Source organism: Streptomyces sp. NPDC029674, from assembly GCF_044903205.1.
Lineage (GTDB): Bacteria > Actinomycetota > Actinomycetes > Streptomycetales > Streptomycetaceae > Streptomyces.
In genome coordinates this window covers 574290-760410 of sequence record NZ_JBJDPY010000002.1, presented here as the reverse complement: position 1 = coordinate 760410, position 186121 = coordinate 574290, and the positions used below count along the sequence as shown (strand labels likewise).

Sequence of the window (186121 nt, the reverse complement as noted above, 5' to 3'; positions counted from 1 at the left end):
CCGCCTTGCATCTCGACGCACCAGACCCCGCTCACCTGCACCGACGGGTGGCCGCCACCCCACCGCGACCTGATCCGCCGGACAGGCCCTAGCCGGAGCGGTCTAGCCGGAGTGGTCCCCGTGGCCGCCGCCGTGGCCCGCGCCGTGGTCGAACTTCAGGGCCTCCTTCGGCATGACGACGAAGGGCCGCATCATGCCCATGTCCTCGTGCTCCAGGAAGTGGCAGTGGTACATGAACCGGCCGTACGCCCCGTCGAACTTGCCCATGACGCGCAGCATCTGGCCGCCGGGGACCCGGAAGACGTCCTTCCAGCCGCGCTCGTTCGGCGCCAGCGGTATCGGCCGCTCCGGGTCGGCGGCGACCGGGGCGCGGGTGCCGCCGATCGTGACGTCGAAGCCCGAGACGTCGTACGTGTCCCGGCCGAGGAGCTGGAAGTCCGCCAGGTGGATGTGCATCGGGTGGAGCACCGGCGGGTTCACGGCGAGGTTCAGGAAGCTCCACTGCTCGTGGCTGCCCTCGGCGATGGTGATGCCGAGGCCGTCGTTGAACGTGCGGGCGATCCGGCGGTACGTCTTGACCTTGCCGTCCTCGCCGCGCACCTGGATGATCCCCTCGGTCGAGACCTGGATGTCACCCGGCTCCTTGACCTCGGCCATCTCCCAGATCTCGGGGTGGCCGCCGCCGCCCTTGGTGGCGGGCGGGGTCAGCACGATCAGCCGGTGGCCGTGCTGGATGTCGTGTGTGATCGGGCGGAACGAACCCGAGAGGACCTCCGGCAGTTCGAAGGTGTCCGGCTCGGCGCACTCGCCCACCCGGAACTCCATGACCTGCGGATAGCGCACGTCGTTCGCCACGTCGGGCACGCCGGGCGCCTGGCCGCGCCCCTTGTTGACCAGGCGCAGCCGCTGCCCGGCCAGGCCCCTGAAGTCGATGAGGAGGTCCATGCGCTCGGCCGGCGCGACGGTGAGCGTCGGCAGCGCCCCTTCGAAGTCGATGGGCACGGGGCGCGGCAGGAGCCCGCCGTCGCTGCCGATCTGGTGGAGGACGCCCCGCACGGGGTTGTCGTCCTCGTCGATCAGGACCAGGTCGTAGATGCGCGCGTTCGACGCATTGACCAGGCGGAAGCGGTACCAGGCGGCGTCCACGTCGGCGTAGGGCCAGATGCGGCCGTTGACCGTGGTGTACGGGCCGGAGAAGGGCAGGGAGACCGGCTTGCCCGTCTCCGCGTTCTTCGGGTCGACGATGGTGGTCTTGTGCAGGAGGCGGCCGTTGAGCCGGTTGTCACCCTCGTCCGTGTCGAGGTTCCGGTCGGCGATGAGGAGGGGTATCTCGCGCTCTCCGCAAGGGAGTTGGAGCGCGTCCTCCTCGTCGTCGCGGACGAGGTACGTGCCGTAGAGGCCCGCCATGACGTTCCACCGGGTGATGTTCATGGCGTGGTCGTGGTACCACCACTGGACCGCCTGGTGGTCGTTCGGGTACTCGGAGAGCTGGGCGTCGCCGTACCCCACGGCGTTGTCCGCCCAGCCGTCGTTGCCGCCGCCCGTCTGGGCGCCGTGCAGGTGCGTCACGGACCAGGCGGGCAGGGCCGCCACGTCCTTGTTCGGCTCGACGCCCGCACGGCCGGGCAGGGTGTTGGGCGGCGGGTCGGTCCGCGGGTCGCCGCGCGGGACCTCGACGGCCGTGACGGGATACTCGCCCTGCGGTATGCGGTTGGTCCAGGCGATGCGGACGCGCTGTCCGCGCCGCACCTCGATGGTGGGGCCCGGCACCGAGCCGTCGTACCCCCACATCAGGGTCGGCGGCAGTTGCGGGTGCAGGCGCACCCAGGTCGGCCGCAGGGCGATCTCGGTCTCTTCCCGCACGTCCGCCGAGTCGGGCCGCAGGACCGGCGGGACGGTCAACGGCGCCACGAAGGGCACCAGTTCGCCGTCGGCCACCCCGTTGGCGGACGCCAAGGCCTTCGCCTTCGCTTCCGCCTCGGTCTCCGCATCGCCGCCCGTCAGCCGGTCCGTGATGCGCTCGATGATGTCGGTCATGTGTGGAACACCCCCGTGTTCATCCCCCGTTGCGCGGCCGCTCGAAGGCCGCCTTCACTTCAGAAGACTCCCGGCGCCCCAGTGAAGTTCCACGAATCCTGCATTCCGGATGAAACCATCCGAAGGGGGTGGCTCGGCTTCCGGTCCGGCACGAAGCCGTGCGCGCGCCTCGCCAGATCGTCCGCACCGTAGCGCCGGCAGTCGCGGTGCCAGTTCACGATGCCCGCCAGCCAGTTCCTCAGGTCCGCCACATAGCCGTCCATGGCCTCCCGAGCCGTCCGCGACAGCGCGAAGTCGTCGTAGAGGACCGGGAATTCATGTGCGGCGACGTGCTCGAACTGCCGCATGCGCTGCGTCGTCAGGTCGTGGACGATGCGCAGCCCGGTCGGGTAGTCGCAGCCGAAGAAGTTCTGCACGACCAGGATGCCGTTGTGGATCTCGCCCTCGTACTCGATCTCCTTCTGGTACGAGAAGATGTCGTTCACGAGCATCGCGTAGTCCATGGCCGCGTTCTCGAGGGAGCGGACGGGGCCGCTGCGGTAGATCTCGGGCGGCACGGCGGGGCCGTGGCCCATCCGGCACAGGCTCATGGTGAGGTCGGAGCCGAAGGTGGCGCGGCGCATCTCCAGGTAGTCGACCGGGTCGGGAATGCGGTTGTGCAGCTGGTTGAACACCTCCCACACCCAGCTCTCCGTCATGACCCCGACGGCGTCCCGCAGCCCCCGGCGCTGCGTCTGCGTCATGTCGCGGGTCGTGCGCCCCCACAGGTCGATGAGGCCGCGCTCCATGGCGTTCGTGGGCACCGGCACCGGGTCGCCCGCGAGGGTCATGCAGGCGGTGAGGCGCTCCGTGCAGAGCTTGGCGGCGGCGAGGTCGCGGCGGTGGCCGAAGACCAGGGGGTAGTAGTCGTCTCCGTAGGTGCCCCAGGCCAGCCACTGCGAGCTGAGGTCGAGGGCCTCCGGCGTGCCGTCGGGGTCGAGTCCTGCGGCGCACAGCGGCAGGTCGTACGCGTCGAGCTTGTCCTCGTCCCAGACGCCCTCCGCGAGGATGCCCGTCGCGTGCGCCCACCCGGTGAGCCGCCGCCGCGCGGTGTCCAGGCCCGGATTGAGCCGCAGCGGGAACGGCATGTAGAGGTCGGGCACTTGGGAGGGGCCCACCTTCTGGAAGGGCACGTGTGTGAAGGAGCGCAGCCGCTCCGCACCGGCGGCCGCGAGCAGCGCGCCCATGTCGGTCCCCGAGGTGCCGAGGCCGGTGGGCCCGGCGAGCGGGGAGGCGTCGAGCGCTCCCTCGTTCATGTACCGGCTGGAGCGCAGGTGCCACTCGTGGCCGCCCGACTGCCAGTCCTGGAGGCCACGGGCGTACGCGGCGACCGCGGCGAGTTCGGGCGGCGTGAGGCCCTTCTCCAGGGCGACGGCGGGCACTTCGGTGGCCGCCGTGTGCTCGAACTGGTGCAGCCGTGAGGTCAGGATGTCGTTGACCATGTCGGCGGCTTCCTGGGTGGTGCAGCCGAAGAAGGTCTCCAGGACGAGCACTCCGTTGCTCAGCTCGCCCTCGTCCTGGACCTCGCGCTGGTACGAGAAGAGGTCGTTCCGCAAGTGGACGCCGTCGCTGAACGTCTCCATGAGCACGCGCAGCGGCCTGGAGCGGGCGACCGCGGCGGGCACTTCGGCGGTCGCGTACTCGATGAGCCCCGCCGACCAGGGGGCGCCACCCACCTTGCGGCGCATCTCGATGTACTCGACGGGGTTGGCGATCCGCCCTTCGTTGATGTTGGAGAGCTCCCACATCGACTCGTTCAGCAGGTGCTCCGTGGCCTCCGCGAAGCGGCGGCGCCAGTCCTTGGACATCGCGGGCACCGTGCGCGCCCAGAGGTCGGCGAGGCCCGCCTCGACGGGGTTGCGCGGCTCCGGCACGGGGATCGACAGGTCCATCGGCATGAAGAGGGGCAGGCGGTCCAGGTGGGCCTTGCCGGCCGCGCGGTCCTGGGTGCGTTTGTACATGTCCAGGAAGTGGTCGTCGAAGAAGAAGACCCACACGTACCAGTCGGTGATCAGCGACAGGGCGGGGCCGTCGCAGTCCGGATGCGTATAGGCACACAACAGTCCGTAGTCGTGTGCGTCGAGGTCGCTCTGCTCCCAGATGCCGGAGCCCTCCAACATGCCCATGTCGCGCGCCCACTTCGTGGAGTGCGCGCGTGCCTCTTCCAGGTGCGGGTTGAGCCGCGCGGTGTACGGCATGTAGAAGTGCGGCAGTTCGAACGGCTGCGTCATGGCTCCGCCCTACCCGAGCCCTCCGACCGGCATCCGCGCGAGGACACATGATCGCACCATCGCGTGAATCGGGGGCGTGATGGGGCGCGTCGGGGGGCGCGCGGAGGTATGGGGGCGACGGCGCGGGCCGCCTCCGGAGACGCGACCCCGGGGCGGGGCTTCGGCCGGTCCCACCGAATCACCGGTTTCCCCGCGTACGCACCGCTCACGCCTCTAGGCTGCCGTCCACGCCCCCCTCCGGAAGGAAGCCCCTCCATGACCGATGCGCCGCCGCGAGCGGAGCTGCTCCTGGACCGGGAGGTCCCCGAGGAGCTGCGCCAGGAGCTGGTCGCCGCGTTCGACGGGCTCGGCGCCCCACCGGTCCGGGTCCGCCGCACCCTCGACCACCGCGGCGCGGCCGACGTCCCGTGGATCGTCCTGGCGTCGCTGCCCCTGCAGGCGTTCCTCAGCGGTCTCGGTGCGGAGGCGGTCAAGGACGCGTACGAAGCGTTTAAGGGTCTCGTACGACGGACTGCGCGCCCCGCGTCGTCGCCGGGCGCCGGCGCCCTGGGCGAGGCACCCGAGGCGCCTCCGGCACGCGAGGCGCGGCCGATGGTGCTGCGGGACGCGGTCACCGGCCTCGACGTCGTGCTGGAGCCCGACCTCCCCGCCGAGGCGTACGAGACGCTCACGACGCTCGACCTGTCGGACTTCACGATGGGGCCGCTGCACTACGACCGCGCCCTGAGTCGCTGGCGTTCGGTCCTTGACGAGGCCGCCGGCTGACCCGCCGGCCGGAGGACGCGGCGGACGTGCCGCCGCGGATCGGGGGCTGACTGTGACTGCGCAGATCGCGCGTACGGACCATCTGACCCATGCGGAACAGGCCTGCGCCGACGGGGAGTCTGCGCTTGCGCTCGGCGACACGGCGACCGCGGAACACCACTTCCGGCACGCGCTGGCGCTGGTCGGGGCGGACTCCCCGGATGACACGGCCGAGGACGACGCCGCCGGGTGCGCGCGGCTCGCCGCGCGGGCGTGGACGGGGGTGGGACGGGTGCGGCTCGCGCGTGGGGACGTGGGGGGCGCGGAGGCCGAGTTCGAGCGGGCGCGCGAATTGCGTCCCACGGCCGCGGGGCCGCTGCACTGGCTGGGCTGCGCGGCCGCCCACCGCGGTGACCTCACCACCGCGAACCGCCACCTCACCGCGTCCCTCGCCTGCGCCGTCCCCCACAGCCGCAGCCTCGTCCAACGCGCCTACGTCCACGCCCGCGCAGGCAACCCCCACGCCGCCCTGACCGACCTCCGCGCCGCCGCCCGGACCGGCCCCCTCGACGACGAGGCCCGCTGGATCCTGGCGGCCCTGTCGGGCCGCTCCGCACGGGAGGTGGCCCTGCGGATGCGCAGGGCGGCGCTCGCCTTGCTACAGCGGGAGCGAGAGCCGGGGCCGCAGGACGGACAGCCCGGCCCACGAGGCCAGGACCCCGGCCCGCGAGGGAGGGACCCGTGGCTGCGGGCCGGGGACTTGGTCGCGGGTGCGTGGGGGGTTGATCCGCGCACTTGGGGTTTTGCTCCGCTGTACGCCGTGGCGCTCGTGCGGGGCGGGCGGCGGGGGGTCGCCGTCGCGTTGCTCGGGGACGCTGTCCGGCACGACCCCGCCGACCATCGGGTCAATCACACGCTTGGCGTGGCTCTCGTCAAGTCGCCCGAGTTGGCGCACGGTTCCGGGTGGGAACGGTGTGTGGCCGCCTGGGCCGCCCTGCTGCACGACGCCGGGTTCTGGGAGTACGTCCTGCGCGCGGCCGCGCGACGGTACGGCACCCCCGTCGACCCCTCCCTCGTACCGGTCCTCCGCGCCGGACTGCGCGAGGCGCTCGAACGGCACATGCCCGACGACGGCACCGCCGCCCGCGTCGCGCCCGGGCCGCTGCTCCAGCGCGAGGCCGACGCCGCGAAGCTGCTCGCGGCCGTCGGCGGCTTCCCGTCGGCCGGGGGCGGCGGGGCCCCGCTGTTCTGCGGGCCGCTGCGCATCGCGGAGCTCGGCAGGTCGACGGAGTTCGGCGCGTTCGCCGCGGGGCGGGAGGTGGAGGTGGAGGTGGGGTCCGAGGGTCCGGCCAGCCCCACCAGCCCCGCCAGCCCCGCCGGCCCTACGGGGTCCACGGGCCCGGCGGGCTCCTCGTACCCGTCCCTCACCTACGCCTTCTCCGAACTCGGCTTCGCGCAGCTCCTCCTGGGCCAGGACAAGGCCGTCGACGCCCTCGCCGCCCTCTCCGAGCTGCGCTGTCCCGGCTGCCGGGCGCGGGGCGGGCCCGGGGCGGCGGCCGTGTGCGAGCCGGGGTGTGCGCGCTTCGACGAGTTGAACCCCGGCTACGCGGGGCTTCCGGACAAGCACCGCAGGCTCTCCCTCGACGCGCGCGGTCTCGCCCTGGAGGCGCGGCTCAGGATGGGGCGCGCCGAACTGACGCGCGCGCGACCCGACTTCGCGTCGGCCGCCGCGTGCTGGCGGCGTGCGCTGGTGCACAGCAGGGAGCTGGACCGGTACCGCGAGACGCAGACCGCCGTCGTCGACATGGCGCTCGGCGCGGCCCGTGCGGCACATCGGGCGGGGCGGCTGAGTCTCGCCGTGGACACGCTCGACATGGCCCGGTCCGTGATCGGTGCGAACGAACGGGGGCGCCTTGAGGGGCAGTTGGCGCGTGTCCTGGCCGACCGGGGGATCTCCGTCGCCAACGACCGGGACGCGCTGCTCGACCAGCCCGCCGCCGACCTGCGCCGCTCGGTCGCCTTCAACCCGCACCTGCTGCGCGCGCAGGTCAGCCTCGGTGTCGTACTGCGCGGGCTCGCCCTGGCCCGCTGGAGCTCGGGCAGCCTGTCGGGCGCGCGGGCGACACTGCGCGAGGCCATCGACCAACTCACCGCCGCCCTGGCGCACTTCCCGGACGACCCCGACCTGGAGCAGCAGCGGGAAGCCGCGGTCGCCGACCTCGACCACGTCATGTGGCAGCCCGACGAGAGTGAGCAGTGACGGCCGTGCTCGCCTACGAGGAACTGCGCATCCGGGTCCGCCGCGTCGGCGCGGCCCGCTACCTCGTGACCGCCAACGGCCCGGCGTGCGCGGCCGAGGTCATGGCGGTCGGCGGGGAGCCGGCGGCGTTCCGCGAGCAGTGGGACCGGCTGATCTCGGCGGAGCTGGGCCTCGCGCCGATGGGCGAGCAGCACACCGTGGCCCAGCTGCGGGCGCTGGGGCGGGGCGTCTTCCGGCTGCTGTTCGGCGAGGCGGGCCCCGCGGAGGGGAGCGGCGGTTCGGAGGGAGGCGGTGGCCCTGAGGAGGACGGCGCGGGCGGGGGCTGCGAAGGGGTGGGGGACCGCGTCGGCGTGTGCGTCGACGCGGCGCTCGACCGCGCCCAGCGCATGCGTCCCGCGCGTGGGCTGCGGCTCCGCTTCGACCTGCCGCCCGAGCTGCGCGACCTCCCCCTGGAGTCGCTCTGCGCACCGCCCGGCAGCCCTCAGCAGTCACTCGCCCTCAACCACGGCTATTCGCTGGTGCGTTCACTGGCCGGCGGGCCGCTGGGGCAGCGGCTGCCCGAACCCGCGGACGAGCCCAGCCTCATCCGGCTCCTGGTGGCCTGCGCCTCACCCCGCGGGCTCGACCCGCTGCGAGCCGCCGCGGAGGTGGCCGCACTCCGCCACGAGTTGCCCGAAGTGGCCGTACAGATGGCGGTGTTGGAGCGGGCGACGCGCGCGAGTCTGGAGTCCGCGCTCGGTGCGCACTCCGAGCTCCCGACTGCGGTGCTGCTGATCGCGCACGGATCGTACGACGAGGACATCGGGCAGGGCGTGGTGGCCCTGGAGACGGAGACCGGCGGCGTCGACCGGGTGCCCGCGCAGCTGCTCAGCGCGATGCTGCTCAAGGCGCGACGGCTGAGGCTCGTCGCCCTCAACCTATGTGCGGGCGCCGACAGTTCGCACCGTGAGCCGTTCTCCGGGCTCGCCCAGGCCCTCATCGGCGGGGGCGTGCCCGCCGTGGTGGCGATGCGGGGGCGGGTCAGCGATGTGTCGGCGGGTGTGTTCAGCCCCGAGCTGCTGAAGGGCATCGCGGCCAACAGGACCGTCGACGAGGCCGTCGCCGCGGCACGCCTTCGCATCTCCCACCAGCCGGAGCACACGGCGGTGGAGTGGGCGACGCCCGCGCTGTTCCTGCACGAGGGGTGCAGGCAGGGCTGGCTGTTCAAGGCGCGCGAGGTGCGGGACGACGAGTTCGGCGCCGGGGCGGTGGCGGATCCGCTGCGCGAGGGCGCGGACGCGCTGCGCACCTTCCAGAGCCCCGTCGGCCACGTCGGCTCTGCGGTCCTGATCGGCGCGGCCCGCTTCCAGCGCGACCTCGGGCACTGGACGCAGGTGCAGCGCATCCTGCGGACGCCTACGCGCAGTTACGCCGACGAGCAGCGCCGGATGCGGGCCGAGGCCGCCTTCGAACTGGCCTGGCCCGAGCTGGAGAAGCTGTGCGCGCTGCTCGCCGACGAGCGGGACGCGGCGGGCGCGGAGGCGCAGCTCGACGTGGTGCGGGAGCTGCTGCCAGGGCCGGTGCCCGGCGCGCTCGCGGCGGAGGTCGCCGGGCTGCGGCGGCTCGTCCGTCTCGTCGAGGAGGCGCGCGCCGCGGAGGCCGCCGGCGACTGGGCCGCGGCCATCGGCCACTACGAGGAGGTGCTCGCCGCCCGGCCCGGCGGGCTGCGGGACGTGGCGGAGCGGCTCGCGGCGGCGCGGGACGAGCTGCACGTGGCCCGCACCTGCGAGGCCGCCGACCGGGCGCGGCAGGCGGGCGACTGGGGCGCCGCGGCCCACGGGTACGCCGCCGTCCTCGCGCTGCGCCCGGCCCACGGCACCGCCACGGCGTGGGCCCCCTACGTGGCCGGCCGGGCCGCCGAGGCGTGCGAGGACTGGCGGGCGGCCGAATCCGCGTACGCGGCGTGCGGGGAGCTCGGCGACGCGGCGGTGCGGGCGGCGTACGCGCGGGGGCGGGCGGCCGCGGACTTCGGCGACTGGCCCGCCGCGCGGGATGCCTTCGCGCAGGCGGGGCCCGACCGTGGCCCGTGGGAGGCCTACGCCGCGGGCAGGGCGGCGGAGCTGATCGGCTCGTGGGCCGCGGCGGCCGAGAGCTTCGCGGCCGCGGACGGTTTCCTGGACGGCGGCGTACGGCTCCTGTACGCGCGAGGCTGCCGGGAGGCCGAGCAGGGGCACTTCGCCGCGGCCCTGGCGGACCTGGAGGCGGCGGCCGCGCGCGGGTGGCGCGACGCGGAACCCTTCCTCGGTGACCTGCGCGCGCACGTCTACGAAACGGCACTGGCCTGCGTGGACGCCGCGGACTGGCCGTCCGTGCTCTCCCACCTCGCCGCCCTGCCCGACGACTTCCGCGCCACCCGCCCCCTGCGGCACTACGCGCAGGGCCGGTCGGCGGTGGCCGCGGGGGACTGGGCGGCCGCGGCGTCCGCGTTCGGGCAGTGCGGCGGTCCCGAGGGGACGGAGCGCGTGCCCGGCGACGCGCGGGATCTTTGCACCTACGCCCAGGGACGTCTCCGGCAGGCGGAAGGGCGGTGGGACGACGCGGTCCGTCTGTTCGGGGAGCTGCCGTCCGGGCTGGCGGACGTGCCCGACCGGGTCCTGTATTCGCGTGGCCGTGCCGCCGACGCGCGCGGGGAGTGGAACGGCGTCATCGACGGGTTCGGGCGCCTGCCCGACGGCTACGCGGAGGGTGAGGTGGGCGTCCGGCGCCTCTACGCCCGCGCGCGCGTGGCCGCCGACCTGCGCGGCGACTGGGCAGCCGTCCTCAGCCTCCTCACCGGCGTACCGGACACGGCGCGCGAGGGCGCGGTGGCCGCCCTCCGCCGGAAGGCGGAGGGCCGCCGGGCGGAGGAGAACGGTGACTGGGCGTCGGCCTGCGAGATCCACGGCCGGGCGTTTCCGGAGGGCGCTCCGGAGCCTCCGGGCGGGACGCACGACCCGACGTCCGGAGACGGGACAGGCTCCGCAACCGGGCAGAGGAACGGCTCCCCGCCTAGAGACGAGACCAGCCCCGCACCCGGAGAAGAGGCCCACCACACGCCCCACCCTAGGGACGAGGCCGACCCCACATCCCGCTCCGCAGCCGGAGCCGCCCCCGGCCCCGAAGCCCTCCACCTCTACCTCTACGCCCTCGCCCGTACCCACGAGCTCGGTGAGCGGTGGCAGGAGGCCCTCGACGTCTATCGGGGGATGGACGAAGGGTGGGCCGACGTCGGGGTGCGGCTGCGGTATGCGCGGGCGCGGGTCGCGGAGGAGGACGCCGTCGGGGGTGAGGCATGGCGGCGAGTCGTTGAGGCGTATGAGGCGTTGGAGCGCGAAAAGGTACAGGGCGTGGACGTCGCCGCGCGGGGGCGGTACGCGCGCGTGCGGGCCGCCGAGGCCGAGGGGGACTGGGCCTGTGTGGCCGCCGAGGCCGACGCGCTGGGGACGCATCGCGACGCGCCCGCCGTCGCCGCGTACGCGCGCGGCCGTCTCGCCGACGCGCACCAGGAGTGGCAGCGGGCCGCCGACGCGTTCCGGCAGTGCCCCGGGCACCGGGACGCCGACGCCCATCTGGCCTACGCGGAGGGGCGGTTGCTGGAGGCGGCGGGGCGGTGGAGCGGCGCCGTCGCCGCGTACGAGAGGGCGGGCGGCGCCCTCGACCGGGCGGACGTGCGGTGCCGCAGGCTGCGTCGGCTGGTGGGGCTGCTGCCGTGGGCGGACGGGCTGACCGCCGCCCCGCTGGTCGCCGACCCCTTCGCCGTAAGGGATCAGACGTTCCCGTATCTGGCCCTGCGGGACGCGGGCGTCGACCCGGGCGCCTCGATGGACGTCGTCAAGAACGCGTCGTACGCCCTTCTGGAGCGCGGCTCCATGTCGTGGCACGAGCGGGTCGCCCTGGAGCGGCTGCGGCTGCCGGGCCGACGCCTGCAACTCGACGCGCTGCTCTACCGGTGGCACTCCCCCGCCGCGCTGCGGGACGCTCTGGCCGGGCTCTCGCCGGACGACGGGCCCGGCCTCCTCGACGCGCTGTGCGAGCGCTCCCCGCAGGACGCCCCGCTGCTGCTCCTGCTCGCCAGGGGCCGGGAGGCGGCCGCCGCCGAGTGGGAGCGGCGGCTGACGGCGGCGCCCGGTGACATGGCCGTGCTGCACGGTCTCGCGGCGGCCCGGCTGTGGCAGGCGCAGGAGCTGGAGCAGAGCGGGGCGTGGGAGCACGCGGTGCACGCCTGGGAGTCGGCGCTCGCGTACTGGGCGACGCTGCTCAGCGACGACGCGTACTGGGACGGCTGGCGGGCCGAGCGCGCCGCCGCGTACGAACGCGATCTGACGCACGACGACATGGCGTCGCTGCGCTGGGAGCTCAGCCAGCACCTCTTCGGACAGCTGTCGGCCTACGAACAGCGGCACACCGAGCAGAGCCGCCCCGAACAGGCCGACGCCTACCAGGCGTTGGCCGCCCTGCTGGAGTCCGAGCTGGGCGGCGCGCGGATCCTGCGGGACGTCGGCGGCCTGCCGTCCGTGCCGGGCGCGGGCGCCACGCTGGCCTGCGGTCCGCGCTATCTGCGGCTGCTGGGCCTCCAGGAGCCGCTCGCGGAGCTCGTCGCCGGTCTCGACGCGGCGGCCCGGCAGGGCAAGGACCCGGGTGAGTACGCGGTCCGTGAACTGCGCTGGGCGTTCTCGGAGCTGGCGCGGAGCTTCGCGCTGTCGGAGGTGCGGAAGTTCGACGCGGCGCTGCGGTCGCTGCCCGCCTTCCGCACCCTGACCACCCTGCCGGACGACTGCGCCGGGCCCGCCTCGCGGACCGCGCACACCGAGGAGTGCGGACACTGCCAGGACTTCCTGCGGCGCAACCCCGCGTACGTACGGCTGCCGCAACGGCACGCACGGCTCCTCCAGGACGGCGTCGAGCTCACCGTGCACGTCCGGCTCGCCCTGGCGAGGGCGGCGCTGACGCGCGGCGACGGCGGGCTCGACGAGGCGCTGGCGCACTGGGGCGAGCTGGTGAAGGTGTCCCGCAACGCCGGGATGCAGGCCCGCTCCAAGAAGGCCGTGATCCCCGCCGTGCTCGGCCGGGTCGAGGCGCTCACGGACGAGGACGGGGTGCAGCTCGGCGACTGTCTGGACGAGGCCGTCACGCTCGTCGAGTCGGCCCTCTCCGTGCTGCACCCGCTCGACCCGGAGCTGCTCGGCCAGCTGCACACGAAACTCTCCGCGCTGCTGTCCATGCGCGGCGTGTGGCGCGGCTACACGCGCACCAAGCACGGCATGCCCTCCGACATGCACGGCGCGGAGAGCGACCTGCGCCGCGCCCTCGCTCTCAACCCGGAGTCGAGCCACGCCCGCGACAACCTCGCACGCGCCTTCGTCTTCACGCTCGACGAGCGGACGGACGACGTGCCCGCGCGCCTGAAGCTGCTCCACGAAGCGCTCAGCCTCCTCGACGTGGGTCTGGGCCAGGCGCTGACGCACCGGTACCGCGAGACGCTCGGCGAGGCCCTGGACGAGATGGAGAAGCTGCTCACCCGGCACCTCGGCGTCGCGGGCATGGGCGCCCTGATCCGCAGCGACGGCCAGGAGGCACCGCCCGACGACGACGATCTGGCCTCCTGGGCAGCGGAGTTGACCGACCGCGCCGAGCGGGCGCTGCACGGCGGGGACATCCTGTGGGCCCTGCACCATCTGATCCGCGCCACCCGCGCGGAGCCCACCGACAGCCGGATCCGGCGGGCCCTGCTCGACGCGGTGCACCGCTGGCTCGCCGAACTCACCCCCGGGACCAAGGCACCGGAGAACGAAGCAGGAGGCAGCGTCGCGTGATCGAGGACCCTTCCGCCGCCGGGGGCGGACCTTCCCCCTACGAAGTGCTCGCCCCGGCGGGCGTGACTCCCTGGACGTCCCACAGCGACATGCGGGACGTGTCCTTCGAGCTGCTGGCCCGGCATCTGATGACGCCGGTCACCCAGCAGGCGTGGGACGAGCTGCGCGGCGTACGCCGCAGACTGCTCGTCGACCTCTTCCTCTACGACGTGGACCTGGCCGTCGAACTTCCCCTCGCCCTGGAGGACATCGACCGCGCCCTGGCCGCCGAGCCACCCCCGCGGGAAGAGCCCGCGGGCCCGCTCCCGGAGGCCACCGCGGCCCTCCTGGACGACCTGATCCGGTTCGATGTCTGACCCGGCGGCCCGGCTCGCCTACGAGCACGCCCGCGACCTCGCCGCCCGTGACGCCGCCCACCGCGCGCTCACCGAACGGCTGTTGCTGCGCTGCGCCGACGCCCTCGACTCCTTCGACCGGCTCCTCGCCGAGGGCGCGAACAGCGCGGTGAGCGACGTGGAGACGTACCGCAGGAGCCTGGCGCTGATCGCCGGGCAGCTGGAGAGGGACCTGGCCGAGGAGGGCCTGGAACGCGTCGGGCACGTCGGCGAGCGGGCCGAACCGGCCACGCACCACGTCGTCGACGTGCGCGCGGCACCGCCCGGCGCGGCCGGCGACGAGGTCCTCGAGGTTGTGCGGCGCGGATATCGGTACCGGGGGCAAGTGCTGCGCGCCGCCCGGGTGGTGGTCGCCGCCGACGGCGGCACGGAGCAAGGGACGGAGCGGGAATGAAGGCCATCGGCATCGACCTCGGCACCACGAACAGCGCGGTAGCCGCCCACGATCCGCACCGCGCGGACATCGCGGTGCTCACCAACAGCAAGGGCGAGCGGCTCACGCCGTCCGTGGTCGGTGTCATGCACCGGGACGGCAAGGACCAGCCGCTGGTCGGTGAGGACGCGCTGAACTGGGCGGTCAGGCAGCCCAAGGAGACCATTGTCTCCGTGAAGCGCCTGATGGGGCGGGACTTCGCCGACGCGTCGGTGGCGCGGGCCCGCGACCGGATGAGTTACGAGATCGTCGAGGGCCCGGACGACGACCCGCGCGCGTACGTGCTGCTCGGCGGGCGCGCCCGCACCCCCGCGGAGATCTCCAGCGTCATCCTGGACAAGCTGGTCAGGGACGCCTCGCGGGTCCTCGGCGAGCCCGTGACGCACGCCGTGATCACCGTGCCCGCCTACTTCCGGGACGCGCAGCGCGCCGCCACGCGCGAGGCCGCCGAGAAGGCGGGCCTGGTGGTGAAGAAGATCGTCGACGAGCCGACGGCGGCCGCGGTCGCCTTCGGCCTGCACAAGCCGGGCGGCGAGCGCAGCCGCGTGCTCGTCTACGACCTGGGCGGCGGCACCTTCGACATCTCGATCCTGAACACGGTCAAGGACCAGGAGGGCCGGAGCCAGTTCCAGGTGCTGAGGGCGGCCGGCGACATCTGGCTGGGCGGCGACGACTTCGACCTGGCGATCGTGGAGCGGATCATCCAGTGGATGCGCGAGGAGCACCACGTCGACCCGGCCGGCGACAAGGAGTTCCTGTTCCGGGCGAAGAAGGCGGCCGAGCGCGCCAAGCGGGAGCTGAACGACCTGGCGGAGACGTACATCGTGATCCCGGCGGCGTACCGCAGCGAGAACGGCCTCCTCGACGTCGAGATGAAGCTGACGCGCGGCGAGTTCCAGGGCATGATCGCGCCGCTGGTGGCCCGGACCATGAGCCTGGTCCAGGAGTCCCTGGGCCGCTACGAACTCTCCACCGACGACATCTCCGACGTCCTCCTTGTCGGCGGTGGCACGCTCACCCGCCCGGTGTACGAGGCGGTCGAGGCGTTCTTCGGCGCGGACAAGGTCCGCAGGAACATCAACCCCATGGAGTGTGTCGCTTTCGGCGCGGGCGTGCTCGCCGAGACGCTGCGCGGCGTCGAGTGCTCCGACCCCGAGTGCGCGAAGGTCAACGAGTACGGGGCGGACGCCTGTGGGGCCTGCGGCCGCAGTCTGGCCGACGGGCGGTCCAAGGGTGACACGGGGCTGTACGAGTCGACGCCGATGGCGATGGGCATCGCCGCGATCAAGGGCGGTCAGCGCGACGTGTTCGTCGAGATCATCGAGGCCGGCTCGCCCTACCCGCTCTCCGAGCCGCGGCAGCGCACCTTCCACGCGACGGACAGCCGGCGCATCCGCGTGCCGGTCTACGAGGGTGACAGCAAGGTGGCGAGCGAGAACCACGAACAGGGCGTCGTCGAGTTCGAGCTGCCGCAGGAGATCGAGGTCAACCGGCAGGTGGACGTCTCCTTCAACTACTCGGCGGACCGCATCATCACGGTGAAGATCTCGGTGCGCGGCACGGACATGGTCCACGAGGCCACCCCGAGCCGCGAGAAGCCGCGCACGCCGCCGCCCGAGCCCGTCGAGGAGCTGGACAGCGCGGTGCTGCGCGAGCAGCTGGGCTACGCCGAGCGGGAGGCCGACAGCTTCCTGAAGCGGTACGGGCCCTACATCGAACCGGTGCAGGCGATGAAGGTGCGCCGCGACATCGAGCAGGCGCAGCGGGCGGTCGCCATGGGCGACAGCGGCGAGTACAAACGGCTCACCGAGCTGCTGCTCGACGACATGTACCGGCAGTGCGGCCTGGCCAGCCAGTTCCGGCAGGCCGAGCTCGCCTCCGAGGGCGCCCCTCCGGAGACCGTCCGGCAGATCAACGAAGCGGTCGAGTACGTCAAACAGGCCCACCGGCAGGGCAACAGCGTGGGCACCGCCCAGCAGGCCCGCAACCTCGTGAACCTGGTGGCGATCGCCCAGTCCGAACGGGCCGTGCCGACGCTCCCCGACAAGCCGGACTACGAGGGCATCCTGCGGTTCGCCGACGAGACGGCAGGCGGATGACACAGGCCAGGACCGCGGCGGGGGCGCCGGCCCCCGTCAGCCTCGGCATCGACTTCGGCGCCACCGGCATCCGCGCGCTCTACGCGCTGCCGGACGGGCCGGGGCGGCGGCTCGACGCGGAGTGGGGTGACGGGCCGTGGCTGCTCTGCGAGCCGGCCGACATGGGCGAGCTGCCCGTCACCTTCCCCAGCCTCAAGAGCCGCCTGGGGAGCGGGCGTCCGGTGCACATCGGGGGCAAGCCGCTCGACGCGGACCGGGTCGTGGCGCGCCTGCTGCGGTCCGTGCGGGAGCGCGTGGAGGCGGTGGCGCCGGGGCGCGTGGCGCAGACCGTGATCAGTGTGCCCGCGCGTTTCGGCTCGGCGCAGCGGGCGGCGCTGCGGGACGCGGCGCGCGAGGCGGGCCTCGACCCGACGCGGCTCGTCAGCGACTCCATGGCCGCGGTGATCGGCCGCATGACGGAGCGGGACAGCGGCACGTGCCTGGTCTACGGCATGGGGTACGAGGGGTTCGAGCTCGGCCTGATCCGCAGTGTGCGCGGCCACTTCCGCTCCCTTGGCTACGAGGGCGGGGCGACGTCGGGGGGACGCGCGTTCGACGCGGAGACGCTGTCGTCTGCGGTGCGGCTGCTGCGCAGACACCGTGGCGCGGCCTCGGTCACCGGGGTCGACGCGGCCGTCTGGCAGAACCTTCGCGCGCGCGGGCAGGAGGCGCGGGAGGCGCTCGGCGCGCCGGACGGCCCGGAGGCGGCGGTGCTCGACCTGGAGCTGGGTGCCGGGCCCGCGCTCTGGGTACGGATCGCTCGTCCCGACCTCGACGCGTATCTGGACCGGCACGTGGGCCGCACCCTCGACCGCGCCCAGGCGCTGCTCGACCAGTCCGGGATGACGCCGGCGGACGTCGACACGGTGCTGCTCGTGGGCGGCAACACCCGGATGGAGCAAGTCCGTTCGCGGGTGGCGGGGCTCGGCGGCCGACGCGTGCAGGCGCCGCCCGAGCTCCTCGCCCTTGGCGCCCTCAAGCACGCGGTGCGGCTCGCGGGCGGCGCGGCGTCCTCCGGCCCCGCCGCCCTGGAGGAGGGCCCGCTGGAACCGGCAGGCTCGGCCCACGACACCCTCTCCGACGCGCCACCGCTCACGGCGACGCTGGTGGGGGTGGAGGAGCGGGGGGCTGCGTCCGGGGGCACCCGCGACGGTGCCACTTCCGCGGATCCGCGGATCTGGAGCGCGGGGGGCGCCGAACGGGACCCGGGTGCTGCACGGGACACGGATGCCGTACGAGACACAGGTGTCGTACGGGACACGGATGCCGTACGAGACTCTGGTGCCCTACGAGATTCGCTCCAAGCCGCCCGCGACGTACAACAGGCGCGGCTGCTCGTCCGGCAGGGGCGGGAGGGCGAGGCGGCCGCCTTGTTGCGGGAGATCATCGCGGAGGCGCGGGAGCTGCTGGACGACCTGAACCGGCGTCCCCCACCGCCGCCCGACCCCCCACCACCCGCCCCGGCGCCCGCCCCCGACACCGCCCCGCCCCCCGCGACCGCCCCGCCCCCCGCCGCCGGGTCCGCCTCCGGACCGGACCTCGACCGGGCCTCGCGGCACCGGCTCGCCCGCGCCCGGACCCTTCTGTCGCTCGGCCGGTACGACCACGCGGTGCAGGCCGCGCACATCGCGTGGCAGGACGCGGCGACCAGGCCGACCGGCGCCGACATGCTGGACGCGATGATCGACGTGCACTGCGCGGCCGCGATGGCGGACATGTCGCCCGAGCACTTCGCCGACGCCGAGCGGTGGCTCAACTGCGCTTACAACCACGACCCGACCAATGTGCGCGTACGCGGCCTGCTCGCCGAGCGCACCTTCCGGCACGCCGTGGAACTGGACCGGCGCGGTGAGCGTGATGAGGCGATAGAGGCCCTCGGGAAGTGCCTGACGTGGGATCCTGAACACGCCGACGCGGACGCGCTGTTGCGGCGATTGAACCGTGACGGCAGGAACCGGCGCGGCAGGGGGGACGTCCTCGGGCAGAGGCCCCTCGATCCGCCCACGTAGGCACTCCACAAGCACGCCATGAGCCAGGGAGGGTTCCGTTTGACGCCCGCACAACTGCTCGACAAAGCCTTGATCGTCAAGGAGTTGCGGCGGCTGGCGGTCCTGCCCGCACTCGCGCCGCGTTCGGACGAACTGAGCGTGCTGCACCAGGACTTGAGCTCCGCGAACCAGCTCGACCGGTGGGCGGAGATCGACCTCGTCCAGGCCTACGTACGCCCCGAGAGTGTCCGGGTCTCCGCCGACCAGCGGTCCGGGCGGCACGACCGGCTGCTGGAGGCTGCCCTCGGGGTGCTGGTCTTCGTACCGCTGCTGATCACGTGGTTCGGGCTCCGGGAGGCCGTGCGCGCGTACGGGAGGCTCGCCGAGGAGGACCCCGAGCAGTCCACGCGCCCCTTCCTGCAGCTGTGGCAGTCCGGCTTCGGGGGCCATCTCTCGTCGCTCGGGCGCTTCGAGAACGTGGCCCTGATGGCGGTCCTCCTGATCGCCCTGCTCGTGGGGCTCTCCGTGTGGCACGCGCGCGTGCGGGTGCGCACCGAGCGCGCCGAGGACGCGCGGGACGCGGCACAGGACCGGCTGCTCGCGGAGCTCGCGTCGGTGCTGACGCGCACGCAGATGCTGCTGGCGCCGTACCGCAGCGCGTCGCCGCAGCAGTTCACCGCGGAGCTCACCAAGGCCGCCCTGAAGATGCAGCAGCTGACGAACAGGGCGGAGCGCAGCCACAACGCGCTCACCGGCGCCACGGCGTCGGTCGGCCAGGCCACCGACGCCCTGAAGCAGGCGGCGCAGTCCCTCTCGAAGGAGGTGCCGAAGCTCGGCGACGCGGCGGACCGCATCAACACCACGCTGCGCACCGGCACGGAGGAGACCGCCAAGGCGGGCCGGGCCAACGCGCTCGCGGCCCGCGGGATCGCCGACCACGTCAAGTCGGCGGGCGACACGGTCGAGGCATCCCTCAAGGCCCTGGTCGCGGCCCAGCAGTCGCTCGTCGTGAAGTCCGAGTCGGTGGCGAAGGCGACCGAGCTCGCCTCGCAGGCCCTGGTGACGAGCGCCGGGCGCACGGGCGACGCGGTGGACGGCATGCGCGAGGCCACGGAGCGCTGGGACGCGGCGGCGGCCCACTGGCAGGACGCGGCCGCCCGCCTCGACGCCCGCATGGACACGCTGGCGGGCGCGCTGTCACCACAGGTGGCGCAGCCGCCGCTGGGCGGGGCGTACGGCGTAGGCGACGCTACGTACGGCGGTAACGGCGGTAACGGCGGTAACGGGGGTAACGGGGGTAACGGCGGCTCCGTGAACGGCGGCCGTTTCGCCGGCAGCACGCCCGTCAACGCCCATGCCGGCGCGAGCAGTCCCGTGCCCGCGCCGAGTCCGCCCCTCGAGCCGCCGTCGGACACGCCGCTCGATCCGCCGACGACGCGGCTGCCGCCGCCCGGACCGCGGGACGGAGGCACCGCGTGAGCCGAGGCGGCCGGACACCGCGGCGCCGCGGCGGCCGGCCCGGCGTCGTCGTGCTCGCGGGGTGGCTCTTCGCCGACCTGCTGCTCGTGCTCGCGCTGGTGTCGATGGCCGACCGGCCCGATCCGCAGGCCGACGACCGCCCGAAACCCCGCCCGTCGAAGGGCGGTTCGGCGACCCCCACTCCGGCGGGGCCGCGCGCCGTGGACCGTCACCCGCAGGAGTTCGAGGTGTCGGGCAGGAGCAAAGGTGATCTCGTGAAGCAGATCGCCAAGGACACCCGCAAGTGGTCGGGGCGCGAGGCCGCGCTCGTCCTCACCTTCGGCGGCAGTTCGAACGGCACGGTGTACGCCCACCGCGTGAACGGCCTGCTGGGCAAGGCCCGGCCGGAGATGTTCACCGCGAAGACGGCGACGGACGACTACCACAGCCTCGGCAAGCGCGCGGAGACCGCGGTGGTCCGCGTGTACTTCTACACGGCGCCGGGCGGCTGAGCCATGGCACTCCTGCGTCCCGGCGAGCACCCGAAGGCGAGCGGCGCGCACCCGCCGCTGCCCGTCCTGCCACGCTGCCCCGGCCTGCGCGGCTACCACCAACTGCGCGATGACATGCGCGGGTTGAAGTTCCGGCACGCGGCGGACGCCCTGCGCGCACCGGTGCCCGCCGCCGCGCACGACGCCGTCTTCGGCACGCTCCCCAAGGCCCGTACGGACGACGGCTTCCGGGTCCTCGACGGGCTCTGGTTCCCCGCCCGCGGCGGCATCTGGGAACGCGTCGACCTGCCGTTCGTCCGGCGGGCGCGCGGCCGGTGGCTGTCCTCGTCGGATCCGCGCGCCGACACGGCGGCGGCCGTGGTGGACACGCTGGAGACCCTGCTCCGGGACGACGCGATGGGTCTGCGGCACCTGGTCCTGTGGGAGGTGTGCTGCCTGCTCAGGGACGGCGGTGAGCGGCCCGGCGAGGCGGCGGCCGTGGCGCTCGGCGTGCACCGCAGCGAGGCGGGGCAGCTCGCCTCGGCCGTCGCCGCCGGATTCCCCGCGGCCGGCCCTGCCCGGCATGCCGCCGAGACCCTCAACGACGTGTGGCCCGGCGTGCGGCTGCGCGCGGCGGAACGGCTCGCGGCACGGCTTCCGCGCGCCTCCGAATACCCCGACGGGCCGGCCGACCACCGGCTGGCCGCACTCGTCGACGGCATCCGCGCGCGGTCCGACGAGGTCGCTCGGCTCTCCGCCGACGGCGCCTCGGCGGAGGCCGGCGGCGCGCTGCGCACCGCCGCCGGTGCCTGGCTCGGCGCGCTGCGCCTGGCGCGGGACGACGCGCGGGCCCAGGAGGGCCTGCTGCGCGTGGCCGCGCTGCTCGCCGACGACACCTTCACCCCCGCGGACGCGAAGGTGACCGCGGTGACCGACGACCGTGCCGTACGCCTGACCTGGTGCGCGCCCGAACGCGGCAGCCGCCTCGGCGACGTCTCGTACCGGGTCCTGCGCTTTCCCGACGGCGCGCCCGGCCTCGCCGTCGAGACGGCGGCGGGCGAGACGGGCCTCGCCTCCGTCGACGGGGACGCGCCCGTCGGCCGCCCCCTGAGGTACGCCGTCGTCCCGCTGCGCCGGGACCGCATCGCGGGTGTGCCGCGGGTGACCGCCCCGGTGCTCCTCACGCCCGTGGTGACGGAGCTGCGCGGCACCGTCGTGCCGGGCGGGGTACGGCTGCGGTGGCGGCCCGACCCGGCGGCGGCCGAGGTGCGGGTGACGCGGTCCGGGACCGGGGCGGACACCGGCGGCTGGGGCGAGTCGTCGCTGGTGCGGGTGGCGTGCGAGCACGACCGGCTCCTCGACGTGCCGCTCGCCCCGGGGACGTACACGTACGAAGTGCGCTGCGGCTACCGCGATCCGGACGGTGACCTGGTCTGGTCGCGCGGGGTGACGGTCACCGTCCGCGCCGAGCGGTGGCCGTCGCCGGTCGAGGAGCTGACGGTGCGGCGGCATCCGGACGGCGAGCGGGTGACCATCGCCTGGCGGCCGCCCGCGCTCGGCGACGGCCTGCTCCTGCCGTGGCCGGCCGGCCCCGTCGAGCCGGGCACGGACGTCTCCGACCTCGTGGGCCGCGTGGACCGGATCCCGGCGACCGCGGTGGGCGCCGAGTCGCACGTCGAGCTGGCGCCCGCGCCCGAGCAGCGGGTGCGGGTCACGGCGGTGAGCGTCCTGGGCGAGCGTGCGGTGTCGGGCCCCAGCCTCGTCATCGAACGCCCTGCCGCCATAGACGAGTTGAGGGTGCGCAGAGTGGCCGCCGACCGTGCCGAGCTGCACTTCGACTGGCCCGAGCCCGCGGTCCTGGTGCGCGCGGCGTGGACCGACGGGCAGCGGGGCGGAGAGCGGCGCGTCGCGCGCAGCGCACACCGCGCCGGACACCCCGTCGTCATCCCCGTCCCGGCGGCGGAGTGCACCGTCACGGTGACCCCGCTGCCCCGCCCCGACGCGGTGGCGATCACCCCCGCCCCGACCAGCGCCACCCTGCCCGCGGCTCCCCCGCCACCGCCCCCGCCGCCCCCGGCCCTGTCCCGCTGGACCACGTGGTGGCGTCGCCCCTGGCTCCGCCGGCGCCCCTGACAGGAAGCCGGGGCTGCCTCACTCCCGCTGCCTCACTCCTTCACCACCGCCTCCGTCCCCCCGCCGAACTCGATGAGGAGGCCCGAGCGGAGGGCGATGGTCTTGCCGGGATCCACGTCCCGTACCGTGCCGTCGTCCTTGCGGGCCGTCCAGACGGACCTGGTGCGGTTGGTGAGGCCGAAGCGGCCGCGCTGCTGGGGGTGTTCGGTGACCTCGCCGACCACGGCGGAGAAGTCGTGGCGGTCCGGGTCCTCGCGGAGGTGGTGGGCGTAGACGCGGGCGCTCGGGGCGAGGCGGATGCCGCGCCTGGTGCGGAGCGAACCCGTGCCGGTGACGAGTTCGAGGCGGGGCGGCAGCGTCAGGGTGGTGCGGCACTTCCAGCAGTTGGGGGGCGCGCCGTCCGGCTGGGTGAGGTTCTGCTTGCCGCAGGTGCCGCACTGGGTGATGGCGTCGAGGACCTGGCTGAGCGCGTCGCGCCACACCGTCTCGCGCACCCGCTGCGTGGGGTTGCTCAGGCCCTTGGTGAACGTGTGCACGAACAGGTCGCGCAGGATCTGCGGCAGCGCACCCCACGTCGCCAGGACGGTCGGCTGCTCGTGGGGGACGGGGCGGTTGCGGGTGTCGGACGGGTCGTAGACGAAGACCGGGTCGGTGCCGTACAGCCTGCGTTTGGCGGCCTCGTCCATGCAGCGGATGTTGAACGCGAGCGCGCCGTTGAACGGGTGGTCGTTCATCAGGAGCAGGAAGAGCAGCACGGCGAGGGAGTGCAGGTCGCTCTGGGTGCCGGGCTGGGTACCCTTGTCGCCGCGGACCAGCTCGGGCGCCATGAAGTCCATGGTCCCCGCGACGCCGGCCTCGGCGCCCTCCACGACCGCGTTGTCGTTGTCGCAGATCAGGACGTCACCGGTGCGCGGGTCGAAGAAGATGTTGCCCCAGTTGATGTCGCGGTAGGCGATGCCCCGGGAGTGCAGGGCGCGGTAGGCCTCGACGGTGTGCAGCGCCACCGTCACCAGGGTGCGCATCGTCGCCGACGCCACCGAGGGGTCGCGGCGGAAGAGGGCGGGCAGGTCGGCGAAGCGCGCCGGCCGTACGTCCATGAGGTAGCCGAATCCCGGCTGCTTGCCCTCCGGGTCCATGACGATGGAGCGCGGCCACAGGAAGCGGGGGTCGTCCCAGCCCTTGGCGATGAGCCCTTCGAGGATCTCCCGCTGGCGGGCGTCCGCGAGCTGGGGGTAGTACCACTTGACCGCGCGGTCGCCGGTGGGCGTCCGGACGCGGTAGACCTCGCCCTGGCCGCCGGAGCCGAAGAGCTCGGCGACCTTCAGCTTCTCCCCCGACTCGGCCACCAGGGTCTTCCCGGCGGCGAGCATGCCGTTCACCATGCTGTTCCTGTTCCTCTCTGCCCTCAGGGCTGCTGCCCTTGCGGTTCGTCGCTGCGCTGTGCGGGCACCGCTATGGCGCCCACGAGAGTCGTGTCGTCCCCGGAGAACTTGGCGGCCCGCCCCAGCCAGTCCGGTAGCTGGGCCTGCACCGCCGCCACGCCCTGTCCGGTGGCGCGGTCGCCGAGGCCGGTGGCGAAGTCCAGGAACCCTTGGTGGTCGGCGAAGCTCTTGGAGAGCCCGTCGGTGGAGAGCAGCACGCACGGCGGCGCGCCGCCGGTGAAGGGCTGCCAGTGCGACCGCATCTTGCGCCAGGGCTCCGGTTCGCAGAGCGAGTCGGTCTCGTCGCCCATGTCGGGTCCGGTGGAGAGCGGGGTGTGCGGGACACCGCGGTCGTCGACGAGCACGATGTCGCCGTCCCCCAACTGCCAGCAGAACAGCGCGTGTTCCGTCAGTACGGCGCCGATGAGGGTGCTGCCGTACGCGGCGAGGTCCGGGACCCCGGGGCGATCGCCTCGACCGGTACGGTCCTGCGCCGTGAGCGGCCGGGCGCCGTGTGCGGGCGAGTTGGTGTCGTACAGGACGGCGCGCTCGCGCCAGCGGTGCCCGACCTGCTGCGGCAGCCGCCGGGCCTCCGCCCGCAGCGCGGGCCACCCCGCCGCGTCGTCACCGACCCGTGCGGCCTCGCGCGCGAACGCCTCCGCGCACGCCGTGAACTCCTCGACCGCCCACCGCGCCCCCAGGTCGCTGCGGAAGTGCGCGGCGCTGCCGTGCCCGTCGGCGACGGCGAGGACGACCGCACGGTCCCCGGCCACGGGCAGGGCGGCACCGCGGTCCTGGCTGTACTTCTTCGCCACTCCCTTGACCGCGCCGCTGAGCAGCGCCCAGGGCCCGGTCGTCGTCTCCGGCCCGGTCACCAGATGTCGTCTTCGCCCTTGGTCATCGAGGGCACGTCGAGCGGCGTCGTGGGCTTCGCGCCGTCGTCGACCTTGGGCGTGGAGGCGTCCTTGACGACGGCGGTGGACATCCAGCGGATGGCGGCGGCGAGCTGGCGCGGGTTCTTCGCCTGGAGGGGCTCCAGTTCCGGGTTGCCGAGGAACTCCTTGAGCATGCTCTTGTCCGCGTCGTCGCCGATGGCCACCGCGACGCGGACGGCCCGCTTGCCCCACGGCGTGCCGTCGATGGCGCGCAGTCCGGCCCGCCAGTCGTCGGTGGGCTGCCCGTCGGAGGCGAGGGCGAGGACGGGCGGCAGGGCGCGCTGCGGCATCGGCGGCGTCTGCAGCGCGCCGGCCGCCAGCTTGAACGCGGCGCCCATGTCAGTGCCGCCGTAGATGTGCACGTCCTCCCAGGTGAACCGGTCGACCGGGGTGGCGTCGCCGACATGCCAGCTCGCGCCACTGGCGAAGGTGATGGCGCGCACCAGCAGGGACGCGGCGGGGTTGGACTGGGCGGCCTGCTGCATTTCGGGGATGGCTTCGCGGATGGCGAAGTTCAGCTCGCCGATCTTGCCGTTCACGCCCATGGAGCCCGAGCAGTCGAGCATCCAGATGAAGTGCACGGGGCGGCTCGCCATGCTGCCGCCGGGGAAGTTGTCGACGACGGTATCGCTGGTGTCGCTCACGCTGGTCCTTTCGTGGGGAGGGTCGGTACTCGGTCGGCTCTGTTCCCGGGCGGCGGTCAGCCCTGCGTCCGGGCGGCCCGGTGACGCCACGCCGTCCATTCCTGTACGTCCTGGCCCTCCCGCTGGAGGACGGTGGCGACCTGCCCGAGGTGGTGGTCGTCGAGGTGCGCGAGGACGGGTGCGAGGGCCTGGTCGAGCAGTTCGGCGGCGACGTCGCGCCATGGGGCGCCGACGCCGTGCCGCCGCCGGGGCCGCCAGATGTGGTAGTACGCCGCCAACTCGGCCGGACGGCCGGGCAGTTCGCGTACGAGGCGGTCGATGGTCCGCTCCTCCAGGAGGTGCGCGCGGTAGCTGCGCAGCAGGTCGGGTCCTGCGGCGACGAGGATCTGCAGTCCGTGCGACTCGCACACGTCGAGCGGGTTCGCCCCGGCGAGCGCGCGGCCCACCCGTTCGTCGACGCCCTGCCGCAGGACCGTGCCGAGCGGCGACGCCTTGCGGCCCAGCTCCCGGAGGCGGCCGACGGAGGCCCTGCTCACGGCGAGCCGCCCGTCGGCGAGGTCCTGGGCGGTCACGAGCAGGTCGGCGAGGTCGCGGTCCTGGGCGCCCAGCTTGCCGTCCTTGCGCATCTCCCGTGCGAATTCGACCAGTTCGCGGTCGCAGTGGTCGGGTTCCTTGAGCCAGCCCATGACGCGGCGGCCGAGGTCCGCCTCGATGATCAGGCGGGGGGTGCAGGTGCGGGCCACCCAGGGCTGGTCGGCGCGGTCCGGCGGGCCGTTGCGCCACACGATGCGCCAGAGCAGGAGCAGCGTCGTGGTGTCCTCGACCCGCCGGCCGGAGAGGAGTTCGGTGAGCCGTTCGAAGAGTTCGGCGCCCCGCAGCCGGTCCGGGGGGCCGCTCCAGTGCGCGGCGGCCGCGGCGAGGCGGACGGTGAGCGGCGCGTCGTCGATGTGGCGCCGCAGCCAGTCGCCCTGGGGGGAGTCGGCGAGGGCCCGCAGGCGGTCCAGTTTGCGCTCGGTGAAGTCGGCGATGAGCAGCCGGAGCACGCGGCGGGTGAGGGCGGGCTGATCGAGTTCGGTCAGGACCTGGACGGCCTGCTCGCAGTCGCGCCGCTCGGGGTGGAGCAGGGCGTCCGCGAGGCGTTCCATGGCCTTCGTGAGGCCGGGCCCGCCGTCGGCTCCCACGGCGAGGGCGAGCCGCAGCGGCTCCGTCCAGGTGGGGACGGGGTCGCGGAGCGTGGCGCGCAGGGCGTCGTCGGCGCGGCCGCCGTACTCCTCGCGCAGTTCCCGCCACGCCTCCTGGCCGAGCGGCAGCCCTTCGAAGGCGGCGAGGTCGGGCAGTGCGCCGCGGCCGCGGGAGGCGTCGAGCCGGTGCTTGACGAGGGCGAGGGCGAGCGGCCGGGCGGCGAGTGCGTGCTCGCCGTCGAGTCCCCGGCAGAGTCCGTCGAGTTCGTCGAGGGTGCGCGGGTCGGCCTCGCCCCTGGTCACGGTCCGGGTGAGGGCGTCGACGACGGCGCGCAGCGAGTCGCCGCCGAGCCCGGCGAGTTCGGCGCCGGAGAGGGTGCCGGTCCCGCCGGGGCCCGCCGTCCCGGTGTCGCCTCCGGAGATCAGCGGGAGGAGCGCGAAGGGGCCTTCCGGCCGTCCGGCCGCTCCAGGGGCGGGGCGCGGCGGGTTTCCGGCGAGCCAGCGCTCGGCCGTGAGCCGGGCCCACGCGTCGGGTTCGGCGGGCGGGCTCTCCGGTCCGCCGGTGCCGTCGTGGACGCGGTACAGGTACTCGACGGTGGCGTCGTCGGACCGGTCGAACGCCGTGTCGGGGCCGGTGCCGATGATCTGCTGCGGGGCGCGGCACGGGTCGCTGGTCCAGGTGGTGAACGTCAGTGCGGCGACGTACTCCTCGGGCAGTGAGGCGCAGGCGAGCGCGATCCAGCGGGCGACGGTCTCGGAGTCCTCCTCCACGAGGACGATCTGCCGCCCGGCGGGGTCCTCGAAGAGGCGGCGCACGTCGGTGAGGAAGGGCGCGACGCGGTCGGCGCGCGCCCGGGCGAAGGCGACGAGGAGCTCGCGGTCGAAATGCGCCTCGGGGACGGGCAGTTCGGACTCGACGAATCCGGCGCCGAGCGTCTGTGCCGCGTCCGTCTCCCAGCCGGCGGAGCGCCAGGTGTCGATCGGCCACACGGGCCCGGGTCCCGGGGTGTCGGCGCTCAGGTGCAGCGCCTCCACGCGCTGTCCGGGCAGGGCGGCGCACAGGAGCCGGCCGCTGTCCGGGAGCAGGCTGTAGCTCAGCTCGGTGCCCGCGCCCATGACGCGTATGACGGCGGCGCGCAGGTCGTCCGCGTCCTCGTGCGGTCGCTGCCCGCGTCCGTCGGGGTCCGCGGGGACCAGACGGGGGGTTCCGGTGTCCGGCTCCGGATCGAGCCGGTAGCTGAGGCGACGGATGGCCATGCCACATTCTGACCAACCGCGGCACCGGACCGCAGGCCGTCCGCCAAGTTCACCCCGGTCCCTGCGCACCCCGCGCTCACCTGCTCGGACACCGGGCGCTCGGTGTGCGCCCTTGCGCGGCACCGCCGTTGGGGGACACCGTGGTCACGGTCCCGCACCGACCGGTGACGTCCGGGACCTCGCCGGTGATCGGAGCCGCTGTGACCCCTTTCCCGCTCCCCCACACCCTGCTCGGCGAAGGGCCGCACAGGGTGATCGCGGTCCACGGCTGGTTCGCGGACCGGTCGGCGTACGGGCCGGTGCTCATGGACCTGGACGGCGCGGCGTTCACGTACGCGGTGGTGGATCTGCGCGGGTACGGCGAGGCCAAGGACGCCGTCGGCGCGTACACCACGAGCGAGGGCGCCGCCGACGTGCTCGATCTGGCCGACCGGCTCGGCTGGGAGCGGTTCTCGCTGGTCGGGCACTCCATGGGCGGCAGCGTCGCCCAGCGCGTCCTTGCCGCGGCCCCGCACCGGGTGCGCCGTCTCGTCGGAGTGTCACCGGTACCGGCGAACGGCCTTCAACTTCCGCCTGAGCAGTGGGTGTTGTTCGCTTCCGCCGCGCACACCCCGGAGAACCGCCGCGCCATCCTCGACATCACCACGGGTGGCGTACGGCCCCGGGCGTGGCTCGACCGGATGGTGCGCCGCTCCCTCGCGGTCAGCGACGCGAAGGCGTTCCGTGCCTGGCTGGACTCGTGGGCGAGCGACGACTTCCACACGGAGGTCGACGGCTCGCCCGTGGCCGCGCTCGCCGTCACCGGCGCGCTCGACCCCGCCCTGTCGGCGGACCTCATGCGCCGCACGTGGCTGCGTTCGTACCCGCACGGCGAGCTCGCGGAGCTGCCGGGGGCCGGGCACTACGCGATGGACGAGGTGCCCCTCGAACTGATCCGCACGGTGGAGGACTTCCTGCGCGCGGAGGACACCGGCGAAGGCACGGACGGCTTCCGGGAGGGCGGCGCGTGACCCTGCGCGACGCCCCCGCGGCCGCACCGCCCGTCCCGGACGTCTTCGATCCGCGCCTGTACGCGGAAGGCGTCCCCCACGACCGCTACCGTGTGCTGCGCGACCACCACCCCGTGGCCCGCCAGGAGGAGCCCGCGGTGCTCGGCTGGCCGGCGGGCCCGGGGTTCTGGGCGGTCACCCGGCACGCGGACGTGGTGCGCGTCCTGAAGGACCCGGCGACGTACTCCTCCTGGCTCGGCGCCACCCAGATCCGTGATCCCGCCCCGGACGACCTGCCGTTCATCCGCCGCATGATGCTCAACCAGGATCCGGCACGAGTAGGCGGCGAGGGGCCCGGCGACCACGGAAGGCTGCGCAAGCTGGTCAGCCGAGCGTTCACACCGCGCCGGATCGAGCGGTTCGAGGAGCGGGTGCGGGAGCGGGCCCGGACGCTCCTCGCGGCCGCCGTCGCCGACGCCCGCGACGGTGACGGCACCTTCGACGTCGTCACCGCCGTCACCGACGAATACGCGCTGCTCAACCTCGCCGACCTGCTCGGCGTCCCGGCCTCCGACCGCGGTCTGCTGCTGCGCTGGACGCAGCGCGTCATCGGCTACCAGGACCCGGACGAGGCCGCGCCGCCCGTGCCCGGCCCCGACGGCGAACCGGTCAACCCCCGTTCACCGGCGATGCTGCGCGACATGTTCGCGTACGCCCAAACGCTCGCCGCGCACAAGCGCGAGCACCCCGGCGACGACATCCTGACGGCGCTCGCCCACGACCCTGAACTCACCGGCCCAGAACTGGAGATGTTCTTCTTCCTCCTCACGGTCGCGGGCAACGACACCGTGCGCAGTGCGGCGCCCGGCGGACTGCTCGCGCTCGCGGAGAGCCCGGGCGAGTACGAGCGGCTGCGGTCCGGCGCGGTCACCACCGCGACCGCCGTGGAGGAACTGCTGCGCCGGCACCCTCCGGTGCTCAGCTTCCGGCGCACGGCCGCCCGCGACACCGAGTTGGCGGGGACGCGCATCGCGGCCGGGGACAAGGTCGTCGTCTTCCACGCGTCCGCCCACCACGACGAGCGCGTCTTCACCGACCCGCACCGCCTCGACCTGTCGCGCGCGCCCAACCCGCACGTGGCGTTCGGCGACGGCCCGCACGTCTGCCTGGGCGCGCACTTAGCCCGGCTGCAACTACACGTGTTATACGAGGAGTCGGCCCGCGCCCTGCCTCTCCTGCGGCTCGCGGAGCCGCCGCGCCGGCTGGTCTCGCACTTCATCAACGGCCTGAAGTCGCTGCGCGTCGAGGCTCCCGCGTAAGGTGCGAGACTGCGGAACCAGCGCAGCGCCCGAGCGGAGAAGCACGCCCATGCACGACGACGAGCAGCCCGTCAGCGAGTACGACGACGAGCTCCACGACGAGATCTTCCCCGACTTCCCCGCACCGGTGGACGGCAGCCCCTGGCAGGCCCCCGCCGACCTGGAGGAGCACCTGTACGAGCTGTGTCGGGCGGAGGACGCGTACGGCTACTTGCGGGCGATAGCCGTCGAGGGCTTGTACCGCCCGGTCCCGGCCACCGAAACGCAACGTGCCGACTCCCACAGCGAGTTGTTCACCGTCGACCTGCCGGACGGCCGGAAGGCCGCGCAGGTCTACACGGCGGGCGTCCTGCCCCGCCCGCACCCCGCCGTCGTCTACGAGTACGTCACGCTGGACTCGCTCGCCCTCGGCTGTCCGGACGACGTCGACTTCCTCGTGGTGAACGCGGCGACGCCGTGCCAGCAGTTCTACCTGACCACCGACGACGAGCGGGAGGTCTGGTCGGACCTGCACCACACGTACCACCGCGCCGACGGCCTCGCGCACCGCGTCGACACCCGCCGCACGCGGACACCCGAGGCCGGCAGTCCGCTCCTGCACGGCCTGGCGTGCGGCGCGCACCTGTGCTTCACCAACGGCGACGCCTGGAACACCGTCGACTGGCACGGCGCGGGCCACCACAACGAGGTCGGCCGCCTCGAGGAGTGGTGGGGCGTGCGCGACCGCGACGACTGGCTGTCCCTGCAGGAGCGGCTGCTGACCCGTGAAGTCAGCCCCTGGCACTGGGACTTCGTCCTCGACGCCCGCACCGCGTCGGCCCGGCGGCACGGGCCGCGCGTCGACCCCGAGCTCTGGCGCGACCGGGTCGAAGCGACGCTGCGCCACCGCATGGTGGAGACCGGCGGCCCCGACGAACCGCACCGCCCCGGCGAGGACGCCGAACTCGACCAGCTCGTGGCCCACTTGCGCGGCCTGGTCGGCAAGGTGCTCCGCTACGAGGCCCGCTTCCGCGCCGACGGGCTCCTGCCGCCCGACGGTCACGTCGGCACCGTCGCGGCCTGGGACATCGGCCGCGCGTCGAAGATGGCCCGCTGGGGGCGGGGCGCCCGGTACGCCACCCACGCGGAGCTGGTCAAGGCCCTGGAACGCGCCTCCGAAGCCGCACGCTCCACGTACACCTCCTGGGAGTCGTTCTCCGCGGGTTACGTCCTGGGCCGCTGCCTCCACTTCGACGAGGAGTCGTTCGGATCCTGGTACACGGACGTCCTGCGCGCCCACCGCGCCCTGACCACCGACCCGGACAGCCCTTGGCTGACGGTGCCGTTCCTGGAGAGCTGACCCGGTCGCCGTTCACCAGTCGATCCCGGCCGCCACCGGCAAGTGATCGCTGCCGGTGGCGGGCAGCAGCCACGCGCTCCTGGGTGCCATGCCGCGGACCAGGATCTGGTCGATCCGCGCCACCGGGAACGTCGCCGGCCAGCTGAAGCCGAACCCGGCGCCCGCCACGTCATGGACGGACCGCAGCTGTGCGGTGAGACCGGCGAGCGCGCGGTCGTCCGTGGTGCCGTTCATGTCGCCGAGCAGCACCACCCGCTCGTTCGGCTCGGCGGCTATCGCCTCGGCGAGCGCCCGCGCGTTCCGGTCCCGGCTCTCCGTCTGGAAGCCGTCCCCGCGCACCACGCGTACGGATCCGAGGTGGGCCACGTACACCGCCAGCGGACCGTGGTCCGTGGTCACCGTGGCGCGCAGCGCCCGGTTGTCGGCCAGCTTGGCCGCGGCGGGCTTGGCGTCGCCGAGCGGTCCGACGTCCTGTGCGATGTCGACGGGCCGGGCACGGGACAGCGGCAGCTTGCTCCACAGCCCGACCGTGCCCAGCACCGTGTGGTGCGGGTACGTCTTCGCCAGCTCCTTCTCGTACGTGCCTCTGGCGTCCTCGGCCAGCTCCTCCAGCGCCAGTACGTCCGCGCCGGATGCGGCCAGGTCGCGCGCGGTGCCGGCCGGGTCCGGGTTCTCGGCGCCGACGTTGTGGCTGACCACGGTGAGGTCGCCGCCGCCCGGCCGTGACCTGTCGCCGAGCAGCCCGCCGAAGAGGTGCAGCCAGACGACGGCCGGGAGCAGCAGCGCCACCACCGCCGAGGCGGAGCGGCGCCACAGCGCCCCGGCCAGCAGCACCGGGACGGGCAGCCCGAACCACGGCAGCAAGCTCTCCACCAGGCTGCCGAGGCCCCAGCGGTCCGTGACGTGCGCGTGCAGCAGCATGAGCAGGCCGAGCAGCAGCGCCGACGCCGCGAGGACGAGGCCGCGTTTCCAGGGTCCCGGCCGGGAGGCGGCGCGCAGTGCCCGGCGTATGCGAGTGCTTGTCGCTACCGTGCGAGCGCCCCTCACCGGCGCGTCCTCGGGCCCCGGGTGAGGGCGGCGTACAGCGGGCGGGAATGGTGTCCGAGTCATACCGCCAGTGAAGGCACCGCGATGTTGCCGGCCCGTATGCGGTTTTCGATACGCCGACGACACACGCCCGCTCGTAGCCTGAAGGACATGCGTGTGCTGATCGTCGAGGACGAGCCCTTTATGGCGGAAGCCATCCGCGACGGCCTCCGCCTGTCGGCGATCGCGGCCGACATCGCGGGTGACGGCGTCACCGCCCTGGAGCTCCTGGGCGTCAACAGCTACGACATCGCCGTCCTCGACCGCGACATCCCCGGGCCCTCCGGCGACGAGATCGCCACCCGCATCGTCGCCTCCGGCAGCGGCATGCCGATCCTGATGCTCACCGCCGCCGACCGCCTCGACGACAAGGCGTCCGGGTTCGGGCTCGGCGCCGACGACTACCTCACGAAACCCTTCGAGATGCGGGAGCTCGTGCTCAGGCTCAGGGCCCTCGACCGCAGGCGCGCGCACGCCAGGCCGCCCGTGCGGGAGATCGCGGGCCTGCGCCTCGATCCGTTCCGCCGCGAGGTGCACCGCGACGGCCGCTATGTCGCGCTCACCCGCAAACAGTTCGCCGTGCTCGACGTCCTCGTCGCCGCCGAGGGCGGTGTCATCAGCGCCGAGGAACTCCTGGAGCGGGCCTGGGACGAGAACGCGGACCCGTTCACCAACGCGGTCCGCATCACCGTCTCGGCCCTGCGCAAACGCCTCGGCGAACCATGGATCATCGCCACCGTGCCCGGGGTCGGCTACCGCATCGACACGGCACCCTTCAGCACAGCGCCCGGCACCGGACGTGAGGGGCCGGACCGTGGATAGGCGGCCCGGTCCGAGCGTCCGTCTCAAGCTCACCCTCAGCTACGCCGGGTTCCTGATGCTGGCCGGCGCCCTGATGCTGCTGACCGGATGGCTGTTCCTGACGCGCGTCAGGCACGTCGGGCTCGTCTACGAACCCGGCTACGGCCTCGCCGTCGCGCGCGACTTCGCTCCGATGGCAGCCGTCACGCTGTCGTTCCTGCTGGTCTTCGGCCTCGGGGGCGGATGGTTCCTCGCCGGCCGCATGCTCGCCCCGCTGAACCGCATCACGCACGCCACGCGCACGGCCGCGACCGGATCGCTCTCCCACCGGATCGAACTGCCCGGTCGTCAGGACGAGTTCCGGGAGCTCGCCGACGCCTTCGACACGATGCTCGCGCGGCTCGAAGCACACGTCGCCGAACAGCGGAGGTTCGCGGCCAACGCCTCCCACGAGCTGCGCACCCCGCTGTCCGTCTCGAAGTCGCTGCTCGACGTGGCCCGCGCCGATCCGGACCGCGCCGCCGACCCGCTCATCGACCGCCTGCACGCCGTCAACACCCGCGCCATCGACCTCACCGAAGCGCTGCTCCTGCTCAGCCGCGCCGACCGCGGGTCCTTCCAACGGGAACGCGTCGACCTCTCCCTCATGGCGGAAGAAGCCACCGAGACGCTCCTCCCCCTCGCAGAACGGCACGGCGTCACCCTGGAGACCGACGGCGACATCGCCCACACGGCCGGATCGCCCGCGCTCCTGTCACAGCTCACCATGAACCTCGTACAGAACGCGATCGTCCACAACCTGCCGCACCACGGCCGCGTACGGATCCACACCGGCGTCCGCTCGGAGACCGTGGTGCTCACGGTCGAGAACACCGGCGAGCGGCTCACCCCCCAGCTGATCCCGACCTTCACCGAGCCTTTCCGGCGCGGCACCGAGCGCGTCCACACCGACCAGGCAGGCGTCGGCCTCGGCCTGACCATCGTCAGGACCATCACCCGGGCACACGGCGGCACGCTCACCCTCACCCCGCTCCCGGCCGGGGGGCTCCTCGTCACGGTGGAACTGCCCGCGATGCCCTGAGGGCTCCACAGCCACCACCCGGCAACCATCACGATCAGGTCTCACTCGCCCCTCAGCCGCCTTCCACCCCTTGCCACGCGCCCGTGTAATCGTTTCCAATCCCCCATGTAATCGATTCCACAGCGATTCCACGAGGAGGTGGACCGGCGATGACCCCGAGTTCGGTGAGCATCAAGGACGTCGCGGCCGAGGCCGGCGTGTCCGTTGCCACCGTGTCGCGCGTCCTGAACAGTCACCCCTCCGTCAGCCCCGCGTCCCGCGCCCGGGTCGTCGCCGCCGTCGAGGCCCTCGGGTACCGGCCGAACGCCGTCGCCCGCTCCCTGCGCACCGACCAGACCCGCACCCTCGGCCTGGTCATCAGCGACGTGCTCAACCCGTACTTCACGGAGCTGGCCCGGTCCGTCGAGGAGGCGGCCCGCGCGCTCGGCTACAGCGTGATCATCGGCAACGCCGACGAACGCCCCGAGCTCCAGGACCACCACGTACGGACCCTGCTCGACCGGCGGATCGACGGGCTGCTCGTGTCGCCCACCGACGGCGGCTCGCCGCTGATGCTCGATGCCGCGCGGGCCGGCACTCCGATGGTCTTCGTGGACCGGTGGATCCCCGGCGTGGACGTCCCCGTCGTCCGCTCCGACGGGCGGCAGGCCGTCCGCGACCTCGTCGCCCACCTGCACGGGCTCGGCCACCGCAGGCTCGCGATCATCGCGGGCCCGGCCGCCACCACCACCGGCAGCGAGCGCGTCGAGGCCTTCCGGGACGCGCTGCGCGAGCACGGCACGGCGCTGCCCGACGCGTACATCGGGCAGGGCGACTTCCAGGCCGCCAGCGGACGGCGCGCCACCGAGCGCTTCCTCGCGCTGCCCGAGCCGCCCGACGTCGTCTTCGCCGCCGACAACCTGATGGCGCTCGGCGCCCTCGACGCGATCCGGGCGCACGGCCTGCGCGTCCCGCACGACATCGGGCTCGCGGCCTTCGACGACATCCCGTGGTTCGTGCACACCGACCCGCCGGTCACCGCGATCGCCCAGCCGACCGCCGATCTGGGGCGGGCCGCCGTGCACGCGCTGATCGACCGCATCGAGGGCAGGAGCCCGCGGTCCGTGACCCTGCCCGCCCGCCTCGTCGTCCGCCGCTCCTGCGGTGAGGACACCCCGGCATGAAGGAGCAACGCGTGAGTGAACAGAGCGAGTTGCTGCGCATCGAAGGCATCCGCAAGACGTTCCCCGGCGTCGTCGCGCTGGACTCAGTCGACTTCGATCTGCGGCGCGGCGAGGTGCACGTCCTGCTCGGCGAGAACGGCGCGGGCAAGAGCACCCTCATCAAGATGCTCTCCGGCGCCTACCGCCCCGACAGCGGACGCATCTTCGCCGAGGGGCGCGAGGTGCGGATCAACGGCGCGCAGGACGCCGAGCGGCTCGGCATCGCCACCATCTACCAGGAGTTCAACCTCGTCCCCGATCTGACCGTCGCCGAGAACATCTTCCTCGGGCGGCAGCCGCGCCGGTTCGGCCTCGTCGACAGGAAGAGGATGGAGGCCGACGCCGAGGAGCTGCTCCGGCGGGTCGGCGTCCAGGTGTCGCCGCGCGCCAAGGTGCGTGAACTGGGCATCGCCCGGCTGCAGATGGTGGAGATCGCCAAGGCGCTGAGCCTGGACGCGCGCGTGCTCATCATGGACGAGCCGACCGCGGTGCTCACCTCCGAGGAGGTCGACAAGCTCTTCCGGATCGTGCGCACGCTGCGCGAGGACGGCGTCGGCATCGTCTTCATCACCCACCACCTGGAGGAGATCGCGGCACTCGGCGACCGCGTCACCGTCCTGCGCGACGGCCGCAGCGTCGACCAGGTGCCCGCGTCGACCGACGAGGACGAGCTCGTACGCCTCATGGTGGGCCGCAGCATCGAGCAGCAGTATCCGCGCGAACGCCCGGACACCGGGCCGCCGTTGCTCTCCGTCGAAGGCCTCACCCGGGACGGCGTCTTCCACGACGTCAGCTTCGAGGTGCGGGCCGGTGAGGTCGTCGGCCTCGCGGGTCTGGTGGGCGCGGGCCGTACCGAGGTGGCGCGCGCCGTGTTCGGGGCCGATCCGTACGACGGCGGTTCCGTCGCCGTGCGCGGTGAGCGGCTGCCCCGGCACGACGTGAACGCGGCGATGGGCGCGGGCATCGGCCTGGTCCCCGAGGACCGCAAGGGCCAGGGGCTCCTGCTCGACGCGTCGGTGCGGGAGAACCTCGGTCTGGTGACGCTGCGTTCGGCGACCCGCGCCGGACTCGTGGACCTCAAGCGGCAGCAGCGGGACGCCGCGCGGATCGCCGAGCAGCTGGGGGTGCGGATGGCCGGGCTCGGCCAGCACGTCCGCACGCTCTCCGGCGGCAACCAGCAGAAGGTCGTCATCGGCAAGTGGCTGCTCGCCGACATCAAGGTCCTCATCCTCGACGAGCCGACCCGCGGCATCGACGTGGGCGCGAAGGTCGAGATCTACCAGCTCATCAACGAACTGACGGCCGCCGGGCACGCGGTCCTGATGATCTCCAGCGATCTGCCCGAGGTGCTCGGCATGAGCGACCGCGTCCTCGTCATGGCGCAGGGCCGGATCGCCGGCGAGCTCACGGCCGAAGAGGCCACGCAGGACGCGGTGATGGCGCTCGCCGTCAGCACCGCGGCGGTACAGCAAGCGGAAGACACGACAGCGGAGGGCTCCCGTGGCCACTGAAACCCTGAAGCGCGACGCGGGTGGCGCGGCCTCGCTCCGCCGCGTCCTGCTCGACAACGGCGCGCTGAGCGCACTGATCGTCCTGGTCGTGGCGATGTCGCTGCTCTCCGGCGACTTCCTCACCACGCAGAACCTGCTCAACGTCGGCGTGCAGGCGGCCGTCACCGCGATCCTCGCGTTCGGCGTCACCTTCGTGATCGTCTCGGCGGGCATCGACCTGTCGGTCGGCTCGGTGGCCGCGCTCTCGGCCACCGTCCTCGCCTGGACGGCGACCTCGGAGGGGCTGCCGGTCTGGCTCGCGGTGGTCTTCGCCGTGGCGACCGGCATGGCCTGCGGGTTCGTCAACGGTCTGCTCGTCTCGTACGGGAAGCTGCCGCCGTTCATCGCGACGCTCGCGATGCTGTCGGTGGCCCGCGGCCTCTCCCTGGTGATCTCGCAGGGCAGCCCGATCGCGTTCCCCGACTCGGTGTCGCACCTCGGTGACACGGTCGGCGGCTGGCTGCCGGTCCCGGTGATCGTGATGGTCGTGATGGGCCTGGTCACGGCGCTCGTCCTCGGGCGTACGTTCATCGGCCGCTCCATGTACGCGATCGGCGGCAACGAAGAAGCGGCCCGCCTCTCCGGGCTCCGGGTCAAGCGGCAGAAGCTCGTGATCTACGCGCTCTCCGGTCTGTTCGCGGCCGTCGCGGGCATCGTGCTCGCCTCCCGCCTCGTCTCCGCGCAGCCCCAGGCCGCGCAGGGTTACGAGCTCGACGCGATCGCCGCCGTCGTCATCGGTGGCGCGAGCCTGGCGGGCGGTGTCGGCAAGGCGTCCGGGACGCTGATCGGCGCGCTGATCCTCGCGGTGCTGCGCAACGGCCTCAACCTCCTCTCCGTGTCGGCCTTCTGGCAGCAGGTCGTGATCGGTGTCGTCATCGCGCTCGCGGTCCTCCTGGACACGCTGCGGCGGCGGGCCGGGGCGACGCCGGGTGCCTCCTCCGGTGCGTCCGGCGGCATCCGCGGCAAGGGGCCGCAGGCGGTGAAGTACGCGGTCGCCGCCGTGGTCGTGGCGGCCGTGGTCGGCGCGGTCTCCTTCTTCAACCAGGGCTCATCGGGCACGAACACGAAGATCGGCATGTCGCTGTCCACCCTCAACAACCCCTTCTTCGTCCAGATGAAGGAGGGCGCGCAGGCCGAGGCCGCGAAGGCGGGCATCGACCTGACGGTCACCGACGCGCAGAACGACGCGTCCCAGCAGACCAACCAGCTGCAGAACTTCACCGGCGAGGGCGTGAAGTCGATCATCGTCAACCCGGTCGACTCCGACGCGGTCGGCCCCGCCGTGCGCGGCGCCAACAAGCAGGACATCCCGGTGGTCGCCGCCGACCGCGGGGTGAACAAGGCGGAGACCGCGACGCTCGTCGCCTCCGACAACGTCGCGGGCGGCAGGCTGGCCGCGAAGACGCTCGCCGAGAAGCTGGGCGGCAAGGGGAAGGTCGTCGTCCTCCAGGGCACGCCCGGCACCTCCGCCAGCCGCGAGCGCGGGCAGGGCTTCGCCGAGGGCATCAAGGCGTACCCCGGCATCGACGTCGTCGCCAAGCAGCCCGCGGACTTCGACCGCACCAAGGGCCTGGACGTCATGACGAACCTCCTGCAGTCCAACAAGGGCGTGAACGGCGTCTTCGCCGAGAACGACGAGATGGCGCTCGGCGCGGTCAAGGCGCTCGGCGACAAGGCGGGCACCTCCGTCCCCGTGGTCGGCTTCGACGGCACGCCCGACGGCCTGAAGGCGGTCGAGGCGGGCACGCTGTACGCGTCCGTGGCCCAGCAGCCCAAGGAACTCGGGAAGATCGCCGTGCGCAACGCGGTGCGGGCCACGCAGGGCAAGAAGGTCCAGGAGACGGTGAAGGTGCCGGTGAAGGTCGTGACGTCGAAGAACGTGCAGGACTTTTCCTGACCGTCCGCCGCTCCGAGTACCGTCGCAGCTGCACCTCACCGTACGAAAGCAGGAACAAGCACACATGAACGACGACTACGAGCTGCTGGTCGTGGGCTCCGCCAACGCCGACCTGGTGGTCGGCGTGGAGCGGCGCCCCGCCCCCGGCGAGACGGTGCTCGGCTCCGACCTGGCCGTCCACCCCGGCGGCAAGGGCGGCAACCAGGCCGTCGCCGCGGCCCGCCTCGGCGCCCGCACCGCGCTCCTCGCCCGGGTCGGCGACGACGCGCACGGCGTGCTGCTCCTCGACGCGCAGCGGGCGGCCGGCGTGGACACCGTCGGCGTCCTGGTGGGCGGCGCGCCCACCGGCGTCGCGCTGATCACGGTCGACCCGTCGGGCGACAACAGCATCGTGGTGTCCCCCGGCGCCAACGCCCGCCTCACCCCCGAGGACATCCGCGCGGCGGGCAGTCTGGTCGCGGCGGCCCGGGTCGTCTCCAGCCAGCTGGAGATCCCCCTGGACACGGTCGCAGAGGTCACCCGCACGCTGCGCCCCGGAACCCGCTTCGTCCTGAACCCCTCCCCTCCGGCCCCGCTGCCCGCCGAGGTCCTGGCCGCCTGCGACCCGCTGGTGGTGAACGAGCACGAGGCGCGCGTCATCCTCGGTGAGGACGCGGGCGAGTCCCCCGAGGAGTGGGCGCGCGGGCTGCTCGCGCTCGGCCCCCGCTCGGTGGTGATCACGCTGGGCGCAGAGGGCGCGCTGACCTCGGACGGTTCCGAGGTGGTGCGGGTCCCGAGTCCGAAGGTCGACGCGGTCGACACGACGGGCGCGGGCGACGCCTTCACCGCGGCGCTCGGCTGGCGCCTCGGCCTCGGCGAGGACCTGCCGACGGCGGCCGCGTACGCGGTACGGGTGGGCGCGGCGGCGGTCACCCGCAAGGGGGCGCAGGACTCCTACCCCACGGCCTCGGAGCTTCCCGGCCCCGCCGAAGGGGTCACCTCCCGGTGAAGAGGTCGGGCATCCTGAACCGCCATCTCGCGGGCGCCCTTGCCGAGTTGGGACACGGCGACACCGTGCTCGTCTGCGACGCGGGCATGCCGATCCCGGCCGGCCCACGCGTGGTGGACCTGGCGTTCCGGGCCGGCGTCCCGTCCTTCGAGGAGGTCCTCGACGGCCTCCTCGACGAGCTGGTGGTGGAGGGCGGGACGGCGGCGGACGAGGTGTGGAAGGCGAATCCGGCGGCGGCACGGCTGCTGCGGGAGCGTCTCCCCGCGCTCGGCCTCGTCCCGCACGAGGAACTCAAGCGACGCTCGGCCACGGCCCGCCTGGTGGTCCGTACCGGCGAGGCGCGGCCGTACGCGAATGTGCTGTTGACGTGCGGGGTCTTCTTCTGAGTCCGGTGGACCACCGAGGAGCCGTCCGCTATACGAACGCCGCTGCCCGCAATGTGACCTGTTTCCGCTCTTGACGGTGGCCCGTCACACCTTCAACATCAGGCAACGCACAGCTCCAAAGGCGCCCCGCGGCACCCGCGTCGCGGGGCGCCTCGCACGTTCCGTCCCTCTCGCTGTTCGGAATACGGAGCCCCACATGAAACTCTTCAGACGTGCGGCCGTCGGTGCCGCCACCCTGGCCATCGGCGGCCTGCTCGCCACCGCCGCTCCCGCCGTCGCCGGGCCCGCCGCGCCCGCGCCCACGCTCGCGGCGCCCGACATACCGCTCGCCAACGTCAAGGCGCACCTCTCCCAGTTCCAGTCCATAGCCTCGGCCAACGGCGGCAACCGCGCCCACGGACGCCCCGGCTACAAGGCCTCCCTCGACTACGTGAAGGCGAAGCTGGACGCGGCCGGATTCACCACCCGCATCCAGCAGTTCACCGCCAGCGGCGGCACCGGCTACAACCTGATCGCCGACTGGCCGGGCGGCGACGCGAACCAGGTCCTGATGGCGGGCGCGCACCTCGACAGCGTCTCGTCGGGCCCCGGCATCAACGACAACGGCTCCGGCTCTGCCGGTGTCCTGGAGACCGCGCTCGCCGTGTCCCGCGCGCAGCTCAAGCCCACGAAGCACCTGCGGTTCGCCTGGTGGGGCGCCGAGGAACTCGGCCTGGTCGGCTCGCGCTACTACGTCAACAACCTGCCGGCCGCGGACCGTTCGAAGGTCAGCGGCTATCTGAACTTCGACATGATCGGCTCACCGAACCCGGGCTACTTCGTCTACGACGACGACCCCACGATCGAGAAGACGTTCAAGGACTTCTACGCGGGCCTGAACGTCCCCACGGAGATCGAGACGCAGGGCGACGGCCGCTCGGACCATGCCCCGTTCATGAACGTCGGCATCCCGGTCGGCGGCCTGTTCACCGGCGCCGAGCGCGCCAAGACCAGCGCGCAGGCGCAGAAGTGGGGCGGCACGGCCGGTCAGGCCTTCGACCGCTGCTACCACTCGTCCTGCGACACCACGTCGAACATCAACGACACCGCTCTGGACCGCAACAGCGACGCCATCGCCCACGCGGTCTGGACCCTCGGCGCGGGCACCACGGTCCCGCCCGGCGACGTCTACGAGAACACCACGGACGTCGCCGTCCCGGACAACGGCCCCGCGGTCACCTCCACGGTGGACGTGACCGGCCGCACCGGCAACGCCCCCGCGGCGCTCAAGGTCGACGTCGACATCCGGCACACCTGGCGCGGCGACGTCGTCGTGGACCTGCTCGCACCCGACGGCTCCGCGTACCGTCTGAAGAACTCCAGCGGCAACGACTCGGCGGACAACGTCATCGCGACGTACACGGTCGACGCGTCCAGCGAGCCGGCCAACGGCGCCTGGAAGCTGCGGGTGCAGGACGTCGCCTCCCAGGACACGGGGTACATCAACAGCTGGAAGCTGACGTTCTAGCTCCCGGCCGGGAAACGCTCGGCCGGGAACCTCTCAGCCGGGGAACGCTCAGCCCTCGTCCGGCGTCAGCCGCAGCGAGATGCTGTTGATGCAGTACCGCTGATCCGTCGGGGTGGGATACCCCTCCCCCTCGAAGACGTGCCCGAGGTGCGATCCGCAGCGCGCGCATCGCACCTCGGTGCGCACCATGCCGTGCGAGGTGTCCTGGACGAGCTCCACCGCGTCGGTGTCCTTGGGGTCGAAGAAGCTCGGCCAGCCGCAGTGCGACTCGAACTTCTCCGACGAGGTGAACAGCTCCGCGCCGCACGCGCGACAGGAGTACACGCCCTTCGTCTTGGTGTCCGTGTACTCACCGACGAAGGCGGGCTCGGTGCCGGCCTGGCGCAGGACCGCATACTCCGAGGGGGTCAGCTCCGCGCGCCACTGCTCGTCCGGCTTCTCGACGTCGTACGACATGACGTGAACCCCTTACTTCCTACTTCGACAGCTCGGCCAGGATCTGCGGGCCGAGGTCCGTGACGTCGCCCGCTCCCATGGTGAGAACGAGATCACCGGGCTTCGCCATTCCCGCGACCGCCCGCACGGCCTCCGCCTTGTCCGCCGCGGCCGTGACCTCGGCGCCCGCCTCGCGGGCGGCGTCGATGATCAGGGCGCTGGTGACGCCGGGGATGGGGTCCTCGCGGGCCGGGTAGATGTCGAGGACCACGGAGGAGTCGGCGAGCGCCAGGGCCTGGCCCATCTCGGTGCCCAGTTCCTGGGTGCGCGAGAAGAGGTGCGGCTGGAAGAGGACGAGGATGCGGGAGTCGCCCGCGGCGGAGCGCATCGCCTCCAGGTCGGCCGTCATCTCCGTGGGGTGGTGGGCGTAGGAGTCGATGACCTGGACGCCCGCCGCCTCGCCCTTGAGCTGGAGGCGGCGCTTGACGCCGGTGTACGACTTGAGCGCGCCGGCCAGGTTCCGGGACGGGATGCCGAGCGCGATGCCCGCCGCCAGCGCGGCGACCGCGTTGTTCGCGTAGTGGCGGCCGGGCACCGAGACCGTGAAGGTGAGCAGCTTGCCGTCCAGGAGGACGGTGACCTCGCTGGTCAGACCGCGCGCGGTGATCTTGTGGATGCGCAGGTCAGCACCCTCGGACTCGCCGTACGTGACGACCTTGAGCTCTCCGAGGTCCCGGACGCGCTTGGTCAGCTCGACGGCGCCCGCCTGGTCGGCCGAGATGACCAGCGTGCCGCCCGGGACGACCTTGCCGGCGAAGATCTCAAAGGATTCGTAGATCTCGTCCATCGAGGCGTAGTTGGCGTGGTGGTCCAGCTCCACGTTGAGGACGATGGCGACCTCGGGCGCGTACTTGTGGAAGCTGCGGTCGCTTTCATCGGCCTCGGCGACGAAGATGTCGCCCTCGCCGTGCAGCGCGTTCGACCCCGGCACGTCCAGGTCGCCGCCGATCGCGTACGACGGGGCGAGGCCGAGGGTGGCGAGGGTGACGGCCAGCATCGACGTCGTGGTCGTCTTGCCGTGCGTACCCGCGACCGCGATCGGGCGCCGGCCGTTCATCAGGGCGGCCAGGGCGTCCGAGCGGTGCACGACCGGGATGCCCAGCTCGGCCGCGCGGGCCAGCTCGGGGTTGTCCGCACGGATGGCGGAGGAGACGACGACGCACGTCGCGTCGGACGCGAGGTGCGCGGCGTCGTGCCCGATGTGGACCGTGGCGCCGAGCGCGCGCAGCGCCTCGGCGGTGGCGGACTCGCGGGCGTCGCTGCCCGCGACCTCGGCGCCGCGCTGGGCCAGGATCTTCGCGATGCCCGACATTCCGGCGCCGCCGATGCCGATGAAGTGCGGTCGGTCCATGTCGGCCATGGACTGGGGCAGGCCGGGTGCCATGCGTGTGTCTCCCCTGGTGTTACGACTGGTGGTACGACGACTGAGCAGGCCCCAGCCTATGGCCTGCCGCGGCCCACGACGCCCGAGGCACCCGGCTCCCGGCTGCTACGCCTCGTCCGCCAGGCTGTGCGAGAACAGCTTCAGGACCGGGACGCCGACCTTGTGGCGCGCCCGCGAGGCCCAGTCCCGGTGGAAGAACTCCTCCACGTAGTGCGGGTCGGTCAGGACGATCACCTCGTCGGCGTCGGCGTCCTCGACCAGGGTCTTGAGCGCGTCCAGCGGGTGGTCCTCGATGAGCCTCCCCTGGGCCGCGCAGCCCGCCGCGCGCAGTGCGGTCAGCGAGACCCGCAGCGCCTGCTCGCCGGGGCCCGTCGCCTCGTCGCCCTCCGGGGTCTCGCCCTCGCGCGCCGCCTCGTCCAGCTCGCCGAGTGCGACGTCGTCGATGGCCCGCAGCAGACGGTCCGCCTGATCGCCCCTCGGCTGGAGCAGCACGTGGAAGGCGACCGGCTCGTCCCCGTGCAAGGTGGTGACGAACTCCACGTCGGCGGAGGTCAGGGCCTTCTCGATCATCAATACGCTTGTGAACACGCCAGGCGCCCTTCTCATCCGTGGGCCCCGCGTCCTGAGGCCCTTGCGGAAACCATCCTGCCCCGTGGCCGCACGGGGTCTGCGAGATCTAGTGTGCCCAGCCGAAGCCAAACGGAACGGCTGATTCCGCCGATTGTCAGGTACGACGGTATCGGGTGAAGAGGAACCCGGCCTCCTCCAGTACGGACCCCAGTACGAATCGTTCCGGCACCGGCAGAGCGGACCCGCCGGCGATCCGCTGCGCGTCCCCCGCCGTGAGCATCGGCGACACGGTGAGGCAGAGCTCGTCCAGCGCCCCGGCGGCCACGAACTGCCCGAGAAGACGGGGCCCGCCCTCCGTGAGCAGCCGGGTCAGCCCGCGCTCGGCCAGGGCGGGCGCCACCCGCTCCGGCTCCACGGTCGCGCCCTCACCGGCGGTCACCACGACGGCGCCCGCCTTCTCCGCCGCGGCGATCCGGTCGGCGGGCGCGGAGGCCCCGGTCACCAGGAGCGTGGGCGTCACCGGTTCGGTGAAGAGCGGAAGCGAGAAGTCCAGGTCGAGACCGGCGCTGACGACCGCGATGGCGGGCGCCGCCGACTGCCCGGCCGCCGCCCGCTGCCGCTCGAAGACCGCACGTGCTTTCGCCGGGCGGTATCCCTCCTTGCGGACGGTCTCGGCGCCGACGACCACGGCATCGGCGAGGCTGCGCAGGGTGCCGAAGATCCGCATGTCGGTGTCGCCGGAGATGGGGTGGGCGCGGCCGTCGTGGTGGGCCGCGCCGTCGAGCGTGGACACCATGTTGGCCCGCAGCCAGGTCGTCTCCCCCTCGGGGTAGGCGTAGGCGTCGGCGAGCTCGTCGAGGCTCCACTCCCGGTCGGCCGTCTCGTCCGTCCGGTCTGCTGTCTGGTCGGTCACAGGGAACAGGCGTCGCATATCCGCAGTCTTGCACGCCCCTTAAGCTGGGGAACCGTGTCGTCCTCCTCCGCCGCCTCCGGGCACCGCCCCATAGCCGAAGTGGCTCCGCTGTCCCTGTGCGCCCGTGAGCCCCACGTCCCGGCCGACCGGCTGGTCGCCGAGATGGTGCCGCCGCCGCGCTTCGACTCGGTCCGCTTCGATACGTACATTCCGGACCCGAACCAGCCGAGCCAGACCGAGGCGGTCCGTGTCCTCAGCGGCTTCGCGGCGGGGCTCGGCGGGGCGCACGCCTCCGGAGCCGGCCGGAAGCGCTGGTTCCAGAAGAAGGCCGCAGCCCCCACGGGCCCGCGCGGCATCTACCTGGACGGTGGCTACGGCGTCGGCAAGACCCACCTCCTCGCCTCCCTCTGGCACGCGGCGCCCGCCGCGCCCGAGCAGAAGGCGTTCGGCACCTTCGTCGAGCTCACCAACCTGGTCGGCGCGCTCGGCTTCCAGCAGACCGTGCGCACCCTCAGCGGGCACCGGCTGCTCTGCATCGACGAGTTCGAGCTCGACGACCCGGGCGACACGGTCCTGGTCTCCTCGCTGCTCTCCAAGCTCGTCGAGCAGGGCGTGGCGCTCGCCGCGACCTCGAACACGCTGCCGGGCAAGCTCGGCGAGGGCCGGTTCGCGGCCACGGACTTCATGCGCGAGATCCAGGGCCTGTCGTCCCACTTCAAGGCGTTGCGGATCGACGGCGAGGACTACCGCCACCGCGGCTTGCCGGAGGCGCCCGCTCCGTACTCGGAGGAGCAGGTCACCAAGGCGGCGTACGCGACCGACGGCGCCTCGCTCGACGACTTCCCGCACCTCCTCGCCCACCTGGCCAAGGTCCACCCGAGCCGGTACGGCGCGCTGACCGACGGGCTCGCCGCCGTCTGCCTCACCGACGTGACGCCGGTGCCCGACCAGTCGACCGCGCTGCGCCTTGTGGTGCTCGCCGACCGGCTGTACGACCGAGAGGTACCGGTGCTCGCCTCCGGTGTGCCCTTCGACCGGCTCTTCAGTGAGGACATGCTGAACGGCGGATACCGGAAGAAGTACTTCCGGGCCATCTCGCGGCTCACGGCGCTCGCGCGGGACGCGAAGGGACTCGTGGGCGAGTAGCCCCGCTCCGGCGGGGACACGGGACGGCGCGCGAAGTCGGCACGCGAAACGGAAGCTACGCGTGTGGTTCCCGTGCACCAAGGCGCGTGGTACACACATCCGGTCATATTCCTGTCCGCCAGCAGGAGGTTGCCCAGCATGACTGCCACTCGACGTCAGGTTCTCGCCCGTACCGGTGCCGTGGGTGCCGGAATCGCCTTCACCGGCGCTCTCTCGGAACTCTTCGCGGGCACCGCCGCCGCGCACGGGAAGGCCGGATACGGCCCTCTCGTCCCCGACCCCAAGGGCCTGCTCGACCTGCCCAAGGGGTTCCGCTACAAGGTCCTCTCGCGCGAGGGCGAGCCCCTGCGGTCGGGTGAGGGCAAGGTGCCGGGCAACCACGACGGCATGGCCGCCTTCCGGGGCCGGAACGGCGGCGTCCATCTCGTGCGCAACCACGAGAACCGCGTCACCGGCAGGATCGCCGTGCCGACCGTCGGGGGCCTGACCTACGACCCGGCGGCCAAGGGCGGCTGTACGGCGATCGCGCTCGACCGGAGGGACGAGGTCCTCGACGAACGCGTCGCGATCGCCGGCACCGCCGTCAACTGCGCGGGCGGGCCCACGCCTTGGGGCACCTGGCTCACCTGCGAGGAGACCGAGGACAAGGCCGGGACGAACGGTTACACCAAGGACCACGGCTTCGTCTTCGAGGTCGACCCGGTGGACCCGCGCCGCACCGGCGCGGTGCCGCTGACCGCGATGGGCCGCTTCCAGCACGAGGCCGTCGCCGTCGACCCGAAGCGCGGCATCGTCTACGAGACCGAGGACGCCTTCGAGAAGCCCTTCGGCCTCTTCTACCGCTTCCTGCCCGAGAAGCCCCGGGGCGGCCGCGGTTCGCTGCGCGCGGGCGGCAAGCTGCAGGCCATGCGGGTGCCCGGGGTGCCCGACCTGTCCTCGATCCAGAAGACAGGCGCGAGCTTCGACGGCATCGAGTGGGTCGACGTCCCGGACCCGCTGGCGGCCCAGACCCCCATCAGGCACCAGGACTTCGGCAAGAAGGGCATCACGCACGCGCAGAAGCTGGAGGGCTGCTACTGGGGCGGCTCGTCCGTCTACTTCGTGTCGTCCTTCGCACGCAGCGGGGACGGCTCGGCGGGCGACCACTTCGGCCAGGTCTGGCGGTACGACCCGGCCGCCCGACGGCTCACCCTCGTCATCGTGTTCGGCCCGAGCACCGACATCCAGCTGCCGGGCGAGTCCCCCGACAACATCTGCCTCGCGCCCAGCGGCGGCCTGATGGTGTGCGAGGACGGCGACGGCGCCCAGCACGTGTACGGCGTCACCCGGCGCGGCGAGGTCTACGCGATGGCCCGCAACCGCCAGAACATCGGCACCCCCGAGAAGCCCGAGTGGGGCGAGTTCGCGGGCGCCGCCTTCTCCCCCGACCACGACACGATGTACCTGAACTGCTATACGCCCGGCACGACGTTCGCGGTGACGGGGCCCTGGCACAAGTAGCGTCCCAAGGTCCGCGCTGCCCGGCCCGCGGTGACAAATCACTGGCGGGCCGGGCTCCGCACGGACGAACATGACCCGCATGAGCGACCAGAGCGGCGAGAGCGACCTGAGCGGGCCACCCGCGCGGTGGACCCGGGCGACCACCTACCCCGACATGTGGGCCGACCCGGACGACGACCCCCGCGACAGCGAGGGCGGCAGCCCGGACGGCGAGCTGCCGACCCTGCTCGACTTCCTGACGGACTACCGCATGACCCTGCGCATGAAGTGCGAGGGCCTGGACCCGGAGCAGCTGGCCCGCCGGCCGGTGCCGCCCTCGACGATGTCGCTCCTCGGTCTGGTCCGGCACCTCGCCGAGGTGGAGCGGGACTGGCGCAACTGGATCGGCGACGGCGACCCGGTGCCCAAGCTGTACGGCGAGCGCGACGCGGACTTCGACGGAGCCGTCGCCGAACAGGCCGTGGTCGACGCCGCCTTCGCCGACCTGGAACGCGAACAGGCGGCCACCGACGCCGCACTCGCCGGCCACTGCGACTTGGGCGAGCGGCTGGGGAAGGACAGGACCTCGGTCCGGGAGCTGCTGGTGCACCGCATCGAGGAGTACGCCAGGCACTGCGGCCACGCCGACCTGCTGCGCGAGTGCGTCGACGGCAGGGTCGGCCAGTGACGGACGGCCAACGGCCGCGCCGGGTCAGATCAGGCGGAAGAGGTCGGCGGCGGCCCGGACGTCGGTGAAATCCTCGACGGAGCGCAGGTTGTCGCAGAGGGCGTCCAGGACCGAGCCCTCTTCGGCGGCGGGCGGGGCGCCGATGGCCACGCCGAAGACGCGGAAGCCCAGCCGGCGTTTGGCGTCGTTCCAGCCGCGCGTCCACTCCTCGGTCACGCCGCATTCGTCGTCGGTGAGCAGCACGATGTCGCCGCGCCTGCGGGCGGCGTCGTCGAACTCCTCCGCCAGCAGGTCGCCCGCCGCCGAGAGGGGTGTCTGGTAGCTGGTGCCGCCGCCGAGGAAGGTCTCCGCGAAGTCGAGCACCCGGGCGATGTCGGCGGGCCGGTCGGCCGGGAAGCGGAAGACCTGGATCTTGTCGGCGGCGGAGAAGAGGATGCCGACGAAGTCCCGCCGGGCGTGCCGGGCCTGGTCCAGCAGGGCGAGGGCGCACGCCTTGGCCCAGGCCTCCCGGGTGACTCCGCCGGGCCCTTCCATGTACATGGAGTGCGAGGTGTCGACGCACGCGACGACCGCGCCCCGGCCGGTGGCCTGCTCTCCCCGGCTGTCGTACAGCATCAGTTCCCCGGCGGCGTAGCGCGCGGCGAACACGGCGCGCAGTCCGGGCAGGCCGAGGTTGGCCAGCTCGGAGGGGACGACGCGGGAGAGGTCGTCGCCGAGCGTGACGCCGACGAGTTCGCCGGTGGCGTTCTCCACCTTGCGGGCGCGTTCGCCGTCGGCCATCTGCCGGAAGCGGCCGATGAGTTCGGCCCACCGGGCGAGTCGGCCGGCGCGCAGCCGCTCGGCGAGCCGGGCGCGTTCTTCGTAGGGCATCCGCTCCAGCTCGCCGGGGCCGATCCCCCATGCCCGCGTCAGCGTGGCCTCCTGTCGCGCCGCCCGTGCCGCTTTCGCCACCGCGTTCCGCGCGGCGGCACGGTTGCCGGGGGCCGCCGCGGCGAGGGCCTGCGCGGCGCCCCGGGCGGCCCGCCGGGCGTCGGCCTCCGCGCTCTCGGCGGCCGCGATCGCCTGTTGTACGGCGTCGACGGCCGGGGTGGGCACGGTGCCGTCCTCCGCGGCCTGTCCGGCGGCCTGCCGGAGTGCTTCGGCGGTGGCGGTCGCCGCGGCTTCGGCGGCCTGCCGAGCACTGTTCGCCTGTTCGGCCTGGCGCAGGGCGTCCCGGGAGCGCTCGAGGATCTGGCGCAGCGCGGTGGCCTGGGCGAGTACGGCCACGGCGGCGGCGTAGGGGTCGCCGGCCGTCTCGCGGCGCAGGCCGGCGAAGTCGGGTGAGTCCACCAGCGCGGTGATGATCTGGTGGTGGACCAGCCGGCAGGGGTCCATCTCCGCGGGCTCGCGCAGTCGCGGGGCGGCTTTGTAGGCGGCGAGGAACGCGTCGGCCAGCAGGTCGGCGGTGTGGCCGTGGCGCTGGTGCAACTCGTCGGCCAGCTCGCGCAGTCCGGCCGACTGCTCGTAGGTGTCGCGCCAGGTGATCCGGTCGAACCGGTCCGCGACCACGGCCGTGGTGTGCCGCTCGGGAACGGCGGCGGCCGGGCCCGGCCACGTCCCGGCACGGCTCGCGAGCTCGTCGAGCGTGCCCGGTGTCTCACTCACTCCCCGGCTCCCCCGGCCCGCCGAGCTGGTCCCGCACCGTGCTCGCGTCCAGTCCCAGGGCCTCGGTGAGGACACGTGCGCGGACGGCCCGCTGGCGTCCCGTGACCCGTTCGACGGTGGCGGTGGAGCGGCCCGCGGCGGCCGCCTCCGCGCGCAGCCGCTCCAGCCGCTTGCCCGCCAGGGCGAGCTTGCCGTGGGCCTTCGTGATGACCCACTCGCTCAGCGCCTCGCGGGACTGCCCGGCCATGGCGTCGAGCTGGGTCTCCAGCTCGTCGATGGTGTCGGCCAGGTCGAGCGCCTCCTTGGCGTCGGGGTTGACCAGGTGCAGCACCTCACGCTCGACGGTCGGGCGCTGGGCGGGCGAGTCCCACAGCACATGGGTCAGCACCGACAGGTCGGTCTCGGCGACCGCCGGGCGCCCTGCCAGGTACGCGGACGCCTGGAGCAGGCCCACCGCCTGCCGCCAGCGCCGGTCGGAGGCGATGAGTTCCTTGCGGCGCAGGGCGGCCCGGAGCGTGCACACCGCGTCCACGATCCCGTCGGGGACCTCCACGGCCGGGACGGCCTCGGTCACGGCGTGCCGCAGATCGGCCAGCTCGACCGTGGTCCGCGCCGCCGCCCGCGGGCGGCGGACGGCGGAGCGGACCAGCGCGGCGAAGTTCGCCGGGTCCTCCAGATATCCGACTTCGAGGCGGACGAGGAGCCGGTCGTAGATCGCGGCCGTACCGTCCCCTTCGGGCAGTTCATTGCTCGCCGTGATGGCCCCGATGAGGGGGCAGCGGATGGGCTCGCCGCCGCTCTCGGGGTGGTAGATCCGCTCGTTGAGGTAGCCCAGCGTCTCGTTCAGCGCCGCCGTGGAGCACTTGAAGATCTCGTCGATGAACGCGATGTGCGCGGTCGTGGCGCGGCCGTCGTAGACCTGGCGGTACTCGCCCCTGGCCAGCGCGGCGACGTCGACAGGGCCGAACATCCTGGTGGGCGCGGTGAACTTGGAGAGGAGTATCTCCCAGTAGGACGCGCCCACGACCCTGCCCGTGAGCTCCCGGGCCAGCTCGGACTTGGCTGTTCCCGGTGGGCCGAGCAGCAGCGAGTGCTGACCGGCCAGCAGCGTCGCCAGCAGGGTCCGCACCACGTCGTCCCGCTCGTAGAAGCGGTCCGACAGTTCGTCGCCGATCGCCCGCAGTGTCGCGGCGGTGTCCTCCGCGCCCATCCAGGTCGCGCCTCCCCTAGTACCCCTAGTAGGCCGTTACGGGGTAGTGGTCCGACAGGTTCGTGTACGTGTACTCCTTGCCCCAGCTGGAGACCGTCCAGGGCGCGCTCTGCTCCTTGATCACGTTGTTGTGCCAGGTGGCGGGCCGGGCGTGGCCCTTGCGGTGGAGGATGTGGTCGAGATCCTCGCGCGGGTCGTCAGGGTAACGCTCGGCGGCGATGGAGTTGTCCCGGGTGTCGAAGGAGTACGGGTGGCCGGTGCGGGTGTCGGCGGCGGCGAGGCCGCCGTCGGCGAGCATCGAGGCGTACTCGGAGCTGCGCGAGTCCACGTTGAAGTCGCCCGCCACGATGACCTGTTCGGCGGCGGGGATGTTCTTGGCGTCCAGGAAGGCGTCCATCTCCTTGAACTGCTTAGCGCGGGTGGCCGCGGCCTCGCCGCTGCCGCAGCCGGGGTCGGTGGACTGGGCGTGCGTGCCGACGACGTGCGTCCTCGTGCCGTTCACGTCGAGGACGGCGTACACGAAGCCCTTGTTGGAGTAGGCGTCGGAGCCGCACGCGTCCTTGTAGACGTACTGCTCCTTGCGCACGACCGGCCACTTGCTCAGCACCGTCACGCCGCCGTCCTCCGGCGTCACCGAGGAGTACGCGCCGCCGGTGGCGTCCCAGCCGTCCTTGCCGCGGCCCATCACCGGTGTCTGGTGCGGGTATTGGGCCGCCGCGTTCGCCTTCAGCGCGTCGGACGAGGAGTTGTCGAAGGCCTCCTGGAGCACGACGACGTCCTGGCCCCGGAAGAAGCCGGCGGCCGGGATCGCCTTGGCGCGGTGGTCCTGGCCCCAGTTCGGGTAGAGCGACTTGCTGAACAGGAAGGCGTTGTACGTGAGCACCTTGAGCGAGGGAGGAGCGGCGGAGGCGTCGGCGGCCGTCGCGGACGGCGCGACGGCGCCGAGCGTGGCGGCGGCGAACACGGAGGTGATCGCGGCGGCGCGGGTCCTGCGCAGCGCTGTGTGCGACACGGTGACTCCTGTGGGTGTGGGGGTGGTTGCCGCGGTGACGGCTGATACGGATGCCGCCCTTGTTCGGGCGCTCGAACATCCAAGCAGCTGGGATTACTTCTGGGGATACGTCGCGTGAACAACTGGCCCCGCCACAGCGCCGGTTGGCCCCCTCGGAGCCTCCGGCTACCGCCCGCCACGGACGATCCGCACCTTGTCGACGCCGAGCAGGCCCGCGAGCGGGACCTTCGCGGTGGTCTGGCGGGCGTCGACCGTCACGTCGTCGGCGCGCAGGATGTCGAGCAGCATTCCGGCCAGCGGCATCACCATGTGCCGGCCCCAGCAGCGTTCCGAGGCGTGGCCGAAGGGGAGGTAGCCGGGGTGGTCGTCGGGGTCGAGGGCGGCCCAGCGGCCGGGGCGGAACGTGTCGGGGTCGTCCCAGAGCTCCGGGTCGCGGTGGCTGAGCAGCGGCAGGAGCAGGATGTCGTCGCCGGCGCCGATGCGGTCGTCGAGGGCGGGGTACTCGGGGGACGCGTTCCGCAGGATGTTCCAGGACGGCGGCAGCAGCCGCATGGACTCGTACAGGATGTGCTCGTTCGGCGTCCCGTCGTCGAAGGGCGCCCCGAGCCAGTACGCGTTGGCGACGAGCGTGGAGACGGTGAAGCAGACGGGGGCGGCGGCACGCCGGTACAGGCCCATGGCGTAGCGGCGGTCGCTGTAGGTGGCGGCGTCCGCCGTCAGGCCCGCGATGCTCGTGACGGGGGCGCCGGGGCGGAGCCTGCCGGGCAGGGCGGCGCCGGTGGCGATGACCGTCCAGGTCAGTTTGGGCGTCAGCTCCAGGGTGCGGTCCATGAGGATGCGCAGCCGGTACGGGTCGGCGCCGAGGATCAGGTCGCGCAGGTGGACGTGGCCGACGTGCGGCCACTCCCCGGTGAGGTCGAGGCCGCCCGGCACGGGCTTCTTGAGCGCCGCCCGCACGTCGCGGCCGATGGCCCGCATGACGGTGGACGCCTCGGTGCGCGGGATGGAGCGTCCGTGCAGCGGCTTGAAGGTGGGGCGTTCGCGTTCGGTAGCGGGGCGCGCGGCGAGGATCTGGTCGGTGAGGGCGGGCCCGGCGACGCCGACGGTGTCGGCGTCCAGGCGGAACACGTCCTGGCCGCGGTGGTCGCGCAGCAGGGCGTGGAGTCGCGGCGTGAAGACGGTGGTCCGCGCGAGCCGGTCGGTACCGGATATGGACATCGGGCCTCTCCAGGAGCGGGAGGCCCGCGCCCGGCGGCCTGTTGGGGGTGGCACACCGGGCGCGGGTCTCAACGGCGCATTACGTCCCTACGGGATACGTATCCGCGCGGGATGCGCGGTGACCGGCTCGGCCTAGTACCAGTGGTACCAGGCGTAGGCCTTGAGGCTCTTCTCGCCGGTGATCTTCTTCTTGAGGGAGCGGACAACCTTCATGTGCGTACCTCCGGTCGACGGTTCCGTGGGTCCATGCGGGGCACGGACCTGAGAAGGAGCGTCGCCGCAGGCGATCAATGTCCGATAAACGGCCGCGCGTCACGCGTCAGCGGTACGTCAGCGCGGCGCGGGCCGCGGGCTCACAGGTCGGCGAGCGCCCCGTCCACCGTGGCGAGCAGGATGTCGCGGTCCTCCTGTACGCGGCCGAGGACCCGCAGGCCGTAGTACGTGCTCTGCACCCGGCGGGCCACCGTCCGCGCGTCTCCCGTGGAGCGGATCTCGCCCGCGCGCCGCCCCTCCTCCACGACCGCGCACAGCTCGTCCTCGACCCGGTCGAAGCTGCGCCGCACCGCTTCCCTGACCTCGGGGTCGAGCGCGGCGGCCTCGATGGCCGCGTTGATCGCGAAGCAGCCGCGCGCACCCGTCTCTTCGAGGTCCGCGTCGACGGCGTGGATCATCATGGCGCGCAGCCGCTCCTTCGCGGGACCGTCCCCGCGCAGGATCTCGACCTGCTCGGCGGTGGCGGTGTCGTGGTAGCGCTGGAGGGCGCGGAGATAGAGCTGCCGCTTGCCGCCGAAGGTGTTGTAGAGGCTGGAAGGGCCGAGGCCCGTGCTGTCGCACAGGTCGCGCGTCGAGGTGCCCTCGTACCCGTGGCGCCAGAACGTCTCCATGGCGGCGGTGACGACGCGGTCCTCGTTGAACTCCCGGGGTCTGGCCATGGGCCTACGGTAACCGTTTTGGAACGCTCATACAAAATGGTCACACCTCCGCCTTCGCCGTGTCGTGTGCGGTCACGGTCGTACGCTGCCCGGCCAGTGGCGGCCGGGTCCGTCCGGCCCGTTGCAGCCGCGCCGCCCACAGCACGGCCACCGCCCCCGCGGCGGCCAGCGCGGCGCCGACCCACGCCACCGAGGCATAGCCGTGCCCGGCTCCGATGGCCAGGCCGCCGAGGAGCGGGGCGACGGTGTTGCCGACGTTGAACGCGGCCGTGTTGACCGCGCCGGCCAGCGTCGGCGCACCCGGCGCGAGGCTGAACACCCGGGACTGCAGGGCGGGGTTGGTGACGTAGCCGGCGAGGCCGAGCAGGAAGACGAGGACGATCACCACGGCCGTCACGTGCGCCGCCGACGCGAGCAGCGCGGAGAGGACGGCGAGCGCGCCGAGCCCCAGGCCGAGCGTGCCGAGCGGACGCGTCTGGCCGGTGCGCCCGCCGATCACGATGCCCGCCATCCCGCCGACGCCGAACAGCGCGAGGACCGCGGGCACCCACCCTTCGGAGACCCCGCTCACCTCGGTGAGCAGCGCCCCCAGATAGCTGAAGGTGACGATGACCGCGCCGAAGGTGAAGGCGGTGACGGCGTACGAGAGCCACAGCTGCGGGCGTGCCATGGCCCGCAGTTCGGCCCGGACGGAGGGGCGGGCCTCCTCGCCGCGGCCGCCGGGGACGGCGAGCAGCGTGCCGGCCAGGCTCACCACGGTGGCGGCGGCGACGGCCCAGAACGCGGCGCGCCAGCCGGAGAACTGACTGAGCACCGTGCCCGCGGGGACGCCGACAATGGTGGCGAGCGTGAGCCCGCCCGCGACCACGGCGACCGCCCGCGCCTTGGCGTCCGCCGGTACGAGCGCCACCGCCGCGGCCACGGCGACGCCCCAGTATCCGGCGTAGGCGAGGGCGCTGATCACGCGCGTCACGAACAGGACGGTGTAGCCGGGCGCGAGGGCGCCGACGACGTGGGCGACGACGAAGGCCGCCTGCAGCGACACGAGCGCCGTGCGGCGGGGCCAGCTCAGGGTCGCGACGGCGAGCAGCGGCGCGCCGACGACCATGCCGACCGCGAAGGCCGAGATGAGCAGCCCGGCGTCGGGGACGGAGACGCCCAAGTCGTCGGCCATGCCCGGCAGCAGGCCGGACAGCATGAACTCCGAGGTTCCCTGGGTGAAGATGCCGAACCCGATGACGTACACCGCAAGCGGCATGGCGGCGACCCCCTTTTGGAGCAAGCGCTTCAGAACTGACGAAGAGGAACGCTAACACGGTTCTGAATCGGTCACTTCAAAACGGTCCGGCCGCGATCCGGCCGGTCAGGCGGGCGTCAGCCGCCACAGTGACGTGACCTCGGCCGCGCGGGCGGCGTGCAGGGGGTCGGTGGCGTCCGCGGCGCGCGGATGGCGCGGCGCGATGTCGTGGCGGTCCACCACCCGCAGCCCCGCCGCGTCGAAGGCCGCCAACAGCTCGTCCCGCGACCGGAGTCCGAGGTGCTCGGCCAGGTCGGAGAGGATGAGCCAGCCCTCCCCCGCGGGTTCCAGATGCCCGGTGAGCCCGTCCAGGAAGCCGTGCAGCATCGAGCCGCCCGGGTCGTACACGCCCTGCTCGACGGCGGAGGTCGGCCGGGCGGGCAGCCACGGCGGGTTGCACACGACGAGCGCGGCGCGGCCCGCCGGGAAGAGCCCCGTCTCGACGACCTCGACCCACCCTTCGAGCCCGAGCCGTTCGACGTTGTCCCGTGCGCAGGCGACGGCGCGCGGGTTGATGTCGGTGGCCACCACCCGGTCGACGCCCCGGCGGGCGAGGACGGCCGCGAGCACGCCGGTTCCGGTGCCGATGTCGAACGCCGTACGCCGCGGGGGCGCGCCCCCCACCGCCGCGCCGGGCAGCGGCACTTGGCCGACCAGGTCGACGTACTCGCCCCTGACCGGCGAGAACACGCCGTAGTGCGGGTGGATCCGGGCGTCGAGAGCAGGCACGTGCACGCCCTTGGACCGCCACTCGTGGGCGCCGATCACGCCGAGGAGTTCGCGCAGGGAGACCACCACCGGCCCGTCGGGCGGCCCGTACGCCTCGTGGCAGGCGGCGCGGACGTCGGGCGCCCGGCGCAGGGCGAGGCCGTAGTCGTCCTCCAACCGCACCAGCAGCATGCCGAGCACGCGGGCGCGGTGGCCGCGGGCGCGGCGGTGCAGGTGGAAGGAGTCGGCGACGGTGGCGCCGGGTGCGGGGGTCTTGCCCGGCGCGGATCTCTTGCCCGGTGCGGACGCCTTCCGGTCCACCCGGCGGCCGAGGGCGCTCAGGAGCTGCCGGGCGCCGTGGAAGTCGCCTCGCCACAGCAGCGCGGTGCCCTCGCAGACGAGCCGGTAGGCGTCGGCGGCCTTCGTCCGGTCGTCGGCGACGACGACGCGGCGGGGCGCGGCGGCACCGCTCTCGGAGTGCCACCGCGCGCTGTCGGTCTCGGTCTCGTTCTCGGTCCACTCGATGCGGGACATCAAGGACTCCTCGTGGTCGCGGGGCGCTGGGGCACGAAGAGCGCTGCGACGCGGGAGACCCCGGGGCCCACCGCACGTACCGACGTACCGGATGTATGGGACGCCCTGGAAGTGCTGGACGTACCGGAGACGAGGATATGCGGAACCCCCGCGTCACCGCGCGCGAGCGGGAGTCGGCCGGGGGCCGCCCCTCTGTCGCGTGCGTCACAAGATCTGGCGGAGGATCCGGCGGGATGCGGAAGATCCAGACGTACCGCCCTGCCCTCGTACCGAAAGGCATCCTCACGATGAAGCTGCACACCCACGAGTGGGGCACCGGCGACCGCGTGGCCCTCCTGGTCCACGGGATCATGTCGGACCACCGGACCTGGCGCCGCGTGGGTCCCGCTCTCGCCGACCGGGGCTACCGCGTGATCGGCGTCGATCTGCGCGGGCACGGCGCGAGCGGGCGTGGCGCGTACGGCGCGGAGGTCTTCGCGGACGACCTCGTCGACACGCTGCCGGCCGGCGCGGAGCTCGCGCTCGGGCACTCGCTCGGCGCTCTCGCGCTCGCCCTCGCGGTCGAGCGGCTCGCGCCGGCGCGGGCCGTCTACTCCGACCCGGCGTGGGCGCTCGGCACCGAGGGCGCGGTCGATCCCGCGACGTTCGTGGAGTTCCAGCGGATACCGCGCGAGGTCATAGCGAAGTTCAACCCGCGCTGGGAGGCGGCCGACGTGGACATCGAAGTCGCCACGCTGGCCGTCTGGGACCCGGACACCGCGCTGTCGCTGTCCGGCGCGGGTGCGGTCGACCGCACCCCGGCGGCGCCGGTCGTGCCCTCGCTCGTGCAGGTCGCCGACCCCAGCATCGTCGTCCGGGACCCGCTCAAGGAGGAGCTGGCGCGGCGGGGATTCGAGGTGCGGACGGTTCGGGGGGCCGGGCACACGATCCACCGGGACGACTTCGACGGGTTCATGGCGTCGCTGGAGGGCTGGGTCTGAGGGCCTCACTCCAGTAGGCGACGCGTCCGATTTACCCGATTTACCGACTATCCACCTATATTGTCAGCGGGTGATCACTCTCGTACGGAGATGCGCCGCGCTCTGCGCCCTCGGCACCCTGACCGCCGTCCTCGCCGGATGCGCCGGCGACACCGCCGCACCCGGTCACCCGGGGCACCCCACCCGGCCCCCGGTGACCGCCCCGCCCACCCTCGCGCCGGGGCCCTCCGGCCTCACCCCCGTGTTCACCAACGGGTCCCGGACGCGCGGCCGGACCGTCGCCCTCACCTTCGACGCCGACATGACGGCGAACCAGGGGCCGCGCGCGGCGGCCGGTGAGCGGTTCGACAATCCGGAGCTGGTCGCCACGTTGCGGCGGCTGAAGGTGCCCGCGACGTTCTTCATGACGGGGCGGTGGGCCGAGGAGTACCCGGACCAGGCCAAGGACATCGGGCGCGACCCGCTCTTCGAGGTCGCCAACCACTCGTACAGCCACCACGCCTTCACCGGCAGCTGCTACGGCCTGCCCGCCGTGCCCGCGGCCCGCATGCGCGCCGACATGGAACGCGCCTTCGCCGCCTTCCGCGCGGCGGGCGTCGAGCGCCCGGTGCCGTACTTCCGTTTCCCTGGCGGGTGTTACGACCGGCGGGCCCTGCGCGCGCTCGCGCCGGGCGGCGTCACCGCGGTGCAGTGGGACGTGGTCAGCGGCGACGCCTTCGCGACGGACGCCTCGGCGGTGGCCCGGCAGGTGGTGGACGGGGTGCGGCCCGGCTCGGTCGTCGTCATGCACTGCACGCGCAGCGCGGCGCCCGCGACGGAGCGCGCCCTGCGCACGATCGTCCCGAAGCTGCGGGAGCGGGGCTTCCGGTTCGTCCGGGTGTCGGAGCAGATCGGGACGGCGGCGGGGGCGGCGGGGGCCCGGGGCTAGGGTGATCCGTATGGCGACGGATGAGGACTGCGAGGACTACCGCGAGTCGGCCGGTGCGGGGCGCTCCGCGCCGGAGACGGCACACTCGGTACCGGCCGAACCGGTCGCCGAATGCGTCCTGTGCCGCGAGCTCACGGAGTACCCGGAATCCCACAGGGGCAGCACGCTGTGCCCGGCGTGCGAGTGGCTGGAGGCGCAGCGGTCGGCGTGCTCGGGGTGAGGTTCGACCCACCCGTCCCTTACCCCTCCTCACCCCCGCCGCGAACAGAGCGCACAAGCCACCCACACCGCCCCCGCGGCGACAGCGATCGCCCCCGCCGAGGCGCCCACCATCACCGGTACGGTGCCCTCCCGCGACCCCGTGGTCAGGTCGGTGAGGGCCGACTTCGCGGGGGAGCCCGTGGTGACGAGCAGGAGCAGCGCGCCGAGCAGCATCGTGGGGACGGCCCGGCCCGCGGAGCGCAGTAGCGGCCAGTTGGCGAGCGCCCCGAGCGCCGTGCCGAGCAGCGCGGTGATCAGCATCGCGACCAGGCCCGCCGCCCCCGCGGCGATCCGCGGCACCGGCACCCGCGCGTTGGTGCTCACCGCGTCGCTGATGGCTGTCACGACGAGGGTCGCCGCCCCGCCCAGCGCGGCCGCCGCGAGGAACGCGGCGAGCAGCGAGGCGAGGTGGGCCCGCCCGGGCCCCGCGGCGGCGGCCGCGCAACTCCGTGCGGCGGGCGGCTCGTTGGTCACGCAGATCCGTACCAGCCAGGCCGACACCGGGAGCAGCGCCCCGGCCGCGTACGCCAGCGAGTCCAGGATCGGCTGGCCGCCCTGCACGCCGATGCCGAGGAACACGGCGTAGAGGATCACGGGCGGCAGCCAGCGCTGGGAGCGGACGAGCAGGGCGGTCTGGTAGCGCAGCAGAGCGGACATCACAGCTCCTCACCACACACTTCGTGCTTGCGCTCTTCCCCGGTCGTGGCGCTCACCCTCACCACGTGCCACGGCGGCCGTGCCGTCAGGAGTTCCCGCAGGACCCGGTCGGAGTGGGGCCGCGGGACCGTGAGGTGTGCGGTGCCGTCGGAGGTCCGGGGGGCTGTCTCCACCGCCGTCTCCGTCACGGAGGGCGGGAGCTCCGCGCCCTGGGGGCCCTGCGCCTCGATGAGGACCGTCGGGAGCTGCCGCCGCTCCCCTGAAGTGTCGTGTGCCGTACGGCGGTTCAGGGTGGAGCCGGTCACCGCGTACGTCTCGTCGGCGAGGCCCAGCAGCCGGCGCGGGTCGTGGTCGACGAAGACCACGGAGCCGCCCGCCGCCGTACGGGCGGCCACCGCGCGGTCGAGTGTGGCGCGGGCGGGCGCGTCCAGGCCCGTCCACGCCTCGTCGAGGATCAGCAGGTCGGGCTCGGCCAGCAGCGCCTGCGCCACGGCGACCTTCTGGCTGCTGCCCTTGGAGAGCTCCGACAGCGGCGTCCGCGCGTACCCGGCGGCGCCGAACCGCTCGAGCCACTCCGTCGCGCGCCGCCGTGCCGTACCGCGCGTGAGACCGTGCACGCGGCCCAGGTGCGTGAGGTAGCCGACGGCCGTGAACGGCAGGGCGGCCGGGAACCGTTCGGGGACGAACGCCGTGCGCGGACGACCGGTGACCCGCCCCTCGGAGGGCGCGTCGATACCGGCGAGCAGCCTCAACAGGGTCGACTTTCCCGTGCCGTTGGCGCCTTCTACGCGCACCAGCGAGCCTGTCCGTATGCCCAGGTCGACATCGCGCAGCACCCACGCGCCGCCCATGCCGTAGCGGCGGCCCACCCCGTCGAGCCGCACCGCGAGATCACGTTCCATGAGGTCATCCTCGCGCACGCGCACCGGCGCCCGGCTGGCAGACTGGCGGTCGTGAACAGCGACAACGTCGGGGACAGCCCGTTCCGCCACGAAAGTACCCACCGCGACGACGCCCCGCAGTACGTACTGCCGCTCGTCGCCCGCATCGAGCGCGACGCTCCCCCGGCCCGCACGGATGCCCTGGAGACCGCGGCCCGCGCCGTCCTGGTGATGCTGAGCGACGAGCGGTCCCTCGGTGACGGGGAGTGGGCGCAGGCGATGCGCGACTGGCAGGACGCCCGTATCCGCAAGGTGGTGCGCAGGGCGCGCGGCGCGGAGTGGCGCAGGGCGGAGGCGCTGCCCGGCATCACGGTCACCGGCAAGTCGGCGGAGGTCCGGGTCTTCCCGCCGGTCCCGCTGGACGGCTGGCCCAAGGACCTGGCGCGCCTCCAGGTGTCCGGCACGGACCTGGACGACCCGGAGCCTCCGGCCGGCGCCGACCCGACGCACCCGGTCCTGTGGATGAGCCCCGAGGTCGACATGTCGGCGGGCAAGGCGATGGCGCAGGCGGGGCACGGCGCGCAGCTGGCCTGGTGGGAGCTGTCGGCCGAGGAGCGCACGAACTGGCGCGAGGCCGGTTTCCCCCTCTCCGTCCGCACCCCCGAGGCCGGGCACTGGCGCACCCTCACCACGAGCGGCCTCCCGGTGGTCCGCGACGCGGGCTTCACCGAGATCGCCCCGGGCTCCTGCACCGTGGTGGCCGACCACCCGGCCCTGCGCCGCTGAAAGCCTGTCTTTGAACCACGCGCCGGAAGGCGACTCCGCCTCGTCCGACATCTCGCGCGGTTGAACGCCCCGCCCGTATCTTCCGTACTCCCCGGTACCACCGGCGACACGGGAGCACCTCGGGAGGCACCTTGCGGCGCGTCAACGGCACGGCTCTGATCATCGCGGCACTCGTCGCCACGCTGGGGGCGATCGCGTTCCCCGTGTGGTCGTACGCCGACCGCTCCAGCACCGGTCCTGCCAATCTGGCCGCCGGTTCCGTGGCGACCCAGTGGGGGCCGCTCTCCGCGGCCGACCGGGATCTGCTCGTGAAGGTGCGGCTCGCCGGGCTGTGGGAGATACCCGCGGGCCAGCAGGCCGTCGAGCGGGCGCCGACCGAGGCGATCAAGGAGGCGGGCGACCACCTCATCGTCGGGCACACCGACCTCGACCAGCGGGCCAGGACCGTCGCCGCGCAGCTCGGCGTGGAGCTGCCCAACCAGCCGACCGAGCAGCAGCAGGGGTGGCTGGAGGAGCTGTCCGCGGCGAGCGGTGAGACGTATCAGCGGAAGTTCGCGAACCTGCTGCGCGTCGCGCACGGGAAGGTCTTCAGCGTCGTCGCGCAGGTGCGCGACAGCACCCGCAACTCCCTGATCCGGCAGCTCGCCACGGACGCCAACCAGACCGTCCTCGACCACATCACGATGCTGGAGGCCACCGGGCTCGTCGACTTCGACGGGATCGCGAACGGCGCCGCGTCGACCGCGACCGCCAGTCCCACCGGGCCTCCCGCGCCCTCCGGGGCCGCTCCCCCGGAGCCCGCGCCCGCCGGGCCGAGCGGCGACGTCTCCGCCACGTCGAGGCCCTCGCCCGGACCGCCCGGGGAGATCAACACCGGCCGGCCGGAACCTCAAATGTAGCTCTGAACGTCCTCACCCGAGGGTTCGCCCGCTCCCGGCAGGGTCATGACCTGGGGACGCAGGGGGACGAAGGGGGAGCGACATGGAGCGTGTGGCGGAGCGGGGGCGGCTGGGGGTCGGGATCGGCTGGCGTCCCGAGATAGCGGACGCCGTGGAGGCGATGCCCGGCATCGACTGGGTCGAGGCCGTCGCGGAGAACGTCTGTCCGGGGCATCTGCCGGACTCCCTGGTGCGGCTGCGCGAGCGCGGTGTGACCGTCGTGCCGCACGGCGTCTCGCTCGGCCTCGGCGGCGCGGACCGGCCCGACGAGGGGCGTCTCACCGCGCTCGCCGAGCGGGCCGAGGCCCTCGGCGCGCCGCTGGTCACCGAGCACATCGCGTACGTACGGGCCGGGGGCGCCCTCACCGCCACGCAGCCGCTGGAGGCCGGGCACCTGCTGCCGGTGCCGCGCACTCGCGACGCGCTCGACGTGCTCTGCGAGAACGTCCGCATCGCGCAGGACGCGCTGCCCGTGCCGCTCGCCGTGGAGAACATCGCGGCGCTCGTCGCGTGGCCCGGCGAGGAGATGACGGAGGGGCAGTTCCTCTACGAGCTGGCCGACCGCACGGGCGTCCGGCTCCTCATCGACGTCGCCAACCTGCACACCAACCACGTCAACCGCGGCGAGGACCCGGCAAAGGCCCTCGACGAGCTGCCCGTCGAGGCCATCGCGTACGTCCATGTGGCGGGCGGCTTCGAGCGGGACGGCGTCTGGCACGACAGCCACGCGCACCCGGTGCCGGAGCCCGTCCTCGCCGTCCTCGCCGACCTCGCGTCGCGCGTGTCCCCGCCCGGGGTCCTCCTGGAGCGGGACGAGAACTTCCCTGAACCAGCTGAGCTGGAAAGGGAGTTGGACGCCATTCGGGCCACCGTGAAGGCGTCCGGCGAGCTGCCCGCCGAGGACACCACCGACCGCCGCGAGGTCCCGGCCGCCTCCGCCGCCGCCCGGCAGCGCACCGCCGTCGCCCAGGTCGCCCTGCTCTCCGCGCTCGTCGCGGGCACCCCGGCGCCCGAGGGCTTCGACCACGCGCGCCTGCGGGTGCAGAGCCACGCGCTCGCCGCCAAGCGGGCCGACGTCGTCGCGAAGGTCGCGCCGGAACTGCCGGACATCCTCGGCGCGGCGTACCGCGCCGAGTTCCTCACGTACGCCAGGGCCCGGCCGATGACCGGCGGCTACCGGCACGACGCGCTGGACTTCGCCGAGCACCTGCTGCTCGCCGGGCGCCCCGAACAGGCCGACGCCCGGCGGCGGTTGAGCGACTGGTGGCTGGAGCGGTCGGGCCCGGCGCCGCTGTCGCGGCGGCCCGCCGCCAGACTGCTGCACGCCACCCGCCGCGTCCTGCTGAGGCGGTGAAGCCATGAGCGTCATCGCCATGGTGTACACGGTCGTCGTCTCGCTCGCCGCCGCCGAGCTGATCCGGGGCGTGGTGGCGGCCCGCCGCACCCGCTCCCCGTACCAGGGGCGGCAGCCGCTCGACGCCGAGCACGGCGTCTACGTCCGGGGCACCCTGGAGGCCGCGTTCCTCTCGGGCGGCCCCGCCCGCGCCGCGGACTCGCTGATCGCGGGCCTGCACGAGGACGGCCGGCTGGTCGTCGCGGGGCCCGGTGTCGTCGGCATTCCCCGCCCGGAGGCCAGGAACGCCGGTGAGCAGGCGGTCCTCGACGCCCACACCGCGGCGCCCAGCGGTGCCCTGCACTGGCTGCGGGTGGCCGTGATGCGGAGCGGGCCGGTACAGGAGACGGGTGAGGCGCTCGCCCGGCGCGGCCTCCTCGTGCGGCCGGGGCGGCAGCGCAAGTGGCGCCGCTGGGCCGGGGCGCAGGCCTTCCTGACCTTCCTCGGGTTCATCGTGTGCGCCGTCGTGACCCTGGTGCGGCACGCCAACAGCTATCTGGAGCCGGGAAGCACCGACTCACCGCTCGTCGACATCCTGGCGCTGCTGCCCGCCGCCGTCTTCGGCACGGTCAGCGGCATCGTCTGCCTCTCGGTCACTTCGAAGCAGCTGACCGTCGCGGGGCGGCACGCGCTGCGGCAGTACGTCGCCTCGTCGCGCCACCTCACGGGGGCGGCGCACCTGGTGGCGACGCGCGGCCTCGCGTGGGCCCACCCCGATCTGCGGTCCCAGCTGATCAGCGCCGCCCGCGTCCGGGTTCCGGCGGCGCCTCCCCCCGGCCCGTACGCCGCGCCGTACACGAACTCGACCTCGTGGAACTCGGGGAGCGGCACGCCCGCGTGGTGCGGGTCGGGCGACAGCGGCGGGGGCGGCGGCTTCTGCTGCTCGGGCGGGGGCGGCGGGTCGTCCTGCTCCGGCGGCGGCGGAAGCTCGTCCTGCAGCGGCGGAGGCGGGTCGTCCTGCGGTGGCGGGGGCGGTGGCTCCTCCTGCGGCGGTGGCGGGGGCGGCGGGTCATGTTGAGCAGTCGGCTCTCCGCCCTCTGACAGCGCGCGCCGCGACGGTCGGCCCATGGTCCCGGTACGGCAGGTGACGTACTCCCGGCCGTATCGGGCCGCGCACCTGCCGGTGCGCACTAACGTGCGGTGGCGCTACAGGAGGCGCCATGCGATTGCGAACCGTCAACGGCACCGGCCTCATCGTCGCGGCCCTCGTCGCGACCCTGGCCGCGCTGATCTTCCCCCTCTGGTCCTACGAGGACCGCTCGGGCACCGCCCTCGACAGACTCCGGGCCGACACCGTCTCCACCGACTTCGGGCCGCTCTCCGCGCTGGACCGGGACTTCATCACCAAGGTGCGCCTCGCGGGCCTGTGGGAGCTGCCCGCCGGACAGCAGGCCGAGGAGCGCGGCACCACCGCGGCCGTGCGGACCGCGGGCGAGCACCTCGTCGAGGGCCACACGTTCCTGGACGCGCGCGTACGCGAGGTCGCGACCCGGCTCGGGCTGGAACTGCCCAGCCAGCCGAGCGGCCAGCAGCGCGACTGGCTGGCCGAGTTGAGCGGCGCGCGCGGCGAGGCGTACAACCAGAAGTTCGCGAACATCCTGCGCCGGGCCCACGGCAAGGTCTTCTCCGTGGTGGCCGAGGTGCGCGCGAACACCCGCAACTCCCTGGTGCGCACCCTGGCCGACGACGCGAACACGACCGTCCTCGACCACATCAAGGTCCTGGAGGGCACCGGTCTCGTCGACTTCGACGGCCTCGCCGAGGACGCGGCGACGACCGGCCCCGCGGGCCCGGCGACCGGCACACCGGCCCCGCCCGGCCCCACGGACTCCCCCGGCTCGGCCACCCCGGTCACCCCGTCGCCCACGTTCCCGCTGCCCCCGGCGGCCTCCCGCCCGAAGCCCCGTGAGAGGTGAGCGGAACGTCGCCGGCCCTTCACTCACTGTCCAGATAGTGGATAAGCCGTGGCGCCACGCGGCGCCGTCGCATAGAAAACCGCCATGTTCTGGGTACCCCTGCTCCTCCTCGCCTGGGCCGCGGCCGGCCTCTCCTGCGGCCGGCTCTGCCTCGCCGCGAGCCGCGCCGCCGCGCAGGAGCAGGCCGTGGCCCCGGGGCACGAACTCACGCTGTACGAGGCGGCGTTCCTCTCCGGCGGTCCGTCGCGCGTCGCCGACGTGACGCTCGTCGCGATGGCCGGGGCGCGCCGGCTGCTGATCGCGCACACCGGCTGGGCGACCGTCGTCGACCCGGTGGGCCGCGACGACATGGAGCGTTCGGTGCTCGGCGCGATCGGCCCCGCGGGGCAGTCGCGGATCGCTCCGATACGCCGGGGCGCGGCCGCCGCCGACCCCGTGCGGGCGCTCGCGGACCGGCTCGTCGCGGCGGGCCTCGCCGTCCCCGACGGTGTCGGCGCGGGGGTCGCGGCGGCGGTGGGCCAGGTGCGGGCCGCGACGGTGGCGGTCCTCGGCCTCGGTGCCGTCGCGGTGCTGATGCCGGGGCAGGAGCGGGGGTCCGCCGGGCAGGTGCCGGTCGCGGTCTGGTTCGCGCTGCCGCTGGTGCTGTGCACCGCCTGCCTGCTCATCGCCCGCGTCGAGGTCCATCCGTACACACGGTGGGCGTCCCCCGCGGGCCAGCGGCTGCTCGGCGCGCTGCCGGTGCGCGGCGGGGAGCTCACCGCCGTCGCCGTGCGCGGGGTGCGCGCCGTGGGCGATCCGGGGCTGCGGGCCGCCCTCTCCCGCCGGCCGCACCGCGAAACGACGCAACGGGGTCATTGAGGTCGACACCGGCAGGCCGGTGCTTTACTTCGCCAAATACCACACGAATCATCACTTTTGTTCGAGCACCACCCGGAACGCACGGCCGGACAAAAGAGGTAAAGAGCGCGATGAGAGCAGCAGCCGCCCGCTACGGAACCGTCGGATCCCTGGTCCTGACCGCCCTCGTCGCCGCCCCCGCGGGAAGCGCGAGCGGTGCCCCGCCCTACCCCGAGATGTCCGGCACCACCGTCGCGGCCCAGCGCGCCGAGGCCGCAGGAATCCACTGGGGCACCTGCGCCAAGTCCGAGGGCCTCCCGCCGTCCGTCCGGTGCGGCACCGTCTCCGTACCGCTCGACTACGCCCGCCCCGACGGCAAGCAGATCAAACTGACCGTCAGCCGCGTCAAGGCCACCAAGAAGGCGGCGAAGAAGGCGGTCGAGCGGCAGGGCGCGCTGGTCTACAACCCGGGTGGGCCCGGCGCGTCCGGCACGTTCTTCCCGCTGGCGGGCACCCTGCCGGAGTGGAAGCGCATCGCGGCGGCGTACGACCTGGTCGGCTACGCCCCGCGCGGCGTCGGCCGCTCGGCGCCGCTGTCCTGCCAGGACCCGAAGCGGTTCGGCAAGGCTCCCTCGCAGTCGCCGACGCACCCCGACGCCGCGTACAAGCAGAAGCGCATCGCGCGGGCGAAGGCGTACGCGCGGGGGTGCGCGGACCGCAACCCCGGGCTTCGGCACTACACGACGCTGAACAACGCCCGTGACCTGGAGGTGCTGCGGGCGGCGCTCGGCGAGCGGAAGCTGACGTTCATGGGCGCCTCGTACGGCACCTACTTCGGGGCCGTCTACGCGACGCTGTTCCCGACGCACGTGCGCCGCATGGTCTTCGACTCGGCGGTCAACCCCGACCCGACGCAGGTCTGGTACGGCAACAACCTCGAACAGTCGCTGGCCTTCGAGCGGCGGTGGGCGGACTTCCGCACCTGGACGGCCAAGCACGACAAGGCGTACCGCCTCGGCACGACGCCCGAAGCGGTCGAGCGCAGCTACCAGAAGGTGAGCGCCGAACTGGCCCGCAAGCCCGCGGGCGGCAAGGTCGGCCCGGGGCAGCTGCAGAGCGCGTTCCTCCAGGCCGGCTACTACGACGACTACTGGCCGTCGCGCGCGGCGGCGCTCTCCGCGTATCTGAAGGGCGACCCGAAGCCGCTGATCGAGCAGGCCGCTCCCGAACCGGCGGCGGCCGCCGAGAACGAGAACGGCAACGCCGTCTACACCGCCGTCGAGTGCAACGACGCGCCCTGGCCCACCGACTTCGAGACCTGGGACCGCGACAACACGCAGCTCGCGCGCGTGGCGCCCTTCGAGACCTGGGACAACGCCTGGATGAACCTGCCGTGCGCCTACTGGCGTGCGCCGCGACAGCAGCCCGTCGATGTGGGCGCGGCCCCCGGCATGCTGGCCCCGACGCTGATCCTGGCCGCCGAGCGTGACGCGGCGACGCCGTACGAGGGCGCCAAGGAGCTGCACCGCAGGCTGTCCGGGTCGGTCCTGGTGACCGAGGAGGGCGCGGGCACGCACGGCATCGGGGGCGGCCCCAACAAGTGCGTCAACGCGCACCTCGACGCGTACCTCCTGGAGGGCAGGCTCCCCGAGCGGAACGCGGCGTGCGCACCGCGCGAGGAGCCCCGGCCGGCGTCCGCGGTGCGGGCGGTGGATCTGCCCAGGGAACGCTAGGAATCGCCGGTCACAGCGCGCCGAGCCGCTCCAGCGGGAACGGCGGCTGGGCGAGCGGGCGCACGGCGAGCCGGGTCAGCGGCAGCGCGTTGTCGTCGCCCGCCGTGCGGTTGGCGTGCAGGACGCCGCAGTGCGTGCAGCGGTGGACGAGAACCCACTCGCCGTCTCCTCTGACGGAGATGGCGAGAGGTTCCATCCGGGCGCCGCACTCCGCCGCCCGGTCGCCGGGGGTGTCGTCGAGGTGACGGCTCCACAGGCAGGTGGGGCAGTGGTTGCGGTGGTCGGTGCCGGGTGCGGCCATCGGTACGTCGAGGCCGCAGTGCAGGCAGCGGAAGGACTGGGCGCGTGCTTCAGTGCGCGCCCGCCTGGAGTTGTTGCGGGACATGGCTGGTGTGACTCCTGAGGAGCGATGCGGAAGTAACTGACGTCGAGCTGTTCCGCAGGGCCCTGGGCATACAACACCGGCTTTCTGTCCACGTAGGGGTTCACGCACGTACACGCACGGTCACGCACGAGAGGCCGGGCCCCGTCGGCCCGGCCTCTCGATGAAAACCCGCGCCCGGTGGGCGCCACAACCCAATTACTAGGCGAGGCCCGCCACGAGCTCCGCCACGGACTTGCGGCGGCCGGTGAAGAACGGGACCTCTTCGCGGACGTGCATGCGGGCCTCGGAGGCGCGCAGGTGACGCATGAGGTCGACGATGCGGTAGAGCTCGTCGGCCTCGAAGGCGAGCAGCCACTCGTAGTCGCCGAGGGAGAACGAGGCGACCGTGTTGGCGCGCACGTCGGGGTAGCCGCGGGCCATCTTGCCGTGGTCCGCGAGCATGCGGCGGCGGTCCTCGTCGGGCAGCAGGTACCAGTCGTAGGAGCGCACGAAGGGGTAGACGCTGACGTAGTTGCGCGGCGTCTCGTCGGCGAGGAACGCCGGGATGTGCGACTTGTTGAACTCGGCGGGGCGGTGCAGCGCCATGTTCGACCAGACCGGGTCCAGGTTGCGGCCCAGCTTGGTGCGGCGGAAGAGGTTGTACGCCTCCTGCAGCTCGTCGGCCGTTTCGGCGTGCCACCAGATCATGACGTCGGCGTCGGCGCGGAGCCCCGAGACGTCGTAGGTGCCGCGGACGGTGACGTCCTTGGCGGCGAGCTGGTCGAACAGGTCCTGGACCTCTTCGGCGTAGCCCGCGCGGTTCTCGGGGAGCACGTCGCGCAGCTTGAAGACGGACCACAGCGTGTAGCGGATGACCTCGTTGAGGTCCTTCGCCTTCTTGCCGGCGTTCGGGGTCTTGCCGATGACTTCGGCGGGAGCGTCACTCATGCGGCTATTCTCCTCCGCCGCCGTGCAGGCTCTGCACCGGGTTCCTGGTGAGCTCCTCCACACCGGCCAGATCACCGGCCAGCTGGTCGACGGCGGCGTTGGCGCTCGCGACGCAGGCCGGGACGCCGACGCCGTCGTACGCCGCCCCGCAGAGGGCGAGGCCGGGCAGGGCGGCGACGTGGGCGCGGATGCGGGCCACGCGCGCGTGGTGGCCCACCGGGTACTGCGGGAGGCCGTCGTCCCAGCGGGTGACGCGGGCCGCGACGGGCGTGGCGGTCAGGCCGGTGGCCTCGCGCAGGTCGTGCCGGGACACGTCGACGAGCTCCGCGTCGTCCCGCTCCAGGACCGCCGTCTCGCCGTACCGTCCCACCGAGGTGCGGAGGACCAGCAGCTCCGGGTCCTGCCGGTCGATCCAGCCCCACTTGCGGCTGGCGAAGGTGGACGCCTTGATCGTGTGCCCGTCGACGGGCGGCACGAGGAAACCGCTGCCTTCGGGGAGGTCGGTCTCGCTCCGGCGGTAGACGAGGGTCGTGAGCGCCATGGAGGCGTACTCGACGGTGCGCAGCTCGGCGGCCGCGGCGGGCGACTCGGCGTCCAGGAGCTTGGCGGCGGCGGGTGCGGGGAGCGCGACGACGACGGCGTCCGCTTCGTAGGCACCGCTTTCGGTGCCCACGCGCCAGCCGTCGGCCGTCCGTCGCAGCTCGGTGACCGGCGTGTCCGTCAGGATCTCGGCGCCACGCGCGCGTACCGACTCGGCGACGGCGAGCGGGAGCCTGCCGACGCCGCCGTCGATGCCCATGAAGACGGGGCCGGTCTGCTGGTTCCGCGCGGCGCGCGCCTGGAGGTCGCGGACGCCCTCGGTGAGGGAGGTGTGGGTGCGGGCCGCCTGGAAGAGCTGCGGGACGGCCGAGCGCATCGAGATGCGGTACGCGTCCCCCGCGTACACGCCGCCGAGCAGCGGTTCGACGAGCCGGTCGACGACCTCGCGGCCCAGGCGCGCGGCGACGTACTCGCCGACCGCGACGTCGTCGCCCACCTCGGTGGGCGGCAGCTCGCGGTCCCGCCCGATGCGGCGCAGGCCCTCTTCGGAGAGGACTCCCGCGAGGGCGGAGGCGTCGCCGGGCACGCCCATGACGTGGCCCTTGGGCATGGGGCGCAGGGCGCCGCGGGTCCAGAGGGCGGCGGTCGCGGTGGCGGGCGGCTGGAGGTGGTCTGCGAGGCCCACCTCGCGGGCGAGGGCGACGGCCTCGGGGCGGCGGGCGAGCAGCGACTCGGCGCCGAGGTCGACGCGCATTCCGGCGATGTCGGCCGCGTGCAGCTTGCCGCCGAGCCTGCCGGAGGCCTCCAGGACGGTCACCCGCCGACCGGGGGCGGCGCTGAGCAGTCGGTGCGCGGCGGCCAGCCCCGCGATGCCGCCTCCGATGACCACCACGTGGCCGTTCCCCGTACGTGTGTCCGTTTCGCGCATGGCTCCACTCTCTCAGACCGACGAGTCCCGACCGTGACCGCATCGCAACCGGTAGGCAACCACCGCTGTGCCCCTCCCCGCCGTCGTAGGAGCATCAGTCACCGTCCCCGGGGGGTACGCCGATGCACGCGTCCAGTACATCCACTCATCGCACGGTCCGGGCTCTCTCGGGCGTTCTGCTGGCGGTCGCGCTCGCGCTCACGGGGTGCACCGCGGGCGGCGGCGGCGACAGTGACAGCGGCGGTGACGGCAAGGCCGCGGACATCGCGCCCGAGGGGAACCAGAAGGGTGTCGGCGGCGGGGCGGACCAGTCGGGGAACTCCGAGGACAGCCGCGCCGGTGACGCCGGCAAGCGCAAGCCGCCCAAGCCGGCCGACACCCACGTCATCCGCACCGCGAAGCTCACCGTCCGGGTCAAGGACGTGCCCGAAGCGCTCGACGAGGCGCGGCGGATCACCGAGGACGCGGGCGGCGTCGTGGGGAACGAGAACACCTCACGCGACGGCGAGGGGCGCGAGCGCTCGCGTGTCGTGCTGCGGGTGCCGCAGGACGAGTACGCGGACGTCCTCACCGCGCTCGAAGGCACCGGCAAGCTCATCGGCCGGGACGCGAAGGCGCAGGACGTCACCGATCAGGTCGTCGACGTGGAGAGCCGCGTCAAGTCGCAGCGGGCGAGCGTGGCGCGCGTGCGGGAGCTGATGGACAGGGCGACGAAGCTGAGCGATGTGGTCACCCTGGAGGGGGAGTTGTCCACCCGCCAGTCCGACCTGGAGGCGCTGCTCGCCCAGCAGGCCTCCCTGAAGGACCGGACGAGCATGGCGACGATCACGGTCTCGCTCACCGAGAGCCGGGAGAAGGCCGCTCCGGAGGACGACGGCGACCCCTCGTTCGGGGACGCGCTCGCGGGCGGCTGGGACGCGTTCGTGACGGCGCTGCGCTGGGTCGGGGTGGTCCTCGCCGCGGTGCTGCCGTTCGCGGCGGTGGCCGCGCTGCTCCTCGTGCTGTGGCTGCGGGTCGTGCGCTCCCGGACGCGGCGTCAGCCGGCGCCCCAGGGGGACGGCGACTGAGCGTGCGGTGGCCGTAGCGTGTCCCCATGAGCAGCACACGAGAGCGACTTGTGGTCATCGGGGGCGACGCGGCCGGCATGTCGGCGGCGTCGCAGGCGCGCAGGCTCAAGGGCCCGGACGAGCTGGAGATCGTCGCGTTCGAGCGCGGCCACTTCACCTCGTACTCCGCCTGCGGCATCCCCTACTGGGTGGGCGGCGCCGTCGGGGAGCGGGACGAGCTGATCGCGCGCTCGCCGGAGCAGCACCGGGAGCGCGCGATCGACCTGCGGATGCGCACGGAGGTGGTGCGGCTCGACGTCCCGGGCCGCCGCGTGCTCGCCCGGGACCTGACGGCGGGCGAGGAGTACTGGACGTCGTACGACAAGCTCGTCATCGCCACCGGTGCCACGCCCGTCCGCCCGCCGCTGCCCGGCATCGACGCCCCCGGGGTGCACGGCGTGCAGACCCTGGACGACGGGCAGGCCCTGCTCGACACGCTGACGGGGACGCCGGGCCGCCGGGCCGTGGTGATCGGCGCGGGCTACATCGGCGTGGAGATGGCCGAGGCGCTGGTCGACCGGGGCCACGAGGTGACGGTCGTCAACCGGGGCAAGGAGCCGATGTCGACCCTCGACCCCGACATGGGCTGCCTCGTGCACGACGCGATGACCGGTCTGGGCATCAGGATGGTGAACGACGCCGAGGTCACCAAGATCCTCACGGGGGACGACGGGCGGGTCGCGGCGGTGGCCACGGAGGACGCCGAGTACCCGGCGGACGTGGTGGTGCTCGGTCTCGGCGTGCGCCCCGAGACCACGCTGGCCCGCGAGGCCGGGCTGCCGCTGGGCGAGCACGGCGGGCTGCTGACCGACCTGGCGATGCGGGTGCGCGGACACGACAACGTGTGGGCGGGCGGGGACTGCGTGGAGGTCCTCGACCTGGTGTCGGGGCGTGAGCGGCACATCCCGCTCGGCACGCACGCGAACAAGCACGGGCAGGTCATCGGCGCGAACGCGGGCGGTGGCTACGCCACGTTCCCCGGCGTCGTCGGCACGGCCGTCAGCAAGGTCTGCGACCTGGAGATCGCCCGTACGGGCCTGCGCGAGAAGGACGCGCGGGCCGCCGGGTTCCGGTTCGTGACGGTGACCATCGAGTCGACGAGCAGGGCGGGGTACTACCCGGGCGCGGCCCCGATGACGGTGAAGATGCTCGCCGAGCGGCGCACCGGGCGGCTCCTCGGCGTGCAGATCGTCGGCCGGGAGGGCGCGGGCAAGCGCGTCGACATCGCCGCCGTCGCGCTGACGGCGCAGATGACGGTGGAGCAGATGACGGCGCTCGATCTGGGGTACGCGCCGCCGTTCTCCCCGGTGTGGGACCCGGTTCTGGTCGCGGCGCGCAAGGCGGTGGCGGCGGTGCGGGCGGACAGGGGGGCGTGAACGCGCCCCGAATGCGCCCCCTTTCACGCCCCCACTACCGGCCCTGAACGCACTTGCCGTGCAGGTCAGAACGCGCTTGCTACGGGAGAGAGGGGGGCGCCACGGTGCGTCCGGGCTGGCCGGATCAAGCGGTTGGGGCCGTTCGGGATTCACACTCCCCGGGAGCGCGCCCACGACCGACATATGTACCGGGCATCCAACAGCGGCTCAGAACCCCGCACCCCCTCTGAGCGGCCAGGGCCTCCCGGAGCACCCGCCTCCCGGGCGCACCGCGCTTCCAGCTTCCCTCCTCCCGCACCTCTAGCGGAGCGCCGTCTTTTTTCCGCCAGCTTTCACAGAACCGGCACAGATCCCACAGGTGGGCCGCACTATGTGACGCGTCAGAGCTGCACGGATACACACCGCGACGTGTGACGTGCCGTTTGGGGGGCGGGCCTTGGGGTGGACACACCCCCGCGGCCCGACCGTGGAGGGGACCACACACCGCATGAACCACACCGCACGAGCGGCGGCTCTCGGAGCCGGCGCTCTGCTTCTCGCGCTCTCGCTGCCCGGCGCCTCACCCGCCGCGGCCGCCGAGGCGCCCCGCGTGGACCTGCGCGTCCTGGTGGTGACCGACGGTGGCCCGGCCACCGCCGCGATCGCCGCCGAACTGGACGCCCAGGGCACGCCGTACACCACCGTCGACCTGCGCCGCAGCGAACGTCCCGTGATCGACGGGGCGTTCCTCGCGGACACGGTGAACGGCCGGCCGCGGGCCAAGTTCCAGGCCGTCGTACTGCCCAACGACAACCCGTTCGGCGCCGGTTCGGCGGAGTCCGCCGCCCTGGCCTCGTACGAGCGGACGTACGCCGTCCCGCAGGTGGACGCGTACACCTACGCCCGGCCCGAGGCGGGCCTCGCGGCACCGAAGTTCAGCGGATCGCTCGACGGCGTGCAGGCGCAGGTGACCGAGGCGGGCAGGGGAGGCCCGTTCGGTTACCTCACGGACCGGGTGCCCTTCGAGGACAACTCGCCGGACATCGGGGAGAGTTACGGCTTCCTCGCCGATCCCGCGCCCGGCGCGGACTTCACCAGCTACGTGGACGCACCGGTCCCCGGCGGTACCGGGCGCGGCTCGCTCGTCGGCGAGTACCGCCACGACGGGCGCCGCGAGCTGGTGGTCACCTTCGTCTACAACCAGCACCAGCAGCAGTTCCGGCTGCTCGCCCGCGGCATCGTCGACTGGCTGACCCAGGGCGTCCAGCTGGGCTCGTCCCGCAACTACTTCGCCGTGCACGTCGACGACGTCTTCGGCGCCGACGACCGCTGGGACAGCGAGCTGAACTGCACGCCGGGCGACGTGGACTGCGCGCCGGGCGAGGGCACGCCCGACCCGATCCGGATGACGGCGGACGACGCGGCGTACGCGGCCCAGTGGTCCAAGGGCCGCCGCTTCCCGCTCGACATGGCCTTCAACGGCGGCGGCAGCGAGCTGTACCGCGAGGAGAACGGCGGCGCGGACCCCCTCGCCGACCGGCTCATCGCCGACCGGGACGACCACCGCTGGATCAACCACACGTACAACCACCCCTTCCTCGGCTGCGTCCAGGACGTCGCCACCGTGCCGTGGACGTGCGCGAAGAACGCGGACGGCAGTACGCGGTACGTCTCGCGCGCCGACATCTCGCAGCAGATCTCCGACAACCGCGGCTGGGGCCAGCGTGCCGGACTCCCCACGCAGCGAGGCGAGTTGGTCACCGGCGAGCACTCGGGCCTGAAGGTGCTGCCGCAGCAGCCCGACGACAACCCGAACCTCGGCCCGGCCCTGCGCGACAACGGCGTCGACCGGCTCGGCTCCGACAGCTCCCGGGACAGGAACCAGCGCCAGGTGGGCCCCGCCCTGACCGTGCCGCGCTTCCCGATGAACGTCTTCTACAACGCGGGCCGCACCGCCGAGCAGGTCGACGAGTACAACTGGATCTACACCCGCAAGGCCGACGGCGGCAGCGGCGTCTGCGAGAACTCCGCCGTCGCCACCTGCCTGCCGGAGCCCCTCGACCTCACCACCGGCTACGAGGACCACATCGTGCCGGTGGAGTCGACGATCGCGCTGGGCCACGCCCTGTCGAACGACCCGCGGCCGCACTTCATCCACCAGTCGAACCTCGCCGAGGACCGCATCGCGTACCCCGTGCTGAACCGCGTCCTCGACACGTACGACGCGCTGTACGCGGACAACACGCCCCTGGTCAACCTGCGGATGTCCGACATCGGCGGCGAGCTCCGCTCCCGTGCGGCCTGGGACACGGCCGTCCGGGCGGGCCGCGTGACCGCGTACCGGATCGGCGACACCGTGACGGTGCAGGCGCCCTCCGGGGTGGCCGTCCGGGCGACCATGCCGGCCGGCACGGTACAGCGACAGCTCATCGGCGCCGACCCGTTCGGCACGGCGTACGCGGGCACGACCTCCGGGTGGGCCTCGCCGGGCCTGCTCCAGGACCGGGTCACGCTCACCCTGCCGAGCGCTCCGGCAGCGGCCACGCGGGACGGGGCCCCCGCCCTCACCACGCCCGCGAAGAAGCCGCCGGTGCCGTCCGGCGCGACCCGCCACGTGAAACCGGGCACGGCCGGTCACACCCCGGACTCCCTGCCGACGCACGGCTGACGCTTCCCCACAGCCCTCCACAGCACCCCGCACCACCCCGCACGCCCCACCGGTGGCCAGAGACCCTCGGAACCGGAGGGGGCGTGGGGGTGTGCGCCCGTACGCGCAGCCGGCCCCAAGCCCCGCGCCCCCGCGCCGCTCGCATCCCACCCGCGGAGCCCCAACATGCCCCACTCGCCCATACCCGTGCCGCTCCCGGCACCCCCACCCGGCCCACTGTCCGCACGCCCCCGCGTCACCCTGCTGACCGAAGGCACCTACCCGCACAGCCACGGCGGCGTCAGCGTCTGGTGCGACCAGCTCGTGCGCGGCATGCCCGACGTGGACTTCGGCGTGCTCGCCGTCACCGGCACCGGTGCCGAGGAGCTCGTATGGGAGCTGCCGCCGCACGTCGACGAGCCCGTGTGCCTGCCCATGTGGGGTCCGCCGCCGGCCGGCGCCGTCCCGCGCGGCCGCCGCCGGCGCCAACTCCTCGCCTCCTACGAGCGGTTCCTCACCGCCCTGCTCGACCCGGCCGCCGAGGACGGCTTCGCGCCCGCCCTGCACGACCTCGCCCGGCACGCCCGCGACGGCGCCCTGAGCCCGGCCCTGCGCTCCGACCGCGCGGTGCGGGTCCTGTCCTCCGTGTGGAACACGCCCGGGCTCGCCACCGCCGGCGCCCGCCCGACGATGCACGACGCCGTCACCGCGACGGGTCTGCTCGAACACGCCCTGCGCCCGCTCGCCGCCCGGCCGCCCGAGCACGGCGTCAGCCACGCGGTCAGCGGCGGCATCGCGGCGCTGCCAGGCCTGATAGCCCGTCAACTGCACGGTGTGCCGTTGCTCTTGACCGAACACGGCGTCTATCTGCGTGAGCGCTACCTCGGCTACCGCACCGGTCCGTACAGCTGGCCGGTCAAGGCCGTGCTGCTCGGCTTCTTCCGGCTGCTCGCCGAGGAGACGTACCGCAGCGCCGCCCTCATCACCCCCGGCAACCGCTACAACCGCCTCTGGGAGGAGCGCGGCGGCGCCGACCCCGCCCTCATCCGCACCGTCTACAACGGCGTGGACCCCACGGCGTTCCCGCCCGCGGGCCCCGAACCGGCGACCCCCACCCTCAGCTGGGCGGGCCGGGTCGACCCGATCAAGGACCTGGAGACGCTGATACGTTGCTTCGCCCGGGTCCGCCAGGAGGTGCCGGACGCGAGGCTCCGCCTGTTCGGCGGCACACCGCGCGGCGGCGAGGCCTACCGCGAGCGCTGCGAGGCGCTCGCCGCCGAGCTCGGACACGGTGACGCGGTGGTCTTCGAGGGCCGCGTCGAACACATCAAGGACGCCTACGCGGCGGGCAGCGTCGTCATGCTGTCCAGCATCAGCGAGGGCTTCCCCTTCACCCTCATCGAGGCGATGTCCTGCGGCCGGGCCACGGTCTCCACGGACGTCGGCGGGGTGCGGGAGGCGGTGGGGCCGACCGGGCTCGTGGTGCCGCCGCGCGCGCCGGACGCCATGGCGCGGGCCGTGCTCGAACTGCTCCGCGACCCGGGGCGCCGCGCGGCGATGGGCGAGGCGGCACGGCTCCGCGTGATCGAGCAGTTCACGCTCCGCCAGACGGTGGACGCCTTCCGCTCGATATACGAGGAGCTCGCCGCGCCCCGCGTGCGGCCCGCCGCCCGGAGCGAGGTGGCGGGATGAGCGGCCCCCTCCACCTGCACCCGCGCGCACCCGAGCCCCACAGCGCCGACGACACCCTCGCCCTGCGCCTGGCCCGCCCGCCACGCCCCGCCGCGGGCGAAGGGCGGTCACGGCTGCGCTCGCGCGGTGCGCTCCGCCCCGCCAGGGCCGACGACCCCGTCGACCTGCTCGCCGCCGAGCTCGCGGAGGACGCGGGGGCGGCCGTGCACCCCTACGAGGTCGCGGCGCTCCTGGAGTCCCAGGGCATGACCGGCGACCGGATCCAGGAGACGTACGGACACCCCGATCTGTTCTCGCTGGCCGACGACGTCTTCCAGCGGGTGCCGCGCAGCCGTCCGCGGCCGCCGGCGCCGCCGGACATGTGGCGCCCCGACCATCTGCGCTGTGCGCTGCGCGGCCTGCTCTTCGCGCTGCCCGGCGCGGCGTACCTGCTGGTCGCGGGCGACTGGCAGACGGGCGCCGGGCTGCGCGGGCTCATCGCCGCCGCCCTGGTGTCCTGGGCCTGGTCGCAGGCGCTGAGCCACCGGGCGTACGTGCGGCTCGCCGCCGGGCGGCACGGGGCCGGGCGCACGCTGCTGGCCGGCGCGCCCGCGGGTGCCGTGGCCGCCTCCGGGGCGGGGCTGCTCGCCGCGGGGCCCGGGGCCGCCGCGCTGTTCGCCGTCGGGCAGTCCTGCTATCTGGCGGCGGCCGGGGTGCTGCTGGTGCTCGGCCGCGAGAAAGTGCTGGCCGCCGCGCTGCTCCCGGTGGCGGCGGGCGCCGCGGCGCTGCCGTGGTGGGAGCCTCCGGGCTTGCTGCGCACCGGGCTGCCGCTGCTCACCGTCCTGCTCGCGGTGGCCGCCGCGGGCCACGCGCTGCGTGCGGCGCTGCGGGCCGCCCCGGCGCAGGGGCCCGGGCCGAGTGCGGCGGTTTCGGTCCCGTACGGCCTGTTCGGTCTCGCGGCCGGCCTGCTCACTCTGATGGCGGGACGCCAGGAGCCGTACGCCGTCGTGGCGTTGACACTGAGCATGGGGCCCGCCGAGTGGCTCCTGTACCGCTTCCGCGGGCTCGCCGTGACCGCCCTGCACGCCTCGGCCACGCCGCGAGGATTCCGGCTGCGCGTCTCGCGGGCGCTGGCCGTGTGCGGCACGGCCCATCTCGTCCCGCTCGCCCTGGGCGCCGTGCTCGTCGGCGCCGACATGACGCAACTCCTGCTGCTCGGCGCGGTGCTGTGGCTCGCCCTGCTGCTTCAGGCGTTCGGCGTGGGCTGGCCGTCCGCCGTGCCCTGCCTGGCCGCAGCGGCCACCGCCACGGCACTGCCCCTGACCGGTGCCCTGTCCGCGCCCACCGCCCTGCTCACCGGCTGCACGGCCGCCGCCCTCGCGCTCGCGGCCGTCGCCGTCCACCACCTGGGCAGGCCGACGGCGCACGCCTGAAACCCCTGCCCCCGCGCACCACCCCTCACCGCACCACCGCTCCACGCCGTCCCCGCACCAGGAGGAACCATGACATCCGCACCACTCGTCGCCGTCACCGGAGCCGAGGGCTTCATCGGCTCGCACCTCACCGAGGCCCTGGTCGCCGCGGGGCACCGGGTCCGCGCGATGGCGCAGTACAACTCCTTCTCCTCCTACGGCTGGCTGGAGACCCTCAGCCCTGACGTGCTCGCCGAGGTGGACATCGTCCTCGGCGACGTCCGCGACCCCGGCTCGGTGCGCGGCCTCGTCGAAGGCGCCGAGGCGGTCTACCACCTGGCCGCCCTCATCGCGATCCCCTACTCGTACCAGGCCCCGCACAGCTACGTGGACACGAACGTGACGGGCACCCTCAACGTCCTCGAAGCCGTCCGCCACCTGGAGATCCCCCGCCTGGTGCACACCTCCACCAGCGAGACGTACGGCACCGCGCAGACCGTGCCGATCACCGAGGACCACCCCATCAACACCCAGTCCCCGTACGCCGCTTCGAAGGCGGGCGGCGACCGGCTGGCCGACAGCTACCACGCGAGCTTCGAGACCCCCGTGGTCACCCTGCGCCCCTTCAACACCTTCGGCCCTCGCCAGTCGATGCGTGCCGTCATCCCCACCGTCATCGGCCAGGTCGCCGCCGGATCACGCGAGATCACCCTCGGCGACCTGCGGCCGACCCGCGACTTCACCTTCGTCGCGGACACCGCGCAGGCCTTCCTCGCCGTCGGCACCGCGCCCGCCGAGGCCGTCGTCGGCCGCACCTTCAACGCGGGCACCGGCGGCGAGATCTCGGTGGGCGACCTGGTGCGGCTCATCGGCAAGGTGATGGAGGCCGACCTCGACGTGCGCGAGGACAAGCGGCGCATCCGGCCCGCCGCCTCCGAGGTGATGCGCCTGGTCGCCGACGCGTCCCGGCTGCGCGCGGCCACCGGCTGGGCGCCCGGCCACGACCTGGAGCAGGGCCTGGCCCGCACCGTCGACTTCTTCCGCGACCCGGCCAACCTGGCCCGCTACAAGACCGACATCTACAACATCTGACGCCCCGACACCTCGCCACCCCCCTCCTTACACAAGGGAGTTCTGCCATGCACGCAGTCATCCTCGCCGGCGGCAAGGGCGTCCGGCTCCGCCCGTACACCACCGCGCTGCCCAAGCCGCTCGTCCCGATCGGCGACCAGCACGCCATCCTGGAGATCGTGCTGCGCCAGCTGGCGACCGCCGGCTTCACCAGCTGCACCATCGCCATCGGCCACCTCGGCCACATCATCCGCGCCTACGTCGGCAACGGCTCCCGCTGGGGCCTGCGCGTCGGCTACTCCACCGAGGACAGCCCGCTCGGCACCATGGGCCCGCTCCTGACGATGATGGACCGGCTGCCCGAGCACTTCCTCGTGATGAACGGCGACGTCCTCACCGACCTCGACTACGCGGACGTCCTCACCACCCACAGCGGCTCGGGGGCGCCGCTGACCATAGCGACGTACGCGCGCGAGGTGCGCATCGACTTCGGCGTGCTCACCACCGAATCGCAGCGCGTGGTCGCGTTCACCGAGAAGCCGAGCATCGACTACCGCGTCTCGATGGGCGTGTACGGCGTGTCGCGCGACACCCTCGCCTCCTACACGCCGGGCCTGCCGCTCGGCTTCGACGAGCTCGTGCTCGACCTCCTCAAGTCCGAGACGCCGCCGCACGCCTACGAGTTCGACGGCTACTGGCTCGACATCGGCCGCCCGGACGACTACGACCGCGCGAACGCGGAGTTCACCACGCACCGCTCGCTGCTCCTCAAGGGAGCGTGACGCGGCCGTGCGCATCCTCGTCCTGGGCTCCACCGGATACCTGGGCGGACACATCACGGAGCGGCTGCGCGCCCTGCCGGGCGCGCGGCTGCTCCGCGGCGGCCGCGCCCCCGTGGACGACCTCCGGATCGACCTCGCCACCGTCACCCCCGGCGTGCTCGCCGAACAGCTGGCGCGGGCCGAGCCCGACGCCGTCGTCAACTGCGCGGGCGCGGTCGGCGGCAGCACGGTGACCCTCGCCGAGGTCAACGCCCGCGGCCCCGCCGTGCTCTGCGACGCCCTGGGCGCGGCCGCGCCGACGGCCCGCCTGGTGCACCTCGGCTCGGCGGCCGAGTACGGGCCGACCGGCGTCGGCGAGCGGACCCCGGAGACCGCCCCCGCCCGCCCGGTAGCGCCGTACGGGGCCACGAAGCTCGCCGGCACGCTGGCCGTCGTCGGCGCCGGGCTCGACGCGACGGTGCTGCGGGTGACGAACCCGGTGGGTCCCGGGGCGTCCCCGGCCGGTCTGCCGGGCCGGCTCACCGCCGAGCTGGCCCGTGCGGTCGCCCGGACCCCGCACGGCACGGTCCGGGTCGGCGACCTCTCCGCGCACCGGGACTTCGTCGACACCCGCGATGTGGCGCGGGCCGTGGCGCTTGCGCTCACCCTGCCCGGACGGCTGCCGCGGCTGCTCAACATCGGCAGCGGCCGGGCGGTGCCCGCACGCGACCTGGCGCACGGGCTGGTCGGCGCGGCGGGCTTCACCGGGCGCGTCGAGGAGGCCCTCGGCAAGGTGGGGCGCTCGACGGCGGTGCCCTGGCAGTGCGCCGACGTCACCGCCGCGGAACGGGAGCTGGGCTGGCGGCCGCGGTTCACGCTGCGGGAGTCGCTCGCCGCGCTCTGGGCGGCGGACGGCGCCCCGCACCCCGTGCCGGCCGCCGGAGAGCCTCGATGACGCTGCTGGTGCCGCTGTACGTCCACCCGGTCGTGGACCCCGCGGCCTGGCGGGCGCTCGTGGCGGCCGCGCCCCGGCTGTACGGCGTCGTCCTGAACGCCGCCGACGGCCCGGGCACGGCCCCCGACCCGGCCTTCGCCGACGCCGCGCGGGAGCTGCGCGCGGCGGGGGTGCGGGTCCTCGGGTACGTCGACACGGCGTACGGGGAGCGGCCCCTGGACGCCGTCACCGACGACCTGGAGCGGCACCGCGCCTGGTACGAGGTGGACGGCTGCTTCTTCGACCGGGTCACCTCCGGCCGCCGCGAGCTGCGGCAGTGCCGGCGGTTCGTCCGCTCGGCGCGCGGCCGGGGCGCGCGGACGGTGGTGCTCAACCCGGGCGTGCACCCGGCGCCCGGGTACGCCCGCGCCGCCGACCTGCTCGTCACCTTCGAGGGCCACTGGTCGACGTATCTGCGCTCGTTCGAAGCCCCGCCCTGGACGGCCCGGCACTCCCCCGAGCACTTCTGCCACCTCGTCTACGGCGTGCCGCCCGCGCTGTCCCGCCTCGCCGCGCGCACCGCCGCGCGGCGCGGCGCCGGGGTGCACTGCGCGGTGCCGGGCGCGGGCCCCAACCCATGGATGGAGCCGCCCTCCGACGGGACCGAGGACGCGCCGTGACGCACGGCCGCCGCCTGCTGCCGCTCCTGGTGGCCGTCCTGCTCCTCGCCGGCTGCACGTCGGCGGCACGGCAGGACGGCGACGACTCCCCCGAACCCTGGCGGCCGCGGCCGGGCACCACCTGGCAGTGGCAGCTCGACGGCCGCGTCGACCCGCGCGTGGACGTGCCGGTCTACGACATCGACGGGTTCGAGAACCAGCGGTCCGACGTGGCACGGCTGCACCGCGCGGGGCGCCACGTCATCTGTTACGTCAACGCCGGTGCCTGGGAGTCGTTCCGTCCGGACAGCGGCGACTTCCCGGCCGCCGTGCTCGGCCGCCCCAACGGCTGGAAAGGGGAACGCTGGCTCGACATCCGGCGTCTCGACGTACTCGAACCGCTCCTCGCGGCGCGCTTCGACATGTGCCGCCGCAAGGGGTTCGACGCCGTCGAGCCGGACCTCCTCGACGGCTACCTCAACCGCACCGGTTTCCCGCTGACCGCCCGCCACCAGCTGGCCTTCAACCGGCTGGTCGCCCGCCTCGCGCACGACCGCGGCCTGTCCGTCGGCCTGAAGAACGACCTGCCGCAGATTCCCCAGCTGGTCGACGACTTCGACTTCGCCGTCAACGAGGAGTGCGCGCAGTACGGGGAATGCGCCTCGCTCACCCCGTTCGTCGAGGCGGGGAAGGCGGTGCTGCACGTCGAGTACGCGGTGCCGAACGAGAAGTTCTGCGGTCAGGCCCGCCGCCTCGGCCTCTCCTCCATGCGCAAGAGGCTGAACCTGGACGAGTGGCGCAGACCCTGCTGAACGCGTACGGAAGAGGGCCCCTGCCCGACCGGACAGGGACCCTTTTCAGACATCTTTCAGACGTTCGCCGTCCGGACCGAATCCGTTCAGACGGCCGTGCGCGTGTGCACGTACTCCACGAGGCGGGTCAGCGCCTCGGGGTCCGTGGTCGGCAGGACGCCGTGCCCGAGGTTGAAGATGTGGCCCTCCAGGCCCTTCGCGGCGGCGAGCACCTCGTCGGTCTTCGCCTCCACGGCCTCACGGGTGGAGAAGAGGACGGCCGGGTCGAGGTTGCCCTGGATCGCCTTGCCGGGGCCGACGCGGCGCGCGGCCTCGTCCACCGGCACCCGCCAGTCGGCGCCGACGACGTCCGCGCCCGCCTCGCCCATCGCCCCGAGCAGCTCGCCCGTGCCGACGCCGAAGTGGATGCGGGGCACGCCGTACGAGGCGACGGCGTCGAAGACCTTCGCCGACGCGGGCATCACCGAGCGGCGGTAGTCGGCGGGCGACAGGGCGCCCACCCACGAGTCGAAGAGCTGCACGGCGCTGGCGCCCGCCTCGATCTGCACCTTCAGGAAGGCGCTCGTGATCTCCGCGAGCCGGTCGAGGAGGTCGGCCCAGAGCTGCGGGTCGCCGTACATGAGCGCCTTGGTGTGCTCGTGGTTGCGGCTCGGACCGCCCTCCACGAGGTAACTCGCGAGGGTGAAAGGCGCGCCCGCGAAGCCGATGAGCGGCGTCGGGCCGAGCTCGGCCGTCAGCATTCCGATCGCCTCGGTGACGTAGTGGACGTCGTCGGGCGTGAGGTCCCGCAGCTGCGCGAGGTCGGCGCGCGAGCGGATGGGGTTCTCGACGACGGGTCCGACGCCCGGCTTGATGTCGAGGTCGACGCCGATCGCCTTGAGCGGGACGACGATGTCGCTGAAGTAGATCGCCGCGTCGACGCGGTGGCGGCGCACGGGCTGCAGCGTGATCTCGGTGACGAGGTCGGGGCGCATGCAGGACTCCAGCATGGCCGTGCCCTCGCGCACCTTGCGGTACTCGGGAAGTGAGCGCCCCGCCTGCCGCATGAACCAGACCGGCGTGTGCGGCACGGCCTCGCGCCTGCACGCCTTCATGAACGGGGAGTCGTACGTCGCTGCGTTCTGCCGGCCCTCGGGGCGACGGCTGTCATTGGCACTCACGCGGAAAGTCTCGCACGTTGACCGGGAACCCCCTCACGGGTGTCTCTCCCTGCGCGAAGGCGCCGTTCCCCTTAACCTTCCCCGCATGGCTGCGGCTCAGGGACAACGGTCGGACGGCGCTGGCGAGATGGAGAGTTCGGAGGGGAAGGTGGCGGATTCGGCTCCGTTGCCCTTCCGCGCGGCGGTCGACGCGCTGCGGGAGGCACGGCTGCGGCCGGAGATCGAGATCGACCCGACGCGGCCGCCGCAGCGGCTCGCGCCCTACGCGTACGCGTTGGAGGCGGCGGTCGTGGACGGCGATGAGGACCTCGCGGACGGGCGGCTCGTCCTTCTCCACGACCCGTCCGGGCACGACGCGTGGCAGGGCACCTTCCGGCTCGTCACGCTCGTACGGGCGGAGCTCGAACCGGAGATGGCGGCGGATCCGCTGCTGCCCGAGGTGTGCTGGTCGTGGCTGACCGGGGCGCTGCAGGCGCGGGGGCTCACGGCGGGCGAGGCGAGCGGCACGGTGACGCGCGCGGGCTCGCACTACTTCGGGGGCCTCTCCGAGCGCCCCCCTGCCTCGCAGATCGAGATCCGGGCGTCGTGGACCCCGCGGGAGGGCACCGGCGGGGTGCCGGACACGGCGGCGCACCTCGCGGCCTGGTGCGATCTGCTCTGCCAGGTCGCGGGGCTGCCGCCCGCCGGGGCGGGGGACGGGTCCGTGGTGTCGCTGCCGCAACGGCGCGGCCCGCTCTCCCCTTGACCGACGGTTTGACCGACGGCCGAACGCTTTCCGCACCGCCGAACGCCCATTCCCCCCGCGGCCCCGCGCCGCGGGGGTTTGCGTTGCCGGGGTCACCCAGAAGGGGGCGCGTTCGGTTTGATCTTCGGATGATCGAGCGCATGTCCGAATTGCCCGAATTATTGCTCACCAAATCGTGATCATCCCCTAAAGGCGGCAGGGATTGGTGCCGAAGAGGTTTGTGACCTTGAAAGCACGGATTCGTCCCGGCTTACTCCCCGAGCCGGCCCCGTCCCGCCACCCCAGGAGGCCTGGTGTCCGTTCTCCTCGAGCAGCCCGCAAGCCTGGTCGCCTACCGCCCGAACAAGCCGACCGCCATGGTCGTCGTGGCCGACCCCCGCGTCCGTTCCACCGTCACCCGCCACCTGTGGGCGCTCGGCGTACGCGACGTGATCGAAGCCTCGTCCATCGCGGAGGCTCGTCCCCGCATCGGCAACCCCCGGGACATCTGCGTCGCAGACGTCCACCTCCCCGACGGCTCCGGCCTGACGCTCCTCTCCGAAACCCGTGCCGCGGGCTGGCCCAACGGCCTCGCCCTCTCCGCCGCCGACGACATCGGCGCCGTGCGCAACGCCCTCGCGGGCGGCGTCAAGGGCTACGTCGTCACCGGCACCCGTACGAACGTCGGACTCCCCACCCGCCCCGGCGCGGCCCCCATCGGCTCGGCCGCCGCCCGTATGCACCGCCGCCCTCCGGGCACCCCGAGCCACCCCGGCGGCTACCGCGAGCTGTCCGGCCGTGAGGTCGAGGTGCTCCGCCTGGTCGCGGAGGGCCAGTCCAACAAGGCCATCGGCGTCTCGATGGGCCTGTCCGCCCTGACCGTGAAGAGCCACCTCGCCCGGATCGCCCGCAAGCTCGGCACGGGTGACCGGGCCGGGATGGTGGCGGTCGCCCTGCGCACCGGCATCATCCACTGACTGATTTACACCCCTCGCGCGCCCGTCGACGGAACGTTCCGTCGACGGGCGCTGTCCATACACAGATACCCTTGACAGGTGACCGACGCCCAAGAGACCGCAGCAGACAGCTCACTGCGAACCACCGGAGGCGGCCCTCCGGACGACGACGGCCTCGCACCCGAAGGGCTGCCGATCCCCCTGCTGGAGCCGCGTGACGGCATCCCGCCGGTGGTCGAGGACGAGGAGACCCTCGCCGCGACCGTCGCCGCCTTCGCCGCGGGCACCGGACCCGTCGCCGTCGACGCCGAGCGCGCGTCCGGCTACCGGTACGGCCAGCGGGCCTATCTCGTCCAGCTCCGCCGCGAGGGAGCGGGCACCGCGCTCGTCGACCCCGTCGCCTGCCCCGACCTCTCCGGCCTCGGCGAGGCCCTCGGCGACACCGAGTGGGTGCTGCACGCCGCCACCCAGGACCTGCCGTGCCTGCGGGAGATAGGCATGATCCCGTCGAGCCTCTTCGACACGGAGCTCGCGGGCCGGCTCGCCGGGTTCCCGCGGGTCGGCCTCGGCGCGATGGTCGAGAGCGTGCTCGGTTACGTCCTGGAGAAGGGCCACTCCGCCGTCGACTGGTCGACACGGCCGCTCCCCGAGCCCTGGCTGCGGTACGCGGCGCTCGACGTGGAGCTCCTCGTCGACCTCCGCGACGCCCTGGAGAAGGAGCTCGACCGGCAGGGCAAGCTGGAGTGGGCCCGCGAGGAGTTCGACGCCATCGCCTCCGCACCGCCCGCACCGCCCCGCAAGGACCCCTGGCGCCGCACGTCCGGCATGCACAAGGTGCGCCGACGCCGCCAGATGGCGGTCGTACGGGAACTCTGGACCGCACGCGACAAGGTGGCCCAGCGGCGCGACGTGTCACCGGGCAAGGTGCTCAGCGACGGAGCGATCGTCGAAGCGGCGCTCGGGCTGCCGCCCAACGTGCACGCGCTCGCGGGCCTGACCGGCTTCGGGCACCGCATGGGGCGGCGCCAGCTGGAGCAGTGGCAGGCCGCGGTCGACCGCGCGAAGGCGCTGCCCGACTCCGAGCTGCCGCAGCCCGGTCAGACGGTGAGCGGTCCGCCGCCGCCGCGCTCCTGGGCCGACCGGGACCCCGCCGCGGCGGCGCGCCTCTCCGCCGCCCGCGCGGCGATCTCCACCCTCGCCGAGCAGCTGAACATGCCCCAGGAGAACCTGATCACTCCGGACACGGTCCGGCGCGTCTGCTGGGAGCCTCCGGCCCAGGTGAACGAGGACACCGTGGCGGCGGCCCTCGCCGGCTACGGCGCGAGGCGCTGGCAGATCACCCAGGTGACCCCGGCCCTGGTCACCGCCCTGTCCTGAGCCCCCGCCCCTCCTCGCCCCACCCACCCACTCACCCCACCGCACGGCGGACGGGGCGGGTGGGTGCTTGCGTTCGCCTGCGGGCCACCTGCCCTGCCCCTGTCCCGCCGCTGCGCGGCGGATACCTCCCACCCGCCCACCCGTTTGCCCCGCACCGCGAGGCTCGGTAGGAGCAGGTCCGCCGCTGCGCGGCGGAATGTCCCCACCCGCCCACCCGTTTGCCCCGCACCGAGTGGGCGAGGTAGGGGCCGGATGGGGCGCGCGCCCCATCCGGCCGCCGCGGCCACTGGGCGGTGCGGGGTGCACGGGTGGGTGGGTGGGAGGTATCCGCCGCGGAGCGGCGGGTCTGCTCCTGCCGGACCGGTACGTGCGGGACGCGCAGGCAGACGTACAAGAGGCCCGCGGCCAAGTGTGACCTTCGCAACCCCGAGACCGCCCTTGGCCGCATAGTTACCGACAAGTAGGGTGGAGTAGGAAACGCGCCGCGCAGGCGCCCCGCACCCTGGAGGAGAGCCATCGTGCCTCGTACCGTCAGGGACGTCGTCTTCGTGGACGGCGTCCGCACCCCGTTCGGCAAGGCGGGTCCGAAGGGCATCTACCACGAGACCCGTGCCGATGACCTCGTCGTGAAGGCCATCCGGGAGCTGCTGCGCCGCAACCCGGACCTCGACCCCGCCAAGATCGACGAGGTCGCCATCGCGGCGACCACGCAGATCGGCGACCAGGGCCTGACGATCGGCCGCACCGCCGGCATCCTCGCCGGGCTGCCGCAGTCCGTGCCCGGCTACTCCATCGACCGCATGTGCGCGGGCGCCCTGACCGCCGTGACCTCGGTCGCGGGCAGCGTCGCCTTCGGTGCGTACGACATCGCCGTCGCCGGCGGTGTCGAGCACATGGGCCGCCACCCCATGGGCGAGGGCGTCGACCCGAACCCGCGGTTCGTGAGCGAGAAGCTCGTCGACGAGTCGGCCCTGTTCATGGGCATGACCGCGGAGAACCTGCACGACCGCTACCCGAGCATCACCAAGCTGCGCGCCGACGAATACGCCGTGCGCTCGCAGGAGAAGGCCGCCAAGGCGTACGCCGACGGCAAGATCCAGGCCGACCTGGTGCCGATCTCCGTACGCCGGACGAACGCGGAGGCCGGTGAGACAGGCTGGGGCCTCGCCACCGCCGACGAGCCGATGCGCCCGGGGACCACCCTGGAGAACCTCGCGGGCCTGAAGACGCCGTTCCGTACGCACGGCCGCGTCACCGCGGGCAACGCCGCCGGTCTCAACGACGGCGCCACCGCCTCCCTCATCGCGTCCGAGGAGTTCGCGCGGGAGAACGGGCTGCCCGTCAAGATGCGGCTCGTGTCCTACGCCTTCGCAGGTGTCGAGCCCGAGGTCATGGGCTACGGCCCGATCCCGGCCACGGAGAAGGCCCTCGCCAAGGCGGGCCTCTCCATCTCCGACATGGGTCTCTTCGAGATCAACGAGGCCTTCGCCGTGCAGGTGCTCGCCTTCCTCGAGCACTACGGCATCGCGGACGACGACGCCCGCGTCAACCAGTACGGCGGCGCCATCGCGTTCGGCCACCCGCTCGCCTCCTCCGGCGTACGCCTGATGACGCAGCTGGCGCGGCAGTTCGAGGAGCAGCCCGAGGTGCGTTACGGCCTCACGACCATGTGCGTCGGCTTCGGCATGGGCGCGACGGTCATCTGGGAGAACCCGAACCACAAGGACGCCGGAGGCGACAAGTGAGCACCACGACCACTGAGCTTCTGAAGGGTGCGGCCGAGCTGTTCCCGAACGAGGTCGTCACGCAGGCGCACGTACGCCACCTCGACCTGCCGCAGGGTGCGGGCCGCTTCGCGCTCATCACCCTCGACAACGGCTTCGACCACACCAAGCCGACCACCTTCGGCCCGCAGTCCCTCGCCAACCTGAACACGGCGATCGACCAGGTCGAGAAGGAGGCGGCCGAGGGCGCGATCGTCGGCGTCGGCATCACCGGCAAGCCGTTCATCTTCGCCGTCGGCGCCGACCTCAAGGGCGTCGAGCTGCTGAAGAAGCACGACGACGCGCTCGCCATCGGCAAGGGCGGCCACGAGGTCTTCAAGCGGCTCTCCGGGCTCGCCGTGCCGACCTTCGCGTACTACAACGGCGCCGCGATGGGCGGCGGCGTCGAGGTCGGTCTGCACTGCTCCTACCGCACCGTCTCCAAGGCGCTGCCCGCCTTCTCGCTGCCCGAGGTCTTCCTCGGCCTGGTCCCGGGCTGGGGCGGCTGCGCGCTGCTCCCGAACCTGATCGGCGCCGACAAGGCCGTCTCGGTCATCATCGAGAACTCGCTGAACCAGAACCGTCAGCTCAAGGGCAAGCAGGTCTTCGAGCTCGGCATCGCCGACGCGCTCTTCGAGGGCGCGGACTTCCTGGAGCAGTCGCTGATCTGGACGGCCTCCGTCCTCAACGGTTCGGTCGAGGTGGTCCGCCCCGAGATCGACCGCGGCGACGGCTGGGACGCGGCCGTCGCCCGCGGCCGCGCCATCGCCGACTCCAAGGTGCACGGCGCCGCTCCGGCCGCCTACCGCGCCCTGGAGATCATCGCGGCCGCCAAGGACGGCGACCTGCAGCAGGGCTTCGACGCCGAGGACACCGCGCTCGCCGACCTCATCATGGGCGGTGAACTGCGCGCGGGCATCTACTCGTTCAACCTCGTGCAGAAGCGCGCCAAGCGCCCCGCGGGCGCCCCGGACAAGAACCTGGCGCGCCCGGTCACCAAGGTCGGCGTCGTCGGCGCCGGTCTGATGGCCTCGCAGCTCGCGCTGCTCTTCCTGCGCCGCCTGGAGGTGCCGGTCGTGCTGACCGACATCGACCAGGAGCGCGTCGACAAGGGCGTGTCGTACGTCAAGGAGGAGATCGACAAGCTGCTCCTCAAGGGCCGCGTCAACCAGGACAAGGCGAACCGCCTGAAGGCGCTCGTCTCCGGTGTCCTGGACAAGGCCGAGGGCTTCTCCGACGCCGACTTCATCATCGAGGCCGTCTTCGAGGAGATCGGCGTCAAGCAGCAGGTGTTCGCCGAGGTCGAGGCGGTCGCCCCGGCGCACGCGATCCTCGCCACCAACACCTCCTCGCTGTCGGTCACCGAGATGGCGTCGAAGCTGAAGCACCCCGAGCGGGTCGTCGGTTTCCACTTCTTCAACCCGGTCGCGATCCTGCCGCTCCTGGAGATCGTGCGCGGCGAGCGCACGGACGACGCGTCGCTGGCCACGGCCTTCGGTGTCGCCAAGAAGCTGAAGAAGACCGCGGTGCTCGTGAAGGACGCCCCGGCGTTCGTCGTGAACCGCATCCTCACCCGCTTCATGGGCGAGATCCAGAACGTCATCGACGAGGGCACCCCGGTCGCCGTCGCCGAGAAGGCCGTCGAGCCGCTCGGTCTGCCGATGTCGCCGCTGGTCCTCCTGGAGCTGGTCGGTCCGGCCATCGGCCTGCACGTCTCCGAGACCCTGAACCGCGCCTTCCCGGAGCGCTTCACCGTCTCGCCGAACCTCGCGGCCGTCGTCAAGGCGGGCAAGCGCGGCTTCTACGTGTACGACAGCGGGAAGCCGGAGCTCGACCCCGAGGTCGCCGCGCTCCTCAAGCAGGGCGACAAGGTCCTGACCGAGGAGCAGGTGCGGGACCGCGTGCTCGACGCGGTGGCGCAGGAGATCGGGCTCATGCTCGACGAGGGCGTCGTCGCCGAGGCGCAGGACATCGACCTCTGCCTGATCACCGGTGCGGGCTGGCCCTTCCACCTGGGCGGCATCACGCCGTACCTGGACCGTGAGGGCGTCAGCGAGCGCGTGAACGGGAAGCGGTTCCTGGCGCAGGGCGTGGCGAGCGTCCCGGCGTAACGCATAACGCGTAACGCATACAGCAACGAAGGTGGGCCGTACGGGAGTTGTTCCGTACGGCCCACCGCCGTTGCTGCTATACCCGGCTCACACCCGCGTCCACGCCGCCAGCGCCAGGCCCGGCTCCGCCTTCTGGCGCGCGATCCGCAGCGTGCCGTCGAGGCCGATCGCCGCCATGACCACGCGGCCGCGCGCGTCGAGCGCCAACGCCGGGGCGCCCAGGCACGGTTCGCCGGTCTCGGCCCACCACAGGCCAGCACCCTCGTCCTCCGTGGGGAACGCGGCGAGCGCGGGGCGGCCGGTGGTCGTGCGGTGGGCCAGGACCGTGCAGTCGTGGCCGTCTATGGTCGCCCGGAGCGCCGCCGTGGGGCCGGGGCCGGGGGTGCCGCCGAGGGGCAGTGCCGGGCCGCCGCTCTCCGGGCGGTGCGCGAGGACGCCTTCGCCGAGCGCGTCGGCCGCGTAGTACGTCAGACGGTCGGGCGCGGTCTCCAGGACGGTGCCGGAGCCGGGCGCGGGGACGAGCGGGACGTCCTCGGCACGCTCCAGCTCGCCGCCCTGCTTCTCCTGGGCCCAGCGCAGGGTGGCCTTGCCCGCGGGGGCGAGGACCTCGATGCGGCCCGTCGTCGTGGCGAGCGCGACCGTCCCGTCCAGGGTGTCGCGGACCTTGAGGTCCTTCCACCCCTCCCACTTGCCGCCCTTGCCCTCGCGGCGCATCCGTACGCTGCCCACCGCGTCCCGCACGAAGACGTGGACGGTGCCCGCCGCGTCCACCGCGGCGGCGGGCGCGCCGAGGTGCGGGGCGCGCTCGACGAGCTTGGTGTGCGGGTTGCCGAGCGAGCGCCAGTCCATGAGCGGGCGGCCCGACTGGTACTGGATGGAGTGCACGATGTCGACGACGGCCTTGCCGTCGTCGCCGGGCCGCTCCCGCTTCCCCACGAAGTGCACGTATCCGTCGACGCCCTGGGCGAGGGTGAGATAGGTGAGGTCGGGCGCCTCGAAGAAGTCGGGGCCGCTCCACTCCGGTCCGCCGGACCTCGTCTCCGTCCAGCGCAGGAGGCCGCCCTCGGCGCGGGCGTAGGCGGTGAGGCGGCCGTCGTGGCCGCGCAGCAGCCACCGGGCGGTCTCCGGGGCACCGGTGCTGGTGGACCTCGACGGCATGACTCGGCGCCAACCCTTCCACTTCACGGACGCACAGCGTTTTGCCTATTAGTTTACGTTTGCCGCATGAGAACTCTCGTCGTCGTCGATGCCGCGAACGTCGTCGGATCCGTGCCCGACGGGTGGTGGAAGGACCGCCGCGGGGCCGCGGAACGGCTGCGGGACGCGCTCGTCGCGTACGCACAAGAAGGTGTCGCGGGGCGTCCGGGGCCGGTGGAGATCGTCCTCGTCGTCGAGGGGGCGGCCCGGGGTGTGGAGTCCGTGCCGGGTGTGCGCGTGGAGAGCGCGCCCGGCAGCGGCGACGACCACATCGTGGAACTGGCCGCCGAGGCGGCGGGCCGGCCGTGCCTGGTGATCACGGCCGACCGCGAACTGCGCCACAGGGTGGGCGAGCTGGGCGCGGAATGCGCGGGCCCGAGGACGGTCCGCGCCCCGTAAGGGGCGCGGGGAACTGCGCGACAAGCCCCCTCCGGCCCGCAGGTTACGAATAACCCGCCGAAGCGCTACAGCCGCTTCGCGCTGCGTAGCGTCGACGCGTAATAGCCGTTGCCGTCGAGGCGGGACGTACCGCCCTTGTCACCGATCGTCGGCCCGTTGACCTCTTCGCGGCTGGAGACGAAGATCTTGTGGCCGTCGGCGTCGTGGCCGAGGAAGATGCCGACGTGGTCCAGGCGCTGCTTGGTGCGGGCGTCGAGCTTGAAGAAGACCAGGTCGCCCGGCTGGACGACGTCGATGGACTTCGGGCGGTCGGCCGCGCTGACGCCCTTCAGCTCGATGACGTCCGTGCCGACCTTGCCGCGCGCCATGCCGTTGGCGGTGCGGGGCAGGCCGTCGCCGGCGCCGTCGGCGGCCATCAGGGGGTAGCGGGCGCGGTAGCCGAAGACCGTGCGGATGAAGCCGGAGCAGTCCATGGAGCGGGCGCGCGCCTTCTCCGGCTGGAGGGTGGTGCCGTTGCGGAAGGTGTACGGGATGCCGAGGTAGTCGAAGAAGTCGGACTGTTCGAGGCGCAGGTCGTTGCCCGCGCTGCCGTCCGGGTTGAGCGGCCCGAAGTTGGCGTCACCGGCGTAGGCGATGCCCTCGTCGTCCTTCTTGACCGGGGCGCCCTCGACGTACTGGAAGGCCATCGCGAAGATGTCGTCCTCCTCGCTGCCGGAGAACTCCTTGTACCAGTCCTTGAACCACTTCTCCTTCTCCGCGCCCTCGCGCCAGATCTCCGGCATCAGCCGCACCCAGTCGTTGGTCACGACCCGCGACTTGGTGTTGGCGGGCTCGGTGAAGGTGCGGCTGGGGCCGGTGAGGGTCGCGGTGCGGGCGCCGTCCGTGAAGGTGGCGAGGACCTTGCCGCCGTCGGTGCGAAGGACGGAGCGCTCGGGGTTCTTCAGGCGCTCCCACTTCTGCTTGCCGCCCGATTCCTGGCCGGTGCTGCTGTGCAGCCCTCCCGGCGTGTCGGTGACGGCCTGCACCTTGGGCGCCTTGGCCTCTTCGTCCTTGCGCAGCTCGACGGTCAGGTACGCGCTGCCGGCGAGGAGGGCGAGCACGGTCGCCGCGTGCAGGACGGGGCGCTTCTTCTTGGGCGGCATGAATGGCTCCTGGAATCAGGCGGACGGCATGAAGCCGAGGAGGATCCCGGCGGTGAGGACGACGTAGGCCATGAGCGTCACCGAGCCCGTGGCGAGGAGGGTAGGGCCCTTGGGCTGGCGCACCAGCTGGTAGGCGATCAGGCCCGGCACGATGAAGCCGAGGGTCTGGTTCGCGTACATGAGCGGGAACTCGATCGACAGGATGATCATGACGGTCGCCTGCAGCGTCACGCCGAGCAGCACGACCGCGGCGAAGAGCCGCTTGCCGTAGAGGATCACGAACTTCTGCATGAGCAGCGTGCCGGCGTACGTCAGCACGGTCACGCCGACCACCATGGCGGCGCGCTGGAGGTCCTCGACGAGGGTGAGCGCCAGCCAGCCCGGGGTGATCATGCCGCCGGGCGAGAGGTTGGTCGTCAGATAGCAGACCAGCGAGAAGAGCAGCCCGAGCGCGATGCCGACCGCGGCGATCTCGGGGGTGAGGACGGAGGGAATCAACGGTGCTCTCCTGGGCTGTGCCACTGCTGGGTGTCGTCTGCGGCGGGCGGTGCGGGCGGCACCCGCGGCTCGAACAGGCCGCGGGGGGCGGGGGGCTGCGTGGGGACGTGGGGCTGCTGGGGGATGTACGGCTGCTGCGGCGCGTAGGTCTCCTGCGGCGCGTACGTCTCCTGCGGCGCATAGGTTTCCTGCGGCGCGTACGACCCGTACGTCTCCTGGGGCACGTACTCCTGGTGCTGTACGTACTCCTGGTGGGGCGCGTACGCCTCGTACTGCTGGACCGGGGCGTGCTGGACCGGGGCGTGCTGGGGCGCGTACCGCGTCTCGTACGCCTCCGGGTAGTGCTGGTACGGGTCGACGTGCGGCTCGTAGAACGGGGCGGGCTCCTCGGGGGCCTGCTCCTCGCTCTCGTCGGGCGGGAGCTCCGCGAGGTGTTCGAGGAGCAGCTCGCCCTGGCCGTGGATGTTGCCGATCGCGACGAGTGAGGAGTCGGCGCCGAGCTGCGCGAGCATCTCGCGCATGAATTCCTCGGGGTCGCGCCGGTCGCCGCCGAGGTCGACGGCGCGGGAGCGCCACTCGGCGGGGATCGCGTCGATGGCGGACTTGGCGGGGTGGCCGATGACGAAGACCTTGTCCGGCTTCAGGTCCGGGATGATCTCGCCCATCTGGCCGTTGCGCTCGACGCGGTCGGGGCGGCAGTTGATGACGACGTTGAGCGGGCGGTGGATGGCGCCGAGGTCGAGCAGCTGGTTGATGTTCATCAGCGTCGACTCGGGGTCGTTCGCGGCGAAGACGTTGGCGAAGCGGAGCTTCTTGCCGTCCTCGGTGGCGTACCGCTCGACGGAGAGGACACCGGGGTCCGGCGGGGCGTCGTACATGCCCTGGAGGGCGACCTCGCGGCCGACGCCGAGCAGCTCGGCGACCTTCAGCGCGATCGCCACGTTCTCCTTGAAGGTGAACCAGCTGAAGCCGCGCAGCTCGTCGTCGGTGACCGTCTCCGGGTCGGCGTAGATCAGCTGGCAGTTACGCGCGTCGGCCTCCTCCTTGAGGATGTCGAAGCGGTCCTGTTCCGCGGTGACGCAGATGCCGCCCTCCGGCATGGAGCGGGACAGCGAGCGCGCCACGTCGTCGAGGGTGGGGCCCATCTCGGCGAGGTGGTCCTCACGGACGTTGCAGAGCACGCCGATGGTGGAGCGGATCAGCTTGGACTGGTTGATCTCCTGGAGGGCGGGCATGACCGCCATGCACTCGATGACCAGGGCGTCCGGGTCGTACGCGGCGGCGCGCCGCACGATGCCGATCTGCTCGACGACGTTGGCGATGCCGAACTTGCGGTAGACGGGCTCCTCGGTGGCGTCCGGGTGGATGAACCGGGCCGCGGTGCCGGTGGTCTTGGCGACCGTGGTGAGCCCGCCGCCGCGCAGCGCGCCCGCGCAGAGGCGGGTGATGGAGGACTTGCCGCGGATGCCGTTGACGAGGACCCGCGAGGGTATGTGCTCCAGGCTGGCGAAGTGCCGCCGCTGTTCGACGACGCCGGCCGCCAGCAGGATGGCACCGCACACCACGAGCACGGTGTAGAGGAAGAGCACGGGGGTTCAGTTCCTTCCGGCGAGGCCGGCCGTGACGCCGTCCCGTTTGCGCTGGGTGCCCGTCGGCAGCTGCTGCCTGATGAGTTCCAGGCTGCGGGTGACGGCGCCGACCTCGTCGTGGTGGCGCGGGTAGAGGACGGTCTTGCGGTCCCCGTCGGCCAGCGCCTCGGCCTGGTCGGCGAGGTGCCGCAGCGGTCGGATGACGACGATGTGCAGCCAGCCGAGGCAGGCGGCGGCCGCCGTGATGCCGAGCATGCCCGCGAGGACCGTGCGGTTCTGGTACGTGTACTCGGGGATGGCGAGGCCCGACGCGGGCTGCCAGCTGAGCACGGACCAGCCGAGCGATCCGGCGGCGCCACCGCCGACGAACGGTGCCGCGGCCGCGATCTGGATGTCGTCGCCGTCGCGGTAGAGGACACCGCTGGGGCGCGGGCTGAGGCCGACCTTCTGTCCGGTGCCCTCGGCGAGCGCGTCGAGGCGGCCGCTGGGCAGCCCCTCGAACTCGCGGTAGCCGGTGTTGGCGCCGATCACCTTGCGCTCGTCGTCGACGACGCGGACCTCGCCGAGGCCGGGGCGCTTGAGCAGCGAGTTGAGGAAGTCGATACGGAACTCGCCCACGACCGCGGCGCCCTCGCGGCCCGGCACCTCGGCGGTGCCGAGGATGACGGGCTCCTTGCCGCCCTCGTCGAGGACGCGGATCGGCTTGTCGGAGGGGCCCTTGCCGGACGGGCTGCGGGGGTCGTCGCCCGCCTCGGCGACGATCTTGCCCTTGGCGTCCAGGACGTACAGGGACTGGTAGCGGGCGTGCTGGTTCAGGGTGCTTTCGAGGACCCTGGTCATGTCCGACGGCTCGGTGCGGTCGCCCATGAGGGAGGCGACCGAGGTGAGGTCGGCGTGGCCTTCGTTGAGGGCGCGGCGGACCCGGTCGGTGAGGGTGTCGGTGCGCTCGCGCTGGTCGTTGACGATCTGCTGCGGTACGACGACGGTGTCGCCGGCGCGGTTGAGCAGCAGCATGAGCGGTGCGGACCAGGCGAGCAGCAGGACGGCGCAGACCGCGATGAGGGTGCGGCTGCCGAACCTGCGGCGGCGGGCGGGGCTCTGCGCCGGTTCGGCGGGCGCGCCGAGGAGCTGGCGGCGCAGCCGTTCGAGGGCGGCGCCGATGCGGGCGGCCTCGCCGGACTTCGGTACGAACACCGGCCGTTCGAGGTCGCCGCGGCTCAGGCGGCGGCCCTCCAGGAAGAGCCGGATCAGCGGGCGCTGCACGGTCCGCAGGAGCAGGAAGATCGTGACGCCGCCGATGCCGAGCAGGGCGGCCGCGGCGAGCAGTCCGAAGGCGGAGCTGCTGGTGGCGGTGGGGTCCTCGGCGACCGGGACCATCGCGACGACGGTGAGGCCGAGCCGGGTGGCGACGGTGGCCTCGCCCGCCTCGGGCCCGGCGAGGCCCGCGTATCCGGCGACGGCCCGCTCACCGAGGTAGCGCTCGCCGGTGAGGTGACCGCTGACGCCGAGGAAGCCGCCCGAACCCGGCTCCTTCGACATGAGCGGATGGGTGCGGGCCTTCTTCGCGGCGGACTCGGCGAACGACTTGAGCTGCTTGTTGGACTGCTTGACTTCCTCGCGCTGCAGGTCGGTGAGGACCTGCTCGGGCTCGGGGATGCCGTCGGTGCTCAGGACGTGCCCGTCCTGGCCGACGACGGCGATGGAGCGGAACTTGCCGAGGCTGATGCCGGGGAAGCGCAGGCTGCTGGAGGCGACCAGGAGCTGCTGCGGCTGGCCCTTCCAGGTGAGCAGGGCGAAGGAGAGCAGCCGGGTCTCGCCGTTCTCCAGCCGCACCATGCGCGGCGCGAGACCGTCCTTGTCCGCGAGCTTGCCGCGGTCGATGGCGGTCAGCGGCAGGTTCTCGCCCCGGGCGGCGAGGAGCTTGCCCGAGGAGATCTCGACGACAGCGGTGCCCATCCACTTCTGGTAGACGCTGCCGATCTTGTCGAGGACGGCGTCGGCGGGCACCGGGTCGCCCGCGCTGAAGAGCTCGGCGGTCCGGTTCAGGTCGGTGACGGACTCATCGATGGAGGCGCGCAGCGCGATGGCGCCGTCCTCGGCGAAGTGCTGCTGGGACAGTTTGACCGCCTTGGGGACGGCCTCCTGTCCCGCGCGGCCCAAGGTGAGGGCGGTGATGCCCGCGAGGGCGAGGAGCAGGACCGACAGCACGGCGATGGGGGGACGTATGCCACCCAGCAGGGACATGTCGGTCCTTCGGCGGACCTTGTGCCGCCGCTTCGAACGCGAAGCGGCCAAGGGGTGCTCCTCTCATGGAGTGACGCGGGGCGTGGAAGCGCACAGTGATGCGTTCCGGAAGGCTTTGACCCGCGATACCCCCGGAGGGATGTACGAAGTAAGCCGAATGTGAGCTAGATCGCGTCGATCGGGGGTTTGGCTTGCCCGGCCGACGCGGAGGCGGTCAGTCCGCGGGCAGTTCCTCCAGCGGTTCGAGGCCGTCCTGGCTCGCGCCCCGGTTGAGGAGCGTGCCCTGGGTGCGCTCGAAGGCGAGGCGGTAGCGGGAGCGCTGCTGGTCGCTGAGGTTCTCGCCGTCCCGCAGCGCGGCGGCGACGTCGAGGAGCCGGTGGTCCTTGACCGCGCCCTTGGGCAGGGCGCCGGTCTCGTCCGGGTCCGGCGGAATGTCCACGAACGTGGGCACGTACTTGGCGTCGACGTCCCACTCCCCGTCACGCTTGACGAACTCGAACCAGCCGATGACGCCCTCCTCGGTCAGTCCGCTGGGCACGTCGTGCCGGGCGATCTGGTTGCCGAGGCCGTACGCGATCCAGGTGCCGTCGACCTTCTCCATCGGCTGGACGACGTGCGCGTGGTGGCCGAGGACGAGGTTGATGCCGGTCTCCTTGGCGATCCTGCGGGCCAGCTTGAGCTGCGAAGCACTGGCGTTGGGCTGGTTCTCACGGCCCCAGTGGATGCTGAGGATCACGACCTCGGCGCCCGCCGCGCGGGCCTTCTTCTCGGCGGCGGCGATCGCGTCGAAGCGGTTCTGGTTGACGATCCACGGCTTGTCCTTGGGGACCTCGCGGCCGTTGAAGCCGAAGGCGAAGGATATCTGTCCGACCTTGACGCCCTTCACCTCGGTGATGAGCGGTTTGTCCGCCTCTGCCTTGCTGCGTGCCGAACCGGTGTGCCGCAGGCCCGCCTTGTCCAGCGCGTTCAAGGTGCGGGTGACACCGGCCGGGCCGTGGTCGAGGGTGTGGTTGGAGGCGGACGAGCACTGGTCGTAGCCGACGTCCTTGATGGCCGTCGTGATCTGCGGCGGCACGAGGAAGTCGGGGTAGCTCTGGAAGGGGCCGCCGGGCTTGCCCACCACCGGCTCGAAGTGGCAGATGCCCAGGTCGGCCTTGCTGATGACCGGCTTGACCCCGGCCATCATCGGCCGGAAGTCGATGCCCTTCTCGCCCTTGCCCGAGACCTTGGCGTCCTTGCGGGCCTGGTCGGTCAGTTGCGGGTGGATCAGGATGTCGCCCGCGGCGGCGACGGTGAACGAGGGACCGCCGTCGGCGGCTTTTTCGTCGTCGCCGAAGGGGCCGCAGGCGGCAGTGGCGAGCAGCAGGAGCGCGGAGGCCGCACAGGTCACGAGATGCCTGCGGGAGGGACGTGTCATCACAGGGCTATCTTTATACAACCATGATGAACTCCCGCACTCGGCCGGTAGCAGTAGCAAAGAAGCTCGGGGTGGTCGCCGCCGTGACCGCCTGCGTCCTCACCCTCTCCCAGTGCGGGTCCGGCTCCTCCCGGGAGGACGGAAAACCCTCGGGAGAGCGCGGGAGCCCCTCCACCGCACCCCCCGGAGAGGGCGTCGGCGACGGCCTGGAACAGACGATCACCGACTACACCGCCGCCTTCGGCGAGGACAGCGGATACCGCCCGCCCTCGCGCACCGACCGGCAGACGGTCGCCGAAGGCGTCGGACTGCTCCTGGACGGCCGCCGCAAAGAAGCCGAACGCCACCTGTCGGACGTGGACTTCGCGGTCCGCACACTCACCGACACGGCCACCGGGCGCCGGTACGCGGAGATCGCCGACCGTTCCGAGGGCGGCGCGGCCCCCCGCGGCTGGGGGCGCGTCTACATCGACCTCGGCTCCCCCGTCCGCTGGTCGGTCCAGATACCGCACCCCGTCGCCGACCGGTACACCGAACGGCTCGGCGCGGAGCTCATGAACCGCGCGCCCGGCGGCATACTCGTCATCGCAGGAGCACATCGCAAAGCCGGACGCGGCAAAGAGGCGGACGTGGCACACCGCCGGGACACCGTCTTCCACGCCGTCTGCGACCTGCTGGTGCGCCGCGGACTCCCCGGCGTGCAGCTGCACGGAATGGCGGACGACTCGGCTCCGAGGCACGACGTGGTCGCCTCCACGGGCCGCGGCAGGGAAGCGATATCCGAGGGCCGCGACCTCGCAGACGCCCTCCGCAAACAGGGCTACGACGTCTGCCGCGCCTGGGCCCGCTCCTGCCCCCTGGCAGGCCGCACCAACATCCAGGGCCGCACCGCCACCGCCCACGACGTCCCGTTCCTCCACATCGAATTCGGCCCGAAGATCCGCGAGGACCGCGATCATGCGCGGGAGGCGGTGGGGGCGCTGACGGACCTCACGCGCAGCTGGCAGCGGGAGCCCCGGCACGGCTCCTAGGGCTGCGGCCACCCCTGAGGGCCCGCAGGCAAGCGGAGGTCGGTGCAGCCGTGCCGGTCGGCGGACCGCTCGGCGAACGCGGCGAGCGCGGCCCGGGCGAATGCCGGACCATAGCCCGTCATCCCGTACGGCTGGATCCGGAACAGGGCACGGGAACCGTCGCCCGGGCACTGGGCGCTCGCCCAGAATGAATCGCTGAGGCCCTCCTCCTTGCCCGCCGGCTTCACGCGCATCGCCACGTCCCGGCTCTCCTGCCCGCGCATTCGTTGGGCGTAGGGGCCGTAGGAGGCCGTAAGGCTGTATCCGTACTCCTCTGCTGAGTCCACCAACTCACACACTTCGAACGGCGCGAGCCCCTCGGCGGTCGACTCCGCCACCTCGTCAAACCTCTTCCGTGCCGGAGACAGCCCGGCGCAGGTGCCCTTCGCCTCGGCAAGGCTTGTGTGACCAGTGGCCGGGGTGACCTCCGGCACGCGCGTGCCCCGCTTGCTTTCGCACCCCCATCGCTCGGCGGCCTTGGTGGCGGTCGCCGTGACGAGTTCGGTCACCTGCCTCTGACCGCTCGGCTCGGCGTGCCGCGCCGAGCGGTTCGCGGTGACGACGACCGCGCTGGCCCGGTTGGTGCACGGCAGGACGACCGTGGTGTTCACGCCGTCGGTGAACCCCCGCCAGCCACCACCCAAAGGCGTTGGACGTGCCTTGGCTGATTCCCGCGGGACGTGGAACTTGAGGTCGTACGTCTGTGATCCGGACGGGACACGTGCGGCAGTGACGAAAACGTCCGAGTGCCCGATCCAGCAGAAGTCGTACCCCAGCCGGGGAGTGCCCTTCTCCATGTCATGGGGCAGTTGCTTGTCCGGGTCGGCCGGGAGGCCGGTGAGGGCCACCGTCTCCTCGTACGGCAGCACACCGCCGCAGTACGACGCGAGCTTGTCCTCGTAGCGCCACCGCTTACCCGTGTCGCTCAACCGGTACCAGCTGTAGCCACCCACCACTGCCAGTACCAGCGGCACCGCGACGATCGCTGCCCAACGACGTATCCCCTGCACCGGCCAACCCCCTAGGCGAACAGGCGCCACACTCTACGGCGCACCCGCCACGGGGCCTCGGGGGACCACCCGCACATACACCACCGCACCCCCCACCCGCATCACCGGCTCATACCCCACAGCGAGGACCCTGCGCAGGGACGGGACGCGTTCGGGGGCGTACGGCTTGCCGCGGGAGTCGTCGATCACGAGGGTCGGGGGGTGGGTGCGGAGTTCGGTGCGGAAGGTCGGCCAGGCGCCGTCGACCGCGTATTTCTCGCCGACCTGTGGGCCGTTCCTGCCGCCGCTGTAGTTGGTGAGCAGGCCGGCCGTGAGGTAGCGGCTGGCGGGGGTGCGGTCGGCCAGCCAGTACGTTTCCGGGTGTATGCCCCAGAACAGGACCCGGTCGTCCGGGGCGGTGCGTGCCCTGACCGTGTCCGCGAGGCGGGTGGCGTGGGCCAGTTCGGGGCGGGGGGTGAGCAGGCCCCAGGCCAGGAAGACCGCGCAGGCGCAGCCGGAGACGGTGATCGCCCGTACCGTCCGTTCGAGGGGGAGGATGTGCAGGGAGGCCGCGCCCAACAGGGCAAGGGGCGGCATGAGTTGCAGGTAGTAGTGGCCGAAGAAGTGGAAGCCGAGCAGGACCGCGGCGGACGACGAGGCGAGCCAGAGCCAGAGTTCCGCCGCCCCGGTGCGGGCGATGCGCAGGACGCGGATGACCGGGGGGAGGATTCCGGCGCAGGCCGCCGCGAGGACCGCCGCGTTCACCAATCCCCTACCGAGTACGTGGAGTTCGGAGCCGGTGAAGGAGGCGTACGCGCCCGATCCCGTCACCGTCCAGAAGACGAAGCCCGAGGGGGTCGTCAGGAGGGCCGCGGCGAGGACGGGGGCGCCGAGGCCTACCGCCAGGCGGGCCGTGTCCCGGCGGGGCGCGCCGCCCCGCCACAGCAGCCAGCCGACCGGCAGCAGCACCGCTCCCCCGGTCTGCTTGGCGAGGAAGGCGCAGGCGACCGCGGCGCCCGCGGCTCCCCATCTGCGGCGGTCGGCGCACCACATGGCGGCCGCCGTGCACGGCAGCATGAAGACCTCGAAGGCGGCCGCCTGGGTGTCCTCCGGGTGCAGGCCGATGGAGATCAGGAGGTACAGGACGCCCGCCGTGCGGCCCGCGCCGTCGCCCCAGCGGCGCCGGGCCAGCGAGACCAGGAGCACCGCCGTGAGGAGCTGCGCGGCGACCGCGAGGACCTTCAGCGGGAGGAGGGTGCCGTCGCCGAAGAGCGCGAAGGAGCCCGCGTAGAGCCAGGGGACGAGCGGCGGTTTGCGGTCGACGACCGTTTCGTAGAGCGTCCCGCCGTCCGCCAGTATCCGTGCCTGGACGGCGAGATAGCCCTCGTCGGGGTTCCACAGCGGCCACCGGAAGGACGGCAGCCGGGTCACGCAGGCCAGGGCGGCGAGCAGCGGGAGCAGCCGGATCCAGTAGGAGCCGCGCGCACCGCCCTCGGGGACGTACTCCTTGCGCGGGCCCGGCACCCGGAGCGTGCGTACGGAGCGGAGTGATGCGGAGGGCGGCGCGGGCATACGGGGCACGGAGAGGCGCGGCTACCGTACGTTGTCGCCGGCGTGCCGGTCCCGGACGTGCAGGCGGCTGTGCGAACGCCCGTACGCGAAGTAGATGACGACGCCGAGCACCATCCAGACGCCGAACCGGATCCAGGTCTCCGCCGGCAGGTTCAGCATCAGCCAGAGCGAGGCGAGCACGGACAGGACCGGGACGAGCGGCACCAGCGGGGTGCGGAAGGCGCGCGGCAGGTCGGGACGCTGCCTGCGGAGCAGGATGACGCCGAGGGCGACGACGACGAAGGCGAACAGCGTGCCGATGTTGACCAGTTCGGCGAGCTCGTCGATGGAGGTGAAGCCCGCGACGATCGCGACGATCACGCCGAGCAGGACCGTCGAGCGGTACGGGGTGCCGTACTTGGGGTGGACCTTGGAGAACGTGAGGGGCAGCAGTCCGTCGCGGCTCATCGCGAAGAACACCCGGGTCTGGCCGAGCAGCAGGATCATGCAGACGGAGGTGAGGCCGACGGCCGCGCCGAAGCTGATCAGGCCCGCCCAGAAGGGGTGCCCGACGGACTTGAAGGCGTCGGCGAGCGGCGCGTCCGTGGAGAGCTCGCTGTACTTCTGCATGCCGGTGACGACCACCGACACGGCGACGTACAGGATCGTGCAGATGAAGAGGGAGCCGAGGATGCCGCGGGGCACGTCGCGCTGCGGGTTGTGGGTCTCCTCCGCGGCGGTCGCGACGATGTCGAAGCCGATGAACGCGAAGAAGACGACGGCGGCCGCGGTGAAGATGCCCATCACGCCGAAGTTCGACGGCGTGAACCCGAAGATGAGCTGGACCAGCGGCGCGGCGACGCCCCCGGCGCCCTCGCTGTGCTCGCTCGGCGGGACGAACGGGTCGTAGTTGGAGCCGGTGATGAAGAACGCGCCGACGATGATCACCAGAAGCACCACGGTCACCTTGACGGCGACGATGACGCTGGTCACGCGCGACGAGAGCTTCATGCCGAGGACCAGGATGCCGGTCAGCGCGAGCACCAGGAGGCAGGCGAGCAGGTCGAAGCCGAAGGTCCCCTCGTGCGTCCCGCTCAGCGACTGCGGCAGATGCATGCCCGCGGTGTCGAGCAGCGACCGCAGATACCCGGACCAGCCGACCGCGACCACCGCGCAGCCGAGCGCCAGCTCCAGGATCAGGTCCCAGCCGATGATCCAGGCGGGGAACTCCCCGAGAGAGGCGTACGAGAAGGTGTACGCCGACCCGGCCACCGGCACCGTCGACGCGAACTCGGCGTAACAGAGCGCGGCGAGCCCGCACACGAGCCCGGCGACGACGAAGGCCAGCGCCACCGAGGGCCCCGCCGTCTCCTTGGCGATCTTTCCGGTCAGTACGAAGATGCCGGTGCCGATGATGACGCCGACACCGAAGACCGTGAGGTCGAGGGCGGACAGCGACTTCTTGAGCGCGTGCTCCGGTTCCTCGGTGTCCTTGATGGACTGCTCGACGCTCTTCGTCCTGAAGAGGGTGCTGCTCACGGGCGTACCTCCCACGCTTGTCGTCCCCGACATGATCGAGAGAGCGGGTTCCCGGTACGCCCCGGCGCGGGCCCATTCACGCGAATGGGCCGGTCCCACCACCCGTACAGGGTGCTGGGACCGGCCCTTCGGCGGCGCGCGTTGACGCCGGAGCAGGGGCTCTCAGTCGCGGGCGGGCTCCACGGTCGCGGCGGCGCCGCGCTCGAACCGGCCGTCCAGCTTGGCGACCAGACCCGTCACCTGACGGGCGATGTCCGGGGCGGTCAGGCCGATCTCGGCCATGATCTCCTTGCGGGACGCGTGGTCGAGGAAGCGCGGCGGGATGCCGAAGTCGCGCAGCGGCACGTCGACGCCCGCGTCGCGCAGGGCCTGGGCGATCGCCGAGCCGACGCCGCCCGCGCGCGAGTTGTCCTCGACGGTGACGACGACGCGGTGCTGCTCCGCGAGGGGCGCCATGGCCTCGTCGACCGGCTTGACCCAGCGCGGGTCGACGACGGTCGTGGTGATGCCCTGCTTGTCGAGCAGGCCGGCGATCTCCAGGCACATGGGCGCGAGCGCGCCGACGGAGACGAGCAGCACGTCCGGGCGGTCGCTGCCCGGCTCGCGCAGCACGTCCATGTTGTTGATTTTGCGGACGGCCTTGACCGCGGGTCCGACGGCGCCCTTCGAGTAGCGCACGACGGTCGGCGCGTCGTCGACCTCGACGGCCTCGCGCAGTTGGAGGCGGACCTGGTCGGCGTCGCGCGGCGCGGCGATCCGCACGGTGGGCACGCACTGCAGGATCGACATGTCCCACATGCCGTTGTGCGACGCGCCGTCCGTGCCGGTGACGCCCGCCCGGTCCAGGACGAAGGTGACACCGCACTTGTGCAGGGCCACGTCCATCAGGAGCTGGTCGAAGGCGCGGTTGAGGAAGGTCGCGTAGACGGCGAATACGGGGTGCAGGCCGCCGGTGGCCAGGCCCGCCGCCGAGACGGCCGCGTGCTGCTCGGCGATGCCCACGTCGTAGACGCGGTCGGGGAACGCCTTGGCGAACTTCGCCAGGCCGACGGGCTGGAGCATGGCCGCCGTGATGGCGACGATGTCCTCGCGCTCGTGGCCGAGCTTGACCATCTCCTCGCCGAAGACAGACGTCCAGTCCATGCCGCCCGCGGCGATGGGAAGACCGGTGTCGGGGTGGATCGGGCCGATGCCGTGGAAGTGGTCGGCCTCGTCCTCCTCCGCGGGCTTGTAGCCGCGGCCCTTCTCGGTGAGGCAGTGCACGATGACCGGGCCGCCGAAGCGCTTGGCGCGCTGGAGCGCGGACTCCAGGGCCTCGATGTCGTGGCCGTCGATCGGCCCGACGTACTTGAGCCCCAGGTCCTCGAACATGCCCTGCGGGGCGATGAAGTCCTTCAGGCCCTTCTTGGCGCCGTGCAGGGTCTCGTAGAGCGGCCTGCCCACGACGGGCGTGCGCTCCAGGATGTCCTTCCCACGGGCCAGGAACCGCTCGTAGCCGTCAGTGGTCCGCAGCGTCGCCAGGTGATTGGCGAGACCGCCGATCGTGGGGGCGTACGAACGTTCGTTGTCGTTGACGACGATGACGAGCGGGCGGTCCTTGGCGGCCGCGATGTTGTTCAGCGCCTCCCAGGCCATACCGCCCGTGAGCGCGCCGTCACCGATGACGGCGACGACGTGGTCGTCCTTGCCGCGCACCTCGTTGGCCTTCGCGAGGCCGTCGGCCCAGCCGAGGACCGTGGAGGCGTGGCTGTTCTCGATCACGTCGTGGTCGGACTCGGCGCGCGAGGGGTAGCCGGACAGGCCGCCCTTGTTGCGCAGCTTGTCGAAGTCCTGGCGGCCGGTGAGCAGCTTGTGCACATAGCTCTGGTGGCCGGTGTCGAAGAGGACCTTGTCCTTGGGGGACTCGAAGACGCGGTGCAGGGCGATGGTGAGCTCTACCACGCCCAGGTTGGGGCCGAGGTGGCCGCCGGTCTTGGAGACTGCTTCGACGAGGAAGCCGCGGATCTCTCCGGCCAGCTGGTTCAGCTCCTCCGGGCTGAGACGGTCCAGATCGCGCGGTCCCGTGATGCGGGTCAGCAGCGGCACCCGTGCCTCCTTGCAGTAGAGCTGAGATGTGCTGTTCGAGCGTTGCCGGGTCTGTCGAGTCTAATGTTCCGCGACTGGCCGCCGCGTCCGGGAGGCAACTTCTCCAGCCAAACGGAAGACCCCGCGCCCCTTAATAGGGGCGCGGGGCTGTGACATTTGCGGCTCCGCCGCGTGGGCGCGACCAGCCACGACGGACCCGCAGCCGGAAAACTGCCCAGGGGAACGCTACGCGCGCCCGGCAGACTTCTGCGTACGCCTCGAAACAGAGTCAATGACCACCGCGGCGAGCAGCACCGCCCCCGTGATCATGAACTGAATCTCGCTCGCCATGCCGAGCATGTTCAGCCCCTGCTGGATCGACTGGATCACGAGCATGCCGAGCAGCGCGGACCACACCTTGCCGCGCCCGCCGAAGAGGCTCGTGCCGCCGATGACGGCCGCGGCGATGACCATCATCAGCGTGTTGCCGCCGCCGAGGCTCTTCGTCGCGCCGCCGGAGAGGCTGGCGATGAAGAGGCCACCGAACGCGGCGAGCATGCCGGAGATGGCGAAGACCGTGATGCGGATGCGGTCGACGTTGATGCCGGCCCGCCGCGCGGCCTCCGCGTTGCCGCCGACCGCGAAGACCTGGCGGCCGAAGGTGGTGCGGCGCGCCACGAAGTCGGCGATCACCAGGACGGCGAGGAAGAGCACGAGGGCCAGCGGCAGGCCGCGGGCGCCGGACGGCTCGTTCAGCTCGTACGCGGCGCCGCCCGCGAGGACGGCGACGACGACCGTGCGCAGCACGATCTCGCTGACCGGCCGCGACGGGAGCCCGGCGGCCTTGCGGCGCCGGCTGTCGAGGAGCAGGGAGCCCGCGTACGCGATGATCGCGACGGCCGCGAGGCCGTAGGCGGCGCCCTTCTCGGCGAAGAAGTGCCCGGTGAGGTCCTCGACGACGCTGCCCTCGGGCGTGTTGATGCTGCCCTCGCCGCCCATCAGCCAGATCTGCAGACCGCTCCAGCCGAGGAAGCCGGCGAGGGTGACCACGAAGGCGGGCACGCCGACCTTGGCGAAGAAGAAGCCGTGCAGGGCGCCGATGACCAGGCCGGACAGGACGGCGATGAGCACCGAGAGCCAGTCGTTCAGCTCGTGCGTGACGCTCAGCACGGCCCAGACGGCCGCACCCATGCCGGCCACCGAGCCGACCGAGAGGTCGATCTCGCCGAGCAGCAGGACGAAGACGATGCCGACGGCCATGATGCCGAGGCCGGAGGTGAAGACCGCGATGTTCGCGAGGCTGCTCGCGTCCAGGAAGTGGTCGTTCTTCAGCTGGAAGATGATCGCGATGGCGATCAGGCCGATGACGACGGGCAGCGAGCCGAGCTCACCGCCGCGCATCTTGCGCTTGAACTCGGTCCAGTAGCCGGCCAGGCCCTCCTCGCGGACGAGGAGGCGCGGGTCGACCGCGGGGACGGGTGCGGCGGAGGCCGGGGCGTCGGACGGGGTGCCCGTGGGGGCCTTGGGGGTCTTGGCGAGGTCGCTCACTTCGCGTCCTCCTTCGTCGCCGTGGCCGTACGCGCCCTGCGGCGGGTGACGGCGTTGTCCGTCGCGCCGGTGATGGCGGCGATGATCTCTTCGTTGGTGGTGTCGGCGACGGAGAACGTGCCGTTGTTGCGGCCGAGCCGCAGCACGGCGACGCGGTCCGCGACGGCCTTCACGTCGGCCATGTTGTGGCTGATGAGGATCACTCCGTGGCCGCGCTCGCGCAGCCGCTCGACGAGGTCGAGGACCTGGGCGGTCTGCTCGACGCCGAGGGCCGCGGTGGGCTCGTCGAGGATGACGACCTTGGGGTCGCCGACGAGCGCGCGGGCGATGGCGACGACCTGGCGCTGGCCGCCGGAGAGCGCCGCGACCGGGATGCGGACGCTGGGGATGCGGATGGAGAGGGTGTCGAGGAGCTCCTTGGCCCGCTTCTCCATCTTGATCTCGTCGAGGACGGAGGCCGTCTTCAGCTCGCTGCCGAGGAACAGGTTGGCGACGACGTCGAGGTTGTCGCAGAGGGCGAGGTCCTGGTAGACGGTGGCGACGCCGAGGTTCTGGGCGTCGTGCGGGCGGCCGATGCGGACCGGGCTGCCCTCCCACTCGATGGTGCCGTCGTCGATCGGGTGGACGCCCGAGATCGTCTTGACGAGGGTGGACTTGCCGGCGCCGTTGTCGCCGACCAGGGCGACCACCTCACCGGTGTGGATTTCGAGGTCTACGTCCGTGAGCGCCTGGACGGCGCCGAACCGCTTGGAGACCCCGCGCAACGCCAGCACGGGCGTAGCGGACACGTGAATCATCTCCTTCGCCGCCTGACCGGCGGGGAATGGTGGTGCAGCAAGGGCAAGTCCGGTGCCCGCCCCCCGTTTGCGGGGCGGAGTGAATGGGGCGAGCACCGGACCGGTACTGGAATGCCGTCCCGTACGGGGGCCGCTCGGGAGCGCTCTCGCGCGCCCGCGGGCCGCGTCTCGTGCGGTCCGGGGACCGCATCTCGTACGAACGGATTTACCGCAAGCGGGAGTTACTTGATACCCGCGGCGTCGCACGCCTTCTTGTACTGGGCCGTGCAGATCTCGCTGACCTTGTACACCTTGTCCTTGACGATGGTGTCCGCGACCTCGTCCTTGGTGATCGCCTGCGCGTCGTACAGCTTGGCGGGGATGCCCTTGAAGTCGCCGCTCAGCGAGTCGACCTTGCGGTCGGTGAGGGTGTCGATGCTCTTGTCCTTGAGCAGGTTCACGGCGATCTCGGCGGTGGTCTCGGCCTCCGGCCGGATCTGCTTGTAGATCGTGTAGTCCTGGTCGCCGCTCAACAGGCGCTGCACGCCCGCGAGTTCGGCGTCCTGGCCGCCGACCGGGACCTTGATGCCGCGCTGCTTGAGTGCCGTGATCACGCCGCCGGCCATGCCGTCGTTGGCGGCGTAGACGCCCTGGATGCCGTCCTTGCCGAGCTTGTCGATCGCGGAGGACATCTTCTTGTTCGCCTCGTCCGGCGACCAGTCCGGGATGTCCTGCTCGTACGCGATCTTCTTGACCTTCTTGTCGAGCACCGAGTGGGCGCCCTTCTTGAAGAAGGGGGCGTTCGGGTCGGTCGGCGAGCCGTTGATCATGACGACGTTGGCGTCCTTGGCGTCGGAGCCGAGCGCCTTGACCATGGCCCCGCCCTGCAGGCGGCCGATCTTCTCGTTGTCGTACGAGACGTAGGCGGCGAGCGGGCCCTCGGCGAGGCGGTCGTACGCGACGACCTTGACGCCCTGCTTCTCGGCCTGCTTGACCCACGACTTGGTCGACTTGTAGTCGACCGCGTCCAGGATGATCACCTTGACGCCCTGGGTGACGAGGGCGTCGAACTGCTTCTTCTGGTTCTCGATGTCCTGAGCTGCGTTGTTGTACTTGACCTTGCAGTCCGAGCAGAGTTCCTTGATCTTCGCCTCCATGATGGGGCGGTCGAAGGTCTCGTAGCGCGTGGTCTTGTTCTCGGGGAGCAGCAGACCGATGGTCTTGCCGTCGCCGCCGCTGCTCTTGTCTTCGTCGCCGTCTCCGGCCTTGCCACAGGCGGTCATGGCGAGTGCCATCGAAACCGCGGCCGTGCCTATGACGACGCGACGCGTCATTGCGTTCATGGTGGGGTGCCTCCCTGACGAGGCCGCGTCGTTGCGGCCGAGGTGGCTCGAAGTCAACTCGGCCGCCACACCAGCGTCAAGGAGTAAATCCTTAACGAGATGACAACGGTGCCATGCGTTATCTAAGTGAAGGCAGGTGCGCCCGCGGGCAGCGTTCCGTCCAAAAGGGTTGAATCGCCCATCTCGCTGAGCGCGAGGGCCAGCGCGCCGAGCACCTCGGCCCGGCCGCCGAGCGCCCCGGGCAGGACCGACAGCTGACGCGCGGCGCTCGGGATCGCGTACCGCCCGACCGACTCCCTGATGGGCCCGAGCACCAGCTCACCGGCCTCGGCGAGGTCGCCGCCGAGCACGACACGGGACGGGTTGAGGAGGTTGCAGAGGTTCGCGACGCCGCTGCCGATGTGCCTCCCGACGTCGGCGATCACGCGCCGGCAGCCGGGGTCGCCGTCGCGCGCGAGGCCGACCACCCGCTCCATGGTCAGGTCGGTGCCGTGGCTCGACTGGAGGAGCGGCAGGACATAACGGGCGGCGGTGAAGGTCTCCAGGCAGCCGCGGTTGCCGCAGCGGCAGACCGGGCCCGACTCGTCGAGCGTGATGTGCCCGATCTCGCCCGCGGTGCCGCCGGGCCCCCGGTAGATCCGCCCGCTGATCACGAGCCCGGCGCCCACACCGCTCGCGACCTTGATGTACGCGAGGTCCTTGACGCCACGGCCGCTCCCCCAGACCAGCTCGCCGAGCGCGCCGAGGTTGGCGTCGTTGTCGACGTGCACGGGGACGCCGAGGCGGTCCGCCAGCTCGTCGGCGGGCTTGGTGCCGGTCCAGCCCGGCAGGATCGACGTCGAGCCGAGGGTGCCGGACTCCACGTCGATGGGCCCCGGCACGCCGAGCCCGACCCCGGCGATCTTCTCGCGGTCCACGCCGGTGGCCGCGATCAGCCTGCTGACGAGCTGCTCCGCCCGGTCGAAGCCCTGCGCGGCGGACGCGTCCACGTCCAGCGGCTCGGACTCCTCGGCGAGCACCTGGTGGGCGAGGTTGCCGACCGCCACGCGCAGGTGCGTATGGCCGAAGTCGACGCCGATGACGATGCCCGCGTCACCGCTGAGCGAGACGCTGCGGGCCCGCCTGCCGCCCGCCGAGGTGGGCGTGACCTCGACCGTCCCGCCGTCCTTCAGCTCCCGCACGATGTTGGAGACCGTCGCGGCCGACAGGCCCGTCGTCCTCGCGATCTCCGCCTGCGTGAGCGATCCCGCGAGCCGCACGGCGCGTACGACCCGCTCGAGATTGGCCCGGTGCAGAGACGACTGCGACCCCGGAGTCTCCATTGACTCATCCACCCTTTGTCCTCTTTCGGGCGACCTGTGGTCCCCCGTGACGCCGGTCTCTGAATCGGGTACCGGGCCATGTACAAGTTGTGAACTCCAAACTCCGCTGAAGGAGCTGCCGCAGTCAAGTCGTTGACAGAAATCGGGAGTCGATGGAGATCAGGAGTCGGCGGAGATCAGGAGTCGGCGGACACCGGGTCCCGCGGCTTCCCGCGCATGCGCGACACCGCGACCCCGCAGAGGCAGAGCAGACCGCCGAGGAGCGCGAGCCAACCGGGCACCTCGCCGAGGAACAGCCACGACATGAGGATGACGAGCACCGGCACCGCGTACGTCGTCGTGCCCATCTTCCCCGCGGTGCTGTGGGAGATCGCGTAGGCCCACGTACTGAACGCGAGGGCGGTCGGGAAGACGCCGAGATACACCACCTGCAACGTCGCCGACGCCGGGGCCCGGCCCACCTCCGACACGAACTGCCCGACGAACGGCAGGCACGCCACCGCCCCGACGAGCGCGCCGAACGTGGTCACCTGCAGCGGTGTGGCGTGCTTCAGCGTCGGCTTCTGCAGCACCACGCCCACCGCGTACACCACCGCCGCGACCAGGCACAGCAGCACGCCGAGGAGCGAGGACCCGCCGTCGCCCGACGACGTGGCGAGCCCGACGACCACGGCTCCGGCGAACGAGACCGTCATACCGGCCATCAGCTTGGGCGGGAACCCCTCCTTGAGGAGCCAGCCGCCGAGGAGCGCCATCAGGATCGGCCCCACGTTGACGATCATCGAGGCCGTACCCGCGTCCACCTCCCGCTCGCCCCAGTTCAGCGCGACCATGTACGCGCCGAACCACAGGGCTCCCGAGGCGGCGATGCCGAGCCAGGCCTCCCGGGGCGGGAACCCCTCCCGCCGGACCAGCAGGATGGCGCCCAGCACGAGGGACGCCACGGCCAGCCGTCCGAAGGCGAGCGCGCCGGGTCCGAAGTGCTCGCCGGAGCTGCGGATCGAGATGAACGACGACGCCCACAGCACCACGGTGACGGAGGCGGCCGCGAGCACGCGACCGCCCACCCCCTTGTCCGGCGGCGCGGGATCACCACGCGTCACCGGTGCCGCCGCCGCTGGTATCGCTCCCGCTCGTGCTTCCGTCCGCCGGCTCATGGTCGCGTCCTCCTGGACATCACAGGGTCTGGGCCAGGACAAGATCACCACGCGGGGACCGCGGGATTCCACTTGGTTTCCTGCCGGGCGGAACGTTGTGAGCGGCTTTGCGTGGTGTCAGCGTGCGAACTTTTCGATGGCCGCCGGGGTGACGGGGGTGAAGAAGTTGACGAGGTTGCCGTCGGGGTCACGGAACAGCAGCGACCGGTTGCCCCAGGGCATCGTGGTGGGCTCGGTGACGAAGTCGGTGACGAAGCCGGTCAGGTTCTGGTGGACGCGGTCCACGTCGTCGACGAGGAACTCGGTGATCACGCTGTGGTTGGCCGCCGGGCGGGCAGAGCCCGGGGCGAACAGCGGGACGGTACGGGTGCCGGCGATCGCGAGGGTGGCGCCCCCGGTGCTGAGTTCGGCGAAGTCTTCGGTGAACCACGTCGCCCGTGCCCCTGTGGCTCGCTCATAGAACTCGACGAGGCGCGCCACGTCGCTGGTGATGATGCGGATCGAGACGAAGTCCATGGGGATCTCCTTGGCTGTGCTGGAGGCGTGCACTGCGCAGGCTAGGAGAAATAGCGGACAGAATCGGTCCTGTATTCGCACTAGGTTGTGCACATGCCCCGACCCACTGCCCGCGTGCTGACACTCCTGGAGCTGCTGCAGTCGGGCGGCACCCGGACCGTGGCCGAACTGGCCGACCGGCTCGGCGTGGAAGGGCGCACCGTGCGGCGGTATGTGGGCCAGTTGATCGACCTGGATGTGCCCGTGGAATCGGTGCGCGGCCGCTACGGCGGGTACCGGCTCGCTCCCGGGTACCGCCTGCCTCCGCTCATGCTCAGCGACGACGAGGCGCTGGCCGTGCTGCTCGGCCTGGTCGCCGGCCGCCGAGCAGGGCTGACGACGACGGAGCACACGGCGAGCGAGACGGCATCGGCGAAGATCCGGCGGGTGCTGCCCCGGCACATCGCCCGTCGGCTCGACACGCTTCTGGAGGCTCTCGCCTTCACGGACCAGCCCGGCGAGTTCGACACCCCGGACGCCGGGACCCTGCTCACCATCGCCGATGCGGTGCGCCACCGCCGGCCGGTCTCGATCCGCTACACCGACCGCGACGGACGGCGCAGCGAACGCACGCTGCACGCGTACGGGATCGTCGCCCATGCGGGCCGGTGGTACGTCACGGGCGAGGACACCCGGATCGGCGAGGACCGAACCTTCCGGCTCGATCGCATCGCGGACGCGCGGACCCTGCCCGGCTCGTTCGAAGCGCCCGCGGGTCCCGGTCCGGCACAGCGCGTGTTGTCGGCGTTCGCCACGGCCGAGTACCGGCATGAGGTGACCTTGCGGATCCACGGGACGGTCGAGCAGATCCGCGCCCGCCTTCCGGCCGGCGTCGCGAGCCTGGAGGAGTACGAGCCCGCGGCAGGCCAGGACCGGGCGACCGAGCGCTGGCTGCGCGTCGAGCTGCGGGCGGAGCGGCTCGACTGGCTGCCGCCAGTACTCGCCTCACTCGACCGGCCGTTCGTCGTCGAGCGTCCCGATGAACTGCGCGGCCTCGTCACCGCGCTCGCCGATCGCCTCGCGTCCTACGCCCGCCAAGCCTGATCGCGACCCTGACCTGCGTTTTCTGACTCCACGTAAGGACGCCTACTTCACCGACCCCGCTGTGAGGCCCGACACCACATGCCTCTCGATGAACGCGAACAGCACGATGACCGGCACGATCGCCACCACGGACGCGGCGAAGAGGTAGTTCCACTGCACCGTGTAGTTGCCGATGAAGTTGTTGATGCCGACCGTCAGGGGCTGTTTGTCCGGTTCGGTGGTCAGGGTGAGGCCCATGACGAACTCGTTCCAGGACGTGATGAAGGTGAAGATCACGGCCGTGACGACGCCCGGCAGGGCGAGCGGCAGCGTCACCCTGACCATGGCGCCGAAGCGGCTGGTGCCGTCGACCATGGCGGCCTCCTCCAGCTCCGGCGGGATGGAGCTGATGTAGGCCGTCAGGATCCACACGGCGAAGGCGAGGTTGAACGCCGCGTTGGTGAGGATCAGCGTCCAGACCGAGTTGAGCATGTCCAGCTGGTGGAACTGGCGGTAGAGGCCGACCAGGAGCGCCGTGGGCTGGAACATCTGGGTGACGAGGACGAGGAGCAGGAAGAGCTTGCGGCCTCGGTAGCGCATGCGGGCCGTGTAGTAGGCGGCGGGGAGGGAGACGAGGAGGACCAGCAGCGTCGCGCCGCCCGCGACGAGCAGGGTGACCTGGAGGTTCTGGCCGAGCTCGGACTCCTTCCACACGTCGATGAAGTTGGCCCACTCCAGGTTCTGGGGCAGGTAAGTGCGGTCCCGGAGCTCCTCCTTGGGGCGGAGCGCGGTGACGATCATCTCCAGGTAGGGCGCGAGGAAGATCGCGGCCAGGAGCCACGCGCAGGCCGTGATGACCAGGGTGCGGGGCCGGAAGGCGCGCCTGCGCTTCCTGGGCCCGCCGTCCTTCCGGGGCGCGGGGCGGGTCGCCGTCGCGGTGGCCATCAGTCCTCCTCGTTCCACCGGCTGACCTTCAGGAAGATCAGCACGAGCACCACGACCATCAGGAAGTTGACGACCGACATGGCCGCGGACTCGCCGATGTCGGTCTCCTTCAGCTTGTACATGAACACCATCGACGTGGAGGTGTCGTAGCCCGGACCGCCCTGGGTCATGGCCCAGATGATCGGGAAGGAGTTGAAGACGTTGATGAGGTTGATGACGACGCCGACGAGGAAGGCGGGCCGCAGCATCGGGAGCGTGATGTGGCGGTACGTCTGCCAGGTGCCCGCCCCGTCGATGCGCGACGCCTCGTAGACGTCCCGCGGGATGGTCTGCAGGCCGGCCAGGAGCGTGTACGTGGTGAAGGGGAGGGAGACGAAGACGGCGACGGCCATCATCCACGGCCAGGCGGTCTCCGGCTTGCCCAGCCAGTCCTTGGAGCTGTCGATCAGGCCGAGGTCGAGCATCAGCGTGTTGAGCACGCCGGCGGTCTGGTTGAGCATCCACTTGAAGCCGATGGCGGTCATCAGGACGGAGGCCGCCCAGGGGGCGATGAGCGCCCAGCGGGTGATGCGGCGGCCCGGGAACTTCTGGTTGAAGAGCTGGGCCAGGGCGAGTGACAGCAGCATCGTCACGGTGACGACGACGATCGTCCAGATCACGGTCCAGGTCAGGACGGCGCCGAAGTCGCTCTCCTCGAAGAGCTTCTTGAACTTGTCGGTCCCGGCGCTGCCGCGCACCTTGCCGGAGATGGAGATGTTGAGGAACGAGGTGCGGATCAGCTCGACGACGGGCCAGACGACGACGGCGAGGATCAGCAGGATGACGGGCGCTATCCAGGGCAGCGGACCGAGCCGGGCCAGGCCGCCGCGGCGGCTCACCGGCCTGGGTGCGCGCCCGCCCCGTCCCCGGCCGGGCCCGGCCGGGGACGGAGGGGCCTTCAGCGACACAAGGACTCCTTGCGGACGTGACGGAGGTGGCGAAGGGTGCCTGACTGAGTGCTACTTGGCGTCGGCCGCCGCCGACTCCGCCTTCTTCTGGAGGTCGCCGAGGACCTGCTTCGGGTCGTCGGAGACGGCCTTGCCGCCGGTCTTCTTCATCTCGGCGGAGACGAGGTCCCAGGAGGTGTCGCCGAGGGGGTAGAACTTGGCGTTCGGCAGCACCTCGAAGAAGGGCTCCAGGTCCTTGTGCTTGCCGTTGGTCTGCATCTCCTTGAGCGCGTCCTGGGTGACGGGCATCAGGTTGTACATCTCGTCGAACGCCAGCATCTTCTTGGAGTACGTGAAGTCCAGGAACTTCTTCACGCCCTCCTTCTCGGCGCCGCCGTCCTTGAACGCCATCATCCAGTCGGCCACGCCGAGGGTGCTCTCCAGCGGGCCCTCCTTGCCGGGGATGGGCGTGACGCCGTAGTCGACCTTGCCCTCCTTGGCCATCTGGATGAGGCTCGGGTGGCCGTTGAGCATGCCGACCTTGCCGGCCGCGAAGTCCGCGAAGGCCGTCTTGCGGTCGGTGGAGGCGGGGTTGGCGTAGGTGAGGCCGGGCTTGACCAGGTTGGTCTTGAGCCACTCGAAGGTCTCGACGTTCTGCGGGCTGTCGATGGTGTACTTGCCGTCCGCGTCGGTGTATCCGCCGCCGTTGCCGAGCTCCCACATCATCGTCTCGCCCTGGGTCTCCTCGGGGCCGAGGGGCAGCGCGTAGGGGGTCTCGGCGGCCTTCTTCGCCTTGATCTTCTTTGCGGCGTCGGCGAGTTCGGCCCAGGTCTTCGGCGGGGACTTGATGCCGGCCTTCTTGAAGACGGACTTGTTGTAGAACATGACGCGGGCGGAGGAGACCCACGGGATGCCGTACTGGGTGCCGTCGACCTCGCCGGCCTTGGCGAAGGAGGGGATGAGGTTGTCGCGCGTCTTGGCGGACATCACCTCGTCCGCCTTGTAGAGCAGGTCGTCGGCGACCTTGTCGGCGTAGCCGCCGGTCTGCAGGAGGTCGGGCTCGTTGCCCGCCTGGATCATGTTCTTGACGGTTTTGTCGATCTCGTTCCAGTTGATGACCTGGACCTCGACCTTGTAGCCCTTGTTGGCCGCCTCGAATTCCTTCTTGACCTCGGCCCAGTACACCTTGGAGGCGTTGGAGGCCTTGTCGCCGTAGTCGGCGGCGACGAGCTTGATGGTCTTGCCGTCGCCGCTGTCGCTGTCGCCGCCGCAGGCGGTGAGTGACAGCGCCATGGCGAGTGTTGCCGCACCGGTGGCGACTATTCGGTTCCTCATGCTGTTTTCAACCCTTCGACATCGGTGTCGACTCGAGCGCTTCCAGTCGCCCCCCGCGGCGCCGTGGCGCCGACACTACTCACGGCCCGATTCGCCCATACAGGCCTAGACCACTTTCGTGGCCAAGCTGAAATCACCTTCCCCACCAGGTCACTTGAGCGCTCCCGCCGTCAGACCGGCCTGTACCTGTCGCTGGAAGACGGCGTAGACGACGAGCACCGGGAGCATGGCGATGGTGAGCCCGGCGAAGAGCGCTCCCCAGTCGCCCCGGTAGCCCTGCGAGACGGCCAGCGAGGCGAGCCCCTGCGGCAGCACGTAGCTCTTCTCGTCCTCGTTGTTGAGCAGCAGCGGCAGCAGGTACTGGTTCCACTGGCCGAGGAAGTTGAAGATGCCGATGCTGACCAGGCCGGGCTTGGCCATCGGCAGCATGATCTGGAAGAAGGTGCGGGTGTGCGAGGCCCCGTCGACCATCGCCGCCTCCTGCACGCCGGTCGGCAGCGTGCGGAAGAAGGAGGTCAGGAAGAAGGTGGTGAAGGGCAGTGAGTACGCGATGTAGGCGATCATCAGGCCGGGCCGGGTGTCGAGGAGACCGAAGTTCTCCATCACCGCGAAGAGCGGCACCAGGGCGAGGATGACCGGGAACATCATGCCGCCCGCGAACAGCATGAAGACCACGCGGTTGCCGGGGAAGGTGAAGCGGGCGATGACGTAGGCCGCCATCGAACCCAGCAGCATCGTCCCGGTCAGCGAACCGGCCAGGATGATCAGCGAGTTGAGGGTGTACTGACCAATGTTGGCCTTGCTCCACGCGTTGCTGAAGTTCTCCCAGTGGAAGGAGGCCGGCCAGCCCATCGGGTCGCTGAGGATCTCGGCCGAGGGGCGGAACGCGGTGAGGGCGACCCAGATCAGGGGCCCGGCGGCGAGGATCACCCACAGGACGAGGAACGCGTGCGAGAAGACGTTGAGGGTGGTGCCGCCCGTCTCCTTCTCGCGGCGGGGCGCGGCGGCGGTCTCCGGCTGCGGGGCGGTGGTGGTCGTGGTGGTCATGATGCAGCGGCTCCCGCGGTCTCAGTATTCGATCCGGTCGCGGTTCCCGACCCGCATGACGATCAGGGAGAACGCCATGCTGAGGACGAGGAGGACCACGCCGATGGAGGTGGCGTAGCCGTACTGGCCGTCCCGGAACCGTTCGTAGAGGAAGACCGGGGTCACCTTCAGGACGTGCGGCGGCACCATGACCAGGCAGATGGCGAAGGTGTCGAGCGCCTGGATGCCCATGTAGATCCAGCCGGTGCGCACCGTGTCCCAGATCAGCGGGAGCGTGACGTTGAAGAAGGTGCGGGCGCGGCCCGCGCCGTCGAGCAGCGCGGCCTCGTAGATCTCCTTGGGAATGGCCCCCATCGCCGCCGAGAACAGCACCACGTAGAAGCCGATGAAGCTCCAGCTGATGACGGTGAGCAGGGCGAACATGGCCAGGGTCTGGTCGCCGCCCAGCCAGGCGGGTCCGTCGACACCCACCTTGTCGAGGCCGCCATTGATGAGGCCGCTGTTGGTGTTGAAGACGCGGCCCCACACCACGGCGATGATGGCGACGGACAGGACCTGCGGGAAGAAGTAGACGACCTTGTAGACCGAGGAGCCGGCGACGCCCGCGATGGCCTGTCCTCTGCGGTGCCGGCCGCCCGAGGTGATCATGAAGGCGAAGAACATGCCGAGGACGAGGGTGACGGCCGGGGCGAGGATCAGCAGGAGGGTGCTGACCTGCAAGGAGTCCCAGAACCGGTCGTCGTTCCACATCTTCTCGTAGTTGTCGAACCCGACGAAGTTCGCGACCGGACCGCCGGACCAGTCGGTGAACGAGTAGTAGATCGCCTGCAGGAAGGGTGAGATGACGAAGAGCGCGTAGAACGCCAGCGGCACGGCCAGGAAGCCCACGATGAAGCGGTACTTGTCGAGCGTGCGGTAGCGCCGGTCGTAGCGGACGCGCCGGGGGGTGAAGCGGGGCGGCAGCAGCATCGAGACGCCGAGCAGCAGCCCGTTGGCCGGACGGGGCGGAGCCGTGGGCTCCGCCCGCTTCTTCCTCGTGCCGGTCTTCACGCCGCTCAGGCCTTCTTGACCTTGGTGATGTCGGGGTCCTTCAGGATCCGCTCGGAGGCCTTCTCCATGGTGTCCATCGCCTGCTTGGCCCCGATCTGGCCCTGCATGAACTTGTGGATCATGTTGTTGAAGTCCTCGCGGAACAGTTCGTTGTACCAGTCCATGAACTGCGGGATGACGATGTTCTCGCCGGCCGCCTTGATCGCGGCCTGTGCGCTCGCCGTGCCCGAGGGCAGCTTCTGGCCGTCGATGGCGCCCTTCACGACCGGCATCGAGCCGATCTCCTTGAAGAGGTTGAGCGCGGCCTCCTTGCTGTACATCATCCGCAGCCACTCCAGGCCGCCCTGCCGGTTCTTGGCCTTGGCGGGCACGATGAAGGGTTCACCCGCGGGGGCGTAGAGCGTGCCGAACGGCAGCTTGTCGCCGGAGTCCAGCGACGGGGTGGCGCCCACCGTCATCGCGAAGTCCTTCGGCGTGGTGTCCTTCGCCTCGTTCTCCACCCATGAACCGTTGGGCACGAAGAGGCACTTGCCCTCCTTCGTCCACGCGGTCTGCATCTCGGTGTGCGCCTCGGTGCCGTCGAAGCCGGTGAGCACGTACTTCTTGGCGACGAGCTCCTCCCAGGCCTCGAAGACGTCCTTGACCGCGTCGTGCTTCCAGGCGCCCGGCTCCAGGTAGTCCATGGCGGTGGTGACCTCGCGGCCGCCGCGCTGGGCGAACATCGCGTACATGCTGAAGAACATGTAGCGGGGGTGGCCGCCCGGGTAGCTCCAGCCGTGGATGTCCTTGGCCTTGGCCTTCTTGCAGACGGCGAGCATCTCGTCCCAGGTCTTGGGGTACGAGGAGTCGAGCCCGTCCTCCAGCAGCTTCTTCGAGTACCAGTTCCCGTACACCGTCAGCGCGATGTTGAGCGTGTAGCACTCGCTGCCGCCGAAGCGGCCCATCTGCTCGACGACCGGTACGAGGGTTTCGCGCACGGTGACGTTCGGGTCGTCCCACGAGGGCGCGTCGAGGACCTCGCTGAGGTCGGCGACCTGCTTGTTGTGGACGAGCTTGCCGGGGTTCATCTGGTCGGCGCCGGAGTTGTTGACGACGTCCGCCGTGGGCTTGCCGCGGACGATCTTCGGCTGGACCTGGGTGGCGATCTTCTCGGTGGGCTTCTGGTCCGGGTCGGACTTCGGGTACTTCTTGGCGTACATGTCCGTGACGAACTGGGCGTACTTGTCGCCGTATCCACCGTTGAAGATGTAGACCGTGAGCCCCGCGTCCTCCTTCACGCCGAGCGGGTTCTTCTTGCTCTTCTCGCCCTTTTCGGCCTTGTTCCCCTCGCCGCCCCCGCTGGCACAGGAGCTGAGCGCCCCCACGGCCGGCACGGCGAGCAGACCGGCGGCCGCGGCCCTCTTCATGACATCACGACGGTTGACGCTGGTGGATCCCATGCTCAAGTCCTCGCCTTCTCCAGGACTCAGGCGGTGAACCGGACCCTCCCCGGCACCGCGGTGGTGTGAAGCTGGGGTCGTGCGCCGGGTTCCCCCACCGGCCAGGGCAGTTGACGTCGGACGCGACAGGTATAGTCCACTCGCCGCCGGGTGGGCAAGATCGAATACGACTTTGCCCGACAGCCTTGTCCGAGTTGAGACCTGCGACGATCCCCGGTCGAACCTCTCGCACATCACCGCCCGAAACCGTGGACTTTCGCTCCGGTTTCCATGGACTTTCCCTCGGACCACCCGACTGGCCGGGCAGGTGGGTCAGGAACGTGCCGCCGTCCGCCGTGAGCGGGACCGCTCACGGCGCACCCGCCCCACGAGGTCGGCCGCCGCGAGCGGCCAGGCACCGTGGTCGAAGGTGAACCCGGCCTCCGTCAGCCGCCCGGGCACCACCCGCCGGCTCTTCAGGAGGAGTTCCGGGTCCGAGCGCAGCGCGAAGGCGCCGATCCCGGCCATCCAGCGCGTCGCGGGCAGCCCGACCGGCATGCCCCAGGCGCCGCGCAGCACGCGCATGAGCTCCCGCTGCGGCCGCGGGTCGGGCGCCGCGAGGTTGACCGCCCCGGTGATGTCGTCCCGGTCGATCAGGAACTCCACGGCGCGCACGAAGTCACGGTCGTGGATCCAGGACACGTACTGGGCGCCGCCCGCGACCGGCCCGCCGAGGCCGAGTCGCGCCAGCCACAGCAGATAGTCGAAGACGCCGCCGCGGTCCGGGCTCATCACCATCGCCGACCGCAGGGCCACCTTGCGCGTCCGTGGCGTCGCGGCCCGCTCCTGCTCCCGCTCCCAGTTCCGCGCGATCTCGACGCTGTAGGCCCAGTAGCCGGGGACGTCGGGCTCGTCCCCGCCGATCGCACCGGTGGCCTCGTCGTTCGGCGCGTCGAAACGGTGGGCGTAGATGGTGGCGGTGCTCATCTGGAGCCAGACCCGCGGCGGCTTCCGGGCGCCGGCGACCGCCTCGCCCACCACACGCGCGGAGTCCACCCGCGAGTCCATCATGGCGCGGAGGTTCTCGTCGGTGTAGCGGCAACTGACGCTGCGGCCCGCGAGATTGATCACGACGTCGCTGCCGTCGACCTCCTCCGCCCAAGGGCCGAGCGTTCGGCCGTCCCACCGGACGTCGCCGTCCCGCGCCGGGCGCCGGGTCAGGACCACGACCTCGTGTCCGGCAGCGGTCAGCGCCCTCCGCAGCACGCCGCCCACCTGGCCGGTCCCTCCCGGCAGCACGATCTTCACTGGCCCTCCCCTGACGTCGGCGTCGCACGGCGAGCGTACGACGGGCCCGTATCCGCTGCCCCGTCAGCAGCCTTGACACCACTCGTCACTTGCCGCCCTACTAGAGCTTGCGCAGTGATGGTGACAACGTTGTCCAGCACGCTAGGAGGGGCTCGGGGATGCCGTACTCGGCAGGCGAGACCGCACGCAACACCGCACGCAGATCCCGATACAGACACCGTCGTCCAGCGGCCGCCGTCGGCGCGTCGGCCCTGGCTCTCGCGCTCGTCGCCGCCGCTCAGGGCGCCGCCGTCGCCGAGCCCGAGCGGCCGCCCCGCACGGAGCGGGAGTTCGCCTCGTCGTTCGAGGCGGGCGAGGCCCTGCCGGACTGGCTGAGCACCGTCGAGACGGGCCCCGACGGCAGGAAGAAGGCGTCCGGTGTGAACGGGGAGTTCAGTTCCGGGCTTCCCGGGAGTGTGAACGACCACGTCACCGAGGCGCGGGCGAGCGGTGAGAACGCCGGGGCCGGTGAGGTCGCGGCGAACCTCGTCGACGGCGAGGCGACCAGCAAGTGGCTGACGTTCGCGAAGGACGGCTGGGTCGAGTTCGAACTGGACCGGCCCGCCAAGGTGGTGACGTACGCGCTCACCTCCGCCAACGACCACGCCCCCCGCGACCCGAAGGACTGGACGCTCAAGGGTTCGACGGACGGCAAGGACTGGAAGGTCCTCGACGAGCGCAAGGGCGAGACCTTCGACGGCCGCCACAAGACGAAGAAGTACGACTTCGGGAACACGGAGGCGTACGCGCACTACCGCCTCGACGTCACCGCGAACAACGGCGCCTCCGATGCCCTGCAACTCGCCGACCTCCAGCTGTCGGTGGGCGGCACGGACGCCCCCGCGCCCGAGGACATGCTGAGCCTGGTGGACCGCGGGCCCAGCGGCTCCCCCACCGCCAAGTCCCGCGCCGGGTTCACGGGGAAGCACGCGCTGCGTTACGCGGGCAGCCACAAGGCGGACGGGCGCGGTTACTCGTACAACAAGGTCTTCGACGTCAATGTGAAGGTCGGGAGGAACACCGAGCTCGGGTATCGCGTCTTTCCCTCGATGGCGGAGGGCGACCTCGACTACGCCGCCACGAACGTCTCCGTGGACCTCGCCTTCACCGACGGCACGTACCTCAGCGATCTGAAGGCCGTCGACCAGCACGGTTTCCCGCTGACTCCGCAGGGCCAGGGCGCGTCCAAGGTGCTCTACGTGAACCAGTGGAACAACGTCGACGCGCGCATAGGGCAGGTCGCCCGCGGCAAGACGGTCGACCGGATCCTGCTGGCGTACGACTCCCCCAAGGGCCCCGCGAAGTTCCGCGGGTGGCTCGATGACGTGTCCCTGAAGGAGAAGGCCCCGGCGAAGCCGAAGGCGCATCCCTCCGACTACGCCGACACGACGCGCGGCACCAATTCCAGCGGCGGCTTCTCGCGCGGCAACAACTTCCCGGCCACCGCGGTCCCGCACGGCTTCAACTTCTGGACGCCGGTGACCAACGCGGGCTCATTGAGCTGGCTGTACGACTACGCGCGCGGCAACAACGACGACAATCTGCCCACCATCCAGGCGTTCAGCGCGAGCCACGAGCCGAGCCCGTGGATGGGCGACCGGCAGACGTTCCAGCTGATGCCGTCCGTCGACAAGGACACCCCGAGCGCGTCCCGCACCAAGCGGGCACTGCCTTTCAGGCACGAGAAGGAGACGGCGCGCCCGCACCACTACGGCGTGACGTTCGAGAACGGTCTGAAGGCCGAGATGGCGCCGACCGACCACGCGGCGATGATGCGGTTCACCTATCCCGGTGACGACGCCAGCGTGATCTTCGACAACGTGTCGGAGAAGGGTGGGCTGACCCTCGACAAGGAGAAGGGGATCGTCTCCGGCTTCTCCGACGTCAAGTCCGGCCTGTCCACGGGTGCCACGCGCCTCTTCGTGTACGGCGTCTTCGACTCCCCCGCCACCGCGGGCGGCAAGCTGGAGGGCGGCGGTGGCGGTGATGTGACGGGCTACCTGCGCTTCGCGGCCGGCAAGGACCGCACGGTCAACCTGCGGCTCGCCACCTCACTCATCAGCCTGGACCAGGCGAAGGCCAACCTCGCCCAGGAGATCCCGGCCGGCACCTCCTTCGACCGCGTCAAGAACCGCGCCCAGAAGCAGTGGGACGACATCCTCGGCAAGGTGGAGGTCGAGGGCGCGAGCGAGGGGCAGCGCACGACCCTCTACTCCTCCCTCTACCGCCTGTACCTCTACCCCAACTCCGGGTTCGAGAAGGTGCGTTCGGCGGACGGCAAGTCGACGTACAAGTACGCCTCGCCCTTCTCGCCGCAGACCGGCCCCGACACCCCGACCCACACGGGCGCGAAGATCGTCGAGGGCAAGCCGTACGTCAACAACGGCTTCTGGGACACGTACCGCACGACGTGGCCGGCCTACTCGCTGCTCACTCCGAAGAAGGCGGGTGAGCTGGTCGACGGCTTCGTGCAGCAGTACAAGGACGGCGGCTGGACGTCGCGCTGGTCCTCGCCCGGCTACGCGGACCTGATGACGGGCACGTCGTCGGACGTCGCGTTCGCCGACGCGTACGTGAAGGGCGTGAAGTTCGACGCCGAGGCCGCGTACGACGCGGCGCTGAAGAACGCGACGGTGGTGCCGCCGAGTTCGGGCGTCGGCCGCAAGGGCATGAAGACGTCGCCGTTCCTCGGCTACACCAGCAGCGAGACGCACGAGGGCCTCTCGTGGGCGCTCGAGGGTTACCTCAACGACTACGGCATCTCCCGCATGGGCGCGGCCCTCTACAAGAAGACGGGTGAGAAGCGCTACAAGGACGAGTCCGAGTACTTCCTCAACCGCGCCCGCGACTACGTGAACCTCTTCGACGACAAGGCGGCCGGCGCGGGCACGCCGCCCGGCTTCTTCCAGGGCAAGGACGCGAAGGGCGTTTGGCGGGTGCCCTCGGAGAAGTTCGACCCGCGCGTGTGGGGCCACGACTACACGGAGACCAACGCCTGGGGGTACGCCTTCACCGCCCCGCAGGACTCGCGCGGCCTGGCGAACCTGTACGGCGGCCGGTCCGGCCTCGGCAAGAAGCTGGACACGTACTTCGCGACCCCCGAGACCGGCTCCGCCGAGTTCGCGGGCTCCTACGGAGGCGTCATCCACGAGATGACCGAGGCACGCGACGTACGCATGGGCATGTACGGCCACTCCAACCAGGTCGCCCACCACGCCGCGTACATGTACGACGCGGCCGGGCAGCCGTGGAAGACGCAGGAGAAGGTCCGCGAGGTCCTGCGCCGCCTCTACACCGGCAGCGAGATAGGGCAGGGTTACCACGGCGACGAGGACAACGGCGAGCAGTCGGCCTGGTACGTCTTCTCCTCGCTCGGCTTCTATCCGCTGGTCATGGGCAGCGGTGAGTACGCCATCGGGTCACCGCAGTTCACGAAGATGACCGTGCACCTCGACAACGGCCGCGACCTCGTCGTCAAGGCGCCGAAGAACAGCGCGAAGAACGTGTACGTGCAGGGGCTCAAGGTCAACGGCAAGGCCTGGAAGTCGACCGCGCTCCCCCACGACATCGTCGCGCGCGGCGGGGTCCTCGAATTCGACATGGGCCCGAAGCCGTCGGCGTGGGGCAGCGGCAAGAACGCCCAGCCCGTGTCGATCACGCAGGACGACAAGGTGCCGTCGCCGAGGAAGGACACCCTCAAGGGCGGGGGCGCACTCTTCGACGACACGTCGGCCACGGACGCCACGTCGGCCGCGGGCTCGGCGATCGAACTGCCGGTGGTGAAGGGGACGAAGGCGGTCCAGTACACGCTGACGTCGTCCGCCGACCGGGCGAAGGCGCCGCGTGGTTGGGTCCTCCAGGGTTCGAAGGACGGCGCGACCTGGAAGCAGTTGGACAAGCGGTCCGGACAGTCCTTCGCCTGGGACCAGCAGACCCGCGTCTTCACGGTCGCCCGCCCGGGCCCGTACGACCACTACCGGCTGGTGCCGGACGGCTCCGCGACGCTGGCGGAGGTGGAACTGCTCGGCTGATCAGCGACTGCCGTCCGCGCCCCCAACCCCCCTGGTCTGCAAAGGGGTTGGGGGCGCACGGCGTTTGCTTCGAGTACTACTGGCTTGCGCTCTGCCTGCGCCGGCGGGGGCCCGCGAAAATGGTCGGTGCCCCCGGTCCGAACCGAAGGAGCGCGATGTTCCGCACCATGCTGAAGTCCAAAATCCATCGGGCCTGTGTCACGCAGGCGGACCTGCACTATGTGGGTTCGTTGGCGTTGTCCCGGGATCTCATGGAGGCCGCCGACCTACTCCCGGGGGAACGTGTCGATATCGCCAACCTCAGCAACGGCAGCCGCATGTCGACGTACCTCATCGAGGCGCCGGCCGGATCCGGGGTGGTGGGGGTCAATGGCGCCAGTGCCAGGATCATTGCCGTGGGCGACCTCGTCATCATCCTCGGCTACGGCATGTACTCGATGGACGAGGTCAGCCGGCTCCGGCCTCGCGTGGTTCATGTCGACGGCCGGAATCGAATCGTCGGCCGGAGTGCGGACGCCGCCGAACCGGTTCCCGGATCGGACACGGTGAGTGGGGCCGAGGTTCATGTGGATTGAACCCCGCACCAGGTCCGGACGGCGGAGTACACCGGCGTGACGTTTGTCGTTTTAAGCGCCGGTCGCGTTATTGCGCCCGGGAGAGGGCAGTTCCCGAGAGGTCGGGGACGGGCATCTGGCCAGGTATGTACGTCGAGCGCATCATCTCGCAGTGGGAACAGGACGAGGAAACAGAAGCCGTCGTCTGCGGCACGGTACGGCTCACGCGCGGGCAGGCCCGGCGCCAACTCTTCCAGCTCGGTCATGCGCTGCGCCGTCAGGGGCTCGCCCCGGGGGACGGCGTCGGGCTGTTCGTGGGGAACCGGGCGGAGACGGTGCTGCTGGTGTTGGCGGTGCACATGATCGGTTGCCGGGCGGTGATGATGCGTGTGGAGCCCGGCCCGGGGGAACTCGCCGCGTCCATCGACCGGTCGGGCGCCCGGGTCGTCGTCGTCGACTCCGCCTACGGGCAACAGGCCCGACAGGCCGTCGAACGCTGCACGAGTGAGCCGATCCTGTTGGGCCTTGGCGAGACGGGATCCGACGTCTTCGCGAATGTGCTGGCGCTCGCGGCACAGTGCCCGCAGGAGCGGCCCGAAGCGGCTCCGGCGCCCGGGACGAGCGACGTCGTCACCGTGCTCTACACCGGCGGCACCCTGGGTCGGCCGAAGCTCGCGGCATACGGACGGACGGCCTACGAGGTGATGACGGCGGGGGCCGACGCGGCACGTCTCCAGCAGCCGCCGGGCGGGGACCGAGCTCTCCTCGTGCCCCCCTTGACCCACATCGGCGGCCACCTGGTCATGCTGTACGCCTTGTTGACGGGCTCGGTATTGGTGGTTCTCCCGCGGTGGGAGGCGGACGCCGCCCGCACCGCACTGCGCGAGGAAGAGATCACCATCACGGCTCTGGCACCACCCATGCTCCACCAACTGCTGGACCATCCGCACTGCGGCCCCGGCGCCTTCCCGCATCTGCGACAGATCAACACTGGTGGGACGCCGATCGCGCCGAGCCGTCTGCGGCAGGTGGTCGCGACGTTCGGACCGATCATCTTCCAGGGCTACGGGCAGACCGAGTGCATGGCCATCACCTCCATGCCGCCCACCGACCTGCCCTCGCTCAGCGACATCACCTCCCCGCTGTGGCGCAGTTGCGGGCGTCCTCTTCCCGGCACGGATCTGGAGATCCGGGACGAGGACGGCGTGCCGCTGCCGCAGGGACAGGCCGGTGAGGTCTACGTCCGCAGCCCGGTGGTGATGCTGGGCTACTGGCAGGACCCGGTGCGTTCCGCGGAGGCGCTCGATACGGCCGGGTGGCTGCGCACCGGCGACATCGGATACCTGGACGAGGGCGGTCATCTGTATCTGGTCGACCGGTCGAAGGACGTCATCGTGACCGGCGCGACCAGCAACAACGTCTACAGCCGGGTGCTGGAGGACTTCCTGCAGACGCTGCCGGGCGTGCACCACGCCGCGGCCGTCGGCGTACCGGATGAATCCTTCGGCGAGAGAGTGAAGGTCTTCCTCACCCCCGCCGAGGGGATCGATGCCGACGCTGTGGCTGAGGCGGTCACCGCGGAGCTCGGGCCGCTGTACACGCCGCACGAGACGGTGCTGCTGCCGTCACTACCCATGACTCCGATCGGGAAAGTCGACAAGAAGGCGCTGCGCCGGAGCAGCTAGACCGGCCCGTGTCAGGGCAGCCTGACCTCCCCCTGGTTGAGAACACGCGGCAGGAAGTAGGCCGTCTGGATCTCGGCGTTGGTGTTGTTGCCGCGCAGCTGCTCCGACCAGATCATGAAGTACGACCAGTTCGGCTGGCTGTTGAGCAGGGACGCCGTGGGGACCTTGCCCATCTCCGCCAGGGCCATCGGCTTGCTGCCCGCTATGCCGCGCAGCTGGCTGTAGTCGGCGGCGCTCGGGTGGTTCTTGTACCAGACGTCGAGGGACGCGACGTCGACGTAGTTGTCACCCGGGTAGTAGTTCGCCCAGCCGCCCGCGGGGTTGTCCTGGACGTTCCACACCCAGATGAGGTTGTCCAGGCCCTTGCCCACCAGGTAGTCGCGTGTGATCCGGTACAGCTTCCGGCTGCCGTTCGCACCCGGGCGGTTGCCCCACCAGTTCCACGACTCGTTCATCTCGTGCAGCGGGCGGAACAGGACGGGGACGCCCGCCGACTTGAGCTGCTGGAGGTAGGGCACCGCCTCGTCGAGGCGGCGCTTCCAGGCGTTGTTCAGCGCCGTGCCGTCGGTGACGGTCTGCGCGAACTGCGCGTCGGTGATCCGCGACTTGACGCCGCCCTCGAAGGCACAGGAACTGCCCGTCGTGGGCGGACACACGTGCCAGGTCAGCGTCACCAGCGAGCCGTTGTTCCACTCCGTCCTCGCCTGGTCGATCACCCGCTGCCGGTTGGCGACGTCGACGGCGTTGAACATCAGGTCGCCGCCCCACAGGCCCGGATACTGCCCGGTGATGTCCTTGACCTGCTGGGTGTACTGGCCCGGGTTGGACGCGGGCTCCTTGTTGTGCTGACCGGACACGATGTTCGAGCCGGTGACGGAACGGAGGTAGTTCAGGACCTGCTGCTTGTTGCCGGCGGGGAACGCCTGGGCCTCCGGAGTGGCGGAGGGCACCGTCAGCAGTGCGGCCACGGCCGCCAGTGAGGTCAGACAGAGCGCGGTGAGGCGGGTTCTGCGCATGGGTGTCTCCTGAATCGGTCGGTGAAACCGGTTGGCCGCACACTCTGCACAGCGTGGACAACGTTGTCTAGACGCCTGGCAAATTAAGCAATGGTTCAGTAAAGCCAGCCGGTCAGAAGCCGGACAACCCGCTTTCCGTACGGGAGAAATGCTGAACCGGTCCATGGACAGGGCGCGGAACCGGGCTCTACTTTGTCGGGATGAAGCAGCGGCTGACGATCAGGGACGTCGCGGAGCGCGCCGGAGTGTCGCGGGCCGCCGTGTCGCTGGCCTTCAACGACAAGCCGGGCGTCTCCGAGGCGACCAGGGCCCGCATCCTGGAGGTCGCCCGCTCCATGGGCTGGGAGCCGAACCTCTCGGCGCGGGCGCTCAGCAAGCGGGGCGCCGGCACGATCGGGCTCGCCGTCAAGCGGCCCGCGCGCCAACTCGGCCTGGAGCCCTTCTACATGGAGTTCATCTCGGGCCTGGAGAGCGTGCTGTCCGACAGGTCGAGCGCGCTGCTGCTCCGCCTGGTGAAAAGCCTCGACGAGGAGATCGAGCTCCAGCGCCACTGGTGGCGGTCGGGGCAGATAGCGGGCTCGGTCCTGGTCGACTTCCGTGAGCACGACCCCCGCGTGCCGGTGCTCGCCCAGCTCGGACTGCCCGCGGTCGCCGTCGCCCACCCCTCGCTGACCGGCCACTTCCCCTCGCTCTGGACCGACGACACGACGGCCGTCACCGAAGCGGTGCGCTATCTCGCGGCGCTCGGCCACCGGTCCATCGCCCGGGTGGGCGGCGCGGCCGAGCTCGGACACAGCGCGATCCGGCGGGCCGCCTTCACCGCGGCCATGGCCGGCCTCGGCCTTCCCGAAGGGCCGCAGCCGGCCACGGACTTCTCCGGCGAGGCGGGGGCGCGCGCCACGCGCTCCCTGCTCACCGCCGTGCACCGGCCCACCGCGATCATCTACGACAACGACCTCATGGCCGTCGCCGGGCTCTCGGTCGCCGCCGAGATGGGGCTGCGGGTGCCCGCCGACCTCTCCCTCCTCGCCTGGGACGACTCACAGCTCTGCGAGCTGACCCACCCGACGCTCTCGGCGATGACGCACGACGTCCACGCCTTCGGGGCCGATGTCGCCCGCGCGCTGTACGAGGTTCTCGCGGGCCGGCGGACGGTGACCCGCCAGGTCCCGACACCGACGCTGACCCCGCGGGGGTCCACCGGCCCTCCGCCACGGCAGGGCTGAACTCAGCTCGCCGGGGACTTCGTGGCCGAGATCACCTGGCAGGAGTAGACGAGCCGGTCGTTCGTGCTGTGCGAGGTGTGCACCGTGACGGACCGGTCGCCGCCCGCGGCGACCGTCACCGTCTCGAACCGGGAGCCGATGCTCTTGCTCGCGACGGCGGAGTTCGGGTACATGCCGACCTTGAACTGCACCGTGAAGTTGTACCGGTAGGCGAAGTCGGACGACGCGTTCTGGATGTCGACGTCGTAGTTGATGCGGCCCGCGGAGCGGTCGTAGCTGCAGTTCTCACCGATCACCTCGCTGAGCGCGTTCGCGTTGTACGACGGCAGCGCGGTGGGAGTGGAGCTGCTGCCGCCGTAGCCGCCGCCGGAGGAGGTGCCGGGGGCGCTGGGCAGCCCGCTGGGCGGGCTCAGCGTGAGCGACGGAGTCGGCATGCCTGTCGGTATGCCCGTAGGCATGCCCGTCGGCATCGCGGGCGCGTCACCGAGGCCGCCGAAGGCCTTGTCCTCCGGATTGTCGGTGCAGCCGGAGAGGACGACGGTGGCGGTGAGAGCGAGAGTGGCGGCGCCGACGGCGCGACGGACACGCATGTGATGATCCCCCGAAAACAGAATGCGCGAGAACTGCAGATGGTTGTTTGCAAGGCGAAGAGCCCGGGGCAGGCTACCGGATCGCGCCATGTTGGTACTTTGAGCCGCTCGCACACTCATGCGTGGGAACGCATTCACCATCGGGGGAACCGAACCATGAACCAGCCCTGGCAGCCAAACACGCCGCACCCGCAGCAGCACAATCCGTACGGCCAGCCCGGACAGCCCGGCCAGCCGCCCATGCCGCAGCAGCCGGGGTACGGCTACCCGGCCCAGGCCCCGTACCCGCCCCAGCAGCCGATGCAGCCCATGCAGCCCGGCTACCCGTACCCGTACGCCCCGGGCTTTCCGCCGCCCGGCGCGGGCAGTCCGGCCAAGGCCTTCTTCCTCGGCCTGCTCGTCGCGGGCGGCCTCGGGGTCGTCTACGCGGGCATCCTGCTCGCCTCGCACGAGGATCTGTCCCGCACGGGCCTCCAGGCCAGCTATCTCGTCGTGGCGGCCCTGCTCGCGGTGGGCGTGGGCGCGGTCGTGGGCCGCACCGGCGGCCGCGGGGCCGGACCGCACGTCTGGGCCGCCGTCCTGGCCGCACTGGGCGCGTACTTCGGCGTCGCCAACGGCTATGTGTTCACCCTGCTCGACGCCGGCGGCACGGACCTGCTCGAGGCGATGCTGGAGCACGAGCCCATGGCTCCCCACAAGTTCTGGTGGAACCGCCTCAACGAAGGCGTCGCCCTGGTGGGTCTCGTCGTGGCAGCGGGCGGCGCCTTCGGCATGGCCAACCTGATCAGCAAGAAGCAGCCGCACTAGTCGACCCCGGCAAGGGCGTGCGGTGCGGCCGGGCCGGTCAGCCCCAGGTCTGACCGGCCGGTTCCCTGACCGTGCGGTTGAGCCGGTTGAAGAAGTTGGTCAGCGCGATCTCCAGGTTGAGCGCGCCGATCTGCTCCTCGGTGAAGTGGGCGTTCACTTCGTCCCAGACCTCGTCCGTGACGCCCTCCGCACCGTCCTGCAACCGCGTGGCGCCCTCGGCCAGCGCCAGTGCCGCGCGCTCCGCGTCGGTGTAGAACGGCGCCTCGCGCCACGCGACCACGTTGTGCAGCCGATCGTCGGTCTCGCCGGCCTTCTTTCCTCCGGCCACGGCGGCGTAGACGCACGCCGAGCAGCCGTTGATCTGGCTGGCGCGCAGGTGGACCAGCGTGAGCAGCTTCGGGTCGACGCCGCCCGCGCCGATCGCCTTGTGGAGGTGCTGGATCGCGGTCCACAGGTCGGGGTTGTGCGTGCTCTTGTTCTTGAGTCGGTTTTCCATGGGGAGTGCTCCGTTTCATCGGGATGCCGTCTGGTTACGTTCCGGGGCTCGTGCCCGTCACCCCTATGACGGAGCAGCTTCCAGAGAGGTAACAACATGTCCGGCACCCAGCCCACGGATTCGATAGCGGCCGCCTTCGAGGCCCATCGCGACCGGCTCAGAGCCGTCGCCCATCGCGTACTCGGATCGCACGCCGACGCGGAGGACGTGGTCCAGGAGGCGTGGTTGCGGCTCTCCCGGCAGGACGCCGAGACCATCGACAACCTGGGCGGCTGGCTGACCACCGTGGTCGGCCGCATCAGTCTCGACGTCCTGCGGTCCGGCCGGAGCCGCCCGCAGGTTTCCCTCGACGACCAGCTGTCGGAGTACACGGTGACGCTCGACGACGCGCCCGCTCCGGATGAGGTCGTGGCACTCGGGGACTCCGTCGGCCTCGCGCTCCTCACGGTCCTCGACTCGCTGCGTCCGGACGAGCGGCTCGCGTTCGTGCTGCACGACGTGTTCGCCGTGCCGCACGGGGAGATCGGCACCATCCTCGGCAAGTCCGCCGACGCGACCAAGATGCTCACCAGCCGCGCCCGCAGGAAGGTGCGCACCGCCCAGCGGCCCGCCCGGCAGCCGGAGAGCGCGGGACCGCAGCAACGTGAGGTGGTGCGGGCCTTTCTGGCCGCGGCGGGCGACGGGCAGTTCGAGCAGCTGCTTCAAGTACTGCACCCCGAGGTGAAGTTCACCGTCCACACCCCGGACGGCCCGTTCGTCACGCTCGGGGCCACCGAAGTCGCCACCCGCGCGCGTGTGGCCCGCAGCATGGCGCGGGCACATGCGGTCACCGTCAACGGTCACCCCGGCGTCATCGCCTGGAGCGAGGACGGCACCCCGGTCTCCCTGCTCGCCTTCACCGTCGCCGACGGCCGCATCACCGAGATGACCGCCGTGGTCGACCCGGCCGCACTCGCGGGGATGGACCTGCCGGCCCCGGTGTGACGTCTCCGAACGCAGGAACATGGTGGCCGGAAAGCGCTCCGTCTGCGGGGCGACCCCTAAGGGGTACGTCTGCACCCTGCGCAGCACACGTCGCTTGGCCACACGGTGGATGACTCGGGTCACACCCGCCGTGATGGTGGTGGGTCACCCACACCTCACCGTTCGGGGGACGACCCATGACAGAGCGACGATCCGATGCAGCACCCGCCCCGACCCGCAGGCGCGTGCTCGCCGCCACGGCGGCGGGTGGCGCGGCGGCGTTGGCGGGACCGGCCCTCCTGCCCGTCGACACAGCGGCCGCCGCAGCCGGTGCGCCCACCGACCCCATCCGTCCCGGCGACCCCCGCTACCTCTCCCTCACCCAACGCGGCTGCAACGGCCGGTTCATCGGCAAGCCCGACTACTACCGCGTGGTGCACTCCACCGCCGAGGTCGTCGACGCCGTGCAGCGTGCCGTGCGCGAGGGCAGGCGCATCGCCGTACGCAGCGGCGGCCACTGTTTCGAGGACTTCGTCGACCACCCGGACATCAAGGCCGTCATCGACATGTCGCCGATGCGTGAGATCTCGTACGACGCCGGGCGGCGGGCCTTCTGCGTGGAGCCCGGCGCTCAGCTCGCCGAGGTGTACCGCGAGCTGTTCATCGGCTGGGGCGTGACCGTCCCGGCGGGCGCGACCGCCGAGGTCGGCATCGGCGGGCACGTCGTCGGCGGCGGCTACGGCGTGATGTCGCGGCGCGACGGCGTCTCCGTGGACCACCTGCACGCCCTCGAAGTCGTCGTCGTCGACGAGGACGGCACCGCGCGAGCCGTCATCGCCGAGCGCGACCCCGACACGCCGCACCACGACCTGTGGTGGGCGCACACCGGCGGAGGCGGCGGCAACTTCGGTGTCGTGACGCGCTACTGGTTCCGCAGCCCGGACGCGAAGGGCGACGATCCGACGAAGCTGCTGCCGCCGGCGCCCGCCTCGTTCCTCGCCTTCCGGGCCGGCTGGACCTGGAAGGACCTCGACGCGCGGGACTTCAGGACCCTCATGCGCAACCACGGGCAGTGGTGCGAGCGCAACAGCGACCCCGGCACGCCGTACGCGAACCTGTTCAGCGTGCTGATGGTCAACACCACCCAGGCGGCGGGCTCCGGCGCCGTCCTGGCCGGTGTCATCGACGCGGCGGTGCCGGGCGCGCGGCGGCTCGTGGACGACTACATCGCCGCCGTCGGCCGGGGTGTCGGCGCCCAGCCCGCGATCCGCAGGCCGCCGCTGTCGTGGCTGAACGCACTGACCTCCATCACGGACACCAGGTCCTCGCCGTTCAAGGTCAAGAGCGCGTACCTGCGGAAGACCTTCACCGACCGGCAGATCGACGTCCTGCACGAACACCTGCGGCCGTCCGACGACCCGGCCGAGCGCATCAGCGGCACGCTCTGGCTCGTCGCGTACGGCGGCGCCGCCCGCAAGGTCGCCCCCGACGCCACGGCCGTCGCCCAGCGCGACTCGATCCTGAAGGCCGTCTACATGGCGGGCTGGGACGCGGAGACGCAGGACGGCACCCGCGAGACCGAGTGGGTGCGCTCGCTGTACCGCGGGGTGTACGCCGACAGCGGCGGCGTACCGGTGCCGGGCGCCGTCAGCGACGGCGCGTTCATCAACTACCCGGACGCGGACCTCGCCGACCCGGAGCAGAACACGTCGGGCGTGCCCTGGTACACGCTCTACTACAAGGACAACTACCCGCGCCTGCAACGGGTGAAGGCGAAGTACGACCCGCGCGACGAGTTCCGGCACCGGCTGTCGATCCGGCCCGCACGGTAACGAGCCTGGTGCGCCCGGCAGTTGATCGCGCCGGGCGCACCTCGGGTCACGCGGTGTGCAGCCGCAGCCCGTACCGCTGAAGGATCTCGTTCACCGGCTGGAACCACGTCTCGCCACCGCTGCTGCAGTTGCCCCAGCCGCCGGACGTCACGCCCTGCGCCTGGTCGCCGCTGATGAACGAGCCGCCCGAGTCGCCGCCCTCGGCGCAGACACTGGTCTTGGTCAGCTGGCGGACGACGGCGCCGCCCGAGTAGTTGACCGTCTCGTTCTTGGCGAGCAGGGTGCCGCAGTGCCACTTCGTGGTCGAGCCGGAGCGGCAGATCGACGAGCCGACCGGCGCCTCCGCCGAGCCGCGCACCAGCCGGTCGGGGATGGCGCCCCAGCCGAGCACGACCGGCACGGTCCACCAGCCGTTGCCCACGGACACCCACGCGTAGTCGTTGTCCGGGAACGAAGAGCCCTGGAACGAACCGATGTTGGAGCCGTCCCAGCCGCGCACGCCCGCGCCCACGCCGCCGCAGTGCCCGGCCGTGACGAAGCCGCCGTGCACCGAGAAGCCGATGGAGCAGCGGACGTTGCCGGTGTAGTAGGGGTCGCCGCCGACGGTTCCGGCGGCGAAGGTGCTCGGGCCCTCCGGGACGGTGTCCACGCGCAGGGGGGCGGTGGCGCGGGCGCGCTTCAGGAAGGAGGTGACATCGTTGTCGGCACGGTGGCCCTCGACGACGTCGACGACGACGCGGTTCGCTCGCGGGTCGACCCGCCAACTGGCCACGCCCTTAGGGGCCTTGAGCTTGTCGACGCGCTTCTTCGCCGCGTCCAGCTGCGCGGCGCCGTGCTCGACGAACCGGACGTCGGCGCCGGTCTCGCGTACGTCGGCGGCGGCCCGTCGCTCGGTCACCGCGACGGTGAGCCGGCCGCGCCCGGCGTCGAACCACGACCCGCCGTACGCCGCACCGGCGGCCTTCCGCGCGGCGCGCTCGGTCTTGCCGGCCTGCTTCTCGTCGGCGAGCCGCTCGCGCGCGGCGGCGGGCGACAGGCCGAGGTCGCGCTGCATCGCCTGGAGAAGACCGTGGGAAGCAGGCGCCTTTCCGGAGCCGGAGGAGGTGGAGGAGGTGGTGCCCGGGTCGGCGGCTGCGGCGGGGACGAGCCCGGTGCCGACACAGGCGGTCGCCAGAAGTAACGCGGACAGGCCGATACGTGTGCTGGTCTTGCGTCTCACAGGGGGACCTCTCGTCGTTCCAACAGGGGCGTGGTGGACCAGAGTTGCGAGGAACCGCAAGGAGTGAGAGCGCTCTCACTCTTTGGTGCGGCCGAGCCTAGAGAGCCCACGCGGACAAGTCCAGGCCGCCCCGCGCCACATACCGGCCGTTCCGCCCGCCGACGACGCCCCTCTCCGATCTCGCTCCTGACCTCGCTGTTCCTGTGTCAATTGCTGGATTTGATCGGTGCCGAACAGCCGAAATCCAACCCTCAACCGGCCGGTCCTGTGGTCTAGGCTCCCGGTGGCGAGCACCGCGCTCGCAGGCTATGTCGCATCACCACGGCAAGATAATTCCAGGAGGAGTAATGCCGGGGGAATCAGAGAACGACAAAAGCCCTTCCATGAACCAGGTCCGCCATCTCCATACGCTGGGGCCGACCGGAACCAACCTTGAATCCGCGGCCCATATGTGGCTGGACCGGCGCAGGCTGACGGACGACGGCTCCGTGATGCTGCACTCCTCGCTGGAATCCGCGATGGAGACCGCGCCCCGCACGGGCGAACACGCCCTGGTCGCCTGCGCCGTCTATCCGTACCTGCACACGCTCGTCTTCGAGAACCTCCTCGCCTGCCGGATGATCGACACGTTCCTGGCACCCACCCACGCCATGGTGCTCGCGGCAGGGCCGGACGCGCCCCCCGAGCCGCACACGGTCTCCACCCACCCCGCTCCGGCCAGTCTCGTACCGCAGGGCAGCGAGCGGCATCTGGTGAACAGCAACTCCCAGGCAGCGATCGACTGCGCCGCCGGCAAGACCGAGGGCTGCATCACCACCATCGTCGCGGCGCGGGCCCACGGCCTGCGCATAGTCCGCGACTTCGGCCCTGTCCCCATGGTCTACACCATCCACCAGGTCCTCGAGGCCGCCCGATGAGCGGTCGGCACCACCTCGCCGACGAGCTGCGCGGCGAGGCACAGCGGCTCGGACGGACGCTGATTCCGCTGATCGACACCTTCCGCACCCGGCAGGAGGACGACGGAACCGTCGCCCTGCCGACCGATGACGAGATCCGCCTGCTGCGGTCGGTGCAGGCGGAGGGCGCCCGCTGGTTCACCGAACACGGCCGGGCCGCCCAGGCGGCCGCCCTGGCCGCCGACATCGACGACTGGCTGACCGCCGGGCTCGACACCCCACCGCACTTCGCCCGCTCCAGGGACGCCCTCGCCGCTCCCGCCGACGGCGACTGGGCGGCCTTTCTCGCACCGGTGACGACCACCAACAGCACCCCGCCGGTCGGCAAGCGTCTCGAATTCTTCCTCGTCCGCAGAAAAGAACCCGACGCACTCGCCGAATTGGCCGTCCGCTACCCGCACCCGAAGAACAACTGCCAGGCCACAGTGCTCCTCGCGGGCACCGAAGGCATCGCCCGCGGCAACAGCATCGTCTTCTTCCCCGAGAACGTGGCGGCGCACGACAAGGTGGCCGACCAGGCGTATGCCATCTTCTTCTTCAGTAAATTCCGGAAGATCCACGAGGCCTTCGCGCTGCCCGCCGCACGGGCCGTCCTCACCGAGGACTCCCTGCCCCGCGCGTCCACCGGAATGGACCCGCACCACTGTTACCAGGCCCGCTCGATCTGGGGCTATCTCCACGACTACTTCCACCACCAGGGCCTGTGGCCGTTCGACCAGCACATCAAACTCAAGATGAATTGGTTCGTCGGACTCCTCGAAGAGATCAAGGTGGACGCCAAGACCGCGCTCGCCTGCCACGAGGACGCCATTCCCTACGCCGACGAGCAGATCGACATGATTCTGCTGGAGCGGATGTTCCGCTATCCCCTGGACGCCCGTGCCGTACGCAACTTCGACGCGGGCACCGGCGTGTTCCTCTTCTCCTGGCTGCGCCGCCTCGGCGCCATCACGGACGAGAACGGCCGGCTGCGGCTCCACCGCGACCGGGTCTTCGACGGGCTGCGGGAGCTGGTCGACGCGGTCGAGGTCATGGAGGCCAAGGTCGGTACACCGGCGGAGTACCGCACGGCTGCCAAGGCTTTCGTACGCGCGTATCTGCCGGAAGGCGCCGCGGGCGACCGCTATGCGTTCACCGACGACCAGCGCGCTCTCACCCGGGCCCGGGAAAGCCTCGCGGCACTCCCCCCGCTCGGATTCGAACCGGCGGAGCTGTGAGGCACCAAGACCTCACCGGCGGACCGGAACCCTCAACGACAAAGGAGCTGCAGAGGCCTATGGCCATCGACGAAAAGGGCGTCAAGGCCTTGGACCGGGACGCACTGGAAGCGGCGGTGCGCCTGTACTTCGAGGCGTGCAACAAAGTCGACCCCGATCTCTTCGCTCAGTGTCTCTCCGAGCGGGTCGTGCACTATCTCGCGAAGGGCATGCACGGGCCGATCCACGGCATCGCCCCGGTCGTGGAGCGCTGGGGCGCCGACGTGCGCGCCAACTCCTCGTACTGGGTGGTGGACGCCGTCTACGCCGACGAACGCACCCGTACCGCCGTCTGCGAATGGACGGGCGTCAAACCGGGCCTGCGCAAGGTGCTGCGCGGCACCGAGATCTACCGTTTCGACGACGCCGGCCTCATCGACGAGATCCGCATCTACTACGCCTCCCGGCGCGACGACAGCAATGAGGCCAATGAGCTGGAGGGATTTCCCTACCGCGAGCGGGGGTTCGCGACATGAGCCACAACGGCGCGCTGCTTCCGGACGCGCCACTGGACGACCGCGACGGCCTCATCTGGTTCGACGGGGAGCTGGTGCCCTGGCGCGAGGCCCGGCTGCACGTCCTCAGCCACGGACTGCACTACGCCAGCAGTGTCTTCGAGGGTGAGCGGGCCTACGCCGGCCGGGTCTTCAGACTCCACGACCACAGCGAAAGGCTCATCGCCTCCGCACGCGAGCTGGGCTTCGAACTCCCCTACAGCGCAGCCGACTTGGACGCCGCCACCCGCGAGGTCGTCCGGCGATCGGGCATCACGGACGGCTACGTCCGCCCGGTCGCCTGGCGCGGCAGCCACAACCTGCGGCTCGCCTCGGGCGACATCCCCGTGCACGTGGCCATCGCCGCCTGGCCCTGGCCGGACGTCTTCGCTCCCGGGGCCCGGCTGCACGGCATCCGCCTCGGCACCTCACGCTGGCGCCGCCCCTCGCCGCACACCGCGCCCGTACGCGCCAAGGCCGCCTCCCTGTACGCGGTCAGCACCCTCGCCGCGCACGAGGCCGAGGCGGCCGGCTTCGACGACGCGCTGCTCCTCGACCACCGCGGCCTGCTGGCCGAGGCCACCGGCGCGAACCTCTTCCTGGTCCTCGGCCGGGAGTTGCACACGCCGGTGCCGGACTGCTTCCTCGACGGCATCACCCGCCGTACGGTCATCGAGTCCGCTCGCGACCTCGGCATCACGGTCGTCGAGCGCCACATCGAACCGGGCGAACTCGCCGGCGCGACGGAGGTGTTCCTGACCGGCACCGCCTATGAGGTGCAGCCGGTGGCGTCCGTCGACGGCCTGGAGTTCACGGTCGGCGAGGTCACCACCGCGCTGGTGAAGGCGTTCGGGCAGGCAGTGGCGCGGGACGCGGAGATCCACGACGCCGCCGCGGCGGGCACTGCCGGATGACCGCTGCCGAATCCGGCCGGACGCCGCCCGATCAGCGCGACGCCTGGAGTGCGGGCGCGAAGGCCGCCGTGCCGTTCACCGTGGCGATCTTCGCGTTCGGCATCTCCTTCGGCGTGCTCGCCAAGGGGGCGGGCTTCTCCGCCCTCGCCGCGAGCTCGATGTCCGGCCTTGTCTTCGTGGGCTCCTCCCAGTTCGCCGCCGTCTCCGTCATCGTCAACGGCGGTGGCTGGGCCGCGGCCGTGGCCGCGGGCACCCTCCTGAACCTGCGCTACCTCGTCATGGGCTTCGCCATCCTGCCCGCGCTGCGCGGCGGCCGGGCACGCCGCGCCGTCGAGTCCCAGCTGGTCATCGAGGAGTCCTGGGCCATCGCCAGCGACGCCGACGGACACTTCGACCGGGTGCGGCTGCTCTCCTCGGGGGTGGTGCTCTGGCTCGGCTGGGTCGCGGGCACGCTGGTGGGGGCGGTCGGCCCGTTCAGAGCCGTGGACATCCTCAACTACGGCCTGGACGCCGTCTCCCCGGTGCTCTTCTTCCTGCTGCTCGCGCCCCATCTGGGGACGGCACGCAAACGGTCGGCGGCCGCCACCGCCGTCGCCGGCGCCGTCGTGCTCACGGCCATGGCGGTGCCGGACGCCGCCATCGCGGTGGCCTGTGTGATCGCCGTCGTGTGGACCTGGAGGAGCCGATGAGCAGCACCCCGTGGATCGTGGTCGGCGCCCTGGTGGTGACCACGTTCCTCATCAAGGGCACCGGATCGCTCGTCATGGGCGACCGCGAACTGCCCGCCTGGTTCCCGCGCTTCGTGGAACACCTGACACCCGCCTTGCTCGCGGTGCTCGTGGTCACCCAGCTCGTGGGCTCGGCGGGCGCACACGGCATGACCTTCGACGCCCGCCTCGCGGGCTTCGCGGCAGCACTCGTGGCCTGGCGCCTCAAGGCCCCCGTACCGGCCATCGTCCTCATCGCCGCCGCGAGCACGGCGGGCGTACGCGCACTGGGCATCGGTTAGCCTCTCCAGCACCTTCTGCCGGTCGGCGTACCTGCCGTAAGATCCACGGCGGCATCGCGTGTCGGTCACCGGCCGGGTGAGGCATGGAGGTGCCGGGACATGCCTGTTGGAGGCATTCCTTGTCGGTACAGCTGAATCACACGATCATTCACTCCCGGGACAACCGGGAGTCGGCGGAGTTCTTCACGGACCTGTTGGGCCTTGAAATCGCCGCCGAGTGGGGCCCGTTCATCGCGGTGGCCCTGTCCAACGGAGTCACCCTCGACTTCGCGACCATCCCCCCGGAGCACATCACCCCGCAGCACTACGCCTTCCTCGTCTCGGGGGCGGAGTTCGACGCGGCGTACGACAAGATCCGGGCGCGCGGCATCCGGTACTGGGCCGACCCGCACCAGAAGCAGCCGGACGAGATCAACCGCAACGACGGCGGCAAGGGCGTCTACTTCCTGGACCCGTCGAGCCACGCGATGGAACTGATCACGGTCCCGTACGGCGGGTGGCCGCAGAAGTAGCCGGATGCGGCGAGGGCCGCACCCCGTACGAAACGGGGTGCGGCCCTCAACTACTGCGTGCCGTGAGCCTACTTGCGGATCAGGCTGCGCAGCACGTACTGCATGATGCCGCCGTTGCGGTAGTAGTCCGCCTCACCGGGCGTGTCGATGCGGACGACCGCGTCGAACTCGACACCGGTGTCGGTGGTGACCTTGACCGTGCGCGGGGTCGAGCCGTTGTTCAGCTCGGTGACGCCGGAGAAGGAGAAGGTCTCCTCACCCGTGAGGCCGAGGGAAGAGGCGGTCCGGCCCTCCGGGTACTGGAGCGGCAGGACGCCCATGCCGATGAGGTTCGAGCGGTGGATGCGCTCGTACGACTCGGCGATGACGGCCTTGACGCCGAGGAGCGCGGTGCCCTTGGCGGCCCAGTCGCGGGACGAGCCGGAGCCGTACTCCTTGCCCGCGAGGACGACGAGCGGGATGCCCTGCTCGATGTAGTTGCGCGAGGCGTCGTAGATGAACGAGACCGGCGCGTCCTCCTGCGTGAAGTCACGCGTGAAGCCGCCCTCGGTGCCCGGCGCGATCTGGTTGCGCAGGCGGATGTTCGCGAACGTGCCGCGAATCATGACCTCGTGGTTGCCGCGGCGCGAGCCGTACGAGTTGAAGTCGCGGCGCTGCACGCCGTGCTCCGTCAGGTACTTGCCAGCCGGGGTGTCGGCCTTGATCGCACCGGCCGGGGAGATGTGGTCGGTGGTGACCGAGTCGCCCAGCTTGGCGAGGACGCGGGCGCCCGTGATGTCGGAGACCGGGGTGGTCTCCATCGTCATGCCCTCGAAGTACGGGGGCTTGCGGACGTACGTCGACTCGGTGTCCCACTCGAAGGTGTTGCCGGTCGGGATCGAGAGCGACTGCCACTGCGCGTCACCCGCGAAGACGTCCTGGTAGGACTTGTTGAACATGTCCTCGCCGATGGAGTTGGCGACGACGTCGTTCACCTCGGCCTCGGAGGGCCAGACGTCCTTGAGGTAGACCGGGTTGCCGTCCTGGTCGACACCGAGCGCCTCGGTCGTGATGTCGATCTTCATCGAGCCGGCGAGGGCGTACGCGACGACCAGCGGCGGGGACGCCAGGTAGTTCATCTTGACGTCGGGGTTGATGCGGCCCTCGAAGTTCCGGTTGCCGGAGAGGACGGACGTCACGGCCAGGTCGTGGTCGTTGACGGCCTTCGAGACCTCCTCGGGCAGCGGGCCCGAGTTGCCGATGCAGGTGGTGCAGCCGTAGCCGACGAGGTTGAAGCCGACCTTGTCGAGGTACGGGGTGAGGCCCGCCTTGTCGAAGTAGTCGGTGACGACCTTCGAGCCCGGGGCGAGGGTGGTCTTGACCCACGGCTTGCGGGTCAGGCCCTTCTCGACGGCCTTCTTCGCGACGAGCGCGGCGGCGACCATCACGTACGGGTTCGAGGTGTTGGTGCAGGAGGTGATGGCCGCGACCGTCACCGCGCCGTGGTCCAGCTCGTACGTCGAGCCGTCGGGGGCGGTCACGAGGACCGGGTTCGACGGGACGCCGTTCGTGGTGGCCGGGGCGTCGGAGGCCGGGAAGGACTCCTTGCCCGCCTCGTCCACGCTGTCCACGTAGTTGCGGACGTCGATCTTGAACTGCTCGGCGGCGTTGGCGAGGACGATGCGGTCCTGCGGACGCTTCGGGCCGGCGATGGAGGGGACGACCGTGGAGAGGTCCAGCTCCAGCTTCTCGGAGAAGTCCGGCTCGGCGGCCGGGTCCAGCCAGAGGCCCTGCTCCTTGGCGTACGCCTCGACGAGCGCGACCTGCTGCTCGTCACGGCCGGTCAGGCGCAGGTACTTCAGCGTCTCGTCGTCGATCGGGAAGATCGCGGCGGTCGAGCCGAACTCGGGCGACATGTTGCCGATGGTGGCGCGGTTCGCGAGGGAGGTGGCGGCGACGCCCTCACCGTAGAACTCGACGAACTTGCCGACGACACCGTGCTTGCGCAGCATCTCGGTGATGGTCAGCACCAGGTCGGTGGCGGTGGTGCCGGCGGGCAGCTCACCGGTCAGCTTGAAGCCGACGACGCGCGGGATGAGCATGGAGACCGGCTGGCCCAGCATCGCGGCCTCGGCCTCGATGCCGCCGACGCCCCAGCCCAGGACGCCCAGGCCGTTGACCATCGTGGTGTGCGAGTCGGTGCCGACGAGGGTGTCGGGGTAGGCCTGGCCGTTGCGGACCATGACCGTACGCGCCAGCTTCTCGATGTTGACCTGGTGCACGATGCCGGTGCCCGGCGGGACGACCTTGAAGTCGTCGAACGCGGTCTGGCCCCAGCGCAGGAACTGGTAGCGCTCCTTGTTGCGGCCGTACTCCAGCTCGACGTTCTGGCCGAAGGCCTCCGCGGTGCCGAACTTGTCGGCGATGACGGAGTGGTCGATGACCAGCTCGGCCGGGGAGAGCGGGTTGACCTTCGCCGGGTCGCCGCCGAGCTCCTTCACGGCCTCACGCATGGTCGCCAGGTCCACGACGCACGGGACGCCGGTGAAGTCCTGCATGATCACGCGGGCCGGGGTGAACTGGATCTCCTGCGACGGCTGTGCCTGGGAGTCCCAGTTGCCGAGCGCGCGGATGTGGTCGGCGGTGATGTTCGCGCCGTCCTCGGTGCGGAGAAGGTTCTCCAGCAGCACCTTCAGGCTGTAGGGAAGGCGTGCGGAGCCCTCGACCTTGTCCAGCTTGAAGATCTCGTACGACTCGTCGCCCACGCGCAGCGTGCTGCGGGCGTCGAAGCTGTTCGCCGACACGACAGTCTCCTTCAGATTTTTTCGCGCGTTCCGTACATCCTGCCGCCACGACTCCTCGTCGGTCCGCTAAGGTAAGGCTTAGTTAGGTAACCCTTACCGAGTGGCGGCTTCTGGTGCGCCTCGGCAGATATCTCGATGTCGAGATAACTCTAGTACATCACCCCTGGGTACGACGAGGCGCGCCCGCATGCCCGCTTACTCCGCCGTGCGGCGGGCGTAGGCGCGGGCGGCGCGTACGCGGTCGCCGCAGCGGGTCGAGCACCACTGGCGGCGCCCGTGCTTGAGCAGGAAGCGGTTGCAGGGCGGGGAGGCGCAGGCGGTCAGGCGGGCGGCGTCGGGGGACGTGAGCAGGTCGGCGGCGTCGGCGGCGATGACCGCGAGGGCGTGCTCGACGATCGCGGTGGTGGGGTGGGGGGCGGCGCGGTAGGGGCCGGTCTTCTCGTCCCACGCCAGCAGGGACGCGGTCGGGACGCGGGTCATCGCGTCGTTGACCGCCTTGACGGCGGCGGGGAGGGCGGGCTGCCCGGCGGCGCGGGAGGCCAGCAGCGACCTGATCTGCTCGCGCAGCGAGCGCAGCTGCGTCGCGCACACCTCCGCGAGGCCGGCGCCGGCCGGGGCGAGGTCGCGCCGCGTCAGCCACAGTTCGGCTAGCGCCGGGCTTCCCAGGAGATCGGCCGTGTGCCCGCCGGGCAGGGCGACGGCGCTGTTCGCCAGGGCGAGGGCGGGATACGCGTCCTCACCCGGCGCGGCCGGAAGGACGACTCCTCCCGCACCCTCTTCCGGGACCTCCGCCGCGGCCTGCTCCGCAGCTTCTCCCGCGGGTCCTCGTGCGGCTTCTCCTGCAGCTTCCTTCATGGCCTCTTCCATAACTTGCTCCGCGGCTTGTTCCGCGGCTTGTTCCGCGGCCCCGCCCTGCGGATTCTTCCTCGGCTTGCCCCGCGAGCTCTCCCGCGGCTTGTTCCGCGGCCCCGCCCTGCGGATTCTTCCTCGGCTTGACCCGCGAGCTCTCCCGCAGCTTGCCCCGCGGCCTCTCCCGCGGCTTGCCCCGTGGGCCCTCCCGCGGCTTGCCCCGCGGCCTCTCCCGCGGCTTGTTCTGCGGCCCCGCCCTGCGGATTCTTCCTCGGCTTGCCCCGCGAGCTCTCCCGCAGCTTGCCCCGCGGCCTCTCCCGCGGCTTGCCCCGTGGGCCCTCCCGCGGCTTGCCCCGCGGCCTCTCCCGCGGCTTGTTCTGCGGCCCCGCCCTGCGGATTCCTCCTCGGCTTGCCCCGCGACCTCTCCCGCGGCTTGTTCTGCGGCCCCGCCCTGCGGATTCCTTCTCGGCTTACCCCGCGACCTCTCCCGCGGCTTGTTCGCGGCCCCGCCCTGCGGATTCTTCCTCGGCTTACCCCGTGAGCCCTCCCGCGGCTTGCCCCGTGGGCCCTCCCGCGGCTTGCCCCGTGGGCCCTCCCGCCGGCTTGCCCCGTGGGCCCTCCCGCGGCTTGTTCCGCGGCCTCTCGCCGCGGCTTGTTCCGCGGCCCCTGTCGCGGTCCCTTCCGTCGCGAACCCTCCCACGCTTCTCATGGTACGGGTTGCGTTTATCCGTGAGGCATGCGTACTGTCGTATCACGGTTAACACGCACTCTATCCGTGAGGAACCCTTCTCGTGTCTTCCCCGAACCCGCAGACCGCCCCGTTCCCCGTACGCGTCTTCGGTGGCCCCACCGCCCTCTTCGACTACGGCGGCCTGCGCTTTCTTACCGATCCGACCTTTGACGGGCCCGGTGACCACGGGGCGCCGGCCGTCATGCTGACCAAGACGGCGGCCGCCGCCGGCAGCCCGGCCGAGCTCGGCCGCGTCGACGTCGTGCTGCTCTCGCACGACGAGCACGCCGACAACCTCGACACCTCCGGCCGTGCCCTGCTCGCCGACGTCCCGCTGACGCTCACCACCCCCGGCGGCGGGGAGCGTCTCGGGGAGGCGGCCACCGGTCTCGCCGACTGGCAGTCCGTCGAGCTGGAGCGCCGGGACGGCGGACCCGGCACGGTCACCGTGACCGGCGTGCCCGCCATCCACGGCCCCGGCCCGCGCGAAGAGGTCGAGCCGATCTGCGGCGAGGTCGTCGGGTTCGTCCTGACCGGCGAGGGCCTGCCCACCGTCTACGTCAGCGGTGACAACGCCTCCCTCGACGCGGTCAGGGACATCGCCGAGCGCTTCGCCCCGGTGGACACGGCCCTCCTCTTCGCCGGAGCGCCCCGCTTCACCGAAGTCTTCGACGGCGGGCTGATCGTCCTGGACAGCGCCCAGGCCGCCGAGGCCGCGAAGATCCTCGACGCCGGCCGCGTGGTCCCCGTCCACTACGACAGCTGGGCCCACTTCACCGAGGGCCGCGACGAGCTCGTCGACGCCTTCGCCGCCGCCGGTCTCACCGACCGCGTGGACTTCGGCGTCCGCGGCTGACCCACGCCCGCTGAGCACAGGGGCCGGGCGCCGGTCGGCGCCCGGCCCCTCCCTCACCACCGAAGGACCGCACCACCGAAGGACCGCACCACCATGACCGACCCGATCCGCGGCACCCGCCACGGCTCCGCCCCCGCCGCCCTGTCCGTACTGGACTCCGCCATGACCGGCACCGGCCAGACCGCCGCACAGGCGCTGGCCGGCAGCATCGAACTCGCCCGGCTCGCCGACCGGCGCGGCTTCACCCGCTACTGGATGAACGAGCACCACGCCATGCCCGGCGTCTCCACCTCCAGCCCGCCCGTCCTGCTGGCCCGGCTCACCGCGGAGACCAGCAGGCTGCGGCTCGGCGCGGGCGGGATCATGCTGCCCAACCATCCGCCGCTGGTCGTCGCCGAACAGTTCGGCATGCTGGACGCCCTCGCCCCCGGCCGCGTCGACCTGGGCCTGGGCCGCGCCCCGGGCACCGACCACGCCACGGCCGCCGCCCTGCGCCGCGGCGCGAGCGACGCCGAGGACTTCCCCCAGCAGGTCCTCGAACTGCTGCACTTCCTCGGCGACGACTTCCCGGCCGACCACCCCTACGCCGACCGTGTGTACGCCGTGCCGGGGCCCGCCCAGGACCGGCTCAACGGCGTCACTCCGCCCGCCGGCCGCCTGCCGGTGTGGCTGCTCGGCTCGTCCGGCTACTCGGCGCGGCTCGCCGCCCGGCTCGGCCTGCCGTTCGCCTTCGCCGCGCACTTCAACCCGCGCGACGTCGTGGCCGCCCTGCGTCTGTACCGCGAGCGGTTCACTCCGTCCGAGGCCCTTGCCGAGCCGTACGCACTGGTCAGCTTCACCGTCGCGGCGTCCGACGACGAGCGGGAGGCCCGCCGCCAGGCCGACACCCTCGCGCACGCCATGCTCCGCATGTTCCAGCGCAAGTCCTACCTGCTGCCGTCCCCCGAGGAAGTGGACGCCCACCCCTACGACGCCCAGGAACGCCAGGCCGTCGACAGCTGGCTGCACCACGTCCCGCACGGCACCCCCGCGCAGGTCACCGCCCACCTGAACCAGGTCCAGCGGGACTCCGGCGCCGACGAGCTCATGATCGGCGGCGTCGGCCACTCCATCCAAGCCAGGCTGCGCTCCATCGAGCTGATCGCCGACGCCTACGGCATGCCCGACAGCCCGCACTGACGCACCCGAAAGTACGACCCCCATGGCCCACCTGCCCCGCACCCCCGCCCGCACCCCGCCCGCCACCGCCTCCGCGCCCGCCCCCGCCATATCCGCGGTGCAGAAGCGCACTCTGACCGTGCTGCTCGTCTCCCAGGTCCTCAGCGGTGTCGGCCTCGCCGCCGGTGTCACCGTCGCCGGTCTCCTTGCCGGACAGATGCTTCACAACACCTCGCTGTCCGGGCTGCCCATCGCCCTGCTCACCGCGGGGTCCGCCGGTGCCGCCGTCGTCATCGGGCGCGTCTCCCAGCGCCTCGGCCGCCGCCCCGGGCTGGCAGCCGGATACCTCACCGGCGCCGTCGGTGGTGCCGGTGTCGTCGTCGCGGCCGCGCTCGGCAGCCCCGCGCTGCTGTTCGTCTCCCTGTTCCTCTACGGCGCCGGCACCACGTCCAACCTCCAGGCCCGGTACGCGGGAGCCGACCTGGCCGCACCCCACCAGCGCGCCCGCGCCACCTCCACCGTCATCGTCGCCACCACCGCCGGCGGCATCGCCGGACCGCTGCTCGCCACCCCCGCCGGGCACCTCGCGACCGCGCTCCACCTGCCCGAGCTGACCGGCCTGTTCCTCTTCTCCACGGTGGCGTTCACGCTGGCCGCGCTCACCCTCCTCATATGGCTGCGCCCCGACCCGCTGGTGCTCGCCCGCACCCTGCCCGCGGCCTCGGCTCCCGAGGGGGCACCCGCGGGCTCCCCCGCCCGGTCGGGGCCCGGCCTGCTCGTCGGTGTCGTGGTCCTCGTGCTCAGCCAGCTCGTCATGGTCGCCGTGATGACCATGACCCCCATCCACATGCACGCCCACGGCTTCGGCACCGCCGCGTCCGGCCTGGTCATCGCCCTGCACACGGGTTCCATGTACCTGCCGTCACCACTGGCCGGCCGCCTCGTCGACCGGTTCGGCGCCACCGCGATGAGCGTGGTGACAGCCGGCACGCTGCTCGCCGCGGGAGTGACCGCCGCCCTCGCGCCCGGCCACTCCTTCGCCCTGATCACCGTCGCCCTCGTCCTGCTCGGCGTCGGCTGGAACTTCGGCCTGGTCACCGGCACCGCGATCGTCACCGACAGCACGCCCCTGGCCACCCGCGCCAAGGTCCAGGGACTGGTCGACGTGGCCATCGCCGTCGCGGGCGCCGTCGGCGGCCTGGCCTCCGGCATCGTCGCCGCCGCGACGAGCTACCCGATCCTCGCCGTCCTGTGCGGCGCCCTCGCCTTCGTGGCCGCGCCCGCGGCCATCGCGGCTCAGCGGACCGCTGAACGCGCCAGCCGGAAACCCACGTCGTCCACCCGGTAGCTCGGGTGGCTGCGGCGGCGGGCCGAAGAGCGGCAGCTCCAGTGTTCGTCGAACCAGCCGCCGCCGCGCAGCACACGGTACGAGCCGTAGACCTCGGCGTCGTAGACGTCCCAGCACCAGTCCCAGACGTTGCCGAGCATGTCGTACAGGCCCCACGCGTTGGGGCGTTTGCCGCCGACCTCGTGGAGGCGCTCGTCGGAATTGGCGCGGTACCAGGCGATCTCGTCGAGCGGGGCGTAGTGCGGGCCCGTGCTGCCCGCGCGGCAGGCGTGCTCCCACTCGGCCTCGGTGGGCAGCCGGTAGCCGTCGGCCGACTCGTCCCAGAGGATTTTTTCGGTCCCGTCGTCGAGGTGGTACGCGGGGGTGTGGCCGTCTCGCAGGGACAGCGCGTTGCAGAAGCGGACCGCGTCCCACCAGGAGACGCCCTCGACCGGCAACCGGTCCCCGTGCGTGGCGCCGGGCCGCTCGCCGGTGACCGCCGCGTACAGCCCCTGGGTGACGGGGAACGCCCCGAGCAGACAGGGCTCGACGTCCACCTGCCAGCTGCGCCGCGTCCGGCGGTCCGACAGTGTGACCCGTCCGGCCGGGACGGCGGTCATTTCCGGGGCCGGGCTGCTCGTCTCCATGAGCAGGTGATCCTAATCGGGCCGCCGGGCCGTCCTGACGCGCTGCGCGGTGAGGGCCACCGTCGTGTAGCGCATCGTGAAGCCGCCGCCCATCGCGTCGACGGCCGCGCCGACCGCGTCGAGAACTTGGGACACGTCGTCCGGCGCAAGCCGGGTGAGGGTGCCCTGCGTCGGCAGCTGGTCCAGCCACGCGTCGCGGGTGTAGGTCGTCTCCCAGTCGAAGCGCCACCGCTCGGGCAGACCGAACCCGTCCGCCGCGCGGATGCCCTCGGCGGCCTTGGTGAGCAGCGAACCGTAGCCGTCCAGGGCCTGCTTCGGTGTCGCGCGGACGTCGACCGGCGAGTCCGGGGCCACCCGCTCGTAGACGTCGGCGAACGCCCGCGCCACGGCGGGCGGCGGCTCGGGCACGTTCCAGAACACCACGAGCCGGCCCCCGGGCCGCAGTACCCGCACGGCCTTCGCCGCTCCCGCGACCGGGTCGACCCAGTGCCAGGCCTGACCGGCGGCCACCACGTCGAACTCGCGGCCCGCCGGGTCCCAGGCCTCGAACGTCGCCACCTCGGCCGGCACGCCGAGCCGCCGCGCGAAGTCCGCCATCCGCCCGTCGGGCTCCACACCGAGCACGGAGCAGCCCGCCGCGCGGAACTGCCGGGCGGCGATGCCGGTACCGCAGCCGACGTCGAGGACGGCGGGCCGTGAGCCATGGCCCGCCCGGACGATCCGGTCCACCAGGGCGTCGGGGTAGCGGGGCCGCGTCCGGTCGTAGCGCTCGGCGTCCACGCCGAACGACTCGGCCATCCCGCGGTGTCGGTGGGGTGCGTTCCCTGGGTCAGTGGGCATGCGCCCACTATGGTGGGCACCTGCCCACTCGTCAACGGACCGGGGGGCCGCCGAAGCCACGGAGACACAGAGACAGGGAGGCCCGCGTGCCGACAGGTGTGGCCATCCGCGATGTGCGCGAGCAGCTGTTCGCCGCCGCCGAGCGCGTGCTGCTCCGCGCCGGGCCCAGCGCGCTGACCAGCCGCGCGGTCACCACGGAGGCGGGCTGCGCCAAGGGCGTCCTGCACCGGCACTTCGCCGACTTCGACGCGTTCCTCGCCGAGCTGGTGCTCGACCGCATCCGCGGGGTCGAGGCGCGGGGCGCCGCGCTGCGCGAGGCCGCGGGGGCGGGCAGCGTCGTCGACAACGTCACCGCCGCCCTGACGGACCTGTTCGGCCCCGTCGCCCTGGGCGTCCTCGGCCTGATCACCTCGCGGGACACGCTCCGCGCGCGGCTGCGGCGGACGACGCCGGCCGGCGTCCCTCTCCTGACGGAGGCGGGCTCCGTACTCGCCGCCTACCTCACGGCGGAGCGCGAACTCGGCCGCGTCGCCCCGGACACCGACACCGACACGCTCGCGTTCACGCTCATGGGGAGCGGGCACCTGCTTTTCGCGGGTCGCGAGGACGTGGCACGGGAGGGCGTGGCACAGGGGGGCGTGGCACGGGAGGCCGTCCGGAAGGTTGTGGTGTCGGTGCTCGCCGGGGCCGTGCGGGAACCGTAGGCCCGGGGCGGGGGACTACCCCGACGACGCGCGGACCAGCAGTCGCGCGGGTACGACCACGGGGCCCGGCCCCGCCGCGCCGGCGCCCTCGATCAGGCCGACGAGGAGTGCGACGGCGACGCGCGCGGTCCGTTCCGGGTCGAGGGTCACCGTGGTCACGGGCGGTTCCGTCGCCGCGTAGCCACGGTCCTCGCTGGCGCACACCACGCGCAGGTCGTCGGGGACGCGCAGCCCGTGCCGGGCCGCGGCGGCGAGCAGCTGGCGGCCGCCCGGGTCGTACGCGGCGTAGACGGCGTCGGGGCGGTCCGGGTGGTCCCGGCGGCCCAACAGCGCGTCGAACGCGTGCCCTTGGGCGTCGGCCACGTCGAAGGGCACGATCAGCGGGGCCGCCCCGCGCTCCCCGCACCACCGTTCGTACGCCGCCGTCACCGCGCGGGCGTAGTGCTCGTCGCCGTTGCCGGACTGCAGGGCGATGCGGTGGGCGCCGGATGCGGCGAGGTGGTCGAGGACGTCGCGGGTGGTCGCGTCGTGGTCGTTGTCCACCCAGTGGTCGCCCGGCCGTGGGTCGCCGGGGACGCCGTCGAAGACCAGCGGGATGCCACGGGCGCGCAGCGCGCGGACCATCGGGTCGCCGCGCGGGCTGTCCATGATCAGCATGCCGTCGACGGCGAGGCCGTGCCAGGAGTCGTCGGCGGCGCGGTCGGCGGGCAGCGTGGTGAGGGCGTAGCCGTGGGCGTGCGCGGCCGACATGGCCGCCGTGACGGCGCGTGAGAAGTAGGCGATCTCGGTGTAGTTCCAGGCGGTGGCGAACGTGGTGACGGCGAGGCCCAGCGTGCGGCTGCGCAGGGGGCGCGGGGCGCCGTAGCCGAGCCGTGTCGCGGTCTCGCGGACGCGGCGGCGGGTGGCGTCGCCGACCCTGCCTGTGCCGTTGAGGGCGTGCGAGACCGTCGCCGTCGATACTTCCGCGGCGCGGGCTATGTCGGCGAGTGTCGGCCCTGGCACGCGGCACATCGTACGGAATCCGTCGCCAAGGGCGGGTTCTGGTTAACGGATTACTCGTCGAGGGTTCCACCCATTCGTCGCCGCTGAGCATGGGAGTGTGGTCGTGTCCGGACCGGTCGAGTCCCCGTCGTACGTATCTCCGCCGTCCCCGCTCTCCCGGCGTGGGCTCCTCGCCGCGGCGGCCGCGGGAGCCGCCGGTGTCGCAGGCGCCGCGGGAGCCGCCGAGGCCGCGTCCTCTCCCCGGCGCTCCGCCGCCCTCGTCATCCACAACGCCCGTGTGTTCACCGGCACTTCGGGCCACGCCCGGCACGAGGCGGTGGCCGTCGGGCGGGACGGGCGGATCCTCGCCGTGGGTACGGACGGCGCCGTCAAGCGCTTCGTCGGGCGCGACACCGACGTGGTGGACGCGCGGGGCGGCACCGTCATGAGCGGCGTCCACGACGGGCACGCCCATCCGATGGACGCCGCGAGCCGTTCGCTGCGGCCGTCGCTGGCCGGCGCCGAGCAGACGGTCGAGGAGCTGCGGAAGACGCTGACGGGGTTCCTCCAGGACTCGGCGGAACAGGAGCCGGACGGGTGGCTGGTCGTGGAGGACTGGAACCCGGTCGGGCTCCTCCCCCACGGCACCGCCCCGCACCACTCCATGCTCGACGCCCTGCCGACCCGGCGCCCCATCGCGCTGCGCGGCGGCGACGGCCACAACCTGTGGGCCAATCAGCGCGCCCTGGACATCGCGAAGATCACCGCGACCACCCCGGACCCGGTGGGCGGCAAGATCGTGAAGGGTGCGGACGGCAAGCCGACCGGAGTGCTGAAGGACGACGCCCAGCCGCTCGTCTCCCGGCACATCCCCGAGCCCGACGAGACTCAGTTGGCGCAAGCCGCCGCGAAAATCCTCGCCGAGGCCGCCGCGTCCGGCATCACCACCTTCATGGAAGCGGTGGTGGGGCGCGGCGAGCTGAAGCTCTATCAGCGGCTCGCCGAGTCGGACCGCCTCCTCCAGCGCATCGTGCCCGCCCTGCGCGTGGAGACCGGTCTGACGAAGGATCCGGCCGCGGCGGTGGCGTACGCGAAAGGGCTGCGCGCCGACTTCGAGGACGTACGCGGACTGCGTTTCGGCACGGTCAAGGTCTTCCTCGACGGTGTCATCGAGCATCCCGCGCAGACCGCGGCGCTCCTGGAGCCCTACCTCGACAAGGACGGCAGGCCCACCGGCCACCGCGGCGACCTGTACGTCACGGCCGGCGACTACGGCCGGCTGAGCGCCGCCTTCAACGCCGAGGGCTGGCAGATGCACGCCCACGCCATCGGCGACCGCGCCGTGCGCACCTCCCTGGACGGATACGCGTACGCGCTGCGGAAGACCGGCCGCCGTGATCTCCGCAACACGACGGCACACCTCCAACTGGTCGACCCCGCCGACCTCCCCCGGTTCGCCGCGCTCGGCGTCGTCGCCTGCATGCAGCTGCAGTGGGCCGTCCGCAACACGTGGACCATGGACGCCCTGCTGCCCTACATCGGCGCGGAGCGGCACCGGTGGCAGTACCCGGCGCGCAGTCTCCAGAAGCGGCGCGCGGCGCTCGCGGGTGGCTCGGACTGGCCGGTCGACCCTCTACAGGTCTGGAACCAGATACGCACCGCGGTCGACCGCGAGGGCATGGAGGGCGAGGGCGACCTGTACCGCGCGCAGGAAGGCGTCAGTCGTACGTCTTCCCTGCTCATGCACACCTTGGGCACCGCCCGTCAGCTCCGTATGGAGCACGTCACCGGCACCGTGGAGAGAGGAAAAGCGGCCGATCTCATCGTGCTCGACCGCGATGTGACGCGGTGTCCGGTGGCCGATATCAGCTCGGTCGAGGTGCGCCTCACGCTCGTCGGGGGCACAGTGGTGCACGACGCGGAGTCGTCGGCAGGACGCGCGGCCGCCGCCCGAGTGACGCGGGCGGCGGCGGGGCCCCGGCCCACGGCGTACGCGTCGGTGCACGGCGGGCGGCACGCCTCGTGCGGTTGCGGCCGAACTCCCGGGTGAACTGCCGGGCGATCCGGTGGGCGAACTCCCGCGCGGGGAAAGGTCCGAAAGGCCCCCCGGACGGCGGCTCCTCGAATGGCCCACCCCAGCGCGCGCGTCATCTCATATCTGAGATAACCTGCAACACATGGCAGACGACTACCTCGTACGCATCGGCAAGCTCATCCGTGACGCCCGTCAGCACCGGGGCTGGACACAGACGCAGCTCGCCGAGGCGCTCAGCACCAGCCAGAGCGCCGTGAACCGCATCGAGCGGGGCAACCAGAACATCAGCCTTGAGATGATCGCCCGAATCGGCGAGGCTCTCGACAGTGAAATCGTCTCGCTCGGGTACGCGGGCCCCATGCATCTGCGAGTCGTCGGCGGCCGCCGGCTCTCCGGCTCCATCGACGTCAAGACGAGCAAGAACGCGTGCGTGGCGCTGCTCTGCGCGTCCCTCCTGAACAAGGGCCGCACGGTGCTGCGCCGCGTCGCCCGCATCGAGGAGGTGTACCGCCTCCTCGAGGTGCTCAACTCCATCGGCGTACGCACCCGTTGGATCAACGACGGCGTCGACCTGGAGATCGTGCCGCCCGCCAAGCTGGAGATGGACGCCATCGACGCGGAGGCCGCGCGCCGCACCCGCTCGATCATCATGTTCCTCGGCCCGCTGCTGCACCGCATGGACCACTTCAAGCTGCCGTACGCGGGCGGCTGCGACCTCGGCACCCGCACGATCGAGCCACACATGATCGCGCTGCGCCGGTTCGGCCTGGACATCGCGGCGACCGAGGGGCTGTATCACGCCGAGGTGGCACGCGACGTCTCCCCCGACCGCCCCATCGTCCTCACCGAGCGCGGGGACACCGTCACCGAGAACGCCCTGCTCGCCGCCGCGCGCAGCGCCGGCACGACGGTGATCCGCAACGCGTCGTCGAACTACATGGTCCAGGACCTCTGCTTCTTCCTGGAGGCGCTGGGCGTCGAGGTCGAGGGCATCGGCACGACCACGCTGACCGTGCACGGCGTGCCCACCATCGACGTCGACGTCGACTACTGCCCCTCCGAGGACCCGGTCGAGGCGATGAGCCTGCTCGCCGCCGCCGTCGTCACCGAGTCCGAGCTGACGGTGCGCCGGGTGCCGATCGAGTTCCTGGAGATCGAGCTCGCGGTCCTGGAGGAGATGGGCCTCGACCACGACAGGACCGCGGAGTACGCGGCGGACAACGGCCGCACCCGCCTCATCGACCTCACCGTGCGCCCCTCCAAACTGGAGGCGCCCATCGACAAGATCCACCCGATGCCGTTCCCCGGCCTGAACATCGACAACGTCCCCTTCTTCGCGGCCATCGCGGCGGCGGCGCAGGGCAAGACGCTGATCCACGACTGGGTCTACGACAACCGGGCGATCTACCTCACGGACCTCAACCGCCTCGGCGGCCGCCTCCAACTCCTCGACCCGCACCGCGTCCTGGTCGAGGGCCCCACCCGCTGGCGCGCCGCCGAAATGATGTGCCCGCCCGCGCTGCGCCCCGCCGTCGTCGTCCTGCTCGCGATGATGGCGGCGGAGGGCACGTCGGTCCTGCGCAACGTGTACGTCATCAACCGCGGTTACGAGGACCTGGCGGAGCGGCTGAACTCGGTGGGCGCGCAGATCGAGACGTTCCGGGACATCTGACCGGCAGCTGCCGCCGCACTCCTGCGGCGGTCACGGGTGCGGGCGCCAGTACGCGGCCCGCACCTCGCCCTCCGCGAAGTCCCCGCGCGGCAGGCGCAGGCCCAGGGACTCCTCCAGGGCGTGGAAGTACAGCTGGAACGTGCTGGTCAGTTCGGGGTGGTCCAGCTCGGCGCGGCGCAGGGCCCGGTTGAGGAAGTCCAGCTCGCCGCCGCGGAGGTAGGGAGCGCGGCCGCGCTCGTACCAGATCAGCTCCAGCATGCCCCCGTCGTCATCGACGCTGCGGCCGTCCCGCATGTAGGCGAAGGAGTAGATCGCCTTCGCGGAGGTGGCGGTCAGCCACACGCTTTCCTTGACGCCGAGCGCGTCGTACGCCTCCGTGTCCGCGAAGGAACCCGGCGGTGTGTCGTGGTACAGCAGGAACGTCCACCCGCCCGCCTGCCCGAAACAGCAGCTCTCCCACTGGCGGTCCCAGTGGGCCCGGCCGCCGTCCACCGCCTGGAGGTCCCGCAGGCGCGTACCGGCCGCCACCTGCGCGGGATCGGCCCCGTACAGCAGGGCCAGCCGCTCGGCGTCGATGCTGCGTCCGGGCGCCGCGCGGAAGAAGGCGAGCGTCGTGTACGGGTCCTGTTCCCGCCAGGATCCGGCTATCCAGGCGAGCCCTTCCAGCGGGTCGCGCCCGCACGCCTCGACCGTTCCCGTGCCGTCCAGGCCGCCGGTGCGGAACCGCCTGCCCCACACCGGATCGATCCGCTCCAGCGCGTCGGCCACCTCCTCGAGGCTGCCGCCGCGCCCGCGTATCGCGGACTCGGCGATCAGGTACAGCACCTGTTCGAGGTCGCGGACGGCGAAGGCCTCCCGGTAGAGACCGTGCCGCCCGTGCACCGTGCCGTCCTCGTCCAGCAGCAGGAACAGACCGCCCTCCTCGGTCTCCTCTGCGCACTCGACCCACTCGTCCAGTTCGTCGTCCGAGAGCGCCACGGGCGGCAACTCGACCCCGTCGAGCAGGGGGTGTCGCGCGGTCGTCCGCTGCCACGCCTCCGCGAGTGTCCGCTGAGTGATCTCCATGGCGGCAATATAGGAGGAGGCACTGACAACCGGCCGCGTGAATGCCGGTGCCCAGTGCCTCCGCCCGGTGAGCGTGAGCCTCTGCCCGACGGCTACTGACCCGATGCCGCCAGCTTGTTGAGGTCGACCGTCTCGCCCTTGGCCGGTGCCTTCGGGCTCACGGGCTTGTCGTAGTCGCCGAACGTCGCGTCGTTGGGGGTGTCGCCGCCCTTGGTGGTGACGCGCAGGATGTACGGCTTGCCCTCCGTGGCGACGTACATCGTGTTCATCTCGCCGCCGGAGCCCTTCTTCGTGAGGGCGATGGCCTCCTTGCCGTCGACGGTCGTCGTGTCGCCCTTCTTCATGCCCTTGCGCTCGGACTTGTTCTCGTCCATCGACGCGACGAGGCCCTGCTTGTCGCACATGCCGGTGGTGGACGCGTCGTCGGCGGGCATCTTGACCCACTTGCCGGCGACCTTGGGCAGCACCTTCTCCGAACCCGGCTGGTTCTTCAGGGCGGTCTTCCAGTACTGCTCGTTGCCGCGCATGTACAAGGTGCCGTCCGTGTGCCGGATCTCGGCCTCGGAGCCATCAGTGTCGATGGTCCCCTCGCAGTTCTTCGCCTGGTCGACCGCGATGTCCAGGCTCACCGGCTTCCCGCCCTGCCGCATGTCGCCCTTGATGCGCATGGAGTCGGCGCCCTTGGTGGCCTTCACCGCCTTGGCCGCGATCTGGTCGGCGCTGTCCCCGGCGAACGGTTTGGAGTCGCCTCCGCCACCGTCGTCCCCGTCGCCGCAGCTCGCCAGCAGGGCCGCCGACAGCACGGTCACTCCGATGACACCCGTAACCCTTCTCGAACGCACGTGGTCATCCCTCCCGCGGAACATGAGGACGTTCCGTCATCCGCGGCCCGGGTGGCCGCGGTCGTCGCCGGGTACCCCGTGATTCCTCGCACTCACCCGGAATCCGGCATTCCGCCTGTCATGAGGAGGACCGGTGAATAGGGCGGGAAACCGGGGGTAACCGGGGCAGCAGCTTCACCCTCCGCTCCCCCATCGCTCCCCCAGGAGACCTCTTCATGCTGCAGGCGCACCCCTCCGTCCTCTCCGACCTGCTCGGACGCCACGCAAAACTGCACGCCAAGACGCGTACCGGCACGGCCGACCCCGCACTGCGCCGACAGCTGGACGACGTCACCTACACGCTGTGCGTCATCACCGGGACCCGCTCCCTGGACCAGGCTCTCGCCGTCGCGCGCCGTCGGGCCGGCGGATCGTCCCGCCGGGCCGCTCAGTCGAGCACGGCCACCCCGTCGAGCTCCACCAGCGCGGAGTCGTCCCACAGGCGTACGGCGCCCACCACCGCCATCGCCGGGTAGTCGCGGCCCGCCAACCGGTGCCAGATACGGCCGAGTTGGGGCGCGCAGGCCCGGTAGTCGGCGACGTCCGTGGCGTAGACGGTGACGCGGGCCAGGTCGGCGGGGGTGCCGCCCGCGTGGCGCAGGGCCGTGAGCAGGTTGGTCAGCGCGCGCTCGAACTGCTCGGGCAGGGTGGCGCCGGTGACCTCGCCCTCGCTGTCCAGCGCGGTCTGCCCGGCGAGGAAGACGAGCCGTGAACCGGTGGCGGTGACGGCGTGCGAGAAGCCCTTGGGCGGGGAGAGCTCGGCGGGGTTGACGCGGTTCAGGCTGCTCATGCGGGCGGCTCCTCCAGGTGGGTGGCGTACAGCTCCTTGGCGATGATCGTGCGCTGGACCTCGCTCGCCCCCTCGTAGATGCGGGGCGCCCGCACCTCACGGTAGAGGTGCTCCAGGAGGTGGCCGCGGCGCAGCGCGCGGGCGCCGTGCAGCTGGACGGCCGCGTCGACCACGTACTGGGCGGTCTCCGTGGCGATCAGCTTCGCCATCGCGGCGCGCCGGGCGATGCCGGGGGCCTGCGGGCCCTCGCGGTCGTACGCCGCCGCTGCCGCGTACACCATCAGGCGGGCCGCCTCCGTGCGCGTGGCCATCTCGGCGACCTGGTGGGCGACGGACTGCAGATCCTTCAACGTGCCGCCGAACGCCGTCCGTTCGGCCGTGTGGGCCAGCGTCGCGTCGAGCGCGGCCTGCGCCATGCCGACCGCGAACGCGCCGACGCTCGGCCGGAACCGGTTCAGGGTCGTCATCGCGACCCGGAAACCGCGGTCCACCTCGCCGAGCACGTCGTCCGCCGTGACCCGCACGCCGTCGAAGGCCAGGGCGCCGATCGGGTGCGGGGAGAGCATGTCGAGGGCGGTGCCGGTGAGGCCCGCGCGGTCGGCGGGGACCAGGAACGCGGTGACTCCGCGGGAGCCCGCGCGCGGGGACGTACGGGCGAAGACGGTGTAGAAGTCGGCTTCGGGGGCGTTCGAGATCCAGCACTTCTCGCCGGTGAGGCGCCAGCCGTCGGGGCCGTCGGGGGTCGCGGCGAGGCTCAGGGCCGCCGCGTCCGAGCCGGCGCCCGGCTCCGAGAGGGCGAAGGCGGCGATGGCGTGGCCGCTGCGGACGGGGGGCAGCCACCGGTCCCGCTGGGCGGGGGTGCCGTGGATGTGCACGGGGTGTGCGCCCAACCCTTGCAGGGCGAAGGCGGTCTCTGCCTCTGTGCAGGCGTAGGCGAGGGACTCTCGGGTCAGGCAGAGGTCGAGTGTGCGGGGCGCTTCGCTGGGGGGACGGGTTTCATTCTGCGGGTCGGAGGGGGCTGGTCGCGCCCCGGCGGCGGAGCCGCTCATGTCACCGCCCCGCGCCCCTGAAGGGGCGCCATCTGGGCCCGCGCCCTCTTCGTTTCCCTCGAATAGCGCGTCCAGCAAGCCCAGTTCGCCCAGCGCCCTCACCAGCGGGCGGTTCACCCGGCCCGGCTCGCCCTTCTCCGCCAACGGGCGCAATCGCTCCTCCGCAAGCGTGCGCAGTCTCGTGCAGCGGGCGGTTTCTTCAGGATTGAGCGAGAATGCCGTCACCCCGGTCCCCTCCTTTATCGCGCACCGTTGACTGTCGTCACCATCACGATACGCTCATGGAGCGAGCCCACCACAGCGCCCGACCGGCAGGCAAGGGGGCAGAGCCGCCATGGAACCCACCGGCAATCCGGCCGACCCGGGGCTGACACCGTCCGGCCACGTCGACACGTTCACCAGGGACCATCTGCCGCCGCGCGAGCGGTGGCCCGTGCTGGTCCACGACCGTCCCGAGCTGCGCCACCCCGCCCGCCTCAACTGCGGCGCGGAGCTCCTGGACCGGACCGTCGAGCGGTTCGGCGCCGAGCGCCCCGTCTTCCACTCCGCGTCCGGCGAGACCTGGACGTACGGCCTGCTGCGGCAGCACGTCGACCGGATCGCGCATGTGCTGACCGACGAGCTGGGCGTACCGCCCGGCGGGCGCGTGCTGCTGCGCGGGCCCACCACGCCGTGGCTCGCGGCCTGCTGGCTCGCGGTGATGAAGGCGGGCGCGGTCGCGGTGACCGTCCTCGCCCAGCAGCGTGCGCAGGAGCTCGCCACCATGTGCGAGATCGCCGAGGTGCGGCACGCGCTCTGCGACGTCCGGTCGGTGGACGACCTGATCAAGGCCGGTGTGCCGGGGCTGAGCATCACCACGTACGGAGGTGAGGGACCCGACGACCTTCTCGTGCGTGCGGGCAGGCAGCCCGCGGAGTACGAGGCGGTCGGCACGGCCGCCGACGACGTCGCGCTCATCGCGTTCACCTCCGGCACGACGGGCCGGCCCAAGGGGTGCATGCACTTCCACCGTGACGTGCTCGCCATCGCCGACACCTTCGCGCGGCACGTCCTCAAGCCGGTGCCCGACGACGTCTTCGCGGGCAGCCCGCCGCTCGGTTTCACCTTCGGACTCGGCGGTCTCGTCATCTTCCCGCTCCGCTTCGGCGCGTCGTCCGTCCTGCTCGAACAGGCGGGTCCCAAGCAGCTGTTGCCCGCCATCGGGCGGCACGGGATCACCGTGCTCTTCACCGCGCCGACCGCGTACCGCACGATGCTGGACCAGCTCGACGAGCACGACGTCTCGTCGCTGCGCCGCTGCGTCTCCGCCGGGGAGAACCTGCCCGCGGCCACCTGGCAGGCCTGGCACCGGCGCACCGGCCACCGGATCATCAACGGCATCGGCGCGACGGAGCTGCTGCATATCTTCATCTCCGCCGCCGACGACGACATCAGGCCCGGCACGACGGGACGCCCCGTGCCGGGGTGGCACGCGCGCGTGGTCGACGATTCCGGCGCCCCGGTGCCGGACGGCGAACCGGGACTGCTCGCCGTGCGCGGCCCGGTGGGCTGCCGCTACCTCGCCGACGACCGCCAGCTCCAGTACGTACGGCACGGCTGGAACATCACCGGCGACACCTACGTCCGCGACCCCGACGGCTACTTCCGGTATGTCGCCCGCGCCGACGACATGATCATCTCGGCCGGGTACAACGTCGCGGGCCCCGAGGTCGAGGAGGCCCTGCTCCGCCACCCCGACGTCGCCGAGGCCGCGGTCGTGGGGCGCCCCGACGAGCTGCGCGGCCAGGTGGTCCTGGCTTACGTGGTCCTGCGCGAAGGGGCGACGCCCGACGCCGACCGGCTGCGCGAATTCGTCAAGGGCGAGCTGGTGCCGTACAAGTGCCCGCGCGAGATCGTCTTCCTGGACGCGCTGCCGAGGACGGCGACGGGGAAGCTGCAGCGGTTCCGGCTGCGTGCCGAGTCCCCGGCGGAACCGGGCCCGTAGAGTGATCACGTGTCCGAGCAGCACACTCCACGGTCCCTGATCGTCACCTTCTACGGCGCCTACGGCCGGGCCGCGCCAGGACCGGTCCCGGTGGCCGAGCTGGTGCGCCTCCTCGCGCCGGTCGGCGTGGACGCGCCGTCGGTGCGGTCCTCCGTGTCCCGGCTCAAGCGGCGCGGCCTGCTGGTGCCCGCGCGCACGGCCGCGGGCGCGGCGGGCTACGAGCTGTCGCCCGACGCGCGCCAGCTCCTGGACGACGGCGACCGCCGCATCTACGGCACCGAGGCCGCGCGGCACGGCGGCGGCTGGGTCCTCGCCGTGTTCTCCGTGCCCGAGGCCGAACGCCAGAAGCGGCACGTGCTGCGCTCCCGCCTCGCGGGCCTCGGCTTCGGCACGGCGGCCCCGGGCGTCTGGATCGCCCCCGCGCACCTCTACGAGGAGACCAGGCACACCCTGGAGCGGCTTCAACTCGCCCCGTACGTCGACCTGTTCCGCGGCGAGCACCTGGGCTTCGCGCCGACGGCCGAGGCGGTCGCGCGCTGGTGGGACCTCTCGTCACTGGCCAAGCAGCACGAGGCCTTCCTGGACCGGCACGAGCCGGTGCTGCGCTCCTGGGAGTCCCGCAAGGGCGCTCCCCCGCCGCCCGAGGAGGCGTACCGCGACTACCTCCTCGCGCTCGACTCGTGGCGCCAACTCCCTTACACGGACCCGGGTCTGCCCGCCGATCTGCTGCCGTCGGACTGGCCGGGGGCCCGTTCCGCCGCGGTGTTCGCGGCGCTGGACGGCTGGCTTCGGGAGGCCGGGGCGCTGTTCGTGCGGCCCGCATAGGCTGGCCCCCGACTTAGTGATCATGTGCTGGGCTGGAGGTGGCGGGTGGGCGAGGACGTGTTGCGCTGGATGCGCTGGAGCGAGTACCGCGTCGTGCCGTGGAAGAACGGTGGCGGCACGACCAGGGAGGTCGCGGACGGCACCGGCTGGCGGGTGAGCGTCGCGGACGTGGCGGGCGACGGCCCCTTCTCGTCCTTCCCCGGCATCGACCGCGTGATCACCCCGGTCGAGGGCGACGGCATGCTGCTGACCGTAGCCGGGGCCGCACCCGTGCCGGTCGAGCCGCTGCGCCCCTTCGCCTTCCCCGGTGACGCGGCGACGGACTGCCGGCTGGTGGCGGGCCCGGTGCGCAATCTGAACGTGATGACCCGCAGGGGCGGCGCGACGGCCGGGGTGCGGATCGTCACCGTCACCGCAGGGCGGGAGGCGGAGACGGTGTGCGCGGCGGGCGAGACCCTGCTCGTCATGGCCGTCACCGAGGGGATCGCTGTCGCCGGACAGGACGGGCCGGGGACTCCGCTGGGCCGCCTCGACTGCGTACGCCGGGACGGTCCGGCCGCGCTGACGCTGCGCGGCGACGGCACGGTGGCCGAGGTCAGGATCGAGACCGGGACCACCGCGCCGCACTGACGCGGACGCTCAGCCGCCCAGCGTCAGCCTCGGCTTGGGCGCGTCCGTGCGGCCCGTCTGGGGCCGTCGGCTGCCCGCGCGGTACTGCACGGGCCAGCTCACGCCCGGGCCCGCGTAGCCCTGTTCGGCGGCGGCGTGCAGGGTCCAGTGCGGGTCGTAGAGGTGTGGGCGGGCGAGGGCGCAGAGGTCCGCGCGGCCGGCGAGGAGCAGGGAGTTGACGTCGTCCCAGGAGGAGACGGCGCCGACCGTGATCACCGGGATGCCGGTCCGGTTGCGGATGCGGTCGGCGTACGGGGTCTGGTAGGAGCGGCCGTACGCGGGGCGCTCGTCGGAGACCACCTGGCCCGTCGAGACGTCGATGGCGTCGGCTCCGTGTGCCGCGAACGCGCGGGCGATCTCGACGGCGTCGTCCGCCGTGGTGCCGCCGTCGGCCCAGTCGGTGGCGGAGATGCGGACGGTCATGGGTTTGCCGGCCGGCCACACCTCCCTTATCGCGTCGAAGACTTCGAGGGGGAAGCGGAGGCGGCCCGGCAGGGCACCGCCGTACGCGTCCGTGCGGTGGTTGGTGAGCGGGGAGAGGAAGCCGGAGAGCAAGTAGCCGTGGGCGCAGTGCAGTTCGAGGAGGTCGAAGCCTGCGCGGTCGGCGCGCCGTGCCGCCGCGACGAACTGCTCGCGGATGTCGGTCAGTCCGGCGCGGGAGAGTTCGCGCGGGGTCTGGCTGCCCGGCTTGTACGGGAGCGGTGAGGCGGCGTCGAGCGGCCAGTTGCCGTCGGGCAGCGGGTCATCGATGCCCTCCCACATCAGGCGGGTGGAGCCCTTGCGGCCGGAGTGGCCGAGCTGGACGCCGATCGCCGTGCCGGGTGCCTGCGCGTGGACGAAGTCGGTGACGCGGCGCCAGGCGTCGGCCTGTTCGGCGGTGTAGAGCCCTGCGCAGCCCGGAGTGATGCGGCCGCGCTCGCTGACGCACACCATCTCCGTCATGACCAGGCCCGCGCCGCCCAGTGCCCGGGCGCCCAGGTGCACCAGGTGGAAGTCGCCGGGGACGCCGTCCACGGCGGAGTACATGTCCATCGGGGAGACGACGACGCGGTTGCGCAGGGTCAGGTCGCGCAGCCGGAAGGGCGTGAACATCGGCGGGGTGCCTTCGGGGCAGCCGAAGTCGCGCTCGACGGCGCGGGTGAAGCCGGCGTCGCGCAGGCGGAGGTTGTCGTGGGTGACGCGGCGGCTGCGGGTGAGGAGGTTGAACGCGAACTGGCGGGGCGGCTGGTCCAGGTGGTCCGGCAGGTGCTCGAACCACTCCAGGCTGGCGCGGGCCGCGCGCTGCGTGGAGGCGACGACGGGGCGGCGCTCCGTCTCGTACGCCGCGAGGGCGCCCGGGATGTCGGGCTGTTCCTGGAGGCAGGCGGCGAGGGCGAGGGCGTCCTCGACGGCGAGCTTGGTGCCGGAGCCGATGGAGAAGTGGGCGGTGTGGGCGGCGTCGCCAAGGAGCACCGTGTTGCCGTGCGACCAGCGGTCGTTGACGACCGTGCGGAAGTTGATCCAGGCGGATTTGTTGCCGCGCAGCGGGCGGCCGCCGAGCGCGTCGGCGAAGATCTTGGCGCAGCGTTCGGTGGACTCGTGCTCGTCGAGCTCGGCGAACCCGGCGGCCTCCCACACCTCCTCGCGCATCTCGACGATGACGGTGGAGGCGTCGGGATCGCGGGAGTACGGGTAGCCGTGCAGCTGCATCACGCCGTGCTCGGTCTCGGCGATCTCGAACCGGAACGCGTCGAAGGCGAAGTCCGCGGCGAGCCAGATGTAGCGGCAGCGGTGCGTCGTGAGGCTCGGCCGGAAGACGTCGGCGTGTGCCTCGCGGGTGAGGCTGTGCACGCCGTCCGCGGCGACGACCAGGTCGTACGCCGTGGCCAGCTCGGCGGCGGGCGGCGCCTCGGTGCGGAAGCGGAGCTCCACGCCGAGGCCGCGGCAGCGCTCGTGCAGGATCTCCAGGAGCCTGCGCCGCCCGAGCGCCGCGAAGCCGTGCCCGCCGGAGGTGTGCCGCCGGTCGCGGTGCACGATGTCGATGTCGTCCCACCGCACGAACTCGGCCTGGAGCGCGGCGTACACGGCGGGGTCGGCGTGCTCGATGCCGCCGAGGGTCTCGTCGGAGAGCACGACGCCGAAGCCGAAGGTGTCGTCGGGTGCGTTGCGCTCCCAGACGGTGAGCTCGCGGCCGGGGTCGAGCCGCTTGAGCAGCGCGGCGGCGTAGAGACCGCCGGGCCCGCCCCCGATCACGGCGATGCGGTGGGGGGTGGCCATGGTCACCGCCCCTGCCACTTCGGCGGGCGCTTCTCCGTGAAGGCCGCGTGGAACTCGGCGTAGTCCTCGCCGTTCATGAGGAGGGCCTGGGTGGACGCGTCCAGTTCGACGGAGGCGGCCAGTGGCATGTCGAGCTCGGCGGTGAGCAGCGCCTTGGTCTGCGCGTACGCGAGGGCGGGTCCTTCGGCGAGGCGGCGGGCCAGGGTCTGTGCGGCCTCGGCCGCCTTGCCCTCGTCCGTCAACTCGCTGATCAGGCCGATCCGTTCGGCCTCGGGCGCGCGTACCGCATCGCCGAGCATGAGGAGCCGGGTGGCGTGGCCCAGGCCGACGACGCGCGGCAGGAGGTAGGCGGCGCCCATGTCGCCGCCGGAGAGGCCCACGCGGGTGAAGAGGAAGGAGAAGCGGGCGCTCGGGTCCGCGACGCGGAAGTCCGCGGCGAGGGCGAGCACCGCGCCGGCGCCCGCCGCCACCCCGTGCACGGCGGCGATCACCGGGAAGGGACACTCCCTGATGGCGCGGACGACCTGGCCCGTCATGCGGTTGAAGTCGAGGAGCTGGGCCGTGTCCATGGCGAGCGTGGCGCCGATGATCTCGTCGACGTCGCCGCCCGAGCAGAAGCCGCGGCCCTCGCCGCCGAGCACGAGGGCCCGCACGGACTTGTCGCGGGAGAGCTCGGCGAGCAGGTCGCGCAGGTCGGCGTAGGCGCCGAAGGTGAGGGCGTTGAGCTTGTCGGGGCGGGCGAGGGTGACCGTGGCGACCCCTTCGTCGACGGCGAGGCGCAGGTGCCGCCAGTCGGGGGTGCGGGTCGCGGAGCCGGTGAAGGGACTCATCAGGTGCGGCCTCCTCGGCCTGGGGGCTGGCTGGAGTGCGCGGTCGTGCGACGTACAGGCGTACCGGTGTCGGTGTGTGGGCCGCCTCAGACGAAGTTATCACCGTTCCGTGACCGTCGTCATGAGTGCGCGATACGACGACAGGGTCGTACGTCCCGTGAGTGCCCGACCCTCGCCCCTGTCGGCACAGCGCTTAGGATTCGTACGGTTGAAAGCAGGACCGCCTGCTGCCCTGAACGGACCCGCCTTGCACGAGCCCTCCTCCCCCGCCTCCTGGCGCATCGCGCTGCCGCACACCACGGCGGCCGTGCCGGTCGCGCGCGCCCTGGTCCGTACGGCGCTCACCGACATCGAGTCGTCCGCCGACACCGACACCGCCGAGCTCCTCACCGCCGAGCTGGTCGCCAACGCCGTGGAGCACACCGAGGGGCAGGAGCCCATAGAGCTGGTGATCGAGCTCCTGCCGACCGGCTGCCAGGTCGAGGTGCACGACTCCAACCCGCTGCCGCCCGGCGACCTGACCGACCCCGGCCCGCACGCCGAGCCCGACCCCTGGCAGGAGCACGGGCGCGGGCTGCTCCTGATCCGCACCCTCAGCTCGTCCTGCGGTCACCGCCCCACCGCGTCCGGCAAGGCGGTCTGGTTCACGCTTCCCGCGACGCCCCCGCGGCACTGCCGCTGAGCGGTTCCTCGCCCCGGCCGAGCCGCGAGTGTCCGCGGCCGTAGAGCGCGTAGACCACGGCACCCACCACGAGGAACACGGCGAACTGCAGCCACGTCCGCCAGCCCGTGCCCCAGATCAGATAGAGGCAGAAGCCGATCCCCAGGAGCGGGCTGACCGGGTGGAACGGCACCCGGAAGGTGCGGCGCAGGTCCGGGGCCGAGCTGCGCAGCGCGATCACCGCGACGTTCACCACGACCATGATCGCCAGGGTGCCGATGGTGGTCAGGCTGACGACGACGTCGAGCGACGAGAAGGCGGCGGGCACGGCGACGGCCGCCGCGACGATCCAGGTGCCCGCGACCGGTGTCGCGGTCCTCGGCGAGACGCGTTCGAAGACGCGCGGCATGAGGCCGTCGCGGGACATCGACATCAGGATGCGGGTCTGGCCGTACATCACGGCGAGCACCACGGACGCGATGGCGACGACCGCTCCGAAGGCGATGATGCCGCCGCCGACGGTCGAGTCCGTGACCTGGTCGACGACGAGCGAGAGCGCGGCGGGCTTGTCGGCGACGGCGTCCGGGCCGAGCGCGCCGATTGCGGCGAGCGCGACGGCGACGTAGAGCAGGGTGACGACGCCGATGCAGATCAGGATCGCGAGCGGGATGTTGCGCCGCGGGTTCTTCACCTCCTCGCCTGCCGTGGTGACCGCGTCGAAGCCGATGAAGGAGAAGAAGGCGAGCGAGGCGCCCGCGGTGACGCCGGAGACGCCCGCGCCCGCGAAGGGCGTGAGGTTGCCGTCCTCGAACGCGGTGAACGCGATGGCCAGGAACAGCAGCAGGATGCCGATCTTCAGCACCGCCATGGCCGCCGTCGCGCCGGCGCTCTCGCGGATGCCGCGCACCAGGAGCACGGCGGCGAGCAGGATGACGACGACGGCGGGCAGGTTCAGCACGCCGCCCTCGCCGGGTCCCGCGGAGAGCGCGGCGGGCAGTTCCCAGCCGGTGAGGCTGTGCAGCAGCTGGTTCAGGTACTGGCTCCAGCCGACCGCGACCGCGGAGACCGAGACGCCGTACTCCAGGAGCAGGCACCAGCCCACGAGGAACGCGGTGCGTTCGCCCAGTGAGGCGTACGCGAAGGAGTACGAGCTGCCGGAGACCGGGATCGCGCCGCCCAGCTCCGCGAACGAGAACGCGGTGAAGATGCACGTCACGGCCGCCAGGACATAGGAGACCGCGACGGCGGGGCCGGCCTCGGCGACCGAGTCGGAGAGGCCGACGAAGATGCCGGTGCCGACGATCGCGCCGACACCGAAGCACACGAGCTGGAAGAGCCCCATGGTGCGCCTGAGGCCGTGGCCTTCCAGGTCCGCGCCCGATTCGGCGACGAGCTGATCGGGGGACTTGATGCGAAGCCCATTGGTGCTTGTGGGGCTCATGGGGTGGTTCTCGTTTCCGGTGGTGCGTGGTGCGGTGTGCGTGGTGCGTGGTGCGAGACGTGTGTGTCAGGTCAGTGTCGCGACCAGGACCGCCTTGATCGTGTGCATACGGTTCTCAGCCTCGTCGAAGACGACGGAGTGTGCCGACTCGAAGACCTCGTCCGTGACCTCCAGGGACTCCAGGCCGTACGTCTCGTGGAGCTCGCGGCCGACCTGGGTGCCCAGGTCGTGGAAGGCCGGCAGGCAGTGCAGGAACTTCACGTCGGCGTTGCCGGTGGCGCGCAGGACGTCCATCGTCACCGCGTAGGGCGCGAGGGCGGCTATGCGCTCGGCCCACACCTCCTTGGGCTCCCCCATCGACACCCACACGTCGGTGCCGACGAAGTCGGCGCCCCGGACACCCTCCTCGACGTCCTCCGTGAGGGTGAGGCGGGCGCCACTGGCCTCGGCGAGCCCGCGGGCCCGCGCGACGATCTCCTCGGCCGGCCAGTAGGCCCGGGGCGCGACGATGCGTACGTCCATGCCGAGCAGCGCGCCGGTGACCAGGTAGGAGTTGCCCATGTTGAAGCGGGCGTCCCCGAGGTAGGCGAAGGCGATGTCGGTGAGGGGCTTGGCCGCGTGCTCGGTCATGGTGAGCATGTCGGCGAGCATCTGGGTGGGGTGCCAGTCGTCGGTCAGGCCGTTGTAGACGGGCACGCCCGCGTGGGCGGCGAGCGTCTCGACCGTGTCCTGCGCGTCCCCGCGGAACTCGATGGCGTCGAACATCCGGCCGAGCACCCGGGCGGTGTCCTTCGACGACTCCTTCTTGCCGATGTGCGAGCCGGACGGGTCGATGTACGTCGTGGCGGCGCCCTGGTCGGCGGCGGCCACCTCGAAGGCGCAGCGGGTCCTCGTGGAGCTCTTCTCGAAGATCAGGGCGATGTTCTTGCCCCGCAGCCGCCGCGTCTCGGCCCCGGCCTTCTTGGCCGCCTTCAGCTCGGCGGCCAGGTCGATCAGGCCGCGGAACTCGTCGGCGGTGAAGTCCAGCTCCTTGACGAAGTGGCGGCCGGTGAGGTCTGTGGCCATGAGGCGCTCCAGGAATGCGGAAAGGGGGTGCGGGACACGGTGACCTTGGAACTATATACGACGCTTCACATTTATATACAGGCGGTCGTGGTGCCCCGCCCTGCTACGCCCCCGGCACCGCGTCCCGCTGCACCGGACAGCTCATGCACCGCGGGCCGCCCCGGCCGCGCCCCAGCTCACTGCCCAGGATCTCGATCACCTCGATGCCCTGCTTGCGCAGGTGCGTGTTGGTGGTCGAGTTCCGCTCGTACGCGACGACGACGCCCGGCTCCACCGCGAGGACGTTGCACCCGTCGTCCCACTGCTCGCGCTCGGCCGCGTGCACGTCCTGCGTGGCCGTGAGCACCCGGATGCCGTCGAGCCCGAGCGCGGCGGCGATGGCCCGGTGCATGTGCTCGGGCGGATGGTCGGTGACCTTCAACTCCCGCTCCCCCACGCCCGGTTCGATGGTGTACGAGCGGAGCATGCCGAGGCCCGCGTACTGCGTGAAGGTGTCGCCGTCGACCATCGTCATGACCGTGTCGAGGTGCATGAAGGCGCGCCGCTTCGGCATGTCGAGGGCCACGATGGTCTGCGCGGAGCCCGCCGCGAACAGCTTGTGCGCGAGCATCTCGACGGCCTGCGGGGTGGTGCGCTCGCTCATGCCGATGAGCACCGCCCCCTTGCCGATCACCAGGACGTCGCCGCCCTCGATGGTCGAGGGATAGTCCGCCTGCCCCTGCGACCAGACGTTGAAGTTCTCGCCGCGGAACAGCGGATGGTGCTGGTAGATCGCCTCGAAGTGCACGGTCTCGCGCTGCCGGGCGGGCCAGCGCATCGCGTTGATGGAGACGCCGTCGTAGATCCAGGCGGAGGTGTCGCGGGTGAAGAGGTGGTTGGGCAGCGGGCCGAGCAGGAAGTCGTCCATGTCCATGCAGTGGAAGCGGACGGACGTCGGCTCGGCGTGCCGCTCCAGGAACTCGCGCTTCGTCATCCCGCCGACCAGCGCCTCGGCGAGCTCGGCCGACGGCATCGTCGCGAACACCGCCCGCAGGTGGTCGGTGGCCAGCGGCCCGTACTCCTTCTCGTCGAAGACGCGGTCCAGGACGAGGAGGCGGGCCGCCGGCACGTCCAGGGTCTCGGTCAGCAGGTCACCGAAGAGGTGGACGGCCACGCCCCGGTCGCGCAGCACGTCCGCGAAGCCGTCGTGCTCCTGGCGGGCCCTGCGCACCCACAGGACGTCGTCGAAGAGGAGGGTGTCCTTGTTGCTCGGAGTCAGCCGCTTGAGCTCCAGATCGGGGCGGTGCAGTATGACGCGGCGCAGCCGCCCGGCCTCGGAGTCGACATGGAATCCCATGGGGTCCATCTTTCCCCGGCCGGACGGCCGACGCTCATCGTTGGCCGAAGCCGTGCGGCTCAGCGGCTAAAGCCGCGGGTCCACCGGTTCCGACTCCAGGGCGAGGACCGCGAACACCGCCTCGTGCACGCGCCACAGCGGTTCGCCGTCCGCGAGGCGGTCCAGGGCCTCCAGGCCGAGCGCGTACTCGCGGGCGGCGAGGGAGCGCTTGTGGCCGAGGGAGCGGTCGCGCAGCTTCGCCAGGTTGTCCGGGCGGGTGTACTCGGGGCCGTAGACGATCCGCAGGTACTCCCGGCCGCGGCACTTGATGCCGGGCTGGACGAGCCGGCCCTGGCCGTTCCTGACCAGGGCGGCGACCGGCTTGACGACCATGCCCTCGCCGCCGCGGCCCGTCATCTCCAGCCACCAGTCGACGCCCGCCCGGACGGACTCGGGGTCGCCGGTGTCGACGTAGAGGCGGCGGGTGGTCTGGAGCAGGTCGGAGCCCTGGCCGCTGTCGTGCTCCACCATGCGGTCGATCAGGGCGAGCTGCTCGTCGTGCGGGAGCCCGGCGAGGCTGCGGCCCTGGACGGCCAGGATCTGGAACGGCGCGAGCCGCACGCCCTCCAGGCCGTCGGTCGGCCAGCAGTAGCGGCGGTAGGCGTCGGTGAAGGCGGCGGCGTCCGTGGCGCGTTCCCGCTGGCGGGCCAGGAGGGCGCCGGTGTCGACTCCTCGTGCGGTCGCCGCCTCCAGCGCGGCGAGCGCGCCGGGGAAGACGGCGCCGGCGGCGGCGCCCACGGCGGCGTACTGGGTGCGGAGCAGGCCGGACGCCTTCAGCGACCACGGCATCAGCTCCGCGTCGAGCAGCAGCCAGTCCGTCGCCAGCTCCTCCCACAGGCCCGCCTCGGTGACGGCGGTGCGGACGCGGCCGAGGACCTCCTCGGTGACGGCCGGGTCGGTGAAGAAGGGGCGGCCGGTGCGGGTGCAGAGCGAGCCGGTCGGGCCCCCTTCGACGCCGAAGCGCTCGCGGGCCACGCCGGCGTCACGGCAGACCAGCACCACCGCACGCGAACCCATGTGCTTCTCCTCGCACACGACGCGGGCGACACCGTCCTGGGCGTAGGCGGCGAAGGCCTCCTCCGGGTGTTCCAGGTAGCCCTCCCGCCGGGAGGTGGCGGTCGGTGCCATCGTCGGCGGCAGGTACGGCAGCAGGCGCGGGTCGACGGCGAAGCGGCTCATGACCTCCAGGGCGGCGGCCGCGTTCTCCTCGCGCACGGCGACGCGGCCCGCGTGCCGGGTCTCCACCGTGCGGCGGCCGTGCACGTCGGCCAGGTCGAGCGGCCGCCCCTCGTGGCCGCCCGGCGCCTCGGTCCGCAGCGGCCTGGCGGGTTCGTACCAGACGCGCTCCGCCGGTACGTCGACGAGCTCGCGCTCCGGCCAGCGCAGCGCGGTGAGGCGGCCGCCGAAGACGGCGCCGGTGTCCAGGCAGATGGTGTTGTTGAGCCAGGTCGCGGTGGGCACCGGGGTGTGGCCGTAGACGACCGCGGCCCGGCCCCGGTACTCCTCCGCCCACGGGTAGCGCACCGGCAGGCCGAACTCGTCGGTCTCGCCGGTCGTGTCGCCGTACAGGGCGTGCGAGCGCACCCGGCCCGACGTGCGGCCGTGGTACTTCTCGGGCAGCCCGGCGTGGCAGACGACGAGCCGCCCCTCGTCGAGGACGTAGTGGGAGACGAGCCCGTCCACGAACTCCCTTACCCGCTCCCGGAACTCGTCGCTCTCCCCCTCCAGCTGCGCGATGGTCTCGGCGAGTCCGTGGGTGTGCTGAACGTTGCGGCCCTTGAGATGGCGGCCGAGCTTGTTCTCGTGGTTGCCGGGCACGCAGAGGGCGTTGCCGTCGGCGACCATCGACATGACGCGGCGCAGCACGCCCGGGGTGTCCGGGCCGCGGTCGACGAGGTCGCCGACGAAGACGGCCGTGCGGCCCTGCGGGTGGACCCCGTCGACGTAGCCGAGCTTGTGGAGGAGGGTCTCCAGTTCGGCGGCGCAGCCGTGGATGTCGCCGATGATGTCGAAGGGGCCTGTGAGGTGCGAGAGGTCGTTGTAGCGCTTCTCGGTGACGACGGTGGCGTTCTCGATCTCGTCCACTCCGCGCAGGACGTGGACCTTGCGGAAGCCCTCGCGCTCCAGGTGCTTCAGGGAGCGGCGCAGTTCGCGCTGGTGGCGCTGGATGACGCGGCGCGGCAGGCCTGCGCGGTCCTCGCGGGCGGCGTTGCGGGCGGCGCAGACCTCCTCGGGCACGTCGAGGACGATGGCGATGGGCAGCACGTCGTACCGTCTGGCCAGCTCGATCAGCTGCTTGCGGCTGTCGCTCTGCACGCTGGTCGCGTCGACGACGGTGCGGCGGCCCGCGGCGAGGCGCTTGCCGGCGATGTAGTCCAGCACGTCGAAGGCGTCGCGGCTGGCGCTCTGGTCGTTCTCGTCGTCGGCGACGAGCCCGCGGCAGAAGTCGCTGGAGAGGACCTCGGTGGCCTTGAAGTGCCGTCGGGCGAAGGTCGACTTGCCAGAGCCGGTGGCGCCGATCAGGACGACGAGGGAGAGGTCGGTGACGGGGAGAACGCGGCCGGTGCGAGTGTCGTTCGTCATGCGGCCCGCACCTCCTTCCTGTCGGTCCGCGTGAACACGGCCATCTGCGTGGGCGGTCCCACCTCGGGATCGTCGTCGCCCACGGGCGCGAACTCCACGCCGTACGCGTGCCGTTCGGCCACTTCGCGGGCCCAGGCGCGGAACTGGGCACGCGTCCACTCGAAGCGGTGGTCGCCGTGGCGCACGTGCCCCGCGGGGAGCGACTCCCAGCGGACGTTGTACTCGACGTTCGGCGTCGTCACCAGGACGGTGCGGGGGCGCGCGGAGCCGAACACCGCGTACTCCAGGGCGGGCAGGCGCTCCACGTCGAGGTGCTCGATGACCTCGCTGAGCACCGCCGCGTCGTAGCCCTTGAGCCGCTTGTCGGTGTACGCGAGCGACCCCTGGAGGAGCGTGACGCGCTCGGCCCTGCGCTCGCCCATGCGGGCAAGGTCGAGCCGCCGGGAGGCGACGGTCAGCGCGCGCATGGACACGTCCAGGCCGACGATCTCGGTGAACCGGGCGTCCTGGAGCAGCGCCTGCACCAGCTGGCCCTGTCCGCAGCCCAGGTCGAGGACGCGGGCCGCACCGGCGGCGGTGAGCGCCGCGAGGATCGCCTCGCGGCGGCGCAGGGCGAGCGGCACGGGCGCGGTGTCGGTGTCGGTCTCCTCGTCCACGGCGTTGTCCAGCTCCTCGACGTCCGTGTCGTCGGCGTCGGCGAGCCGCACCAGTTCGAGCCGCTCCTTCGCCTCCCGGGTCAGGGACCGGCGCCGGGCGAGGTAGCGGCTGGTGATGAGCTCCTGCTCCGGGTGGTGCGCGAGCCAGCCGTCGCCGGCCCGCAGCAGCTTGTCGACCTCGTCCGGCGAGACCCAGTAGTGCTTGGCGTCGTCGAGGACGGGCAGCAGCACGTACAGGTGCCGCAGCGCCTCGCCCAACGTCAGCTTCCCGTCCGGCACTTCGAGTACGAGCTGTACGTAGCGTGAGTCCCCCCAGTGGGGGAACCGCACGTCCAGCGGGACGGGCGTCACCGTCACCGTCCAGCCGAGCGGCTCGAACAGCGCCCGCACGACACCGGCGCCGCCGCTCGCGGGCAGCGCGGGCACCTCGACGCGCAGCGGCAGCGGCCGCGCGGCCCGCTCCGGACGTGCTTCGCACACCCCGCGCATCGCGCTGGAGAAGACCGCGCTCAGCGCCACGGCGAGGAGGGAGGACGCCGCGTACGGCCGGTCGTTCACGTACTGCGCGAGCGCCGCGTCGGGCGCGCCGCCACGCCCCTTGCCCTTCCCCTTGCCCCGCCGCACGAGCGCGACGGGGTCGACCTCCAGGAGCAGCGCGGCGGTGCAGCGCCCGGTGGCCGCCTCGGGGAAGAAGACGTGGGCGGTCCCGTACGACACGTTGCGCGTATGCCGGTTGTCGGGGTGCTTGTGCAGCAGGAAACCGAGGTCGGTCGCAGGGTTCTGCGCGGTGCCGGTGGTGGAGATCGTCAGGAACACACGGTCGAGTATCGCCGTGACGGAAGGCGAGGGCCACGGGATTTGCACTCGGCGGTTCAGGACTCCGGGCGCTCGCGGACGATCAGCGCCGGATCCTTGTCGTCGCGCAGGCCTTGGTAGCGGGGGTGGCGCAGCATGCCGTCGCGGGTCCATTCCGTGAAGGCGATCTGCGCGACGAGGTGCGGCCGCACCCAGTGGGCGGTCCGTTCGGCGACGCGGTCCGCGAAGGGGGACCGGGGCGTGCGGAGGCCGTCGAGTTCCTCGCGGAGGGAGAGCAGTGTGCGCCGGTCGAAGCCGGTGCCGACCTTGCCCGCGTAGCGCAGCCGCCCGGTGTCGTCGTAGTGGCCGATGAGCAGCGCGCCGATGCCCACCCGGCTGCCCGCGGGCTCGGTGAAGCCGCCGACCACGAACTCCTGGCCCTGGGAGCACTTGAGCTTGAGCCAGTCGTCGGAGCGGCGCGTGCGGTACGCGCTGTCGGCGCGTTTGGCGATGAGCCCTTCCCAGCCGCGGCGGCACGCGTCGGCGAGGAGTTCGGGGCCGCCTTCGTTGCGGTGGGTGCAGAAGCGGAGCGGGGCCGTGAAGGTGATCGCGCGGCGCAGCAGGGACTTGCGGGTGCGCAGCGGCAGCCGTCGCACGTCGACGCCGTCCAGGCGCAGCAGGTCGAAGACGTAGTAGGTGACGGCGACGCCGCTCGCCTCGATGTCGGCCCGCCGGGTGAGTCCCATGCGCTGCTGGAGGCGCGCGAAGTCGGTCCGGCCGTGGGAGTACGCGACGATCTCGCCGTCGAGGGTGAAGTCCGCGCGGTCCTGTGCGGCGAGGGCGTCGACGATCTCGGGGTAGGTGGCGTCGAGGCTCCGTCCTGAGCGGGAGCGGAGCGTCACCTTGCCGTTCTCGCGGACGGCGAGGACGCGGATGCCGTCCAGTTTCCGCTCGAAGATCCAGCCGTGCGGGAAGTCGCGCCGGTCGCTGAGGGTCGCCAGCATCGGGGAGGCCGCGAGTTCGATGCCGGGCGCGGCCTCGCGGGTGCGGGCGTGCAGCTCGGGCGGGAGCGTGTCGAGCAGGCCGGTCACTCCTTCTCACCGCCGTCCGGCTCCCATCTGGGCGCGTCCGGCGCCTCGGCGACCTGGCGCAGGGTCCGGCCGGTGAGCGCGGAGCGGGCGCGGCGTGGGTCGGGGGTGCCGGCGTCCTTCCCGCCTCCGGAGCCGGTCCGTACGAGCAGCCAGGTCGGCTTGGCGGACCCGCCGTCGCGCTCCTCGCGGCCGTGGAACCGGGTGAGCGCGTACGTGCCGCGCAGCTTCTCGCCGTGCAGCTCGAACGTGGCGTGGCCGTTCTCCAGGGCCTGGCCGAACGGCACGGGCCGCTTCTTCTTGTCGTGGCTCGCCGGCCGGTAGGTGCCACGGTCCCAGACGATGACGGTGCCGCCGCCGTACTCGCCCTCGGGGATAACGCCCTCGAAGTCGCGGTATGCCATGGGGTGGTCCTCGGTGGGGAGGGCAAGCCTCTTGTCGTGCGGGTCGGTGGACGGGCCCTTGGGGACCGACCAGGACTTGAGTACGCCGTCGACCTCCAGGCGGAAGTCGAAGTGCATGGTGCTCGCGTCGTGGATCTGGACGACGAACGCGGGCTCGCCGTCCGGGTCCGGTGCGGTTCCGTCCCGGCCCGGTGCGGTCCCGCGCTGCCGCGTCGTATGCTCGCCGCTCGGCTCGCGCGTCCTGTCGAAGTGCCGCTTCCCGCGATAGGTCCGCAGCTTGTCGTCCTCGCTCACGGAGATCCCTTCCCTCCGGGTCGCTGATCCGTTCGAGCCGCCGGGTACCCCGTGATCGCCACCGGCACGCACGGCCCTGCGGCGGGGCACTCGTCCCTGTTTGTGACGGTACGGGAGACCGGGGCGGTCGGCATCGCGCCGGCGTTCCGTCAGCCGCTGCCGGTCGATAAACGTCCGCGTTGATTCAGCGGCAATCGAATGTTGATCGGTTCCGGTCACCCTGTGCCCGTCGCTATTCGGGGGAAGACAGGAAACGTAAGTTGCCCGATACACGTATATCGGTGGCCGTGCATGCCACCGACCCCCTCAGCCGGGCCGGGGTCATCAGCCACCTCCGGCACCAGCCCACCGTCGAACTGGTGGACCGTGCCGCGGACGGCGCGCCGACGCCCCCGCCCGGCACCGCGACCCCGCCCGTAACCGCGACCGCGCCCGCGCCCGCCCAGGGACGCGTCGCCGTCATGCTCGTGGACCGGCTCGACGACCTGGCGGGCAGCGAGCTGCGCCGCCTCACCAGGTCCACCGAACAGCGCGTCGTCCTGATCGCGAGCGAACTGCGCGAGCCCGAGCTGCTCGCCGTCGTCGAGTACGGCGTACGGGCCATCCTGTGGCGGCACCAGGCGACCCCGCAGAAGCTGCTGCGCGCCGTCCACAGCGCGGCGCGCGGCGAGGGCGAGCTGCCGCCCGACCTCATCAACCGGCTCATGACGCAGCTGGGCCGGCTGCGGCTCTCGGCGCTCGACGGCTCGCCGTCCGCCGCCACCCTCGTACCGACGCTGGGCATGGCGCCGCGCGAGGTCGACGTGGTACGGCTGATCGCGGAAGGCCTGGACACCAAGCAGATCTCCGAGAAGCTCGCCTACTCCGAACGCACCGTCAAGAACGTCCTGCACGCGCTGATGACGCGCCTGCAGCTGCAGAACCGCGCGCATGCCGTCGCGTACGCGCTGCGGGAGGGATACATCTGATGCGGCACCCGAACCACCTCCCCCCGACCGCCCCGGGGGCCCGACCGTGATCCACGAAGTCGACGAGGCGCTGCGCGCGCTGCTGCGCGGGGCGCTTCCGGAGGGGACCGGCGAGGTCGTCTTCGAGGCGCCCACCCGCGACTGGGCCGCGCGGCGCAACGCGCCCACGCTCAACTCGTACCTGTACGACATCCGCGAGGACGTGGCCCGGCGCGAGCGCGGCGCGTACGCGGAGCGGGGGCCAGACGGTTCGGTGCTGCGCAGGCGGCAGCCGCCGCGCTGGTTCCGGCTCTCCTACCTGCTCACGGCCTGGACCAACCGGCCGGAGGACGAGCACCGGCTGCTCTCCGCGGCCCTCGGCACCCTGCTCGCGCACGAGCTGCTGCCGCCCGACGCCCTGCCGGACGCGCTCGCCGCGCTGCGGGCCCCGCTGCCGCTGACCGTCGCGGTGCCGCCGCCCGAGTCCCGGTCGATCGCGGACGTGTGGTCGGCGCTCGGCGGCGAGCTCAAGCCGTCCCTGGACGTCGTGATCACCGTGCCGTTCCCGGTGTCGCCGACGTACCCCGTGGCGCCGCCGGTCACCGAGGGCGCGGTCGTGGGCGTCCGCGGCATCGACGGCGAGCCGGGCGACTCCCGGCCCCGGATGCTGCGGAAACAGCGCGACGCGTCGGAGAACGGAACGGGTGCGCGGTGAGCTCTCCCGACACGGTACCTGCGCTGCTGGAGTCGCTGCGCGGCCGCGTGGCCGAGCTCGTCGCACGGCGCGGCGCGGACGACCCCACGGCGGCGGATCCGCTGCGCGGGCTGTACGTGACTCCGGAGACCGCGCACCGGCTGGCCACGGCTCCCCCGCCGGAACCCGCCCCCGCGCCGGAGGACAGTGAGCCCGAATGCACCGGCCCCTTGGCCGGGTTGGCCGGGCACTTCGGGCTGAGCGCTCTCGACCGGCACATCCTCCTCGCGGCTCTCGCCCCCGATGTGGACCGCCGCTTCGAGCCGCTGTACGGCTACCTCAACGACGACGTCGGGCGCCGCAGGGCCACGGTCGCGCTCGCCCTGGACCTCGCGGGCACAGGACCGCACGACCCGCTCGCCCGCGCCCGCTTCCATCCGCTGGCCCCGCTGCGCGCCGGCGGCCTGATCGCCCTGGAGGACGAGGAGCGGCCGCTGCCGGGACGGGCCCTGCGCGTACCGGAGCGCGTGGTGTCCCACCTCCTCGGCGACGACGCACTCGACCCCGAACTCGTCGGGCAAGGCGTCGAGTTGCTGCCGGACAGTGACGGCGAGACGGCACCCGCCCATCCGCTCGCCGGCCGGATCGCCGCCCTCGCCGCCGAGGGCCCGCTCGCCGTCCATCTGCGCGAGCGCAGGGAGGGCACCGCCGCAGGGCCGGTGGCCGACGCGCTGCGGGCGGCCGGTCTGCCCGTGCTGCTGCACAGGCCTCCGGGCCGGGCGGGCAGTCAGGTGGGGGACGACACGGCGGCGGTCGCCACCGCGCTCGTGCGCGAGGCACGGCTGCGGCGGGCCGCGCTCGTCGTGGGCCCGCTGCCATCCGAACCCGGCGCGTTGGTATGGGCGTTGGCGACCGGTGACGCGCCCGTGGTGTTCTTCGGCAGCGAGCCGTACGACCCCGGGTGGGCGCCGGACGCCGGGCTGCTCGCGCTGGACGCGCCGCAGGACGGCGTCGACGCGGCCCGTACATGGCACACCGAGCTGGGCCGCCGATTTCCCGCGTACGAACCGGACTTCGACCTCGGCGAGGCCGTCGCGCCGTACCGGCTCAGCGAGCCGCAGATCCGCCGCGCGGCACGGGACGCCACCGGCCTCGCCGCGTTCGACGGCACCCCGCCGACCGCCGCACACCTCCAGCACAGCGCCCGGCTGCAGTCCGCGCCGCTGCTCGACAAGCACGCCCGGCGGATCCGGCCCGAGGTCGGCTTCGGCGACCTCGTCCTGCCGGACGAACCCCTCGGCATGCTGCGCGAGTTGACGATGCGCGCCCGGCACCGGGACAAGGTGCTCGGCGAGTGGCGGCTGCGCACCGGCGGCGGTCGCGGGCGCGGGGTGGTGGCGCTGTTCGCCGGGGACTCCGGCACCGGCAAGACGCTGTCGGCCGAGGTGGTGGCCGGTGAACTCGGCCTGGACCTGTATGTGGTGGACCTGTCGGCGGTCGTCGACAAGTACATCGGCGAGACGGAGAAGAACCTGGAGCGGATCTTCGCCGAGGCGGACCGCACGGACGCGGTGCTGCTCTTCGACGAGGCCGACGCCGTCTTCGGCAAGCGCTCGGAGGTCAAGAGCTCGCACGACCGGTACGCGAACCTGGAGAGCGCGTACCTGCTCCAGCGTCTCGAGGCGTTCGACGGGATCGCCGTGCTGACCACGAACCTGCGGGCCAACATCGACGACGCGTTCACGCGCCGCCTCGACCTGGTGGTGGACTTCCCGTTCCCGGACGTCGAGCAGCGCCTCACGCTGTGGCGGAGCTGTCTGGCGGGCACCCCCTGCGCTCCGGACCTCGACGCCGAACTCGCCGTCTGCGCCAAGGAGTTCGAGCTGGCCGGCGGCGGCATCCGGTCGGCCGCGGTGACCGCCGCCTATCTGGCCGCGGGGCACGGCGGTCCGGTGGCGGGCGAGGACGTGCGGGCCGGGGCGCGGCGCGAGTACCGCAAGATGGGCCGTCTCGAGCCGGGGACGACGCTGCCCTGGCAGTAGGGGCGGTCAGCCGAGCGGTCCGCCTCCGGGGTCCGAGGTGCGGATCTGTGCGGGCCTGGAGGGACTGGCCGGCGGCCCCTTTCATCGTGCGGCCGGGGTGCTCGGGGACACCGGCGGTACGACTCCCCCGGCCGGCGCGGAAGCGGCACGCAGCGCTCTCGCGGAAGCCGCGTACGACGCCGTCACCGCATGCCCTGGCCGGAACGGTCCGAGGAGCCGTGACGGCGCCGGTCTGCGCTTCCGGCTACTACGGCTTCCGGCTGACTACGGCCAGTCGGAGATCGTCCAGCCCATGCTCTTGCGGTCGTCGCACTTCCACGTGACCGCGCTCGTGTCGTTCTGCATGTCGACGAGGCACTCGCCGGAGCCGACGGCGACGATCCGCGTCAGCCCGTCGGCGCGCTTCTCCAGCTTCCACTTCTGGTTGTCCGGCAGCCGGCCGGTCTTGATGTTCTCCGGCGGCGCGTGGAAGATCTGGGCGATGTTCGTGTTGACCTTCTGGTCCAGGATGGCGCCCGGGGCGCTGGCGGGCTCCAGGGCATAGGTGTCGGACTCGGGGTAGTGGTGCAGGATCCAGTCCTGGTTCTTGCCGAACTCGTCCGTGAGGGAAGGGTTCTGGCCCACATAGGTGCCGTCGGCCGTCTCGCCCTTCTTGACCTCCAGGTACCAGCCGCTGCCCTCGCTGCTGCGGATGGTGTGCGTCTTGGGGCCCTTGGGCTTGTCGTCCTTCTTCTCGCCCCCGCCGCCGCCCGGCTCGGACTTCGGCGCGTCGTCGTTGTCCTCCTTCGGGGGCGCGGGCTCCTCCTTCTCCTTCTCGGTGTCGCTCGGCTTCGGGCTCGGCGCCTGCTTCATGCCGTCGCTCTGCGGGAACTCCTGCTGCTTGCCGGCCTTCTCCCTGGCCTGGGTGGCCATGGTCGGCTTGTGCTGGAACCACATCACGGCGAACGCCAGACCCAGCGCGAACAGCACCGAGAAGACCGCCATCGCCCAGCGCGGGATCACCGACGGCTGCACGTACGTGCCGCGCAGCTCCACCGGCTCGGGCGTCCCGGCCCGGAGCACGGAGACGGTGAAGGGGTGCTTGGTGGTGCCGCCCACCCAGCTCACCGCGCCGGGCTTGAGGCGCAGCTCCGCGAAGCCGGCGCGGCCCGGGGCGACCTGCACCGACCCTGGCTCGGCCTCGACCTCCAGCGCGTCGCCGTTCTCACGGCCGGAGAAGGAGGCCGTCAGCTGCTGGTTGCCGAGGTTGTCGACGGCCACCGACGCCTTGGCGCTCAGCCGGCCGCTCACCACCAACGGCAGGAGCTCCGTGCGCAGTTCGGCGAACGGGCTCACGGTGACCTGGCCCTCGGCGACGTCCGCCGCGTGCGCGGCCTCGCGGGGCTGCACCCGGACACCGAACGGCGTCGGGCCCGCCTGCGCGTCCGGGGTCCTGGGCGGTGCGAGCTCCACCTCGGCGGTGGCCTCCGCGCCCGGGTACAGGCGCAGTACGTCGGGCTGTACGCGGGCCCAGCCCGCGGCGGCGCCGACCACCTGGAGGCGGTACTCCTCGACGGTGTCGCCGGTGTTGCGCACGCGCAGCCTGACGCTGGTGCTCGAGCCGGGTTCCACGGTGGTCGCGGAGGGTTCGAGTGCGGTCCACATCTGGCTCAACGACCCTTCACGCCGGGGTTCTTGACGCTGCCGCCGACCATGGCCTGCAGGGTCCTGCTGTCGGCGACGCCGGTCGCCGGGAGGCCGACGGACGCCTGGTACTCCTTGATGTGGGCGGCCGTGCCGCTGTTGTACCTGGCCGTGACGGGCGCGCTGCGGCCGTTCTCGAAGTAGGCGACGCCGTGCTCGGCGTAGGCGCGGTCGCGGTCCAGGTCCCCGTCGCTGATGCCGGCCTGCGAGGCCCACCAGAACGCCGCCTGCAACTGCACGACCTCCCAGTTGTCCGCTCCGGAGCGGACGTGGTCGGCGCGGATGCCCTGCGCCCACAGCGAGGTGAGGGTGGCCCGGCCGAGCTCGCCCAGCTCGTCCGTCTCGAAGATCTGCGCGGTGTTCTTGCCGGAGGTGTCGCCGGAGCGGACCACCGCTTGCTGGTAACAGCTCAACTTGTCCTCGGTCTTGGCGTCGATGACGCCGGGGGTGTAGGAGCCGGTCAGGGTGCACGGGTTCTTCGAGCCGAGGGCCGCGAGGCGGCGCTGGGCGTACTCGACGACGACGTCGGACTTGTAGCCGCGCTGCCACGGAGGTCCGCTGCGGGCGGCTTTCCGGTCCGACACCGGCTTCTCGCCGCCTCCGCCGCCACCGCCCCCGCCCCCACCGGACGAGCCACCGCCACCGGAGCCGGACCCGGACCCGGCGCGTTCCCCGCCGCCGCCCGTGCCTCCGCCGCCACCCGTGCCCGCGCCGCCCCGGCCGCCGCCGTCCGCCTTCTCCTTCGGGGGCGGCGGAGCGTCCGGGAGCTTCTTCTTCTCGCCGCCCTGCGGGACCGCGTCGGGCGCGGCGGCCGCCTGGTTCTCGCGCGCCGAACCGTTGAACTTGGGCGCGTAGGTGAACCAGACGACCATGAACGCGATGCCGAGGGCCGCGACCACGCTGCCGAGGGCGAGCACCCAGCGCGGCAGGACCGGGCGCTGGTCGAAGCTGCCCGGCAGTTCGTGGGCCTGCTCGTCGCCGGAGCGGCGCACGGAGACGGTGAGCGGGTGCGCCTGCGCGGACCCCGTCCACTGCACCTGCTGCGGCCGTACGGTGAAGCGGGCGAACGCGGCGCGGCCCGGGGCGGCCTGGATCGCCGTGGGAGTGACGTCGAAGGCCAGCCGGCCCGCGTCGTCGCGGACGGTGAGCGCGGCGGTCAGCGGGGTGTTGCCGAGGTTGTCCACGGCGACCGAGGCCCGGCCGCGGAAGCGTCCGACGATGGTGGGCGGCAGGAGCTCGGCCCGTATCTCCGAGAAGGGCGTGACGGTGACCTGCCCCTCGACGACGTCGCGCGCCTCGGGGTGCTCCCGGGGCTCGACGCGGATGCCGAAGGGGGTGGGTCCCGCCGTCGTGTCGGACGAGCGGGGCGGCGCGAAGGAGACTTCGGCGGTGCCCTCGCTGCCCGGGTAGAGCCGCAGCGCCTCGGGTTCGACGCGGGCCCAGCCGGCGGGCGCGCCGACCACTGCGAGCCGGAACTCCTCGACCGTGTCTCCCGTGTTGCGTACGCGAAGCCGTACGGTCGCTCGGCCACCGGGGTCCACGGTCACCGCGGCCGGGTCAAGGGAGTTCCACCACGTCATACGGGCACGGTAGAGGGCACCCCGCCCGGTGTCCTTGTACGAAAGGGCGACGCCGAGGGCAGCGCTCCCTGCCCGAGCGGCCGCCCGCGGGCCGGGGGGATCAAGGCAGGGTCGAGAACACGGGGTTCGGGGTGGCGGGCCGCTGCCAGCGCGTCAGCAGCATGGCTATCTCCGTGGCTTCCTGGGCGCCGCGGCGTTCCATGACGCGGTGGGCGATCCGCAGGGCGGCCCTGGCGCGGTCGAGGTCGCCGAGGGCCAGGAGGGCGCGGCCGCGGGCGGCCATCGCGAGGGCGTGGCAGAACGCGTCACCGAGCTCGCCCTCGACGGCGAGCGCCGCGTCCGCGCAGCGCATCGCCTCGCCGGGCCGGTTCTCGTCGAGTTCGCAGTAGGCGAGGCGGGCCCAGCACAGGGCCTCCCAGCGGGGTTCGCGGGTGCGGCCGTGGAGGCGCTGGGCCTCGCGGAGCCGTTCCGCCGCCGCGGCGGCCCGGCCGTCGCGCAGGAGTGCGCAGCCCGCCTGATACAGCACGTGCGCGAGCGTCGACGTGCTGCCCGACCGCCGTGCCTGGCGCACCGCTTCGACGAGCGCGGTGTCCGCCGCCGCGCGCCGGCCCAGGCTGACGTACGCCCGCGCCATGTGGGACAGGATGCGGATCCGGTCGTCGTGCCCGCCGAGCGCCCCGAACCTCGCGTACGCGAGCCGCAGTTGCTCCAGCGCCTCCTCGTGCCGGCCCGTACCCATGAGGACGATGCCCAGCTCGTGCCCGCCCTCCGCGCCGACCAGCACATCACCGGTGACCGCGGCGAGCCGCAAGCTCTCGCGCAGGGCACGCTCGGCCCGGCCGTAGGTCTCCGTGCCGTAGTGCGGAGCACCGAGCAGACGCAGCGCACGACCGGCGGACCGGTCGTCCCCGTGCCGCCGCGCGGTCCGCAACGCCAGCTCGGCGAGCGGTTCCAGATCACGGTGCCGGGTGGTCCCCACGATGAGGTGGGACCAGGCGGTGAGCAGGTCGACGGTGGGGCGGAGGCCGGGCGGGCCATCGGGCGGGTGGACTGTGGAGGTCGGGTGGCCTGTGGCGGGTGAGTGGTCTGTGGCGGGTGAGTGGTCTGGGGCGAGCGGGTGGCCGGCGTCAGGCTGGTGGTCGGCGTGGGGCTGGTGGTCGGCGTGGGGCTGGTGGTCGGCATCGGACGCGTGGCCTGCGTCCAGCACGTGGCCCGCAGCCGACGCATGGCC

At 72.2% G+C, this 186121-nt stretch carries 153 protein-coding genes; 80 read left to right on the top strand and 73 right to left on the bottom strand.

Annotation, left to right across the window (positions count from 1 at the left end; translation table 11 throughout):
• Nucleotides 1–102 precede the first annotated feature (102 nt).
• The gene (gene phsA, locus ACI2L3_RS07320) at nucleotides 103–2037 is read right to left on the bottom strand and encodes an O-aminophenol oxidase PhsA (RefSeq protein WP_404751315.1); all 1935 of its coding nucleotides are present in this window, start codon (nucleotides 2035–2037) and stop codon (nucleotides 103–105) included.
• Between the two features lie 59 nt (nucleotides 2038–2096).
• On the bottom strand, nucleotides 2097–4307 hold the full coding sequence (cyc2, locus tag ACI2L3_RS07315) for a germacradienol/geosmin synthase Cyc2 (RefSeq protein ID WP_404751314.1): 2211 nt from the start codon (nucleotides 4305–4307) through the stop codon (nucleotides 2097–2099).
• A 255-nt stretch (nucleotides 4308–4562) separates the two neighbouring features.
• Here cyc2 and ACI2L3_RS07310 point away from each other — a divergent pair, with 255 nt between their 5' ends.
• From ACI2L3_RS07310 to ACI2L3_RS07265, 10 genes are read left to right on the top strand one after another with little or no spacing between them, the layout of a single operon-like run.
• Nucleotides 4563–5072 carry a hypothetical protein gene (locus tag ACI2L3_RS07310; protein ID WP_404751313.1) on the top strand — a complete coding sequence of 170 codons (510 nt, stop codon included), beginning with the start codon at nucleotides 4563–4565 and terminating at the stop codon, nucleotides 5070–5072.
• 52 nt (nucleotides 5073–5124) lie between these two features.
• Nucleotides 5125–7311 carry a tetratricopeptide repeat protein gene (locus tag ACI2L3_RS07305; protein WP_404751312.1) on the top strand — a complete coding sequence of 729 codons (2187 nt, stop codon included), beginning with the start codon at nucleotides 5125–5127 and terminating at the stop codon, nucleotides 7309–7311.
• Nucleotides 7308–13142: a CHAT domain-containing protein gene (locus ACI2L3_RS07300; protein WP_404751311.1), complete on the top strand. Its 5835-nt coding sequence runs from the start codon at nucleotides 7308–7310 to the stop codon at nucleotides 13140–13142. The genes ACI2L3_RS07305 and ACI2L3_RS07300 overlap by 4 nt, the downstream gene beginning before the upstream one ends.
• Entirely contained in the window at nucleotides 13139–13498 is a 360-nt protein-coding gene (locus tag ACI2L3_RS07295) for a hypothetical protein (protein ID WP_404751310.1), read from the top strand. Before ACI2L3_RS07300 ends, ACI2L3_RS07295 begins: the two co-directional genes overlap by 4 nt.
• Nucleotides 13491–13931, top strand: a complete 441-nt coding sequence (locus ACI2L3_RS07290; RefSeq protein ID WP_404751309.1) for a nucleotide exchange factor GrpE — start codon at nucleotides 13491–13493, stop codon at nucleotides 13929–13931. Before ACI2L3_RS07295 ends, ACI2L3_RS07290 begins: the two co-directional genes overlap by 8 nt.
• The gene (locus tag ACI2L3_RS07285; RefSeq protein ID WP_404751308.1) at nucleotides 13928–16069 is read left to right on the top strand and encodes an Hsp70 family protein; all 2142 of its coding nucleotides are present in this window, start codon (nucleotides 13928–13930) and stop codon (nucleotides 16067–16069) included. The genes ACI2L3_RS07290 and ACI2L3_RS07285 overlap by 4 nt, the downstream gene beginning before the upstream one ends.
• Nucleotides 16066–18117, top strand: a complete 2052-nt coding sequence (locus tag ACI2L3_RS07280; RefSeq protein ID WP_404751307.1) for an Hsp70 family protein — start codon at nucleotides 16066–16068, stop codon at nucleotides 18115–18117. The genes ACI2L3_RS07285 and ACI2L3_RS07280 overlap by 4 nt, the downstream gene beginning before the upstream one ends.
• Before the next feature lie 39 nt (nucleotides 18118–18156).
• On the top strand, nucleotides 18157–19575 hold the full coding sequence (locus tag ACI2L3_RS07275) for a hypothetical protein (protein WP_404751306.1): 1419 nt from the start codon (nucleotides 18157–18159) through the stop codon (nucleotides 19573–19575).
• Nucleotides 19572–20066 carry a hypothetical protein gene (locus tag ACI2L3_RS07270; protein ID WP_404751305.1) on the top strand — a complete coding sequence of 165 codons (495 nt, stop codon included), beginning with the start codon at nucleotides 19572–19574 and terminating at the stop codon, nucleotides 20064–20066. The genes ACI2L3_RS07275 and ACI2L3_RS07270 overlap by 4 nt, the downstream gene beginning before the upstream one ends.
• 3 nt (nucleotides 20067–20069) lie before the next feature.
• Nucleotides 20070–22178, top strand: coding sequence for a hypothetical protein (locus tag ACI2L3_RS07265; protein WP_404751304.1), 2109 nt, complete (start codon nucleotides 20070–20072; stop codon nucleotides 22176–22178).
• Between the two features lie 32 nt (nucleotides 22179–22210).
• Here ACI2L3_RS07265 and ACI2L3_RS07260 read toward each other — a convergent pair whose 3' ends face one another.
• From ACI2L3_RS07260 to ACI2L3_RS07245, 4 genes are all read right to left on the bottom strand, one after another.
• Nucleotides 22211–23560 carry a protein kinase gene (locus ACI2L3_RS07260; RefSeq protein ID WP_404751303.1) on the bottom strand — a complete coding sequence of 450 codons (1350 nt, stop codon included), beginning with the start codon at nucleotides 23558–23560 and terminating at the stop codon, nucleotides 22211–22213.
• A gap of 23 nt (nucleotides 23561–23583) precedes the next feature.
• On the bottom strand, nucleotides 23584–24474 hold the full coding sequence (locus tag ACI2L3_RS07255) for a protein phosphatase 2C domain-containing protein (RefSeq protein WP_404751302.1): 891 nt from the start codon (nucleotides 24472–24474) through the stop codon (nucleotides 23584–23586).
• Nucleotides 24471–25130, bottom strand: a complete 660-nt coding sequence (locus ACI2L3_RS07250; protein WP_404751347.1) for a tellurium resistance protein — start codon at nucleotides 25128–25130, stop codon at nucleotides 24471–24473. The genes ACI2L3_RS07255 and ACI2L3_RS07250 overlap by 4 nt, the downstream gene beginning before the upstream one ends.
• 104 nt (nucleotides 25131–25234) lie before the next feature.
• Nucleotides 25235–27616: a GTPase-associated protein 1-related protein gene (locus ACI2L3_RS07245; protein ID WP_404751301.1), complete on the bottom strand. Its 2382-nt coding sequence runs from the start codon at nucleotides 27614–27616 to the stop codon at nucleotides 25235–25237.
• Nucleotides 27617–27816: 200 nt separating this feature from the next.
• On the opposite strand from ACI2L3_RS07245, the gene ACI2L3_RS07240 reads away from it, so the two are divergent.
• From ACI2L3_RS07240 to ACI2L3_RS07230, 3 genes are read left to right on the top strand one after another with little or no spacing between them, the layout of a single operon-like run.
• Complete coding sequence (locus ACI2L3_RS07240) at nucleotides 27817–28626, top strand: alpha/beta fold hydrolase (protein WP_404751300.1); 810 nt, start codon at nucleotides 27817–27819, stop codon at nucleotides 28624–28626.
• Nucleotides 28623–29924, top strand: a complete 1302-nt coding sequence (locus tag ACI2L3_RS07235; RefSeq protein ID WP_404751299.1) for a cytochrome P450 — start codon at nucleotides 28623–28625, stop codon at nucleotides 29922–29924. Before ACI2L3_RS07240 ends, ACI2L3_RS07235 begins: the two co-directional genes overlap by 4 nt.
• A 49-nt stretch (nucleotides 29925–29973) precedes the next feature.
• On the top strand, nucleotides 29974–31263 hold the full coding sequence (locus ACI2L3_RS07230; protein WP_404751298.1) for a DUF1266 domain-containing protein: 1290 nt from the start codon (nucleotides 29974–29976) through the stop codon (nucleotides 31261–31263).
• A 12-nt stretch (nucleotides 31264–31275) separates the two neighbouring features.
• Here the strand turns inward: ACI2L3_RS07230 and ACI2L3_RS07225 are convergent, their stop codons facing one another.
• On the bottom strand, nucleotides 31276–32373 hold the full coding sequence (locus ACI2L3_RS07225) for an endonuclease/exonuclease/phosphatase family protein (protein ID WP_404751297.1): 1098 nt from the start codon (nucleotides 32371–32373) through the stop codon (nucleotides 31276–31278).
• A gap of 87 nt (nucleotides 32374–32460) precedes the next feature.
• Here ACI2L3_RS07225 and ACI2L3_RS07220 point away from each other — a divergent pair, with 87 nt between their 5' ends.
• The 8 genes from ACI2L3_RS07220 to ACI2L3_RS07185 all read left to right on the top strand — a co-directional run bounded on the left by ACI2L3_RS07220 (nucleotide 32461) and on the right by ACI2L3_RS07185 (nucleotide 41761).
• Complete coding sequence (locus ACI2L3_RS07220; RefSeq protein WP_404751296.1) at nucleotides 32461–33171, top strand: response regulator transcription factor; 711 nt, start codon at nucleotides 32461–32463, stop codon at nucleotides 33169–33171.
• A complete protein-coding gene (locus ACI2L3_RS07215; RefSeq protein ID WP_404751295.1) occupies nucleotides 33164–34231 on the top strand; it encodes a sensor histidine kinase in 1068 nt (355 codons plus the stop codon). Before ACI2L3_RS07220 ends, ACI2L3_RS07215 begins: the two co-directional genes overlap by 8 nt.
• Before the next feature lie 149 nt (nucleotides 34232–34380).
• Nucleotides 34381–35394 (top strand): LacI family DNA-binding transcriptional regulator, encoded by a 1014-nt coding sequence (locus tag ACI2L3_RS07210; protein ID WP_404751294.1) that lies wholly within the window; start codon nucleotides 34381–34383, stop codon nucleotides 35392–35394.
• The gene (locus ACI2L3_RS07205) at nucleotides 35391–36944 is read left to right on the top strand and encodes a sugar ABC transporter ATP-binding protein (RefSeq protein WP_404751293.1); all 1554 of its coding nucleotides are present in this window, start codon (nucleotides 35391–35393) and stop codon (nucleotides 36942–36944) included. The genes ACI2L3_RS07210 and ACI2L3_RS07205 overlap by 4 nt, the downstream gene beginning before the upstream one ends.
• Nucleotides 36934–38880: a substrate-binding domain-containing protein gene (locus ACI2L3_RS07200; RefSeq protein WP_404751292.1), complete on the top strand. Its 1947-nt coding sequence runs from the start codon at nucleotides 36934–36936 to the stop codon at nucleotides 38878–38880. The genes ACI2L3_RS07205 and ACI2L3_RS07200 overlap by 11 nt, the downstream gene beginning before the upstream one ends.
• A 64-nt stretch (nucleotides 38881–38944) precedes the next feature.
• Nucleotides 38945–39868 carry a ribokinase gene (locus ACI2L3_RS07195; RefSeq protein WP_404751291.1) on the top strand — a complete coding sequence of 308 codons (924 nt, stop codon included), beginning with the start codon at nucleotides 38945–38947 and terminating at the stop codon, nucleotides 39866–39868.
• Nucleotides 39865–40254: a D-ribose pyranase gene (rbsD, locus tag ACI2L3_RS07190; protein ID WP_404751290.1), complete on the top strand. Its 390-nt coding sequence runs from the start codon at nucleotides 39865–39867 to the stop codon at nucleotides 40252–40254. The genes ACI2L3_RS07195 and rbsD overlap by 4 nt, the downstream gene beginning before the upstream one ends.
• Before the next feature lie 196 nt (nucleotides 40255–40450).
• Nucleotides 40451–41761, top strand: a complete 1311-nt coding sequence (locus ACI2L3_RS07185; protein WP_404751289.1) for a M28 family metallopeptidase — start codon at nucleotides 40451–40453, stop codon at nucleotides 41759–41761.
• Nucleotides 41762–41809: 48 nt separating this feature from the next.
• Here the strand turns inward: ACI2L3_RS07185 and msrB are convergent, their stop codons facing one another.
• The 4 genes from msrB to ACI2L3_RS07165 form a co-directional block, all read right to left on the bottom strand.
• The gene (gene msrB / locus ACI2L3_RS07180; RefSeq protein WP_398305808.1) at nucleotides 41810–42217 is read right to left on the bottom strand and encodes a peptide-methionine (R)-S-oxide reductase MsrB; all 408 of its coding nucleotides are present in this window, start codon (nucleotides 42215–42217) and stop codon (nucleotides 41810–41812) included.
• Between the two features lie 19 nt (nucleotides 42218–42236).
• Complete coding sequence (murC, locus tag ACI2L3_RS07175; protein WP_404751288.1) at nucleotides 42237–43640, bottom strand: UDP-N-acetylmuramate--L-alanine ligase; 1404 nt, start codon at nucleotides 43638–43640, stop codon at nucleotides 42237–42239.
• Between the two features lie 105 nt (nucleotides 43641–43745).
• Entirely contained in the window at nucleotides 43746–44228 is a 483-nt protein-coding gene (locus tag ACI2L3_RS07170) for an indole-3-glycerol phosphate synthase (protein WP_362991832.1), read from the bottom strand.
• Between the two features lie 136 nt (nucleotides 44229–44364).
• Complete coding sequence (locus tag ACI2L3_RS07165; protein WP_404751287.1) at nucleotides 44365–45141, bottom strand: pyrimidine reductase family protein; 777 nt, start codon at nucleotides 45139–45141, stop codon at nucleotides 44365–44367.
• Nucleotides 45142–45177: 36 nt separating this feature from the next.
• On the opposite strand from ACI2L3_RS07165, the gene zapE reads away from it, so the two are divergent.
• The 3 genes from zapE to ACI2L3_RS07150 all read left to right on the top strand — a co-directional run bounded on the left by zapE (nucleotide 45178) and on the right by ACI2L3_RS07150 (nucleotide 48436).
• Nucleotides 45178–46269 (top strand): cell division protein ZapE, encoded by a 1092-nt coding sequence (zapE, locus tag ACI2L3_RS07160; protein ID WP_404751286.1) that lies wholly within the window; start codon nucleotides 45178–45180, stop codon nucleotides 46267–46269.
• A gap of 138 nt (nucleotides 46270–46407) precedes the next feature.
• Nucleotides 46408–47769, top strand: a complete 1362-nt coding sequence (locus ACI2L3_RS07155) for a PhoX family protein (protein ID WP_404751285.1) — start codon at nucleotides 46408–46410, stop codon at nucleotides 47767–47769.
• A 70-nt stretch (nucleotides 47770–47839) separates the two neighbouring features.
• A complete protein-coding gene (locus ACI2L3_RS07150; protein WP_404751284.1) occupies nucleotides 47840–48436 on the top strand; it encodes a DinB family protein in 597 nt (198 codons plus the stop codon).
• A 24-nt stretch (nucleotides 48437–48460) separates the two neighbouring features.
• Here ACI2L3_RS07150 and ACI2L3_RS07145 read toward each other — a convergent pair whose 3' ends face one another.
• The 8 genes from ACI2L3_RS07145 to ACI2L3_RS07110 form a co-directional block, all read right to left on the bottom strand.
• The gene (locus tag ACI2L3_RS07145) at nucleotides 48461–50080 is read right to left on the bottom strand and encodes a VWA domain-containing protein (RefSeq protein ID WP_404751283.1); all 1620 of its coding nucleotides are present in this window, start codon (nucleotides 50078–50080) and stop codon (nucleotides 48461–48463) included.
• Nucleotides 50073–51290 carry an AAA family ATPase gene (locus ACI2L3_RS07140; protein WP_404751282.1) on the bottom strand — a complete coding sequence of 406 codons (1218 nt, stop codon included), beginning with the start codon at nucleotides 51288–51290 and terminating at the stop codon, nucleotides 50073–50075. The genes ACI2L3_RS07145 and ACI2L3_RS07140 overlap by 8 nt, the downstream gene beginning before the upstream one ends.
• A 25-nt stretch (nucleotides 51291–51315) precedes the next feature.
• Nucleotides 51316–52302: a sphingomyelin phosphodiesterase gene (gene sph / locus ACI2L3_RS07135; protein ID WP_404751281.1), complete on the bottom strand. Its 987-nt coding sequence runs from the start codon at nucleotides 52300–52302 to the stop codon at nucleotides 51316–51318.
• Nucleotides 52303–52467: 165 nt separating this feature from the next.
• Nucleotides 52468–53520 (bottom strand): cytochrome P450, encoded by a 1053-nt coding sequence (locus ACI2L3_RS07130; protein ID WP_404751280.1) that lies wholly within the window; start codon nucleotides 53518–53520, stop codon nucleotides 52468–52470.
• A gap of 132 nt (nucleotides 53521–53652) precedes the next feature.
• Nucleotides 53653–53733, bottom strand: a complete 81-nt coding sequence (locus ACI2L3_RS07125; RefSeq protein WP_223828759.1) for a tryptorubin family RiPP precursor — start codon at nucleotides 53731–53733, stop codon at nucleotides 53653–53655.
• A gap of 140 nt (nucleotides 53734–53873) precedes the next feature.
• On the bottom strand, nucleotides 53874–54452 hold the full coding sequence (locus ACI2L3_RS07120) for a TetR/AcrR family transcriptional regulator (RefSeq protein WP_404751279.1): 579 nt from the start codon (nucleotides 54450–54452) through the stop codon (nucleotides 53874–53876).
• Nucleotides 54453–54492: 40 nt separating this feature from the next.
• Nucleotides 54493–55710: a Cmx/CmrA family chloramphenicol efflux MFS transporter gene (locus ACI2L3_RS07115; RefSeq protein ID WP_404751278.1), complete on the bottom strand. Its 1218-nt coding sequence runs from the start codon at nucleotides 55708–55710 to the stop codon at nucleotides 54493–54495.
• A 105-nt stretch (nucleotides 55711–55815) separates the two neighbouring features.
• Nucleotides 55816–56991: a methyltransferase gene (locus ACI2L3_RS07110; protein ID WP_404751277.1), complete on the bottom strand. Its 1176-nt coding sequence runs from the start codon at nucleotides 56989–56991 to the stop codon at nucleotides 55816–55818.
• A gap of 287 nt (nucleotides 56992–57278) precedes the next feature.
• Between ACI2L3_RS07110 and ACI2L3_RS07105 the strand changes: the two genes are divergently transcribed.
• From ACI2L3_RS07105 to ACI2L3_RS07095, 3 genes are all read left to right on the top strand, one after another.
• Entirely contained in the window at nucleotides 57279–57971 is a 693-nt protein-coding gene (locus tag ACI2L3_RS07105; protein ID WP_404751346.1) for an alpha/beta fold hydrolase, read from the top strand.
• A 70-nt stretch (nucleotides 57972–58041) separates the two neighbouring features.
• Nucleotides 58042–58899, top strand: a complete 858-nt coding sequence (locus tag ACI2L3_RS07100) for a polysaccharide deacetylase family protein (RefSeq protein ID WP_404751276.1) — start codon at nucleotides 58042–58044, stop codon at nucleotides 58897–58899.
• Between the two features lie 10 nt (nucleotides 58900–58909).
• A complete protein-coding gene (locus ACI2L3_RS07095) occupies nucleotides 58910–59119 on the top strand; it encodes a hypothetical protein (protein ID WP_404751275.1) in 210 nt (69 codons plus the stop codon).
• Nucleotides 59120–59148: 29 nt separating this feature from the next.
• Here ACI2L3_RS07095 and ACI2L3_RS07090 read toward each other — a convergent pair whose 3' ends face one another.
• Both ACI2L3_RS07090 and ACI2L3_RS07085 read right to left on the bottom strand, forming a co-directional pair.
• Nucleotides 59149–59817, bottom strand: a complete 669-nt coding sequence (locus ACI2L3_RS07090) for an ABC transporter (RefSeq protein ID WP_404751274.1) — start codon at nucleotides 59815–59817, stop codon at nucleotides 59149–59151.
• Nucleotides 59817–60719 carry an ATP-binding cassette domain-containing protein gene (locus ACI2L3_RS07085; protein ID WP_404751273.1) on the bottom strand — a complete coding sequence of 301 codons (903 nt, stop codon included), beginning with the start codon at nucleotides 60717–60719 and terminating at the stop codon, nucleotides 59817–59819. Before ACI2L3_RS07085 ends, ACI2L3_RS07090 begins: the two co-directional genes overlap by 1 nt.
• A 51-nt stretch (nucleotides 60720–60770) precedes the next feature.
• Between ACI2L3_RS07085 and ACI2L3_RS07080 the strand changes: the two genes are divergently transcribed.
• The 7 genes from ACI2L3_RS07080 to ACI2L3_RS07050 all read left to right on the top strand — a co-directional run bounded on the left by ACI2L3_RS07080 (nucleotide 60771) and on the right by ACI2L3_RS07050 (nucleotide 68301).
• Complete coding sequence (locus ACI2L3_RS07080) at nucleotides 60771–61484, top strand: peptidyl-tRNA hydrolase (protein ID WP_404751272.1); 714 nt, start codon at nucleotides 60771–60773, stop codon at nucleotides 61482–61484.
• 131 nt (nucleotides 61485–61615) lie between these two features.
• Nucleotides 61616–62383, top strand: a complete 768-nt coding sequence (locus ACI2L3_RS07075; protein ID WP_404751271.1) for a DUF4142 domain-containing protein — start codon at nucleotides 61616–61618, stop codon at nucleotides 62381–62383.
• Between the two features lie 82 nt (nucleotides 62384–62465).
• On the top strand, nucleotides 62466–63776 hold the full coding sequence (locus ACI2L3_RS07070; protein ID WP_404751270.1) for a DUF692 domain-containing protein: 1311 nt from the start codon (nucleotides 62466–62468) through the stop codon (nucleotides 63774–63776).
• 4 nt (nucleotides 63777–63780) lie between these two features.
• Nucleotides 63781–64833 (top strand): TIGR04222 domain-containing membrane protein, encoded by a 1053-nt coding sequence (locus ACI2L3_RS07065; protein ID WP_404751269.1) that lies wholly within the window; start codon nucleotides 63781–63783, stop codon nucleotides 64831–64833.
• Between the two features lie 142 nt (nucleotides 64834–64975).
• The gene (locus ACI2L3_RS07060) at nucleotides 64976–65731 is read left to right on the top strand and encodes a DUF4142 domain-containing protein (protein WP_404751268.1); all 756 of its coding nucleotides are present in this window, start codon (nucleotides 64976–64978) and stop codon (nucleotides 65729–65731) included.
• A gap of 84 nt (nucleotides 65732–65815) precedes the next feature.
• A complete protein-coding gene (locus ACI2L3_RS07055; protein WP_404751267.1) occupies nucleotides 65816–66589 on the top strand; it encodes a TIGR04222 domain-containing membrane protein in 774 nt (257 codons plus the stop codon).
• 110 nt (nucleotides 66590–66699) lie between these two features.
• On the top strand, nucleotides 66700–68301 hold the full coding sequence (locus ACI2L3_RS07050; protein WP_404751266.1) for an alpha/beta hydrolase: 1602 nt from the start codon (nucleotides 66700–66702) through the stop codon (nucleotides 68299–68301).
• Nucleotides 68302–68311: 10 nt separating this feature from the next.
• On the opposite strand, the gene ACI2L3_RS07045 is transcribed toward ACI2L3_RS07050, so the two are convergent.
• The 3 genes from ACI2L3_RS07045 to hemG form a co-directional block, all read right to left on the bottom strand.
• Nucleotides 68312–68686 carry an RNHCP domain-containing protein gene (locus ACI2L3_RS07045; RefSeq protein WP_404751265.1) on the bottom strand — a complete coding sequence of 125 codons (375 nt, stop codon included), beginning with the start codon at nucleotides 68684–68686 and terminating at the stop codon, nucleotides 68312–68314.
• 198 nt (nucleotides 68687–68884) lie between these two features.
• Nucleotides 68885–69613 carry a hydrogen peroxide-dependent heme synthase gene (hemQ, locus tag ACI2L3_RS07040; protein WP_404751264.1) on the bottom strand — a complete coding sequence of 243 codons (729 nt, stop codon included), beginning with the start codon at nucleotides 69611–69613 and terminating at the stop codon, nucleotides 68885–68887.
• Between the two features lie 4 nt (nucleotides 69614–69617).
• Nucleotides 69618–71081 (bottom strand): protoporphyrinogen oxidase, encoded by a 1464-nt coding sequence (gene hemG, locus ACI2L3_RS07035; RefSeq protein ID WP_404751263.1) that lies wholly within the window; start codon nucleotides 71079–71081, stop codon nucleotides 69618–69620.
• A gap of 122 nt (nucleotides 71082–71203) precedes the next feature.
• Between hemG and ACI2L3_RS07030 the strand changes: the two genes are divergently transcribed.
• From ACI2L3_RS07030 to ACI2L3_RS06985, 10 genes are all read left to right on the top strand, one after another.
• Nucleotides 71204–72148, top strand: a complete 945-nt coding sequence (locus ACI2L3_RS07030; protein ID WP_404751262.1) for a DUF4349 domain-containing protein — start codon at nucleotides 71204–71206, stop codon at nucleotides 72146–72148.
• Between the two features lie 26 nt (nucleotides 72149–72174).
• Nucleotides 72175–73563: an FAD-dependent oxidoreductase gene (locus ACI2L3_RS07025; RefSeq protein ID WP_404751261.1), complete on the top strand. Its 1389-nt coding sequence runs from the start codon at nucleotides 72175–72177 to the stop codon at nucleotides 73561–73563.
• 487 nt (nucleotides 73564–74050) lie between these two features.
• Nucleotides 74051–76210, top strand: a complete 2160-nt coding sequence (locus ACI2L3_RS07020) for a hypothetical protein (RefSeq protein ID WP_404751260.1) — start codon at nucleotides 74051–74053, stop codon at nucleotides 76208–76210.
• Between the two features lie 165 nt (nucleotides 76211–76375).
• Entirely contained in the window at nucleotides 76376–77881 is a 1506-nt protein-coding gene (gene pelF, locus ACI2L3_RS07015) for a GT4 family glycosyltransferase PelF (protein ID WP_404751259.1), read from the top strand.
• The gene (locus ACI2L3_RS07010) at nucleotides 77878–79293 is read left to right on the top strand and encodes a hypothetical protein (RefSeq protein ID WP_404751258.1); all 1416 of its coding nucleotides are present in this window, start codon (nucleotides 77878–77880) and stop codon (nucleotides 79291–79293) included. Before pelF ends, ACI2L3_RS07010 begins: the two co-directional genes overlap by 4 nt.
• A gap of 69 nt (nucleotides 79294–79362) precedes the next feature.
• The gene (locus ACI2L3_RS07005; RefSeq protein ID WP_404751257.1) at nucleotides 79363–80364 is read left to right on the top strand and encodes an SDR family NAD(P)-dependent oxidoreductase; all 1002 of its coding nucleotides are present in this window, start codon (nucleotides 79363–79365) and stop codon (nucleotides 80362–80364) included.
• 47 nt (nucleotides 80365–80411) lie between these two features.
• Nucleotides 80412–81125, top strand: a complete 714-nt coding sequence (locus ACI2L3_RS07000; RefSeq protein ID WP_404751256.1) for an NDP-sugar synthase — start codon at nucleotides 80412–80414, stop codon at nucleotides 81123–81125.
• A 7-nt stretch (nucleotides 81126–81132) separates the two neighbouring features.
• Nucleotides 81133–82059 carry an NAD-dependent epimerase/dehydratase family protein gene (locus ACI2L3_RS06995; RefSeq protein WP_404751255.1) on the top strand — a complete coding sequence of 309 codons (927 nt, stop codon included), beginning with the start codon at nucleotides 81133–81135 and terminating at the stop codon, nucleotides 82057–82059.
• Nucleotides 82056–82718: a spherulation-specific family 4 protein gene (locus ACI2L3_RS06990; protein WP_404751254.1), complete on the top strand. Its 663-nt coding sequence runs from the start codon at nucleotides 82056–82058 to the stop codon at nucleotides 82716–82718. The genes ACI2L3_RS06995 and ACI2L3_RS06990 overlap by 4 nt, the downstream gene beginning before the upstream one ends.
• Nucleotides 82676–83509, top strand: coding sequence for an endo alpha-1,4 polygalactosaminidase (locus ACI2L3_RS06985; RefSeq protein WP_404751253.1), 834 nt, complete (start codon nucleotides 82676–82678; stop codon nucleotides 83507–83509). The genes ACI2L3_RS06990 and ACI2L3_RS06985 overlap by 43 nt, the downstream gene beginning before the upstream one ends.
• 86 nt (nucleotides 83510–83595) lie before the next feature.
• Here the strand turns inward: ACI2L3_RS06985 and hemE are convergent, their stop codons facing one another.
• Nucleotides 83596–84669 carry a uroporphyrinogen decarboxylase gene (gene hemE, locus ACI2L3_RS06980; protein ID WP_404751252.1) on the bottom strand — a complete coding sequence of 358 codons (1074 nt, stop codon included), beginning with the start codon at nucleotides 84667–84669 and terminating at the stop codon, nucleotides 83596–83598.
• An 85-nt stretch (nucleotides 84670–84754) separates the two neighbouring features.
• On the opposite strand from hemE, the gene ACI2L3_RS06975 reads away from it, so the two are divergent.
• The 5 genes from ACI2L3_RS06975 (at nucleotide 84755) to ACI2L3_RS06955 (ending at nucleotide 91600) form a co-directional block, all read left to right on the top strand.
• A complete protein-coding gene (locus ACI2L3_RS06975) occupies nucleotides 84755–85414 on the top strand; it encodes a DUF3000 domain-containing protein (protein ID WP_404751251.1) in 660 nt (219 codons plus the stop codon).
• Between the two features lie 293 nt (nucleotides 85415–85707).
• The gene (locus ACI2L3_RS06970) at nucleotides 85708–86370 is read left to right on the top strand and encodes a response regulator transcription factor (RefSeq protein WP_016643199.1); all 663 of its coding nucleotides are present in this window, start codon (nucleotides 85708–85710) and stop codon (nucleotides 86368–86370) included.
• Nucleotides 86371–86448: 78 nt separating this feature from the next.
• Nucleotides 86449–87726, top strand: coding sequence for an HRDC domain-containing protein (locus ACI2L3_RS06965; RefSeq protein WP_404751250.1), 1278 nt, complete (start codon nucleotides 86449–86451; stop codon nucleotides 87724–87726).
• Nucleotides 87727–88244: 518 nt separating this feature from the next.
• Nucleotides 88245–89471: an acetyl-CoA C-acyltransferase gene (locus ACI2L3_RS06960; protein WP_219687605.1), complete on the top strand. Its 1227-nt coding sequence runs from the start codon at nucleotides 88245–88247 to the stop codon at nucleotides 89469–89471.
• Nucleotides 89468–91600 carry a 3-hydroxyacyl-CoA dehydrogenase NAD-binding domain-containing protein gene (locus ACI2L3_RS06955; protein ID WP_404751249.1) on the top strand — a complete coding sequence of 711 codons (2133 nt, stop codon included), beginning with the start codon at nucleotides 89468–89470 and terminating at the stop codon, nucleotides 91598–91600. Before ACI2L3_RS06960 ends, ACI2L3_RS06955 begins: the two co-directional genes overlap by 4 nt.
• 87 nt (nucleotides 91601–91687) lie before the next feature.
• Here ACI2L3_RS06955 and ACI2L3_RS06950 read toward each other — a convergent pair whose 3' ends face one another.
• On the bottom strand, nucleotides 91688–92758 hold the full coding sequence (locus tag ACI2L3_RS06950) for a hypothetical protein (protein ID WP_404751248.1): 1071 nt from the start codon (nucleotides 92756–92758) through the stop codon (nucleotides 91688–91690).
• A gap of 66 nt (nucleotides 92759–92824) precedes the next feature.
• On the opposite strand from ACI2L3_RS06950, the gene ACI2L3_RS06945 reads away from it, so the two are divergent.
• Nucleotides 92825–93196 (top strand): NTP pyrophosphohydrolase, encoded by a 372-nt coding sequence (locus ACI2L3_RS06945; protein WP_404751247.1) that lies wholly within the window; start codon nucleotides 92825–92827, stop codon nucleotides 93194–93196.
• A gap of 65 nt (nucleotides 93197–93261) precedes the next feature.
• Here the strand turns inward: ACI2L3_RS06945 and ACI2L3_RS06940 are convergent, their stop codons facing one another.
• The 5 genes from ACI2L3_RS06940 to ACI2L3_RS06920 form a co-directional block, all read right to left on the bottom strand.
• The gene (locus ACI2L3_RS06940) at nucleotides 93262–94338 is read right to left on the bottom strand and encodes a C40 family peptidase (RefSeq protein ID WP_404751246.1); all 1077 of its coding nucleotides are present in this window, start codon (nucleotides 94336–94338) and stop codon (nucleotides 93262–93264) included.
• A gap of 15 nt (nucleotides 94339–94353) precedes the next feature.
• Entirely contained in the window at nucleotides 94354–94836 is a 483-nt protein-coding gene (locus tag ACI2L3_RS06935; RefSeq protein WP_362991745.1) for a poly-gamma-glutamate biosynthesis protein PgsC/CapC, read from the bottom strand.
• Nucleotides 94833–96425: a poly-gamma-glutamate synthase PgsB gene (gene pgsB / locus ACI2L3_RS06930; protein ID WP_404751245.1), complete on the bottom strand. Its 1593-nt coding sequence runs from the start codon at nucleotides 96423–96425 to the stop codon at nucleotides 94833–94835. Before pgsB ends, ACI2L3_RS06935 begins: the two co-directional genes overlap by 4 nt.
• Before the next feature lie 6 nt (nucleotides 96426–96431).
• Nucleotides 96432–98669, bottom strand: coding sequence for a cache and HAMP domain-containing protein (locus ACI2L3_RS06925; RefSeq protein ID WP_404751244.1), 2238 nt, complete (start codon nucleotides 98667–98669; stop codon nucleotides 96432–96434).
• A gap of 214 nt (nucleotides 98670–98883) precedes the next feature.
• Complete coding sequence (locus tag ACI2L3_RS06920) at nucleotides 98884–100086, bottom strand: CapA family protein (RefSeq protein ID WP_404751243.1); 1203 nt, start codon at nucleotides 100084–100086, stop codon at nucleotides 98884–98886.
• A gap of 71 nt (nucleotides 100087–100157) precedes the next feature.
• On the opposite strand from ACI2L3_RS06920, the gene ACI2L3_RS06915 reads away from it, so the two are divergent.
• Nucleotides 100158–101117: a hypothetical protein gene (locus tag ACI2L3_RS06915; protein ID WP_404751242.1), complete on the top strand. Its 960-nt coding sequence runs from the start codon at nucleotides 100158–100160 to the stop codon at nucleotides 101115–101117.
• Here ACI2L3_RS06915 and ACI2L3_RS06910 read toward each other — a convergent pair.
• The 10 genes from ACI2L3_RS06910 to ACI2L3_RS06865 form a co-directional block, all read right to left on the bottom strand.
• Entirely contained in the window at nucleotides 101114–102130 is a 1017-nt protein-coding gene (locus ACI2L3_RS06910; RefSeq protein ID WP_404751241.1) for a hypothetical protein, read from the bottom strand. The genes ACI2L3_RS06915 and ACI2L3_RS06910 overlap by 4 nt on opposite strands.
• A gap of 69 nt (nucleotides 102131–102199) precedes the next feature.
• On the bottom strand, nucleotides 102200–103717 hold the full coding sequence (locus ACI2L3_RS06905) for an ArnT family glycosyltransferase (RefSeq protein ID WP_404751240.1): 1518 nt from the start codon (nucleotides 103715–103717) through the stop codon (nucleotides 102200–102202).
• A gap of 21 nt (nucleotides 103718–103738) precedes the next feature.
• Nucleotides 103739–105268, bottom strand: a complete 1530-nt coding sequence (locus ACI2L3_RS06900; RefSeq protein WP_404751239.1) for an amino acid permease — start codon at nucleotides 105266–105268, stop codon at nucleotides 103739–103741.
• A gap of 129 nt (nucleotides 105269–105397) precedes the next feature.
• On the bottom strand, nucleotides 105398–107320 hold the full coding sequence (gene dxs, locus ACI2L3_RS06895) for a 1-deoxy-D-xylulose-5-phosphate synthase (protein WP_404751238.1): 1923 nt from the start codon (nucleotides 107318–107320) through the stop codon (nucleotides 105398–105400).
• A 225-nt stretch (nucleotides 107321–107545) separates the two neighbouring features.
• Entirely contained in the window at nucleotides 107546–108847 is a 1302-nt protein-coding gene (locus tag ACI2L3_RS06890) for a sugar ABC transporter permease (protein WP_404751237.1), read from the bottom strand.
• Nucleotides 108844–109644, bottom strand: a complete 801-nt coding sequence (locus ACI2L3_RS06885) for an ATP-binding cassette domain-containing protein (RefSeq protein ID WP_404751236.1) — start codon at nucleotides 109642–109644, stop codon at nucleotides 108844–108846. Before ACI2L3_RS06885 ends, ACI2L3_RS06890 begins: the two co-directional genes overlap by 4 nt.
• Before the next feature lie 221 nt (nucleotides 109645–109865).
• Nucleotides 109866–110966, bottom strand: coding sequence for a sugar ABC transporter substrate-binding protein (locus ACI2L3_RS06880; protein ID WP_404751235.1), 1101 nt, complete (start codon nucleotides 110964–110966; stop codon nucleotides 109866–109868).
• Between the two features lie 122 nt (nucleotides 110967–111088).
• The gene (locus ACI2L3_RS06875) at nucleotides 111089–112288 is read right to left on the bottom strand and encodes an ROK family protein (RefSeq protein ID WP_404751234.1); all 1200 of its coding nucleotides are present in this window, start codon (nucleotides 112286–112288) and stop codon (nucleotides 111089–111091) included.
• Between the two features lie 176 nt (nucleotides 112289–112464).
• On the bottom strand, nucleotides 112465–113391 hold the full coding sequence (locus tag ACI2L3_RS06870; protein WP_404751233.1) for a DMT family transporter: 927 nt from the start codon (nucleotides 113389–113391) through the stop codon (nucleotides 112465–112467).
• A 171-nt stretch (nucleotides 113392–113562) separates the two neighbouring features.
• Nucleotides 113563–113961 (bottom strand): VOC family protein, encoded by a 399-nt coding sequence (locus tag ACI2L3_RS06865; protein ID WP_404751232.1) that lies wholly within the window; start codon nucleotides 113959–113961, stop codon nucleotides 113563–113565.
• A 93-nt stretch (nucleotides 113962–114054) separates the two neighbouring features.
• Between ACI2L3_RS06865 and ACI2L3_RS06860 the strand changes: the two genes are divergently transcribed.
• Nucleotides 114055–115044 carry a helix-turn-helix transcriptional regulator gene (locus tag ACI2L3_RS06860; RefSeq protein ID WP_404751231.1) on the top strand — a complete coding sequence of 330 codons (990 nt, stop codon included), beginning with the start codon at nucleotides 114055–114057 and terminating at the stop codon, nucleotides 115042–115044.
• 42 nt (nucleotides 115045–115086) lie between these two features.
• Here ACI2L3_RS06860 and ACI2L3_RS06855 read toward each other — a convergent pair whose 3' ends face one another.
• The 7 genes from ACI2L3_RS06855 to ACI2L3_RS06825 form a co-directional block, all read right to left on the bottom strand.
• Complete coding sequence (locus ACI2L3_RS06855; protein ID WP_404751230.1) at nucleotides 115087–115968, bottom strand: carbohydrate ABC transporter permease; 882 nt, start codon at nucleotides 115966–115968, stop codon at nucleotides 115087–115089.
• The gene (locus ACI2L3_RS06850) at nucleotides 115968–116915 is read right to left on the bottom strand and encodes a carbohydrate ABC transporter permease (protein WP_404751229.1); all 948 of its coding nucleotides are present in this window, start codon (nucleotides 116913–116915) and stop codon (nucleotides 115968–115970) included. The genes ACI2L3_RS06855 and ACI2L3_RS06850 overlap by 1 nt, the downstream gene beginning before the upstream one ends.
• Nucleotides 116916–116966: 51 nt before the next feature.
• The gene (locus ACI2L3_RS06845) at nucleotides 116967–118229 is read right to left on the bottom strand and encodes an extracellular solute-binding protein (RefSeq protein ID WP_404751228.1); all 1263 of its coding nucleotides are present in this window, start codon (nucleotides 118227–118229) and stop codon (nucleotides 116967–116969) included.
• A gap of 150 nt (nucleotides 118230–118379) precedes the next feature.
• Nucleotides 118380–119276, bottom strand: coding sequence for a carbohydrate ABC transporter permease (locus ACI2L3_RS06840; protein ID WP_404751227.1), 897 nt, complete (start codon nucleotides 119274–119276; stop codon nucleotides 118380–118382).
• Nucleotides 119277–119297: 21 nt separating this feature from the next.
• Nucleotides 119298–120245, bottom strand: coding sequence for a carbohydrate ABC transporter permease (locus ACI2L3_RS06835; protein ID WP_404751345.1), 948 nt, complete (start codon nucleotides 120243–120245; stop codon nucleotides 119298–119300).
• Between the two features lie 86 nt (nucleotides 120246–120331).
• Nucleotides 120332–121765 carry an N-acetylglucosamine/diacetylchitobiose ABC transporter substrate-binding protein gene (ngcE, locus tag ACI2L3_RS06830; protein WP_404751226.1) on the bottom strand — a complete coding sequence of 478 codons (1434 nt, stop codon included), beginning with the start codon at nucleotides 121763–121765 and terminating at the stop codon, nucleotides 120332–120334.
• A gap of 312 nt (nucleotides 121766–122077) precedes the next feature.
• A complete protein-coding gene (locus ACI2L3_RS06825; protein ID WP_404751225.1) occupies nucleotides 122078–123052 on the bottom strand; it encodes an epimerase in 975 nt (324 codons plus the stop codon).
• A 158-nt stretch (nucleotides 123053–123210) separates the two neighbouring features.
• On the opposite strand from ACI2L3_RS06825, the gene ACI2L3_RS06820 reads away from it, so the two are divergent.
• The 3 genes from ACI2L3_RS06820 to ACI2L3_RS06810 all read left to right on the top strand — a co-directional run bounded on the left by ACI2L3_RS06820 (nucleotide 123211) and on the right by ACI2L3_RS06810 (nucleotide 129361).
• Nucleotides 123211–127122: a GH92 family glycosyl hydrolase gene (locus ACI2L3_RS06820; protein ID WP_404751224.1), complete on the top strand. Its 3912-nt coding sequence runs from the start codon at nucleotides 123211–123213 to the stop codon at nucleotides 127120–127122.
• Nucleotides 127123–127277: 155 nt separating this feature from the next.
• Nucleotides 127278–127697: an aspartate 1-decarboxylase gene (gene panD, locus ACI2L3_RS06815; protein ID WP_404751223.1), complete on the top strand. Its 420-nt coding sequence runs from the start codon at nucleotides 127278–127280 to the stop codon at nucleotides 127695–127697.
• A 125-nt stretch (nucleotides 127698–127822) separates the two neighbouring features.
• Nucleotides 127823–129361, top strand: coding sequence for a class I adenylate-forming enzyme family protein (locus ACI2L3_RS06810; protein WP_404751222.1), 1539 nt, complete (start codon nucleotides 127823–127825; stop codon nucleotides 129359–129361).
• A gap of 11 nt (nucleotides 129362–129372) precedes the next feature.
• Here ACI2L3_RS06810 and ACI2L3_RS06805 read toward each other — a convergent pair whose 3' ends face one another.
• Nucleotides 129373–130377 (bottom strand): glycosyl hydrolase, encoded by a 1005-nt coding sequence (locus ACI2L3_RS06805; RefSeq protein WP_404751221.1) that lies wholly within the window; start codon nucleotides 130375–130377, stop codon nucleotides 129373–129375.
• A 200-nt stretch (nucleotides 130378–130577) separates the two neighbouring features.
• On the opposite strand from ACI2L3_RS06805, the gene ACI2L3_RS06800 reads away from it, so the two are divergent.
• The gene (locus ACI2L3_RS06800; protein ID WP_404751220.1) at nucleotides 130578–131603 is read left to right on the top strand and encodes a LacI family DNA-binding transcriptional regulator; all 1026 of its coding nucleotides are present in this window, start codon (nucleotides 130578–130580) and stop codon (nucleotides 131601–131603) included.
• Nucleotides 131604–131605: 2 nt separating this feature from the next.
• Here ACI2L3_RS06800 and ACI2L3_RS06795 read toward each other — a convergent pair whose 3' ends face one another.
• Nucleotides 131606–132193, bottom strand: a complete 588-nt coding sequence (locus ACI2L3_RS06795) for a hypothetical protein (protein WP_404751219.1) — start codon at nucleotides 132191–132193, stop codon at nucleotides 131606–131608.
• A 156-nt stretch (nucleotides 132194–132349) separates the two neighbouring features.
• On the opposite strand from ACI2L3_RS06795, the gene ACI2L3_RS06790 reads away from it, so the two are divergent.
• Nucleotides 132350–133000: a hypothetical protein gene (locus ACI2L3_RS06790; RefSeq protein ID WP_404751218.1), complete on the top strand. Its 651-nt coding sequence runs from the start codon at nucleotides 132350–132352 to the stop codon at nucleotides 132998–133000.
• A gap of 37 nt (nucleotides 133001–133037) precedes the next feature.
• Here ACI2L3_RS06790 and ACI2L3_RS06785 read toward each other — a convergent pair whose 3' ends face one another.
• Entirely contained in the window at nucleotides 133038–133496 is a 459-nt protein-coding gene (locus ACI2L3_RS06785; RefSeq protein ID WP_404751217.1) for a carboxymuconolactone decarboxylase family protein, read from the bottom strand.
• Between the two features lie 96 nt (nucleotides 133497–133592).
• On the opposite strand from ACI2L3_RS06785, the gene ACI2L3_RS06780 reads away from it, so the two are divergent.
• Together ACI2L3_RS06780 and ACI2L3_RS06775 are read left to right on the top strand one after the other, a co-directional pair.
• Nucleotides 133593–134480, top strand: a complete 888-nt coding sequence (locus ACI2L3_RS06780; RefSeq protein WP_404751216.1) for a sigma-70 family RNA polymerase sigma factor — start codon at nucleotides 133593–133595, stop codon at nucleotides 134478–134480.
• A gap of 176 nt (nucleotides 134481–134656) precedes the next feature.
• Entirely contained in the window at nucleotides 134657–136291 is a 1635-nt protein-coding gene (locus tag ACI2L3_RS06775; RefSeq protein WP_404751215.1) for an FAD-dependent oxidoreductase, read from the top strand.
• Nucleotides 136292–136337: 46 nt separating this feature from the next.
• Here ACI2L3_RS06775 and ACI2L3_RS06770 read toward each other — a convergent pair whose 3' ends face one another.
• On the bottom strand, nucleotides 136338–137510 hold the full coding sequence (locus tag ACI2L3_RS06770; RefSeq protein WP_404751214.1) for a S1 family peptidase: 1173 nt from the start codon (nucleotides 137508–137510) through the stop codon (nucleotides 136338–136340).
• A 383-nt stretch (nucleotides 137511–137893) separates the two neighbouring features.
• Between ACI2L3_RS06770 and ACI2L3_RS06765 the strand changes: the two genes are divergently transcribed.
• The 7 genes from ACI2L3_RS06765 (at nucleotide 137894) to ACI2L3_RS06735 (ending at nucleotide 142651) form a co-directional block, all read left to right on the top strand.
• Nucleotides 137894–138427 carry a bacilysin biosynthesis protein BacA gene (locus ACI2L3_RS06765; protein WP_404751213.1) on the top strand — a complete coding sequence of 178 codons (534 nt, stop codon included), beginning with the start codon at nucleotides 137894–137896 and terminating at the stop codon, nucleotides 138425–138427.
• Nucleotides 138424–139683 (top strand): DUF6421 family protein, encoded by a 1260-nt coding sequence (locus tag ACI2L3_RS06760; protein WP_404751212.1) that lies wholly within the window; start codon nucleotides 138424–138426, stop codon nucleotides 139681–139683. The genes ACI2L3_RS06765 and ACI2L3_RS06760 overlap by 4 nt, the downstream gene beginning before the upstream one ends.
• A 59-nt stretch (nucleotides 139684–139742) precedes the next feature.
• Entirely contained in the window at nucleotides 139743–140198 is a 456-nt protein-coding gene (locus ACI2L3_RS06755) for a nuclear transport factor 2 family protein (protein ID WP_404751211.1), read from the top strand.
• Nucleotides 140195–141130, top strand: a complete 936-nt coding sequence (locus tag ACI2L3_RS06750; RefSeq protein WP_404751210.1) for a branched-chain amino acid aminotransferase — start codon at nucleotides 140195–140197, stop codon at nucleotides 141128–141130. The genes ACI2L3_RS06755 and ACI2L3_RS06750 overlap by 4 nt, the downstream gene beginning before the upstream one ends.
• Nucleotides 141127–141819: an AzlC family ABC transporter permease gene (locus tag ACI2L3_RS06745; protein WP_404751209.1), complete on the top strand. Its 693-nt coding sequence runs from the start codon at nucleotides 141127–141129 to the stop codon at nucleotides 141817–141819. The genes ACI2L3_RS06750 and ACI2L3_RS06745 overlap by 4 nt, the downstream gene beginning before the upstream one ends.
• Nucleotides 141816–142139 carry an AzlD domain-containing protein gene (locus tag ACI2L3_RS06740; RefSeq protein WP_404751208.1) on the top strand — a complete coding sequence of 108 codons (324 nt, stop codon included), beginning with the start codon at nucleotides 141816–141818 and terminating at the stop codon, nucleotides 142137–142139. The genes ACI2L3_RS06745 and ACI2L3_RS06740 overlap by 4 nt, the downstream gene beginning before the upstream one ends.
• 119 nt (nucleotides 142140–142258) lie before the next feature.
• Nucleotides 142259–142651 carry a VOC family protein gene (locus ACI2L3_RS06735; RefSeq protein WP_404751207.1) on the top strand — a complete coding sequence of 131 codons (393 nt, stop codon included), beginning with the start codon at nucleotides 142259–142261 and terminating at the stop codon, nucleotides 142649–142651.
• Nucleotides 142652–142719: 68 nt separating this feature from the next.
• On the opposite strand, the gene acnA is transcribed toward ACI2L3_RS06735, so the two are convergent.
• Together acnA and ACI2L3_RS06725 are read right to left on the bottom strand one after the other, a co-directional pair.
• Nucleotides 142720–145434 (bottom strand): aconitate hydratase AcnA, encoded by a 2715-nt coding sequence (gene acnA / locus ACI2L3_RS06730; protein WP_404751206.1) that lies wholly within the window; start codon nucleotides 145432–145434, stop codon nucleotides 142720–142722.
• A gap of 195 nt (nucleotides 145435–145629) precedes the next feature.
• Complete coding sequence (locus ACI2L3_RS06725) at nucleotides 145630–146289, bottom strand: CGNR zinc finger domain-containing protein (RefSeq protein WP_404751205.1); 660 nt, start codon at nucleotides 146287–146289, stop codon at nucleotides 145630–145632.
• A gap of 785 nt (nucleotides 146290–147074) precedes the next feature.
• Here ACI2L3_RS06725 and ACI2L3_RS06720 point away from each other — a divergent pair.
• The 3 genes from ACI2L3_RS06720 to ACI2L3_RS06710 all read left to right on the top strand — a co-directional run bounded on the left by ACI2L3_RS06720 (nucleotide 147075) and on the right by ACI2L3_RS06710 (nucleotide 150375).
• Nucleotides 147075–147869, top strand: coding sequence for an MBL fold metallo-hydrolase (locus ACI2L3_RS06720; protein ID WP_404751204.1), 795 nt, complete (start codon nucleotides 147075–147077; stop codon nucleotides 147867–147869).
• A gap of 93 nt (nucleotides 147870–147962) precedes the next feature.
• The gene (locus tag ACI2L3_RS06715; protein ID WP_404751203.1) at nucleotides 147963–149048 is read left to right on the top strand and encodes an LLM class flavin-dependent oxidoreductase; all 1086 of its coding nucleotides are present in this window, start codon (nucleotides 147963–147965) and stop codon (nucleotides 149046–149048) included.
• Between the two features lie 22 nt (nucleotides 149049–149070).
• Entirely contained in the window at nucleotides 149071–150375 is a 1305-nt protein-coding gene (locus tag ACI2L3_RS06710) for an MFS transporter (RefSeq protein WP_404751202.1), read from the top strand.
• Here ACI2L3_RS06710 and ACI2L3_RS06705 read toward each other — a convergent pair.
• Nucleotides 150324–151001, bottom strand: coding sequence for a formylglycine-generating enzyme family protein (locus tag ACI2L3_RS06705; protein WP_404751201.1), 678 nt, complete (start codon nucleotides 150999–151001; stop codon nucleotides 150324–150326). The two genes, ACI2L3_RS06710 and ACI2L3_RS06705, sit on opposite strands and share 52 nt — an antisense overlap.
• A gap of 12 nt (nucleotides 151002–151013) precedes the next feature.
• Nucleotides 151014–151841: a class I SAM-dependent methyltransferase gene (locus ACI2L3_RS06700; RefSeq protein WP_404751200.1), complete on the bottom strand. Its 828-nt coding sequence runs from the start codon at nucleotides 151839–151841 to the stop codon at nucleotides 151014–151016.
• Between the two features lie 86 nt (nucleotides 151842–151927).
• On the opposite strand from ACI2L3_RS06700, the gene ACI2L3_RS06695 reads away from it, so the two are divergent.
• On the top strand, nucleotides 151928–152545 hold the full coding sequence (locus tag ACI2L3_RS06695; RefSeq protein ID WP_404751199.1) for a TetR/AcrR family transcriptional regulator: 618 nt from the start codon (nucleotides 151928–151930) through the stop codon (nucleotides 152543–152545).
• Nucleotides 152546–152560: 15 nt separating this feature from the next.
• On the opposite strand, the gene ACI2L3_RS06690 is transcribed toward ACI2L3_RS06695, so the two are convergent.
• Nucleotides 152561–153556 carry a LacI family DNA-binding transcriptional regulator gene (locus ACI2L3_RS06690; protein ID WP_404751198.1) on the bottom strand — a complete coding sequence of 332 codons (996 nt, stop codon included), beginning with the start codon at nucleotides 153554–153556 and terminating at the stop codon, nucleotides 152561–152563.
• Between the two features lie 94 nt (nucleotides 153557–153650).
• On the opposite strand from ACI2L3_RS06690, the gene ACI2L3_RS06685 reads away from it, so the two are divergent.
• Nucleotides 153651–155576, top strand: coding sequence for an amidohydrolase (locus ACI2L3_RS06685; RefSeq protein ID WP_404751197.1), 1926 nt, complete (start codon nucleotides 153651–153653; stop codon nucleotides 155574–155576).
• 127 nt (nucleotides 155577–155703) lie between these two features.
• A complete protein-coding gene (locus tag ACI2L3_RS06680) occupies nucleotides 155704–157233 on the top strand; it encodes a helix-turn-helix domain-containing protein (protein WP_404751196.1) in 1530 nt (509 codons plus the stop codon).
• A 30-nt stretch (nucleotides 157234–157263) separates the two neighbouring features.
• Here ACI2L3_RS06680 and ACI2L3_RS06675 read toward each other — a convergent pair whose 3' ends face one another.
• Nucleotides 157264–158298 carry a hypothetical protein gene (locus ACI2L3_RS06675; protein ID WP_404751195.1) on the bottom strand — a complete coding sequence of 345 codons (1035 nt, stop codon included), beginning with the start codon at nucleotides 158296–158298 and terminating at the stop codon, nucleotides 157264–157266.
• Nucleotides 158299–158390: 92 nt separating this feature from the next.
• Nucleotides 158391–159107 carry a hypothetical protein gene (locus tag ACI2L3_RS06670; RefSeq protein WP_404751194.1) on the bottom strand — a complete coding sequence of 239 codons (717 nt, stop codon included), beginning with the start codon at nucleotides 159105–159107 and terminating at the stop codon, nucleotides 158391–158393.
• Nucleotides 159108–159355: 248 nt separating this feature from the next.
• On the opposite strand from ACI2L3_RS06670, the gene ACI2L3_RS06665 reads away from it, so the two are divergent.
• The gene (locus ACI2L3_RS06665; protein WP_404751193.1) at nucleotides 159356–159655 is read left to right on the top strand and encodes a DUF5133 domain-containing protein; all 300 of its coding nucleotides are present in this window, start codon (nucleotides 159356–159358) and stop codon (nucleotides 159653–159655) included.
• On the opposite strand, the gene ACI2L3_RS06660 is transcribed toward ACI2L3_RS06665, so the two are convergent.
• Nucleotides 159568–159969: a RidA family protein gene (locus ACI2L3_RS06660; protein ID WP_404751192.1), complete on the bottom strand. Its 402-nt coding sequence runs from the start codon at nucleotides 159967–159969 to the stop codon at nucleotides 159568–159570. The genes ACI2L3_RS06665 and ACI2L3_RS06660 overlap by 88 nt on opposite strands.
• Nucleotides 159966–161243: an acyl-CoA dehydrogenase family protein gene (locus ACI2L3_RS06655; RefSeq protein WP_404751191.1), complete on the bottom strand. Its 1278-nt coding sequence runs from the start codon at nucleotides 161241–161243 to the stop codon at nucleotides 159966–159968. Before ACI2L3_RS06655 ends, ACI2L3_RS06660 begins: the two co-directional genes overlap by 4 nt.
• A gap of 109 nt (nucleotides 161244–161352) precedes the next feature.
• Here ACI2L3_RS06655 and ACI2L3_RS06650 point away from each other — a divergent pair, with 109 nt between their 5' ends.
• Genes ACI2L3_RS06650 through ACI2L3_RS06640 form a run of 3 tightly spaced genes read left to right on the top strand, consistent with a single transcriptional unit; the run spans nucleotide 161353 to nucleotide 164457 of the window.
• Nucleotides 161353–163002: an AMP-binding protein gene (locus ACI2L3_RS06650; RefSeq protein ID WP_404751190.1), complete on the top strand. Its 1650-nt coding sequence runs from the start codon at nucleotides 161353–161355 to the stop codon at nucleotides 163000–163002.
• 9 nt (nucleotides 163003–163011) lie between these two features.
• Nucleotides 163012–163827: a PaaX family transcriptional regulator C-terminal domain-containing protein gene (locus ACI2L3_RS06645; protein ID WP_404751189.1), complete on the top strand. Its 816-nt coding sequence runs from the start codon at nucleotides 163012–163014 to the stop codon at nucleotides 163825–163827.
• Nucleotides 163828–163872: 45 nt separating this feature from the next.
• A complete protein-coding gene (locus ACI2L3_RS06640) occupies nucleotides 163873–164457 on the top strand; it encodes a HutD family protein (RefSeq protein ID WP_404751188.1) in 585 nt (194 codons plus the stop codon).
• Nucleotides 164458–164466: 9 nt separating this feature from the next.
• Here the strand turns inward: ACI2L3_RS06640 and ACI2L3_RS06635 are convergent, their stop codons facing one another.
• Nucleotides 164467–166752, bottom strand: coding sequence for a bifunctional salicylyl-CoA 5-hydroxylase/oxidoreductase (locus tag ACI2L3_RS06635; protein WP_404751187.1), 2286 nt, complete (start codon nucleotides 166750–166752; stop codon nucleotides 164467–164469).
• Nucleotides 166753–166754: 2 nt separating this feature from the next.
• Complete coding sequence (locus tag ACI2L3_RS06630; RefSeq protein WP_404751186.1) at nucleotides 166755–167582, bottom strand: enoyl-CoA hydratase family protein; 828 nt, start codon at nucleotides 167580–167582, stop codon at nucleotides 166755–166757.
• 232 nt (nucleotides 167583–167814) lie between these two features.
• On the opposite strand from ACI2L3_RS06630, the gene ACI2L3_RS06625 reads away from it, so the two are divergent.
• On the top strand, nucleotides 167815–168264 hold the full coding sequence (locus tag ACI2L3_RS06625) for an ATP-binding protein (RefSeq protein ID WP_404751344.1): 450 nt from the start codon (nucleotides 167815–167817) through the stop codon (nucleotides 168262–168264).
• On the opposite strand, the gene ACI2L3_RS06620 is transcribed toward ACI2L3_RS06625, so the two are convergent.
• From ACI2L3_RS06620 to ACI2L3_RS06590, 7 genes are all read right to left on the bottom strand, one after another.
• Nucleotides 168227–169684 (bottom strand): amino acid permease, encoded by a 1458-nt coding sequence (locus ACI2L3_RS06620; protein WP_404751185.1) that lies wholly within the window; start codon nucleotides 169682–169684, stop codon nucleotides 168227–168229. The two genes, ACI2L3_RS06625 and ACI2L3_RS06620, sit on opposite strands and share 38 nt — an antisense overlap.
• Before the next feature lie 66 nt (nucleotides 169685–169750).
• Nucleotides 169751–170749 carry an ornithine carbamoyltransferase gene (gene argF, locus ACI2L3_RS06615; RefSeq protein WP_404751184.1) on the bottom strand — a complete coding sequence of 333 codons (999 nt, stop codon included), beginning with the start codon at nucleotides 170747–170749 and terminating at the stop codon, nucleotides 169751–169753.
• 103 nt (nucleotides 170750–170852) lie between these two features.
• The gene (locus tag ACI2L3_RS06610; RefSeq protein ID WP_404751183.1) at nucleotides 170853–172085 is read right to left on the bottom strand and encodes an arginine deiminase; all 1233 of its coding nucleotides are present in this window, start codon (nucleotides 172083–172085) and stop codon (nucleotides 170853–170855) included.
• A gap of 66 nt (nucleotides 172086–172151) precedes the next feature.
• Nucleotides 172152–174707 carry a polynucleotide kinase-phosphatase gene (locus tag ACI2L3_RS06605; protein ID WP_404751182.1) on the bottom strand — a complete coding sequence of 852 codons (2556 nt, stop codon included), beginning with the start codon at nucleotides 174705–174707 and terminating at the stop codon, nucleotides 172152–172154.
• The gene (locus tag ACI2L3_RS06600) at nucleotides 174704–176179 is read right to left on the bottom strand and encodes a 3' terminal RNA ribose 2'-O-methyltransferase Hen1 (protein WP_404751181.1); all 1476 of its coding nucleotides are present in this window, start codon (nucleotides 176177–176179) and stop codon (nucleotides 174704–174706) included. The genes ACI2L3_RS06605 and ACI2L3_RS06600 overlap by 4 nt, the downstream gene beginning before the upstream one ends.
• Before the next feature lie 56 nt (nucleotides 176180–176235).
• A complete protein-coding gene (ligD, locus tag ACI2L3_RS06595) occupies nucleotides 176236–177249 on the bottom strand; it encodes a non-homologous end-joining DNA ligase (protein ID WP_404751180.1) in 1014 nt (337 codons plus the stop codon).
• Nucleotides 177246–177944, bottom strand: a complete 699-nt coding sequence (locus tag ACI2L3_RS06590; protein WP_404751179.1) for a DNA polymerase ligase N-terminal domain-containing protein — start codon at nucleotides 177942–177944, stop codon at nucleotides 177246–177248. Before ACI2L3_RS06590 ends, ligD begins: the two co-directional genes overlap by 4 nt.
• 281 nt (nucleotides 177945–178225) lie before the next feature.
• Here ACI2L3_RS06590 and ACI2L3_RS06585 point away from each other — a divergent pair, with 281 nt between their 5' ends.
• From ACI2L3_RS06585 to ACI2L3_RS06575, 3 genes are read left to right on the top strand one after another with little or no spacing between them, the layout of a single operon-like run.
• A complete protein-coding gene (locus ACI2L3_RS06585; protein ID WP_404751178.1) occupies nucleotides 178226–178912 on the top strand; it encodes a response regulator transcription factor in 687 nt (228 codons plus the stop codon).
• A gap of 46 nt (nucleotides 178913–178958) precedes the next feature.
• Nucleotides 178959–179606, top strand: coding sequence for a DUF4255 domain-containing protein (locus ACI2L3_RS06580; RefSeq protein ID WP_404751177.1), 648 nt, complete (start codon nucleotides 178959–178961; stop codon nucleotides 179604–179606).
• A complete protein-coding gene (locus tag ACI2L3_RS06575; protein ID WP_404751176.1) occupies nucleotides 179603–181627 on the top strand; it encodes an AAA family ATPase in 2025 nt (674 codons plus the stop codon). Before ACI2L3_RS06580 ends, ACI2L3_RS06575 begins: the two co-directional genes overlap by 4 nt.
• 264 nt (nucleotides 181628–181891) lie before the next feature.
• Here the strand turns inward: ACI2L3_RS06575 and ACI2L3_RS06570 are convergent, their stop codons facing one another.
• From ACI2L3_RS06570 to ACI2L3_RS06560, 3 genes are all read right to left on the bottom strand, one after another.
• Nucleotides 181892–183271, bottom strand: a complete 1380-nt coding sequence (locus tag ACI2L3_RS06570; protein ID WP_404751175.1) for a hypothetical protein — start codon at nucleotides 183269–183271, stop codon at nucleotides 181892–181894.
• Between the two features lie 5 nt (nucleotides 183272–183276).
• Nucleotides 183277–184890 (bottom strand): peptidoglycan-binding protein, encoded by a 1614-nt coding sequence (locus tag ACI2L3_RS06565; protein ID WP_404751174.1) that lies wholly within the window; start codon nucleotides 184888–184890, stop codon nucleotides 183277–183279.
• 100 nt (nucleotides 184891–184990) lie between these two features.
• Nucleotides 184991–186121, bottom strand: a 1131-nt coding sequence (locus ACI2L3_RS06560; RefSeq protein WP_404751173.1) for a tetratricopeptide repeat protein, incomplete at its 5' end; no start/stop codon positions are given.

Bases quoted from the DNA above. Each gene is read 5' to 3' on its own strand.
- phsA (WP_404751315.1), bottom strand. From the start codon at position 2,037: ATGACCGACATCATCGAGCGCATCACGGACCGGCTGACGGGCGGCGAT.
- cyc2 (WP_404751314.1), bottom strand. From the start codon at position 4,307: ATGACGCAGCCGTTCGAACTGCCGCACTTCTACATGCCGTACACCGCG.
- ACI2L3_RS07310 (WP_404751313.1), top strand. From the start codon at position 4,563: ATGACCGATGCGCCGCCGCGAGCGGAGCTGCTCCTGGACCGGGAGGTC.
- ACI2L3_RS07290 (WP_404751309.1), top strand. From the start codon at position 13,491: ATGTCTGACCCGGCGGCCCGGCTCGCCTACGAGCACGCCCGCGACCTC.
- ACI2L3_RS07285 (WP_404751308.1), top strand. From the start codon at position 13,928: ATGAAGGCCATCGGCATCGACCTCGGCACCACGAACAGCGCGGTAGCC.
- ACI2L3_RS07280 (WP_404751307.1), top strand. From the start codon at position 16,066: ATGACACAGGCCAGGACCGCGGCGGGGGCGCCGGCCCCCGTCAGCCTC.
- ACI2L3_RS07265 (WP_404751304.1), top strand. From the start codon at position 20,070: ATGGCACTCCTGCGTCCCGGCGAGCACCCGAAGGCGAGCGGCGCGCAC.
- ACI2L3_RS07260 (WP_404751303.1), bottom strand. From the start codon at position 23,560: ATGGTGAACGGCATGCTCGCCGCCGGGAAGACCCTGGTGGCCGAGTCG.
- ACI2L3_RS07250 (WP_404751347.1), bottom strand. From the start codon at position 25,130: ATGGCGAGCCGCCCCGTGCACTTCATCTGGATGCTCGACTGCTCGGGC.
- ACI2L3_RS07245 (WP_404751301.1), bottom strand. From the start codon at position 27,616: ATGGCCATCCGTCGCCTCAGCTACCGGCTCGATCCGGAGCCGGACACC.
- ACI2L3_RS07230 (WP_404751298.1), top strand. From the start codon at position 29,974: ATGCACGACGACGAGCAGCCCGTCAGCGAGTACGACGACGAGCTCCAC.
- ACI2L3_RS07225 (WP_404751297.1), bottom strand. From the start codon at position 32,373: ATGACTCGGACACCATTCCCGCCCGCTGTACGCCGCCCTCACCCGGGG.
- ACI2L3_RS07220 (WP_404751296.1), top strand. From the start codon at position 32,461: ATGCGTGTGCTGATCGTCGAGGACGAGCCCTTTATGGCGGAAGCCATC.
- ACI2L3_RS07210 (WP_404751294.1), top strand. From the start codon at position 34,381: ATGACCCCGAGTTCGGTGAGCATCAAGGACGTCGCGGCCGAGGCCGGC.
- ACI2L3_RS07205 (WP_404751293.1), top strand. From the start codon at position 35,391: ATGAAGGAGCAACGCGTGAGTGAACAGAGCGAGTTGCTGCGCATCGAA.
- ACI2L3_RS07195 (WP_404751291.1), top strand. From the start codon at position 38,945: ATGAACGACGACTACGAGCTGCTGGTCGTGGGCTCCGCCAACGCCGAC.
- ACI2L3_RS07185 (WP_404751289.1), top strand. From the start codon at position 40,451: ATGAAACTCTTCAGACGTGCGGCCGTCGGTGCCGCCACCCTGGCCATC.
- msrB (WP_398305808.1), bottom strand. From the start codon at position 42,217: ATGTCGTACGACGTCGAGAAGCCGGACGAGCAGTGGCGCGCGGAGCTG.
- murC (WP_404751288.1), bottom strand. From the start codon at position 43,640: ATGGCACCCGGCCTGCCCCAGTCCATGGCCGACATGGACCGACCGCAC.
- ACI2L3_RS07165 (WP_404751287.1), bottom strand. From the start codon at position 45,141: ATGCGACGCCTGTTCCCTGTGACCGACCAGACAGCAGACCGGACGGAC.
- ACI2L3_RS07155 (WP_404751285.1), top strand. From the start codon at position 46,408: ATGACTGCCACTCGACGTCAGGTTCTCGCCCGTACCGGTGCCGTGGGT.
- ACI2L3_RS07150 (WP_404751284.1), top strand. From the start codon at position 47,840: ATGACCCGCATGAGCGACCAGAGCGGCGAGAGCGACCTGAGCGGGCCA.
- ACI2L3_RS07140 (WP_404751282.1), bottom strand. From the start codon at position 51,290: ATGGGCGCGGAGGACACCGCCGCGACACTGCGGGCGATCGGCGACGAA.
- ACI2L3_RS07130 (WP_404751280.1), bottom strand. From the start codon at position 53,520: ATGTCCATATCCGGTACCGACCGGCTCGCGCGGACCACCGTCTTCACG.
- ACI2L3_RS07125 (WP_223828759.1), bottom strand. From the start codon at position 53,733: ATGAAGGTTGTCCGCTCCCTCAAGAAGAAGATCACCGGCGAGAAGAGC.
- ACI2L3_RS07120 (WP_404751279.1), bottom strand. From the start codon at position 54,452: ATGGCCAGACCCCGGGAGTTCAACGAGGACCGCGTCGTCACCGCCGCC.
- ACI2L3_RS07115 (WP_404751278.1), bottom strand. From the start codon at position 55,710: ATGCCGCTTGCGGTGTACGTCATCGGGTTCGGCATCTTCACCCAGGGA.
- ACI2L3_RS07110 (WP_404751277.1), bottom strand. From the start codon at position 56,991: ATGTCCCGCATCGAGTGGACCGAGAACGAGACCGAGACCGACAGCGCG.
- ACI2L3_RS07105 (WP_404751346.1), top strand. From the start codon at position 57,279: ATGAAGCTGCACACCCACGAGTGGGGCACCGGCGACCGCGTGGCCCTC.
- ACI2L3_RS07095 (WP_404751275.1), top strand. From the start codon at position 58,910: ATGGCGACGGATGAGGACTGCGAGGACTACCGCGAGTCGGCCGGTGCG.
- ACI2L3_RS07090 (WP_404751274.1), bottom strand. From the start codon at position 59,817: ATGTCCGCTCTGCTGCGCTACCAGACCGCCCTGCTCGTCCGCTCCCAG.
- ACI2L3_RS07085 (WP_404751273.1), bottom strand. From the start codon at position 60,719: ATGGAACGTGATCTCGCGGTGCGGCTCGACGGGGTGGGCCGCCGCTAC.
- ACI2L3_RS07070 (WP_404751270.1), top strand. From the start codon at position 62,466: ATGGAGCGTGTGGCGGAGCGGGGGCGGCTGGGGGTCGGGATCGGCTGG.
- ACI2L3_RS07065 (WP_404751269.1), top strand. From the start codon at position 63,781: ATGAGCGTCATCGCCATGGTGTACACGGTCGTCGTCTCGCTCGCCGCC.
- ACI2L3_RS07060 (WP_404751268.1), top strand. From the start codon at position 64,976: ATGCGATTGCGAACCGTCAACGGCACCGGCCTCATCGTCGCGGCCCTC.
- ACI2L3_RS07055 (WP_404751267.1), top strand. From the start codon at position 65,816: ATGTTCTGGGTACCCCTGCTCCTCCTCGCCTGGGCCGCGGCCGGCCTC.
- ACI2L3_RS07050 (WP_404751266.1), top strand. From the start codon at position 66,700: ATGAGAGCAGCAGCCGCCCGCTACGGAACCGTCGGATCCCTGGTCCTG.
- ACI2L3_RS07045 (WP_404751265.1), bottom strand. From the start codon at position 68,686: ATGTCCCGCAACAACTCCAGGCGGGCGCGCACTGAAGCACGCGCCCAG.
- hemQ (WP_404751264.1), bottom strand. From the start codon at position 69,613: ATGAGTGACGCTCCCGCCGAAGTCATCGGCAAGACCCCGAACGCCGGC.
- hemG (WP_404751263.1), bottom strand. From the start codon at position 71,081: ATGCGCGAAACGGACACACGTACGGGGAACGGCCACGTGGTGGTCATC.
- ACI2L3_RS07030 (WP_404751262.1), top strand. From the start codon at position 71,204: ATGCACGCGTCCAGTACATCCACTCATCGCACGGTCCGGGCTCTCTCG.
- ACI2L3_RS07025 (WP_404751261.1), top strand. From the start codon at position 72,175: ATGAGCAGCACACGAGAGCGACTTGTGGTCATCGGGGGCGACGCGGCC.
- ACI2L3_RS07020 (WP_404751260.1), top strand. From the start codon at position 74,051: ATGAACCACACCGCACGAGCGGCGGCTCTCGGAGCCGGCGCTCTGCTT.
- pelF (WP_404751259.1), top strand. From the start codon at position 76,376: ATGCCCCACTCGCCCATACCCGTGCCGCTCCCGGCACCCCCACCCGGC.
- ACI2L3_RS07010 (WP_404751258.1), top strand. From the start codon at position 77,878: ATGAGCGGCCCCCTCCACCTGCACCCGCGCGCACCCGAGCCCCACAGC.
- ACI2L3_RS07005 (WP_404751257.1), top strand. From the start codon at position 79,363: ATGACATCCGCACCACTCGTCGCCGTCACCGGAGCCGAGGGCTTCATC.
- ACI2L3_RS07000 (WP_404751256.1), top strand. From the start codon at position 80,412: ATGCACGCAGTCATCCTCGCCGGCGGCAAGGGCGTCCGGCTCCGCCCG.
- ACI2L3_RS06990 (WP_404751254.1), top strand. From the start codon at position 82,056: ATGACGCTGCTGGTGCCGCTGTACGTCCACCCGGTCGTGGACCCCGCG.
- ACI2L3_RS06985 (WP_404751253.1), top strand. From the start codon at position 82,676: ATGGATGGAGCCGCCCTCCGACGGGACCGAGGACGCGCCGTGACGCAC.
- ACI2L3_RS06975 (WP_404751251.1), top strand. From the start codon at position 84,755: ATGGCTGCGGCTCAGGGACAACGGTCGGACGGCGCTGGCGAGATGGAG.
- ACI2L3_RS06950 (WP_404751248.1), bottom strand. From the start codon at position 92,758: ATGCCGTCGAGGTCCACCAGCACCGGTGCCCCGGAGACCGCCCGGTGG.
- ACI2L3_RS06945 (WP_404751247.1), top strand. From the start codon at position 92,825: ATGAGAACTCTCGTCGTCGTCGATGCCGCGAACGTCGTCGGATCCGTG.
- ACI2L3_RS06940 (WP_404751246.1), bottom strand. From the start codon at position 94,338: ATGCCGCCCAAGAAGAAGCGCCCCGTCCTGCACGCGGCGACCGTGCTC.
- ACI2L3_RS06925 (WP_404751244.1), bottom strand. From the start codon at position 98,669: ATGTCCCTGCTGGGTGGCATACGTCCCCCCATCGCCGTGCTGTCGGTC.
- ACI2L3_RS06920 (WP_404751243.1), bottom strand. From the start codon at position 100,086: ATGACACGTCCCTCCCGCAGGCATCTCGTGACCTGTGCGGCCTCCGCG.
- ACI2L3_RS06905 (WP_404751240.1), bottom strand. From the start codon at position 103,717: ATGCCCGCGCCGCCCTCCGCATCACTCCGCTCCGTACGCACGCTCCGG.
- ACI2L3_RS06900 (WP_404751239.1), bottom strand. From the start codon at position 105,268: ATGTCGGGGACGACAAGCGTGGGAGGTACGCCCGTGAGCAGCACCCTC.
- ACI2L3_RS06885 (WP_404751236.1), bottom strand. From the start codon at position 109,644: ATGATTCACGTGTCCGCTACGCCCGTGCTGGCGTTGCGCGGGGTCTCC.
- ACI2L3_RS06880 (WP_404751235.1), bottom strand. From the start codon at position 110,966: ATGAACGCAATGACGCGTCGCGTCGTCATAGGCACGGCCGCGGTTTCG.
- ACI2L3_RS06875 (WP_404751234.1), bottom strand. From the start codon at position 112,288: ATGGAGACTCCGGGGTCGCAGTCGTCTCTGCACCGGGCCAATCTCGAG.
- ACI2L3_RS06865 (WP_404751232.1), bottom strand. From the start codon at position 113,961: ATGGACTTCGTCTCGATCCGCATCATCACCAGCGACGTGGCGCGCCTC.
- ACI2L3_RS06860 (WP_404751231.1), top strand. From the start codon at position 114,055: ATGCCCCGACCCACTGCCCGCGTGCTGACACTCCTGGAGCTGCTGCAG.
- ACI2L3_RS06855 (WP_404751230.1), bottom strand. From the start codon at position 115,968: ATGGCCACCGCGACGGCGACCCGCCCCGCGCCCCGGAAGGACGGCGGG.
- ACI2L3_RS06845 (WP_404751228.1), bottom strand. From the start codon at position 118,229: ATGAGGAACCGAATAGTCGCCACCGGTGCGGCAACACTCGCCATGGCG.
- ACI2L3_RS06840 (WP_404751227.1), bottom strand. From the start codon at position 119,276: ATGACCACCACGACCACCACCGCCCCGCAGCCGGAGACCGCCGCCGCG.
- ACI2L3_RS06835 (WP_404751345.1), bottom strand. From the start codon at position 120,245: ATGCTGCTGCCGCCCCGCTTCACCCCCCGGCGCGTCCGCTACGACCGG.
- ngcE (WP_404751226.1), bottom strand. From the start codon at position 121,765: ATGGGATCCACCAGCGTCAACCGTCGTGATGTCATGAAGAGGGCCGCG.
- ACI2L3_RS06820 (WP_404751224.1), top strand. From the start codon at position 123,211: ATGCCGTACTCGGCAGGCGAGACCGCACGCAACACCGCACGCAGATCC.
- panD (WP_404751223.1), top strand. From the start codon at position 127,278: ATGTTCCGCACCATGCTGAAGTCCAAAATCCATCGGGCCTGTGTCACG.
- ACI2L3_RS06810 (WP_404751222.1), top strand. From the start codon at position 127,823: ATGTACGTCGAGCGCATCATCTCGCAGTGGGAACAGGACGAGGAAACA.
- ACI2L3_RS06805 (WP_404751221.1), bottom strand. From the start codon at position 130,377: ATGCGCAGAACCCGCCTCACCGCGCTCTGTCTGACCTCACTGGCGGCC.
- ACI2L3_RS06800 (WP_404751220.1), top strand. From the start codon at position 130,578: ATGAAGCAGCGGCTGACGATCAGGGACGTCGCGGAGCGCGCCGGAGTG.
- ACI2L3_RS06795 (WP_404751219.1), bottom strand. From the start codon at position 132,193: ATGCGTGTCCGTCGCGCCGTCGGCGCCGCCACTCTCGCTCTCACCGCC.
- ACI2L3_RS06790 (WP_404751218.1), top strand. From the start codon at position 132,350: ATGAACCAGCCCTGGCAGCCAAACACGCCGCACCCGCAGCAGCACAAT.
- ACI2L3_RS06785 (WP_404751217.1), bottom strand. From the start codon at position 133,496: ATGGAAAACCGACTCAAGAACAAGAGCACGCACAACCCCGACCTGTGG.
- ACI2L3_RS06780 (WP_404751216.1), top strand. From the start codon at position 133,593: ATGTCCGGCACCCAGCCCACGGATTCGATAGCGGCCGCCTTCGAGGCC.
- ACI2L3_RS06775 (WP_404751215.1), top strand. From the start codon at position 134,657: ATGACAGAGCGACGATCCGATGCAGCACCCGCCCCGACCCGCAGGCGC.
- ACI2L3_RS06765 (WP_404751213.1), top strand. From the start codon at position 137,894: ATGAACCAGGTCCGCCATCTCCATACGCTGGGGCCGACCGGAACCAAC.
- ACI2L3_RS06760 (WP_404751212.1), top strand. From the start codon at position 138,424: ATGAGCGGTCGGCACCACCTCGCCGACGAGCTGCGCGGCGAGGCACAG.
- ACI2L3_RS06755 (WP_404751211.1), top strand. From the start codon at position 139,743: ATGGCCATCGACGAAAAGGGCGTCAAGGCCTTGGACCGGGACGCACTG.
- ACI2L3_RS06750 (WP_404751210.1), top strand. From the start codon at position 140,195: ATGAGCCACAACGGCGCGCTGCTTCCGGACGCGCCACTGGACGACCGC.
- ACI2L3_RS06745 (WP_404751209.1), top strand. From the start codon at position 141,127: ATGACCGCTGCCGAATCCGGCCGGACGCCGCCCGATCAGCGCGACGCC.
- ACI2L3_RS06740 (WP_404751208.1), top strand. From the start codon at position 141,816: ATGAGCAGCACCCCGTGGATCGTGGTCGGCGCCCTGGTGGTGACCACG.
- ACI2L3_RS06725 (WP_404751205.1), bottom strand. From the start codon at position 146,289: ATGAAGGAAGCTGCAGGAGAAGCCGCACGAGGACCCGCGGGAGAAGCT.
- ACI2L3_RS06715 (WP_404751203.1), top strand. From the start codon at position 147,963: ATGACCGACCCGATCCGCGGCACCCGCCACGGCTCCGCCCCCGCCGCC.
- ACI2L3_RS06710 (WP_404751202.1), top strand. From the start codon at position 149,071: ATGGCCCACCTGCCCCGCACCCCCGCCCGCACCCCGCCCGCCACCGCC.
- ACI2L3_RS06705 (WP_404751201.1), bottom strand. From the start codon at position 151,001: ATGGAGACGAGCAGCCCGGCCCCGGAAATGACCGCCGTCCCGGCCGGA.
- ACI2L3_RS06700 (WP_404751200.1), bottom strand. From the start codon at position 151,841: ATGCCCACTGACCCAGGGAACGCACCCCACCGACACCGCGGGATGGCC.
- ACI2L3_RS06690 (WP_404751198.1), bottom strand. From the start codon at position 153,556: ATGTGCCGCGTGCCAGGGCCGACACTCGCCGACATAGCCCGCGCCGCG.
- ACI2L3_RS06680 (WP_404751196.1), top strand. From the start codon at position 155,704: ATGGCAGACGACTACCTCGTACGCATCGGCAAGCTCATCCGTGACGCC.
- ACI2L3_RS06675 (WP_404751195.1), bottom strand. From the start codon at position 158,298: ATGGAGATCACTCAGCGGACACTCGCGGAGGCGTGGCAGCGGACGACC.
- ACI2L3_RS06665 (WP_404751193.1), top strand. From the start codon at position 159,356: ATGCTGCAGGCGCACCCCTCCGTCCTCTCCGACCTGCTCGGACGCCAC.
- ACI2L3_RS06660 (WP_404751192.1), bottom strand. From the start codon at position 159,969: ATGAGCAGCCTGAACCGCGTCAACCCCGCCGAGCTCTCCCCGCCCAAG.
- ACI2L3_RS06650 (WP_404751190.1), top strand. From the start codon at position 161,353: ATGGAACCCACCGGCAATCCGGCCGACCCGGGGCTGACACCGTCCGGC.
- ACI2L3_RS06635 (WP_404751187.1), bottom strand. From the start codon at position 166,752: ATGGCCACCCCCCACCGCATCGCCGTGATCGGGGGCGGGCCCGGCGGT.
- ACI2L3_RS06630 (WP_404751186.1), bottom strand. From the start codon at position 167,582: ATGAGTCCCTTCACCGGCTCCGCGACCCGCACCCCCGACTGGCGGCAC.
- ACI2L3_RS06620 (WP_404751185.1), bottom strand. From the start codon at position 169,684: ATGAGCCCCACAAGCACCAATGGGCTTCGCATCAAGTCCCCCGATCAG.
- argF (WP_404751184.1), bottom strand. From the start codon at position 170,749: ATGGCCACAGACCTCACCGGCCGCCACTTCGTCAAGGAGCTGGACTTC.
- ACI2L3_RS06610 (WP_404751183.1), bottom strand. From the start codon at position 172,085: ATGGGATTCCATGTCGACTCCGAGGCCGGGCGGCTGCGCCGCGTCATA.
- ACI2L3_RS06605 (WP_404751182.1), bottom strand. From the start codon at position 174,707: ATGACGAACGACACTCGCACCGGCCGCGTTCTCCCCGTCACCGACCTC.
- ACI2L3_RS06570 (WP_404751175.1), bottom strand. From the start codon at position 183,271: ATGTGGACCGCACTCGAACCCTCCGCGACCACCGTGGAACCCGGCTCG.
- ACI2L3_RS06565 (WP_404751174.1), bottom strand. From the start codon at position 184,890: ATGACGTGGTGGAACTCCCTTGACCCGGCCGCGGTGACCGTGGACCCC.